This is a genomic window from Dyadobacter sp. BHUBP1, assembly GCF_050587785.1.
Lineage (GTDB): Bacteria > Bacteroidota > Bacteroidia > Cytophagales > Spirosomataceae > Dyadobacter.
This window is the reverse complement of the sequence record NZ_JBOBIH010000002.1, coordinates 344561-575246: the sequence shown is the minus strand read 5'-3', so window position 1 is coordinate 575246 and position 230686 is coordinate 344561. Positions and strand designations below refer to the sequence as shown.

The 230686-nt window shown below is 49.2% G+C and carries 204 protein-coding genes (2 of these 204 cut by a window edge); 90 read left to right on the top strand and 114 right to left on the bottom strand.

Annotated elements, in window-relative coordinates; translation table 11 throughout:
• The 3 genes in view from nagA to ACQ4MZ_RS09190 are tightly spaced (at most 46 nt apart) and all read left to right on the top strand, a layout consistent with a single transcriptional unit that may run on beyond the window.
• Window positions 1-474, top strand: the 3' end of a protein-coding gene (gene nagA / locus ACQ4MZ_RS09200; RefSeq protein ID WP_430844461.1) for an N-acetylglucosamine-6-phosphate deacetylase. Its footprint begins 717 nt before the window's first position; the window shows 474 of its 1191 coding nt (coding positions 718-1191); the start codon falls outside the window, past its left edge; its stop codon occupies window positions 472-474.
• Window positions 475-486: 12 nt separating this feature from the next.
• Window positions 487-1263: a glucosamine-6-phosphate deaminase gene (locus ACQ4MZ_RS09195; protein ID WP_430844460.1), complete on the top strand. Its 777-nt coding sequence runs from the start codon at window positions 487-489 to the stop codon at window positions 1261-1263.
• 46 nt (window positions 1264-1309) lie between these two features.
• Complete coding sequence (locus tag ACQ4MZ_RS09190) at window positions 1310-2698, top strand: putative oxidoreductase C-terminal domain-containing protein (protein ID WP_430844458.1); 1389 nt, start codon at window positions 1310-1312, stop codon at window positions 2696-2698.
• A gap of 123 nt (window positions 2699-2821) precedes the next feature.
• On the opposite strand, the gene ACQ4MZ_RS09185 is transcribed toward ACQ4MZ_RS09190, so the two are convergent.
• Together ACQ4MZ_RS09185 and ACQ4MZ_RS09180 are read right to left on the bottom strand one after the other, a co-directional pair.
• Window positions 2822-4984 (bottom strand): 2'-5' RNA ligase family protein, encoded by a 2163-nt coding sequence (locus tag ACQ4MZ_RS09185; RefSeq protein WP_430844456.1) that lies wholly within the window; start codon window positions 4982-4984, stop codon window positions 2822-2824.
• 99 nt (window positions 4985-5083) lie between these two features.
• A complete protein-coding gene (locus ACQ4MZ_RS09180) occupies window positions 5084-5347 on the bottom strand; it encodes a hypothetical protein (protein ID WP_430844455.1) in 264 nt (87 codons plus the stop codon).
• Between the two features lie 177 nt (window positions 5348-5524).
• Here ACQ4MZ_RS09180 and ACQ4MZ_RS09175 point away from each other — a divergent pair, with 177 nt between their 5' ends.
• Both ACQ4MZ_RS09175 and ACQ4MZ_RS09170 read left to right on the top strand, forming a co-directional pair.
• Window positions 5525-5947 (top strand): helix-turn-helix domain-containing protein, encoded by a 423-nt coding sequence (locus ACQ4MZ_RS09175; protein ID WP_430845350.1) that lies wholly within the window; start codon window positions 5525-5527, stop codon window positions 5945-5947.
• Between the two features lie 400 nt (window positions 5948-6347).
• Window positions 6348-8588, top strand: a complete 2241-nt coding sequence (locus ACQ4MZ_RS09170; RefSeq protein WP_430844453.1) for an AAA family ATPase — start codon at window positions 6348-6350, stop codon at window positions 8586-8588.
• Between the two features lie 922 nt (window positions 8589-9510).
• On the opposite strand, the gene ACQ4MZ_RS09165 is transcribed toward ACQ4MZ_RS09170, so the two are convergent.
• From ACQ4MZ_RS09165 to ACQ4MZ_RS09100, 14 genes are all read right to left on the bottom strand, one after another.
• Entirely contained in the window at window positions 9511-11220 is a 1710-nt protein-coding gene (locus tag ACQ4MZ_RS09165) for an FAD-dependent oxidoreductase (RefSeq protein WP_430844451.1), read from the bottom strand.
• 92 nt (window positions 11221-11312) lie between these two features.
• Window positions 11313-12197 (bottom strand): anti-sigma factor, encoded by an 885-nt coding sequence (locus ACQ4MZ_RS09160; RefSeq protein ID WP_430844449.1) that lies wholly within the window; start codon window positions 12195-12197, stop codon window positions 11313-11315.
• Window positions 12194-12739 carry an RNA polymerase sigma factor gene (locus ACQ4MZ_RS09155; protein WP_430844448.1) on the bottom strand — a complete coding sequence of 182 codons (546 nt, stop codon included), beginning with the start codon at window positions 12737-12739 and terminating at the stop codon, window positions 12194-12196. The genes ACQ4MZ_RS09160 and ACQ4MZ_RS09155 overlap by 4 nt, the downstream gene beginning before the upstream one ends.
• A gap of 245 nt (window positions 12740-12984) precedes the next feature.
• Window positions 12985-13713 carry a gliding motility-associated ABC transporter permease subunit GldF gene (gene gldF / locus ACQ4MZ_RS09150; RefSeq protein ID WP_430844447.1) on the bottom strand — a complete coding sequence of 243 codons (729 nt, stop codon included), beginning with the start codon at window positions 13711-13713 and terminating at the stop codon, window positions 12985-12987.
• On the bottom strand, window positions 13713-14228 hold the full coding sequence (locus tag ACQ4MZ_RS09145) for a DUF4199 domain-containing protein (RefSeq protein WP_430844446.1): 516 nt from the start codon (window positions 14226-14228) through the stop codon (window positions 13713-13715). The genes gldF and ACQ4MZ_RS09145 overlap by 1 nt, the downstream gene beginning before the upstream one ends.
• Before the next feature lie 6 nt (window positions 14229-14234).
• Window positions 14235-14798 carry a DUF4199 domain-containing protein gene (locus tag ACQ4MZ_RS09140; RefSeq protein WP_430844445.1) on the bottom strand — a complete coding sequence of 188 codons (564 nt, stop codon included), beginning with the start codon at window positions 14796-14798 and terminating at the stop codon, window positions 14235-14237.
• Window positions 14795-16078: a dihydroorotase gene (locus ACQ4MZ_RS09135; RefSeq protein WP_430844444.1), complete on the bottom strand. Its 1284-nt coding sequence runs from the start codon at window positions 16076-16078 to the stop codon at window positions 14795-14797. Before ACQ4MZ_RS09135 ends, ACQ4MZ_RS09140 begins: the two co-directional genes overlap by 4 nt.
• 80 nt (window positions 16079-16158) lie before the next feature.
• On the bottom strand, window positions 16159-16539 hold the full coding sequence (gene gcvH, locus ACQ4MZ_RS09130; protein WP_430844443.1) for a glycine cleavage system protein GcvH: 381 nt from the start codon (window positions 16537-16539) through the stop codon (window positions 16159-16161).
• A 76-nt stretch (window positions 16540-16615) separates the two neighbouring features.
• Window positions 16616-23884, bottom strand: a complete 7269-nt coding sequence (gene sprA / locus ACQ4MZ_RS09125) for a cell surface protein SprA (RefSeq protein ID WP_430844442.1) — start codon at window positions 23882-23884, stop codon at window positions 16616-16618.
• Window positions 23885-23983: 99 nt separating this feature from the next.
• On the bottom strand, window positions 23984-24574 hold the full coding sequence (ruvA, locus tag ACQ4MZ_RS09120; RefSeq protein ID WP_430844441.1) for a Holliday junction branch migration protein RuvA: 591 nt from the start codon (window positions 24572-24574) through the stop codon (window positions 23984-23986).
• Window positions 24575-24607: 33 nt separating this feature from the next.
• Entirely contained in the window at window positions 24608-26176 is a 1569-nt protein-coding gene (locus ACQ4MZ_RS09115; protein WP_430844440.1) for a LysM peptidoglycan-binding domain-containing protein, read from the bottom strand.
• Between the two features lie 254 nt (window positions 26177-26430).
• On the bottom strand, window positions 26431-27873 hold the full coding sequence (gene gatA / locus ACQ4MZ_RS09110; RefSeq protein ID WP_430844438.1) for an Asp-tRNA(Asn)/Glu-tRNA(Gln) amidotransferase subunit GatA: 1443 nt from the start codon (window positions 27871-27873) through the stop codon (window positions 26431-26433).
• Between the two features lie 92 nt (window positions 27874-27965).
• Window positions 27966-28166 carry a Sec-independent protein translocase subunit TatA/TatB gene (locus tag ACQ4MZ_RS09105; RefSeq protein ID WP_015813903.1) on the bottom strand — a complete coding sequence of 67 codons (201 nt, stop codon included), beginning with the start codon at window positions 28164-28166 and terminating at the stop codon, window positions 27966-27968.
• Window positions 28167-28236: 70 nt separating this feature from the next.
• Window positions 28237-28653: a YkvA family protein gene (locus ACQ4MZ_RS09100; RefSeq protein ID WP_430845349.1), complete on the bottom strand. Its 417-nt coding sequence runs from the start codon at window positions 28651-28653 to the stop codon at window positions 28237-28239.
• Between the two features lie 208 nt (window positions 28654-28861).
• On the opposite strand from ACQ4MZ_RS09100, the gene mdh reads away from it, so the two are divergent.
• Window positions 28862-29788 (top strand): malate dehydrogenase, encoded by a 927-nt coding sequence (gene mdh / locus ACQ4MZ_RS09095; protein WP_223402136.1) that lies wholly within the window; start codon window positions 28862-28864, stop codon window positions 29786-29788.
• A gap of 178 nt (window positions 29789-29966) precedes the next feature.
• Window positions 29967-32759, top strand: coding sequence for a TonB-dependent receptor (locus ACQ4MZ_RS09090; protein ID WP_430844437.1), 2793 nt, complete (start codon window positions 29967-29969; stop codon window positions 32757-32759).
• 52 nt (window positions 32760-32811) lie between these two features.
• Here ACQ4MZ_RS09090 and ACQ4MZ_RS09085 read toward each other — a convergent pair whose 3' ends face one another.
• Window positions 32812-34188 carry a hypothetical protein gene (locus ACQ4MZ_RS09085; RefSeq protein ID WP_430844436.1) on the bottom strand — a complete coding sequence of 459 codons (1377 nt, stop codon included), beginning with the start codon at window positions 34186-34188 and terminating at the stop codon, window positions 32812-32814.
• Window positions 34189-34281: 93 nt separating this feature from the next.
• On the opposite strand from ACQ4MZ_RS09085, the gene ACQ4MZ_RS09080 reads away from it, so the two are divergent.
• The 8 genes from ACQ4MZ_RS09080 (at window position 34282) to ACQ4MZ_RS09045 (ending at window position 48607) form a co-directional block, all read left to right on the top strand.
• Window positions 34282-37176 carry a triple tyrosine motif-containing protein gene (locus ACQ4MZ_RS09080; RefSeq protein WP_430844434.1) on the top strand — a complete coding sequence of 965 codons (2895 nt, stop codon included), beginning with the start codon at window positions 34282-34284 and terminating at the stop codon, window positions 37174-37176.
• Between the two features lie 167 nt (window positions 37177-37343).
• Window positions 37344-40376, top strand: a complete 3033-nt coding sequence (locus ACQ4MZ_RS09075; protein ID WP_430844432.1) for a SusC/RagA family TonB-linked outer membrane protein — start codon at window positions 37344-37346, stop codon at window positions 40374-40376.
• Between the two features lie 13 nt (window positions 40377-40389).
• Complete coding sequence (locus tag ACQ4MZ_RS09070; RefSeq protein WP_430844430.1) at window positions 40390-41883, top strand: RagB/SusD family nutrient uptake outer membrane protein; 1494 nt, start codon at window positions 40390-40392, stop codon at window positions 41881-41883.
• Window positions 41884-41903: 20 nt separating this feature from the next.
• Entirely contained in the window at window positions 41904-42746 is an 843-nt protein-coding gene (locus ACQ4MZ_RS09065) for a LamG domain-containing protein (protein ID WP_430844429.1), read from the top strand.
• A complete protein-coding gene (locus ACQ4MZ_RS09060) occupies window positions 42746-44416 on the top strand; it encodes a glucoamylase family protein (protein WP_430844428.1) in 1671 nt (556 codons plus the stop codon). Before ACQ4MZ_RS09065 ends, ACQ4MZ_RS09060 begins: the two co-directional genes overlap by 1 nt.
• A gap of 34 nt (window positions 44417-44450) precedes the next feature.
• Window positions 44451-45830: a glucoamylase family protein gene (locus ACQ4MZ_RS09055; RefSeq protein WP_430844427.1), complete on the top strand. Its 1380-nt coding sequence runs from the start codon at window positions 44451-44453 to the stop codon at window positions 45828-45830.
• Between the two features lie 125 nt (window positions 45831-45955).
• Window positions 45956-46936: a Kelch repeat-containing protein gene (locus tag ACQ4MZ_RS09050; RefSeq protein WP_430844425.1), complete on the top strand. Its 981-nt coding sequence runs from the start codon at window positions 45956-45958 to the stop codon at window positions 46934-46936.
• Between the two features lie 27 nt (window positions 46937-46963).
• Window positions 46964-48607 (top strand): M1 family metallopeptidase, encoded by a 1644-nt coding sequence (locus ACQ4MZ_RS09045; protein WP_430844423.1) that lies wholly within the window; start codon window positions 46964-46966, stop codon window positions 48605-48607.
• On the opposite strand, the gene ACQ4MZ_RS09040 is transcribed toward ACQ4MZ_RS09045, so the two are convergent.
• From ACQ4MZ_RS09040 to ACQ4MZ_RS09025, 4 genes are all read right to left on the bottom strand, one after another.
• Window positions 48602-49267, bottom strand: coding sequence for a thiamine diphosphokinase (locus ACQ4MZ_RS09040; RefSeq protein WP_430844422.1), 666 nt, complete (start codon window positions 49265-49267; stop codon window positions 48602-48604). The genes ACQ4MZ_RS09045 and ACQ4MZ_RS09040 overlap by 6 nt on opposite strands.
• Before the next feature lie 3 nt (window positions 49268-49270).
• Window positions 49271-49759 carry a hypothetical protein gene (locus tag ACQ4MZ_RS09035; protein WP_430844421.1) on the bottom strand — a complete coding sequence of 163 codons (489 nt, stop codon included), beginning with the start codon at window positions 49757-49759 and terminating at the stop codon, window positions 49271-49273.
• A 109-nt stretch (window positions 49760-49868) separates the two neighbouring features.
• Window positions 49869-50702, bottom strand: coding sequence for a nucleoside triphosphate pyrophosphohydrolase (mazG, locus tag ACQ4MZ_RS09030; protein WP_430844419.1), 834 nt, complete (start codon window positions 50700-50702; stop codon window positions 49869-49871).
• A gap of 24 nt (window positions 50703-50726) precedes the next feature.
• On the bottom strand, window positions 50727-51209 hold the full coding sequence (locus tag ACQ4MZ_RS09025; RefSeq protein WP_430844417.1) for a PaaI family thioesterase: 483 nt from the start codon (window positions 51207-51209) through the stop codon (window positions 50727-50729).
• 167 nt (window positions 51210-51376) lie between these two features.
• On the opposite strand from ACQ4MZ_RS09025, the gene ACQ4MZ_RS09020 reads away from it, so the two are divergent.
• Both ACQ4MZ_RS09020 and ACQ4MZ_RS09015 read left to right on the top strand, forming a co-directional pair.
• Window positions 51377-52171 carry a phosphosulfolactate synthase gene (locus ACQ4MZ_RS09020; RefSeq protein WP_430844415.1) on the top strand — a complete coding sequence of 265 codons (795 nt, stop codon included), beginning with the start codon at window positions 51377-51379 and terminating at the stop codon, window positions 52169-52171.
• 42 nt (window positions 52172-52213) lie between these two features.
• Window positions 52214-52870, top strand: coding sequence for a DedA family protein (locus ACQ4MZ_RS09015; RefSeq protein ID WP_430844414.1), 657 nt, complete (start codon window positions 52214-52216; stop codon window positions 52868-52870).
• Window positions 52871-53024: 154 nt separating this feature from the next.
• Here ACQ4MZ_RS09015 and guaB read toward each other — a convergent pair whose 3' ends face one another.
• The 6 genes from guaB to mutY all read right to left on the bottom strand — a co-directional run bounded on the left by guaB (window position 53025) and on the right by mutY (window position 60169).
• Window positions 53025-54497: an IMP dehydrogenase gene (gene guaB, locus ACQ4MZ_RS09010; RefSeq protein WP_430844412.1), complete on the bottom strand. Its 1473-nt coding sequence runs from the start codon at window positions 54495-54497 to the stop codon at window positions 53025-53027.
• Window positions 54498-54689: 192 nt separating this feature from the next.
• Entirely contained in the window at window positions 54690-56006 is a 1317-nt protein-coding gene (locus tag ACQ4MZ_RS09005) for a transporter associated domain-containing protein (RefSeq protein WP_430844411.1), read from the bottom strand.
• Window positions 56007-56133: 127 nt separating this feature from the next.
• Window positions 56134-56628, bottom strand: coding sequence for a single-stranded DNA-binding protein (locus ACQ4MZ_RS09000; protein WP_430844410.1), 495 nt, complete (start codon window positions 56626-56628; stop codon window positions 56134-56136).
• 66 nt (window positions 56629-56694) lie between these two features.
• The gene (locus tag ACQ4MZ_RS08995; RefSeq protein ID WP_430844408.1) at window positions 56695-57900 is read right to left on the bottom strand and encodes a Gfo/Idh/MocA family protein; all 1206 of its coding nucleotides are present in this window, start codon (window positions 57898-57900) and stop codon (window positions 56695-56697) included.
• 220 nt (window positions 57901-58120) lie between these two features.
• Window positions 58121-58978 (bottom strand): phytanoyl-CoA dioxygenase family protein, encoded by an 858-nt coding sequence (locus tag ACQ4MZ_RS08990; RefSeq protein ID WP_430844407.1) that lies wholly within the window; start codon window positions 58976-58978, stop codon window positions 58121-58123.
• Between the two features lie 60 nt (window positions 58979-59038).
• On the bottom strand, window positions 59039-60169 hold the full coding sequence (mutY, locus tag ACQ4MZ_RS08985; RefSeq protein ID WP_430844405.1) for an A/G-specific adenine glycosylase: 1131 nt from the start codon (window positions 60167-60169) through the stop codon (window positions 59039-59041).
• A gap of 159 nt (window positions 60170-60328) precedes the next feature.
• Here mutY and ACQ4MZ_RS08980 point away from each other — a divergent pair, with 159 nt between their 5' ends.
• From ACQ4MZ_RS08980 to ACQ4MZ_RS08970, 3 genes are all read left to right on the top strand, one after another.
• Complete coding sequence (locus ACQ4MZ_RS08980; protein ID WP_015813879.1) at window positions 60329-60634, top strand: HU family DNA-binding protein; 306 nt, start codon at window positions 60329-60331, stop codon at window positions 60632-60634.
• A gap of 29 nt (window positions 60635-60663) precedes the next feature.
• Entirely contained in the window at window positions 60664-61518 is an 855-nt protein-coding gene (locus ACQ4MZ_RS08975) for a tetratricopeptide repeat protein (RefSeq protein WP_430844403.1), read from the top strand.
• Between the two features lie 267 nt (window positions 61519-61785).
• On the top strand, window positions 61786-63348 hold the full coding sequence (locus ACQ4MZ_RS08970; RefSeq protein WP_430844402.1) for an Rne/Rng family ribonuclease: 1563 nt from the start codon (window positions 61786-61788) through the stop codon (window positions 63346-63348).
• Between the two features lie 38 nt (window positions 63349-63386).
• Here ACQ4MZ_RS08970 and ACQ4MZ_RS08965 read toward each other — a convergent pair whose 3' ends face one another.
• The 5 genes from ACQ4MZ_RS08965 to aat all read right to left on the bottom strand — a co-directional run bounded on the left by ACQ4MZ_RS08965 (window position 63387) and on the right by aat (window position 68330).
• Window positions 63387-64208, bottom strand: a complete 822-nt coding sequence (locus tag ACQ4MZ_RS08965; RefSeq protein WP_430844401.1) for an enoyl-CoA hydratase/isomerase family protein — start codon at window positions 64206-64208, stop codon at window positions 63387-63389.
• A gap of 39 nt (window positions 64209-64247) precedes the next feature.
• A complete protein-coding gene (locus ACQ4MZ_RS08960) occupies window positions 64248-65330 on the bottom strand; it encodes a M20 family metallo-hydrolase (protein WP_430844400.1) in 1083 nt (360 codons plus the stop codon).
• On the bottom strand, window positions 65324-66574 hold the full coding sequence (locus tag ACQ4MZ_RS08955; protein ID WP_430844399.1) for a glutamate-5-semialdehyde dehydrogenase: 1251 nt from the start codon (window positions 66572-66574) through the stop codon (window positions 65324-65326). The genes ACQ4MZ_RS08960 and ACQ4MZ_RS08955 overlap by 7 nt, the downstream gene beginning before the upstream one ends.
• A complete protein-coding gene (proB, locus tag ACQ4MZ_RS08950; RefSeq protein WP_430844398.1) occupies window positions 66574-67605 on the bottom strand; it encodes a glutamate 5-kinase in 1032 nt (343 codons plus the stop codon). Before proB ends, ACQ4MZ_RS08955 begins: the two co-directional genes overlap by 1 nt.
• A 116-nt stretch (window positions 67606-67721) precedes the next feature.
• A complete protein-coding gene (aat, locus tag ACQ4MZ_RS08945) occupies window positions 67722-68330 on the bottom strand; it encodes a leucyl/phenylalanyl-tRNA--protein transferase (protein WP_430844396.1) in 609 nt (202 codons plus the stop codon).
• 385 nt (window positions 68331-68715) lie between these two features.
• Here aat and ACQ4MZ_RS08940 point away from each other — a divergent pair, with 385 nt between their 5' ends.
• The 10 genes from ACQ4MZ_RS08940 (at window position 68716) to hemH (ending at window position 76022) form a co-directional block, all read left to right on the top strand.
• On the top strand, window positions 68716-69447 hold the full coding sequence (locus tag ACQ4MZ_RS08940; protein ID WP_430844395.1) for a GNAT family N-acetyltransferase: 732 nt from the start codon (window positions 68716-68718) through the stop codon (window positions 69445-69447).
• A 129-nt stretch (window positions 69448-69576) separates the two neighbouring features.
• Window positions 69577-70779 carry an argininosuccinate synthase gene (argG, locus tag ACQ4MZ_RS08935; RefSeq protein ID WP_430844394.1) on the top strand — a complete coding sequence of 401 codons (1203 nt, stop codon included), beginning with the start codon at window positions 69577-69579 and terminating at the stop codon, window positions 70777-70779.
• Window positions 70780-70810: 31 nt separating this feature from the next.
• A complete protein-coding gene (locus ACQ4MZ_RS08930) occupies window positions 70811-70993 on the top strand; it encodes a four helix bundle protein (RefSeq protein ID WP_430844392.1) in 183 nt (60 codons plus the stop codon).
• Window positions 70971-71168: a four helix bundle protein gene (locus ACQ4MZ_RS08925; RefSeq protein ID WP_430844390.1), complete on the top strand. Its 198-nt coding sequence runs from the start codon at window positions 70971-70973 to the stop codon at window positions 71166-71168. The genes ACQ4MZ_RS08930 and ACQ4MZ_RS08925 overlap by 23 nt, the downstream gene beginning before the upstream one ends.
• Before the next feature lie 10 nt (window positions 71169-71178).
• Window positions 71179-72186, top strand: a complete 1008-nt coding sequence (gene argC / locus ACQ4MZ_RS08920) for an N-acetyl-gamma-glutamyl-phosphate reductase (RefSeq protein ID WP_430844388.1) — start codon at window positions 71179-71181, stop codon at window positions 72184-72186.
• A gap of 49 nt (window positions 72187-72235) precedes the next feature.
• On the top strand, window positions 72236-72463 hold the full coding sequence (locus ACQ4MZ_RS08915) for a hypothetical protein (protein WP_430844387.1): 228 nt from the start codon (window positions 72236-72238) through the stop codon (window positions 72461-72463).
• Window positions 72442-72663, top strand: a complete 222-nt coding sequence (locus tag ACQ4MZ_RS08910; RefSeq protein ID WP_430844385.1) for a PIN domain-containing protein — start codon at window positions 72442-72444, stop codon at window positions 72661-72663. Before ACQ4MZ_RS08915 ends, ACQ4MZ_RS08910 begins: the two co-directional genes overlap by 22 nt.
• A gap of 14 nt (window positions 72664-72677) precedes the next feature.
• On the top strand, window positions 72678-73814 hold the full coding sequence (locus ACQ4MZ_RS08905) for an aspartate aminotransferase family protein (protein ID WP_430844383.1): 1137 nt from the start codon (window positions 72678-72680) through the stop codon (window positions 73812-73814).
• A 70-nt stretch (window positions 73815-73884) separates the two neighbouring features.
• A complete protein-coding gene (locus tag ACQ4MZ_RS08900; RefSeq protein WP_430844382.1) occupies window positions 73885-74832 on the top strand; it encodes an N-acetylornithine carbamoyltransferase in 948 nt (315 codons plus the stop codon).
• A gap of 116 nt (window positions 74833-74948) precedes the next feature.
• Entirely contained in the window at window positions 74949-76022 is a 1074-nt protein-coding gene (hemH, locus tag ACQ4MZ_RS08895) for a ferrochelatase (protein WP_430844380.1), read from the top strand.
• Between the two features lie 42 nt (window positions 76023-76064).
• Here the strand turns inward: hemH and ACQ4MZ_RS08890 are convergent, their stop codons facing one another.
• The 4 genes from ACQ4MZ_RS08890 to ACQ4MZ_RS08875 form a co-directional block, all read right to left on the bottom strand.
• Window positions 76065-77213, bottom strand: coding sequence for a cysteine desulfurase family protein (locus ACQ4MZ_RS08890; RefSeq protein ID WP_430844378.1), 1149 nt, complete (start codon window positions 77211-77213; stop codon window positions 76065-76067).
• Window positions 77214-77289: 76 nt separating this feature from the next.
• Window positions 77290-78693 carry a phosphoglucosamine mutase gene (glmM, locus tag ACQ4MZ_RS08885; RefSeq protein ID WP_430844376.1) on the bottom strand — a complete coding sequence of 468 codons (1404 nt, stop codon included), beginning with the start codon at window positions 78691-78693 and terminating at the stop codon, window positions 77290-77292.
• Between the two features lie 181 nt (window positions 78694-78874).
• Window positions 78875-79615 carry a peptidase gene (locus tag ACQ4MZ_RS08880; RefSeq protein WP_106594339.1) on the bottom strand — a complete coding sequence of 247 codons (741 nt, stop codon included), beginning with the start codon at window positions 79613-79615 and terminating at the stop codon, window positions 78875-78877.
• 48 nt (window positions 79616-79663) lie between these two features.
• Window positions 79664-80668, bottom strand: a complete 1005-nt coding sequence (locus ACQ4MZ_RS08875; protein ID WP_106594338.1) for an alpha-E domain-containing protein — start codon at window positions 80666-80668, stop codon at window positions 79664-79666.
• A 221-nt stretch (window positions 80669-80889) separates the two neighbouring features.
• Here ACQ4MZ_RS08875 and ACQ4MZ_RS08870 point away from each other — a divergent pair, with 221 nt between their 5' ends.
• The gene (locus ACQ4MZ_RS08870) at window positions 80890-82455 is read left to right on the top strand and encodes a helicase HerA-like domain-containing protein (RefSeq protein ID WP_430844374.1); all 1566 of its coding nucleotides are present in this window, start codon (window positions 80890-80892) and stop codon (window positions 82453-82455) included.
• An 86-nt stretch (window positions 82456-82541) separates the two neighbouring features.
• On the opposite strand, the gene ACQ4MZ_RS08865 is transcribed toward ACQ4MZ_RS08870, so the two are convergent.
• The 4 genes from ACQ4MZ_RS08865 to ACQ4MZ_RS08850 all read right to left on the bottom strand — a co-directional run bounded on the left by ACQ4MZ_RS08865 (window position 82542) and on the right by ACQ4MZ_RS08850 (window position 86239).
• Complete coding sequence (locus tag ACQ4MZ_RS08865) at window positions 82542-83099, bottom strand: acyl-CoA thioesterase (protein WP_223402051.1); 558 nt, start codon at window positions 83097-83099, stop codon at window positions 82542-82544.
• A 9-nt stretch (window positions 83100-83108) separates the two neighbouring features.
• Window positions 83109-84194 carry a Gfo/Idh/MocA family protein gene (locus tag ACQ4MZ_RS08860; RefSeq protein WP_430844372.1) on the bottom strand — a complete coding sequence of 362 codons (1086 nt, stop codon included), beginning with the start codon at window positions 84192-84194 and terminating at the stop codon, window positions 83109-83111.
• A gap of 14 nt (window positions 84195-84208) precedes the next feature.
• The gene (locus ACQ4MZ_RS08855) at window positions 84209-85576 is read right to left on the bottom strand and encodes a hypothetical protein (protein ID WP_430844370.1); all 1368 of its coding nucleotides are present in this window, start codon (window positions 85574-85576) and stop codon (window positions 84209-84211) included.
• 129 nt (window positions 85577-85705) lie between these two features.
• Window positions 85706-86239 (bottom strand): YceI family protein, encoded by a 534-nt coding sequence (locus ACQ4MZ_RS08850; protein WP_430844369.1) that lies wholly within the window; start codon window positions 86237-86239, stop codon window positions 85706-85708.
• 183 nt (window positions 86240-86422) lie between these two features.
• Here ACQ4MZ_RS08850 and ACQ4MZ_RS08845 point away from each other — a divergent pair, with 183 nt between their 5' ends.
• Window positions 86423-87259 carry a transglutaminase domain-containing protein gene (locus ACQ4MZ_RS08845; protein WP_430844368.1) on the top strand — a complete coding sequence of 279 codons (837 nt, stop codon included), beginning with the start codon at window positions 86423-86425 and terminating at the stop codon, window positions 87257-87259.
• Window positions 87260-87563: 304 nt separating this feature from the next.
• On the opposite strand, the gene kbl is transcribed toward ACQ4MZ_RS08845, so the two are convergent.
• Both kbl and ACQ4MZ_RS08835 read right to left on the bottom strand, forming a co-directional pair.
• The gene (kbl, locus tag ACQ4MZ_RS08840; RefSeq protein WP_430844367.1) at window positions 87564-88751 is read right to left on the bottom strand and encodes a glycine C-acetyltransferase; all 1188 of its coding nucleotides are present in this window, start codon (window positions 88749-88751) and stop codon (window positions 87564-87566) included.
• A gap of 105 nt (window positions 88752-88856) precedes the next feature.
• Complete coding sequence (locus tag ACQ4MZ_RS08835) at window positions 88857-89807, bottom strand: NAD-dependent epimerase/dehydratase family protein (RefSeq protein WP_430844366.1); 951 nt, start codon at window positions 89805-89807, stop codon at window positions 88857-88859.
• Between the two features lie 172 nt (window positions 89808-89979).
• Here ACQ4MZ_RS08835 and ACQ4MZ_RS08830 point away from each other — a divergent pair, with 172 nt between their 5' ends.
• A complete protein-coding gene (locus ACQ4MZ_RS08830; protein ID WP_106594330.1) occupies window positions 89980-90441 on the top strand; it encodes an Lrp/AsnC family transcriptional regulator in 462 nt (153 codons plus the stop codon).
• Here ACQ4MZ_RS08830 and ACQ4MZ_RS08825 read toward each other — a convergent pair.
• The 5 genes from ACQ4MZ_RS08825 to ACQ4MZ_RS08805 are packed head-to-tail and all read right to left on the bottom strand — an operon-like array spanning window position 90438 to window position 98706.
• Complete coding sequence (locus ACQ4MZ_RS08825) at window positions 90438-92840, bottom strand: hypothetical protein (RefSeq protein WP_430844364.1); 2403 nt, start codon at window positions 92838-92840, stop codon at window positions 90438-90440. The genes ACQ4MZ_RS08830 and ACQ4MZ_RS08825 overlap by 4 nt on opposite strands.
• A 25-nt stretch (window positions 92841-92865) precedes the next feature.
• Window positions 92866-94044, bottom strand: coding sequence for a DUF4249 domain-containing protein (locus ACQ4MZ_RS08820; RefSeq protein ID WP_430844363.1), 1179 nt, complete (start codon window positions 94042-94044; stop codon window positions 92866-92868).
• 20 nt (window positions 94045-94064) lie between these two features.
• A complete protein-coding gene (locus ACQ4MZ_RS08815; RefSeq protein WP_430844361.1) occupies window positions 94065-95195 on the bottom strand; it encodes a DUF4249 domain-containing protein in 1131 nt (376 codons plus the stop codon).
• A gap of 14 nt (window positions 95196-95209) precedes the next feature.
• On the bottom strand, window positions 95210-97981 hold the full coding sequence (locus ACQ4MZ_RS08810; RefSeq protein ID WP_430844360.1) for a TonB-dependent receptor domain-containing protein: 2772 nt from the start codon (window positions 97979-97981) through the stop codon (window positions 95210-95212).
• Window positions 97978-98706: a hypothetical protein gene (locus ACQ4MZ_RS08805; RefSeq protein ID WP_430844358.1), complete on the bottom strand. Its 729-nt coding sequence runs from the start codon at window positions 98704-98706 to the stop codon at window positions 97978-97980. Before ACQ4MZ_RS08805 ends, ACQ4MZ_RS08810 begins: the two co-directional genes overlap by 4 nt.
• 230 nt (window positions 98707-98936) lie before the next feature.
• On the opposite strand from ACQ4MZ_RS08805, the gene ACQ4MZ_RS08800 reads away from it, so the two are divergent.
• Both ACQ4MZ_RS08800 and ACQ4MZ_RS08795 read left to right on the top strand, forming a co-directional pair.
• Window positions 98937-99998 carry an NAD-dependent epimerase/dehydratase family protein gene (locus tag ACQ4MZ_RS08800; RefSeq protein WP_430844357.1) on the top strand — a complete coding sequence of 354 codons (1062 nt, stop codon included), beginning with the start codon at window positions 98937-98939 and terminating at the stop codon, window positions 99996-99998.
• Window positions 99999-100164: 166 nt separating this feature from the next.
• On the top strand, window positions 100165-101010 hold the full coding sequence (locus ACQ4MZ_RS08795) for a hydroxymethylglutaryl-CoA lyase (protein ID WP_430844355.1): 846 nt from the start codon (window positions 100165-100167) through the stop codon (window positions 101008-101010).
• A gap of 58 nt (window positions 101011-101068) precedes the next feature.
• On the opposite strand, the gene ACQ4MZ_RS08790 is transcribed toward ACQ4MZ_RS08795, so the two are convergent.
• Window positions 101069-102193, bottom strand: coding sequence for a hypothetical protein (locus ACQ4MZ_RS08790; protein WP_430844353.1), 1125 nt, complete (start codon window positions 102191-102193; stop codon window positions 101069-101071).
• A 103-nt stretch (window positions 102194-102296) separates the two neighbouring features.
• Between ACQ4MZ_RS08790 and ACQ4MZ_RS08785 the strand changes: the two genes are divergently transcribed.
• On the top strand, window positions 102297-102902 hold the full coding sequence (locus ACQ4MZ_RS08785; protein WP_430844352.1) for a thymidine kinase: 606 nt from the start codon (window positions 102297-102299) through the stop codon (window positions 102900-102902).
• Window positions 102899-103540 (top strand): GDSL-type esterase/lipase family protein, encoded by a 642-nt coding sequence (locus tag ACQ4MZ_RS08780; protein WP_430844351.1) that lies wholly within the window; start codon window positions 102899-102901, stop codon window positions 103538-103540. Before ACQ4MZ_RS08785 ends, ACQ4MZ_RS08780 begins: the two co-directional genes overlap by 4 nt.
• Window positions 103541-103612: 72 nt before the next feature.
• Here the strand turns inward: ACQ4MZ_RS08780 and ACQ4MZ_RS08775 are convergent, their stop codons facing one another.
• Complete coding sequence (locus ACQ4MZ_RS08775) at window positions 103613-104707, bottom strand: chorismate mutase (protein WP_291203573.1); 1095 nt, start codon at window positions 104705-104707, stop codon at window positions 103613-103615.
• Between the two features lie 188 nt (window positions 104708-104895).
• On the opposite strand from ACQ4MZ_RS08775, the gene ACQ4MZ_RS08770 reads away from it, so the two are divergent.
• Window positions 104896-106098 carry a proline dehydrogenase family protein gene (locus ACQ4MZ_RS08770; RefSeq protein WP_430844350.1) on the top strand — a complete coding sequence of 401 codons (1203 nt, stop codon included), beginning with the start codon at window positions 104896-104898 and terminating at the stop codon, window positions 106096-106098.
• A gap of 51 nt (window positions 106099-106149) precedes the next feature.
• Window positions 106150-106911, top strand: a complete 762-nt coding sequence (locus ACQ4MZ_RS08765; protein WP_430844349.1) for a lipoprotein signal peptidase — start codon at window positions 106150-106152, stop codon at window positions 106909-106911.
• Between the two features lie 28 nt (window positions 106912-106939).
• On the opposite strand, the gene ACQ4MZ_RS08760 is transcribed toward ACQ4MZ_RS08765, so the two are convergent.
• The 10 genes from ACQ4MZ_RS08760 to ACQ4MZ_RS08715 form a co-directional block, all read right to left on the bottom strand.
• The gene (locus ACQ4MZ_RS08760; protein WP_430844348.1) at window positions 106940-108541 is read right to left on the bottom strand and encodes a hypothetical protein; all 1602 of its coding nucleotides are present in this window, start codon (window positions 108539-108541) and stop codon (window positions 106940-106942) included.
• A 278-nt stretch (window positions 108542-108819) separates the two neighbouring features.
• A complete protein-coding gene (locus tag ACQ4MZ_RS08755) occupies window positions 108820-109488 on the bottom strand; it encodes an OmpH family outer membrane protein (RefSeq protein ID WP_430844347.1) in 669 nt (222 codons plus the stop codon).
• Between the two features lie 11 nt (window positions 109489-109499).
• A complete protein-coding gene (locus tag ACQ4MZ_RS08750; RefSeq protein WP_430844346.1) occupies window positions 109500-110153 on the bottom strand; it encodes an OmpH family outer membrane protein in 654 nt (217 codons plus the stop codon).
• A 54-nt stretch (window positions 110154-110207) separates the two neighbouring features.
• Window positions 110208-112805 (bottom strand): outer membrane protein assembly factor BamA, encoded by a 2598-nt coding sequence (gene bamA, locus ACQ4MZ_RS08745; RefSeq protein WP_430844345.1) that lies wholly within the window; start codon window positions 112803-112805, stop codon window positions 110208-110210.
• Between the two features lie 6 nt (window positions 112806-112811).
• Entirely contained in the window at window positions 112812-113564 is a 753-nt protein-coding gene (locus tag ACQ4MZ_RS08740) for an isoprenyl transferase (RefSeq protein ID WP_430844344.1), read from the bottom strand.
• A gap of 317 nt (window positions 113565-113881) precedes the next feature.
• Window positions 113882-114664 carry a LytR/AlgR family response regulator transcription factor gene (locus tag ACQ4MZ_RS08735; RefSeq protein ID WP_430844343.1) on the bottom strand — a complete coding sequence of 261 codons (783 nt, stop codon included), beginning with the start codon at window positions 114662-114664 and terminating at the stop codon, window positions 113882-113884.
• Entirely contained in the window at window positions 114648-116096 is a 1449-nt protein-coding gene (locus ACQ4MZ_RS08730) for a histidine kinase (protein ID WP_430844341.1), read from the bottom strand. Before ACQ4MZ_RS08730 ends, ACQ4MZ_RS08735 begins: the two co-directional genes overlap by 17 nt.
• 25 nt (window positions 116097-116121) lie before the next feature.
• The gene (locus tag ACQ4MZ_RS08725) at window positions 116122-116778 is read right to left on the bottom strand and encodes a hypothetical protein (protein WP_430844339.1); all 657 of its coding nucleotides are present in this window, start codon (window positions 116776-116778) and stop codon (window positions 116122-116124) included.
• 33 nt (window positions 116779-116811) lie between these two features.
• Window positions 116812-118971 (bottom strand): TonB-dependent receptor, encoded by a 2160-nt coding sequence (locus ACQ4MZ_RS08720; RefSeq protein WP_430844338.1) that lies wholly within the window; start codon window positions 118969-118971, stop codon window positions 116812-116814.
• A gap of 130 nt (window positions 118972-119101) precedes the next feature.
• On the bottom strand, window positions 119102-119737 hold the full coding sequence (locus ACQ4MZ_RS08715) for a 3-keto-disaccharide hydrolase (protein ID WP_430844336.1): 636 nt from the start codon (window positions 119735-119737) through the stop codon (window positions 119102-119104).
• A gap of 95 nt (window positions 119738-119832) precedes the next feature.
• On the opposite strand from ACQ4MZ_RS08715, the gene ACQ4MZ_RS08710 reads away from it, so the two are divergent.
• Window positions 119833-120348: a fasciclin domain-containing protein gene (locus tag ACQ4MZ_RS08710; protein ID WP_430844334.1), complete on the top strand. Its 516-nt coding sequence runs from the start codon at window positions 119833-119835 to the stop codon at window positions 120346-120348.
• Window positions 120349-120421: 73 nt separating this feature from the next.
• Here the strand turns inward: ACQ4MZ_RS08710 and ACQ4MZ_RS08705 are convergent, their stop codons facing one another.
• Entirely contained in the window at window positions 120422-120841 is a 420-nt protein-coding gene (locus ACQ4MZ_RS08705; RefSeq protein WP_430844333.1) for a nucleoside-diphosphate kinase, read from the bottom strand.
• 205 nt (window positions 120842-121046) lie between these two features.
• Here ACQ4MZ_RS08705 and ACQ4MZ_RS08700 point away from each other — a divergent pair, with 205 nt between their 5' ends.
• From ACQ4MZ_RS08700 to ACQ4MZ_RS08685, 4 genes are all read left to right on the top strand, one after another.
• On the top strand, window positions 121047-122081 hold the full coding sequence (locus ACQ4MZ_RS08700; RefSeq protein ID WP_430844331.1) for a DHH family phosphoesterase: 1035 nt from the start codon (window positions 121047-121049) through the stop codon (window positions 122079-122081).
• Between the two features lie 47 nt (window positions 122082-122128).
• Window positions 122129-123040, top strand: coding sequence for an FKBP-type peptidyl-prolyl cis-trans isomerase (locus ACQ4MZ_RS08695; RefSeq protein ID WP_430844330.1), 912 nt, complete (start codon window positions 122129-122131; stop codon window positions 123038-123040).
• Window positions 123041-123173: 133 nt separating this feature from the next.
• Window positions 123174-123749 (top strand): RdgB/HAM1 family non-canonical purine NTP pyrophosphatase, encoded by a 576-nt coding sequence (rdgB, locus tag ACQ4MZ_RS08690; RefSeq protein ID WP_430844329.1) that lies wholly within the window; start codon window positions 123174-123176, stop codon window positions 123747-123749.
• A gap of 30 nt (window positions 123750-123779) precedes the next feature.
• Window positions 123780-124673, top strand: coding sequence for a polyphosphate kinase 2 family protein (locus ACQ4MZ_RS08685; protein ID WP_430844327.1), 894 nt, complete (start codon window positions 123780-123782; stop codon window positions 124671-124673).
• Between the two features lie 63 nt (window positions 124674-124736).
• On the opposite strand, the gene ACQ4MZ_RS08680 is transcribed toward ACQ4MZ_RS08685, so the two are convergent.
• The 5 genes from ACQ4MZ_RS08680 to eno all read right to left on the bottom strand — a co-directional run bounded on the left by ACQ4MZ_RS08680 (window position 124737) and on the right by eno (window position 129908).
• A complete protein-coding gene (locus ACQ4MZ_RS08680) occupies window positions 124737-125690 on the bottom strand; it encodes a hypothetical protein (RefSeq protein ID WP_430844326.1) in 954 nt (317 codons plus the stop codon).
• Window positions 125691-126019: 329 nt separating this feature from the next.
• Window positions 126020-126595 carry a hypothetical protein gene (locus ACQ4MZ_RS08675; RefSeq protein WP_430844324.1) on the bottom strand — a complete coding sequence of 192 codons (576 nt, stop codon included), beginning with the start codon at window positions 126593-126595 and terminating at the stop codon, window positions 126020-126022.
• 78 nt (window positions 126596-126673) lie between these two features.
• Window positions 126674-128206 carry a 2,3-bisphosphoglycerate-independent phosphoglycerate mutase gene (gene gpmI, locus ACQ4MZ_RS08670; RefSeq protein WP_430844323.1) on the bottom strand — a complete coding sequence of 511 codons (1533 nt, stop codon included), beginning with the start codon at window positions 128204-128206 and terminating at the stop codon, window positions 126674-126676.
• Between the two features lie 39 nt (window positions 128207-128245).
• On the bottom strand, window positions 128246-128578 hold the full coding sequence (locus ACQ4MZ_RS08665) for an FtsB family cell division protein (protein ID WP_430844321.1): 333 nt from the start codon (window positions 128576-128578) through the stop codon (window positions 128246-128248).
• Between the two features lie 58 nt (window positions 128579-128636).
• Window positions 128637-129908, bottom strand: a complete 1272-nt coding sequence (eno, locus tag ACQ4MZ_RS08660) for a phosphopyruvate hydratase (RefSeq protein WP_430844319.1) — start codon at window positions 129906-129908, stop codon at window positions 128637-128639.
• Between the two features lie 129 nt (window positions 129909-130037).
• Between eno and ACQ4MZ_RS08655 the strand changes: the two genes are divergently transcribed.
• Window positions 130038-130739 (top strand): rhodanese-like domain-containing protein, encoded by a 702-nt coding sequence (locus ACQ4MZ_RS08655; RefSeq protein WP_430844317.1) that lies wholly within the window; start codon window positions 130038-130040, stop codon window positions 130737-130739.
• Between the two features lie 59 nt (window positions 130740-130798).
• Here ACQ4MZ_RS08655 and carA read toward each other — a convergent pair whose 3' ends face one another.
• The 34 genes from carA to rpsL form a co-directional block, all read right to left on the bottom strand.
• A complete protein-coding gene (gene carA, locus ACQ4MZ_RS08650; protein ID WP_430844315.1) occupies window positions 130799-131908 on the bottom strand; it encodes a glutamine-hydrolyzing carbamoyl-phosphate synthase small subunit in 1110 nt (369 codons plus the stop codon).
• 150 nt (window positions 131909-132058) lie between these two features.
• Window positions 132059-132613, bottom strand: coding sequence for a 50S ribosomal protein L17 (gene rplQ, locus ACQ4MZ_RS08645; protein WP_430844314.1), 555 nt, complete (start codon window positions 132611-132613; stop codon window positions 132059-132061).
• Between the two features lie 72 nt (window positions 132614-132685).
• Window positions 132686-133675 carry a DNA-directed RNA polymerase subunit alpha gene (locus tag ACQ4MZ_RS08640; protein ID WP_041735400.1) on the bottom strand — a complete coding sequence of 330 codons (990 nt, stop codon included), beginning with the start codon at window positions 133673-133675 and terminating at the stop codon, window positions 132686-132688.
• 134 nt (window positions 133676-133809) lie between these two features.
• Window positions 133810-134415, bottom strand: coding sequence for a 30S ribosomal protein S4 (rpsD, locus tag ACQ4MZ_RS08635; RefSeq protein ID WP_430844312.1), 606 nt, complete (start codon window positions 134413-134415; stop codon window positions 133810-133812).
• A gap of 90 nt (window positions 134416-134505) precedes the next feature.
• Window positions 134506-134901, bottom strand: coding sequence for a 30S ribosomal protein S11 (rpsK, locus tag ACQ4MZ_RS08630; protein WP_015813813.1), 396 nt, complete (start codon window positions 134899-134901; stop codon window positions 134506-134508).
• A gap of 42 nt (window positions 134902-134943) precedes the next feature.
• Window positions 134944-135321 (bottom strand): 30S ribosomal protein S13, encoded by a 378-nt coding sequence (gene rpsM, locus ACQ4MZ_RS08625; protein ID WP_353722165.1) that lies wholly within the window; start codon window positions 135319-135321, stop codon window positions 134944-134946.
• A 5-nt stretch (window positions 135322-135326) separates the two neighbouring features.
• Complete coding sequence (gene ykgO / locus ACQ4MZ_RS08620) at window positions 135327-135443, bottom strand: type B 50S ribosomal protein L36 (RefSeq protein ID WP_015813811.1); 117 nt, start codon at window positions 135441-135443, stop codon at window positions 135327-135329.
• A gap of 39 nt (window positions 135444-135482) precedes the next feature.
• The gene (infA, locus tag ACQ4MZ_RS08615; protein WP_015813810.1) at window positions 135483-135701 is read right to left on the bottom strand and encodes a translation initiation factor IF-1; all 219 of its coding nucleotides are present in this window, start codon (window positions 135699-135701) and stop codon (window positions 135483-135485) included.
• Window positions 135702-135713: 12 nt separating this feature from the next.
• Window positions 135714-136511, bottom strand: a complete 798-nt coding sequence (gene map / locus ACQ4MZ_RS08610) for a type I methionyl aminopeptidase (RefSeq protein ID WP_430844309.1) — start codon at window positions 136509-136511, stop codon at window positions 135714-135716.
• A 1-nt stretch (window position 136512) separates the two neighbouring features.
• A complete protein-coding gene (gene secY / locus ACQ4MZ_RS08605) occupies window positions 136513-137826 on the bottom strand; it encodes a preprotein translocase subunit SecY (RefSeq protein ID WP_430844308.1) in 1314 nt (437 codons plus the stop codon).
• A 60-nt stretch (window positions 137827-137886) separates the two neighbouring features.
• Window positions 137887-138333: a 50S ribosomal protein L15 gene (rplO, locus tag ACQ4MZ_RS08600; protein ID WP_015813807.1), complete on the bottom strand. Its 447-nt coding sequence runs from the start codon at window positions 138331-138333 to the stop codon at window positions 137887-137889.
• A 12-nt stretch (window positions 138334-138345) separates the two neighbouring features.
• Window positions 138346-138525 (bottom strand): 50S ribosomal protein L30, encoded by a 180-nt coding sequence (rpmD, locus tag ACQ4MZ_RS08595; protein WP_015813806.1) that lies wholly within the window; start codon window positions 138523-138525, stop codon window positions 138346-138348.
• 33 nt (window positions 138526-138558) lie between these two features.
• Complete coding sequence (rpsE, locus tag ACQ4MZ_RS08590) at window positions 138559-139074, bottom strand: 30S ribosomal protein S5 (RefSeq protein ID WP_015813805.1); 516 nt, start codon at window positions 139072-139074, stop codon at window positions 138559-138561.
• A gap of 14 nt (window positions 139075-139088) precedes the next feature.
• Window positions 139089-139442 (bottom strand): 50S ribosomal protein L18, encoded by a 354-nt coding sequence (rplR, locus tag ACQ4MZ_RS08585; protein ID WP_106594292.1) that lies wholly within the window; start codon window positions 139440-139442, stop codon window positions 139089-139091.
• A gap of 47 nt (window positions 139443-139489) precedes the next feature.
• Window positions 139490-140047 carry a 50S ribosomal protein L6 gene (rplF, locus tag ACQ4MZ_RS08580; protein WP_430844304.1) on the bottom strand — a complete coding sequence of 186 codons (558 nt, stop codon included), beginning with the start codon at window positions 140045-140047 and terminating at the stop codon, window positions 139490-139492.
• A gap of 21 nt (window positions 140048-140068) precedes the next feature.
• A complete protein-coding gene (gene rpsH, locus ACQ4MZ_RS08575; protein WP_026350532.1) occupies window positions 140069-140467 on the bottom strand; it encodes a 30S ribosomal protein S8 in 399 nt (132 codons plus the stop codon).
• 77 nt (window positions 140468-140544) lie between these two features.
• Window positions 140545-140814 carry a 30S ribosomal protein S14 gene (gene rpsN, locus ACQ4MZ_RS08570; RefSeq protein ID WP_015813801.1) on the bottom strand — a complete coding sequence of 90 codons (270 nt, stop codon included), beginning with the start codon at window positions 140812-140814 and terminating at the stop codon, window positions 140545-140547.
• A 29-nt stretch (window positions 140815-140843) separates the two neighbouring features.
• Entirely contained in the window at window positions 140844-141398 is a 555-nt protein-coding gene (gene rplE / locus ACQ4MZ_RS08565) for a 50S ribosomal protein L5 (RefSeq protein WP_430844303.1), read from the bottom strand.
• A gap of 73 nt (window positions 141399-141471) precedes the next feature.
• Window positions 141472-141813, bottom strand: a complete 342-nt coding sequence (gene rplX, locus ACQ4MZ_RS08560) for a 50S ribosomal protein L24 (protein ID WP_223401956.1) — start codon at window positions 141811-141813, stop codon at window positions 141472-141474.
• 42 nt (window positions 141814-141855) lie between these two features.
• On the bottom strand, window positions 141856-142224 hold the full coding sequence (gene rplN / locus ACQ4MZ_RS08555) for a 50S ribosomal protein L14 (RefSeq protein ID WP_015813798.1): 369 nt from the start codon (window positions 142222-142224) through the stop codon (window positions 141856-141858).
• 2 nt (window positions 142225-142226) lie between these two features.
• Window positions 142227-142490, bottom strand: a complete 264-nt coding sequence (rpsQ, locus tag ACQ4MZ_RS08550) for a 30S ribosomal protein S17 (protein ID WP_430844301.1) — start codon at window positions 142488-142490, stop codon at window positions 142227-142229.
• A gap of 14 nt (window positions 142491-142504) precedes the next feature.
• Window positions 142505-142699 carry a 50S ribosomal protein L29 gene (gene rpmC, locus ACQ4MZ_RS08545; protein WP_015813796.1) on the bottom strand — a complete coding sequence of 65 codons (195 nt, stop codon included), beginning with the start codon at window positions 142697-142699 and terminating at the stop codon, window positions 142505-142507.
• Between the two features lie 39 nt (window positions 142700-142738).
• Window positions 142739-143167 carry a 50S ribosomal protein L16 gene (gene rplP / locus ACQ4MZ_RS08540; protein ID WP_019941740.1) on the bottom strand — a complete coding sequence of 143 codons (429 nt, stop codon included), beginning with the start codon at window positions 143165-143167 and terminating at the stop codon, window positions 142739-142741.
• A gap of 44 nt (window positions 143168-143211) precedes the next feature.
• Entirely contained in the window at window positions 143212-144036 is an 825-nt protein-coding gene (rpsC, locus tag ACQ4MZ_RS08535) for a 30S ribosomal protein S3 (protein WP_019941739.1), read from the bottom strand.
• Between the two features lie 19 nt (window positions 144037-144055).
• Window positions 144056-144430 carry a 50S ribosomal protein L22 gene (gene rplV, locus ACQ4MZ_RS08530; protein ID WP_090152025.1) on the bottom strand — a complete coding sequence of 125 codons (375 nt, stop codon included), beginning with the start codon at window positions 144428-144430 and terminating at the stop codon, window positions 144056-144058.
• Between the two features lie 50 nt (window positions 144431-144480).
• Window positions 144481-144759, bottom strand: a complete 279-nt coding sequence (gene rpsS / locus ACQ4MZ_RS08525; protein WP_430844298.1) for a 30S ribosomal protein S19 — start codon at window positions 144757-144759, stop codon at window positions 144481-144483.
• 10 nt (window positions 144760-144769) lie between these two features.
• Complete coding sequence (gene rplB / locus ACQ4MZ_RS08520) at window positions 144770-145594, bottom strand: 50S ribosomal protein L2 (RefSeq protein WP_430844297.1); 825 nt, start codon at window positions 145592-145594, stop codon at window positions 144770-144772.
• Window positions 145595-145631: 37 nt separating this feature from the next.
• Window positions 145632-145919 carry a 50S ribosomal protein L23 gene (rplW, locus tag ACQ4MZ_RS08515; RefSeq protein WP_015813790.1) on the bottom strand — a complete coding sequence of 96 codons (288 nt, stop codon included), beginning with the start codon at window positions 145917-145919 and terminating at the stop codon, window positions 145632-145634.
• A 2-nt stretch (window positions 145920-145921) separates the two neighbouring features.
• On the bottom strand, window positions 145922-146551 hold the full coding sequence (gene rplD, locus ACQ4MZ_RS08510) for a 50S ribosomal protein L4 (protein WP_106594289.1): 630 nt from the start codon (window positions 146549-146551) through the stop codon (window positions 145922-145924).
• Between the two features lie 5 nt (window positions 146552-146556).
• Window positions 146557-147177, bottom strand: coding sequence for a 50S ribosomal protein L3 (gene rplC, locus ACQ4MZ_RS08505; RefSeq protein ID WP_015813788.1), 621 nt, complete (start codon window positions 147175-147177; stop codon window positions 146557-146559).
• Window positions 147178-147459: 282 nt separating this feature from the next.
• Window positions 147460-147765, bottom strand: coding sequence for a 30S ribosomal protein S10 (gene rpsJ / locus ACQ4MZ_RS08500; protein WP_015813787.1), 306 nt, complete (start codon window positions 147763-147765; stop codon window positions 147460-147462).
• A gap of 135 nt (window positions 147766-147900) precedes the next feature.
• On the bottom strand, window positions 147901-150021 hold the full coding sequence (fusA, locus tag ACQ4MZ_RS08495) for an elongation factor G (protein ID WP_430844294.1): 2121 nt from the start codon (window positions 150019-150021) through the stop codon (window positions 147901-147903).
• Window positions 150022-150249: 228 nt separating this feature from the next.
• A complete protein-coding gene (rpsG, locus tag ACQ4MZ_RS08490) occupies window positions 150250-150717 on the bottom strand; it encodes a 30S ribosomal protein S7 (protein WP_430844292.1) in 468 nt (155 codons plus the stop codon).
• Window positions 150718-150837: 120 nt separating this feature from the next.
• On the bottom strand, window positions 150838-151251 hold the full coding sequence (gene rpsL / locus ACQ4MZ_RS08485) for a 30S ribosomal protein S12 (RefSeq protein ID WP_026350530.1): 414 nt from the start codon (window positions 151249-151251) through the stop codon (window positions 150838-150840).
• A 475-nt stretch (window positions 151252-151726) separates the two neighbouring features.
• On the opposite strand from rpsL, the gene ACQ4MZ_RS08480 reads away from it, so the two are divergent.
• The 8 genes from ACQ4MZ_RS08480 to ACQ4MZ_RS08445 all read left to right on the top strand — a co-directional run bounded on the left by ACQ4MZ_RS08480 (window position 151727) and on the right by ACQ4MZ_RS08445 (window position 161781).
• Window positions 151727-153670, top strand: a complete 1944-nt coding sequence (locus ACQ4MZ_RS08480; protein WP_430844289.1) for an OmpA family protein — start codon at window positions 151727-151729, stop codon at window positions 153668-153670.
• A gap of 109 nt (window positions 153671-153779) precedes the next feature.
• Window positions 153780-154970 carry a deoxyribodipyrimidine photo-lyase gene (locus tag ACQ4MZ_RS08475; RefSeq protein WP_430844288.1) on the top strand — a complete coding sequence of 397 codons (1191 nt, stop codon included), beginning with the start codon at window positions 153780-153782 and terminating at the stop codon, window positions 154968-154970.
• A 147-nt stretch (window positions 154971-155117) separates the two neighbouring features.
• On the top strand, window positions 155118-155699 hold the full coding sequence (locus ACQ4MZ_RS08470) for a LemA family protein (protein ID WP_090152000.1): 582 nt from the start codon (window positions 155118-155120) through the stop codon (window positions 155697-155699).
• A 69-nt stretch (window positions 155700-155768) separates the two neighbouring features.
• Window positions 155769-156212, top strand: coding sequence for a TPM domain-containing protein (locus tag ACQ4MZ_RS08465; RefSeq protein WP_430844285.1), 444 nt, complete (start codon window positions 155769-155771; stop codon window positions 156210-156212).
• 3 nt (window positions 156213-156215) lie between these two features.
• A complete protein-coding gene (locus ACQ4MZ_RS08460; RefSeq protein ID WP_430844284.1) occupies window positions 156216-156998 on the top strand; it encodes a TPM domain-containing protein in 783 nt (260 codons plus the stop codon).
• Between the two features lie 146 nt (window positions 156999-157144).
• Window positions 157145-158053, top strand: coding sequence for a hypothetical protein (locus ACQ4MZ_RS08455; RefSeq protein ID WP_430844282.1), 909 nt, complete (start codon window positions 157145-157147; stop codon window positions 158051-158053).
• Between the two features lie 157 nt (window positions 158054-158210).
• The gene (locus ACQ4MZ_RS08450) at window positions 158211-159704 is read left to right on the top strand and encodes a peptide MFS transporter (protein WP_430844280.1); all 1494 of its coding nucleotides are present in this window, start codon (window positions 158211-158213) and stop codon (window positions 159702-159704) included.
• A 37-nt stretch (window positions 159705-159741) separates the two neighbouring features.
• Entirely contained in the window at window positions 159742-161781 is a 2040-nt protein-coding gene (locus ACQ4MZ_RS08445; protein ID WP_430844278.1) for a M13 family metallopeptidase, read from the top strand.
• Between the two features lie 174 nt (window positions 161782-161955).
• On the opposite strand, the gene ACQ4MZ_RS08440 is transcribed toward ACQ4MZ_RS08445, so the two are convergent.
• The 4 genes from ACQ4MZ_RS08440 to ACQ4MZ_RS08425 are packed head-to-tail and all read right to left on the bottom strand — an operon-like array spanning window position 161956 to window position 167921.
• Window positions 161956-163116, bottom strand: a complete 1161-nt coding sequence (locus ACQ4MZ_RS08440; RefSeq protein ID WP_430844277.1) for a substrate-binding domain-containing protein — start codon at window positions 163114-163116, stop codon at window positions 161956-161958.
• Between the two features lie 12 nt (window positions 163117-163128).
• Complete coding sequence (locus ACQ4MZ_RS08435; protein ID WP_430844275.1) at window positions 163129-164385, bottom strand: MFS transporter; 1257 nt, start codon at window positions 164383-164385, stop codon at window positions 163129-163131.
• Between the two features lie 51 nt (window positions 164386-164436).
• Window positions 164437-165267 carry an ROK family protein gene (locus tag ACQ4MZ_RS08430; RefSeq protein WP_430844273.1) on the bottom strand — a complete coding sequence of 277 codons (831 nt, stop codon included), beginning with the start codon at window positions 165265-165267 and terminating at the stop codon, window positions 164437-164439.
• 47 nt (window positions 165268-165314) lie between these two features.
• Window positions 165315-167921, bottom strand: a complete 2607-nt coding sequence (locus ACQ4MZ_RS08425; protein WP_430844271.1) for a family 20 glycosylhydrolase — start codon at window positions 167919-167921, stop codon at window positions 165315-165317.
• A 155-nt stretch (window positions 167922-168076) separates the two neighbouring features.
• Here ACQ4MZ_RS08425 and ACQ4MZ_RS08420 point away from each other — a divergent pair, with 155 nt between their 5' ends.
• Genes ACQ4MZ_RS08420 through ACQ4MZ_RS08410 form a run of 3 tightly spaced genes read left to right on the top strand, consistent with a single transcriptional unit; the run spans window position 168077 to window position 172445 of the window.
• Window positions 168077-169177 (top strand): acyltransferase family protein, encoded by a 1101-nt coding sequence (locus ACQ4MZ_RS08420; RefSeq protein WP_430844269.1) that lies wholly within the window; start codon window positions 168077-168079, stop codon window positions 169175-169177.
• Window positions 169178-169180: 3 nt separating this feature from the next.
• On the top strand, window positions 169181-171601 hold the full coding sequence (locus tag ACQ4MZ_RS08415; RefSeq protein ID WP_430844268.1) for a hypothetical protein: 2421 nt from the start codon (window positions 169181-169183) through the stop codon (window positions 171599-171601).
• Window positions 171602-171614: 13 nt separating this feature from the next.
• On the top strand, window positions 171615-172445 hold the full coding sequence (locus ACQ4MZ_RS08410) for an HpcH/HpaI aldolase family protein (protein WP_430844266.1): 831 nt from the start codon (window positions 171615-171617) through the stop codon (window positions 172443-172445).
• A 4-nt stretch (window positions 172446-172449) separates the two neighbouring features.
• On the opposite strand, the gene ACQ4MZ_RS08405 is transcribed toward ACQ4MZ_RS08410, so the two are convergent.
• Window positions 172450-173424, bottom strand: a complete 975-nt coding sequence (locus ACQ4MZ_RS08405) for a nucleoside hydrolase (protein ID WP_430844264.1) — start codon at window positions 173422-173424, stop codon at window positions 172450-172452.
• A 96-nt stretch (window positions 173425-173520) separates the two neighbouring features.
• The gene (locus ACQ4MZ_RS08400; RefSeq protein ID WP_430844263.1) at window positions 173521-178908 is read right to left on the bottom strand and encodes a S8 family serine peptidase; all 5388 of its coding nucleotides are present in this window, start codon (window positions 178906-178908) and stop codon (window positions 173521-173523) included.
• 256 nt (window positions 178909-179164) lie between these two features.
• On the opposite strand from ACQ4MZ_RS08400, the gene ACQ4MZ_RS08395 reads away from it, so the two are divergent.
• Window positions 179165-179938 (top strand): shikimate dehydrogenase family protein, encoded by a 774-nt coding sequence (locus ACQ4MZ_RS08395; RefSeq protein ID WP_430844262.1) that lies wholly within the window; start codon window positions 179165-179167, stop codon window positions 179936-179938.
• Here the strand turns inward: ACQ4MZ_RS08395 and ribD are convergent.
• Window positions 179935-180999 (bottom strand): bifunctional diaminohydroxyphosphoribosylaminopyrimidine deaminase/5-amino-6-(5-phosphoribosylamino)uracil reductase RibD, encoded by a 1065-nt coding sequence (ribD, locus tag ACQ4MZ_RS08390; protein ID WP_430844261.1) that lies wholly within the window; start codon window positions 180997-180999, stop codon window positions 179935-179937. The genes ACQ4MZ_RS08395 and ribD overlap by 4 nt on opposite strands.
• 90 nt (window positions 181000-181089) lie before the next feature.
• Here ribD and prmC point away from each other — a divergent pair, with 90 nt between their 5' ends.
• A complete protein-coding gene (prmC, locus tag ACQ4MZ_RS08385) occupies window positions 181090-181950 on the top strand; it encodes a peptide chain release factor N(5)-glutamine methyltransferase (protein ID WP_430844260.1) in 861 nt (286 codons plus the stop codon).
• A 27-nt stretch (window positions 181951-181977) separates the two neighbouring features.
• Window positions 181978-182931: an AAA family ATPase gene (locus ACQ4MZ_RS08380; protein WP_430844258.1), complete on the top strand. Its 954-nt coding sequence runs from the start codon at window positions 181978-181980 to the stop codon at window positions 182929-182931.
• Between the two features lies 1 nt (window position 182932).
• Here ACQ4MZ_RS08380 and yidD read toward each other — a convergent pair whose 3' ends face one another.
• Window positions 182933-183142, bottom strand: a complete 210-nt coding sequence (gene yidD, locus ACQ4MZ_RS08375) for a membrane protein insertion efficiency factor YidD (protein ID WP_430844256.1) — start codon at window positions 183140-183142, stop codon at window positions 182933-182935.
• Between the two features lie 50 nt (window positions 183143-183192).
• Here yidD and lgt point away from each other — a divergent pair, with 50 nt between their 5' ends.
• Both lgt and ACQ4MZ_RS08365 read left to right on the top strand, forming a co-directional pair.
• Window positions 183193-184023, top strand: coding sequence for a prolipoprotein diacylglyceryl transferase (gene lgt, locus ACQ4MZ_RS08370; RefSeq protein WP_430844254.1), 831 nt, complete (start codon window positions 183193-183195; stop codon window positions 184021-184023).
• Between the two features lie 83 nt (window positions 184024-184106).
• Window positions 184107-184721, top strand: coding sequence for a hypothetical protein (locus ACQ4MZ_RS08365; protein WP_430844252.1), 615 nt, complete (start codon window positions 184107-184109; stop codon window positions 184719-184721).
• 79 nt (window positions 184722-184800) lie between these two features.
• Here the strand turns inward: ACQ4MZ_RS08365 and ACQ4MZ_RS08360 are convergent, their stop codons facing one another.
• The gene (locus ACQ4MZ_RS08360; protein WP_223401917.1) at window positions 184801-185340 is read right to left on the bottom strand and encodes an RNA polymerase sigma factor; all 540 of its coding nucleotides are present in this window, start codon (window positions 185338-185340) and stop codon (window positions 184801-184803) included.
• Between the two features lie 572 nt (window positions 185341-185912).
• Here ACQ4MZ_RS08360 and ACQ4MZ_RS08355 point away from each other — a divergent pair.
• From ACQ4MZ_RS08355 to ACQ4MZ_RS08325, 7 genes are all read left to right on the top strand, one after another.
• Window positions 185913-187838 (top strand): PfkB family carbohydrate kinase, encoded by a 1926-nt coding sequence (locus ACQ4MZ_RS08355; protein ID WP_430844250.1) that lies wholly within the window; start codon window positions 185913-185915, stop codon window positions 187836-187838.
• Window positions 187838-190081 carry a ligand-binding sensor domain-containing protein gene (locus ACQ4MZ_RS08350; RefSeq protein WP_430844248.1) on the top strand — a complete coding sequence of 748 codons (2244 nt, stop codon included), beginning with the start codon at window positions 187838-187840 and terminating at the stop codon, window positions 190079-190081. The genes ACQ4MZ_RS08355 and ACQ4MZ_RS08350 overlap by 1 nt, the downstream gene beginning before the upstream one ends.
• A 56-nt stretch (window positions 190082-190137) precedes the next feature.
• Window positions 190138-191145, top strand: coding sequence for a polysaccharide deacetylase family protein (locus ACQ4MZ_RS08345; protein WP_430844247.1), 1008 nt, complete (start codon window positions 190138-190140; stop codon window positions 191143-191145).
• Window positions 191146-191158: 13 nt separating this feature from the next.
• Window positions 191159-193378: a hypothetical protein gene (locus ACQ4MZ_RS08340; RefSeq protein ID WP_430844245.1), complete on the top strand. Its 2220-nt coding sequence runs from the start codon at window positions 191159-191161 to the stop codon at window positions 193376-193378.
• A gap of 56 nt (window positions 193379-193434) precedes the next feature.
• On the top strand, window positions 193435-194757 hold the full coding sequence (locus ACQ4MZ_RS08335) for a DUF3748 domain-containing protein (RefSeq protein WP_430844244.1): 1323 nt from the start codon (window positions 193435-193437) through the stop codon (window positions 194755-194757).
• A gap of 81 nt (window positions 194758-194838) precedes the next feature.
• On the top strand, window positions 194839-195042 hold the full coding sequence (locus ACQ4MZ_RS08330) for a DUF2683 family protein (protein WP_430844242.1): 204 nt from the start codon (window positions 194839-194841) through the stop codon (window positions 195040-195042).
• The gene (locus ACQ4MZ_RS08325) at window positions 195033-195302 is read left to right on the top strand and encodes a Txe/YoeB family addiction module toxin (RefSeq protein ID WP_430844240.1); all 270 of its coding nucleotides are present in this window, start codon (window positions 195033-195035) and stop codon (window positions 195300-195302) included. The genes ACQ4MZ_RS08330 and ACQ4MZ_RS08325 overlap by 10 nt, the downstream gene beginning before the upstream one ends.
• On the opposite strand, the gene ACQ4MZ_RS08320 is transcribed toward ACQ4MZ_RS08325, so the two are convergent.
• Window positions 195292-195846, bottom strand: a complete 555-nt coding sequence (locus tag ACQ4MZ_RS08320) for a Uma2 family endonuclease (RefSeq protein ID WP_430844238.1) — start codon at window positions 195844-195846, stop codon at window positions 195292-195294. The genes ACQ4MZ_RS08325 and ACQ4MZ_RS08320 overlap by 11 nt on opposite strands.
• Before the next feature lie 71 nt (window positions 195847-195917).
• Window positions 195918-196946 (bottom strand): LacI family DNA-binding transcriptional regulator, encoded by a 1029-nt coding sequence (locus ACQ4MZ_RS08315; RefSeq protein ID WP_430844237.1) that lies wholly within the window; start codon window positions 196944-196946, stop codon window positions 195918-195920.
• Between the two features lie 142 nt (window positions 196947-197088).
• Between ACQ4MZ_RS08315 and uxuA the strand changes: the two genes are divergently transcribed.
• The 6 genes from uxuA (at window position 197089) to ACQ4MZ_RS08285 (ending at window position 202229) form a co-directional block, all read left to right on the top strand.
• Complete coding sequence (gene uxuA / locus ACQ4MZ_RS08310; protein WP_430844236.1) at window positions 197089-198294, top strand: mannonate dehydratase; 1206 nt, start codon at window positions 197089-197091, stop codon at window positions 198292-198294.
• A gap of 23 nt (window positions 198295-198317) precedes the next feature.
• Window positions 198318-199109, top strand: a complete 792-nt coding sequence (locus ACQ4MZ_RS08305; protein ID WP_430844235.1) for an SDR family NAD(P)-dependent oxidoreductase — start codon at window positions 198318-198320, stop codon at window positions 199107-199109.
• A gap of 24 nt (window positions 199110-199133) precedes the next feature.
• Window positions 199134-199991 (top strand): ThuA domain-containing protein, encoded by an 858-nt coding sequence (locus tag ACQ4MZ_RS08300; RefSeq protein ID WP_430844233.1) that lies wholly within the window; start codon window positions 199134-199136, stop codon window positions 199989-199991.
• A 41-nt stretch (window positions 199992-200032) separates the two neighbouring features.
• On the top strand, window positions 200033-201466 hold the full coding sequence (locus ACQ4MZ_RS08295; protein ID WP_430844232.1) for a Gfo/Idh/MocA family protein: 1434 nt from the start codon (window positions 200033-200035) through the stop codon (window positions 201464-201466).
• 179 nt (window positions 201467-201645) lie between these two features.
• Window positions 201646-201900: a type II toxin-antitoxin system RelE/ParE family toxin gene (locus tag ACQ4MZ_RS08290; RefSeq protein ID WP_430845348.1), complete on the top strand. Its 255-nt coding sequence runs from the start codon at window positions 201646-201648 to the stop codon at window positions 201898-201900.
• A 17-nt stretch (window positions 201901-201917) separates the two neighbouring features.
• Entirely contained in the window at window positions 201918-202229 is a 312-nt protein-coding gene (locus tag ACQ4MZ_RS08285; RefSeq protein WP_430845347.1) for a helix-turn-helix domain-containing protein, read from the top strand.
• Window positions 202230-202257: 28 nt separating this feature from the next.
• On the opposite strand, the gene ACQ4MZ_RS08280 is transcribed toward ACQ4MZ_RS08285, so the two are convergent.
• Entirely contained in the window at window positions 202258-203118 is an 861-nt protein-coding gene (locus ACQ4MZ_RS08280; RefSeq protein ID WP_430844230.1) for an AraC family transcriptional regulator, read from the bottom strand.
• 259 nt (window positions 203119-203377) lie between these two features.
• Between ACQ4MZ_RS08280 and ACQ4MZ_RS08275 the strand changes: the two genes are divergently transcribed.
• The 7 genes from ACQ4MZ_RS08275 to ACQ4MZ_RS08245 all read left to right on the top strand — a co-directional run bounded on the left by ACQ4MZ_RS08275 (window position 203378) and on the right by ACQ4MZ_RS08245 (window position 209808).
• Window positions 203378-203806, top strand: coding sequence for an META domain-containing protein (locus ACQ4MZ_RS08275; protein ID WP_430844228.1), 429 nt, complete (start codon window positions 203378-203380; stop codon window positions 203804-203806).
• A 247-nt stretch (window positions 203807-204053) separates the two neighbouring features.
• Entirely contained in the window at window positions 204054-204881 is an 828-nt protein-coding gene (locus ACQ4MZ_RS08270) for a sugar phosphate isomerase/epimerase family protein (RefSeq protein WP_430844226.1), read from the top strand.
• A 200-nt stretch (window positions 204882-205081) separates the two neighbouring features.
• A complete protein-coding gene (locus tag ACQ4MZ_RS08265) occupies window positions 205082-207556 on the top strand; it encodes a TonB-dependent siderophore receptor (RefSeq protein WP_430844225.1) in 2475 nt (824 codons plus the stop codon).
• Window positions 207557-207577: 21 nt separating this feature from the next.
• Window positions 207578-208747, top strand: a complete 1170-nt coding sequence (locus ACQ4MZ_RS08260; protein WP_430844223.1) for a PepSY-associated TM helix domain-containing protein — start codon at window positions 207578-207580, stop codon at window positions 208745-208747.
• A gap of 110 nt (window positions 208748-208857) precedes the next feature.
• Window positions 208858-209151: a type II toxin-antitoxin system HigB family toxin gene (locus ACQ4MZ_RS08255; protein ID WP_430844221.1), complete on the top strand. Its 294-nt coding sequence runs from the start codon at window positions 208858-208860 to the stop codon at window positions 209149-209151.
• Window positions 209148-209531: a transcriptional regulator gene (locus tag ACQ4MZ_RS08250; protein ID WP_430844220.1), complete on the top strand. Its 384-nt coding sequence runs from the start codon at window positions 209148-209150 to the stop codon at window positions 209529-209531. The genes ACQ4MZ_RS08255 and ACQ4MZ_RS08250 overlap by 4 nt, the downstream gene beginning before the upstream one ends.
• A gap of 64 nt (window positions 209532-209595) precedes the next feature.
• The gene (locus tag ACQ4MZ_RS08245; protein ID WP_430844219.1) at window positions 209596-209808 is read left to right on the top strand and encodes a hypothetical protein; all 213 of its coding nucleotides are present in this window, start codon (window positions 209596-209598) and stop codon (window positions 209806-209808) included.
• 122 nt (window positions 209809-209930) lie between these two features.
• Here ACQ4MZ_RS08245 and bioB read toward each other — a convergent pair whose 3' ends face one another.
• The 3 genes from bioB to ACQ4MZ_RS08230 form a co-directional block, all read right to left on the bottom strand.
• The gene (gene bioB / locus ACQ4MZ_RS08240) at window positions 209931-210911 is read right to left on the bottom strand and encodes a biotin synthase BioB (RefSeq protein WP_430844217.1); all 981 of its coding nucleotides are present in this window, start codon (window positions 210909-210911) and stop codon (window positions 209931-209933) included.
• Between the two features lie 143 nt (window positions 210912-211054).
• Window positions 211055-212485 carry a glycoside hydrolase family 125 protein gene (locus ACQ4MZ_RS08235; protein ID WP_430844216.1) on the bottom strand — a complete coding sequence of 477 codons (1431 nt, stop codon included), beginning with the start codon at window positions 212483-212485 and terminating at the stop codon, window positions 211055-211057.
• Window positions 212486-212664: 179 nt separating this feature from the next.
• Window positions 212665-213216 (bottom strand): GNAT family N-acetyltransferase, encoded by a 552-nt coding sequence (locus ACQ4MZ_RS08230; protein ID WP_430844214.1) that lies wholly within the window; start codon window positions 213214-213216, stop codon window positions 212665-212667.
• A 301-nt stretch (window positions 213217-213517) separates the two neighbouring features.
• Here ACQ4MZ_RS08230 and ACQ4MZ_RS08225 point away from each other — a divergent pair, with 301 nt between their 5' ends.
• The 9 genes from ACQ4MZ_RS08225 to ACQ4MZ_RS08185 form a co-directional block, all read left to right on the top strand.
• Window positions 213518-214642, top strand: a complete 1125-nt coding sequence (locus ACQ4MZ_RS08225) for a Gfo/Idh/MocA family protein (protein WP_430844213.1) — start codon at window positions 213518-213520, stop codon at window positions 214640-214642.
• A 620-nt stretch (window positions 214643-215262) separates the two neighbouring features.
• On the top strand, window positions 215263-215736 hold the full coding sequence (gene tnpA, locus ACQ4MZ_RS08220; protein ID WP_430844212.1) for an IS200/IS605 family transposase: 474 nt from the start codon (window positions 215263-215265) through the stop codon (window positions 215734-215736).
• Window positions 215737-215781: 45 nt separating this feature from the next.
• The gene (locus tag ACQ4MZ_RS08215) at window positions 215782-219522 is read left to right on the top strand and encodes a PVC-type heme-binding CxxCH protein (protein ID WP_430844210.1); all 3741 of its coding nucleotides are present in this window, start codon (window positions 215782-215784) and stop codon (window positions 219520-219522) included.
• A 277-nt stretch (window positions 219523-219799) separates the two neighbouring features.
• Window positions 219800-222991, top strand: a complete 3192-nt coding sequence (locus ACQ4MZ_RS08210; protein ID WP_430844208.1) for a SusC/RagA family TonB-linked outer membrane protein — start codon at window positions 219800-219802, stop codon at window positions 222989-222991.
• Window positions 222992-223000: 9 nt separating this feature from the next.
• Window positions 223001-224884 carry a RagB/SusD family nutrient uptake outer membrane protein gene (locus ACQ4MZ_RS08205; RefSeq protein WP_430844206.1) on the top strand — a complete coding sequence of 628 codons (1884 nt, stop codon included), beginning with the start codon at window positions 223001-223003 and terminating at the stop codon, window positions 224882-224884.
• 11 nt (window positions 224885-224895) lie between these two features.
• On the top strand, window positions 224896-225585 hold the full coding sequence (locus ACQ4MZ_RS08200; RefSeq protein ID WP_430844205.1) for a DUF3823 domain-containing protein: 690 nt from the start codon (window positions 224896-224898) through the stop codon (window positions 225583-225585).
• A 187-nt stretch (window positions 225586-225772) separates the two neighbouring features.
• Window positions 225773-226645, top strand: a complete 873-nt coding sequence (locus ACQ4MZ_RS08195) for an AraC family transcriptional regulator (RefSeq protein ID WP_430844204.1) — start codon at window positions 225773-225775, stop codon at window positions 226643-226645.
• A gap of 175 nt (window positions 226646-226820) precedes the next feature.
• Window positions 226821-230582: a hydantoinase B/oxoprolinase family protein gene (locus ACQ4MZ_RS08190; protein ID WP_430844203.1), complete on the top strand. Its 3762-nt coding sequence runs from the start codon at window positions 226821-226823 to the stop codon at window positions 230580-230582.
• Between the two features lie 75 nt (window positions 230583-230657).
• Window positions 230658-230686, top strand: partial view of an NRAMP family divalent metal transporter gene (locus tag ACQ4MZ_RS08185; RefSeq protein ID WP_430844202.1) — the 5' end (the start) only. The gene runs 1129 nt beyond the window's last position; the window shows 29 of its 1158 coding nt (coding positions 1-29); it begins with the start codon at window positions 230658-230660; its stop codon lies off the right edge, out of view.

Below are 230686 nucleotides of genomic sequence, written 5' to 3'. Positions count from 1 at the left end.
TTTTTGCTCGATATGGATGTGGAAATCATCGCCGATGGCGTGCATTTGCCTGCGCCGCTGTTGAAACTGATTTATAAAATCAAAGGTCCCGACCGCATTGCATTGATCACCGACGCCATGCGGGCTGCCGGCATGCCGGAAGGCGAAAGTACGCTTGGCTCGCTCAAAAACGGGTTGAAAGTGATCGTCGAGGATGGCGTGGCGAAGCTGCCCGACCGTACTTCCTTTGCCGGAAGCGTCTCCACGGCCGACCGCCTCGTGCGTACCATGGTGAATATGGCCGATGTGTCGCTGCTCGACGCCGTGCGCATGGCGAGCGCCACGCCCGCCCGCATTATGGGCGTACACGACCGCAAGGGCACATTAGTAGCGGGCAAGGATGCCGATATCGTGATTTTCGATGCGGATATCCGCATTCAAAGAACCATTATCAAGGGAAAAACCATCTACCTAAACGCGATACCCCAAATTTAACTAACACAAAAAATGAAAGTCGACCAACTGGAAATCAACATCTCCGAAACCCGCCAGCAAATGGGCGAAGCTGCGGCCAAAGCTGTGGCGGACAAGATCCGGGAGATTCAGGATACTCAAGAATTTGTAAATATCATCTTCGCTTCGGCGCCTTCGCAGAACGAGTTTCTGGCGACTTTGAAAGAAGAGCCGGGCATTCAATGGGAGAAAATCAATGCGTTTCACATGGACGAGTACATTGGCATCGCCGCCGACGCGCCGCAAAATTTCGGGTATTTCCTAAAAGTACGGCTGTTCGATCATGTGCCAGTACATTCGGTTTCCTATCTCGACGGTAACGCTACCGATCCACAGCAGGAATGCGACCGGTATGCGAAACTGCTCCGCGAGAACCCGATCGACATTGTGTGCCTCGGCATCGGCGAGAATGGACATTTGGCATTCAACGACCCGCATGTGGCGTTTTTCGATGATCCACTGGAAGTGAAAGTCGTGGAACTCGACGACGCCTGCCGCCAGCAGCAGGTGAACGATGAATGCTTCGATACCTTCGGCGAAGTGCCGCAAACCGCATTGACCCTTACCATTCCGACATTGATGAAGGCCAAATATGCCTTCTGCATCGTCCCCGGCGAGAAAAAAGCCCAGGCCATTTACCACACCGTGGCCGAAGACATCCAGGAAGCCTACCCGTCGACCATCCTCCGCAAGCATCCGCACGCGATCTTGTTCATCGACCAGGCGAGTTCAGGGAAGCTCAAAGAAATTTCGTCATACTCGCAGGCATAGTTCCGCACCGGAGCTATCTTGCAATGTATTACCTCAACCCATTCAAATGAGAAAAGAACTCTTGACAATCGCTTTATTGAGCGCAATGGTATTCAATCAGGGATGTAATTCGAAGAAAGAGGAAGCAAAGAGTGAGGAGAAGAAGCCGCTGAGCCTGATCGTGGTGGAGCCCGGCCACTTCCATGCCGCGCTGGTTCAGAAATCGATGTACGACGATGTGGATTCGGTCGTGCACGTGTACGCGTCCGAGGGCCCGGATGTGAAGGCTTACCTCGACAAGGTGGAGAAGTACAACACTCGCGCTGAGAACCCGACGCATTGGAAAGAGGAGGTTTACACCGGTCCCGATTTCCTTGAAAAAATGCTTTCCGAAAAGAAAGGTAACGTAGTGGTACTAGCCGGTAACAACCAGAAAAAGACCGATTTCATCAAAAAATCTGTCGACGCAGGCCTGAACGTCCTCGCCGACAAACCGATGGCAATCGACGCGGCGGGCTTCGACAAGCTGAAAGAAGCATTCGCGAGCGCCGACAAAAACAAGGTGTTGCTCTACGACATCATGACCGAGCGTTACGAGATCACCAACACCCTGCAACGCGAACTCGCATTGCTGCCCGAGATCTTCGGCGAACTGCAAAAAGGCACGCCCGAGAACCCCGCGGTATCCAAAGAAAGTGTGCACCACTTCTTCAAATACATCTCCGGCGAGCCGCTCGTACGCCCTACCTGGTTCTTCGACGTAAACCAGCAAGGCGAAGGCATGGTAGACGTGACTACCCACCTCGTGGACCTCGTGCAATGGAGCTGCTTCCCGAATGTATCCCTCGATTATCAAAAGGACATCCAACTCCTCTCGACCAAGCGCACCGCTACCCAGCTCACGCCCTCGCAGTTCAAGCTCGTCACCAAAAGCGAAACTTATCCAGACTTCCTCAAAAAGGATATTAAGGACACTTTGCTGAATGTATATTCCAATGGCGAACTGAACTACACCCTGAAAGGCGTACACGCGAAAGTATCCGTGATCTGGAACTTCCAGGCCCCCGAAGGCACCGGCGACACGCATTACTCGATCATGAAAGGCTCGAAAGCCAACCTGATCGTGCGCCAGGGCAAGGAGCAGAAGTACAAGCCGGTACTTTACATCGAAACTACCGATAAGAGCAAGGCTTACGAAGATGCGGTGGCAGCTGCATTCAAGACCGTGCAGGACAAGTTTCCCGGCGTGGAGTTGAAAAAGATTGCTGCGGGTTGGGAAGTTGTGATTCCTGCTAAGTACGACACGGGTCACGAGTCGCACTTCGCGCAGGTGGCCAATGCTTATATGGGCTATCTCAAAGCAGGCAAGCTGCCGGAATGGGAAGTGCCGAATATGATTGCTAAGTATTGGCTGACGACTTCGGCTTTGAAGCAGGCGAAGGGTGGGAATAAGTGAAGGCAAAAACTAGTCTTTAGCCGTCGTCTTAAGACGACGGTAATAGATTTTCGGGGACGAGCGGTTTTAGGCTGCTCGTCCCTTTTTTTGTCTTCAGATCGTGAACTCTAGATCGGCTTTTTATCAAAATAACCCTAGTTGAACAGGCGAAGAAGAGCCTTTTCCTAGCATTGGTAATGTGTCGATTACATCAAACTGTCTGCGGTCTCCATTGAATCTCCTCACACTAATTGAATCACACCAGAATTTGGCGTCATATTTTTGGAAGAGTGAATAGGCTATCTCAATCCATTCCGGAGAAAGTCGTCTGCCAATCGACATATGCGGTTTGCCAAATAACTCCGTCCAGCCTTCCGTGTAATCCTTTAAAAGTTTCGAATTTGTATTCTGCTTAAATTGATTGCATCGCTCAATAATTGCCCTTGACGACGCAGGGGTTGGCTCAACGTAAAATGCGCCGTTCGTCGGAAAATGGTTGAAGCCGTTGAATTCAATTTCAAACGGATGCAATCCCTCGACTATACTCCTAAACATCTTCAACAGCAGTGGATAATCTCTTTCATAGGCATGAAATTCGAATAGCGAGATATGGGCTTCTGAGTTCACACTATTGAAAAAACCTTTAACCTCAGCTCTCAGCTCACTTTTCATGCCTTTCACTTTGTCGATTATTTCCTTCGGCGGCCTGATGGCAATCGAATATCTCACCGGTTCGTCCATTTGAAAAATATCTCTGTATTTACTTTCAATCAATTGCACCTCTTCATGTTCCAAATCAGCAAATTCCTTATCCAATGCCCGGCGTGACAGCCTTCCAGCATTTTGGGATAAAAAAACCACTAGTAACGACACCATCTTATCCGGCATCGGAATATGGTCGTCCAGCCAGTTTTTGAATGCGTCGTATCGCTCGAGGTATTTTATTTCGTCCGGAATCGTGCAGTAGATCGTATGCGCAACGCACTCGAAGAGAAACTCGGCCTGCCTGGTGGCATCGAAATAGCGGTAGTAATCGGCCGTTTCATTTTTAACTTTCACATTGTGATCGGCAGTCGGCTCCCAGTCGATAAACGGAAGAACGGAATGAGAGTAATGCTCCAAAACTGACCGGTAGTCGCCTATTTTTTCCAGAATAGCCGCCGAAACCGGAAATATCATCTGCTCCGGGCTGAACTTGGTTTGAGCAAGCAAATGATGGATAATGTACCGGTGAAGCCGGCCATTGCCATCCACAAACGGGTGAATGAAAACGAAACCAAATGCGATCGACGCGGCAATCAAAACAGGATGAAAACCTCTTGCCTCCATCAACTGCGCAGCTTCAAGAAGCCCCTTCATTAATTCATCCAGATCTTCCCACCGCGCCGAAATATGATCGGGCATTGGGGTTCCGGTTGACCTGTCGTGCTCGCCGATGAACCCGCCCTCTGTCCGAAAGCCTAGCTGTATCCGACGGGAATCGCCGATCACTATTTGCTGCAAACGCAGTAGCTCCTCCGAAGTAAGTGGCTTGTCACCGGCCTGCCCGATCGCCTTACCCCACAGCATAGCCCGGCTTGGCGATGGATTCTCGCCCTCGATCGAAAACGATGCCTTCGAGTCCTTCAACAGCAGAAATGCCGATGTCCTGGCCAGAATATCCTTGTGAACGTTTTTTAAAGTCGCGTAAGAATGCTTTTCAAGCGATTCTCCAATAAAGTTTTTGAGTTTTTCCGACTTAAATATCAGCGGGCAAAACTGCCTCGTTCCCGGCAAATTATTGCGGATACGCTGCCGGGGCACGTTGACAGACTTCTCCAATGCAAACTGTAAATCCCCTTCCAGCAGCGGCACGTAATTCCCTTCCTTCAAATCCGGGATATCGAGCGGCTCGTCCATCAGCCATTCGTACAAGAACCATATTCGTCGGCTGTACTGGCCCGTACGTTCAAAGCTCACCAACGCCTCGGCTTCACTCTTCCCAATGCGCTCGAATAACTTTTTGAAAAATAGCAAGTTGACCCCTTCATATTTCAAAGCGAAGACCAAATGACCGTAAAGGCTATCTGATGGGGTGTATCTTGCTGTTAGTACATTCCAGTGCTCGTCCGATAGCTGTTTGTAGCGGGTGCCAATCAACGATAACTTGTCTGGCAAGGGCATTTTGAGCGCAAGCCGTTCTATAATGGCACCGTAGCCTACGAGTAGTGCTCTTTCCGGCGCCTGTCTTCCATGAAAAACAGTTACAAACTGTGAAAAATGATTATTTTCAGACCATTCTTCTGAAATACGATTATTTTCCAACATAACTTTCTGGCTTTCGATTCCATGGAAATTTGTGAAAAATAATTAATTTTTATGAAAAATGATTATAAAACGGCTTCATTTGTGAAAAACGATTATTTTTCAGCCAGATAAAAGCTCCTCCCCTCTCCCAATCCGCTCCACATTCTCAAAAAACGCAATCAGCTCCTTAAACGAAAAGTAAGTATCGCAAAGGTCCGGTGCGGGGCCTTGTTCTTTGAGGGAGATGATGTAGCCGGTGAAGATCGTCCAGAGTTCGTCGCGCCAGCATTCGGCGCTGCTGCTGCTCAGGAGCTTGCCTACCTCGCGGCCATAGGCCAGCAACATCGCATCCGTGCATTCGATAGGGTGTATTTGTGTGTTCATTTTGTGGGTGTAAGAAGTGTGGGACAAACCGTGCATTTACGTTTTCCGTAAAGCACGCATTCCTGCAACCCGTACCCAACCCGCGCGCCCCGTAACTTACGCCGAAATACCTGTAAATTACCGGAACACTTCCCGATGGATTTATATAAATTGCCTTTTCAACGAAATAGCCCCCGTATGACACATACTACCTCCAACCCGAAGATCCACGAAGGCCGCAACGTGAAACGGTTCCGCGAAATGCTCGGAATCAAACAGGACATGCTTGCCTTCGAGCTCGGCAGCGATTGGAACCAGCAAAGAATCTCCACGCTCGAACAGCGCGAAAAGATCGATTCCGACATTTTGGAACAAGTAGCAGCGATATTGAAAATACCTGTGGAAGCGATTCGGAATTTTGATGAAAACCAAGCGATTAATATTATTTCAAATACGTTTCATGACCAAGCTTTTCTAGGGAATCCCCATTCAAGTTTCAAGGTCAATCCAATTGCTGAAATAAGGAGACTGCATGGCGAAAAAATGGAGCTTTATGAGCGAATGTTGAAGGAAAAGGATGAGATGATGGAGCGGTTGGAGCGGTTGATTGGGGGAAAATAATAGTTTAGGCAGCATGATAAAATCCAAAACAGCTTGAACAATTTGTCACTCACACTAACCACAAACAGATTGGTCAAATATAGTGAAGATTAAAATTAGGATAACGTGCTCACGGCTGTAAAAGAACAATCTAAGAATAAGTGATCTTTGACAAAATCAGCTAACCCACATGGGACGCGAAATTGCACATCAGTAAAGTATTGAGTCTACACTGCAAGTATAACATGTCTTGCTATTCAAAGTTACATTGTAACAAAAACGACATACCAGCTAATATGTCTGGACGCCAGCTAATTGCTTCATAATTTAATTTAGATACCGTTAAATAAATTACCTTGGTAAGACCATTATCTTAAAAGTGGCTGCTACTTTGTCATTATAACGACAAAAAAATCTCTATATGGCAAAAGAAATTACCCTCGATCTCGTAACTTCAAACCTCGGACCTCACGAAGCTCTATCAGCCAAAATCCAAACGAGTTCCATAGAAATAGGTATTTATGCTAATAATGGCTCTGGAAAGACGTTTATAAGTAGGGCATTCAGGCTGCTTGCAAATGAAAATCCTAAACCCGAGGATTCAAGCCGACTATTAACAGTCGGTAAAAATGAAGGCTTTTTTAAAATCGAAATTAAGAACACGAAAGAACCTGGAATAAATCGCGATGCCGAGTTTTCGCTTAAAAGAAATCATGTTCCAGTTATAAAAAATAATTCAAACTACATATTTAGAACATTTAACGAAGACTATGTAAAAGAAAATTTAGACATATCGAAATACAAACCAAACGGCCAAATTGAAGGATATATTTTAGGTAAAGAAAAAATAGATTTATCGAATGAAAAGCTTAATCTCTCAGAAAAAATTTCCGCCCTTGAAAAAGCAGATCAGAAACTAAATAGTAAAATAGCTCAATCACTAAATGAGCTAGATAAGTTAGATATTCGAAAAAATACTACCGAGTACAACTCATTTAGATACGCAAACTTAATCAACCCTCTCTTTCAACTTACAGAGAAAGAATCATTCGAAGTTTTGGTAGAAAAATACAACAAGCTAAAATCACTTCCGGCTAATATAACAGACTTGTACAATACCAACAAAATAAGAGAAACCAAAACTATATCTTATATAGAAGAATTTTTATCACAAGAATTCAAACGAAGTCAAATTGCAGAAGATTTCAAAAATAAGGTTAAATCCAAACAAGATTTCATTGAGATTGGCGTGGGTCTTGCTAAGAAAGACAAAACGATATGCCCTTTTTGCGAGCAAACACTCAATGATCATTCATTGCAATTAATAGACCATTATACAGAATATTTAGCAGAAGCGGAAGCTCAACATATTAAAAGGGCATCGGATCTATTTTCACAACTCAAAAGTGATCGAAAGGATTACGGAGAAGTGTATAAGGCGTTTCTAAAACTGCAAAATGATTTTTTGCAACTTCAACAATACCTGCCATCACTACACGATACTATTTTAGCAAACATTATTGATATAAAAGATATTGATCAACACTTTATCATCATTCAAAAGGCGCTTGAAGCCAAAAAGATTGACATTTCAAAGCCTAGAATGTCACCAGAGGTAGTAAATGCATTAGTTGCGATAAATAATTGGATCAAAAAATCCAATGATGCAATAGATCAAAACCAAACGATAGTTAAAATATTTAATGAAAGAAAAAATAATTTAAGTGCAGAAAAATTAGATCTAAACCGACGGCTGTGTAAATCAAAATTTAATTCATTTAGAAATATTGAGACTGAATCTATTACTCAGATAGCAAGTCTAAAATCTGAGATCAATTCAATTCAACAAGATATTAAAACAAAGGAAGACAGTGAAAAGATTTCAAAAAAAGACAAAGTCACAAAGACACTTGAATTATTATTAACTCGTTTTTTTGGAACTAAGTACTCTTTCGACTCCGGAACATTCTGTATTAAATTTGGCGAACATATTCTTGAAAACAATGCAAGTGATGTACTAAGTACTGGCGAAAAGAGCATAGTAGCTTTTTGCTATTTCATCGCAGAATCACATAAATATATAGAAAAAGAAGCCGATTACAATAAATTATTCTTTGTAATTGACGATCCAATATCCAGTCAAGATTTTCATTTCGTATATGCGACAGCACAGCTTATTAGAAATTTAAATAGTCTCTTCGCAATCCCACGACTTAGAATTATACTACTAACTCATAATCTTGAATTTATGTCAATTTTGATCCGCAACAAGATCATCGGCAATAAATACGTTATAACGAGAGGAATCCTTCTGAAATTGGGTAACGAATTGATAATGCCCTACGAAGAACATCTGCGAGATATATACTCTATTTCTCAGGGCATTGGGCGACCATCTCACACCACTGCAAACTCTATTAGACATGTTCTTGAAACTATCAACAGATTTGTTTCGCCTGAACTGGAATTAGAGAAATTTTGTGAGAGAATAGATGGATTTGCCAACAATAATTACTTGTATTCATTGATGCACGATGGTTCTCATGGTATCCTCAGGGCTCAAAAACCAGTTACAGAGATAATGGTTAAAGAAGCATGTGACGTCGTTACGAATTATATATTAAGGGATTTCGGCGGGCAGTTAAAAATCATTACGGTTTAACGATCTATCTAGTTGTGCGCATAAGATGGTTTTAGCGCACAACTTCTAACATTTGAGGTAAAACCTTCCTTAAGCTAGATATTTGGGCTTATTCACTTCCACCCCAACTCTACCCCTCTTTAATCAAGAATCTCTGGAAACCCCTCAACGCCTCAGCACTCTCCCTAACAACCCGAGGAAGGATCTTCGAGAAGCAGCAAACTTCACCAACAATTCCACAACCTCCCAAATACTCCACTCCACAGGATGCAACCGGTAACACCCATGCTTAAATAGTGCCAATGCTCCGAATCTCTATTAACTTACTATGGTCAAATCTCACGGTGCGCTGCACCTCACATTCTCGATTGTCTAACCCATTTCTACAAATCTTGCGGCGCTCTGCGCCTTTTACGAGATAGGTGCAGAGCACCGTAATATTTGTAGAAAATGCGTTCACAACGGTTTTCCGAAGGTGCAGCGCACCGCAAGATTTCACACAAACGCATTTTCAAAAATTAATCAATTAATATATCATCCCTTCCACTCCGTCTCTCCTCTCACAAAGCCCTGAAACCCCGCCATCAACCTAACATCCTCCGTAACAACCCACTGAACAGAAGCAAATCCTACCAGCCGCCCCCCAGCCGCCCCAATCCACTCCATCGGATGCAACTGGTAACACCCATTGATAACATGCGCAATGCCTACACTCCTAACCGCTAATAAATTTATTACGGTCAAATCTTACGGTGCGCTGCACCTCACATTGTCGATTGTCTAATCCGTTTCTACAAATCTTGCGGTGCTCCGCACCTTTTCCGAGATAGGTGCAGCGCACCGTAATATTTGTAGAAAATGCGTTCACAAGGATATCCGAAAGGTGCAACGCACCGTAAGAATCCATGCGAACGCATTTTCCAAAAATCAATCAATTAATCCCTCACCCTTTCCACTCCAACTCAATCCCCTCCGTTCTCATAAACCCCTGAAACCCCTCCAACAACCCCTTATCGCCCCTCACAGCCCGCGGAAGCACATTCTTCGAAGAAGCAAACTTCACCAACAACCCCACAGCCTCCCCAATGCTCCACTCCACCGGATGCAGCCTGTAACACCCATTCGTAATATGCGTGGTCCCAATATTCTTATTGGCAGGCAAAATATTCTCCATCCGCACCGGCAGCAACGCCCCCAAAGGAATCTGAAACGGCAGTGACCCAAAATCAATGTAATTATCCCCGCCGGTGCTGGGATGCAAGTCAATATGGTAGTAGCCAATCCCAACGCTATCCTCAAAAGTAGCCGCTTTCACACCCGCAGATTGCCCGGTGACAGCAGCGCGCTGCTCGGCGCCGACGTGCTCTTCCTTAATGGTAAATAGCGCCTTAATGCGCCGCGATTCGCGGACGTAGGGGTATTTGGCGAGGCCGTCTTCGGTGCCCATGACGTCTTTGCGGAGGCGGATGCCGGGCCAGCCTTTGGCGCCGTCGGGGCGTGGGGCCTCGGTTTGGAGCCAGTACAGGAGCGAGAGGCTGAGCTGCTTGCCGCGTTCGAAATGCTTGTCGAAGTCCTTTTCGCTGGCGCCGATGAGGTTGCCGAGGGTGTAGTCGTTTTGCGGCCAGTTTACAATGGTGATGTCGCCGGCGTAGGTGCCGGGGGCGAAGTTGGCCTTGTTAATAATGCGGCGGTAGAGCCAGAGATTCAGGTTATTGCCGGTAGGGATGCCTTCCGGGTGGAAGCCGAGCTGTTTCGGTTCGAGGGTTTTGGGGTTGGAATACGAAAGGTCCAGCAGCCTGCCCGACCAGGGTTTGGCCATTTTGGGCACGTAGTTCTTCCAGAAATCGTATTCGCGCGGTTTTTCGATCACGTGGTTTTCGCCCGGGCGGTAGTCGATCGCGAAGCAGACGGTGAATGCCTGCACATTGTTCGGGTCGGCTTTTTCGGGGGCGTGGAATTCGCCGGTTTCGGCTTTGGATTCGGCCCCGGTGACGAACTCGGTGCCGGTCATGGGCAGCAGGTCGCCGAGCTCGGTAGCGTCCGCGAAATAGGGCGCAGTGAGGGTTACCTGGGCTTTATTGCGGCGGTTCTGAGCGGTGAGGGCTTGTACTTTGTTGCCTTTCACGTCGGCGGCCACGATTTTGTGTTCCAAAAGCAATGTGAGCTTGCCGGTGCTGAGGTACGGGTTCAGCATGTCGGTGAGCACGGCTACGGCTACACGCGGTTCGTGGCAGAGCTTGGATACGGAGCCGTCGCCGGGATTGAGGTTTTTGCGGCTCCGGGCCTCGGCGGTGAGCGGGTAGTTTTTCTGGTAATACTCACGCACGGCGGTGCGGAAATCGCGGTAAGCCTTCGTGGCGCCGTGCGTTTCGATCCACGGGTGCTCGTCGGGTGGTACGCCCTGCTGCGAGAGCTGGCCGCCGATCCAGTCGGTTTCTTCGGTGAGGATTACCGACAGGCCATTGCGCAATGCGGCCAATGCGGCGGCGCATCCGCCCAGGCCGCCACCCGCAATCACGAGGTCGGCGGTTAATGTGGCTTTTGCAGGGGTTTCTTTGCCGGAAGCTGCATTTCCGGTTTCGCGATTTTCGGAAGTTCCGGCCAGCAAGCTGCTGCCCAATGTGACACTTCCCAGAAAATTACGGCGTTTCATAAGGTTTAAGGTATTTAGGTAAGTAATAAAAAGAACGCTCACTGTGAGGTTTCATCCTCACAATGAGCGCATATCAATCTAAAAATCAGTCACTACACCACTTTCCCCATCACATACATTTCCTCCATGGTCGGGGTCGGGTTGCCGCCTTCTTTTTCCAGGGTAATCGCAAATGCCGCGGAACCGGGTTTGGTGTTTTTCATTTTCAAGACTTTGCCGGTAAATGCATTGTCCAGCATACCGATGTCTACCGATTTGCCGTCCACGATGCTCCAAAGCTGGTATTGCTTGCCCTGGGGCGCGGCCGGGAGGCTCTGGACATCGATCATCACTTCATTCGTTTGCGTGTTCCAGAATGCGGAAACAGCGCTTTCGGGTGATTTATCCAGTCCTGCCAAATGCACGTGTTTATAGGTCGGGTTGCGGAACAATGCGGCCACGGCCTCGTTGTATTCGGTCTGCGCTTTCATCGCCGCCATATCGGCCTGCATACTTTCCACTTTCGCTACCGCCTCGTTGCTGGCGTTTTTCATATCGGTCATCTGCATGGCCGACCATCCCGCAAAAAGCGCGAGCAATACCGCGGCCGCTACGGACAGCTTCGCCCAGGCGGGCGTCACTACCTGCGTTTCCACGCGGTCGAATGCGTTGTCGATCACGCGTGCTTCCGTACGTACGGGCGTCGCGGCGTCAGTCTGGCTTACAGTCTGCTGTTCTGTCGCTTCCTCCGCTTCTGGTTCTTCGGCGGGGGCATCGAAATTCATTTGCGCAAAAATCGACTCTTTCAAAGACGGCGGCGGTGTTGCCTGGTGCTTCAGTGCATATTCTTCCAATGCACTTTCGGTACGCAACAACTCTTCCTTGATCTCAGGGTAAATATGCGACATACACTCCACCTCCTGCTTCTCCTGGGGAGTAACAGTGCCCAATACATATTCCTCCAATATACCGGACTCTATATAGGCTTGGATATTCATACTGCAAAGTAATGTTTTAACTCTTGTAATGCGGTCCGGATCCGCGATTTCACGGTGCCCAACGGTATGCTCAGTTCTTCGGAGATTTCCTCATGCGTGTAGCCCTGGAAATAGGCCATATCGATGAGTATTTTCCGCTCGGGCCGGAGCATGTCGATGATCGCCTTCATGTCCGAACTGATTGTCTGTGAATCTTCATACGTATCCTTCTCATTCAGGACCACCGTGTTTTCAATATCATCCATTGCCGGCTTCCGCCCCTCCGCCCTGACTGCGTCTATCGCCCCGTTGCGTGCGATATTCATAATCCATGTAAACAATCGTCCTTTCCCGGGGTCATAGGAAGCGATATTCTTCCAAATCTTCAGAAAGCTTTCCTGCAATACATCTGCGGCTTTCTCCTCGTCCTTCAACGTTTTTGAAATGATATTAAACAAAGCTCCTGAGTAATGGTCGTACAGGAATTCGAAGGCACTTCGCTCGTTCCGTTTCAGAGCTGACACCAATTCCTCTTCCGAGTATTTTACCTTGCTGGTCGCCAAGAGTCGCTTAACATTTAATTGTAAATTAGTTACTGGCAATCTAGTAAATTTTCCTACACGCCTGGATGGGCCATACCAAATTATTGCCCCATCGCCGCACAGGAAGGAAATCACCAGATTGGGAGGAATGGAATGCATTCCGGATTGTCTGTCAAAGTTCGCCATCGTAGTGTGCTTTCAGGCATATACGAACAGCACACCGGATTGGATCGACAGCACGAATACTTAGCTGCAAAATGCGTGCCTCACTTGCGGAGGCTTTCTACACGCCAGAGTGTGAGGAAAATAAAGAAGGTAATCAGGCTGAAAAGGTAAATCACATTACGGGAATCGATGAGCCCTTTCCCCAATGCCTGGTATTGAACGTCCAGGGCTATACCGGAAAGCAAATTGGCCGCGAAACCATCCCCAAACATGCCGGAAACGGCTCCGAAACCGACATGCCAGATGAATGCGAGGAACACGCCGAGGATGAACGCCACGATCTGATTGTCGTTCAATGAAGAGGCCCAGATACCCATCGCTACCAGCACGCCGCTGAGTAGCAGCAGGCCGAGATACGACCCGGCCACAGCCGCGGAATCGACGTCGCCGACGGGATTCCCCAGTTGATATACACTATAATAATAAATGAGCGTCGGCAGCAAGGTGAGCACCACCAGCACCCAGTTGGCGAAGAATTTGCCAAGTACGAGATCGATATTACGGATAGGCTTGGTGAGGAGCAATTCGAGCGTGCCATTGCGCGATTCCTCGGCCAGCGAACGCATGGTAATGGCCGGAATGAGGAATATCAGCACATAAGGTGCCAGACCAAAAAACGAGCCGAGGTCTGCATAACCATAATCCAGGATATTGGAATCCGGAAAAACCCATACGATCAGGCCGATGGCCGTCAGGAAGACCGCCATCACAATGTAAGCGATCAATGAGTTGAAAAAACTGGCTACCTCTTTTCGGAAGATTGCTAACATTATTCAAAAACCGGCTTATCGCGGCGCAAAATGGCAGAAATGATCAGCGAAACAATAAAACCCATTAGCAGATAACCAAACACACCCATCACGAAGACAACGCCCGGGGACATGAATTTCTGCGACAGCTCCATAGCCTGATCGATCTGCGCATCGTCCATCCCACGTTTTTCCATATCCTCGCGGACCTGGTCCATGCCCTGCGCCAGCAAGTTGTTGTCGATAAACTGGATGTAAAACATCGTAAATGCGGAGCTCAGCAGCCCCATCACCGCCGATGTAAGCGCGCCCAGACCGAGGCCTTCGCCATAGCTCATGAAACCTTTATTCTTCTCGCGAAAATCCTTCATTGCCAATACGATTGCAACGATCATCACCAGGAACGAAAGCGATGACAATACCTTGTTCTGTGAAAGCCCCGACACATAAAGTATCGTAGAGTAAATCATGATCACCACGGCAGACAGAGCGCCGTACTTCAATGCAACGCGGGCAGTAGAGGTTTTTTCTTCCATGAAGGTTTAAGATTTGTTGTTTTGCATGATGCTGTAATCCTGTTTTCTCAAAATCAGCGAAATTACAAGGATCGGGATGATCGCCATGACTGTTTTCTTTCCTACTTCATCCGTGATGATTTCCGAAGTAGCCATTTCTCCCACGCCATTATACATCTTCACAAACTCGGCCTCCCCGATATTCTTGACGAGCTCGGCTTTGCCTTGCAACATCAGGTCTTTCATCTGGGCAATGTATGCGGTAAAAACAGAAGGGTCGATGTAAGTTACAAAAAAATAGATCAGCCAGCCCGCAACCAATGCACCAACGGTGTTAACGACGTAACCGATGGTTAATGCTTCCCACAAATGCAAAAATCCGTTGCCGACTTTCTTGCGGTAATACCAGCAAGCGCCCGCGATAAGAATAATATGAATACCAATATCGAGCACCTTGTTGTTGCCCAACGGCACAATGCCCATCGCATATAAGCCCAGGAAGAACGCAAAGACCAGTATGCCCAGCGCCAGCCCGAACAGCAGCGAGTACTTTAAAATAGGTTTATTAAAATATGCTATAACCGAATTCATTGAAACCACTCCTGTTTACCATTATTGATCACCCCTCTTACCTTCCCTCTCAGCGTCTGGCCCAGGAACGGTGTATTCTTGGATTTGGAATAACTTCTACCGAATAGCCATTCTGCATTCGGATCGAAGAATGTGAGATTCGCCGTAGCGCCTTCCGCAACGCTTACCTCAGGCAGGCGCAGAATGCGGCGTGGCTGCGCAGTCAGTTTCTCCACGATATCATCCACTACCAGGCCGCTATGCATGACGGATAATGCAAATGCAGTTTCCAGTGCGGTAATACCAAAATCGGCATGGTCGAATTCAAGGTTTTTGCTTTCCTCGTCGTGCGGGTTATGGTCCGACACGATGGCGTCGATGGTACCGTCAGCCAAACCCTGCCGCAGCGCCGCATTATCCTCCGACGAGCGGAATGGCGGGTTTACTTTCAGGTTGGTATCGAAGCCGATCAGGTCTTTGTCTTCAAATGCCAGCTGGTGCGCGGCAATATCTGCCGAAACGGGCAGACCTTTTGCCTTCGCTTCACGGACCAGTTCCACACCGCGTACGGTCGACAGCAGTGAAACGTGCAGTACTGGTGCGGTGGTATCATAGGTATTCTTCTCTAATGCGTATTCAAGCAGTTTCAGGTCACGGATGAGCATCATTTCTTCCGCCAATGCCGGCATTCCTTTCATGCCTACGAGCGTGCTCGTGACGCCCTCGTGCATTTGTCCGTAAAGCGTGAGCTCGCGGTCCTCGGGACGGTTGATGAGCAATGCATTCAACGGACGCAGGTACAGGATGGTTTTCAAAAGCAAATCCGCATTCTGTACCGGGCTTTCGCCGTCTGTAAATGCAATGGCGCCCGCCTGGTGCAAATCCATCATTTCGGTGAAATCGACGCCGTCGGTCTTTTTCGTTACCGCCGCCGCGGGATGTAACGTTACGAGCCCGCCGAAGCCGCTGTGACGGATATAATTGAGGGTATCCTTGGTATCAACCACCGGCAGGGTGTTTGGTAGTAATACGATTTCCGTAAACCCGCCGTGTGCCGCAGCTTTCCGCACCGAATGCAAATCCTCTTTATGCTCAAAACCCGGGTCGCGCCCCTGCACGCGCATATCCACCCAGCCAGCGGATACGCAAAGCCCGGTGCCGTCGACTATGTGCGCATTGCCTGCGTCGAGGTGATCACCAATTTGTTTAATCTTCCCTCCCTCGATCAGGATATCTTTCACCTGACCATTGAAGGGTGATTTTTTATCAATTACCCGAACCGAGCTAACTAACAATTTCATATTTATTTCAAACTAAACACCGGAATGCAACATCGAGCCGGTTTCAAAAAAAAAGCTCCGGATGGAGCTTCAACCTAATATCAGGCGCCTATTAATTCCTTATACTGCTCTGCGGAAAGCAGCCCGTCTTCTTCACCGGGGTTGGCCAGACTGATTTTTACCATCCATCCGCTGCCGTAAGGATCAGTGTTCACAAGTTCGGGTTCGCCGTCGAGGTCGGGGTTTACTTCAAGCACTGTACCTGCAACCGGGATAAAAAGGTCGGATACTGTTTTCACAGCTTCTACCGAACCGAAAACATCCCCCTTGCCCAATGCTTCACCAACTGTGTTAATGTCCACATACACAATATCACCCAATTCATTCTGAGCATGGTCGGTGATTCCGATAATTGCCGTATCTCCTTCAATACGAATCCATTCGTGATCTTCTGTGTATTTGAGTTCTGATGGAAAATTCATGATAAAATCAGGTAAGTAGTGAACATCTTTGGAGCGCAAATTACACGATGTAAGCTGTATTTTCCAAATCAAAATGTTATTCAGCCAAATTGAACTTCAGCTGCACGCCACCGGCTGTACTTGCGCGGTAGAATGAGTTGGAAACCAGCGGGTCGTTGAACGTGCGGTCGAAATAGAATTGTACGCTCAAACGGTTGTTGACCATGTAATTCACCGTTGGACGCAGCTGGAAGTTGATGTTTCCGGCGATCGGGATATTCTCGCCGTCGAACTTCCGCTGGATCGAGCGGGTATCCCGGAACGTCATCGCGAGCTGCATCGTCATATCGTTTTTCAGCTTCTTCTTCACACCATTGATCTTGAACGGCAGCGGCACATTGTTTTTGGTAAAACCAATGTTAACCGTAATGTCCTGGTTGAAGAGTTCAGCTACCTGCGAGTTCGAGAGGTTCAAGGCAATGGTACGGTCGCGGTTGTATTCTACGCGCGCGGTCACGCGGCTCTGCGTACGCATCTCCACGCCCACGAGCGGCTGGAATTTCTCCGAAAGCGTAATGGTGCTCATCGCAAACACCGGAACATATTGGCCGAGATCATTCAACCGCGACGATAACGGATAACCCGTTACGGCGAGGTTTACATAAAGCGCCTCATAGTCGAGTGACGAGGTGAAGTTACCGACGCTGTAATTGGACATATACTTATGCCGCAATGTGAACGAGCTGAATAACCGCTTGAACGCCGGGATCGACGAAAGGCCGGTATAGCTCAAGTCCCAGTTCGGCATCGGGAATTTCAGGAATGGGTTGGTGCGTACCGTTTTCGGATCCTTGCCGGTATATGCCGCAAAGAATGCCGAAATCAACACGTCCTGCGAAGTTTCGTTGTATTCGCCACCACTCTTGTTCTCCGCATTCAGCCGGTCTCTCAGAATCGCGCGATATGCACGGAATTTATCGAATACCGGTGAAGAGTTGTCTCTCCGCATTTTGGCAAATGCAGTCCGGAACGACATGAACGACATACTGAACTGGCCATTCCGCAACGGGCTTTGCGACGCGAAATTCCCGGATGAATCGGGCCGGTAGAATTCCTGGTAAGCATCCTGCCGCGTCAACCGCGCTTCGATGATCAGCCTGAAATCCTTGAAGGGCTCCAATGTGGTATTGGCCGAGAAGTTCTTGGCGATGGTTTGCTGGAACGGCATATTCTGCTGCTTGCTTTTCGTAATCCAGCCTTTTTCCGCTGCTTTCATCTGGAAGTTCCTGTCCTGCTGGCCCAGCACAAAGCCGAGCCCCGGTGCATTGGCATTATCGAGCCCGAAGTACTTAGGCGCTCTCAGATAGCCCGGCAATGCCGTCGTTTCCAATACGGAGTAGCTGACGTTGATACCACGAACGGTCATCAAGGCCCTCGTAAGGCTCTTCACAATGTCGGTCGTGCGCATATCGATGTCCTCAATATCACCCGGGCTGCGTGCAAAGTTCTTTCTTGCAACAGAAGGAGTGTTCGCGAATTTCAAGTAGCGGAGTTTGTTGTAAAGCAATACAAAATCCACCTTTCCGGTAACTCCCCGCTCGCGGCTGTTACGGATAATATCCCCGAACGGCAGCCCCGTCGTATCTTTCAGGTTCAATGCGTTGGCCTGGTAGTTGTAGCCTATGGAATGCTTGTAGTCTGCCGACATCCAGTCCAACACCGGAATTTTGTCGAGCGGCAAGCGGTATGTCAGGTCAATTTTCTGGTCGAAATTTTTGATACGGCCCAGCTTTTTGAAATTACTCCAAAGCGAATCCTTCTTGGCGCCGGTGTTGATATCTCCCTCCGGTTCGTCGATGATCGAATTAGCGGTGGCGGCGTAGGTCAACGTCATGTTTCGCGTCAGATTCCAGCCGAAATCATAATAGCGGTTGAACCAGAAATACTTTTCATATAGCGGCTGGATACCGTCGGTCGTGAGGTCGGCATTGCGCAACTGGGTTTTCAGGAAACGGCGGTCCACATCGGTACGCAGTGAAACCATGTTCGGCAGCAACGTCACATTGAATTCCTTGATGAACTCCGCCCAACGCCCTGTTGCTTTCCATTTCTTGAATGGTTCTATGGCCTTCGGCTGGCTGGCATACATATACGAAATACCGGCCCGGTACGCACGCTGATTGTACTCTTGCGTCAGGATATTCCTCCGCTTGTCGTCACTGAATGCATAGCTGAACGCGAAGTTCTCAAAGTCGAAGAAATGGTTTTTCGCACCCGGCTTGGTCTTGATCTTTCGGACGTTCGAGAAGTTAAACCCTCGCTTGACGCCATTTTCCTCTACCATGCGCCTGTATCCGTCCCGTTCCTCGTCCGTTCGGAGGTTATCCAGCGAGGTGCTCAATGGCGTATCGGGATCAAGCGGGTCGAAATGCGGTTTTACATTTCGGCGGTCATAGCTTACAAACAGCGGTATTTGGAAGCCCCAGTTGGCAGGCAACAGTTTATCCAATGCAATATTGGAAGAGAATCCATATTCCGAAGTAAAGTTCCTTGTGCGCTCACCAATACGCTGCTGCACGGTACCGAAACCGAACGTTTCAATCCGGCCGGAGGCTGTCAATGTCGCGAAATCGGCCAGCTTCGCATTCAACTGCGCGATGGCCGCCATACCGCCGGTATCGTCGAAACCTTCGACGTGCATTTCATCCACCCAGATACAAAACGTCTTCGCGCGCTCATCCACCGATTTCGGGTTGCGGACACCGATCATCATCACTTTCACAGCACTCAAATCCGGGTTACCGACTACGGTCAGTTTGTACCTTCTGTCGGAGCTCAGGACGGTGAAAGGCACACTGAGGTTTTTGTCGATTTGCCGGTTGCGTTGCGCTTTGGCATCAATCAGATCCGCCAACGCGATATTGATTTCGTTACTTTCCGGCCAGATCTCTTCCCGCGATTTAGGCCCCGGACCAGTCGATTTCAAAGCTGACAAATCAATCTCATAGTAGTTTTGAGTAAGGTCGGTACCGATACGCATGAACGTACCCACCATATTATCCTCGTTCTGCTCGTTCTGCATGTGTACGTACATGCGGAGGCGCTTGCGGAAAAGCAAATCGAGGTTCACATTTTTGAAAACCGCACGGGAATCTCCGTCACGAAGATCGGTCACACAAAGGCTCATGGATTGCTCGTTAAGCAACAACGGCGGACGCTGGGTATTGTCCTGATCGCGTATCCAGCCCGGAGGAATATCGTATTTATATTTGTCGTTGTTAGCCTGGCTGTTCTCTTCAATACTCACAGTACCAACAGTAAATTTCGCGTCGTAAGGTTCCGGCACTTCTTGTAGGCCGGGCGCGTCGAGGTTATAGGTATATTTCCGGTATTGCTGGCCTACCATTTGCAGTTGGGCGAAACGCAATACAACCGGCTGCTGGAAATCAGTGAGGTACATCCGCATGAAACGTATCGACTTGAAGCCATTCATACTCCCTACCATTCCTGTAAACTCCTTGATGGGAACGCGGAAAAGGTACCAGCTCTGGCCGTCATCGGCATTCACTGTTTTGTCAACAATATAACCATTCCCCACGGCAAGCTGCCCCGGTTTCAGGTCTATCTCATATTCGTAATAGGATTCATTGTCGTTGATGGTGTTATCGACGTTCATATCCTCGCCGTCGGGAATATTCGTCGACGCCGGCGTCACATCCACAGACCTCCCCTGGCTTTCGGGAGAGTTGTTCTCCATCCCGATGTAGTTTTTGTAGCGTTCCAGCACTTTCTTATCCTCCGCATCAAGATCGGCGCCCAGGAAGAACTGGAAATCGTCGCCCGAGGGGTCGGCCAGGATTTTCGCACGTGCTTCGGCGGTGAGGTTAGCGGGCAGACGATCGATGAAGGTTTTGAAGAAAGCACGTTCTTCCTCGTTGGTCAAACCATCCAGACCGACATCCTGCTTCTGGCGCGCACCATCCTCATTACTGAATGCATTGATCAGGTATTGCGATTTGGTAGCATAGCCCCAGGCCGTTGAGTCAACATTGACTCCTACCTGCTTTGGTACAAGCGGCAGCCCATTTTCAAAGTTATAGCGCTCATCCGGGATTACATCTTCTGAAATATCCCCCAGGTTAAATACCAGCTTTCCACCGGTAGTATTGGATTGTTCAGAAAAACCATCCCTGATATGGCTTTTTTCAGTGCCATCATTGATGAAAGGATCGAGCATCCAGAATTCGATGCTTTCGATATTGGCGTTATCAAAATCGTTATCCGACGTAATCGCACGGCTCAATGCCCCGAAGTTATTCCTCGGGTTTTTCATACGGCCGTCGGGATTGAGATCGGTATTGTAGTTATACATTCCGCGCTCGCTTGGATAATAGGCAATATCCAGTACCTGCTGCGGATACGTCACCAGCCCCGCAATAGGGCGGTTCGGGAAAATCTGGTTAGGCAGGTAAAGTCGTTCGTAATAGTTTTTGCGATCCTTGTCATCGAAGTTGGTAGGCGGCTGGTATCCTCCTCCGAGTCCCTGCGCCCCGCCGAAGATGTTATCGACGGTATAAGCCGAAATCTTGGCGCGTTTATAGCCGTAATTCAGGTCTTTACCCGTAAATCCATCCCTGAACTTGGTCGGTACCGCCGCCACGCGCCATTTCTGAGGCTGACGTGACAGATCATACACTGTACGCGCGGCCTCGAAGTCGTCGACCAGTGAACGGTTATTCACGTCTTTGGAAACGCCGGGAAGCAATTTGGCAAACTCCCCCTTGAACTGGATCGACGACATTTCTTTGGTTTGGATCAGCGGCAATGCGTCCAGCCATTTAGTCAGGAATGGTGCATCCTTCCGGAAGTTTACGTCAAACCCGAGCATGGTGTTATTCACAGGCTCGTTACCGATGGAAACCCTTGAGAGGAAACCGGCAGTACGCTCCTTGTACTTCATGGCCGTCAAACCGACACTCAGGTTGCGGTTGACCACATAGTCAAGACGTGTTCCTACCAGAGTCCTGATCTGGTTCTGGAACATATCCGGGCGCTCGTACTCGATCACGATCTCGCGCCCCGAAGCCAGCACGCTGGAATTCAAAATCCGCACGCGGCCGATCTGCGCTTCCACGATGTAATCCGAACCCGGAGAAAGCGGGACGCCGCCCGAGGTCACGGTTACAGAAGTTTCCAGCACGCCGAATGGCAGCTGCACCTCAGCTCCCCCACTCGACTGATAAGCACCTTTGATGAAAAACTTGTTACGCTCCGAAACCTGCTGCGCATCGATCATCGTCGTGCGGTACAGTTCGTTGAACACATATTTGTTACGATAGACATCCTCACCGGGACCAAATTTTTTGGACAGGTTGCTACCAAATGGTTCCAGTACCGGGAAAATAATGCGCCCCGTCTTGCTGTCCATCGTGATACCATCCACAAAGTCGAAGTTACCATCGGGTTGCAGGTCATTGACCGGATTCAGGCGATCGAGGCCGGAGAGGCGGATCAGGGGGATATTGGCTATGCTACTTTCCTGCAAGTTCGGGTTATCGATACCGGTCTGGTCGTCTTTGTAAATCACTCTTAACTGGAACCCCTGCTTGTCGATCTGGCTTGTACCGAGCGAATAGATGTTTTTCATCATCAGATCCCACATCGGCAACTTGGTGTTGTTCCGTATAGTCGACGATTTCAACAATTTCAGCGCGATTACTTCATTATCCTTTCTCGCCTGATAATCCTCGGTAAGTTCCCCCACCTTGAAAGCACGGCCATTCAGGGTATATTCATAAGAAACCGCAAGGACTTCGTCGTTGCGGAGTGCGTTGGTCAGGGAGATATAGCCGAGCTGCGGATGGAATGTATAGTCGCGATCGAGGATCAGCCGTTTCGCTCCCCGCAGCAATTCATAGTCAATGGTTTTTTCAAGACCGAGGCCCGCAATGGCGGTATTGGTATTGTCGACCTGGCGAAAAGCCGTGTTATCCGATAGTTTCTTGTAAAGGCCGTTGGCGTCGTTGCTCGCGGGCGAAGTGGAACGCACCGGTTGTAAGTTAGGGTTACCAGCACGGTAAGGAGCAGGCTCACCCAAATCGGCAAAACCTACAATGTTCCTTAGCGACTCGGTAGTGGTTGTCCGGTTGGTCACATATACTTCGAGACGCGTCACGGTCACACCGGAAGTGATTGTCGGCGTGTTTTGCAACGAACTTTCGTAAATGTTCCGGAAATACTGGGAAAGAAAGAAATTACGGTTCTCGTCGTAAGTATCGGCCCGCAATTCAAAATCACGGCTTTGGGCTCCGCCCCGCAGTGTGATCCGTTCTTTGCTGGATTTCTGTTGTGAAGCTACAAAAGTGGCGTTCAAACGTCCGAACTGAAACTCAGTTTTCAAACCAAACAAATTCTGAACACCGGGGATCAGCTGGCTATTGATGGCCCAGTTGATATTACCCGCCTCGATTTTCCGGATAAAGCTTTCTTCCGGGTTTTTATAGTTCAACTTGATCGCATTCTCGAAGTTGAAGTTGGCTTTGGTGTCAAAGTTCGTCTGAAACCCGAGCTGATCACCAAGTTTGGCGTCAAAGTTGATATTGATCTGCTCATTGAAAATGAACTGCGTATTTTTCCGCTGACGGATCGGAATAGCAGGGTTATCCAGGAACTGGTGCATCAGCCCGAGATCCAACGATACGAAGCCAGTGGGTTTGAAATTCACGAAGTCATCCCCGAGCAGTTTGGTTAATCCCGGCGGCAGGTCCAGCTTGGGCAGCAAGCCCCGCGCACCCATGGCGCTGTTGCCGTCCTGCCTGCTCGCGTACTCGCGTAGGAGGCTTTTAAATGCACGGTCTTCCTGGATCTTGTTGTAAGTTTCAAGATCCATGCGCTCAGGATATCGGTAATTCAGTGTACCACCCGGCATAGCAACGCCCGGCGTAGGCATGCCGGATGCCGCAGTGCCCGGTGTAGCGACACCCGGTGTGGCGACACCCGGTGCGGCAACACCCGGTGCGGCGGCACCCGGAGTCTGGATTTTCTCGGTCACTGCAACTTTCCCTGCACTGTCGAGCGTAATGTTGGTGGAGATGTTATTAGGTTCCCGCAGGTAGAACGGCGAACGCGGCCGCGGTTCTGTGATGCGATTGGAATAGTAATCCTTCCATCGCATGATGAGCTGAGAGCCCGATCTGTCGATGTTTTTTTTGGTGGTATCTTCTTTAAGCGTGTCTGCAAGTATGGCCCATTCCTGCGCTTGCTCCGAATATGGCTCATCCTTGCCGCCCGAAACGTTTACCAGTAACGCCGCTCCAGCCGAAATGCTTAATACCTTAAAAAGAAATGAGTAAATCGTTGATGACAAGGTAATATACTTATTTAGAGAAGGTTGTATTTACAAACAAATCCATCAACACGATTTTACGGTTGTAAAATTTTTCACCAAATATCATTGCAGTTCCGGTTAACGTAACGCTAGTTTGATCAGATTTTCAACGCTAATGGATTGCCCCTCACGCTTGATGATGGCATCCAGACTTTTCTCCGCCGTCGGTTTGGGAATACCCAAAGTGACGAGCGCAGCCAACGCTTCACTCCGGAGAGTGTTTGACGACGTTTCAGCAGATTTGGTACCTGTTGAAACGAGTTCTTCCTTTCGAATTTTGTCTCTTAGTTCGAGGATTACGCGTTGAGCAGTCTTGGACCCTATGCCTTTGATCGACTGGATCAGGCGCAGGTCTTCATCCATGATTCCCTGGCGGATTTCCGAGGAAGATAAAGAGGAAAGCATTACGAGCGCTGTTGATGGCCCGATTCCTGAAATGCTTGTCAGATCCAGGAAAAGTTTCTTCTCATCATTCCCCCAAAAACCGTAAAGGACGTGGGCATCTTCCCGTATATTGAGAAACGTTACCAGCTTGCACCGGGCACCAATGTCTGGGAGCGAAGTGTAGGTCTGTAATGATATTCTGACCTCATAACCTACTCCGTTGACATCGATGATAGCGTACGCTGGGTCTTTATAAGTTACAATCCCGTTAACGTAGGCAATCATAAAAATAGTATGTGTATGTTGAAGCGTTAATTTCTAGGTTGAAATGATCAGTTTTTGACCAGGCTTGATCGAGTTGCCCCTGATCTTGTTCCGTTTTTTCAACTGACCGATTTCCAGACCGTATCGCTGCGAAATAATCCATAATGTATCTCCTTTTTGTACGGTATGATAACGTTTCCGGGTGTGACGCTGCTGCTTTGCCACCTGCTCTTCATCCAGCTGCGGTCTTGCTTTGGCTGCGATACGGGTTGCCGGTACAGTTTCCTTAACCTCTTTGTAGATCACGAGGCGCTGCCCTCGGCGGATATTGTTCCGGCGGATGTGGTTCCATTTGCGGACCGAAGCTACCGATACACCATATTTCCGTGCAATGCCAGCGACATTGTCGCCGCGGCGGACGGTGTACGATACGCGTTTGGTACGGCTGCGTTGGATTGTTTCTTCTTCGCCTTCTTCATCATAATTTTCATCATCCGATACATTCTGCACGTTCGATGCGAGTACATAAGGGAATGAGCCGCTGCCACCCAATGAATCCGTTCTGGTGCTGTCGGCTTTCGCCACCATTACACCGGAAGATAGGTATTTCCGGGTGCAGGAATCCATGATCGCCGCACGGTTGCTCATCAGATAAGTGAACCGCACGCTGGGTACTTTCAACACGAAGTCGCGCGTCTGGTCCGGGAGGATCGTTTTGGTGATCTGCGGATTCAGCTTTTTAAGCACGTCAAAATCAATGCTGGCATTGCTGCAAAAAGTTGCGAGATCGATGTAACCGTTGATGTGGATGGTATCGTTGGGGATCTGGAACTCGGTGTTTTCAGGAAAAATGCCGTGGTCGTAACCGTAGTTCATCATGTAGTTCATCGCTACATATTGCGGGACATACGAGCGGGTTTCGCGGGGAAGTACGTTGTAGATCGTCCAGAAGGTAGTCCCGCGTGAGCGGCGCATGGCGCGTTTCACATTGCCTGGTCCTGTATTATATGAAGCCAGCGCAAGTTCCCAGTCGCCGAAGATATTGTAAAGCTGTTTGAGATAGAGACAAGCTGCTTCGGTCGCCTTCACGGGCTCGAAGCGTTCGTCAATGTATTTATCCTGATAAAGACCGAATTCCCGTCCGGTAGCCGGCATAAACTGCCAGAGGCCTCCTGCACGTGCGTGGGAAATAACCGTTGGGTTCAGCCCCGACTCGATCATCGAAAGGTACTTCAGTTCGGTCGGCAACCCGTGTTTGGCAAGTGCCTTTTCGAAAAGGGGAAAATAGAGCGGCATACGCTCCATCATCGTCTGCGTGAATTTTGCTTTTTTGTAGATAAAGTATTCTACAAATTCATGCGAAGATTTGTGGTAGGTAAGCGGAATCGATTTTTCAAGCTTCGCAAACCGTTCTTTCAAAAGTTCTTGCGGTACTGCCGGGTTGGGCCCGATTTCCTCGACTTCCGGGAGTGACGGCATCAAATCATCTTCTTCCTGAGCAATAGTCTCAACTGTATCCTGCCCGGACGTCAAACTCACCTGTGGAACCATCGCCATCACAGGCGCATTCCAAAACCCTGCACACATGGCTCCGAGCCACAATACTCTTTTCGAAATCCTCATTAATAAATGTTTTTTGAAGGTTAATCAATTCACGGTTTTCAATGGCTTATACCTGTTGATGATTTACTTACAGATAGAAGAGTCCTTTTGGGTTTGAATTGGCCAGATGAATCAGAATAATCTCTAATACATTTTTAAATATTCACACAATATCTTCATTCAGAATAACGTAACATGGTCGCCGGTTATTCTGGCACGATAATTTCTTTAATACACTGGTTATCAATACAGCGCTCGCATTCAAATGCCAGGCCCTACGCCACGGCCTCTTCCTTATTCAACTCGGTAAGGTAGTGGGCGAATGCCAGCATTTTTTCCTCTCCGAAGTAAGGGGCCATAATCTGAATCCCGATTGGCATCCCCTGGTCGTCCAGCCCGTTTGGAATGGATACCGCAGGGTTACCCACGACATTCGCCTGCACAGTGAAAATGTCGGCCAGATACATTTGTAACGGATCTTCCGTCTTTTCACCAATCGTAAAAGCTGTGGTAGGTGTTACCGGAGAAATCAGGAAATCGAACTGCTCAAAAAACCGGTTCGTTTCCTCCCGCACCAATCTTCTAACGCGTTGCGCCTTGGTATAGTATGCATCATAATAATTTGCACTTAATACGAAAGTACCCAATAGTATTCTTCTCCTTACCTCATCTCCAAAACCTTCTGTACGAGTTTTTTTGTACATGCTTTCCAGATCCACTGATTCGGGGCTGCGGTAACCGTACCGCACGCCATCGAAACGCGACAGGTTCGAACTCGCCTCAGCGGTGGTCAGAATATAATAGGTAGGTAATAGCGAGTCCAGCAAAGGCATATCGATGCCGATCACTTCATGCCCTTCCGCGCGCAGGCGGTTGAGCACTTCGGATGTCTGCCGACGGATCTCAGGAGCAATCGCTTCATTCTCCACCGCGCTCCGGATATACCCAATTTTTGCTTTACCCTTCCATTCCAGGTTCGCCGTGTAAGCAGGAACCGGGCGTTCCGAAACCGTGCTGTCGAAATCATCGGCACCCGACATTACTTCCAGCAGCAATGCAGCATCGGCCACGCTTTTGGTAATGGGGCCAATGCAATCGAATGACGAAGCATAGGCAATGAGCCCGTAGCGTGAAACGCGGCCATAGGAAGGCTTCACGCCGATCACCCCGCAGAATGCTGCTGGCTGGCGCACCGAACCGCCGGTATCGCTTCCCAGCGAAGCATGGCAAAGCCCGGCCTGAACGGCTACTGCCGAACCGCCCGACGACCCGCCCGGAACTTTGGCATTGTTAACGGCATTCAGCACCGGCCCGAACGAAGAGTTTTCATTCGAAGAACCCATCGCAAACTCGTCGCAGTTTTGCCGCCCGATGATGATCGCGTCTTCATCGATAAGCCGCTGCACGGCGGTTGCGGTATAGGGTGCCGTATAATTTTGAAGGATCTGGCTTCCGGCCTGCAAACCGTGGCCAGTGAGTGAAAGCACATCTTTAAGACCGATCACCATACCTGCCAACTTCCCGGCAGTACCATTGGCGATCTTCGCATCTACGGCCAGGGCGGCCTTTTTTGCTTCCTCGGTATATACTTCAACGAAAGCGTTGAGATGCTTGTTAGCCTCTATTTTTTCCAAATAGTGGTCAACCAACTTGACGCACGTCAAACCTTCTTCACGTAAATCTCTCTGAATTTCGGCCAGCGTCAGATACTCTTTCAAGGCAATTTTTTTGTGGGGTTGTAAATAAAGAATCAGAGCCGTTAAGTGGTAGCTTAATGGCTCTGGATCAAACCTTCGATAAGATGGAAGCGTTATTTGGGGTCTTCCATGCTTTTTTCAATATTTTCCTTAACGTCTTTAGTAGCGTTCTTGAACTCATTGATACCCTGCCCCAAACCGCGCATAAGTTCTGGGATTTTCTTTGCTCCGAAGAAAAGCAACACGAACAGAGCAACCAGGAAGATCTCCTGTCCGCCCAACCCCATAATTCCTAAAACGGTTATTGATTCCATATCTGTTTCTTTTATTAATGTTTACAAAAATAACTATTCTTTTTAATAACAACCAGACCTGCCGTGACTTTTATCCGATATTAATTGTCTTCGTCGCCTTCTCCCAATCCGCAAATTTCCGGATATCCTCTCCCAGCGTCTTGATGAGCCACACCACCAGGGCCACGTCGTCGGTGATACCGATAACCGGCAGGAAGTCAGGAATAAGATCTATGGGGGATACGAAATAAATGAGCACAGCGACTATCGATACCAGACTTTTCCATGGAAGCTCCTTATATTCGCCGGAAGCGTAGGCTTTCACCATGCGGAGCAGCAGCTGGACACTCGACTGGAATTCGGCAAGGTTTCCCTTGAAGCCTACCGTCTGGAGTTTTCCCAGCACCTCTTTGGCAAGCTCAAACAAGCGGGTAGAATTTCTGGCGTAACGTCCTGCTTTCCCTTTGGCATTCCTAAAAAATATCGACTGTAAAATCCGCGAAATCATTGACTCGTCCTTCATGGTACAAAGCAGGGAAAAGTGGTTTATAAAGCCATTATAACTATCAATTTACCGAAAAAATTGCGTTCCGGATGGCGGCCCGAGGTTTTGCGGCAAAAAATCAATTTCCGCTTGGTTTAAACAAATTATGTATCATACTTTTAGGAAAAAATATAAAAAGCATCAATTTCTATACAATTAACCATATTTCCCTATGAAGATTACTGTTGTAGGTGCGGGTGCGGTAGGCGCAACCACTGCCGATAATATCATTCGTCGTGAGCTGGCTGAAGAAGTGGTGTTGCTGGATATCAAAGAAGGCGTCAGCGAAGGTAAGTCACTGGATATGTACCAGACAGCCGCTTTGCTGGGATTCAACACCAAGCCCATCGGCTCGACCAATGATTACGAGAAGACCAAGGGCTCTGATGTGGTAGTAATCACTTCCGGACTGCCTCGTAAGCCGGGGATGACCCGCGAAGAGCTGATCGGCATCAATGCAGGAATCGTAAAGGGAGTTACAGAAAACCTTTTGAAATATTCGCCGAAAGCGATCGTGATCGTGGTTTCCAACCCGATGGACACGATGACCTACCTGGCGCTGAAAGATTCCGGTATCCCTAAAAAACGCCTGATCGGTATGGGCGGCGCATTGGATAGCGCACGCTTCAAAACCTACCTCGCAATGGCTATGGACGTTTCGCCGCTCGACATCCACGGAATGGTAATCGGCGGGCACGGTGATACTACGATGATCCCGCTGACGCGTCTGGCTACCTACAATGGTATCCCGGTAAGCCGCTTCCTCTCGGCCGACCAGCTCGAAAAAGTGGCTGCCGACACGATGGTAGGCGGTGCTACCCTCACCAAACTCATCGGCACTTCGGCATGGTACGCGCCGGGCGCAGCCACGATGATGCTCGTGGAAAGCATTGTCCGCAACCAGAAGCGCATTGTGCCTTGCAGCGTTTACCTGAATGGAGAGTACGGCCAGAAGGACATTTGTATGGGTGTGCCGGTAGTTTTGGGTCGCGGAGGCTGGGAAAAGATCATCAATCTGCGCCTGAGCGATGCCGAAAAAGCGGCGTTTGAAAAGTCAGCAGAGGCCGTTCGGTCAATGAATGCCGCTTTGAACTTGTAAGCGAAACTTAAATAACTAAAATACAGGCCGGTCCGGGTTTCCGGGCCGGCTTTTTCTTTGCATTACCATTTGGTTTTGGCATCGACTTATTTTAACTTATGATTAAATAGTATAATAAATTGATAATTTAATACCATTTATCTATCAGCAAACATTTCACTCTTTAAACACACAGTCTATGAAAAAAACACTATTACTTCTGCTTTTCATCTCCGCTTCACTTGGCTCCCTGGCGCAGTCCGTCAAAGGGAAGATCACCGACGAAAAGAATGGAGCCCCGCTACCGGGCGTCTCGATCCTCGTACAGGGAACCAACACCGGTACAGTGACGGACCCAGATGGAAATTTTTCCCTAAATGTGGCCGACGGCACTTACAACATCGTTATTTCCTTCATCGGCTATACGCCCAAGATCGTCCCCGCAGTCGTCTCGGCGGGACAATCTTCACCGTTGAATATAGCGTTGGCCGAATCTTCCGAAGTGCTGGGCGAAATTGTGGTAACAGGCTCTCGCAGCGGCGGGCGCTCGCGTATTGACTCCCCTGTTCCGGTGGATATTATTCCGGTATCACAAATCACAAATAGTGTCGGGCAGGTGGATATCAACCAGATCCTGACATACATCGCGCCTTCGTTCCAGTCGTCGCGGCAGACGATTTCCGATGGGACCGACCACATCGATCCCGCGCAGCTACGCGGCCTTGGGCCCGACCAGGTACTCGTGCTTGTGAACGGTAAAAGGAGGCACCAGTCGTCACTCGTGAACGTGAATGGCACGGTTAACCGGGGCACGGTAGGCACCGATTTGAATGCGATACCGGCGACTGCGGTAGAGAAGATCGAAATCCTGCGTGATGGGGCTGCCGCGCAATACGGTTCGGATGCTATTGCAGGGGTGATCAACATCATATTGAAAAGCCGCACCGGGCTGAGCGGAAACGTGTCGTACGGCGAAAACGTAACGAGCTACGACAAGAACTACATTATCAACAACAATAAGGATGCATCCGTAAACATTACGGATGGTGGTACCGCACAAGTAGGCCTCAACTACGGGCTGAAAGTGGGGCAGAAAGGTTTCGTAAATATTACCGGCGAATATGTGAAGCGCGGAGCGACCAACCGCACCGGTACCTACACCGGTCAGCTGTTCCCGGCTGTCGACGGCAAGGTGATCGATGACGAGATTCTCGCGCAAAGAGGGCTCACCCGTAACGACTTCGATATGCGGATCGGTAACTCGGAAGTAAAAGGCGGCGGCGTGGTGATCAATGCAGACATACCACTCAACGAGCGGCTGGATGTATATGCATTCGGCCAGTATAACAACAAGAAAGGAAATGCGGCCGGTTTTTACAGGTATCCCAATGGCGTTCCTGCGGCTGTGCGTACGAATGTCTTCGCGGTGTATCCCAATGGATTTTTGCCCGAAATCAATAGCGATGTGACCGATATTTCGGCAGCTGCGGGTATCCGGGGAAAACTGGGCGAATGGCGGTTCGACCTCAGCAACACTTTCGGCAAGAACGATTTCGATTACCGCATTACCAATTCCGTGAACTACACCCAGGCTGTATCGATCGCTAATTTTCAGCGGGAGTTCAATGCCGGAGGCAATGGATTTTCTCAAAATACCATTAACCTCGATTTCGGCCGGAAATTCGAAGTGCTGCACGGCTTGAACGTCGCCTTGGGCGCCGAACAGCGAAGTGAAAAATACACGATCACGGCCGGAGAGGAGGCTTCCTACAAAAATTATGATGTAGCAGCAGGCGTGGCCGCAGGCGCGCAGGTGTTCTCGGGGTTCTTTCCGCAGAATGCCGGATCGCATTCACGGCACAGCGTGGCCGGCTATCTGGATCTCGAGCAGGATATTACCGAATCGTGGGTCCTCAGCGCAGCACTCCGTTTTGAAAACTATTCTGACTTCGGAAATACCCTCAACTACAAGGTTGCGACCCGCTACAAAATCACCGAAGGCTTTGCATTGCGAGCCTCGGCCAGCAGCGGGTTCCGTGCGCCGTCTTTGCAGCAGCGTTACTATGCCAAAACCAATACCCTCTTCGTGACTCAAAATGGCCAACAGGTTGCGCAGGAAAGCGGCACATTCACCAACGACAGCAAACCGGCTGAAATCCTGGGTATTCCAAAACTCAAACAGGAAACTTCGCAGAGCTTTACGGTAGGAACCACTATCCAGATCAGCAATGCATTTGAGTTGACTGTCGATGCTTACCAGATTGATATCGACGACCGCATTGTGTTGACAAACAATTTCAATGACGGCGGTAATGCCAATCTGAAAGCCCAGCTGGCCGCAGCCAATGCGACGACGGCCAATTTCTTTTCCAATGCGGTGGACACGCGTTCACGCGGGATCGAGGGCGTGCTTTCGTACAACACCAAGTTCGGCCGTACCCAATCATTGCGGGCGGTGCTGGCAGGGACATTTATCCAAAACAAGGTCAAAAAAGGTGCCGACGGCAAACCTATTATCCATGCGTCGGATATCCTGGTGCAGACCAACCAGGTTAATACCTATTTCAACCGGGAGGATTTGAGCCGTTTCGAGATCGCAAGCCCGCGGAACAAGCAAAGCCTGACGATTAACTATAAGTTAGGAAAATTTGGCGCGATGCTCCGTGGCGTGCGCTTTGGAGAGGTAACTTATTGGGACCCGACCATCGACCCCTACAAGCCGGATGCATGGCCTGTAAACGCATTAACCGGGCAAAAAGAAACGCTCGACCAGACCTTCGGCGCCAAAATGGTGACCGATATCGCATTGAGCTATGACGTGGTGAAAGGCATCGGCCTCACCATCGGCGCAAACAATGTGCTGGATGTGTATCAGGACAAGCACACCCATTCGGGCAATGTGAGCTCAGGCCGCTTCGTATACTCCCGCCGTGTGCAGCAAATGGGTTTCAACGGCCGGTACTTATTTGCCAGGATTAATTTCAATTTTTAAGTCAATTTAAATGCAAACATCCCGGGTCGGTTTCGGCCCGGGATGTTTGCATTTAAATTGAAATCTGATATTGCAGCGTCCAGCTGCCTTTCCGGCCATTCTTTTCCAACTCATTCATAACCGAAGCATTTTTGTAAACCGGCCGGTTCTCATAATTGAGCGACAGTTTGCCGTTATGCCCTTTGATCAGCCAATTCACGCCTACGTTGTAGACATTCGTCGCATCCTGCAACCGATCATAGTCACCGCGTTGCAGCGAGGCATAGGGCATCAACGTACCCTGGTTCCCCAGCAAGCCCTCCTTTAATTTATAACCAGCCTGCGCGTAGATCACATTGCCCGTTCCGAACATCGGGTAGGCGTTCCCGTGCGTGCCGCCTACACCCGCGATGGGCTGTGTGGTTCCCGTAGCCGGGTTCATAATGCCGTTGTAACGGAGGTAGCCCTTGCCATAATCTGTTCCGAAATAACCGACGTAGGCCGACAATGCAGTTCCTTGCTCTGCATTCAAAGGCATATCCAGGTAGGCGGCTACCGACCAGAGTGTCATGTTGCTGTAAAGCGTATCCACCGCTTCTTTGCGCCAGGTCGCATTTTTCTGGGAAGTAATGCCGGCTTCTACATTCAGCACTTTGCGTTTACCGAGGTAGGTACCCGTCATGTAGCCGGGCGTCGTATTGTCTTCAGTATCGAAAATATTGTAAATGAATAACCCCTGGAATTGTTTACTGTTTTTCCGCTGAGCGAAAACGGCGTTCTGATTCAGCGCAGCCGGTGTGGAGCCGCTGGTTTCAACCGGAAAAGGATCGGCCACACCGACACGGTAGTTGAGCTTCCCAATCTGCCCGCGGCTGTAAACGGTCAGCTTTCTGGAAAACTGGTCGGTTTGATCAACCGTAGCCTGCGCGAAGACGGGGACGTCCATGGTCATAATGGTACCAATGCTGGGCTGCGAAAAGCGGGAGAAGCCGCTTACGATCGTAAGCCCGCCACCGAAACGGATAAAATTGCTGCCTTTCCGCTGCACCTCATATTCGCCGACGGCATCATGGAAAAACGCCGCGATCTTACGCTGGCTAGGGGTGCCGGCAGTATTGTAAGCAGGAAATGCACTCACCTTGTTAAAATTGTTCATTCCGAACTGCGTATAGAAAAATATCCGGTCAGTAAGCTGGCCGAACAACTGCATGCGGGTACGGCGGAGCCCAATGTCGAAAGTGTTGGTCTTCGGGTCGCTTAAAACAGTGGTACCGGGATTGTTATCATTCAGCCTCAGCCATACCTGATTCGTGAATGTGAATTTTACATAATGTGAACCGGATTCATTAAGATTGTAACGAATATCATTTCGCTTGTTGTTGTCCTGCGACATGGCAGGCTGCGCCGCGGCAGCCGTACCGAGGAGCATGAGGGAAAGGAATTTTTTCATTAAGAGTACTATTGAGTTAGATACACACCGACATCGTTATAAAACCCTTCTGACAGAGCTAAAAACGACATTAGTAGTTAATTGAAAATAATATTGAACACGGTAGCAAAACGACTTGCAAAAAGTCATTTCCCAGGCCGGGCCTTCAAATATAAGGCGGGTTGCGCTACTGCCATACTCTTTTGGGCGACAATCTTCCTCCCCGTTTTCGCGCAGGAAACACCCCCTTTGATCAACTATCCGGCCACACTTTACAAAGCCCACAACCAAAACTGGGACATTTGCCAGAGCGCCGACGGGTTGATTTATTCCGCCAATTCCGACGGTCTGCTGGAACACGACGGAGCATCCTGGAAGCTATATCCATTGCCCGATGGTCAGATCGTTCGGACGGTACTTTACGACGAGCAATCAACTGAACCAGTCGGAGGAAAAGTCCTGAATCGGACGGCTCAACCCGAACAGCGCATTTATGTGGGCGGCTTTTCGGAGTTCGGGTATTGGAAAAAAGAAGCAGACGGCCAGCTGAAATATTATTCGCTGAGTAAAAAAGCTGGCTTTGCGAGCCTGCGCACTGAAGAGATTTGGCATATTCTTAAAACTCCCAAATACATCTATTTCCAGTCTTTTTCGAACATTTACCGGTATGACGGTAAAATTCTGAAAGAAATCAAAGGGCCGGGTAATATCATGTTCATGCGATTCGTACAAAACCGCGTGCTGGTACAATCGATCGGCCGTGGTATTTATGAGTTAAAAGGAGAGCGGTTCGAACCACTGCGCGGCACCGAAATCCTTTCGCCTGCCACCGTTTCTTCCATTCTGCCTTCCCCCAATGGCGGCATTCTGATCACGACGACCAAACATGGACTGTACATTTGGCAAAACGGGGTGCTCACTCCCTGGGATATCGCCATTTCCGGGGAATTGAAAAGGAATATTATTAACCGCGCTATCGTAATGACACGTGATAGCAGTGTCGTTTTCGGGACAATACAAAATGGCGTTTACGTCATTTCCAGGAATGGCGCATTGAAATATCAGTTCAACAAGGAAACCGGCTTGCAGAACAACACGGTACTGGCTCTGGAAGAAGATGCGCAGCAGCAGCTCTGGATCGGCCTCGATCAGGGAATCGATATGGTGAAGATGTCCTCGCCGATTATAGCCTACCAGACCAATGATAATCCGTTAGGTTCTACCTACGCAGCCGCCATCTGGCATGGGAATCTTTACGTAGGGTCTAATAAGGGCGTATTTGTTAAAAAATGGCTTTCCCCCGAACCGTTCCGGCCCGTGTGGGGTCTTGAAGGGCAAACCTGGACACTCAAAGTAATCGACGATCAGCTGCTTTGCGGCCACAACGACGCGACCTATCGCATTTCGGAAAACGGCGTAACAAAAATCTCCAATATCAACGGCGGCTGGGTATTTGTTCCGGTGCGAAACGGAAACGATACACTTCTGTTGCAAGGCGCCTATGTGGGCCTGCATGTGTACAAAAAAGACGCTCGCGGTGCCTGGGCATACGCCTATCCCGTCAAAAAGCTGCCACCCATTCCGATCCGGCAGATCGCACACGACAATTCGGGCACATTCTGGCTCGGACATGCCTATAAAGGACTGTTTCAGGCTAAGCTGACGCCAGCACTGGATTCTGCCCTGTCATGGAGAGAATTTAAAGCCCCGCAGGAACTACCCAGCGAATTTTCCATCGAAGTGGTTCAGTGGTTGAATGGACAAGTGCGCGTACGATCAGGCAATGCTTTTTTCCAGCCCGGTGCATCCGGCAAGCTCGTTCCAAGTGCGGATTTTCCCAGGGAAGAGGAAAATTACAAAATACGGACAGGTCCTCAGGGTGACTGGTTCAAAGTGTTTATGAACCGTGTAGCATTCTATCAGCGGGGTAAAGAAACCCGAAACCTCCCGCTCACACTTGTGCGCAATAGTGAAACGGTGGTAGCGCTCTCAGAGGACTACTATTTCTTCTGCCTCGATAACGGGTACGCATTATACAATCGTAAATCGCCCGATGAGCAAAATGAGGCCGCCGGCCCGCCGGTGGTCCGCAGAGTAGCCAACCTTCGTAATCTGAACGAAACCTTCCCGATTTCAGGCAGTCCGTCACTTCCCGCCGAAGTACGGTCATTGCGCATTGCATTTGCCTTGCCGGTGTACGGCCAGAACGTGCAATATAAGTACCGGCTCAAAGGCCTGACCGACCAGTGGTCGGAATGGACAGACCAAAGTTTTGTGGAATTTACAAACCTGGAATCGGCAGACTATATTTTCGAAGTAAAGAGCAGCGTCAACGACAGCATCGGGACCTGTCATTTCAGCGTGAAGCCCTATTGGCGCGAGACATTGTTTGCCAAAATACTCTTCGCCGTGCTGGTCGCGTTGGCTTTGGCCGCATTAATCCTCTATCAGGAAAAACGGCTTGCACGCCACCGCCGGAAGCTGATTGAGGAGCAGGAAGAAAAGCTGCGCCAGCAACGCCTTTCCAGTGAAAGGAAAATCATGCAGATCCAGAATGAGAAACTACAAAGTGAAATCCAGAGCAAGAGCCAGCAACTGAGCAATGTGGCGATCAACGTGGTGAGGAAAAACGAGATCCTGGAAGAGATCCGCGATGAACTGAAACAGGTAAAAGCCGAAATGGGGCAACAGCTTCCCAATATCCATTATCAGAAACTCCTGCACAGTATCGAACGGAATGTCGCGGGCAAAGACGACTGGGTTTTATTTGAACAAAACTTCGACGAAGTACACGAGCAGTTCTTCAAAAGGCTGCGCCAGATATACCCTACCATTTCCCCTTCTGAACTCCGGCTGGCGGCATGCCTTCGCATGAATCTTTCCACTAAAGAAATGGCCCCCGTACTGGGGATTTCCGTCCGCGGTGTGGAAATCAAGCGCTACCGGCTCCGTAAAAAGCTTGGATTGGATAACGATGCTAATCTGGCCCAATTTATGATGGACATTTGACGCGATTGTACTAATCCGCTACCCTACGCCTTATTGTACCAGCAAACCTTGCATTATTCTCATTGATGTAGTGGTGATGTAGTGCTTTTTTTGATTCCTCCCCCGCTTGGAACTTAATTTTGAAGTCAATAAATTCTTATAATAATTCAATCACCAATTTGAAACTGATGAAAACTATTGTACGATTACTGTACATGCTCGTTTTCCTGGCATTGGGAAGTTTCTCCTACGCGCAGGAAATAAATGTGACTGGTAAAGTCACTTCGAGTGCCGACAATTCGGCGCTGCCGGGCGCCAGCGTGCTCATCAAAGGCACTACCACTGGTGTTCCTACCGATGCCGATGGTAACTACGCTATAAAAGTCCCTTCTTCCCAATCTGTTCTTGTCTTTTCCATGATCGGGATGGCTACCCAGGAAATCACGGTGGGTAACCAGACAACACTTAACGTTGCATTACAAGAAGACGCTAAGGCACTGACCGAAGTGGTGATCATGGGTTATGGTTCACAGAAAAAACTCGACGTTACCGGTGCTGTCGCGCAGATCAAAGGGGCGGAAATATCCAAGCAGCCTTCTATGAATGCCGTCAGCGGTTTGCAGGGGAAAGTCGCCGGGGTGCAGATCAACAACTCTGGTAAACCGGGAGAGGCACCGCAAATCCGTATCCGCGGTGTTGGAACGGCCTATGGTAGTGCTAACCCATTGTATGTAGTCGACGGCGTTTGGTTCGACGATATCAGCTTCCTCAACTCGGGCGACATTGAAAGTATGAACATCCTGAAAGATGCGTCCAGCCAGTCTATTTATGGTGTGCGGGCAGCTAACGGGGTAGTTTTGATTACTACTAAAAAAGGTAAATCGGGAGCCCCTGTTATCGACTACAATGGCTTTGTAGGTTATCAGAAGGTGACTAATCAGATCAAAATGGCGAACGCGAATGAATACGCTACGATGATCAACGAATTGAGCCGCATCAATGGAAAATCAGATATCCTCGATCCTTCGCAATTCGGCGAAGGCACCGACTGGTACCACCAGATCCTGCGTAATGCATTTGTGACCAATCACCAACTTTCGATCAGCGGCGGCGGTGAAAAATCCACCTACAACTTCTCATTAGGCTACCTGGATCAGGATGGTATTGTTGAAAAGAACAATTTCAAACGCTATACAGCCCGTTTGCAAAACGATTTCCAGGTTTTGAAAAACCTGAAAGTGGGTTACTCCGCAACCGGCTCTTTCAGTAAATCAAGAGACGAGGCGGGCGGCATTTTCCGTCAACTTTATGCAGCAGGTCCTGTGGTACCAGTTTATTATGCCGACGGTACCTATGGTGATCCTACCGATTACAATCTGGGTGACGGTAACAACTTCAACCCGCAGGTTACGATTGATTTCTACAACCAGAATACCAAAAAGACACTTCTTACAGGTAATGCGTATGCAGAGCTCAACATCCTGAAAGGCTTGACATTCCGCACCAGCCTCGGTGGACGTTACGGACAAGACGAAACCCGTACCTACGTGCCGCAATATGTTGCTACATTCAAACAACGTAACACCACCAGCTTCCTCGAATTCGTACGCCCGCAGACACGCTACTGGATCTTTGAAAATACATTGACCTATACCAAAGATTTCGGTGAGCATAGCATTACAGCCCTCCTCGGTCAATCCGCTCAGCGCGACCAATCGTACAAACTCACTGCTAATGCACTGAATGTACCGTATTCAAGCGAAGGTGACCTTTACCTCGCATTGGGTAGCGCGGATGGCCGCAATGTGAAAGACGAAGGCGATCTCGGAACGTATGCTTCCTATTTCGGTCGTGTGAACTACTCTTTCGGCGAGCGCTATATGCTGAATGCTTCTCTCCGTGCGGATGGCTCATCCAAATTCTATCAGGGCGGCAATGCCTGGGGTTATTTCCCATCGGTGGGTGCAGGCTGGGTAATCAGCAACGAAAGCTTCATGAAAGACCAGACGATTTTCGATAATCTGAAAATCCGCGGTAGCTGGGGTAAAATCGGTAATGCGTCCGTTCCTTCCAACTTGTCGACGCTTACAGTGGCGACCGGCGGCGGCCTGGCGGCGATCTTCGGAGGTCAGCTGAATACCGGTGCGAGCATTAACTCCATTATCCCTCCTACCACTTATTGGGAGCGTGGTGTAGGTACCGACGCAGGTATCGAGGCTTCCTTTCTCAAATCGAGACTGACCGTTGAATTGGATTATTATATCAAGAAAACCGAGCGTGCGATCTTTGATATTCCGGTGTTGACTTCCATTGGTACAAGCTCCGGTCGTATTGTAGGTAATCAGGCCGATTTCCAAAACAAAGGTTTCGAATTTGCCTTGAACTGGCGCGATGAAATCGGCAAGGATCTTTCTTACAGCATTGGTTTCAACGGCGCGGTGAACAACAACAAAGTGCTTTCGGTATCATCCGGTGCCAACCCTATTTATGATGGCGGCGTTGGTCTCACCAGCGGTGCACTCGCTACACGCACCCGCGTAGGCGACCCGATCGGTTCTTTCTATGGCTACGTGGTCGACGGTATTTTCCAGAACCAGGAAGAGATTAAAAACTCGGCACAACCTAATGCCAAACCGGGTGATTTCAGATACCGTGACATCAGCGGAACCAATGGAGTGCCAGACGGCACAATTTCCGGTCTCGACCGCCAGGTAATCGGCAACCCTAACCCGAAATTCACCTACGGTATCAACACCAGCTGGAATTACAAGAACATCGACCTTATGCTCGACTTCCAGGGTGTTGCCAAAGTAGATATTTACAATGCCAACATGGGCTGGCGCTATGGTAACGAAAACTTCACGAAAGATTTCTACGATAACAGATGGCATGGCGAAGGGACTTCAAATACCTACCCTTCCGCTAACATCGGCGGAGGCCAGAATTACCTGCCCAATACATTCTTCGTACAAAGCGGCAGCTATTTCCGGGTCAGAAATGCGCAAATCGGCTACACATTCCCGCAAGCCTTCAACGAAAGGATGAAAATCCGCAAGCTGCGTCTGTATGCGAATGCGCAGAACCCTCTGAACTTCTTTAAATACAAAGGCTTGTCACCAGAGGTAAGAGCCAACGAAAACAAACCGACCCAAGCCGGTATTGACGCCAACGTGTACCCGCTTTCAGCGACCTACAACTTTGGTATTAACGTCACTTTCTAAGATCACAAGCGATATGAAAAATATAAATTTTAAAACCAATTTGAAGCAGAAAGGGCTATATCTCGGACTTGCAGCGCTCCTGATCGTTCCTTCCTCTTGCAGCGATAGCTTCCTCGATGTTGATCCGCAGGGAAAACAGGCCGGCGCCGTCTTCTGGGTAAATGAAGCGGATGCTACCAAGGCCGTGAATGCGATGTATGCCAATTTGCGGAGCTGGAACAACACCGCTTTCGCGGCTATCGCGGTCGAAAGCATGGGTTCCGACGATGCCGAAAAAGGCAGTACGCCCTCAGATGCGACTTTCTTCAACCAGTATGATACTTTCACGGTAGGTTCCACAGACGGCCAGCTCGGAGGTTTCTGGGAAGGACAATACCAGAACATCAACTACGCCAACCAGGTAATCACCAATATCCCGGCGATCAGCATGGACGAAAACCTGAAAGCGAGATATCTTGCGGAAGCGAAGTTTGTACGTGCTTACTCGTATTTCAGATTGGTGAGAGCATTTGGTGATGTGCCTTTGCGGTTGAGCCTGCCCAAAGACGCCTCGGAATACAACTTGCCCCGCACACCCAAAGCGGATGTGTACGCAGCCATTGAAAAAGACCTGAGCGAAGCAGCGGCGGTATTGCCGCAGAACTACGGCGCCGCTGACCTCGGCCGTGTGACCAAAGGTGCCGCACAGTCATTGCATGCCAAAGTTTCGATGTATCAGGGAAAATGGCAGCAGGTGTTCGATCTGACAACGCAAGTGATCAATTCCGGCCAGTACTCGCTCTTTGCCGACTACGAGGCATTGTTCCGCATTCAGAACGAGAACTCCAAAGAGTCGGTATTTGAAATCCAGAATGAACTGATACCTTCCAACAAGGATGCATCCAACTCACAGTACTCACAGGTACAGGGTGTACGCGGCGTCACAGGTGGCGGCTGGGGCTTCAATGTCCCTACTGAGGCGCTTTCAAAATCCTTTGAAGCAGGCGACCCACGCCGCGACGCGACCATCATTTACCGCGGTGAGACAACCCCTGCCGGCGACGCGATTCCTGCAACGGGTGACAACCCGATGTACAACCAGAAATCGTATGTACCGTTCAAGTTGTACGTAACCGGGTTCAATGAAGGTTCTCAGCAAAATGTACGCGTGATCCGGTATGCGGAAGTGCTTTTGATGAATGCCGAAGCGGCTAACGAAATCGGGAATACCACTCAGGCGCTGGCGTCACTCGAGTTGGTGCGCGCACGGGCAAGAGGGGCTAGCAAAACCATCCTTCCAAAGGTTACTACCACCGACAAAGCCGCATTGCGTCTGGCGATCTGGAACGAGCGCCGTTATGAACTGGCAATGGAATTCGACCGCTATTTCGACGTGATCCGCCAGGGACGCGCAGCTGAAATCTTCGGACCGAAAGGCTGGAAAGCCGGCAAAAACGAGGTATGGCCGATCCCTCAGAACGAAATCGACCTTAGCGCAGGCGTGCTCACCCAGAACCCAGGTTATTAATCCAAAACCACGATCTATCGATGAAAACTTTTAAGAATAAACTGACCGTGGCATTGTGTGCAATGACGGTGCTCGGCGTGACCTCTTGCTATGAAAAGTTCGATCCAGAAAGTTACGCGCCCAGCGTGACGATCGGCGGCTTTACAAGCTCCGACGAAATCGCGAAGGCCAATCTGGTGGCACATTTCCCTTTTGACGGCAACTATTCCGATGTAGTTTCCAACACGGCCGGTACCAATACCGGTACCACGTTCGCCAATGGTTTGAAAGGTCAGGCGATGAAAGGTGCCAAAAATGGCTACGTACTTTTTGACCCGACGGCTGCAATCCTGGGCTTGAAAAGTTTCACCATGACCTATTGGGTAAACAGCCCGTCGACCAAATCTGCCGGTGGAATCATCGGGCTTGTGGGTTTGTCTCAAACGGACGGTTTCTGGGGAAACATCGAGACTTTCTTCGAAAACGGCGGCACTGATACCGACGGTATTTTCAAAGCTCACATTCAGAATGACAAAAAGGACACATGGATTGCTAAGGAAGGCATTGTTAACCTTTATAACTCCTGGACGCATATCGCATTGTCTTACGACGCCACTTCATCAACTTTCAACATATACGTGAATGGTTCCAAAACGGCAACGAGCACCGTGGCGAACTTTGGCGACCTGAAATGGGCGAAACCGGGCAAAATGGTATTCGGTACAGTACAGTTCCAGACCAAGCCGAGCCTTACCTCGGGTGCTTCGGCACAAGACTGGGCAAGTTACCTGACAGGCCTGCTCGACGAGGTGCGGATTTATAACGTGGCTTTGAAAGATGCCGAAGTAGATGCACTGGTTAAACTGGAATCAAGAGGGAAATAATGCCTTTTAAACACTTCCTCTTTCTTAGTGTAATTATCTGGCTTGGGGCTTCCTGCAAATCGGAAAAGGAAGACCCCGGGCCATCCAATCCAGGAATACCAACCTCATTCGGGTTCAACAGCCTGAACGTTAACGGGACCTATTCCGGATTCAAATACAATGATGTAAACCTGAAACCCAAAGTCAGATTTACATTTTCCGCCCCGCTCAGCAACGCGACCCTCGCGAGCGGAGTTACTTTCCGATCCGCTGCCGGCGAAGCGGTTCCGTTTACATCCACTCTGGAAGGCGGCGACAGTTCGGTGGTGATTACTCCCTCCGCCGATTTAAAATATCTCACAAGCTACTCGGTTACCGCTACCAAGGCATTGAAATCCAAAGCCGGTGGAATGCTATTGAACGAGGTCAAAGTCGAATTGATCACCGCGCTGGATTCCACCAACAAGTTTCCGGCTATCAGCGACGAAGCACTGCTGACACTGGTGCAGCAGCAAACATTCAAGTATTTCTGGGATTTCGCGCACCCGGTCAGCGGGCTTGCGCGCGAGCGCAACACCTCCGGCGATGTGGTCACCTCCGGCGGAAGCGGCTTCGGCATTATGACCATCCCCATTGCCATCGAGCGTAAGTTCATCACACGGGCGCAGGGCTTGGAAAGAATGCAGAAGATCGTAGGCTTCCTGAAAAAGGCCCAGACATTTCACGGTGCTTTCCCGCATTGGCTGAATGGCGCTACGGGTTCGGTCGTACCGTTCAGCGATAAGGACAATGGCGCTGATTTAGTAGAGACTTCCTTCCTCGTTCAGGGATTGCTTACAGTTCGTCAGTATTTCAGTGAAAGTAATCCCGCTGAAACCGCGCTACGCGCTGATATCAATGCAATCTGGGAAGCGGTTGAATGGGACTGGTTCCGAAAAGGCAACGAAAATGTGCTCTACTGGCATTGGAGCCCCAATTACGGCTGGGAAATGAACCACCAGATCAAAGGCTGGAACGAATGCCTGATCACTTATGCCCTGGCGGCTTCTTCGCCCACGCATAGCATCAGTAAAACGGTTTATGACAACGGCTGGGCAGGTAACAGCACATTTATTAATGGAAAGGAATATTACGGTATCGCATTGCCGCTCGGCGAACCGTTGGGTGGCCCGTTATTCTTCTCACACTATTCGTTTTTAGGTTTAAACCCGACGGGGCTGACCGACCGTTTTACCAATTATTTTACCCAAAACAAGGCCCATACCCTCATCAACTATAACTATTGTAAAACAAACCCGCAGCAATATTACGGGTACAGCGACCAGTGCTGGGGACTCACGGCCAGCGACATCCCGATCGGGTACAACGCCAACTCGCCGGGCAACGACAAGGGGGTGATCACGCCCACGGCCGCATTATCCGCATTCCCGTACACGCCCGTGGAGTCGATGAAAGCCTTGAAATTCTTTTACTACAAATTGGGCGATAAGCTCTGGGGTGAATATGGTTTCCACGACGCATTCTCGCTGGACCAGCTCTGGTTCGCCGATTCCTACCTGGCCATCGACCAGGGACCTATTGTAGTCATGATCGAAAACTATCGCACGGCACTGCCCTGGAAGCTCTTCATGAGTAGCCCCGAGGTGAAGGCCGGCCTTACAAAGCTCGGATTCAGCAGTCCGGCGCTTTAACAGTACTTATCCCGCCAATCAACATTACTCGACTATGAAACTATACTTCCGACTACTACTATGCCTCACCCTACTTGCTGGTTCGCAAGTGAATAGCTGGGCACAGAAAAAAAAATCAACGGCTGCGAAGCCCGCAGCATTCAATCCGGCCGACCGGCCTAAAAATCTTTCCGATACCGCATTGCTGGAACTTGTTCAAAAACAGACATTCCGTTATTTCTGGGATTTTGGACATCCCGTCAGCGGTCTGGCTCGTGAGCGAAGCAATATCGCATTCGACTACGGCGATGAGGTCTGCACCATCGGTGGCACCGGATTTGGTGTAATGGCAATGGTAGTTGCGGCCGAACGGCAATGGCAGCCACGCGATTCCGTAGCGGCCCGACTATTAAAAATGGTCAAATTCCTCTCGAAAGCAGATCACTACCACGGCATTTTCCCTCACTGGCTCAATGGCGCGACCGGCAAAATCATTCCTTTCAGTCGGAAGGATGATGGCGGCGATCTGGTTGAATCTTCCTTCCTGTTTCAGGGATTACTAGCCGTAAGACAATATTTCGATCGCGATACCGACCTCGAAAGAGAACTCCGCAACCGCATTACCTGGATCTGGAACGAGGCCGAATGGGACTGGTACACCCGCGGAAATCCTAACCAGCTCTACTGGCACTGGAGCCCGAACAACGGCTGGGCGATGAACTTCGAGCTGCGCGGCTACAATGAGACATTGATCACCTACATTATGGGAGCGGCCTCTCCGCGTTACCCGATTACCCGCCAGGTTTACGACAAATGCTGGGCACAAAGCGACCATTTCCGCAATGGAAAGGAGTATTACGGCGTGAAGCTGCCGCTCGGATTTGAATATGGCGGACCATTGTTTTTTACGCATTACTCATTCCTCGGCCTCGACCCGCGCCATTTGAAAGATCAGTATGCCAATTATTGGGAGCAGAATGTGAACCATTCACTGATCAATTACAAGCATTGCGTTGCTAATCCCGGCAAGTTTAGGGGATATGGCGAAAACAGCTGGGGACTGACCGCGAGCGATACCTACAATGGCTACAATGCGCATTCACCGACTAACGATTTTGGTACGATTACACCTACCGCGGCATTGTCTTCATTCCCTTACACACCGGAGCAGTCGATGAAGGCATTGCGCCATTTTTACGATGACCTGGGTGACAAAATCTGGTCGGAATACGGCTTCACCGACGCATTCAATGAAACGCAGAACTGGTATGCCAAATCGCACCTGGCCATCGACCAGGGACCGATTATCGTGATGATCGAAAACTACCGGACCGGCTTGCTCTGGAAGCTTTTTATGAAAGATCCGGAGATTCAGGCAGGCTTGAAAAAACTCGGATTTGAAAGTCCTGCTTTGGCCGCAGCCAGCAGAAATTAACCGCCTTTTAGCCAATATTCACAGGAAGACCGGCCATATGCTGGTCTTTCTGTTTTATAGAATATAATTGTACCTTGATACCGTTTTTGAAAAGCAAAGAAGTGCTAATCTAAACGTAAATCCCTATGAAACCACTCTACCACAAAGCTGCTTTGCTGATCGCGCTGAATGCATTCGCCTTGTACGGATCGGCACAGATATGGACGGTTTCCGAACCGGAAAACCTGCCCGAAAAGCGGCACGAAAACGCGATGGCCACGGCCAACGGAAAGTTGTACCTGCTGGGCGGGCGCGGTATCAAGCCGGTTGATGAATACGATTTCAAAAAAGATTCCTGGAAAAGCCTCGCGCCGTCGCCGCTTGAAATGAGCCATTTCCAGGCGGTCAGTTACAAGAATGAAATTTACGTACTCGGCGCATTCACGGGTGGTTATCCGCACGAAGTACCGATTCCGGATATTTACATTTTCAATCCTGCTAAAAACGAATGGCGCAAGGGAGCAGCCATCCCTGAAAACCGCAGGCGCGGTGCGGCAGGCGCATTTACGTTGAATGACAAGATCTATCTCGTATGCGGCATCCAGGACGGTCACTGGGATGGCCAGGTTACCTGGTTCGACGAGTTCGATCCTGCTACCGGCACCTGGAAAACGCTCGCCGACGCTCCCCGCCCGCGCGACCATGTGCAGGTGGCCGTACTGAACAACAAACTTTACGTCGCAGGCGGGCGCCTCTCGACTGCGCGTATCAATCAGGTCTTGAATACCGTTATCAAGGAAGTGGATGTTTACGATTTCAAGACTGGTAAATGGACCACCCTGGACGCGTCGAACAATCTTCCTACTCTTCGTGCAGGCAATACTACCGTCGTTTATGACAATAAAATACTCGTAATCGGCGGCGAAAGCGACGCACATCAGGAGGCACATAATGAGGTGGAAGCATTCAATCCGCAAACCCAGAAATGGGAACGCTTGCCCTCTCTTCACCAGGGTCGTCACGGCACACAGGCGGTGGCATTAAACAAGAAGATTTACATTGCAGCAGGCTCGGCCAATCGTGGTGGCGGCCCGGAACTGAACGATATGGAAATACTCGATAAATAATACACTTCATTACTAACCCCCATTCAAATGCTCAAAAAACTCGCTGGTGCCTGTTTGCTGTTTGTTTCAATCTCTTCTTTCGCGCAGCAGAAGACATTCACCCACGCCGACACACTACGAGGCTCCATTACCCCTGAACGGGAATGGTGGGACCTGACCTACTACCACCTCAGCGTAAGGCCCAACGATAAAGACAGTACGCTTACCGGCAGCACGGTGATCAGGTACAAGGTCCTGAAACCCTACCAAACCATGCAGGTGGATTTGCAGGAGCCATTGCAGATCACCAAAGTGGTGCAGGACGGCGAGGCGCTTACCTACCGCCGCGATGGCAATGCATTTTTTATTACGCTCAATAAAAAGCAGGAAGCTGGCAAAACTGAATCCATTGAGGTTTTCTACGGCGGAAAACCCCGGCTCGCGAAACGCCCGCCCTGGGACGGAGGCGTGCAATGGGTCCCCGACGGCAAAGGCAATACTATCATTTCCACCTCTTGCCAGGGATTGGGCGCGAGCGTATGGTGGCCCTGCAAGGACCATATGTACGACGAACCCGACAGCATGCTCATCAGTATGACCGTTCCTAAAAATGTCATGGATGTATCAAATGGGAATCTGCTGTCGGTAGTCGAGAATAGCGACAATTCGCACACTTTTAATTGGGTGGTCAAAAACCCGATTAACAACTATGGGGTGAATATGAATGTGGCCAACTATGTAAGCTGGAAGGAGACATTCAAGGGCGAGAAAGGAGATTTGCAGGTTAGCTACTACGTTTTACCCCAAAATTTGGAAAGGGCGAAAGAGCAGTTCAAACAAGCTCCGAAAATGCTGAAAGCCTTCGAGCACTGGTTTGGTCCGTACCCTTTTTACGAAGACGGCTATAAGCTCGTAGAAGTACCCTACCTCGGCATGGAGCATCAGAGCTCGGTTACCTATGGCAATGACTACAAAATGGGCTATCGGGGTAAAGACCTGTCAAATACCGGCTGGGGCCTGAAATGGGACTTCATCATTATCCACGAGAGCGGGCATGAATGGTTTGCCAATAATATCACCTACAAAGACGTAGCCGATATGTGGGTGCACGAGAGCTTCACCAACTATTCCGAAAACCTTTACACCGAATATTACTTCGGAAAAAAGGCCGGGGAAGACTATGTAATCGGGACCCGCCAACTTATTGCGAATGATATTCCTATTGTAGGTATTTATGGAGTTAATCAGGAAGGCTCGAAGGACATGTACTACAAAGGCGGGAACATGCTCCACACTATCCGCCAGATTGTAAATGACGACGAGAAGTGGCGCCAGATCCTTCGCGGATTGAACAAGACCTTCTACCATCAGACGGTTGACGGCTCTCAGATTGAAAACTACATCAGCGAACACGCGGGCAGGAATCTCTCAAAGGTTTTTGATCAATATCTGCGCGACGTACGGATACCTGTTCTGGAATATGCATTTACAGGAAAAGGCCTGCAATACCGGTGGATCAACACAGTTGAAAACTTCGATATGCCCGTCAAAGTGAAACTTGCCAGCGGGAAAGAGGAATTCCTCTTTCCGACCAAAGACTGGAAAACCTTGAAAGTGAAAGGCGACAAGTCATTAACCGTAGACCGGAACTTCTACGTGGAAGCCAAAGAATCAAAACAGGCTTCTTTATAAGTCCCAGCATTCCATAATCAGAAGGTCGCCCTTCTGCGCGGAAACTCTGACCATGCCATCAGCCTCGGCTTCATTACTGCTGCCGGTTCTGTGACCCATCGTCAGGGTTTCGTTATTTAAGTTGTATTTCAAGCCGGAAGTCTCAATGCCTTCCACAGTACCTACCGGAATCAGGGAAATAGGCGTACCGGCGGCATACCACTTTTCAAACGTACCGGTAAGCGGGAAAATCTTGGAATAGTCGTCCAGCAGCACCAGTTTGATCTTATCCTTGTAGCGAACGAGATCAGTAATGTTCGTAATCGCATGATCTGCCCGGCGTCCCGTCGCCCAAACGATATTTGCGGCCGGGAAACCTCTTTCGATCAGATACTCGATGGCTTTGTTCAGATCGGTCTTTTCCTGGTCGGGAGTGTTAATGATTTCAAGCGGGTGCTGGCGTTCGCGTATCATTTCTACATTGTGCGGCGTATCAAAGTCACCCATCCAGGCATCTATTTTGATCCCTAAATCCAAAACCCGGTAAATGGCATGATCAAGTACGACAATATAAGGGCTCCATTCCAGCAACTGACCCAACAATTCCGGAGAGCAGGCTTCCCCATTGGCAATAATTAAAGCAGGCTCCTGCTTCTCCCGAACGATGTGGTGTGATGACATTAGTTATAGTTTAGTCTTTATCAGCTCAGCAAGTGTCTCAATGCCCTTCGTCATCTTACCGAACTGTCCACTCATGACATTCAGGCGATCCTTGATTTCGGCCACATCAGTTTTAAGAACCGCTACATCTGTTTTAAGAACCGATACATCTGTTTTGAGAACCGCTACATCTGTTTTGAGAACCGCTACATCTGTTTTGAGAACCGCTACATCTGTTTTGAGAACCGCCACATCGGCTTCAAGGCTATCCATTCTGCCTTCAAGTCTGTCCATTCTACCTTCGAGTCTGTCCATTCTACCTTCGAGTCTCTCAAACCTCCGGTCTTGCGCGGCGAATTTTTCGTGGACGAGCTTGAACTCGTTTCGCATTTCGTTGAATCCATTGTTGACCGTGGTTGTCAATGTGGCTAATCCAGTTGCTATCATCTCAATTTGCTTTCCATGTTCAACAGTGACGTTTTCAAGTTGCTCAATGCGTTGTTCTAGATACATACTCAATGTGTTTATAGTGTATAAAAATGGTTTTCAAACCGGATGTAATCCGACTCGTTTATTTATACGCTGCATTCAACATTTGGTAACATCATTCGGAACGAAATTTTCACACTTCCATTTTTTTCGCCCGGTTCCAGTAAGTATCCATTTCCTCCAGCGTCATATCGGACAGCGATTTGCCGTCGGCCTTCGAGGCTTCTTCCAGATATTGAAACCGGCTGATGAACTTCTTATTGGTCCTTTCAAGGGCCGTTTCGGGGTTGATATCTACAAATCTGGAATAATTTACCAATGAAAATAGCAGGTCTCCAAATTCTCCTTCGGCCTCTTTTTGATCGATGACATCGGCCGATTCGATATTGAAGTTCTGCTTGAATTCGTGCAACTCCTCTTCCACTTTGGCCCATACCTGCTGCTTTTCATCCCAGTCGAATCCAACGCCTCTTGCTTTCTCCTGAATGCGCATTGCCTTCACGAGCGCAGGCAGGGATGCAGGCACGCCCGACAGTACGGACTTATTACCTTCTTTCAATTTCAGCTTTTCCCAATTCTGCTTCACGGCCTCTTCAGTATCAGCCACAAAATCACCGTAAATATGCGGGTGACGGGCCACGAGCTTGTCGCATATGCCGTGCAGCACGTCCTTTATATCGAAGTTGTAGGTCTTGCCTTCCGCCTGCTCCGAACCGATTTTGGCATAAAAAACAATATGCAGCAAAACATCCCCAAGTTCCTTCTGGACTTCGGGCAGGTCGTTGTTCAATATGGCATCGGAAAGTTCGTAGGTTTCTTCGATCGTCAGGTGCCGCAGGCTGTCCATGGTCTGTTTTCTGTCCCACGGGCATTGCTCCCGGAGCTCGTCCATGATCGTCAACAAACGGTCGAAAGCCATGAGCTGTTGCTGGCGGCTTTCGGGAAGGTCACTGAATTGTTTTTCCATATCGCAAAGATACGGTGAAACCTGTTACTGCCCTGGCACCAGTGGTAATTTAAAGGCTGTCTGGATGAGATTACTCGTACATTTGGCAATAATGCGTCCGTGCGCATTTACCAGCCGCCCTTCCACATGAACGACATTTTTCCCCGCCCGTATTACAGCGGATTTCGCCACCAGCACATCGCCTGCTACCGCCGGATTGAGAAAATCGCAGTTCAGATTGACGGACGTGAACCCAAACTCCCGCCCCATGGCATACACCATTGTACCCACAATATCATCCAGGATCGTAGCTGCAATACCACCGTGCAACGTACCCATGGGATTGCACATATCCTCTCGCACGAGATATTCCACTTCCATCGCGCCGTCCTCGATGGTAATGAGTGTTCCGTTCAGCCATTTGGCTACCGGAGAGAAGTGCCGGTCCATCGGCTTGCCGATAAGCGTCCGAAGAAAAGATAGCCGCTTGTTTTCAGTCTGCGAATCAGAGAGTGAGTGTGTGTTCATAGCTTCATCAAAGGTTTGTACAGAATGAAAGTGATCTTCTAAAAATAGTAATTATCGTAGAAAAATTGATGGCTACAAGTCAATGCTATGGATTTTATTGTTACGTATCGAAGGTTATTACTACCTTTGCCGGAGTTTTTTTGCCAGAGATAAATGCTTACTCATATATGAATTTTACGTTATCGCAGGTTCCCGAGCGTTCCCAGAAACCCAGAACAAAAGGACTTACCATGGTGATGGACAAGGGGCTGAGTGTCAGGGAAACAGAAGATATGCTGTCCACCGCATCGCCTTATATTGATATCGTAAAGCTGGGTTGGGCCACTTCGTTCGTAAGTCCGAACCTGAACGAGAAGCTGGCGGTTTATAAAAATGCCAATATTCCCGTGTATTTCGGGGGAACATTATTCGAAGCATTCGTGGTCAGGAACCAGTTTGACGACTACCGTAAGCTACTGGATAAATATCAGCTGACTCACGCAGAGGTTTCCGACGGCTCCATTGAAATGCCGCAGGATATTAAATGCGAATACATCAACAAGCTTTCCCAACAGGTTACCGTTCTTTCAGAGGTAGGTTCCAAAGATGAGAACAAGATTATCCCGCCCTACAAATGGATCCAGCTGATCAAATCTGAATTGCAGGCAGGTGCATGGAAAGTGATCGGGGAAGCCCGTGAGTCGGGGAATGTGGGTTTATTCCGCGCAAGCGGCGAGGTGCGCCAGGGGCTCGTGGAAGAAATCCTTACGGAAATTGCATTTGAAGATATGATCTGGGAAGCCCCCCAGAAATCACAGCAAGTATGGTTTGTGAAACTACTCGGCGCCAATGTCAACCTGGGCAACATCGCTCCAAGCGAACTGATACCACTCGAAACGATCCGCCTCGGCCTTCGCGGGGATACTTTCAACCACTTCCTGAATACGAAGACGAAGCAGAAGTGGAAAATCGATTCCAAATAGGTCAGGACTCATAAAAACAGATTGTCAACTTAACGCATAGCTATGGAATTTTTAACGCAGTTCATTGATTTCTTCCTCCATCTCGACAAGCATTTGTTCAACATCGTGGAAGAATATGGTACACTCACTTATGTCATTCTGTTTTTGATTGTCTTCACCGAAACCGGGCTGGTCATCATGCCACTGCTTCCCGGCGACTCGCTCCTGTTTGCCGCCGGCGCCATCGCCGCCAACGAAACCACCGGCCTGAACGTCTGGCTGATCATTATTATCCTCATTATCGCAGCATTGCTAGGTGACAATGTGAATTACTTCATCGGAAAAACTTTCGGCGGACAAATCAAGAAACGGGAGAAGATATTATTCCTGAAAAGAGAATATCTTGAAAAGACCGAAGCATTCTACGAAAAGCACGGCGGTAGCACCGTAATCATGGCACGCTTCATCCCCATTGTCCGCACGGTAGCGCCATTCGTGGCAGGCGCAGGCAGCATGAACTATTCCAGATACATTATCTTCTGCATCATAGGCGCATTGCTTTGGGTTCCTACCCTCACGCTACTCGGCTATTTCTTCGGAAATATGGAGATTGTTAAAAAGAACTTCGAGCTGGTTATCTTTGGGATCATCGGAATCTCCATTCTGCCAATGATTTTCTCTTATCTAAAAAGCCGGTTCGCAAAGCCGAGTGCGGCGTAGAAGACTTCGGCTGTCGGCTATCGGCAGTCGGCTTTTATTTCTGATGATATTTCAATTAAGTATATAAAGATAAGGCGTTGCAAGTGAATGCAACGCCTTATCTTTTACTATAATAAAAAGGTTCGACTGCCGATAGCCGACAGCCGAAGTACATTTACGATCTCGAATAATTCGGTGCTTCTTTCTGAATCATGATATCGTGAGGGTGGCTTTCTTTCACACCTGCCGACGTGATCTTCACGAATTGCGCGTTCTGCAACGAATCGATATCATCAGCGCCGCAATAGCCCATACCGGCTTTCAGACCTCCCACCATCTGGTAAATGATCTCGGAAACTTTGCCTTTGAATGGTACCCGACCTACGATCCCTTCCGGAACGAGTTTCTTCACATCGTCCTCAGCATCCTGGAAGTAACGGTCTTTTGAACCATCTTCCATGGCTTCCACCGAGCCCATTCCGCGGTAAGCTTTGAATTTACGCCCTTCATAAATCACTACCTCGCCCGGAGCTTCATCGCTACCTGCAAGCATTGAACCGATCATGATTGTACTCGCACCGCCAGCCAGTGCCTTGGTCATATCACCTGAGAAACGGATACCGCCATCGGCGATTACCGGAACACCAGTACCTTTCAGACCTTCCGCTGCCCACATTATAGCGGTCAGCTGGGGAACTCCGATACCGGCAATGATACGGGTTGTACAGATACTACCAGGTCCCACGCCCACTTTCACCGCATCGGCACCGGCATCGGCCAATGCTTTCGCAGCTGCACCTGTCGCTACGTTACCAGCGATTACATCCAGTTTCGGAAATGCAGCTTTGATGGATTTCAAAGCGTCGATTACACCTTTGGAGTGCCCGTGCGCGGTATCGAGACTTACTACGTCGACGCCAGCTTTCACCAATGCCTCTACACGTTTCAGCACGTCGGGTGTAACACCGATGGCCGCACCTACACGAAGGCGGCCATATTCGTCCTTACATGCATTCGGGTGTGATTTGCGTTTTAGAATGTCTTTATAGGTGATTAAACCCGTCAGACGATATTCCGAATCAACAATCGGAAGTTTCTCGATTTTGTATTCTTGCAGGATTTTCTCAGCGTCATCCAGTGAAAGTCCCTCCGAAGCAGTAACGAGGTTGTCCTTCGTCATGACTTCGGTTACCGGCTTGCTCATTTCACGTTCGAAACGCAAGTCACGGTTAGTAAGGATACCCACCAACTTGTGGTCTTTGTCAATTACGGGAATACCTCCGATCTTGAACTCACGCATGATTTGATGCGCGTCGCCCAGGCTCGCAGTGTCAAGCAGTGTGATCGGATCGAGGATCATGCCGCTTTCAGAACGTTTTACCTTTCTCACCTGCTCAGCTTGCGCTTCCAGGGACATATTTTTATGGATTATTCCGATACCACCTTCCTGAGCCATAGCGATGGCCAGTTCAAATTCCGTCACCGTATCCATAGCAGCTGAAACAATAGGAATGTTCAACTCAATGTTGCGGGTAAGCTTGGTTTTTGTTGATGTGTTACGAGGCAGAACTTCTGAATAACCGGGGATTAACAGAACGTCGTCGTAGGTGAGTGCCTCGAAGAGGACTTTGGATGGGTCTGTGCTCATAGCAAATAAACTATTGTTATTTGCCGGGCAAAATTAAGAAGAAGTTCTGAGTAAATAAAATCGAATTGTATTTTTTCTTTAACCAGCTTTCAGCCGCCGGCTTTCGGCGATCGGCAACTTCGTTTATCCGGAGAAAAATTAAAGACCGCAATCCGCCAAGGCCGATTGCTGACAGCCGAAAGCCGACTGCCATCAGGATACCAGCACCCGCACTTTTTTGATGCGCTTCTTATCGGCCGACTGTACCTTAAATGTTACTTCCCGATGCGTAGCAATTTCTCCGGTCCGCGGGAGTCGCGAAAACAGTTCCAGTAATAGTCCCGCCAAAGATTCACTATTGCCCCTAACTTCATCAAAGTAGTCGGTTTCGAGATTCAGAATGCGGCAAAGGTCGTTAATCAGCACTTTGCCTTCGAATACATAGGTATGCTCATCGACCTGCGTATAATTCACCTCTTCGTCTTCGTCATATTCATCATTAATATCCCCGAAAATTTCTTCGATAATATCTTCCAGGGTAATCAATCCGCTGGTTCCACCGTACTCGTCGACCACGATGGCCATATGCACGCGCCGGTTCTGAAAGTCCTTCATCAGGTCGTCAAGGCGCTTGCTTTCGGGGATGAAATAGACCGGACGCAACAGCTTCTGCCAGTTGAAATGCTCATCCAGATGAATATGCGGCAAGAGGTCTTTTACATTTAAAATACCCTCCACATGGTCGAGATCGTCGCGATAAACCGGTACGCGCGAGTAACCCGACTTATTAATGCGGTCCATCAACTCGTGAAAATCGAGTTCTATATCGAATGCGGTAATTTGCACCCTAGCCTGCATAGCTTTCCGTGCATTGGTTTGCCGGAAATTGGCCAGCCCACGCAGCAGATCGGTTTCTTCTTCACTTTCTGCCTTAGCTTCCAGCATTTCAGTGGTAATCTCGGCGCCCTGCGGTGTAAGCACACCGAATGAGTACCCTAGCTTCATGATCGGCTGGGTGAGCGGCTTGCAGATTTTAATAAGAAACTGCGTAAGACCTGCTATTTTGGGAATGAACTCCTGCGCGTTGCGTGCGCTGTTATACCGCACCATCGCATCGAGCCAAATCCAGATAACCAGGAACGCCAATACCGCCCAGCGGACCATTTCCACGCTCCCCGCCTGCATATGCAGCCATGCCAACCGTGCTGCCAAAAGCAATGCAAACAGCGTAATGCCGCGCTGCACCAAAGAAAGCGCCAGTTGCTGGATACGTGTAGGTAATTGACTATCGCCTTCCGCCTTGCGCTCCCAGGGGTTTTCCATGGCGCCGGAAGCCGCATAGGCTGCTCGGATTCCCGACAGGAACAGGGAGATAATGAACAGGAAAATTACTAGAATGAAGTCGTAAGGAGCCAGGAAATCAAAGGGTATGAGCACCCCTGCCAGAGTGGTTTGCGTACTTTTCTGGGGAAAATGAATCCCCGTACGCGTTCGGGCAAGCGGGTCGTCACTGTCTTCTGTTTCTTTCACGAAATGTCAGAGAATGTTCAAAATAGGTATTCAATCAGATAAATGTAGCGAATCCCGCTTAATAACTGTATCTATTTCGGAATAAATACATTTTTAAGCGGGATTCGTCATTAGTTCGTCGAATGCATCAGAACGGCAGATCGTCGTCATCGTTATTGCCGGCCGCCATCGATGGCGGTATCGGATCCGATGGCCGTGGGGCATTGTTGCCGCGCGGCGCATTGCCGGATTGCTGGTATCCGCCTTGCTGGCCACTCTGGCTATAATCGCCGCCCTGTCCACCGCCCGAAGGACCTCCCAATAACGTCATGCTGTTCGCCCGGATCGTCACACCAGTGCGCTGCTGACCTTCCTTATCCGTCCATGTATCGGTGCGGATACGTCCTTCGATATATACCTGGTTTCCTTTTTTGAGGTATTTTTCAGCCACTTTCGCTAATCCCTCCCAAAGTTCAATGCGGTGCCATTCGGTATTATCGACGCGCTCGCCATTTTTGTTTGTATAAGTCTCGGTAGTCGCGATATTGAACTTCGCCACCGCTGACCCGCTTTCCAGGTACCGGACTTCCGGGTCACTGCCCAGGTTACCGATCAGAATTACTTTATTAACACTTCCTGCCATGATTTTTTAACGTGGTTAATGTTTGTTGCAACTTTAAATATAGACATTTCCCGCGAGAAATGTCCGCTAAATATCCTGTTCGGTGATCTTGCCGGTAACCTTGTCTTTCAGGATCAGTTTGTTGCGGCCGTCGTGCGTCACTTCCTGCTTGATCAGGTAGTGCGTTTCATTGTACGAAACATAGTTGGAAGGCTTCTCCACGCCTTCACGCCCACGCCACACTGGAAGTTCCACTTTTTCCCAAAGCTTCGATTTGGCCGATTTATAAGCCGCATCGATCACCGCATTCACAATGTAGCCATCATAAAACGTCTCCGCTGGCGCATTTCCCTTTTCAGCAGAATTGAACATATCCGTGAACATATGATTATACCCGAGGTCGTTCACCTCGTCGCCCACCGGGAACAGCCAACCGGTATTGCTTTCGGCTTTTTCGGCCACATATTCTTCGCCGGTGCCATCCGGGTTTTGCCCGGTCGTGAACATTTCGAAGCCGGTCCGCAAAAAGTTATTAATCCAGATCGTCCCCTCGGTCCCCATTACTTCATCACGCAAATCCATCCCACCCCGGAACGTCCAGCTCACCTCAAACTGCCCGATGGCGCCGTTTTCGTATTTAACCAATGCAATCGCATGATCTTCGGCATCTATCGGCTTCACCTGCGTATCGGCCCAGCACATTACCTCTACGGGTTTGATATCCTTGCCAATAAAATTCCGCGATATTTCAATGCAATGGCATCCCAAATCCAGGATGCAGCCGCCGCCCGCCTGCTCGATATCCCAGAACCACTCACTATGCGGGCCCGGGTGCGCCTCGCGCGACTTCGCCCAGATAATGCGACCAAGCGAACCGTTTTTAACACTTTCAAGCGATTTCAGGAATTTGGGTGTGTAGCACAAATCTTCCAGGTAACCAGCAAAAATCCCAGCTTCCTCTACCGCTTTCAGCATACGTAATGCCTCCGCGCCATTACGGCCCAGCGGCTTGGTTGATACTACCGCCTTCTTATGCTTCGCGCAAAGCAATACAGCCTGTTCATGAACATTATTGGGCAATGCAATGCACACCATATTCACATCGGGATGCCCGATCACCTCTTCCATGTTCGACGACCAGAAATCGCAGCCGTAATCGTCGGCAAACTTTTTGGCGCTTTCTTCCCCCCGTGCGTAAATGGCCACCACACGATCGCGGCTGCGCTGACCATGGATGGATTCCGCATAAAAACGTCCGATGAAGCCGGAGCCGAGCATTGCGATTTTCTGCATACAGTATTTAGTTTAAAGTTTTAGGAACAGGTTGTGTATTGTCATTAGAGGTCAGGAAGTAGTCAGGTATAGTCATGTATGGTCAAGTGTTGTCACGTACGGTCAGTCATTGTTAGGAAATATTCGTCAAGATTGACCATACATGACGACAAATGACGATACCTGACCGCCCATGACTATGAATCACTATACATGACTATAAATTACTGCGCATGACGATTCATGACGTCTTCACTTCATTCTCCCAGCCAGTGGATTTCAACGCCGGGTCGTTCTCCTTTTTGAGGAAATCCGCGTTTTCGAACGACTCGGCATTCCATTCCAGCAATGCGTGATCCGGCACGATGGAAACTGGTACCCGCCACGAGGTTGAAGTTTCAGCATAGGCGATGTTGGATTGCGAGTTATAACACGAAATGAGCGACCAGCGCGGATGATCCGACAGGTTCGCTTCCGAACGGTGCATGAGGTTACTATGGAAAAACAATGCGTCGCCGGGCTCCAATTCGCAGTAGATAAGGTCCATCGTTTTCAATGCATGGTTCACCATTTCCATGTCCGCACCTACCTGCTCGCCTGCGAAGCCGTGGTTCACGCGGCCCATTTTGTGTGAACCCTTAATCACCTGTAAACACCCATTTTCCTTATTGGCGGGTGTTAATGCGATCATCGCGCTCATAAGCTGATCGGGAAAAATGAACTGGTTCTTATACCAATACCCATAGTCCTGGTGCCATTCCCACGCACCGCCGACCTTCGGCTCTTTTTGCATGAGTTTGGTATGAAAATGACAAACCTGGCTATCCTGCTGCAACAACTGCCATACCGAATTGACCATTCTTTCGCTGCGGATCAGATACCCGAACACATCGTCGCCCGGCGTGAACCAAAGCGATAGTTTTGTCTTCTTCCCCGACTGGTCGTTCAAGTCCATCGCATTCTTCTGCATTACCGAATTTTCCAGCGCCGTCCGATATAATTTGTCCACTTCCTCGGCAGAAAAGAGACTTTTGACAACAATATAGCCGTCGCGATTATAGTCAGCGATCTGGCTGGCATTCAAACTGAAACTTCCCATGATTGACAGTCGGTTAAGCGTTTAGTTCAAAAATATATTACTTAAACCACATTTCTATTTTCATGCAATACTACTACAAGCTCGTTGCCCGCAGCAATGATCAGGCGGTGAGAGGTAACTTTCCTCCCGCAAAACGGTATCGATCAGAATTGGCTTCGGAAGCACTTCGACTTCCTCATGACTGTAAAAAGCCATTCCGTGGGGTAAATCTATCCTTTCGGTTTCAGGAATTTCGAGCCACCAGAACCGTACCTGCAAGCGCTGGTGTGTAAGAATGTGCGAATACACTTTGGGTATTTCTGTCAGGCGGCCTTTTTTCAGGAGGTCTTGGAAATTCGGGTCAAGTAGTGTCAGGGAGTCTGGACATGTGACTGGGGCTTTGGATTCGATAAGTTGGAAATCATAGAGACCTTTCCAGATATCGCGGCCGCGGCGTTCGTGCATGGCGAGCCTGTCGCCTCGCTTCATGATAATGTAGTTCAAATAACGATGTTTGACGGTCAGCTTCTTGATTTTGACAGGCAGCTGCCCCTGCATTTGATGCATATAAGCAAAACAGCGGTCATTGAAAATACAGACCGCGCAATTCGGCGACGCCGGCACGCATTGCAATGCCCCGAACTCGATCATCGCCTGGTTATAGGTAGCAGGGTCCTCCTTGGATACCAGCTGCTTCGCCACCGCAGCAAACTCCTTTTTCCCCTCATTACCCAGCATATCCGACTGAATACCGAAAATACGAGCCATTACGCGGTACACATTCCCATCAATCGCCGGTACTACCTCGTCGAATGCGAAGGAAGCGATGGCTGATGCAGTATATTGCCCGAGGCCTTTTAGTTTTAAAAGCTTTTCAGCGCTTTCGGGAAATCTTCCGTTGTAGTCGTTCACAACCTGCCGGGCCGTGAAATGCATGTTGCGTGCGCGGGAGTAGTAGCCGAGTCCCTGCCATAACCGCAGCACATCGCGCTCATCGGCAGCTGCGAGGTCAAACACCGTGGGATACTGGTCGGTAAAACGCTCATAGTAAGGTAACCCCTGGACTACACGGGTTTGCTGGAGAATCACCTCCGATAACCAAATTTTATATGGGTCTTTGGTTTCCCGCCAAGGCAACGAGCGGTGGTTTTCAAGATACCAGGATTTGAGTCTTCTGTTAAAATCAATCACCTCCAAATCATCCGGTATCATATTATTTTTACTTATGTGCACTGTTTTTTAATGAATTATATAAAAAAGGGGAAGATCATCCTTTTAAGTTTTATTAAAATTACCGTACCTTTGTGTTCCCAAAATTTACAGGAGTAAGTAAATTAATGAAATAATATCCACTTAAAGTAAACAATCAAAGTGACTAAGGCAGACGTAATCGCACAGATTTCCGAGAAAACAGGCGTAGACAAGGGCGACGTTCAGCAAACGCTAGAATCGTTTTTTACCGTGGTAAAGGACTCACTTTCTGATGGTGAGAACCTTTATGTTAGAGGTTTCGGTAGTTTCATCAACAAAAAACGTGCGCGCAAAGTGGCCCGCAATATTTCAAAGGGAACTTCCATGATTATTGACGAGCACTTTGTACCAAGCTTCAAGCCTGCAAAAGTTTTTGTTGAGCAGGTAAAAGAAAGTGACAAACTGAAAGCAGTCGCTGAAAAGTAATTTACCTGAAAAGGTTGGGTTATAAGAGTATGAAAAAGTCCATTTTACTTTCTTGCGTGCTTGCGGTAGCACTGGTAGGAACGCTGTTCAGCCTTCCCAAGGTCGTCGTAAACAACAAGGGCAAAGAGATGGACAAGGAGAAAGGCCAGTCGGCTGCCGCTTCGGCGCCCGCTGCGGCAGCAAATGCTGCTGAGTCCTCTTCCAAATCGCATGATGGAGCCGCTTTAACTCCTGATCAACAGAAAATTGTAGATCAGCTCAGAAGCGGCTTCAATCAAGCGGGTGATAAAGACAAGGTTGCTGCGGGCATCAAGCTTTCAGACGAGTTTGCGAAGCTTCAAAAATTTGACAGCGCTGCATTCTATGCCGAGAAAGTGGCCCTGCTCTCCCCTGCTATCGAAAACCTGATGCGTGCGGGCGACCGCTACTATGAGGCGTACGGATTCGCAGTGGACGAGCAGAAAGCAAAGAACCTGGGTATCAAAACCCGCGAATATTACCAAAAAGCAATTGACCAGAATCCTGGACTGTTGACTGCAAAAGCCAACATGGCGATGACCTATGTGAATACAGAGAACCCGATGCAGGGTATTCTGATGCTCCGCGAGGTGATCGACGCGGATCCTACCAACGAACTGGCATTGTTCAATCTGGGGATCCTGTCCATGAGATCGAACCAATATTCAAAAGCTGCTGATAGGTTCAGACAGATTTTAACCAACAATCCTAAGAATACGAAAGCTAAGTTCTATCTTGGCCTTTCGCTCGTAGAATTGGGTGACAAAGAACAAGCAAGCAAAGTTCTGTCGGAGGTTAAAAAAGAGGAGAAAGACCCGGTAATCCAGCAAGCCATTGGCGAGTTGGAGGGCCGTCTGGGCAACTGATCATCAGATCATAAAGGAAATACATTACTTATTTTATAAAACGACATAATCATGCCTTGCGGAAAAAAGAGAAAAAGACATAAGATCTCCACTCACAAGAGAAAGAAAAGACTCAGAAAAAACAGACATAAGAAGAAATAATTGGCTATGACCGGGTTTTAATATTAAGATCCGGTCATCCTTATTCCCCACGTTTGTATCCCGCTAACAGTCTGATATGCGGGGAGTTAAGTATCAACATTATCGAGCCATTCAGTTGGTTGAACATTGAGTAACGAATTACTAATCAATTCTACTCAAAAGGGAGAGCGTATAGCCCTTTTGCAGGATAAACGTCTTTTAGAATATCACGTAGAAACACCGGATCAGAGCTTTACCGTAGGCGACATTTACCTCGGTACTGTGCGGAAGCTGGTGGCAGGGCTCAATGCTGCCTTTGTTGACGTTGGTTTTGAAAAAGATGCGTTCCTGCATTACCTCGATTTGGGGCCTAATATCAACTCGCTGAACAAGCTCACCAAGGACGTAATCGCCAAGCGGACGCATTCGGGCAACTTGAAAAATTTCAAGATGGAGCCGGAAATCGAGAAGCTTGGAAAAATCGATAAAGTTCTTTCTAAGAACCAGCCAATCCTGGTTCAGATCGTCAAGGAGCCTATTTCTACCAAAGGCCCGAGGCTTTCGTGCGACATTTCGATAGCCGGACGGTATATTGTACTCGTCCCATTCTCCAATTCAGTCAACCTTTCCAAGAAGATCACCGACAAGCAGGAGCGAAACCGCTTGCAAAGGCTGATGTCGTCCATCAAACCTCAGAATTTTGGGGTGATAATCCGCACGGTAGCTACCGGAAAGGACGTGGACGAGCTCAACAAGGATTTGCAGGACTGTCTGGACAAATGGGAAAACGGTATCAAAGCGCTTCGCGATGCCAAACCGCGCGACCGCGTGATCGGTGAAATGAACCGCGCGTCTTCGATCATCCGCGATATGCTCAACGAGTCCTTCGACAGCATTACCGTAGATTCTAAGGATGTTTATGATGACATCAAAGCATACATCCACAACATCGCACCGGAGAAGGAAAACATTCTTCGCCTGCACAATGGCAAGAATAAGCTGTTTGAACAATTCGGTCTAGAAAAACAGATCAAATCGCTGTTCGGTCGCTCGGTCAGCCTTCCTAATGGTGGTTACCTGATCATCGAGCATACGGAAGCCTTGCACGTAATCGATGTCAACAGTGGCAACAAATCCAATTCCGAAGAGGATCAGGAAGCTACTGCATTGAGCGTGAACCTCGAAGCAGCGAAGGAAATTGCCCGGCAACTGCGCCTACGCGATATGGGCGGCATTATCGTGGTCGACTTTATCGACATGAAAAAGGCAGAGAACAAGCGCACGCTGTTCGATGTTATGCGTGATGAAATGAAGGGCGACCGGTCGAAATACACCGTTTTGCCACTATCTAAATTCGGCTTGCTGCAAATCACGCGTCAGCGTGTGAGGCCGGAAATGAACATCGTCACCCGCGAAACCTGCCCTACTTGCGGTGGTACGGGCACGATCCAGGCGAGCATTCTCGTATCCGACGTGATCGCCAACAACCTCGATTACATTCTCACCAAACAGAACGAGCGCGGCATTACCATTTCGCTCCATCCGTTCCTGCATTCGTATTTCACCAAAGGGCTGATTTCAGAGCAGGTAAAATGGTTCTTCCATTACAAAACCTGGGTGAAACTGATCAAAGACTCGTCGCTGGGCGTGGTGGATTTCAAGTTCCATAACCGGTATGGGGAGGAAATCGAGATTGTGCCAGTGAATTAACGGCTTTCGGCTTTCGGCTTTCGGCTTTTGGCGATCAACTACTTTCCTTTCCAGATGGGCTCCCGCTTTTCTCTGAAGGCTAGTGCGCCTTCTCTTGAATCTTCTGTTTGGAGAAGTTTGTCTAATTCCCTTTTCAGAAAAGTATGCTGCTCATTTTGAGGGATATCCTTTAATTGCTGCAAGCTTTGCATTCCTGCTTGTATTGCCAATGGCGCGCTCTCGCAAACTTGGGTAGCCAGCGCAATTACTTCCTCTTCAATATTTTCAGCCAAATGCGTAATCAGGCCCATTTCCAGCGCTTCCCTAGCTGAATAAGCCTTTCCGGTTATCGACATTTCGAGAATCTTCCGTTGCGGCAAAATGGGTGAAAGCGACGCCATTACCTGCATCGGCCAGATTCCCCGCTTTACCTCCGGCAAACTGAATGTAGCCCCCGGCACACTGAAAACGAACGTACAGCCGCAAATCATAAGAAAGCCCCCAGCCAGCACCGGCCCCTCTACCTGTGCAATACAAGGTTTTAGCAAGTCATTGAAAGCATCCCCCATTCGTGCCTCTTCGTGTATTCGTGGCAATAAATCATTCATAGCATTCGCAGAAGGATCATGAAATGCATTCAAATCGGCCCCGGCACAAAACACCGGCCCTTCGGCTTTCAGTACTACACACCGGATATCCGTTCGATAATGCGCGTAGGCCAATGCATAAATGATTTCTTCCGCCATTGTCGGAGTGAATGCATTGCGCTTCTCAGGTCGGGCTAATGTGATGGTAAAAAGATGTCCGGCCTTTGCAGTTTTAATATGCAAAAACCGGACGTTATCGAAAGTCTGGATATCTTCTTCGGTGTAGAATCGCATGCCAAAACACGGTTAGTTCGCTTTGGCAAGTATAGTAAATTATCGGGTCACAACGCCCTCGACCATTTTAATATACTGGGCAATACCTTCTTCAATTTCATGCAGATAAATAAATTCATCCGCGCTATGCGAGCGTGCGGAATGTCCCGGACCCATTTTCAACGACGGGCAATCGAGTAATGCCTGGTCCGAAGTTGTCGGAGAACCGTACGCGTTACGGCCCAGTTTCAAACCTTCCAACACAATCGGATGATCCATTGGAATGCTGGATGGGCGCAAGCGAATCGATCGCGGCGTAACTTCTGATTGAATATTTGCTTTAATTTCAGAAATAACCTCTTCCAAAGTGTACTGATCCGTCACACGCACGTCGATCGTAAATGTGCAGGCGTCCGGCACCACATTATGCTGCGTGCCCGCATTGATGATCGTCACCGACATTTTGATCGGCCCGAGCGTTGGGGATACCTTGGGGAATTTGTATTCTGTAATCCACTGAATATCTTTCAGTGCTTTGTAAATCGCATTCTCCCCCTCCTCACGCGCCGCGTGGCCGGAAACGCCTTTTGCTGTGCAATCCAGTACCAGCAGGCCTTTTTCCGCAACCGCCAAATGCATTTCGGTAGGCTCTCCTACAATGGCAAATGCGATTTCCGGTAACTCCAGAGCTACAATTTCAAGGCCTTCTTTTCCGGAAATCTCCTCCTCAGCTGTGGTGGCAATGGCAATATTATAGGTAAGATCTTCTCTTTCGTAGAAATAAACGAACGTGGCAATGAGGGAAACCAGGCATCCGCCGGCATCATTACTACCCAGGCCGTACAGCTTTCCATCCTGCTCAATGGCCTTGAACGGATCGAGCGTCCAGGATTTGTTCGGCTTCACAGTATCGTGGTGCGAGTTGAGCAGCATTGTCGGCTTGTTCGCATCGAAATGCTTGTTGAAAGCCCAGAGATTGTTCTTTTTGGTATGAAAAGGAATGTTCTTTTTCGTAAAGAAATCCGCCAGAATTTTTGCCGTATTTTCTTCCTCCTTACTGAATGAGGGCGTTTCGATCAGACTCTTCAACAATGCGATGGCCTCCCTGGAGAGCGTTTGTATGTTTTCCAAAGTATTTACCATCTTACTTGTCCGTCTCCTTTAACGATCCATTTCTCGGTCACGAGTTTCTCCAATGCAAATGGGCCCCTGGCGTGCAGTTTCTGAGTCGAAATACCGATTTCCGCGCCTAGTGCGAACACACCGCCGTCTGTGAAACGGGTCGAGGCATTCGCATACACCGAAGCAGCATCCACTTCTTTCAGAAAAGTTTCGATAGCCTCTTCGTTGGTGGAAATAATAGCCTCCGAATGTCTTGAAGAATAGTTTTCAATTTGCTTCAATGCATCTGACAAATCGTCAACCACTTTCACGGAGCATTTGAAATCCAGAAACTCTTTCCCAAAATCATCTTCGCTGGCATGTTGGAGATAAGGATACTCCGCTTTTTGAAGAATTTCATAAGACTCTTCGTCCGCGAAAACCTCTACATTCCATTTTATAAAGTCTTCTCTCAGTTTTGGCAAAAATTCACCTGCTACCGCACGATCAACCAAAACAGTATCCAGCGCATTACAAGCAGCCGGTTTGGAGACCTTTGCATTCACAACTATTTGCGCACCTTTGTCGAGGTCACCTGTTTTTTCTATGTAAGTATGACAGACCCCTGCACCAGTTTCAATGGTAGGGACCAATGAATTCTGACGTACGAATTTGATCAAGCCCTCGGAACCGCGTGGAATGATGATATCCACATATTGAATGGCCGTCAACAGCTCGCCGACAAACTCGCGACCAGTAGGCAACAACGTAACAGCAGCCGCGGGCACACCGAATTCCGTCAAAGACGCATGGATCAGGCTCACCAGATAATTGTTGGAGTTTTGCGCTTCCTTCCCGCCTTTGAGCACGCACGCATTCGCGGAGCGCAGGCACAGGGAAGCCACGTCGATCGTCACATTCGGGCGCGATTCATAAATAACGCCTACCACGCCCAGCGGTACGGCGATCTTTTTCAGGGAAAGTCCCTGCTGAATGGTTTTTTCGACAAATACCTCGCCGGTCGGGTCCGGGAGCTCCGCTACCTCGATCAGGCTTTGCGCCAGTTCGTTGATCCGCTTCTGATTCAGGAGCAGGCGATCTTTTTTCGGGTCGGCATCATCCATCAAATCCAGGTCTTTCCGGTTTTCGGCGATGATGTTTTCGGCATTGGCCAGCACTCTGGCCGAAAGGTTGATCAGCAAATCAGCCCTTTGCCTGTCTGTCAGCCGGCGAACGGCAGCTGAGGCCTCCCGCGCTTCCTTTAATTGAGGTACTATCGATTCCATTATAACAAAACTATATCATTGGCATGCGCCACTTCAAAATTAACTGTTTTCAGGTTGCTGCGGATCGCCGAGGATGTCTCGCGCGCCCGTGCAACCGCGATCATTTCGTCTTCCGACGAGTATATTTCGATGATTTCACCCGCTTCAAAATCGCCGGTTACTTCGGTGACACCCACCGCAAGCAAACTCTTACGCCTTAATAATGCTTTGGAAGCGCCTTCGTCCACACGCAACGTGCCGGATACCAGACCGCCGCTTCCGAGCCAGCGGTTACGGGCAGATAATGTGCTTTTACCCGGTGTGATCAATGTGCCCGCTTCTCCTTTCAATGCATTCAGCAGTTCGTTAGGCTGATTCATTCCAAAAATGACTACGCGAATGGCCATTCTGGAAGCGAGTTTGGCGAATGTGAGCTTGGAAGCCATTCCGCCGAGGCCGAGGAAAGATTTATCGGTCCTGACAAACTTAAAAACCTCGTTCACATTGGATACGTTCCGCAGGATTTTCCCTTCCTCGTCTAACAACCCTCCCACCGAAGTACAGAACATCAGCGATTCGGCCCCAAAACCAACAGCCAGCAAGGTAGCCAGTTCATCATTATCCGAGAATTTCAGCTCGCGGTCGCTGACCACGTCGTTTTCGTTCACAATCGGAATAATGCCGTTCAACCAGAGCTCTTCAAAAGTTTCTTTGAGTTGCAGGAATTTATTGCGGTTCGCGAAATGCTGCCGCTCACAAAGGCTTTGGGCAATATAAATTTTATTCGGGGCAAAATAGGAAGCATAGAGGCCTACAAGCAGCGGATTACCCACTGACGCTGCCGCTTTTCGCTGGGTCATTGTGCCCCTATAATCATTGATATATGCCTTACCTGCACCTACCGCACCCGAAGAAACGATAATAATGCGGTATTGCGAATGGATTTCCGAAACTTGCCGGGCTATTTCCGAAATGATCCTGACATCAGGTTCACCCGAAGGAAGCGTGATAGAGGCCGTCCCGAATTTTATGACGAGAATAGGTTTTGACACTTGGTATTCAAATAAGCGGCGCCACTTCCGGCGCCCGGTAATCAATCTGGCGCCAAAAATACTTCTTTTCAAACGAAAACGGATGCCCTACCCTCGCCCTCAACGCATTTGGCACATTATAATTCGCTTAAAACCGCCCCGTTGAACTGCCTTCTGAGTTTTAATGCCTTGTGAAGCTGATCGAGATATTCATCGCGCGGGATTTCGATAGCACCGTAGCGAAGCACATTATCATTGATAAACTGGGTGTCCAGCAATGCGAAGCGGTTCAATTTCAACAGCTGGATCAGGTAGTGAAATGCGACTTTCGATGCATTACTCTCGATCGTAAACATCGATTCACCAAAAAACACCCCATTAATAGAAACTCCATACAGCCCGCCGACAAGCCGGTCTTCACGCCAGGCCTCCACGCTGTGCGCGTACCCGAGCTCATGCAATGCCGTGTAGGAAGCGATGATTTCCTCCGAAATCCACGTCCCCGGCTCACTCGCCCGTGGCAGCGCGCATCCCCGCATAACGCCCTCGAAGTCGGTATCGATGCGGATATCGAAATACTTTTTGTTTAAAACTGGCCGGAGCGATTTGGATGGCTTGTAGGTATCGATGGGAATAATGGCCCGAGGATTGGGTGAGTACCAGTAAATAGTACCATCTGCCTCGGCCATGGGAAATATGCCATTGATATAGCCGTTGAGGAGGTCGTCGGTACTGATTGCAGACATGAAAGCCACTGAATTAAAGAAATAATATTGTTGATCGAAGTGAGAATAGTACAAAATAGGGCACACCCACAAATCCGCTCTCTTGAAACTTTACCGTTCAAAACGAACCATAAAAATATATCTTCTGTTTCTTTGCTGTAAGATTTTTTTTTTGAAAATTTGCAGCCTCTTAGACGCACAAGCAAGTCAATGAATCACAACGGCATACATACAGTTCTGCATACTACGCCTTTCCGATTCAGGTCCCCACGGACCGCATAATCTCCTTTTACCTACGTGGTAAATATCTAATCCCCGCAATTTCTTACAATTTCTAGACGTCCCATCGTTTTTCTCTGGGTTAGTTAATTATTGTCTTGAACATTTTGTCAGCATAGTCACATCAATGAAAAATACCGAAGTAGTGGGCAGTAAGTTTATCGTACAGACTGCCAATGAAAATCATCTCCATTACGCCGAACAAATCTGCGCGGAAATGGAGGAGAGCGCCAAAAAGCGTGGTACCGGTATAGCCAAACGTTCCCCAGTGTACATTATGGAGAAAATGGTGGAAGGAAAAGCCATCATTGCCACCACCAACACCGGCGAATGGGTAGGATTTTGTTACATCGAAACCTGGGAGCATGGAAAATTCGTAGCGAACTCGGGCTTGATCGTACATCCTGATTTCCGCAACAGCGGCATGGCGAAGGCTATTAAAATGAAAGCATTCGAATTGTCGCGTCAAAAATATCCTGATGCCAAAATTATCGGTATCACTACGAGCCTTCCGGTGATGAAAATCAACTCGGATTTGGGCTACGAGCCAGTAACGTTCAGCGAATTGCCCGCCGACGATGCATTCTGGAAAGGCTGCGCGAGCTGCGTGAATTACGACGTTCTCACCCGGACCAACAGAAAACACTGTCTTTGCACGGGTATGATGTACGATCCGGAAGATAAGAAACCTGCTGCCACGCCTGACAACGGTACCGCGGCAGCAACTGAAAGCCATACCTGGGATTTCTTGAAAGAATCGAGCCTTTATGAGCGCTGGATGCGCATTAAGCAACGTATTTTGCTGCGAAGGGAAGAACGCGCCAAAAAGAAAAACGCCGGGGCCGTGCTGGTACACTAATGTATCGGACACTTGATAGATTTTAGTATCTCATTTTTAATACCCCGCCGGCAGCCAAAAGGCCCGAAGCGGGGTATTTTTTTGTACTTTTGCACCGCAAATCAAGCATTTAATCAGAATTCATATATAATGTCACAGCCCAAAGTAGTATTAGCGTTTTCAGGGGGACTTGATACCTCCTTTTGTGTAAAATATTTAGCCGAAGACAGAGGTTATGAAGTGTACTCGGTTTTGGTTGACACCGGTGGTTTTTCCGACGAAGAGCTGAAAACAATCGAAGCGAATGCCTATGCTTTGGGCGTGAAGCAACATGCTACGATTTCCAAGACCAGGGAATATTACAATGATTGCATCAAATACCTGGTCTTCGGTAATATCCTGAAAAACAACACTTACCCTCTTTCGGTAAGCGCCGAGCGTATTTTCCAGGCGGTAGCGGTGGCTGAATATGCCAAAGAAATCGGTGCAAGCGCCATTGCGCACGGCAGCACAGGAGCTGGTAACGACCAGGTTCGTTTCGATATGGCCTTCCGCATCATTGTTCCTGAAGCTGAAATCATCACCCCGATCCGCGACCTGAAACTTTCCCGCGAAGCGGAAATTGAATACCTGACAGCCAAAGGCGTTTCCCGCGACTGGACCAAGGCTGCGTATAGCATCAACAAAGGCCTCTGGGGAACATCGGTAGGTGGCAAAGAAACTTTGACTTCCGACCAATATCTGCCCGAATCCGCATGGCCTACGCAAATCACCAAGACCGAGCCGGAGCGCATTACGCTGGAATTCGTGAATGGTGAATTGAAAGGCGTTGCAGGTGAGACTTTTGAAAACCCGGTTACGGCCATTCAAAAGCTGGCTGAAATCGCACAGCCATTCGGTATCGGCCGGGATATTCACGTGGGCGACACCATTATCGGTATCAAAGGCCGTGTAGGTTTCGAAGCTGCCGCTCCGCTGATCATCATCAAAGCGCACCATACGCTTGAAAAGCATGTTCTGACAGAGCAACAATTGTACTGGAAAGAACAGCTTGCCAACTGGTACGGCAGCTTGCTGCACAAAGGCCAGTTTGTAGAGCCGGTAATGCGCAACATCGAGACATTCCTGAGCGATACGCAGTCGCACGTGACGGGTAAAGTACACGTCTACCTCGCGCCGCACCGCTTCCACGTAGAAGGTATCGAGTCGCCATTCGACCTGATGTCATCGAAATTCGGCAGCTACGGCGAAATGAACAATGCATGGACCGGCGACGACGTGCGCGGCTTCTCGAAAGTAGCTTCGAACCAGGTGATGATTTATGGTAAGGTGAGTGATTCGGTGGAAAAGTAAATGAGTTTAAAGTTTATGAGTTTAGGGTCATATGCAAAACTATCATGAGCTTAAAGTCTGGCAAAAATCTCACGCTTTGGTATTGGAGATTTACAAAATGACTGACCTCCTCCCAAAAAGCGAAACGTTTGGCCTTATTTCTCAAATGCGACGCTCGTCGGTTTCCATTGCCGCCAATCTTGCGGAAGGTTGTGGTAAAAAAAGGAACGCTTGACGTCGCAAACTTTTTTCAAATATCCCTAGGATCTCTTCATGAAACAGAATATTATCTTTTGCTTTCAACAGACCTACATTACATTACTAATGAAGTGTTTGAGCATCGTGATCTGGAAATAAAGGAAATCAAAGCAATACTAATTTCCCTTATCAAAACGGTACGCTCTTCGTAAGACTAAAAATATGGACTCATTAACTCATAAACTCATAAACTTTCTGAAAATAGGCATCATAGGCGCTGCCGGATATACCGGTGGCGAGCTGATTAGAATCCTTGTCAACCACCCGAATGTGAACATCGCATTCGCGCACAGCAAAAGCCAGGCGGGCAAACCGGTTTATGCGACGCATACGGATTTGCTGGGCGATACTGAACTGGTATTTTCCGGAGATGATATCCAGCCGTTGCTCGATCAGTCGGGCTTAAATGCGATTTTCCTATGCTCCGGCCACGGCGAATCGAAGAAGTTTCTGGATGAATATCAATTGCCGGAAAGTGTAAAAGTGATCGACCTCAGCACGGATTTCCGAAATGAGTCGAATGGCTTTATCTATGGCTTGCCGGAATTGCAGCGCGAGGCGATCAAGAGCGCCACTAAAATTGCCAACCCGGGCTGTTTTGCAACGAGCATCGAATTGGCCGTTTTACCACTGGCGAATGCAGGTTTGATCAAAGACGACATTCACGTGAGTGCGGTAACGGGTAGCACGGGCGCGGGACAAGCATTGAGCGCGACCACGCATTTCACGTGGCGTAACAACAACATGTCGATTTACAAGGCATTCACACATCAGCACTTGACGGAAATCAAAATGACTTTCGGCAAATTGCAGGCAGGTTTCGATAAGCCGGTGAACTTCGTGCCGTACCGCGGCGATTACACACGCGGCATTATCGCCAACGTGTACACGTGCTACGAAGGCACTTTGGAAGAAGCCATGGCTCTTTACAGAAGCTACTACGCCTCGCACCCATTCACGCACGTAAGCGACACGCCGATTGATTTGAAGCAGATCGTGAATACCAATAAGTGCTTCGTCCATCTGGAAGTGCACGACGGCCAGCTGCTGATCACGAGCATTATCGATAACCTGACCAAAGGTGCGTCGGGCCAGGCGGTTCAGAATATGAACCTGCTGTTCGGTTTGCCGGAGGATGCAGGGCTTCGGTTGAAAGCGCCGGCGTTTTGATGATCCTATTTGAGTTGTTTTAGTTTGGAGCGTAAACGGAAGGATTGCTATGAACGATTTAATTCAAACATATAACCAGTTAAGCAATACGCAGCAAAAGCAACTTGTCGCATTCGCCAATTTGCTTCTGCTCAGACAGAAAGCCAAACAACCGACGGGAAATTTGACTGACTGGAAAGATAGAATCACCAAAGTTTCCACTTGGAGCGAAGAAGATATCAAAGTATTCGAACAGAATGCAAAACATTTGAATGAATGGAGAGTACAGGATTGGTAATTGATACCGGGATATTCGTCGAGTATTTGCGGAAACCTGAGAAGTCAAAAACAATCCTGGCGTCATTACCGAACGACACTTTACTGTTTGTTTCGGCTGTAACAGTCTATGAATTGATAACGGCGCTCATTTTTCAATTACCAATCAAAACATTAAACAAGGATCATTTTCAAAGAATCGAAACTTTGGAACTGGCCTGATAAACCACAAAAAAATGTCACACCTTTTTGACGTCTACCCCATTTACGATATAGAACCCGTAAAAGCCGAAGGCAGTTACCTATGGGACCAACACGGTACCAAGTACCTTGACCTTTACGGCGGCCATGCGGTGATATCAGTTGGCCATTGCCACCCGTATTACGTGGATAAGCTGACGAAGCAGCTAAATGCAATCAGTTTTTATTCGAATTCGGTCAAAATCTCCATTCAGGAAGAGCTGGCGACGAAATTAGGAGAGCTTTCGGGCTATCCTGATTACAAGTTGTTTCTCTGCAACTCAGGCGCTGAAGCGAATGAGAATGCATTGAAACTCGCTTCTTTCCACAATGGCAGAACGAAGGTAATTTCCTTCACCAAGTCATTCCACGGCCGGACAGCCGGTGCGGTAGCTGCTACCGATAATCCTTCGATCGTTGCGCCTGTAAATTACAAAGAGCACGTAACGTTCCTGCCATTCAACGACGCACCCGCGGCAGAAGAAGGCATTACCGACGAAGTTTGCGCGGTGATCGTGGAAGGCATCCAGGGTGTGGGGGGCATTAATGTTTGCACAGATGAGTTTTTACAAACTTTGAGACGCAAATGCGATGAAACCGGCGCGATACTGATCCTCGACAGCGTGCAATGTGGCTACGGACGGACCGGCAAGTTCTTCTCACACCAGTTCAGCGGCATCGAGCCGGATATTATGTCAATGGCGAAAGGCATGGGTAACGGCTTCCCGATCGGCGGGATTTTGATCTCTCCGAAATTCAAAGCGAGCTATGGTTTGCTGGGAACGACTTTCGGTGGCAACCACCTGGCCTGCGCGGCGGGCGTGGCCGTTTTGGACATTATGAAAAAAGAAAACCTGATCGCGAATGCGGCTGAAATCGGGGATTACCTGTTCGAAGGCATTAAGGCGATTGGCGGCTATAAAGAGTTGAGAGGTCGTGGGCTGATGATCGGCATTGAGTATGATTTCCCGGTGAAGGATCTGCGCAACAAACTTTTGTTTGAACACAAAATGTTCACAGGCGTAGCGGGCGCGAACACGATCCGGCTGCTGCCGTCGCTCGCATTAGGCAAAACGGAGGCTGATCTGTTCTTGGAAGCTTTGAAAAAAGAAGTATCTGTTGCAGCCGTTTGATTTTTTTGAACTAATACCATCCTTGTCCTAGTTGAGAGTAGGAACACCTATCTCCGAAATTTTAACCTGAATGAAACACTTTCTTTCCATTAAAGACGTCACCGACCTCCCACAGCTCATCAGCAGCGGTATCGCAGCCAAAAAAGACCCGTTTGCAGATCAGACGCTTGGAAAAAACAAAACCATAGGCCTGTTGTTTTTCAATTCGAGTTTAAGGACGAGGATCAGCACCCAGAAAGCTGCCCAGAACCTTGGCTTGAATGTGATTACCATGAATGTAGGCCAGGACGGTTGGGGACTCGAAATGGAGGAAGGTGTGATCATGAATGGCGACAAGGCAGAGCACGTGAAGGAAGCCGCTGCTGTGATCGGCAGCTATTGCGATATCATCGGCATCCGTTCCTTTGCAGGTTTGCAGGACCGCGATAAAGACTATTCGGAAATTGTTTTCCAGCAGTTCAAAAAATATGCGCAGGTACCGATCGTGAACCTGGAATCGGCGACACGGCACCCGCTGCAATCGCTGGCCGACTGCATTACGATCGAAGAATTCAAGCTCAAAAAACGCCCGAAAGTGGTGCTTACCTGGCTGCCGCATTTCAAGGCATTGCCGCAAGCCGTGGCCAACTCCTTCTGCGAATGGATGAACCCAATGGATGTGGACTTCGTGATCACACACCCGGAGGGCTATGACCTCTCGCCCGATTTTGTAGGGCGCGGCCAGGTGATCTACGACCAGGACAAGGCATTGGAAGGCGCGGATTTTGTATATGGCAAAAACTGGTCGTCATTCAACAGCTACGGACAGGTGCTGAACACCGATCCGTCGTGGATGATCACCGAGGCTAAAATGGCTTTGACCGACAATGGCAAATTCATGCACTGTCTGCCAGTACGTCGCAATATGAAGGTGGCCGACGAGGTCCTCGACGGCCCGCGTTCGCTGGTGATCGAGCAGGCTGCCAACCGCGAATGGTCAGCCCAGGCGGCATTGAAAGAGGTCTTGTTAGGTCTGTAATTGTTATTTTTGCAGGACTGAATATAAAAAGAGGATGTATCAAGAAGAGTAAAATCATATTTCATTGTCACCTTAATCACACTTTGATACATCCGCATCATGAAACTGTTAATGAAATGAGTACAACCGCATTGGCTCAACCCTTCGATACTACAACACTGGATGAAGTCCGCAAAACCGGCGTACTGATCGTAAACCTCGGTACACCGGACAGCCCGTCGGTGCCCGATGTACGTAAATACCTCCGCCAGTTTCTCATGGACGAGCGCGTGATCGACATTCCGTACCTGAACCGCTGGTTCCTGATCAACCTCATCATCGCGCCATTCCGTGCTCCTAAGTCTGCGAAGGTTTACAAGCAACTTTGGAAACCTGACGGTTCTCCCTTAAAAACGTACGGCTATTCGGTGAAGGATAAATTGCAAAAAGTGTTGGGCAAAGATTACGTAGTCGAACTGGCTATGCGTTACCAGAACCCCAGCATTGAAAAAGCACTGACTGCATTGCGCAAGGAATGCCTGACCGAAATCATCGTCGTGCCGTTCTTCCCGCAATATGCTTCGGCCTCTACCGGCTCGGTATATAAAGAAGTAATGCGCGTCGTGAAAGACTGGGAAGTTCTGCCCGAAATCCGCTTTGTAAACCGCTTCCTCGAACACCCGAAATTCATTCAGGGTTTTGTAGATTTGGGTAAAAAATACATGGCGCAGCACGATTACGATCATTTCGTGTTCAGCTACCACGGCTTGCCTGAACGGCAGATCACCAAAGGCGATGTTACCGGCCATTTTTGCCAGTTCGGCAGCTGCTGCGACAAGCTCGATCATCGCAACCAGCATTGCTACCGTGCCCAATGTTTCGAGACGACGCGTTTGCTCGTGAAAGGATTAGGCATTCCCGAAGGTAAATACACTACCTGTTTCCAGTCACGTTTGGGCAAAAACCCGTGGATCAAGCCTTATACCGACGAGGTAATTCCTGAATTGACCAAAAAAGGCGTGAAAAGCGCGTTAGCATTCTCGCCGGCATTTGTAGCCGACTGCCTGGAAACGACGATTGAAGTAGGAGAAGAATACAAAGAAATGTTTGAGAAAGAAGGCGGCCAGCACTGGCAGCTTGTCGAGAGTCTCAACGATAGCGATATTTGGGTAGAATGCCTTGAAGATATCATTAAAAACCCGGCCGCCTGATTCAGGGGCCGGGTTTGGCTTATTATAGGATAATGCTTTTTATTACAAGCTAACGCTCTCCTTCTTGTAAAGGCCGATCAGCGTTTCCGCTGCGTAATCGATTTCAGCTTCGGTATTGTACTTCCCGAACGAGAAACGCACATTAGCACGGTTTTCATCGATTTTAAGCTCATTCAAAACATGTGAACCGATATCGGTACCGCTCGAACACGCGCTGCCGCCAGAAACAGCGATTCCTGCAATGTCGAGATTGAATAGCAGCATATCGCTGATATCCGAGGGCGGCAGGCTTACATTCAGAACGGTGTAAAGGCTTTTGCTCAAATCTCCGGAATTACCATTGAATGCAACGCCTTCAATACCTTCGCTTAACTTGCCGATCATGCGGCTTTTAAGACCTTCAATGTGCGTGCGGTGCGCGTCCATATCACGGTAAGCGATTTCCAATGCTTTCGCTAATCCTACAATACCGTAAATGTTTTCGGTTCCCCCGCGCATGTTGCGCTCCTGCGCGCCCCCGTGTACGAAAGGATTTATTTTAATACCCGGACGCACATACAGAAACCCAATGCCTTTAGGGCCATTGAATTTGTGAGCCGCACCGACGATGAAGTTCGTTTTCAATTTTTGCAGGTCGTGGCGGTAGTGGCCCATCGTCTGCACGGTGTCGCAATGGAAGATGGCATCATACTTTTCACAAATATCGCCAGCCGCTTCCAGGTCGAGCAGGTTACCGATTTCGTTGTTACCATGCATTAAGGACACCAATGAACGCGGTTTGGAAGCCAGCAGCGATTCCAGATGTTTCAGATCGACCTCCCCTTTTGCATTCAAATTCACAAAACTCAGCTCGATGGCACCCAGCTTTTTGAGGTGCTCCAACGTGTGTAATACCGCGTGGTGCTCGATGCGTGAGGTAATGGCGTGTTTCAGGCCAAATGTCTCAATGCTCGAACGGATTGCCGTGTTGTCGGCCTCGGTACCACCTGAGGTAAAAAATATCTCGGCTGGCGCCGCATTCAGGATCGCTGCGATATTCTTTCTGGCCCGCTCGATAGACGAACGCACGGCACGGCCGTATGAATGAATGGAAGAGGGGTTACCGAATTGCTCGGTCATCAGCGGCAGCATAGCTTCCAGGACCTCGGGGTCCAGCTGCGTCGTAGCCGCATTGTCCAGATAGACTTTCATGTGGATATAAATTAGAAAGATCACTCATTGTCAGTTCAGACAACAAGTGACCCAAATTAGCTAAGCAACAGCTTTATTATTTCTTCGGTTCCGAAATAATTTCCTTGATATCGGAAATGATTTTATTGGCAAGGCTGGTCGCGGTAGTCAGCGTCTCCGATTCCGAATAAATACGGATGATCGGCTCGGTGTTCGATCGGCGCAAATGCACCCATTCGCGATCGAATTCGATGCGGACACCGTCGATCGTGTTCACGGGCTGCTTCGAATAGCGCGTCTGGATACGGTCGAGAATGTTATCGACGTTAATCTCCGGCGTGAGCTCTATCTTGTTCTTCGAAATATAATAGTTCGGATAAGATCTTCTCAAAACCGACGCCTTTTTGCCTGACTTCGCCAAATGCGTCAGGAACAATGCAATCCCCACCAATGCATCGCGGCCGTAATGGCTTTCAGGATAAATCACTCCTCCATTACCTTCCCCGCCGATCACGGCATTGTTGGCTTTCATCGCGTTCACCACATTCACCTCTCCTACCGCCGATGCGAAATACTGGCCGCCGGCTTTCACCGTGACGTCGCGCAACGCGGCAGTCGATGAAAGATTCGAAACCGTATTGCCTGGTGTGTTTTTCAAAACATAGTCTGCCACAGCTACAAGCGTATATTCCTCTCCAAATGGTGTTCCGTCCTCACACATGAGTGCAAGCCTGTCCACATCCGGATCGACCACGATACCCAGGTGGTAGGAACCATTGTTAAGCTCCTTACTGATATCATGCAAATGCTCCGGCAGTGGCTCGGGATTGTGCGCGAAATTGCCCGTCGGTTCGCAGTTCAATTTTTTGATATTCTTGGAATCAACGCCCAATGCTTCAAGCAAAAGCGGTACGGCAATGCCTCCCGTCGAGTTGACCGCATCGACTACGATCTTGAAATTCGCATTTTTGATCGCCTCCACATCCACGAGTGCCAGCGACAAAACGTGTTCGATATGCTTTTGGAGATAAGTATTGTCCGATGCATAGCTTCCCAATTTTTTTACATCCGGGAAAAGGAAATCTTCTTCATCGGCAATGCGCAGCACCTCGGCGCCTTCGGCTTCCGAAATGAATTCGCCTTCATGATTGAGCAGTTTAAGGGCGTTCCACTGGATCGGGTTGTGGCTTGCTGTAAGGATGATACCTCCCGCCGCGCCTTCCGCTTTCACGGCTATCTCGACAGTCGGAGTAGTGGAAAGGCCAAGGTCGAGCACATTCAGCCCCACACTTTGTAAAGTACCGGCTACCAGGCGGCTTACCATTTCACCGGAAAGCCTGGCGTCTCTGCCGATCACCACCTTAAGATTCTGTGGATTTGTACGCCTCACCCATGTCCCGTATGCAGCAGCAAACTTAACAACATCAATCGGAGTCAGCGCCTCACCCGATTTTCCTCCCACTATTCCCCTGATTCCTGAGATAGATTTAATTAACGTCACGATCTAGAATTCCTCTTTATGTTTGGTTGCAAAAATACTAAATTCCCTCTCCGCAATTAGATTTTTCTACAAACAAAAAACTACAATTGAGTTTCTGGACTCTTATGTTCCGTCTGTTCACGAGGTTGACCGATTGCCGGAAAACCAATCGTAATATACGTTTTCAGGTCAAAACGAGCGGTTATGCCTTTGTAGTTTCTCCCATTTTGCCAAATACCGGGTCCATCCACTCCAACGACAATTTTTGTACGGAATTGCTCAGCAGCGCGCTCCACTGCTTGCCCACGTAATCCAGATCGTCCTTTTCGAAACGGTGCTCCACCAGCTGGAAAGAATCCTTTTCATACATGACGACATCTATGGGGTAATCCACGTCGTTGGAACTAACCCTTGTAGAATCGAACGACAGAAATCCGATCTTCAGGGCGTCCTGCATCGAAGAATCGAATTTAAGACTCCGGTACAGCAACGGCTTCCCGTAGCCTGAGTTGCCGATGATGATAAACGGCGAGCCGTCGCCCACTTCCACCCAGTTGCCTTCGGGGTATAACAGAAAAAGCTTGTGTTCGGAGTCGTGTTCCAACTGCCCGCCAACAATGGCAAAGAGGTTGAACACCAGCCCCGCATTGTTCAGCGCATAGCGGTCCTCGTCGGCCACCCGCCGCACCTGCTGCCCCAATGCATTGACAGCCTTGTAAAGCTTGTCGAATGAAGTGTCCCGCTCTTCCAGGACTTCTTTGAAATAGGTAATGGCCTTGTCGCGCACCGACCTCAGGCCCGAGGTCATGACGAAAATAGAATGCTTATCAGACTGGTAAACAGAAACTTTCTTATTGGTCGAAACCTCGGTTCCGGATGTAAGGCGCGTGTCGGCAATGGCCACCAGGCCGGATGCGACTTTGATACCCAGGCAATATGTCATGTCTTAGCGGCTCAAAATGATAGAGTCGCTAAGATATAAAAGTTTTGATCAGTTCATCCACTGGCTTTTGAAATGCCCCTGGCTCTGGCTTTGCGACTGCCCGGTCTCCAATCCGAAGTACATATCGAAGATTTTGTTATCCACTTCATTGTTCTTAATCTGGAATTTATCGAGGTAATCATGCAGCCCCATTTTGAAAACATCCTCTACATCGGTGAATTCCAGTTCGCTGCGGATCTTACTCAATGCGCGCTCGGCGGGGTTGGTATAACCACGCTCGGGAATGGAGCCCGCAATCGCGTACAGCGACAATTCCGCCTGGCGCACGCAATACGCGATCGAGCGCGGGAAAAGCTTATCCAGGATCAGGAACGCCACGATGTTCATCGGCGTCAATGCACGGTGCGTTTGCCGATACATATTGTAAGCACTCACCGATTTCAGTACCGCGGTCCAGAGCATCAAATCGAGCGTAGAACCCGAAGTCCCCGAGTCCTGCAACAATGTAAAATACTTCACATCCAGGAAACGCGAGCATTTGTCGGCGCGCTCGATATGCCGGCCCAGCCGTCCGAAATGCCAGGCCTCGTTGCGCGTGATCGATGAGTCGACTACCCCGTGGAAAAGCTGGCAGTTTTTACGGATGTCTGTGAAATAGGACTGCATGTGATCCATATTCCGGAAATCGTCGGGCGAAGTTCCTTTAATGGCCAGGTAAAATGTGTTGATACTCTCCCACATCTCCTTTGAGATCGTCTCCCGTATGGTCCGCGCATTCTCGCGGGCTTCGTAGAGGCAGCTGATGATCGAGTTCGGGTTGCGTTTATCAAACGTCATAAAATGTATAACGTCCTCCTTTGTAGGCTTATCGTAATACTTATAGAAGAGAAAGTGATCGGCCGTTGCGATCAGTAACGGCTCCCATTGTTCGTCCACGTCGGGCGGAAGATCCAGGGCCAGGTTAAAATTAACTCCCACGAAACGGGCGTAATTCTCGACCCGTTCCATGTAACGATTCATCCAGTAAATAGAATTCGCAACGCGGCTCAACATAAGTGGAAAGTAATGTCTCTAAAAATACAACTCAGAATAATTCTAATGCGATCAAACCAAAATACCTAATAATATTTTGCAAATACAAGCATATGCAAAAAGTTATATTATTTCCTCACAAATTATTATTCTACAATAATTCGCTTCCTTGCCTTGGAATCTTCCTGAAACCTTTAAAATTTGTAACTTAACCTTTCATCAAACCATAACCCGTATTTTCTGTGTCAAAGAAAGAACAATTTATTGCAGCCATTCAGAAATCTTATCAAACTGACAAACCTGTAATTCATTTGGGGTCGGCCATTCTCGACGGCGAGATCATCGGTGAGGCCCGCGTGAACCTTCCCTTGCGCATGATGAACCGCCACGGGCTCGTGGCCGGAGCTACGGGATCGGGTAAGACGCGTACGTTGCAGGTATTTGCGGAGCAGCTCTCCGCAGCCGGCGTACCTGTTTTCATGTCCGACATTAAAGGCGACCTTTCCGGGATCGCACAGCCGGGCAAGACCAATGCGGCCCTGGAAGAGCGCGCCCATATACTCGGCACCGTTTTTGAACCGAAAGGATTTCCGGTCGAACTCTATTCCCTCAGCGGCAACAAGGGGGCACAAATGCGTGCCACGGTATTGGAATTCGGGCCGATATTGCTTTCCAAAATCTTTGAACTGAACGAAACCCAGGCCGGCGTACTCGCTATCCTGTTCAAATATGCCGACGACAAGGACCTGCCGATGGTAGATCTGAACGACTTGAAAAAAGTCCTCAATTACCTCGCGGAAGGTCCCGGCGCTGCCGAAATCAAGGCCGATTACGGTACGATTTCCGCGTCCACAGCCGGAACGATCCTCCGCAAGATCGTCGCATTGGAGCAACAGGGCGTCGGCAGCATTTTCGGGGAAAAATCATTCGATATCGACGACCTGATCAACAAGGTCGACGGGCAAGGCGTGATCAGCTTGCTGAACGTTTCCGACGTGCAGGATAAGCCCGCATTGTTCTCGACATTCATGCTGAGTCTTTTGGCTGAGTTATACCACAAACTGCCCGAAGCTGGCGATCTGGACAAACCTAAACTGGTGTTCTTCCTCGACGAAGCGCATTTGCTGTTCAAAGACGCGCCCAAGGCATTCCTGGAACAGATCGAGCAGGTTGTCCGCCTGATCCGTTCCAAAGGCGTGGGTATTTTCTTTTGTACCCAAATGGCGCAGGACGTGCCGGTATCGGTGCTCGGGCAGCTGGGGAACCGCGTGCAGCACGTACTCCGCGCATTTACACCGCAGGATGCCGAGGCTTTGAAGCAAACCGTCAAAACTTACCCGAAATCGGATTACTATTCGATCGACCAGGTCCTGACGACACTCGGTATAGGGCAGGCATTAATCACCGTTTTGAACGAAAAAGGTATCCCTACCGAAGTAGCGGCCACGCATTTAATGCCACCGGCATCCATTATGGGACCTATGGTGCAGGCCGACTACGATAAACACGTCCAGCAATCGGATGTGTATGCCAAATATAAAGACCCCGTAGACCCGGAAAGCGCCTACGAAATCCTGACCAAACGCATGGAAGAACAGGCCCGCAAGGAAACGGAAGCGAAAGAAGCAGAGGTACAAGCAAAAGTAGAGGCAAAAAAAGAGAAAGAACAATCGAGCATGATCTCCGACGCGCTCAACTCACCGCTGGCGAAACAAATCGGCCGTGAGGTAGTGCGCGGCGTTTTTGGAATGCTGTTTGGCAAGAAAACAACCACGCGGAAAAGCGGCGGGGGATTGTTCGGATTCTAAAGACTGTCAGGAGCGTAGTCGAAGCTGCGGCACTGTCTCGCGGCTTCGACCGCCCGGCGGCCCGCTCCGCTCAGCCTGAAATTTTATCAAACATCGGTATCATAAGCGATCACGCAACGTTGATCGGCTAACTTATCCAGGTTATCCTGCACATCGAGGCGCGTTTTGGCATTGTCAAACGCGTCACGATATTTTTCTTTCAGTTCCCGGCGCTTGATCGCTTCCAGAAAACGACGGGCGTCGTCCTCATTTTCCAACACCAGCTCGGGCACAACGGTCGGTTTATTGTTGTCGTCTTTGGCGACCATAGTGACGTACGAAGTGTTGGTATGCCTTACCGAGCGGTTCCGTACATTCTCGGCGACCACGCGAATGCCCACCACCAGCGAAGTCCTTCCCACATAATTCACTGACGCGTGTAGCGACACCAGGTCGCCTACCTCCACCGGTTCGAGGAAATCCACCGCATCCACCGAAACCGTCACGCAATACGTCCCCGCATGCCGCGACGCGCACGCATATGCGACCTTGTCGATCAGAGAGAGCAATATGCCTCCGTGGATTTTCCCGCCGAAATTGGCGTAGGAAGGAATCATTAACTCAGTGAGGGTGGTCTGGGAAAAACTGACCGGCCTGGGCTCCATAGGTATTGTTTATTTTTTCAAAAAGATAGTCTTACCGGTTTTCGCAGCCTCCTTGGCCGTTTCCAGTATCTCGACGACGGTCACATTCACCGGCAACCCGTACAAGTCGTTCTGATCGAGCTTCAAACGGCCTTGTACCACGTCCGCGAGTACCGAGAATGGATCGGTATAAGGTGCCGGGCGCGGGTCGAGTTTCAGTGTTTCTTCCGGCGCTTTTTCCTGCAAACGCTGGCGCACGGTGGTCGCATTCACCGCCACGGCGTAGCCTTTGTTACCATATACTTCCATGTCCTTTCTCGCAAAAGACCAATTCCACGAGCCCTGGATAATGCACTGCGCCATCGGATATTGCAGGATGATGGATGCCTCGTCGTCTACATTCTTATAAATATCGGGCTTATTCTGATGCGTAACCGCGGTTACGGAAATCGGCCGCTCGCCTTTCATGAGCCAGGTCATGAGGTTGGCGCCATAGCAACCGAAATCGACCAATGCACCCGCGCCATTCTTCACCGGATCCGTCAAAATAGCGAAAAACTCTTTACTAACCCCGATTTCTTTGGGTCCCTGGTGTCCGTCGTTGACCATTACCTTACGTATTTCACCCAGTTTTCCATCCTGAATAAGTTGGTTCACATGCTGATTACTCGCATACCAGGAAGTTTCATAGTTCGTCAGAACGTGGATGCTATGCTGTGTCGCAAGTTTCTGAATTTCCTTCGCGTCGGCAAATGTGGTAGCCAGCGGCTTTTCCACCATCACATTGATCTTCCGCGGCGCACAAGCCCGCACCACTACCACGTGCTCATTAATCGCCCCGAATGCAGAAACGGCTTCCGGTTTTGTTTCGTCGAGCATTTTGTTGAGGTCTGAATAAAAAAGCTTCGGATCGAGCTTGTAGCGTTCGGTAAACTGTTTGACCAAATCGGGATTCGTTTCCCAGATGCCCACCAACTGAATATCCGTTTTGTCTTTCCGGTTGAAAATCCAGCCGACGTGCCCGTGGCTAAGCCCCGCTACTACCACACGAACGGGTTTCTGGGCCATCGAAGAAAGGCTCAGGAACGCCAGAAAGAGGATTACAAGTGTTCTCATCGTTAGTTACGGTTTTAGGATAATTTATCAATAATATCTTTAATCACTTCCTGCAAATAGGCACCATTATACGGCCCGTACCAGCTCATGGTCTTGGTCTCGTACAAATCGCGATCGAAGTACTTGTCGTGGGTAATATAGCCGATGTAACCGCCGTTGAAGCTCGTAACCATCAGGTTCAACCCTTTGGATTTGGCATACGCATCCAGCGGGGCGGTCAGTTCGCCGGAAAAATCACACGGCATGCCCACCATGAGAATATTCCCGACCCGCAATGCTTTCACATACACAGGGTATTCGCCAAATGCCTTTTTGAATGCCCAGGAGCGCAGCACAATGCCCATTGTCAATCTTGGCGAGGGATCGCGCAGCGGCAGTGGTAATGTCAGTGTTTCAATCAATGCGCCTTTCGATTCTTCTTTGATCGTATTAGGCGACAATAATGCCTTCTGAACGCCGAATGCCTGGTTTTTCACCTCATCGAAGTCATCGGTCCCTTGCTCGATCGGCCCCATGCTACCCACGGCGCCGGCCATGTACATCGCAAAATTGTAGCGGCCTTTTTCGAGCGAATCCACGAGCGCGCCCGGGTAGTCGCGCGAGAGGACAATGGTTTTGGAATTCAAAACCGTGGAATGCGCAGCAAAAGAGCTTAGAATGGCCTTTTGTCCACTTTTGGTAACGAACGCCGCCGAACGTATCTCCGGATCGACGCTTCCCTCCTCGCCTACCAGCCGATTGCGGATATCAACCGAATCGAGCGACTCCATGTAGGTCAGCTGCACAGGCTCGACTTTCTTTTGAGCGTCGGTAATGGCTTTGTGAAATGCGTTGGCAAGGTTTTCCACAATAGCGGGATCGAATTTACCCGAAAAGAAAAGTGAAGAAATGCCTGTTCCCCAACCGCCTACACTGTTATGGCTATGCGTAGCGCCAAAATAGATCTGATCGAAAGGAATATCGCCGGGTTTCAGTTTTGCTTTCAGGGATTCGATCACCGTCGGAGGGATGATCAGCAAGTCGGCTGCGATGATTGCGGCTTTGGTATGCCCATTATCAATCACAATCGCACGTACATATACGGAGTCATGCACGGCCGTGTACGGGCGGCCGCGTCGGTTACCATAACCCGCGGTGGGCGTAGGCGACGCCGGTGTGATGTTGACCTTCGCCCAACCTGCCTGTAATGCGCCGGAATTGCCCACAGTATCGGCGGGGCTGCCCACGGCCTTTGCGCCACCGATAAGGTCCTTCCATTCCTTATAGTAGGCCATTTCCCGATACGGCGTCTTGTCCATGGTTGTGATCATGGTGGCAATAGCGAGGACGAGCAGCAGGAGAAATATCCCGATGACTTTAAATATAATGCGCAGCACTCTCATGGATTGCGAGTTTAGGTTTGATGAAAAGACGGCTACCCGTATTTTCTATTGAAATCAAAAATACCCGGCAAACCAGTTTTCAGGTCCATGCCGGGTATTAAAAGTTTATGAAAATAGTTAAACCACTGATTATCCCTGCTTTACAAGCTGGATATTAGCGATCAACTTCACGTCCTCACCAATTACTAAGCCGCCTGAGTCGGTCAGCTGCATGTAATTCAGGCCGAATTCCTGACGGCTCAAACGGCCCTCTACTTCGAAACCAATGCGCACATTGCCTTCACTGTCCTTTTCCGCGCCGCCATATTCGGCATCGAGCTCGATAGGTTTGGTAATGCCTTTCAGCGTCAGAAGTCCGGAGAGCTTATAGTTGTCGCCCTTTACTTTATGAAAATAATTGGATTGAAAGGTAATATGCGGAAATTGCTCGGCATCGAAGAAATCCGCCGACCGCAAATGGGCATCGCGCATTTCCACATTGGTATCGATACTGTTCACATCCAGTGAAAAGTGAATTTCCGCGTTTTCAAAATTATTGAGGTCCGAAGTCGCCCCGCCTTCAAAGTTATTGAAGGAACCTGTAATCGTCGAAATGACCAGGTGTTTGATTTTGAACTGTACTTCAGAATGCGCCGGGTCTACGATCCATTTTGTAACTGCCATAGGTGTATTATTTAAATTTCACTAAATACTACTCGCTCTAAAATTAACATTCCTGCTGTACAAACGTCGATTAAAACGATTTAATTCTGACCGACGCCGGTGTTCACAATAAAATAAATGGCACGTAATTTTTAAGTAACTAAGCATCATTACATTTAGTACAAATACTAACTCGACCCATAAATGAAAATGAAGGGCAGAAGCATATTCACGTACGACGTGTATGCCCCCACCACCGTAACGACCATGTTACGCCCCCGTCGCCAGGAAGGCCAATCGATCATTCAGGAAGGTTTTAACATCGACCCACCGGTGCCGTTTTCGGAGTATACTGACATTTACGGCAACCCCTGCCAGCGTACAATCCTGCCCGTGGGCCGGGTTACTATAACCACCGAAGTGCAAGCCCAGGTAAACGGCACGAAGCCCATTCCGAACCCGCCGCCTGCGTATATGCTGGTAGGGGATTTGCCTGATGAAGTCATGCATTACATCCTGCCAAGCCGCTATTGCCAGTCGGATTTACACGAAATCAATGTGCTGGCGCTGGAAATAGCAGGTAACCTCACGCCCGGATATGAGCAGGTGGAAGCGATCCGTTCGTGGATTCACCACAATGTGCGCTACCAATACGGGTTTTCCAATGCAGCCACCACGGCGCTCGATACCGCCCGCGCTCGCGTAGGCGTTTGCCGCGACTTCACGCACCTGGCCATTGCGCTATGCCGGAACCTCTGCATCCCGACGCGCATGACCGTCGGATACCTGGATAAACTGAAAGACATGGATCTGCACGCCTGGTTCGAAGTGTTCATAGGCGGCGAATGGTACACATTTGATGCCGTGCAGGAAAAAACCGAAGGTTACCGCATCGAAATCGCCCACGGCCGCGACGCCGCAGATGTGGCAATGGTTACCCAATACGGCAACGCGACGCTGCAATCGCTGCATGTCGAGGTAGAATTGCTCGATTCGGAACAGTATGGGTGGTCAGAAGTTGTCAGGGATGGTCAGGTTTGATCAAGAGTCAGGTGTAGTCAAGTATTGTCAGGTTTGGTCAAGTATGGTCAGGCATTGTCGAAAGCGACAGAACATTGCTGTGCTTTGGGTAAAGTACATTGCCGGAATCGCGTAGCGACGTAATATGGGTAGCAATCCAAGCAAGTGATGGATTCCCGAAAATGCCTCGTTGCGTTTCCTACCAATATTATATGCCTAGCGGCATTTCTTTCAGGACCACACTTGACAACCCCGACTACACCTGACAATTCCAGACCACACTTGACAACTCCTGACAACACATGACTTTAATGACTACACTTGACTAAATAACGCCCAGTTCTTTCCCTACCTTCGTAAACGCCGCTACCGCCTTTTCGAGGTCCGCCTGCTCGTGCCCGGCCGAGATCTGCACACGAATGCGTGCCTTGCCTTGGGGAACCACGGGATAGAAGAAGCCGATCACGTAAATGCCTTCGTTGAGCAGTTTGGCAGCAAATTCCTGCGCGAGTTTTGCTTCGTAGAGCATAATAGGGACAATCGGGTGTTCGCCTGGGAGAATATCGAAACCAGCGTCGGTCATAGCCTTGCGGAAATATTGCGTGTTCCGTTCCAGCTTGTCGCGCAATGCAGTGGATGAGGTGAGTAGATCGAGTACTTTAATGGAAGCTCCTACAATGGAAGGCGCTAATGTATTGGAAAACAAATAAGGCCGTGAGCGCTGGCGAAGGATCTCTACAATCTCTTTTTTAGCTGCCGTGAAGCCTCCCGACGCACCGCCTAATGCCTTTCCGTAAGTACCTGTAATGATATCGATACGCCCCATTACATTGCGATACTCATGCGTACCGCGGCCGGTTTTACCCATGAAGCCCGTAGCGTGGCATTCATCGATCATCACCATGGCCTGGTATTGCTCGGCCAGATCACATATTTGGTCCAGGCGGGCGATGGTACCGTCCATGGAGAACACACCGTCGGTTACGACCAGAATGCGGCGGCTACCTTGCGCATCCTGGAGCTGCTTTTCGAGGTCAGCCATATCGTTATGCTTGTAGCGAAAACGCTTGGCCTTGCATAATCTCACGCCGTCTATGATCGAAGCGTGGTTCAGCTCGTCGGAAATAATGGCGTCCTGCTCGTTCAGCAAAGGCTCGAAAACCCCGCCATTCGCATCGAATGCCGCAGCGTAGAGAATGCAGTCTTCCGTACCGAGGAATTCGGCCGTTTTGCGTTCGAGTTCTTTATGGATATCCTGCGTGCCGCAAATAAACCGCACCGACGACATCCCGAAGCCATGCGAATGAATGGCGTCGATACCGGCCTGGATCACATCAGGATGCGAAGAAAGGCCCAGGTAATTATTAGCACAAAAATTAAGCACATCCGCGCCATCGGTAGTAGCGATGTGAGCAGACTGCGGCGTGGTGATCACGCGCTCTTTTTTATATAAACCAGCCGACCGGATCGCTTCCAGTTCGCCCTGAAGTTCTTGCTTAATGGTACCGTACATGATGATGAATTTTGAATGACCGAATGATTGAATGACTGAATAATGCGATGACTGAATGACCGAACACTACTTTATTCAATCATTCAGTCATTCAATCATTCGAAATTAACTAACCAAATGATACTTCTTCCGTAACTCGCTGATCATCTCTTCCGTCATCTTATCGAGCGAGTAGCTTGGCCGCCAGCCCCAGTCTTTCCGGGCCTGGGCATCGTCGATTTCCTGGGGCCAGGAATCGGCGATGGCCTGGCGGAAGTCTGGCTTGTAAGTTATGTTGAAGTTTGGAATTATCTTTTGAATGCTTTGGGCGATTTCCTCCGGGGAAAAGCTCATTCCCGCGAGGTTGTACGAGGTACGTACTGAAATCTTCTCGGCAGGCGCCTCCATCAGGCGCACCGTAGCGTCCATGGCGTCGCTGATGTAGATCATCGGCAAAGTCGTTTCCGGTTTCAGAAAGCATTCAAATGCTTCTCCCTTCACGGCCTTGTGATAAATGTCAACCGCGTAATCCGTGGTACCGCCGCCCGGCATCGACTGGTAGCCGATAATGCCTGGGTAGCGCAGCGAGCGGATGTCTACGCCATAACGTTTGAAATAATAGTTAGACCAGTTCTCGCCCGCCGCCTTGCTGATGCCGTAAACCGTTGCAGGGTCAAGGTACGACCATTGCTCTGCCAGCGTATCCACACGATCACCAAAAACGGCAATGGAGCTTGGGTAGAAAACTTTGCTTACCCCGTTTTCACGCGCTACTTCCAGCACGTTGAAATACGTTTGCATATTGATATGCCACGTTCGGAGCGGGTCCTGCTCGCCTTTTGCAGAGAGGATCGCGGCCAGGTGATAGATTTGCGTAACACCGTATTTACGCACGATCGCGGCCATTTCACCGGCATTGGTCGCGTCGAGTTGCTCAAAGATACCAGTCGGGAATTCGGGCATGCGGATGTCCGTCGCCACCACTTTTCCCAATCCGTAAATTTCCCTCAGATATTCCACCAGAACAGATCCAATCTGTCCGTTTGCTCCTATTACTAAAACGCAGTCCGTTTTCATAAAAAACAACTTTTGGGTAAAGCATAAATCACTTGCAATTTCCCATTTGTGAAAACTATTTTCAACAAACAGCCAGTTTCTCAGGAAACATTACCACACTATTTGATTTTTAAAGCAAAATTTACTTTTTGAGATTCAATTCGAAACCCGTACCAGTAAATATTATTGCCCCATGGAACAGTTGGACAAAATCGATACCAAAATCCTCCGCATTCTGCAAAAAGACGCTAAAAAAACGACCAAGGAAATCGCGACAATGCTCAACCTCACGGTCTCCCCCGTGTATGAGCGGATCAGAAGATTGGAGAGCCTGGGCTACATCAAGCAATATGTAGCAATTTTAGATAAAAAACTCATTAACAGACAGGTTACGACCATCTGTCAGGTATCAATGCGCTACCATAATGAGGCATTCATCGAGAAGTTCGAACAGGAGATACAGAACCTTCACGAGGTACAGGAGTGCTACCATATGGCCGGGCAGGTTGATTTTCTGCTAAAAATCAACGTCGCCAGTCTCGACGAGTACCACGACTTTGTGAAATACAAGCTGTCGAAGATCGACAACATAGGCGTGCTCAACAGCACCTTCGTGTTGAAGGAGATCAAGCACACCTCGGAGTTTTACATTTAAAGACTTCGTTTCTTGACGTCGAAAGAGACGGTTTTACTGCCCGCCGTACCATCCGGAGTAATGCCCTGGATCACGACCTTGTAACGACCTGTCTGGTCGGAAGTGTAAAACTCGACTGTCGCTTTGCCGTCTTTGCCCGTCGTGACGTTGGGCGCCCAATGCAGGAGATTCCGGAAGTCGGCGATACGGCTGTTGGCATTATTGCTGTCGTATTTCGGCGCATAGAATTCCCTTTGCGCCTGCACACCCTCGTAGGGCATCACGAGCACCTTCGGATCGAGTTCGAAGCCTCCCAGATCACCCCGGTAAGTGGAGAAACTTACGATACCTGTAAAAGTCATCGGCCCAAGGAAGTAGCGCGAACTGATCAGTTCGATTTTCTTCACTTTCAACGGGTCCATTTCGATGATCTTGTCGGCATCAAAAACCGGGATACCGTCCAGAAGCATCAGCGGATCGGTCGTATAATAAGTATTGGGCACCAGCTTGTCGATCATTCGCAAATGGAATTCCTTTTGCCGTCTGCGCACGAGAATGCCTTTGACATATTCCCTCAAAACTTCTTCCATGGTCGGAAAACGGGTAAAATCGTCGAGGAAATACTTCTCGTCGGGCACCCCGAAGAATGGCAGTGAATCGGTCAGTACGGCCTTTTTCTCGGTATAGATTCGTGGAAGAAACGCATTGCCGGTTTGCATATTGATGGATCGCGTCAGCAATTGGTTTTCCAGGTTTTTATCGAAGAAAAAAGAGGGAACGGCGGTCGTCGAGAACTGTCGGGAAAACGGCGAAGCCACTTCGAAGCGATAGGTAGAATCCTGAGCTAAGTCGGTTTGCAGGGTAATTTCCTTCGGACCTGTAAACTGGCGTACTTCAAATTTCACCCGGCCTTCATTATCGCTCCTGTCCACATACAGGCGTGCGGGCACATCCAGCGACGCCAGGTATGCGTCTTTGTTGATCGCCGGTTTTCCATCGGCGCGGTTGAGCACGCGGGCGTGAATGAAATGTCCGTCGTATTCCGGCAAATGTTCGAAACTAACCAGCTGACCGCCGAATACCTTGTCCCATTTCAATCGACGCCAGCCGTGGGTGAGCATCAGGTTATCGAGCTGCCGGTCGGTATCCGGATTTGTATTTTGAAAATAATAGCCCGGGTTTTCAATATCGCCCTTCAAATCGGCGGTGAGCCATAAATAGCTGTGCATATCGTGCTGCGGCTGGTATTGGATCGAATCCTCGAGGTATACCGCCACCGACAAATTGCTCCAAGCCGACAGTGCCTGCCCTGCGGCAGCCGAGATATTCATGGCTACCTTTTCTCGTCCGATGAAGCTTTTGCCCAGTTCTGCATCGATGGTCAGTTGTTTTTCGGGGCGCTTGAAATACAACCGTTCACAAACCGGTTTCAACTTTTCGTTGAAGATCGTGATCTGCGAAATGCCCTCCCCGAGCCTGGCCTTTTCAAGCACAAAAACGGCCGGGCTTTTGCCTAATCCTTTCTTGCCGAACACCGCATTTGCCTGACGCGTGTGTGTGAGCAGGTATACGGTCGCGGGATCTTCGCTTTCAAACTTTCCGGTTACAGTCACTTTCACCAGCGCCGAAGTAGAGTCTTTCACCTCCATGACGTATCCCTGAGGTTCCACTTTCGGAAACTGATATTCGAAACGTTTTCCCTTGCTATCGGTAATCGTTGCTTTATAAACTGCATTCTCTTCCGGTTTCAGCTTAAAGTAGCCGATCCCATTCAGTTCCGGTTCAAATTCGCGGACAGTTTCATTCTGCCCGTTGAGGATCGCCCCTTTGAATTTAATACCCTTACCATCTAGGCCCACGGCACGAAATGCGACTTTGCTTTCGATACCGCTTACCAAATGTCCTCCTTCCGGGAAAAACTGCACATCATAGCGGGTTTCTTCCTTCGAGGCCCTGTCGGGATCGAAGCGGACAAACGGGTTCAGGATAGCGACCGAGGTTTCAAAATAGCTTTCGCCCGAGAAATTCTTCATCCAGTTGGTATAGCACCGCAGCTTGTACTTGCCGCTTACGAGTGTGGACGGTACCAGCGCCGAACCATTTCCCCGCCCGTCGACCATCGCGAACTTCGTTTGCAGCACTGCATTGTTCTCACTGTCCAGCACTTCCAGATAGGCTACTTTGCTCAGGTCCAGAAACCGGTGCGTGGCGCCGTTGAGGTTATAGGCTTTGAACCAGATCGTTTCCCCGACGAGGTAAAACGGCCTGTCGATATGCACAAACAGCTTTTCCTGCACAGCCCGCTCGGTATAAAGGCCGAACCGCTGCTGAATGGAAGCAAGCATGGCGTCGTCCTGCGCGTACGATGTGCTGTAAAATGCAAGCGCCAGCAAACCGCAAATAAATGTCCTGAGTTTCATTGTATATTTTCAGACAATAGAATAATCATTGATACCAAAATGAAGGCTTAGTGGTCGTACCGCCCTGCGACCGGCAATCCGCACACGATTCCGAAGTTCCGAGATAACCACCCTTGCCATCTCCCATATAATAGTAGAGCAGCACCGCGGAGCCGTTAAATGCATCGTTAAAATTGAGCGTATCCGGCGGTGCACAGCGCGGGTATGAGCCCAACGCTTCGCGGATAAATATCCGTTGCTTTTGCTCCTGCGCAGCACTGAAATAGCCAAATACCAGTTCCCTGGCGTCGGCCTTGGCATGGATATTACCTGTTACCTGCGACGGTTGCGGGTCGAAAAGGCTACCGGTCCCCTGCGTCGTTTTGGCCAGATCGGTCCAGTACTCGAATGCCTCCCGCGTGAGCCCATACTGTTTCACCAGGATCGAATACCCGAAATACAATTTGTTGGTACCGATATCCACGATATTGACGGGCAAATCACGGATAATATCCTGACTGAGCTTGATCGTCGACCCTAGTTTGATATCCCTCGACGATAATGTCCGCCAGCACACGTTAATATTATCCTTCCGCGGAACGATCTGATTAGCCGTATAATCACGCGTCAGACTTGAATAGTAAGCCATCCGGTATTCGTAGGTTTCTTCAAAATTCCAGCGGTAAAAACGCGTCTGATTACTCGGGTCATGCGTATTCACATAGATCATCATCGCATTCCGCCCAGGATCCAGGCGATAGGTAACGCTGTCGATTGGCGGGGTTTTGCTCACAACCACGTAATCGGATTCGTATTCCCGTCCGTTGGACCGTTTGATCCTCAGCCGGTATTTAACATCACGGTTAAAATTCGTCGGCGGCAATTTGTACGAACCGTTACCCATATCCTGAAATGCGTAGCTCTCGCCATTTTCCGCATCGGCCATAATCGTGGCACCGGATTCCTTTTCAAATACCTTGTCATCGTTCACGGCCTGTGTGTGGCTCAAAACGATCCGGCTGGTATCGCCGCTCACATTCAGGAACCCGTCAACCACCAGGTAAGTACCGGGATTGGTCACTTCCGGCGGGGAAAATGGTTCAATACAGCTGTTGACCACCATCCCGGCAGCCGCCATCATTCCCCTCAACGCCCACCTTCCCGAACGTCGCTTACCGACCCCGCAGGCCTCTTTCAGATTTTTGATGAAGTCTATTCCTTTCACAGTCATTCCTTGTAAAATCACTACCAATAAGAGGGTCTTTCTGTCGTACCACCTTGCACGCGGCAATCGGCGCACGAATGGCCCGCCACCAAAACAGAGTCGGAGCGTGGTCCCCAATAGCTAAGCAGCAGCTTGGCGGTGTTGAAAGCACATTCATCGGCATCCCGCGACGAGCAGCGGATGGGGATCGTATCTGGCTCGATACAGCGCGGGAACATACCCAGCCGCGGCGTGACGGTGAGCCTGCGGGTTTCTTCCGTAGCCGCACTGAAATAACCGAATGCAAGCAAACGTGAATTGGAAGTATGCCGAATGTTACCCGTCACTTGCGACGGCAATACATCGAAAAGACTACCGGTTCCCTGGGTTGTTTTGGATAAAGCCGTCCAATATTCAAATGCATCTCGTGAGAGGCCGTATTGTTTTACCAGGATACTGTATTTGATGTACAGCTTGTTGGTAGGGATAGGTACCCGGTTCAGCGGCAGGTCTTTGATCACATCGCTACTCAGCTTTACGGTACTGCCCAGCAAAATGCTCGCGGATTTCAATTTGCCCCAGCATTTATTGATATTATCCGGCCGTGTTACTACCGAATCGTTCCTCACTATCAATGCGGAATAATAAGCAGCTTCGTATTCCCAGGTCTCTTCGAATTTCCAACGGTAAAACTGCGTCTTACCCTGGGCATCATGCGTGTTCACATAAAATATCGCGGCGTTCAGCACCGGGTCTACTTTATAGGTTACGCTATCGATTACCGGGGTAATGTTTACACCTACGAATTCGGAAAGATATTCCTGATTGTCTTTCGTTTTGATCCGCAATCTGTACTTCCCGGACCGGTTATATTGTCGCGGCGGCAGGGTGTAGATCCCCGGACCGGTTTCCTTCATCGACAACGTTTCACCATTTTCTTCCTCCACAGCCAGCTGCGCGCCTCTTTCGATCGTCGGGGATGCTGTTGCATTGACATTCTGCGTCCGCCGCAGTTCGATCCGCGTCGAATCGTTGCCGCTCACATTCAGAAAGCCGTCGATCACCAGGTAGTTCTCATCCGAATTAACTTCAGGCGGCGAAAACGGCTCAACACAGCTGTCGACGATCAGCAGCAACACGAAAAAACCTATTTTTAAAAACCAATATCTCATAGCCCGCTCCCTTTTTAGAATCTGAAATTGTAAGTAACAGTCGGGATCGGCTGTCCGAAAATCGAGAGCTGGTAACCATTCACTCTTCCGGCGACGGTCTGGAAATAAACCGAGGTAGGGTTTTTCCTTCCCAGCACGTTATACACCGCGAGCGTCCAGGAACTGTGCGCCAGCTTTTTGATCCGGTGATTACCCTCGATATTCATCGCTAAATCCATCCGGTAGTAATCCGGAATGCGGAACTGGTTGCGGTCGGCATAATATACACGTTGCGAACCGTCGATAATGTACTTGCCGATCGGCGGCGTGTAAGGCCGGCCTGTGCTGTAAGTAAAGTTGAACGACAGGCTGAAACGGTGTGAGAAGCGATAATTCGAGATCAATGTGAAATCGTGCGGTTTGTCATAGTTGCTCGGGTAGAAATTACCGTTGTTCGGTGCATCGGGAGAGTCACGGTCCACCGCACGCAGAAGCGTCCGCGCGTAGGTGTAGCCGACCCAGCCATTCAGTTTACCCGTCATTTTCTTGATCATGAATTCAACACCATATGCTTTTGCTTTGGTATTGATCACCGCAGCTTCGATGTTGTGGTTCATGAAAAGCGAATCGCCGCCTTTGTAATCGAGGAAATTGCGGATGTTTTTATAATAACCTTCCAATGAAACCTCGATCTTATTCCCCCGGAAGTTCCGGTACAAACCGATCGAAAGCTGGTCGCCGATCTGCGGTTTGATATAGGGATCGCTCAGTTTCCAGATATCGGTGGGCGATACCGTCATGGTGTTCGTCAGCAAATGGATATACTGCCGCAGGGTATTGTAACTCGCTTTAAGCGAAAGGTTATCCAGGATGCTATACCGTACCGAAGCGCGATATTCGGGGCCGCCGTACGACTTGATCTTCTTGCCCGATTTGTATTCCTGAACGCCTTCCTGATAAATGTAGTCGATCGGGAAGCCGGGCAAGTAGGTATTAACCGATTTCGGGCCCAGGTATTGGAAGAATGACCACCGCAAACCGCCGGAAATAGACAGACGCGGGCTGACTTCCCACTTGTCTTCGAGGTACAAGGCACTTTCCGTCGCTTGCTCGGCTTCCAGCTCGTCGGGTACAATGAGCGACTCGCTGCCGCGCGGTTTGAACGAGCCCGGATGCAGTTTGTAATAAATAGTGCTTCCCCCAAATTCCAGTGTATGCTTCGGGTTGAGAGCATAGCTGAAATCCGCTTTGAAATTGGATTGGTTAATATCGAATTTCAGGTCGAAAGAGTTGAGCGGAAGCCCTTCTGCTTCCATCGCATACTGGTACTTGCTGTGCGAGGCCGTGAGCACACCGTACAGGCGCGAGTTGAAAGTATGTTTCCATTTAATGGAACCCAACTGGTTGCGATAGGAATACAAAGTGTCTCCATAGAGCCGGAACTTGTCGTTACTTGTGTAACCCGTCAGCGAAACGCTGTTCTTTTCATTGATTTCATAATTGAAATGCAGGTTCACGTCATAGAAATTGGCCGAGCTCCTGTTATAAGTTTCATTATCCAATGCTCTGATCACCCAGTTGGAATAAGTCGAACGACCGCCGAGAATGAACGACGCCTTATCTTTCACCAAGGGCCCTTCCAATGTAACCCGGCCGGTAACGAGTCCGATCCCGCCCGACGCTACGAATTTCTTCTTGTTACCATCACGGCTGGCGATATCGAGCACCGACGCCAGCCTGCCCCCGAATCGGGATGGAATGGTGCTTTTATAAAGCTCCACTTCCTTCAAAACATCCGGATTAAATGCCGAGAAGAACCCGAAAAGGTGAGATGGATTGTAAATCACCGCATCGTCGTACTGGATCAGGTTCTGATCAACCGAGCCGCCACGGACGTTCAGACCAGTGCTGTTCTCCCCTACCGACTTGATCCCCGGCAATGTGAGTACCGTCCGCAACAAATCCGTTTCACCGAATACCGTCGGCACTTGTTTCAGGTTTTTGATGGTCAGTTTCACGGTACCCATTTGCGTACCCACCACATTTTTGTCCATGCCGGCCTTCACCGACACTTCTTTCAATGCGATCACACTTTCACGCATTTCAATGTCGAGTTTGCCATCGGAATACAGTATCACCTGGCGCTGTGTTTCGCGCATACCCGTGCTTTTAATGCGGACAATCTGCTTTCCGCGCGGGATCGTGAGCGCGTACTGCCCGAGCGCATCCGTGGTGACACCAATTGAAGGCGAAGTGATAAACACCGCTGCCCCAATCACAGGCTCGCCCGTCACCGCATTCCTGACATACCCGGTGATCGTCGAATTACCGGGTGTAATCCTGTGCTTTCGTATTCCTATTTCATGAACTTTGCTTTCGGCGGTCGATAGTAGTTTCTCTTTAATATCACTCTCGGGACCCGCATAGGCAATGGAGTCGTTCTCACCGGCACGCTCCGGATTGAACAATCCCGGAGTGAGCTGCGTAATGATCTTCTGTCCGTGCGTAATGTAAATGCGTTTTTGCCCGTCGATAGCGTATTCAAACTCGGAACCTTTGAAAACCTGGTCGAGCACCTCCCGGAGCGAGAGGTTGTTCACATTCAAATCCAGGGTAAGGCTATCGAAGCGCGTCGCGTCGTAGTAGAAATAATAGCCTGTCTGCGCCTCCACCTGTTTCACAAACTGATCGAACCGCGCCGAATCGAGTTTCATCGTAATCTTTTTCTCGGGCACATTCTGGCCATAAGAAAAGTGGGTGGTAAAAATGCAGCAGAAGATAAAGGTGAGTGGTAAAAGTATTTTCATTTGGCTAAGTTGTCGTAGGTTTCTACCATCTTCACAATGGCCATTTCGCGGTTCTTACGGAATTTGATCTTATTCTCCCGCAGCACCTTGCGCAACTCCCGCTTGCGGTCCGGGAACAGTTCGAGCATCGATTTCTTCGTGTGTACCGAATGGTAACGGTCGTCTTTGAACACATAGAAAAAATTCTTTTCGGGATAGTAGGCTATCACTTTTTTCTCTACGATTTTCTCCTGCCGCGACTTGGTCCTGCGCACAAGCGTGCGCGACTTGCCGCTGTAAACGACATCGTAAAAGCCGGTCCGCATTTGCGGGTTAATGTCCTTCCCGGCTTCAAGTCGTGCAAAATGGTGGTTATCGACGATAAATGAATCCACCTTCACGGTTTGTAACAATATATGGTCACCATTGAAATGCCGGATCACCAGCTCGTCATGGAAAATGTCGTAGAGCATTGGGATGCTATCAAACTGCTGCCCGTCGTAAAGCACCATACCATTGAGCCAGCGGCGCTGCTGGTAAAACTGGTGCTCTTCCATACGTGCGTCGTACACGTAGTACTGGCGCCCATTGTAAAGGTTCTGGGAAATGGAAGTGGCATTCTTGTATAGGGATACCGGATAGGCAGCAACCTCCCGGGCAGAAGAAACTTCGGCCAGTGTTCCCTGGGCATACGTTTTCCCCGAAACCAGGGCACACAGAAATAATGCAGTGGTAAAAATACGCATCTACGCAAGTTGATTTTAAAGCAGTACGTTCAAAGGTTATCGAAATGTTGCAGTACCGGGGCGTGTACTCGTCGAAGTGAACATAAGTTACATACTTCAAATGTAAATTAAATATTTTATTCGATTATTTAAATCATATCACAAAAGAATCAAATGCTATTTATCTAATGCATCCCCTTAATCCCCTAACTTTGGCCTTTCATAAGTACCACACATTCCACTTACCTTCTATGAAAATTCTGATCACCGGTGGGGCCGGTTTTGTTGGCTCTTCGCTGGCCATAGCCTTGAAAACAAATTATCCTGATTACCAGGTTTACGCGCTGGACAATCTCAAAAGAAGGGGTTCCGAATTGAATATACCCCGTCTCAAAAAGGCAGGCGTAGAATTCGTTCACGGCGACATTCGCAACAAAGAAGATTTCGACGCTATTCCGGCGGTCGATACCGTGATCGAAGCATCCGCCGAGCCATCGGTACTGGCCGGACTGGACGGCACGCCCGATTACCTCATCAATACCAACCTGGTGGGAACCGTCAACTGTCTCAACTATGCATTGAAACACAAAGCCGGGTTCATTTTCCTCTCCACCAGTCGCGTGTATCCGATCAAGACGATCGAGACATTGAATTTCGTCGAGGAGGAAACCCGTTTCGCATTGTCGGACGAGCAGCCTGTACCGGGTGTCTCTTCCAAAGGTATCGGTGAAGATTTCCCGCTTAACGGTGCACGCTCGCTATACGGTACGACCAAGCTGGCTTCCGAGTTGATCATTCAGGAATACAATGAATTTTATAATCTGAAAACGGTGATCAACCGCTGCGGCGTAATTACTGGTCCGTGGCAAATGGGCAAGGTAGATCAGGGCGTGATGGTACTCTGGATCGCGAAGCATTATTTCGAACAGCAGCTCGGTTACTTTGGCTATGGCGGCACCGGCAAGCAAATCCGTGATATGCTGCACGTCGCCGACCTATATAACCTGATCGACTGGCAGCTGCACAACCTCGATAAGGTGAATGGCGAGATCCTGAACGCCGGCGGCGGCCTGCAAAGCAGCGCCTCATTGCAGGAACTAACGAAAATCTGCCAGGAAGTGACTGGCAAAACGATCCCTATCAAAGTCGTTCCTGAAAACCGCACCGCTGATATTCGCCTTTACGTGACAGACAACACGAAAGTCACTGCGCTCACGGGCTGGGAACCTAAGATTGGTATTCGTCAAATTGTCGAAGAAATCACTGCCTGGCTAGGCGAAAATGAGGCCGACCTCGCTCCGATTTTGAAATAGCGGAAAGCACGAAGGATGACCTTCGCGCCATTTTAAAATACTGACTGCAATCATGTAGCTTCCAAGAACTACCTGATTGCAGTCTTTGTTTTTTAATTCCGTTCGGTCACCTTATCACATTCAGTCATTCACTTATCGCGCCGGCGACCCGGTCACTGATTCAAAAATGAAGTTCATCGAATGCCCCCGTGATGCCTGGCAAGGCTTTCATCCCTTCATCCCCTCGGAGATCAAGCTGGAATATCTGAACCAGCTTATCCGCGTCGGTTTTGATACCATCGATTTTGGCAGCTTTGTATCGTCCAAAGCGGTCCCGCAGATGCAGGATACGGCCTGGATTGCCGAACGGCTCGATCTTTCGGGCAGTAATACCAGTCTGCTGGCCATCGTCGCCAACGAACGCGGCGCAGCCGATGCCTGTGCATTCGAGCAGATTGGTTACATGGGTTATCCATTCTCTATTTCGGAGACATTTCAGATGCGGAACACGCAGGCGACCATTGCGGAGTCGTACGACCGGGTGAAACGCATTGCCGATCTGTGTGCGAAACACAAAAAAGAACTGGTGATTTACATTTCAATGGGTTTTGGAAATCCGTATGGCGACGCGTGGGCTCCCGAGATTGTGATGGAATGGGTAGAAAAACTCGCTAAACTGGGTGTCAATACCTTTTCATTGGCTGATACCGTAGGAGTAGCACAGGTGAATGATATCGGCTGGCTCTTCACCGCATTGATCCCCTACTACCCCGAGCTGGAATTCGGCGCGCATTTCCACACCCGCCCCGACGACTGGCGCGTTAAAATACAGGCTGCTTACGACGCCGGTTGCCGCCGTTTCGATGGTGCATTGCTTGGTTATGGAGGCTGCCCGATGGCCCAGGACGATCTCGTAGGCAACATGCCTACCGAGCGGTTGGTGGATTTCGCCAAAGAACAAAAAGAGCTGCTTTGCCTCGACGCGAATGAGCTGCAAAAGGCGCGGACGATGTTTCAGCAGATCGTTGGATAAAAGAAATGCGCCGAAGGAGCTTCCCCCCGGCGCACTATGTTGATATTAAAATGCTTTATTAGGCAAACTTACGCTTGACAATCGCAAGCAATGCGGTAACCGCCTCCCCATTTACATCCCAGGCATATTTGGATGCATACCGGTGCCAGATCAGGTTTTCGGCTTCCTCGAAACTCTTCACGCGGTCGAGTTCGTAAATAGCCTTGTCGAAATGCTCGCTGTTACGATCGAAAAGCTGGTTTACAAACATAAAACGCTGGCCCAGCGGAATGCTGCCTGCGATGTTTTCAACCTTTAACGGCACGGTACCGTACGATTTATCCTCCGAAGGCTTAGGCATCTCCACTTTAAAGCGGTTGTTCAACGAATCCCTTTCCGGGCTCGATCCTGCATTCGATTTAGCAACAATCTCTCCGATCACCGCGGAAGCAGGCTCCACGCGCGGCGCTACCGGGCGGGCGGTACTGGGCTCCAACTGACTGAATGCAGAATCGAAAAATGATTCGTGCTTATGAGGCTGCGCCTGCGGGGAGGTAGTCGACTTGCCGTTCTCCCGGATTAGCAGCTCGCTGATATTAATCGGGAAGATCTCCGCGAACTGGACCAGGTGCTGCTCCGTATCGTCGATCAGATCGGCATTATCCTTGAATTCGTACAGCCAGCTCACGGCCTGCGTCTGGTATACCGAATCCGAACCACTGTCGGTAAGGCGGCCGAGCAATGCTTCGGCGATACCGCGGTGGATATGCGTATATTTCACAAGTTGTTCGGCCTTCGCATGGGTAAACTCCGCGTCGGGAACGGCCCTGATCTTGTCTTCAAAGTAATTAGCGGGTGTCAGGAGGAGTTTCAGCGATTCTTTGACCGAATCGGACAATAGCGGCTCGAGGTCGGCGCGTTTCACGGCGATGTGCTGCGAGGCCGTGTTCATGAATTCTTCCAGGGCACTTTTTACTTCTTCATTGGAAAAGTCAAAATAAGGGCTGCGGAAGGCTTCTGCGTTGTTTTTCCATTCTTCGAACAGGCGGTTGAGAATACCCAGGTTGACTTGTCTTACGGGTGTCAGTTTTAATAATCCGGCACCGGTAACGACGTCCTGCGACCTGTACACTTCGTTCAAAACTGTTGTTGTGAACCGTGCTGAGTACTGGTTGAGTGCGATTGAATTCAGATTATCCGGCATAACGAATAAGCAATTTTGGTAACGTAGTGTTGGGAAAAATATGTTTGATTTGTAAATATAAAATAAAAATCGACCTTTCAATGGGTCGGTCGGGCACCAAAATATGTTTGTAGAACCATCTCACAGAAGAGAATTTCAAAATCCCCGTACCGGCTGGATCGAAGTGATTTGCGGATCCATGTTTTCCGGAAAGACCGAAGAACTCATCCGCTTGCTCAACCGCGCCAAAATTGCCCGGCAAAAGATCCAGATTTTCAAACCTGCGCTTGATAAACGATACCATGAAGAGAACATTGTTTCTCACAATGACAATTCGATCCCCTCGATACCCGTACAATCGGCCCAGCAAATATCAGACCTGGCGCAAAATTGTGAGGTAGTGGGCATCGACGAGGCCCAATTCTTCGACGAAAGCATTGTGGATGTATGCGACGAGCTGGCCAATAACGGCAAGCGCGTGATCATCGCCGGCCTCGATATGGATTACAAAGGCAAGCCCTTTGGCTGCATGCCCCAGCTCATGGCCATTGCGGAATATGTTACCAAAGTTCACGCAGTATGCATGGTTTGTGGGGAAGTAGCTTCGCATTCTTACCGCCTGTCGCCCTCCAACGAGCGTGTATTGCTTGGCGAAACGGATTTGTACGAAGCCCGCTGCCGCAGATGTTTCAACCTCGGTGAAAGGGCGCACGAATTATTTTCCCGATGAAAAAACAAGGGCTGCTGATCCTGTCGCTTACGTTGAATGCGGTCCTGATCGCAACCCTTTTAATATTAGGGTATATTTATCGCGACAAGATTGCGCAGCGTTTCGTGCGAATGAAAGGTAACCCGACGATCGTCATGTACGGAAATTCCATTACCGCCCAGGGCAAGTGGGTGGAGCTGTTAGGCAGGACCGATGTCATGAACAACGGACTACCCGGGCAGGCTACTTATCATTTCCTGAAACAGATCGATTCGTACGTGATCGACCTTCATCCCAAAGTTTGCTTCATCAAAGGCGGCATCAACGACATTACCCTAGGGGTGGCACAAGAACAAATTCAGGCCCATTATAAAGCCATGCTTGAAATGCTGATGGAAAACAATATCACGCCCGTCGTGACGCTGACGGTCTTTGAGCAGAATGATCCTTACAGCAAAAGGGAGGTCGACGCGCTGAACCGCTTCCTCGCCTCCTATTGCTCCCAAAAGCACATCACATACATTGACCTGAACCAATACATTTCCGACTCGACCGGCCTCCGCGCTGAATATGCCGCGGACAAAACCCATTTGAATACCAAAGCCTATAAGATCTGGGCCAGGGAAATCAGCCGGGTTTTGAAAGAAAAGGGTATTTAAAAACACATTAACCTTTAAACAACGAAAGCCGCCCATTGCTGAGCGGCTTTCGTATTTATGATCGATCTGATCTTAGGCATTCACCTGGTTCATCACCTCGGTTTGCTTGCGGATCGACTCCATGTGAACGAGTTTGAAGAGTTCGTCCACCAGGTTGGGATACAGATTCAGGCTGCGGCCCCAACCAGCGCGGGTTTCCAGTACTTCACGGAAACGGTCTACCTGGTAAGCTGCTACGTTGTTATCGCGTTTGTATTCGGCCAGTTTCTCTACCAGGGCCATGCGGTTTGCCAGTGTTTCAAGCAATTCGCGGTCGAGGTTATCGATTTTGCCACGGATAATTTCCAGCTGTGATGCATAGTCGCTGCCGTAAGATTCCTTACGAACGTGCAGGTCGTGCAGCATTTGTCCCAATGCAGCAGGAGTTAACTGTTGTGCAGCGTCAGACCATGCTTTGTCCGGATCGCGGTGTGACTCGATGATCAGACCGTCGTAATGCAAGTCAAGCGCACGCTGAGCGATTTCGTACAGATAAGCGCGCTTTCCCGCCATGTGGCTAGGATCACCGATTACCGGTAGCTGAGGGAAAATCGTTTTCAATTCGATCGCGATGTTCCACATAGGGGAGTTGCGGTATTTGTGCTCCTGTGCGTTCGAGAAACCGCGGTGGATCGCACCGAGTTTTTTCACGCCAGCCTGGTTCAGACGTTCCAGGGCTCCTACCCACAGTTGCAGGTCGGGGTTTACCGGGTTTTTAACCAACACAGGTACATCAATTCCTTTCAGGGCATCAGCAAGTTCCTGTACGTTGAACGGGTTCACGGTTGTACGTGCACCAACCCAAAGGATGTCAACGCCGTATTTCAATGCCAGTTCGATATGCTGAGGCGTAGCCACTTCCACAGCCACAGGCAGGCCTGTTTGCTGTTTCACCGCTTGCAACCATGGCAAAGCTGCCTCTCCCATGCCTTCAAAGCTGCCTGGACGAGTTCTCGGTTTCCACACCCCTGCACGGATCACGTGCGCAAATCCTTCCTCTTTGATCTGGGTTGCGGTTTCTAACATTTGTTCCTCGGTCTCTGCGCTGCAAGGCCCGGCGATTACCAAAGGCTTTCCTTCGGTATTGATCCAACTGCTAAGCGGTAGGATATCTAAAGAAGCATTCATACTCAAAAACTTGTCCTTAATAAAAAATTGATAATTGTAATATTTTGATCCGGTATTATGCGTATTTCTTCGATTGCCCGTACATTTGACCCCATAAAAGTCAATCAACTTCTTAATGCGTATTACTTTCTTCCTGTGGTCAGATAATGAATTGTTAAACAGTTACTCAGGAAAAACGTACATCAAAAATGGCATATCCGTCACCAAACGACCAAATACCTGTATTTTTTGAAGATACTTCCGTTGCCTTTGCATCCAAATCAGACGCCAAACTCAGGAAGACATACTGGTTATTCAGCCTTATGAATCAGGCTCGAGTCGTAAATTTAGGCACTTTTTTTATAAAGCTCGCGCTAAAACTTAACTTACCTATAAAAAATCTCATTCGGGTCACGATTTTTGAACAATTCTGTGGCGGTGAGACGATTAACGACTGCGATGCTACGATCGCTTCCCTACGCAGCTCCGGCATTGGTACCATACTGGATTATTCCGTTGAAGGAGAAGATAAAGAAGCCAGTTTCGACGCTACTGCGGCAGAAATCCTCAAAACAATCGACAAAGCCACGGGCTCTGATACCATTCCTTTTTCGGTATTTAAAGTCACCGGAGTAGCCTCATCCGACCTGCTCGAAAAGGTGCAAAAGAAAGATTCACTCTTGGAAGAAGAAAAAGCGGCCTTCGAGCGGGCGCGTCAGCGGGTGCAGCGCCTGTGCGCTCATGCGTATGAGCATAATGTAAGGATATTCATTGATGCCGAAGAAAGCTGGATCCAGGGTGTAATCGACGATCTGGCTTATGAGATGATGCAGCAATTCAACCGTGAGCGGCCTATCGTGTACAATACCTACCAGCTGTATCGTCACGAAACCCTCGAAGCACTCAAAACCGCTTTCCTCGATGCACGCCAGAAAGGATATTACCTCGGTGGCAAGCTCGTGCGCGGCGCTTATATGGAAAAGGAAAGGCTGCGTGCCCGCGAGCAGGAATATTTCAACCCTATTCACACTTCGAAAGAGGCTACCGATAATGATTACAATCACGCTATCGACTTCTGCCTTGACCGTCTCGAACACATTTCGATATGCCTCGGCACGCATAACGAATACAGTTCTCAATATTGCGCCCTCAAAATGCAGAAGCTCGGTATCGAACGCAACGACGATCGTATCTGGTTCGCGCAGCTGCTCGGTATGAGCGACAATATTTCCTTCAATCTGGCCAAGGCAGGCTACAATGTAGCCAAATACGTGCCATACGGACCTATCGAGGCGGTGTTGCCTTACCTGATCCGCCGTGCCGAAGAAAACACTTCCATTGCAGGCCAGAGCAGCCGCGAGTTTTTGTTAGTTAAAAGCGAATTGAAGAGGAGAGGAATCGGTTCTTTATAAGTAAGTTATTACTTTCGCATTCCCAAATTTGTCAATTGTATTAAAAACCGAATGAACCAATCCAGAAATCCAGCCCCATACCTACTCTTCAGTGTACTCCTGATCGGGATTGATCAGGCTTCCAAATTGCTGGTTCATCAATATATGCAACCCGGCTTTTCAGGACAGATCGCGCTGATCGGGGACTGGTTGAAACTACATTATGTACTGAATCCCGGCATGGCTTTCGGCATGCAACTCGGGCATGAATATGGTAAACTGTTCCTGACGTTGTTCCGCCTCGTAGCCATGGTCGCCATAGGCGGCTATATGATCCACCTTGCGCGCATAGGCGCTTCCAAGGGCTTGCTTTGGGCGTTGGCGATGATCCTCGCCGGAGCGGTCGGTAACGTGATCGACAGTACGTTTTACGGTGTACTGCTCGGCAATGCGCCTTATGGCTCTCCTACCCCGTGGTTTCACGGACAGGTGATCGACATGATCTTCGTCGATTTCTGGGAGGGTTTTATCCCCGACTGGGTACCGGTGTGGGGCGGGCAATATTATTCAACACCGATCTTCAACATCGCCGATTCCTGCATTTTCCTGGGCGTTTGCAGCATTCTGATATTCCAGGGAAGTTTTCACTCACACGGACCGGAGAATGAGGGAGTAAAGGAAGAAAGGGAGGAAGGAGAAAAGGAGGAAGCAATCAATGGTCTGCCGGATGCTGCTTCGCCGGAAACTCCGACAGCCGAAACAGCGTTACGGGACGATATTCCGACACCTACTTCCACAGAGGAAGAGGATGAAAATAAAAAAGAGAGCATTTAGCTCTCTTTTTTTGTGGTACACTTTCGGATTAGTTCTCGTCTTTGGTGTAGGGAACAAAATCCTTGAAGGTCTTTTTGATCGCTGCATCCGTCGCCTCTTTCTTGTTCTCCCAGTTAGCGTCGAGTTCCAGTGCCACGAGACCGCTGAGGTTCATCAGCGCTTTAAATTCATCGAGCTTTCTGATAAAGTCCGGCTGGCGTCGGGCTGATTTCTGGCCCCATTCCCGTGCAAAAACGTCGCCCTTGTTCTGCAACTCGTTTTTCTTCTGCATGACATAGTTGAACCTGTCAAGCAACCCATTCACCGACTTTCCGATTACTTCCGTCGCTTCCAGTGTTCCCACTGTGGCCACCGTCGTCCCCCCGATCGTTGTAATATAGCCGCGGGTTTTCTGATTGTCCGTGGCGATCACCGGCGCGAGACCCGTCGTGGCCCCAAGAGAGGCATTCAGCAACGATCTGCTGCGTTTGCCCTTTTTAGCACGGGTATAAGCCTTTTTGAGTTCCTGCTCTTTCTCTGTCATTTGTTCGATAAGTCCCCATGCATTCACCAGCGCCCCTCTGTACAGGTTATACACGTATGTATCGCGCAGGCTTTCGTCGATCGTATTCTTGATAACAAATTTCACCGTACGCTCCTTTTTGTTCTGCGCCTTATCGAGCACATAGAATATGATGTTGAACGCCAGCGTATCGAATGGGTCCTTCACGAAGTCATAACCCGGCTCCCAGATGAACTCGTAGCTGGTTGCCGTATTCTTCACCAATGCGCTTTGCGGAACCTTCTTGTTTTCAGAAATAAAATTAAATGTAGTGATATCTTCCTCCCCATTCGGGTCTGACAGCGTGAAGCGCAGGTTAATCCGGTTGTTCTCCGCACTGCGGATAACCGACTGCTGCGGAATAATGGTAAAGTCGGGCGCCAGGTCCATTTGGGTCACATCCAGCTTCAGACGACCTTTGGTACGCGCTTTCGACGGCTGATCTTCCACCCAGAACTCCATATACCGCGGCCCCTTTTTCAAAATGCCGAATTGAACACTCGATGGCTCCCAGGTAATTTCGCCCGCGGCAGACAGCTTCATCGCTTCCGGCATTTCTTCCAGAATGGGTACGAACACGATCGGGTCGCCATCGGGGTCACGAACAGCGCCCATGTCGATCTTATAAACATTCTGCGTCTTGTACTGTACGTAGAATGGCTGCAGTTCATCGACTTGTGGTGGGCGATTTACGTGGTTTACTTTGAATACGATCTCACGCGACACACTTTCACCGGCGGAATTCTGTGCTTCGAATACGACCGGGAACGATTTGGTGGTATTGATACGGTCGGCGATATCAAACCCGGGTGTCCATACGAAATGTCCGGTAGAATCAAATTTCATATCCTTCACCAGGCCGCTGGCCACCGCATACCTCACCGAATCACTCTTCCCTCCCTTGACCTGCAAATGAAAATTAATCTCCTTCCCCTCATAAAGTACGTTCCACTCCGCTTCTGCCGGGAACACGAGCTGCAACGGGCCCGTCGAGGTATTGTTCTTCATATTATCCTGCCCCTGCGCCCTCAGTACTACAAAAACGGGTATCAGGAGGATCAGTATTTTATGAATTTTTCTTGTTAGCATGACATCAAAAATATAATTAATTCCATGGGTGAGAGAGCACTTCAATTTTAACGCAAAACTACTAAATCCTGTATAGAATGCCCTGTGATTAGTTGTAAAATTGAAACTCGCGAAAGCACAGGCCTACGCGAGAAATCTGTTTGTACTTTTCAAATACTGCCTTCTGAGGAGGATTATAATTAAAGCAAGTCCGGTACGCTCAAATACCCAAAACAAAAACCGGAGCGCAATCCTTTTTAAGACTGCGCTCCGGTTTTTAAAGTTCAATATTTACCCTATTATTTTTTCTTTGGGGTTGTTGCCGGAGTAGTAGCTGGCGTTGTTGCTGGCTTGGTTGCCGGCGTTGTTGCCGACTTGGCCGCAGGTGTTGTTGCTGCTGGTGCCGCTGCCTCTACCTTGTCAGGATCAACACCCAGTTTGCGAAGAATCAAGTTGGTCGCATTGTTTTCTTCTGATGCCGCGAACAGGATGATCGGCGTTGTTCCCGCACCTGCATCCATGTTCAGGATGTACAGGAAGCCGCTTTCTTTACCTACTTCCTGGATAGCATTATTTACTTTCGTCAGGATCGGTTCGAGCAACTGCTGCTGTTTAGTTTGCAGGGAAGTCTGCGCGTTGTTACGCATTTCCTCGATACGTGTCGAAAGGTTTTGAAGCTCTTTCTCTTTATCAGCGCGAATGACGTCAGTCATATTCGCACCATTTTTCTGATATGCTTCATATTTCTCCTGAGCCTCTTTGTAAGTCTCCCCGATAGCTTTGTCCAACTGCGCTTTGGTTACTTCCAGCTGGTTCTGCATCACTTTTGCTTCCGGCAGTTTGCTGATTATATAGTCGACATTCGTATAACCTATTTTAGTAGGCCCGCCTGCCGGGGTAGTCTGGGCTAAGAGAGGGGTGGTGATTATGGTCATCACGACCATAATAGCCATCAGTTTTTGTTTCATTGCTTTGTTACTTATTTAAGTTTACTGTTTGTACTTTTTTGTTTTGGTGAGTTCTTCGCAGGTGCGGCTGACTGCTGTTGGGACGGCTCCTCCGGTTTAGCATTTTTATCACTACTACCGGTCTTATCACTACTTCCTACTTTGTTAGCCTTCGGATCGATCCCCAATTCCTCCATTACGTAATCCGAATAATCGTGTTTCGGATTGGTGTAAAGCATGCCTATGTCGCTGGATTTATCGAACATAAAATCGAGCCTGCGCTGACTGCAAACTTTGGTCACTGCGCGCTGTACCTTTTCAAGTACTGGCTTCATCAGCTCTTTTTTCTTTTGGAACAGAAGCCCTTCCACACCGAATATCTTACTGTTATATTCACCTGCTTCCAGCTCCTTCTCCTTTATTTCACTCTGCCTCTTCCGTTTCAGTTCGTCGGTCAGCAGGATCTCTTCTGCCATGTAAGCACGCTGCATGCGATCGATCTCGGCAAATTTGTCCTGGATTTCCTTCGCCCACTTGTCAGAGAATTTCTTCATCTCTGCCTGTGCAGCCTGGTATTCGGGCATTTTACTGGTGATGAATTCCATGTCCGTATACCCGATCTTCTGAGCATATAGTGCTGAACTGCATAGAATTGACAAAACTAGTAAAATAAAGATGTTCTTCATGCCAAGCTGCTAATATAATTTGCAAACCTCTTAACGAATGCCCCTGTCTGATTATTATCTGATCTGCTGGCCGATTGTAAAGTGGAACTGCGGCCCGCTCCGGGTATTTTGGCCCTGAATCTTGTCAAACCCATAACCCCAGTCGATACCGAGCAAACCGAACGCCGGCATGAAAATTCTCGCACCAATACCCGCGGAACGTTTCAGGTCGAACGGATTGAAATCGCTGTAACTACCCCAGTTGTTACCACCTTCGGCAAAACCGAGGACGAAAATCGTGGCCTGTGGGTTAAGCGAAACCGGGTAGCGAAGTTCCATCACATATTTGTTATAAACAATACCTCCGCCTGACGCTGGATAACCATTCTGCGCCAGTGGTCCAACTTTCTGATCCTGGTAACCGCGAAGACCGATAATATCCTGATCCGCGAGCGAGAATGTACCCTGACCAGCCAGACCCGAACCACCCAGAATGAAGCGGCCGAACGGGCTGTAACCAACCTTGTTTCCATACGCGCCCAGGAAACCCATGTGTGCGCGGGTACTCATCACAAGCTTACCTACGATGGTCGCATAGTAGCTCGCATCAAACATCCATTTGTGGTATTCAACCCACCGGTAAGTATCCGTTTTATCGGAAAATGCTTTCTTCCTGAATACCGAGTAAGGTGGCGTGAAAGTAGCGCTCAAAGAGATGTTACTACCACTTCTCGGGAATTGGAAGTCACTCAATGTGTTCCGCGAGATCGTGGTATTGAATGAAATGTTGTTCGAAGTACCTTTGCTGTAACCGATCCGGAAGATGTCAAGGCTATCGAGGCGGTAGCGCTGGTATGATAGCGAGTGCGTCATCACGAGGTTCCGGTCCGGCTCTTTCAAACGACGGCCGAGCGACAGGGTAATACCATTGTTATAGTAACCTCCGCGGTAGCTTACTCTTCCGCCTCCTCCGCTTGTGTTGTAGCCATAGTAGGAGCTCAGATCGGTCATACGATAAACCGTACGCTGGAATGAAACACCGAAGTTGATTGGTTTTTTACCACCTAACCATGGCTCGCTGAACGAGAGCGAGTAGGTTTGATATTGCTTACCATTGGCCTGGAAGCGCAATGATAGTTTTTGTCCGTCACCGGAAGGCAATGGGCGCCATGTCTCGCGATTCGGGATATTCTTAATGGAGAAGTTATTGAAAACCAAACCAAGCGTTCCCACAAAACCAATGTAACCACCCCAACCACCGGAAAGCTCGATCTGGTCAGATGGCTTCTCCTCCACGGTGTATTCGATATCCACAGTACCGTCTGCCTGGTTAGGGATCGGGTTAATCTGGATTTTCTCAGGATCGAAATAACCCATTTGCGACAGCTGGCGCTGGGTATTGATAATCTCCGTCTTGCTGAATTTCTGACCTGGCAGCGTAAATAGCTCGCGCAACACGACGCGGTCGCTGGTTTTGGTGTTACCGTTCAGGAGAATGCGATTGATGGTCGCCTGTTTACCTTCGAACATGCGGAGCTCTACGTCGATCGAGTCGCCCTCAACGGCCCTTTCGGTAGGTTCGATGTGGAAATAGAGGTAACCGTCGTCCATGTAAATCGAGCTGACGTCGGAGCCTGGAATACCGTTGATTTTCTTATCCAGCTCCTCCGGATTGTACACATCGCCTTTCTTCACCCCCAGGCGTTCACTCAGGTACGATGAGGGGTACAGATAGTTCCCCGACCAGGTGATGTTACGGTAATAGTATTTCTGACCTTCATCGATCTTCATGTCGATGCTGATCGTCTCGTCTCCGTTTTTAATAGTATCGAACTCGATCACCGCGTCACGGTAACCGTTTTTGCGGTAGTAAGCGATGAGCTTTTCCTTATCCTCATCGTATTTTTTAGGAATGTATTTGGATGGGTTGAAAAGACGACCAATACGGCGCTGCTTGGTGCCTTTCATTTTGCGCTTCAGCGTTTTGTCGCTGATCGCCGTGTTGCCTTCGATGTTGATTTTCTGAATCTTAACCTTTTTGCCTTTGGTAATGGCGAAGTTCAAAGTAGCCTGCCCACGCGTCGAATCAGGGATTTGGAGGACTTTTACTTTGGTGTTATAAAAACCTTTGTCCTGATAATATTTCTTGATAACCAGCTGCGTATTCTTGATAATTGTCGGCGTGATCACGCGGCCTTTGATCAGCTTCACTTTGTCGTTCAACGTTTCACGCTCGCCTTTACGGACACCTGAGAAGGATACTTTGTAAAGCCTCGGACGTTCTTTAATGTGAATATTCAACCAAACCTTCTCGCCTTCAATCTTCGTTGCCATGATTTCGACGTCATCCAGCGTACCGAAATCCATCATCTTCTTGATAGATGAAGTTACAGCCGGTCCTGGAATGCGGATTTTGTCACCTGGCTTCAAACCAGAAATGGAGATCATCGAATTCGGATCGAGGAACTGGGTACCCGAAACAGTCACTTCTGCAATCGTGTACTCTTTGGGATTAGCAGGATCGATACCCAGATTGGTCGGAGCGGCAGCAGGTTTTGCACCTCCGATGCCTACACGCTGCGCCTGTACCGAAACACAGCAGCACAGCAGGATTATTGCAGAAAGGCCTTTGAGATGTGCTAATGATTTATTCAAATTTTTCACTGGGTTCATATAATTCTACTTAGCACCATTCGCTTTAATTTGTTCACCCGTTTTGCCGAAGCGTCTTTCGCGGTTCTGATACGAAAGTATCGCCTCGTACAAATGCTCCCGGCGGAAATCGGGCCAGAAAAGATCCTCATAAAAATACAGTTCAGAATATGCCAGCTGCCAAAGCAGGAAGTTGCTGATCCTGTGGTCACCGCCTGTCCGGAGCATCAGGTCCACCTCGGGGCGGTTGCCCGTCGATAAATTCCCTGCTACTACTTCTTCATTGATTTCTTCGGAGAGCAAAACGCCGTTACGAACATCTTCGGCGATTTTGCGTGCTGCCTGGGTAATGTCCCATTTGCCACTGTAACCCAATGCCAAGATGAGATTCAGACCGGTATTGTTGCGTGTTTCCCAAATAGCTTTTTCAAGTTGGTTCTGGCAGCTCTTCGGCAGGCTCGCCGTATCTCCGATCGTATCGAGCTTCACGTTGTTTTTCATCATCGTAGGCAGCTCGTTACCGATCGATTGCACGAGCAGCTCCATCAGCGCCCTTACTTCAAACTCCGGGCGTGCCCAGTTTTCGGTGGAAAAAGCATACAACGTCAGACAAGAAACCCCGAGCTCCGCACATCCTTCCGTCACTTCCCTCACCGCCTTGATCGCATTGCGATGACCAAACACACGCGCTGCTCCCTGGTTTTGGGCCCATCTTCCGTTACCGTCCATGATAACGGCTATGTGTTTTGGCAGATTGCCCGTATCAATGAGCTCCTTCATTACTCCTGACTCCTTTTAACCTTTTTTAACAAAACAAAAACAACATTTTCGAAGGGCCTGCCATCGGGAATGATTTTCAGCCGCTCCGGGTTATTTCAGGAATCGCTTTGCCAGTAAACAAATACGCAGCAACCTGTCAATGTGTGCCGAAAATCTGCACATTTCATTCCTGCTCCCGTCACTAGCCTACCAGAAAGTCCTGATGGACAACGCATTAACCTCCAAAATAACAATGGAAATTTAAACGAGGGCGCAATTTAGGAATAAGAATCAGGTCTACAAAATGAATATTCCGGTACAATCAGGGTGTAATTCGATTAATTATCAAGAAGATGGCGGATCGCGTCGCCATAGGTACTTCCGCTGGTAACTTGCGAACCCTTGCGGTCGCGCATCACGATCACGTACTTGCCGTTGAAGTGTTTCTGGATTTCCTTGATATGGTGAGAGTTGACGATACCGGCCCGGCTCACGCGCAGGTAATGCTTGGGAAGCTTCTCTTCGAGCGAAGTAAGCGTGTAGTTGAGCAGGTACTTCTGCCCGTCGAGGGTATTCAGGAAAACGTATTTTTCCTCCGCTTCAAAATGCGTGATTTCCGTCATGGGAATTAGCAGAATGCGGTCGCCGGATTTCACCGACAATGAAAATATCTCCTTTTTCGGCTTCATTTCTTCCAGAAGCCTCAACAGGTTTTCGGAATAGGGATTGAAACTGCCTGAATGGCCGTTTGCGGCCTGAGTAATGTTCTTAATCTTATCGATCGTCTTCAGGAGCCGGTCGTTTTCCACCGGTTTGAGCAGGTAATCCACCGAGTTCTCTTCAAATGCACGGATCGCGTACTGGTCGTAAGCGGTTGAAAATACTACCAAAGGCATTTTGGTCAGTTTGGAAAGCATTTCGAAGCCGTTCAGCAGCGGCATTTCAATGTCGAGGAAAATAACATCGGGTTGATGTTTGTCGATTTCGACCAGTCCCTCCGCGCCATTCCTGGCTTCCGAAACAATATCGAAAGTGTCGGGATGCTTTTCGAGGAGCCTTCTGAGGCGGCTCAATGCAAGCTGTTCATCGTCGATCAGGATCGTTTTAAGCGGAAAAAGCATGATTGGATTGTTGATGTTGTTCAATAGCGGATTTCTGAATGGCAATATTAACCGATTTGTGCGGTTGATTGTGCAGTTCCAAACGCGCATTCTCACCGTAAAGCAGTTTCAGTTTATCTTGAATACTACGCATACCATAGCCTGCACCGAGAGTGTCCGAAAATGCCGGACCGCTGTCATGCACGCACAAATGCAGCCATTGGTCTTTTTCATAGATCTTCACCACAATGTTCCCCTGATCGGCCATGCGTGAAATGCCGTGTTTGATCGCATTCTCTACGATCGGCTGCAAAATGAATTTCGGCACTTGCAGGCTTTTCAAAGAGTCTTCCTCCACTTCCACTGTAAACCGTAGCCGGTCTCCAAACCGCACCTTCTCGACCTGCAGATAGGTTTCCACCATTTCCAACTCGTTTTCGATGGTGTCAAAATAATCGCTCGTCTTACGGCCGGTGGTGTAGCGGAACAGTTTGGAGAGCAGCAGCGTCATTTCCTCCGCTTTATCGGGATTCTCATGCACGAGGCTGGCAATGCTGTTTAATGAATTATATAAAAAATGCGGGTTAATGCGGGCCTGCAATGCGTCCAGCTCGGCGCGGGTTTTCAGTTTTTCAAGATTTAGTAACTGATACTCCTGATCGGAAATCTTGCGGGAAATCTGCCGGCCTTCGCGGCTCAGGAAGTAAAACACGTTGGCGATCGCCACAGGCGCCCATGCATACCAGTACCAGGGTGCATTCTGCGAGGGCTCGGACGGGTAGTGCGCGACGTATTCGTTCACGAGATCGGCAGCAAAGAAGTAATGTACGGATATTGCCAGCAGGCTGTCGAACAAAAAGATGATGATCGACAGGATAATATGCTTGGCGAGCAGGCTTTTGACGATCATATCCAGCCAGGTGGTAAGCCCTTGTGTCACGAGTATCGTGCATACGCCCGTAGCAATGTTGAGTATCACCAGATATTTGTAGAAAGCCAGCCGGATAGGCTCCTCGGTAAACGACAACTCGGCCGTGAAATAGGCGATCGCATTAAAACCGTACAATATCACCGCCCCGAGAATAGCGGCCACCAGTGTACCTACCCAGCCCTGGTTCTGAATAATGGCTATCAGGCTGAAATCCTGCCAGTTGAATGATCTTTCCTGTGAAGTAAAACTGAAATTAGCCCCCTCTACCTTTGCCCCGCTCAAATCCACATCGGACAGGCTACTGAAACTCAGATCCGCATTGCGCAGATCGGCATTCCGGAAAGTCGTCCGGTCGAGGGCTGAGAAACGAAGTTTTGCATTGCGCAGATTAGCCCCGTCGAAGTTAATATCCTTCAAACTCGAAAAGCTGAAATCTGCATTTTCCAGATCCATGTTACTGAAATCCCTTCCGTCCAGCGATGAGGCTGTCATGCGCAACGGCTTCGTCTTGTTGTCGTCCATGCTACTTAAACCCTAAACGTTAATATCAGTTTGTCTGAGAAAGCATCCATTCGGTTTCCATTTTGCCCCAATCCGGGTGAATCGTCGTTTCCGGTTTAAAAGCACTGAATTTCTGTTGGGCTTTTTCGAGCATCGGCTTGGCCACCTTTTTCCCGCCGCCATATTCTTCGGGCGTGAAGAAGAGGCTCGAACCTTCCAGGTAATAAATCCGCGGGTTCTCGGCATTGATCGACTTCGCCGATTGCAGGAATCCCTGGAACTTCTCTCCATCCTCCTGCCAGCGGTTCATCGGGTCAGCAGCGAGGTGGATTTGGGATTGATATGCTTTCAAAACCTCGATTTCGTCGTTCGGCTTGCCGGCAATGCCCTCTGCGTCTTTCAATAAGGCGTTTGCTTTATCGAGATACTGATCTTTTTCTGTCAGGGTTGGTGCTACAAAGCCCAGCAGTACATTGGAATAGGCCGCATAATACTTCGGCAGCCATTCTTTCGGCTCCGCGGCGGCAATGCGTTCGAAGCGGTTGGCAATGTCCACCAGGCTTTTGGGGTCAGGCTTGGAGCGGTCGATGCCGTTCAATGCTTTGATACCGTCGCCCATGGCCTGGGTATATTTCTCGTTCTGCGCCTGGCTGATGCGGGTGACAAACACAAATAGCAATACGAATGCAAATAGCTTTTTCATTTTTTCTTTATTTAAAATATTGATTATGAATGTTTAAAAATCGTCTTTCTCCACTTTCGCTTTCTTCGAGAGCATGATCTGCATGCCTACAAAAAAGCTGCGGTAGCTCTGCGGGCCCACTGCGTAGCGCGTTTTGCCGTCGGGCGTGTAGCGGTAGGTGAACACATTACGGGTATTGAGGATATTATCGACTGTGGCATAGAAAATCACCAGGTTGCCTTTAATGCTCTGCAACTTGCTGGCCTGAATGCTCACATTGTGCACGGCAGGCGTACGGTCTTTCAGGAATTCGTCATTGTTGGGATTGTAGTAAGGCCGGCCGCTGGTGAATGCGTAAGTGGCGCTAAGGTTGGTTTTGGCTTTTTCAAACCACTTTTTGATAATGAGGCTGATATTATGGTTTGAGATGAATGTCGGAGTAGCCGACTGTTTATACTGCTGGAAAAGCCTTTTCGAATCTACAAAACTGTAAGTAACCCAGTAATCGAGGTTTTTGATCGATTTCTGATCGCGCCAGAAGAAGTCGAAACCGCGGGCATAACCGTCGCCGCCATTGTTGGTCGTGCCCCACGGGAAACGGTAGGGATCGGCATCGTACTTTTCCCCGGTGAATTCGCGGACGAGCTGCGCGTAGTTTTTGTAGAATGTCTCGACGCGGAATGTGCGCTGGTTTTTGATGATCTGGTAATTGAGGATCAAATGGTCGGCGCGCTCATACTTCAGGGATTTATTTAAATACAAATACCGGTAATCAGGGTTTTGGTAAAACTGCCCCGCGGCCAGGGAAATCTGACTATAACGACCGGTTTTTAATGCAAATGACAGTCTCGGAGCTACATTAGCGCGACTAATCACCGACGAATACTCGCTACGAACCCCAATGCGCCCCGCCAATGCACGGGTAATGTAAATCTCCGACTCCACGAATGCGGCTGCGTAACGATCTTTCAGCTTATATAATGTACCGTCCACGCCATTCCCGATATTGATCGCATGGGCCTCGGCGCCGAACAGAATGGTGTTGTTCCCCGTGAGCAGGCGCGTGAGCACAATGCGTGCTTGCGTGCGCTCGTCGAACCGGTCGAAGTTGGCGCCGTCCCAGGTCATATTATCCTTGTTACGGCTGTACGAAAGGCCCGAGTTCAAAGTCCAGCGGCCGTCGGCCCAGGAATCGGTGTAGGTGCTGGTGGTGAATGCATTGTTGTTTTTCAAAACCAGCCGCATTTTGCCGGTATCCGACGACGGGTCTTTGCTATTCATGCTCAAATGGCTGTCCGAGTACATGCCGTACACTTTCAGGACGCCGTTTTTGGTCGGCTTCCAGCGGTAGGTCAGTGAAGAACCTTTGAATTCCGGTGCATGGATCCACTCCACATTCTGCTTCACCAGCTTGAATAGCGGCCGCAAATTGCCATAATACACCACCGCCGACACTGATTGCTTTTTGTTGGCATAATCATAATTCAAACCCGCATTGGCGAGGTTCAAACTAATGCCCAATCCATTATTATTGATCTTATCGGTCGTATTCAGCAGCAGTACCGACGATAATGCCTGCCCGTACTGCGCCGAATAACCGCCGGTGCTGAATGAAGTGCCTTTAAACATAAATGGATTGAACCGTCCCCGCGACTGCACGTCGGGCAGCGAGCTGAAAAACGGGTTCTGAACGATCATCCCGTCGATGACGATCTTCGTTTCCTGGCTGGAGCCGCCTCTTACAAATAGCCCCTCCTGCTCCCCTACCCGCTGTGCGCCCGGGAGGAACTGCATTGCCCCGGTAATATCCGCCGCCGCGCCTGCCGTAGTGACAATATCCAGCGGTTTCAGCATCGCCATCCGCTTTTCGTCCGACGCCTCGAACGCTCCCGCGGTAATGACAACGGTGTTCAGTTCGTTAGCGAGTTCTTCAAGCTTGATGGTCATTGCCGGAGTGCCTTCTTTCAGATTAATCTTCTTTTCAAAAACCTCATATCCTACATAGCTCGCCGCCAGCGTAGCCGTATCGGACTCCGACGTCTGGAATGCGAAAACGCCGTTGGCATCAGTGGTACCGCCGTCGTAGGTACCTTTCAGGAATACATTAGCGCCTGGTAAAGCATTTCCTTTGTGGTCGGTCACCTTGCCCTGAATGCTCTTTTGAGCAAAAACGGCCGGCGTAGCGAATAGCAACAGACAATAAAAAAGCTTCATGGCTAATAGATGATGTGTAACTGCTGACACAAATCTATTGGCCATGAAGCCGTTTGGTAAGTGATTTCCGACGAAGTGCCGGTTTCAGACGGATGAATTTGCCCGGTGACGGAATGAAAAACCGCTGCTTTTAGAGCTCTTCGAGCAGGATGTCTTTCCAGCGCACCTTGATACCGCCGCCGTCGTGGATCTGCAATGCGATCGAACCTTCGCCCGCACCGATTTTAGCATCGGTAAGGTCTACCATTTCGTGGCCGTTGAGCCAGGTTTGCGTGCGATCGCCTTCCGCGCGGATGCGCAGCGTGTTCCATTCGCCCATTTTCAGGAAGCCTTCTTTCTCCTCGGGAATTTGCACGAGCCAATTCCGTCCGTACGACTCATAAATACCCCCGGTATCGTGGTTTGGCGGTGCTACTTCTACCTGCCAGCCCGAAACCTTGGTACCGGTTACTGTCGAACGGAAGAATACCCCGCTGTTGCCATTCGCCTCCTGTTTGAATTTCAGGGACAAATCGAAATTTTTGTAAAACTTGTCGGTGGTAAGGTAGCCGTACTTCTTGTCGGGGCCGCTCTCGCAGATAAGCTCACCGCCTTCAACGTACCATTTTTCGGTACCATGGACAGTCCAGCCTTTTAGGTCTTTTCCGTTGAATAATTTAACGGGCTTTTTCAATGGATCGGCGGAGGGGCCTTTCAGCGCAAAAAACGCCGAGTTAAGCATCAATACAGCTGCTCCGGCGACGATCAATCGTCTCAATTTTAACATGGTGGTTATAGGATTAGGATTAAAAATTTATGGTTACAAATTCTATCAAACTACATTTTGCATTAGTTTTACGAAAATTAACCACTTGGAAAGCTATGAAAAAAAACCGTTTTGGGGGGCGTTGGGCTACATTTTTTTTGGCGGCAGGGCTATTTTCAACGATTTTGATTTCTTGTAAGGAGAACAGTGACGACATGGTCGGTCAGAAAACTGTCTCCGATGTTATTCGCGAAAATCCTGAGTTCAGCATTCTGAAAGAGCTCGTCATTTATACAGAAGGGACTGATGCTTTGAAAGCGCAGAATGCGACTTTTTTTCTCCCATCGGACGCGGCTTTCAACAAAGCTAAAATTACCAGTGCGTCGCAAATCACATACATGCCGAAGGATTCAGTAAGAAATTTCCTCAACAGCCACGTTTTGAAAGGACTGGTTTCGTATGCCGAACTCAAACCAGGGAAATACGACGCTGTATACAAAAAGTTCAAACTTGAAGTTGCAAAAAAAGATACTTCATTTACCATCAACGGATCTGAAATCGCGAGAAGGAATGTAAATGCGTCAAACGCGATGATTCAGGTAGTAGACAGTCTGTTCGTAAAGGTTAAATAGTCATACGAAGCATAAAAAGGAAAACCCCGAAGCATCACGCCTCGGGGTTTTCCTTTTTAATATACGAACCTTCTCAAAACTGCTCTACATGCGAGAAGAAGAAATTCCCCTCGATTTCCGCGTTTTCGTCTGAATCCGAACCGTGGATCGCATTCTTTTCGATCGATATCGCGAACAATTTGCGGATGGTGCCTTCCTCGGCATTCGCCGGGTTGGTAGCACCAATGAGCGTACGGAAATCCGCCACCGCATTCTCCTTTTCAAGGATCATCGGGATGATCGCTCCGGACGACATATACTGGCAAAGATCATTGTAGAAAGGACGCTCCTTGTGCACGGCGTAAAATTCCCCGGCACGCTCGGAGGTAAGCTGCGTTTTTTTCAGGGCCACAATCCGGAATCCTGCTGCTTCGATCATCTTGATGATTGAACCCGAATGACCATCCTTCACAGCGTCAGGCTTGATCATGGTAAATGTCTTATTCGTTGGCATACGTACTTGGCTATTAATGATACTGCCTGCAAGCTACTATATTTCAATCTAAATCCCCGAACCTTTCACTCGTAAACGGCAGCCTTATATTAAATCACCGCCTGATTGCCAGCCTTTACCGCGTATCATGAAGCAAATCCCAACAGTTTTGTTAATTTTGTGGGCTCTAAGCAAACAGGAAATACCTCTTTTGAACTAAGTCACTGTGAATCAAATCATTGAAGAGCTTCGCTCTTTTTTATCCCAACCCCAAAAAATTGTTATCACAACGCACCGCGATCCGGATGCGGATGCATTGGGTTCATCCCTGGGCTGGGCCAGTTATTTGCTCAAAAAAGGACATGAAGTGACGGTTATCAGCCCAACCGACTATGCTGCGAACCTTCGCTGGCTTTCGGGCATGGAGCATGTGCTCGTGTATGAGAAAGCTTCGGAGCAAGGTAAATGCAAGAAGAAAATCGAGCAGGCGACGCTGATTTGCTGTCTCGACTTTTCGGCATTGTCGCGGTTGAAGGACCTGGGCAAGGTAGTACAGGATGCTGCGGCGCCAAAAATGATGATCGACCACCACCTCGAACCGGAGCATTTCGCGAGATGGATGGTTTGGGATACCACGGCGGCGGCTACCGCACAGCTGGTTTATGAGTTGGTTAAAGAAATGGAAGGCGGCCTCCCTGCCGAACAAATTTTTGACGTTCCCATGGCCGAATGCCTTTATGCCGGCATTATGACCGACACCGGCTCGTTCCGGCATGGTAATGTGACGCCCGCCGTGCATCTGGCAGTAGCCGATCTGATGCGTACCGGTTTCGATTCGAGCCGTGTACACAGGCTGATCTACGATAATGCGCCGCTTTCGCGCCTGCAATTCCTGGGTTATGTGCTTTGCAACAAACTCACAGTGCTTCCGGAGTACCGCACGGCTTATATGGTCCTGACCGAAGCGGAATTGCAAAAATTCAACTCGGCATCGGGCGAAACGGAGGGGATCGTGAACTACGGCTTGCAGGTCGAAAATGTCGTGATGTCGGCTATGTTCATCGAACGTAAAGGCGAGGTGAAGATCTCGTTCCGCTCGGTAGGCTCGTTCTCGGTACGCGACCTTGCCAGCACGCATTTCAGCGGCGGCGGGCATAAGAATGCTTCGGGAGGTCGATCCGAACAATCAGTAAATGAAACAGTTGCAAGATTTTTAAGCATACTTCCTTCATACCAGGAAGAACTTTTAAGCGTTGACTAAACTTAAATTCCACATTCACCAAAATATCTTCTAATTAACACGTCCCAATGAATTTAAAAACAATCGGTTATGCGATGGGCATAACTATTCTCGCAGCCGCTTGCAATCAACATCGTCAGCAGGTTACCGAAAGCGGCCTCAAATACACACTTTTCGATCACGAAGACGATGCAAGAAAGGCTAAACTGGGGGATATCATGACATTCCACCTGGTGTTGAAGAATGGTACCGACTCCACGCTCCGCGATACATATAAAGAGAAAAATCCGGTGAAAATGGTATTGCAGGCACCTCCTTACAAAGGCAGCTTTGAGGAAGGCCTTACCATGCTTGCTACGGGCGATAGCGCGAAGTTTCTGGTTAATGCGGATACCTTGTTCGCGAAAATTGGTCAGCCAATGCCTCCGATGATTAAAAAAGGTTCGGAACTGAGCTTTACCGTGAAAGTAGTAAGCGTTCTCACTTCGGAAGAATTCCAGAAGCAACAAGCTGAGGCAGGTAAAAAACAAAAGGATATCGACGCGAAAATCATCGACGAATACCTGGTTAAAAACAACCTGAAAGCAAAAGCAAGAAAAACGGCTTCGGGCCTTGTTTACGTGGTACAAACGGAAGGAACAGGCGCAAGCCCTGCTGCCGGCGACAATGTGAAAGTACATTACACGGGCAAATTCCTGGACGGCAAGGAGTTCGACAGCTCTAAAAACCAGGGTAAACCACTCGACCTGCAAGTAGGCGCGGGAATGGTGATCCAGGGCTGGGACGAAGGCCTTACGCTGATGAAAAAAGGGGAAAAAGGCTTATTGCTGATCCCTTCGGGCCTTGCTTACGGACCTGAAACTTACGGACCCATCCCTGGTAACTCGGTATTGCAGTTCGAAATGGAACTGATCGACTTTACAAAAGGCGCTAAACCAGCTGCCGGTCCTGCATTACCTACACCTGCTCCGGCTAAGTAAAGCTTCGACTTTTTATAAATGCCACGAAGGCACGAATTGACACGAATGGTTTCGTGAATATTCGTGCCTTCGTGGCATACAACCCTTCCCATTTTTTGCGTAAAATGCACCTCCTTTCACCATCATTTTACGCATGAAACTTTGCTTTGCCACCAACAACCGGCATAAACTCGAAGAAATACAGGCATTGCTCGGCGACCAGTTCGAGCTGGTCACATTAAGCGACATCGGCTGCGAAACCGATATCCCAGAGCCGTTCGACACCATCGCCGAAAATTCCCATGAAAAAGCCCGGTTCGTCCGGGATAATTTCAGCATCGATTGCTTCGCCGACGACACCGGCCTCATTGTCGACGCATTGAATGGCGAGCCAGGTGTCAAATCCGCGCGCTATGCTGGCGAACAGCGCGATTCTAACGACAATATCGACCTGCTTCTCAAAAACCTCGTAAACAAGCCAAACAAGGCGGCGCGCTTTCTAACTGTCATCACCTTATCGTGGCAAGGCCAGTATTACCAATTTGAAGGAACTGTGGAAGGCACCATCATCGATGAGAAACGCGGCATCAACGGCTTTGGATATGATCCGGTATTTGTTCCGGAGGGACACTCGCGCACATTCGCTGAAATGGCCATGCAGGAAAAATCAGAACTGAGCCACCGCGCGCGCGCATTCGCGAAGCTGGTCGCTTTCCTGAAAGGCCAATGATATTTTATCCATCATTTAAATCGTACGGACATGTCGGACTTCAATTCGGATGATTATCGCTACGACGGTAGCAAAAAATTTGATATCAGTAAGGCTAAAACACGTTTTAAGGATATCTACGCCGATAAGGCGGAGTATGAAGCGATGCAGGAAGAATCGGCGAAGGAGCTCGATGAACTGCAAAGTATGATGTATGCACACAACCGCTACGGCCTCCTGGTGATCTTTCAGGCCATGGATGCAGCCGGGAAAGACGGAACCATCAAGCACGTCCTTTCGGGCGTGAACCCGATCGGTGTCAAAATCCACTCTTTCAAACGGCCTACCGAGACCGAACTGGGCCACGATTTTCTCTGGCGGACCAACCTCGTACTGCCTCAACGCGGCACGATCACGATCTTCAACCGCAGTTACTATGAAGAAGTGCTGGTCGTGAAAGTACAGCCCGAAATCCTGACGCAATCGCAACGCCTGCCTGTGGAGCTGACCGAGGATATGGATAAGCTTTGGAAACACCGCTATTCCGATATCCGCAACCTGGAAAAATACCTTTACCGCAACGGTATCCGGGTGATCAAGTTCTTTCTGAATGTCTCGAAAGAAGAACAGGCCGAAAGGCTGATCGAGCGCATTGAAGACCCTTCTAAAAACTGGAAGTTCGAAGAGCAAGATGTGAAAGTGCGCGACAAATGGGCCGAATACATGCAGGCCTATGAGGATTGTATCAACGAAACCGCCTCCAAAAAGGCTCCCTGGTACGTAATACCGGCTGATGATAAAAAAAATCTGCGTCTTACTGTCGCCAAAATTGTTGCCGAGGAATTGAAGAAGATGAAAATGTCCTATCCCGATTCCGGGCCGGCGCGCACCGAAGAGCTGCGTCATTTCATCGACATTATCAACGCCCAAACGAAACAGCCCTAAAAAAGGAAGGCCGTTGATCGATGATCAACGGCCTTATAGCTATGCATGGTGTGAAGTTATATCTTATTTCTTGATGGTGAAATTACCTCCACCAATTTTGTATCCTTCCGCATACAGCTCCACATTATACTTTCCAGGGCGGAACTTGCTGGCGTTATCGTACAACATCTCCACTTTCTGGTTGTTGTTCTGATAAGCGATCGACTCACGGGTAGTGAATTTAGATGGCGCTCCATCGATTTCAAATTCACCTGAGCCAGTGGCATCGTCAGCTACAACCGCTCCATCAGGATCCAACACACGCACATAAATATCTTTTGGCTCCTGAGCAGTCAGCTCGTTTTCCGGAAGGTTGAAAACCAGTTTCAACTTGTCAACGCGGCTGGCTTTGTATTCGTCTTTGTCTTTGGTTTTACCGCGTGAATTCACCGCCAATACTTTGAGGTTTTGTGCTTTCAGTGCAGCGGCTTTGCTCACTTTCGCGCTCAGCTCTTTGTTTTGCGCGGTGAAAGTCACCACAGAGTCGGTCAGTTCAGCCTGGCGTTGTACCAGTCTTTCACGTTCGCTGGTGAGCGTTCCCACATGTGTGTGAAGGGAATCGTTGCTCGCTACCAGTTTCTCGTTTTCAGCTTTCAGCTGTGCGATCATCTCGTCTTTCTCAGCCAGGAATTTTTCGTATTCCTTAATTTTGCCGAGGTATTTGTTGGTTTCAACTCTTCTGCTGCGGCTGAATGCTACCTTGTCAGCTTCGAGCTTCTCCTTCATTTTGGTTAGTTCTGTAACATCACCTCCCAATTTTTCAACTTCCGCAATTTTTGCATCCAGTACGGTGGAAATAGAATCCAGTTTAGTTTTGGTTACAGCCAACTCTCTTGCCTTTTCGACTACCATTGACTCTTGCTGGGTCAACTCTTGTTTCTGAGTTGTGAACAAGTAGCCGAACATGGCTGTTGCAAGCCCAAGGACAACTACCATTGCCCAGGCGATGCTCTGCTTATTTTTCTGTTCTTGTTGCATTGATATTAAGTTTACTTGTGTGATTTAGTTTCTCATGAGACAGGTTAAAAATCAAATCCGGGTCTACATGTTGTTCTGCGTTCACATCAAACAATTCTGTGCCGCTCAATGCCGACTGCTCAAACAGGCCATATATTCAAAACCCGCAAATCCACTTGAAATGCAAAAAAGAGCCTCATTATCATGAATTTGGCTCTTTTAAAATGATATTTTTGAATTCAGAAAATTGCTACAAACCGCTGGCTATCTCAAATTTACAGTTGGAAAGTTGGGTAATGTTACCACAAAATATGGTGTAGAGATACATAGAAAATAATGCAATTACCCTGTTAAAGTCCTATTTCACCACGAATGCTGAACACCTTCTTCTCCACGAAAATGAGCTTTTGGTAGCCGGTTACATCATAAGTGTTTATTTCCAAAAGGTTATTCCGTTTTACCGCATTTAGAATTAGTTTCTTTTCGGAGTTATAGACCTTATTTGACGCGCGGATCAGAGCCTCGACACGCAATGGCTGCTTTAAAACAGAATCCGTATCAATTTTCAGATAGGCTACGGGCAGGTCGTTACCCGGCTTAATGCGGTATTCATATTGCAGTGGACCATTTTGGACCACTTCGTAACTCTGACGATAGGAAGGTTTGTTAATATCGGCTTGTACAAACAGTTCGAGCTCCTTCTTCCAATCTACTTCGTGCGTTTTCGAAACTTCGCGTTTGCTGCCCAAAATCGCCGTCTTGCTGACTTCCGGCTTCTTTTCATTCAAATATACGATCTGATTTTCGACGAAACCTTTTAAATCGTAATAGGCTTTTCGGGCCTCGTCGCGGGTTTCTTCTTGTTGACAGGAAACCAATGAAAAGAACAGAACTGCTGCAACGATGGTAAGGAAGCGGTAATGCATGGGTTGAAGATATGACTAAAAAAACAGAGAGCCTTGAGGACTCTCTGCTGGTTAACATCAATCGATGCCTGAAAAGTTTTAGAGAATGCTGGTTCCCGTCATTTCGGCCGGTTGCGGAATTCCCATCAACGCCAGAATAGTCGGCGCGATATCGGCCAGTTTTCCATTGTTAATGGGCTTTTGATATTCATTATCTACCAGAATGCATGGCACAAGGTTCAGTGAATGGGCGGTGTTCGGCGATCCATCGTCATTCGACATGTAATCCGAGTTACCGTGGTCGGCGATGATAATCGACGAATAGCCGTGCGCCAACCCCGTTGTTACCACTGCCTGTACACATTGATCAACCGTCTCACAAGCTTTCACAGCTGCTTCAAAAACGCCGGTATGGCCTACCATATCAGGGTTAGCGAAGTTGAGACACACGAAATCCACTTCCTCCTTTTCCAGTTCAGGAACGATCGCGTCACGAATATCGAATGCCGACATTTCGGGCTGCAAATCGTAGGTCGCAACTTTCGGAGAAGGGCAAAGCAAACGACTTTCACCTTCGAAAGGTTTTTCGCGGCCTCCAGAGAAGAAGAATGTAACGTGTGGGTATTTCTCAGTTTCAGCAATGCGGATCTGCTTTTTACCGGCAGCTTCGAGCACCTCGCCGAGGGTATTGTTAAGATTGTCTTTATCAAAAATCACATCCACGCCTTTGAAAGTATCATCATAATTGGTCATGGTGATGTATTTCAAATTGAGCTTGTGCATATTCTGCTCGTGGAAATCCTGCTGTGTAAGTGCTTGCGTGATTTCGCGGCCGCGGTCTGTGCGGAAGTTGAAGCAAAGCACCACGTCGCCGTCCTGGATCAGCGCGAGCGGAGAGCCATCGGCATTGGTAGCGATGATTGGCGTAATGAATTCGTCGGTAACGCCTTCTTCATAGGAAGCTTGTACAGCTTTCAAAACGTCGGCCGCGGGCACGTGTTTGCCTTCCCCGTGAACCATGGCGTCGTAAGCCAGTTTCACGCGCTCCCAGCGCTTATCACGGTCCATTGCATAGTAACGGCCGGTAATGCTGGCAATACGCCCTGTGCTTTGCGCCATTGATTCGGTCAGCTCCGTGAGGAAGCCCAACCCGCTTTTGGGATCGGTATCGCGGCCGTCGGTGAATGCGTGCACGAATACATCGCTCAAACCACGGTCCGCGGCGATTTGGCAAAGACCTTTCAAATGATCGATGTGCGAATGCACACCGCCATCCGAAACCAGGCCGATGAAATGAACTTTCTTACCTTCGGCTTTCGCGTAGTCGAGTGCCTTCGCAAGCGCGGGCTCCTGTGCGAGCGTGCCTTCGGATACGGCGAGGTTAATCTTCACCAGATCCTGGTACACCACGCGGCCAGCCCCCAGATTGGTATGGCCTACTTCGGAGTTACCCATTTGTCCATCGGGCAAGCCGACGGCCAGACCACTCGCTTCGAGTTTGCTATGCGGGTATTTTTGAAGAATGGAATCGTAGAATGGGGTGTTGGCGGCCAGAATGGCGGAACGGTTTTCCTCGCCTGCTTTGGCGATCCCCCAGCCGTCCATAATAATGAGGATGACTTTCTTGCTCAATGTATTCTGAAATTAAGATGATATTTAAAAGAGTACAACCTACTCTTCCTTTTTACTTTCGACAGGCTGATTGTTTTCGTCTACAATCACATATACCTCTTCGTTGGGCCGGCGCATCATAAATTTCTCGCGAGCCCACTTTTCGAGCATTTTGGGATTCCCGAAAACCTCATTCCGCTCCTTCTTGACCTCTTTGATCTTCGTTTCAAGAATCGCCTTTTCTTTTTCGAGATCTTTCATTTTCATCCGGTTCGACATCACGACCCGGATGTTGTTATTGTCGAGGAACAGTATCCATATCAGCCACACGACGAACGTGGCGACATAGAAGTTCTTTAATGTGTGCAAAGACCAGAATGAATGGTTTTTCATATTGAAATACCCTTAAACAAGAACCGGAGCGCTGGGCTCCGGCTCTATATGGTTTGAATTAGAACTTCAATCCCGGGAAGTATGCGCTTTCGCCCAGTTCTTCTTCGATACGGAGAAGCTGGTTGTATTTCGCCATACGGTCAGAACGTGAAGCCGAACCGGTTTTGATCTGACCTGTGTTCAATGCAACCGCGAGGTCAGCGATGGTCGCATCTTCTGTTTCACCTGAACGATGCGACATAATGCTCTTATAGCTGTTGCGTTTTGCAAGGTTTACAGTATCGATAGTCTCAGTCAAAGAACCGATCTGGTTTACTTTCACCAATACCGCGTTAGCGATTTGTGATTCGATACCTTGTTGCAGACGGTTTACGTTCGTTACGAACAAGTCATCACCTACCAGCTGGGTTTTCTTGCCGATAGAGTCTGTAAGTGTTTTCCAACCAGCCCAGTCGTCTTCGTCCATGCCATCTTCGATTGAGATGATAGGGTATTTAGCCACCCACTGAGTCCAGTAGTCAGCCATTTCATCGGAAGTAAGTTTACGACCGTCTGATTTTTTGAAGTGGTACAGGCCATTTTCGTAGAATTCGGAAACAGCAGCGTCCATAGCGATGAAGATTTCTTCTCCTGGCTTGTAACCTGCTTTTTCGATAGCCTGAAGTACAACTTCGATAGCCTCTTCGTTCGATTTGATGTTTGGAGCAAAACCACCTTCGTCCCCTACGTTGGTTGAGTAGCCTTTGCTTTTCAAAACGGTTTTCAAAGTATGGAAAACTTCAACACCCATACGCAATGCCTGAGAGAATGTATCTGCTTTCGCGGGCATGATCATGAACTCCTGGAAGTCGATGGAGTTATCCGCGTGGCTACCTCCGTTCAGGATGTTCATCATCGGTACCGGCAATGTGTTGGCGTTGGTACCACCTACGTAACGGTACAATGGAAGGTTTGCTTCCTGTGCAGCAGCTTTCGCAGCGGCGAGGGAAACACCGAGGATAGCGTTTGCACCCAACTTCGCTTTGTTAGGTGTACCATCCAGTTCCAGCATAATTTTATCAATAAGGTTCTGCTCGAATACGGAGCAGCCGATCAGTTCAGGGAAAATGATGTCGTTTACATTCTCAACCGCTTTCAAAACTCCTTTTCCAACGTAAACGCTCTTGTCGTCATCGCGAAGCTCAACTGCCTCGTGCTTACCGGTAGAAGCTCCGGAAGGAACAGCAGCGCGTCCCAGATAACCATTCTCGGTACGAATATCAACTTCTATTGTAGGGTTTCCTCTTGAATCCAGAATTTGTCTTGCATGTACTGACTGAATCGTACTCATTTGCAGCTTGTGGTTTGATTAAAAATTGGAATATGGTTAACGGTACAAAATAACACAAAAAAATCGTCATCCATAAACCCGAAATCATTTTACACTAAATTTACAGGCTAGTCAACTACACCATTTACTATGAAATTAACCCGCATTCTGACCACCGCATTACTTAGCTTACCCCTTGCCTTACAAGCTCAGAAACAGCTCACTACCGATGAATTCGAAAAACAGCTGACGAAATCCGCCGACGCCCAGCTCCTGGATGTCCGGACACCCGAGGAGTATGGTGAAGGCCATTTGGCAAAAGCCGCGAACATAGATTATAAAAGTCCTGATTTCAAGGAAAAAATTGCAAAACTCGACAAGAACAAGCCTGTGTATGTATACTGCCTCTCCGGAGGAAGGAGTGCTGCGGCGGCTAACACATTGCACGAAAGCGGTTTTAAGGAAGTTTACGACATGAAAGGCGGCTATCTGAAATGGAATACCTCCGGCAAAGCCGTAGAAGGTGCCAACAAAGCCGGCGTGAAGGGCATGAGCTCAGCGGAATTTAACAAAATCATAAACTCCGAAAAGATTGTCCTGATTGACATTCACGCCAAATGGTGCCCGCCTTGTGTGAAAATGTTGCCTACTGTAACGAAGCTACAAAAGGAATATGCGGGTAAGGCCAAAATCGAAACCATCGCTTACGACCCGAATAAGGCATTGGTAAAGCAACTGGGCGTTGAAGAAATCCCTGCTTTTCTGCTTTACAAAAACGGGAAGCTCGTCACGCGCAAGAACGGTTTTATGGAAGAAAAGGAATTCCGTGCGTTGCTGGATGCGCAACTTTAAGTTTATATTAAAGTAAAATTAAAAAGTCCCTCTGCATTGCGCCGAGGGACTTTTTGCTATTATGCTTTGCTCGCTTCGAGCAATTTGATGAACTCGTCGAACAAATAACGTGAATCGTGCGGACCTGGCGATGCTTCCGGGTGGTACTGCACCGAGAATGCCGGGTAATCCTTTCTGCGGATACCTTCGATGGTCTTATCGTTCAGGTTAATGTGCGTAACCTCGATGTCCGGGTGGCTTTCAATCTCGTCGGGCTTCACAGCGAAACCGTGGTTTTGCGAAGTGATCTCGCAAAGACCGGTGATCAGGTTTTTCACCGGGTGGTTCAAGCCGCGGTGGCCGTGGTGCATTTTGTAGGTATTGATCCCACTCGAAAGTGCGAGCAACTGGTGACCAAGGCAGATACCAAATAGCGGCTTCGCTGTTTCCACCATTTGACCTACGTTTTCAACCGCGTAAGGCATTGCAGAAGGGTCGCCTGGGCCGTTCGAGATGAAGAAGCCGTCGGGGTTCCATTGCAATACCTCTTCGTAGGATGTCTTCGCCGGGAAAACCTTGCAATAGCAGCCTCTTGAAGTCAGGTTAAGTAGAATGCTTTTCTTGATACCATAATCCATCACGGCAACGCGGAATTTGGCAGTCGCCTCATCGCCCATAAAGTAGGGTTCCTCGGTTGTTACTTCGGAAGAAAGCTCCAATCCGTCCATGGAAGGGATTTTCTTCAATTCTTTCATAAGCTCTGCTTCGTCGAGAATTTCGGAAGAGATAATAGCGTTCATTACACCCTTTTCACGCACGTGACGCACGAGGTGACGTGTGTCGACATTGCTGATACCAACGATGTTTGCTCTTTCGAAATACTCTTGCAGAGAGAAATCAGCGGTGTCGCGTGAGTAGATCTGTGAGAATGTGTTACAAACCATCCCGCGGATCTTAACCGAGCCAGATTCCTCTTCGTCTTCCAGCTGCACCCCGTAATTACCGATGTGCGAATTGGTGTTGACGATGATCTGACCGTAATAGGAAGGGTCTGTGTAGATTTCCTGGTAGCCCGTCATGCCCGTGTTAAAGCAAATTTCGCCACCGGTGGTTCCACTTTTACCCAAAGCGAGTCCTTTGTATGCTGTTCCGTCTTCTAGCAACAACAGAGCTTCCTTTTTCTGATTCATATTATGGTTTAATCTGTTTTCCGGGCTGTTTTACGCCATTTCGAGGCAGCCGGTTCAATTTTGGTGCAAAAATACGATTTTTCACTCATAAAAAAGGGTTAAACGAGACCGTTCAACCCTTTTCATATATTTCAATTTCCGATTTCCAAACTATTCTTTTTCAGTTTCGCCTGGTGTTTCTTCTGTTTTCGGAGCTTCTTCCTCAGCAGGAGCCTCAGTTTCCGCTACGATCGGATGATCTTCTTTCTTAACCGGAGCGGCTTCAACAGCGCCCTCCGCTTTCTTACCACCTCTTCTGCTGCGACGAGTCTTAGCAGGTTTGTCGGCATTGGCAAGCAACAGTGCATCGTTGAAATCAACCAGCTCGATCAGCGCAGTTTCAGCCGCGTCACCCAAACGGTTACCCAGTTTGATGATACGAGTGTAACCACCCGGACGAGATGCGATTTTGTCTGAAACGACACCGAAAAGTTCCTTGGTAGATTCTTTGTCGTTCAGGTAAGAGAATGCTATCCTTCTGTTGTGGGTAGTATCTTCTTTCGCACGAGTCAGCAGAGGCTCAACGAACTTGCGAAGTTCTTTTGCCTTAGCCAGGGTTGTTTCAATTCTTTTGTGAAGGATCAAAGAGGAAGCCATGTTTGAGAGCATCGCCTTGCGGTGTGATGCGGTTCTTCCTAAGTGATTGTCCTTTTTACCGTGTCTCATTGTTTTGTTGTTTAGTTGCTTCGAGCGGCGCGGTTAGCGCGCTACAGAATACATACTTATGATGGAATTTAATTAATCCTCGTCCAGACGGTACTTCGACACGTCCATTCCAAATGTGAGCTGTTTGTCGGCTACGAGTTGTTCCAACTCAGTGAGTGACTTCTTACCGAAGTTCCGGAATTTCATCATATCAGAAATTTCGAGTCTTACCAGGTCACCCAAAGTTTTCACATCTGCAGATTTCAAACAGTTGTAAGCGCGTACTGAAAGATCCAGTTCAGACAATGAAGTCTTCAACAGCTTTCTCATACGCAGCATTTCCTCATCAACCTGATTGTCTTCTTCTGCTTTCTGCTTCTCAAATGTCATTGTTTGATCAGAGAACAGCATGAAGTGTTGGATCAGAATATTGGCAGCGCCTTTCAATGCATCTTCCGGGTGGATTGAACCATCGGTTTGGATGTCGATCAAAAGACGTTCGTAGTCGGTACGCTGTTCAACACGCGTGTTTTCAACGCTGTATTTCACATTTTTGATAGGCGTATAAATCGAGTCTACTGCGATGTAGCCGAACGGAAGCTCATTAGCCCGTGGTTCGTCTGCCGGCACGTAGCCTCTGCCTTTATCCAGGAGAAGTTCCATTTCGAACTCCTTCTGGTCATCTATATGGCAAATGACCTGATCCGGATTCAATACCTCGAATGCGCTTGTAAACTTGCCAATGTCGCCGGCAGTGATGACGGAGACATTTTTAAGGTTTACTACGATCCTACTCTCACTCAGGTCAGAAACTTTTTTAAAACGAACCATTTTCAGGTTCAGGATGATTTCCGTAACATCCTCAACTATACCTTCGATAGAAGAAAATTCGTGAAGTACGCCAGGGAACTTCACACTCGTGATGGCATAGCCTTCCAAAGATGAAAGGAGAATCCTACGCAACGCATTACCAATGGTTACGCCGTATCCTTTCTCTAAAGGCTTAAACTCAAACAACCCGTGAAAGTCGTCTGCTTTCTCCATGACGACCTTATCAGGCATTTGGAAAGCTAATATTGACATAGTCCTTGCTCCTTTTATAGTAGTAAATGATAGTTGATCACGCTACCTTACCTTTGCGATCGCAAAATTGTGCTGTTGCCAGCAAAAAAAGCACTACCCCGGATATCCGGGGAGTGCATGTAATATGAAGATTATTATTTAGAATACAATTCAACGATCAGCTGTTCGTTGATGTTTTCTGGAATTGACTCGCGGTCCGGGAAAGAAATAAACTTGCCAGAAAGTTCCTGACCGTTCCATTCCAACCAGCTGAAACCTTTTGAACTATGTCCTGCAAGGCTATCGGTTACAGCTTCAAGAGATTTTGATTTCTCACGAACGGTAACAACCTGGCCTGGACGCAATGAATAAGATGGGATGTTTACTACTTCACCGTCAACCAGGATGTGCTTGTGCGAAACTAGCTGGCGGGCAGCACGACGTGTAGGAGCGATACCCAAACGGTAAACTGTGTTATCCAGACGTGCTTCACAGAATTTCAATAGGTTTTCACCGGTGATGCCGTCTTTTACAGAAGCTTTCTCGAACAAGCTACGGAATTGTCTTTCAAGAATACCGTAGATGAATTTCACTTTTTGTTTCTCAGCCAATTGCAGAGCGTACTCTGACTTCTTTGACCGACGACCCTTTCCGTGCATTCCCGGAGGGTAATTTTTCTTTGCAAGCGCTTTGCTTGGGCCCATAATGGGCTCTCCGTAACGTCTTGCGACTTTGGTTTTGGGACCTGTATAACGTGCCATTAAAACTATTTGTTTACTAAATTGATAAAAACCATTCTGTAACCCCAGTGTCCAAATTACGAATGGGTACCTTCCGGTACTAACTAATTACTATACTCTACGACGTTTTGGAGGACGGCATCCGTTGTGCGGAAGCGGAGTGATGTCACGGATAGTGGTCACTTCGATACCTGCATTCTGGATCGTACGGATCGCCGACTCACGGCCTGATCCCGGTCCTTTAACGAAAACCTCTGCTTTACGCATTCCGAGGTCGAACGCAACTTGTGCAGCGCTCTGTGCAGCAGTTTGTGCTGCATATGGAGTGTTCTTCTTAGAACCACGGAATCCCATTTTACCGGCAGAACCCCAAGAGATAACTTGTCCGTTGCTGTTGGTAATCGAGATGATGATATTATTGAAAGAAGCTTTGATGTGAACCTGACCAACAGGCTCGACAACAACCACTCTCTTTTTTGCTTTATCTTTTCTTTTATTCTGTGCCATTGCTCTTGGAATAAGTTGTGGATCACTCCACCGCTCACTTTATTATTTAGTAGCCTTTTTCTTGTTCGCGATAGTTTTGCGTTTACCCTTACGAGTACGTGAGTTGTTTTTCGTTCTCTGACCACGCAAAGGCAATCCTTTACGGTGACGGAGGCCACGATAACAAGCGATATCCATAAGACGCTTAATGCTCAACTGAACTTCGGACTTGAGAGCGCCTTCTACTTTATATTCCCCAGCAATAACCCCACGGATCGCACCAGACTCTTCGTCGGTCCAGTCGATCACTTTTTTATTCAAATCAACACCTGCCTTTTCGAGGATTTTCTTAGCCGAGCTACGGCCGATCCCGAAAATATAAGTCAATGAGATTTCGCCTCTTTTGCGATCTGGAATGTCTACTCCTGCAATACGTGCCATAATTATTATCCTTGTCTTTGTTTATACCGTGGGTTCTTCTTGTTAATAACGTACACTTTACCCTTCCGGCGGATAACCTTGCAGTCCTCGCTGCGCTTCTTTACTGATGCTTTGACTTTCATCTGATTAAACTAAGTGTTAATTTAAGGTAATCGATCCCCTTACTTGTACCGATATGTAATCCGGGCTTTCGATAGGTCGTAAGGAGACATTTCCAGCTTTACTCTGTCGCCCGGCAATATTTTGATATAGTGCATTCTCATTTTACCTGAGATATGCGCTATCACTTCATGCTTATTCTCTAATACAACACGAAACATTGCGTTTGACAATGCTTCGAGAATTACTCCGTCTTGTTCGATTGATGCTTGTTTTGCCATTCGTAGCGTTTGTTACTGTACTTCAACCATAAGGCTGGTATTGGCCGTCACTTTTTCAATGTAATCGAATGTTGTCAGAATTTCAGCCTTTCCTTTTCTCACAACCACGGTATGTTCGAAATGCGCGGAATACTTTCTATCGTTGGTCCGGATCGTCCAGCCGTCGCGCTCCTGCACTACTGCTTTCGCTCCCAGGTTGATCATCGGCTCGATAGCAATAACCATACCTTCTCTCAACCGTATTCCTTTGCCCCGTTTTCCGTAGTTTGGTACTTCCGGAGCTTCGTGCAGATCCCTGCCTACTCCGTGTCCTACCAATTCCCTCACCACTGTATAGCCACGGTCTTCAACATAACTCTGAACCGCATGGCCAATATCTCCGATCCGAAGGCCATCTACCGCTTGCTCGATACCCTTGTACAGGGATTTCTTGGTTGCGGTAAGGAGGTTCATCACCTCTTTGGAAACCTCTCCCACCGGGTAAGTGTATGCGCTGTCGCTATGATAGCCATTCAGCTTAACCCCGCAGTCAATAGAAACGATGTCCCCCTCTTTTAGCACGTAGCCCCCGGGAATCCCGTGGACTACAACTTCATTAACCGATATACAAAGAGAGGCCGGAAATCTATTGAATCCCTTGAATGAAGGGATCCCACCATTATCTCTGATATACTCCTCAGCAACTGCATCCAACTTTCCAGTTGTAACACCCGGTTTTACCCAGGTCGCTACTTCTGCGTGTGCTTTGCCGAGCACCTGAGCACTAACCTTTATCAGGTTGATTTCCTCTTCTGTTTTAAGATAAATCATTTCAGATTGCTACGCTCTCGGTACGTCCTTTTACACGTCCCGACTTCATCAAACCTTCGTAGCGACGCATCAGCAAGTAGCTTTCAACCTGTTGCAAGGTATCCAGAACCACACCTACCATGATCAGCAATGAAGTTCCTCCGAAGAAGTGAGCAAAGTCAGTCGAAATTCCCAAAAGGCTTGCGAATGCAGGCAAAGTAGCAACTACTGCCAACATCAATGCGCCTGGGAAGGTGATACGGTCTAGCACAGAGCTGATGTACTCAGATGTTTGCTGGCCTGGTTTTACACCCGGGATAAACCCGCCTCCACGCTTCATATCATCAGCGATCTGCTGAGGGTTTACCGAAATTGCGGTATAGAAGAACGTAAATACAATAATCAATACTGCGAACAGGAGGTTGTACTGCCAGGTTGTGTAGTTAGCAAAAATCGTTGCTACGTTGCTGGCAAAATCACTTTTCTCAGCGAAGTAAGACGCACCCAGTGAAGGGATGAACATCAGAGCTTGAGCAAAAATGATCGGCATTACACCCGCTGCATTCAATTTCAATGGAAGATATTGACGCTGACCACCCATTACACGGTTACCTACCACCTGCTTAGCATACTGGATAGGAATACGGCGAACAGCTTGAGTCAACATTACCGCACCCATAATCACAAAGTACAAGGCAACGATCTCCAATACGAACACAAGAACCTGGCCGCTACCTCTTGATACGAACTCTTTGTAGATCGCACCAGGGAAACGCGAAACGATACCGATCATGATCAGCATCGAAATACCATTACCGATACCCTTGTCTGTGATCCTTTCACCGAGCCACATACAGAACATTGTACCCGCTGTCAGTACGAATACTGAAGAAACGGTGAACATGCTTCTGGAAACCAGAAGAGCCTCGTCAGGTACAGTGGTATTCAAATACGCAGTACCTTGAACAAGTGTAACAACGATAGTCAGAACCCGGGTAATTTGGTTCAGCTTTTTACGGCCTGATTCTCCCTCTTTCTGCATCTTCTGGAAATATGGCAGCGCCATAGTCAACAGCTGGATTGCAATGGAAGCGGAAATGTAAGGCATGATACCCAACGCAAAAATGGACGCTTTGCTAAAAGCGCCACCTAAGAAAGTATCCAGCAACCCCAACAACCCTGCGGAGGATACATTCATTTGATCAGGTTCAACACCTGGCAACGCAACGTAAGACCCCAACCGGAAGATCGTTATAAACAAAAGAGTGTTGAGAATACGTGTTCTCAACTCCTCAATCGCAAATATGTGTTTTATAGTCTCTAAAAATCGTTTCATCTTCTGGGCTTACAACGCTCTGTTCAAAGTAAACAAATTCTGTCGGGTATCGCAGCTAAATTACAATTTAACTGCTTTACCACCTGCCTTCTCGATCGACTCGATAGCCGAAGCAGAAAACCCATGAGCCTGAACTTCAACCGCAGAAGTAATTTCGCCACGGTTAAGGATCTTAACCAAGTCGTTCTTCGCGCTGAGACCATTTTCACGAATCAGATCCAACGTTACTACCGCAGCTCCGGTTTTTTCGACCAACGCCTGGATTGCATCCAGGTTCAACGCCTTGTATTCAACGCGGTTGATGTTGTTGAAACCGAACTTAGGCAAACGTCTTTGAAGAGGCATCTGACCACCTTCGAAGCCCAGCTTACGGCTGTAACCTGAACGCGACTGCGCTCCTTTGTGTCCACGTGCAGCAGTGCCTCCTTTTCCGGAACCCTGGCCACGTCCAACCCGCTTTCCTACCTTAACGGAACCAGCAGCCGGTTTTAATGAACTTAAATTCATACTATTCGTATATTAAATTTCTTCAACTTTAACCAAGTGGCTTACCTTGCGGATCATTCCCGCGATGGCATCGCTGTTTTCTTTCTCAACAGACCGGTTCAGTTTACCAAGACCCAACGCTTTGATCGTTAGCTTTTGCTTCTCAGGGCGGTCAATTGTGCTTTTAACTTGTGTAATACGTACTTTTGACATGATTACTCTCAGATTGAGGATAATCCCGAAGGATTATCCGTTGAATACTTTTTCCAATTTAACGCTGCGTTGGAAAGCAACCTGATGCGGAGCTCTCATTTTCAAAAGAGCGTCAATTGTAGCCTTGATTACGTTGTGCGGGTTCGAAGAACCTTTGGATTTTGCAAGTACGTCTTTGATACCTGCACTTTCCAATACCGCGCGCATCGGGCCACCCGCCAGTACCCCTGTACCAGGAGCAGCCGGCTTGATCAGAACGAAACCGCCGCTGAACTTACCTTCCATTTCGTGAGGAACGGTATGTTTAAGCATAGGAATTTGGATCAGGTTTTTCTTAGCATCGTCAATTCCTTTGGCAATCGCGTCAGTTACCTCATTGGCTTTGCCCAATCCGTAACCTACAACTCCGTTTCCGTCTCCTACTACCACAATGGCAGAGAAGGAGAAACGACGACCACCTTTTACTACTTTTGCTACCCGGTTGATCGCTACAACGCGCTCTTTCAGGTCTGATTCGTTAACCTTTGAAGGTCTTGTATTTGTAGACATAGTCTTTGTTATACTTAGAATTTCAGGCCACCCTCACGAGCTCCGTCGGCCAATGCTTTTACCTTACCGTGATACAAATATCCGTTACGGTCGAAAACCACTGCCTGGATACCTGCTTCCTGCGCTTTCTCAGCGATCTTTTTACCTACCTGGGCAGCAACTTCAACGTTTGCGTTTTCTTTTCTGCCTCCCAGTTCTACCGATGATGCACTTGCAAGGGTAATCCCTTTAATGTCATCGATAATCTGAGCATATATGCTTGTGTTCGAACGGAAGACTGATAGTCTCGGACGTTCTGCGCTTCCCTTCACCCGCTTACGGATGTGAAGTTTAAGGCGTGTTCTTCTATCTGCTTTTGCGTTAGCCATCTTAAATCTTATCTTACTTGTTTATAACATTGATCGGTGGCTACGCACTATTTCTTAGAAGCAGACTTACCTGCCTTACGACGGACCACTTCACCAACAAAACGGATACCTTTTCCTTTGTAAGGCTCAACTTTGCGAAGGGATTTGATTTTCGCTGCTACTGCACCAATCAATTCTTTGTCGATACCTTCGAGGATCACCTTAGGGTTCTGACCTTTTTCTGAGGTCGTAGTAACCTTGATTTCTCCCGGAATCGCCATGAAAATGTTGTGTGAATAACCCAATTGAAGTTCGAGAACATTGTTCGTCGAGCTCGCTTTGTAACCTACCCCGATAATTTCAAGCTCACGCTTGTAACCTTCACCTACACCGATTACCATGTTGTTCAACAGGGAACGGTAAAGGCCGTGTAATGCTTTATGACGCTTCTGCTCTGTAGGGCGCTTCACTTTCAGCTCGCTACCTTCCACTTCAACAGTGATGTCGCTGTCAACAGCTTGGGTAAGTGTGCCTTTCGGGCCCTTTACAGATACTACGTTATCGTCTGCAACCGATACGGATACCCCCGCCGGCAACGTGATAACTTTATTTCCTATTCGTGACATTTCCTGAATAACTTTTAAATATTAATACACGAAACATAACACTTCACCACCCACATTCAGTGTCTTAGCTTCTTTATCTGTCATTACACCTTTCGATGTAGAGATGATCACTGTTCCTAAGCCGCCCAATACACGTGGCAGTGTTGATGAACCTGAATATTTACGTAGTCCAGGCTTACTAACCCTCTCCAATTTCACAATTGCAGATTGCTTTGTCACAGGATTGTATTTCAAAGCGATTTTGATAACTCCCTGAGGACCAACCTCGTCGAATTTATAGCTTTGAATGTACCCCTTGTCAAAAAGTACCTTTGTAATCTCTTTTTTTATGTTGGATGCAGGTATCTCAACAACCCGGTGCTTCGCTTTGATAGCGTTTCTGAGTCTCGTCAGATAGTCTGCTATGGGATCCGTTAACATGTTTATGCCAAGTTTAAACACCCCCTTTTGAACGGGAGTGCAAAGTTAAGTAATTGAAATCAGAATTGAAAGTATTCTTACCAACTTGATTTTGTAACTCCTGGAATTTTTCCATCTGACGCCATATCGCGGAACAGAACCCGGGAAATTCCGAATTTACGCATATAACCGCGAGGTCTTCCGGTGATTTTGCACCGGTTGTGCAGACGTACAGGAGAAGAGTTACGTGGTAACTTGTCAAGACCAACCCAGTCACCGGCAGCTTTCAACTTGCTACGTTTTTCAGCGTAGCGCTCTACTAGCGCTTGTCTTTTTCTCTCCCGTGCTTTTACTGATTCTTTTGCCATTGTCGGTAAATAATCTTAGTAGTATTTTCTTATTTATTCGCGTTCGTGAAAGGCATTCCCAATGCTTTCAGCAGCTCGTAGCTCTCTTCATCAGAGTTGGTAGAGGTCACAAAAGTGATGTCCATACCAGTGATTTTCGCTACTTTCTCGATGCTGATTTCCGGGAAAATGATTTGCTCTTTCACACCGAAAGTATAGTTTCCACGTCCATCAAATCCTTTGTCGCTGATCCCTTTGAAGTCACGTACACGTGGCATTGCAATGGTAGTAAGTCGGTCAAGGAATTCGTACATCCGGTCGCCGCGAAGCGTTACTTTCGCTCCGATAGGCATATTCTCACGCAACTTAAAGTTAGAGACCGCCTTTTTAGAAACAGTAGCGATCGCTTTCTGTCCTGTAATCAGGCTCAACTCTTCTACACCGGTGTCAACAAGTTTCTTGTCTGCCACAGCAGCACCGATTCCCTTATTGATAACAATCTTTGTCAAGCGGGGAACCTGCATGCTTGATTTGTACTGGAATTTCCCCTTCAATTGCGAAACGATTTCGCTAACGTATTTCTCTTTTAATCTAGGCGTTGCCATGTTTGAAAGTGATTATGTGGATTGCCGACCCACGCGCTTTTATAAAATTCGACTGCTTTCGGCTAAATCCGGATTACAACAAGTTTCCGGATTTTTTTGAATAGCGTTGGAGTTTTCCTTTGTCGTTCGCTTTACGGCCGGTTCTTGAAGCTTCTCCTGTTTTAGGATCTACTACCATCAGGTTACTGATGTGAATCGCGCCTTCGCGTTTTTCGATGCTTCCTTGTGGGTTTTGAGCGTTTGGCTTAACATGCTTGGTGATCATGTTCACACCTTCCACAGTAGCTCTCTGTTTTTCTACAAGCACCTTGGTGATTACGCCGGTTTCGCCTTTTGCGTTACCTGAAATCACTTTCACGGTATCACCTTTGCGAACGTGCAATTTTGCCGGTGCTTTTTTATTTGTACTTTCCATTGAGGTATTCTTCTTAACAGTTTAAAGAAATACTGATGTTTCCTACAACACTTCTGGTGCCAGTGATACGATTTTCATGAACTGCTTCTCGCGCAACTCGCGGGCAACTGGTCCGAAAATACGAGAACCACGTGGTTCGTCATTGTTGTTCAATAAAACTGCCGCATTATCTTCAAACCGGATGTAAGTTCCATCTTTGCGACGTACCTCTTTTTTAGTACGTACAACCACGGCTTTGGAAACCGTTCCTTTTTTCATGTTGCTCGAAGACAGAGCGGATTTCACTGTCACGACGATCTTATCGCCCACCGAAGCGTAACGCTTTCCAGTTCCGCCCAATACCCGGATTACGAGTACTTCTTTCGCGCCACTGTTATCGGCTACTGACAGTCTTGATTCTTGTTGTACCATGATTACTTCGCTCTTTCAAGGATTTCTACTAATCTCCAACGCTTGTTTTTGCTAAGCGGACGAGTTTCCATTACACGGATAGTATCGCCGATACCAACCTGGTTTGTTTCGTCGTGAACCATCAGCTTGGTAGTTTTAGTCATAAACTTACCATACTTGGCGTGTTTCACTTTACGCACAACGGTGATCACACAGGACTTGTCCATTTTGTTGCTCACCACTTTGCCAATTCTCTCTTTACGTAAATTTCTTACTGTTGCCTCCATAATTTCTAAACTGTTTACTGTTGGTTAGATTTAGCCGACAGCTCGGTTAAGAGTCTTGCAATTTCCTTACGTGAGGCGCGAATACGCAGAGGGTTCTCAATTGGAGAAATAGCATGCGCAAATTTCAACCGGAGTAAGCGCTCTCTCTCTTGGGCGATCTGCTCTTTAAGCTGATCCTGCGACAGATTCTTTATTTCTTTACTAGTCATTGCTTTTGATAATTAGCGGTTCTTAATACGTTCGGACTACTATGATTCCTGATAATCCCGGCGTACGACGAACCTTGTCTTAATTGGCAACTTTTGTGCAGCCAAACGCAATGCTTCGTTTGCAGTATCCAGCGCTACACCAGTCGCTTCGAAAATGATAGTTCCAGGCTTAACAGGAGCTACCCAATACTCAGGAGCACCTTTACCTTTACCCATACGAACCTCTGCAGGTTTTTTGGTAATCGGTTTGTCAGGGAATACACGGATCCAAACCTGACCTTCGCGTTTCATCGCACGTGTTACCGAGATACGAGCTGCTTCGATCTGACGAGCAGTCAACCAACCTGGTTCCAGTGCTTTTATTGCAAACGATCCAAAAGCGATCTCATGTCCGCGGGTCGCGAGACCGTTGTGCGAACCTTTGTTCTTTTGTTGTTTGCGAAATTTTGTCCTTTTCGGCTGTAACATGATTCTAATCTATTTGAACCGGTTTGATACCGGAAAGTATCTGATTACTTCTTCTTGTTCTTGTTGCGTTTGCGACGATCTGCATCACCGCCTCCTCCTTCGCCACGTGGAGCGCCGTCGTTTCTGTCACGACCGCCTCTTCTGTCGCCACGTCCGCCGCGATCGTTACCACGCTCGCCGCCTTGTGCGCTTCTTTCAGCTCTGTCGGATGCCGCAGTAGCTGCGCTTGGAGTCAAGTCACGCTTTCCGTACAATTCACCTTTGAAGATCCATACTTTAATACCGATCTTACCGTAGATAGTTTGTGCTTCGGAGATAGCGTAATCGATGTCCGCTCTCAATGTATGCAAAGGAATACGTCCTTCTTTGTATTCTTCTGTACGGGCCATTTCAGCACCACCCAGACGACCTGCCAAACGGATTTTGATTCCTTGTGTTCCTACACGCATTGCAGAAGCGATCGATTGCTTCATCGCACGACGGTAAGAAATACGAGCCTGCAATTGCTGAGCGATAGCTTCGCCTACCAGTTTCGCGTCGATTTCAGGACGTTTGATTTCGTAGATGTTGATCTGAACATCTTTGCCTGTAATCTTTTTAAGCTCTTCTTTGATTTTATCAACTTCGCTACCACCTTTTCCGATCACGATGCCTGGACGGGCAGTGTGGATCGTCAATGTGATGCGCTTCAATGTACGTTCAATAACTACTTTCGAAATCGATCCTTTCGGGATACGTGCTTTGATGTAGTTACGGATTTTCTCGTCTTCAACCAGTTTGTCAGAGAAGTCTTTTCCTCCGTACCAGCTAGATTCCCATCCTCTAACAATTCCTAGTCTCAGACCTATCGGATTAACCTTTTGTCCCATTCGAAATAGATCGTTTTACTTATGATTCGATTACTGCTTCATTTACTGACACCGATGCGTCGTCTACCACGATTGTGATGTGGTTGGAACGCTTACGGATTCTGTGTGCTCTTCCCTGAGGTGCAGGGCGCAAACGCTTCAACATACGTCCACCGTCGATGAAAACGGTTTTAACGATCAGGTCAGCGTCTTCCAGTTTCGCTCCCTCGTTCAGTTGCTGCCAGTTGGCAACAGCCGAAAGAAGCACTTTGTGCAAAACCGGCGATGAAGCTCTCGGTTGGAATTTCAAAAGTGCCAACGCTTTGCTGACCTTCTGTCCGCGAATCATGTCGGCCACCAATCTCATCTTGCGAGGAGAGGTAGGCACGTCTTTTAATATAGCTCTTGCTTCCATGTTTCTTTTCAGATCTCGGCTCGTCCGTTAGGACCAGCTACGTCGACAAATTATTTTCTTCCTTTATCTTTTTTTGCGGTGTGGCCACGGAAGTTACGGGTTGGAGAGAACTCGCCCAGTTTGTGTCCTACCATGTTTTCAGTCACATAAACCGGGATAAACTTGTTCCCGTTGTGAACTGCAAATGTGTGCCCGATAAAATCAGGCGAAATCATTGAGCGCCGCGACCAGGTCTTGATAACTGATTTGCGAGAAGAGTTATTCATCGCATCAACTTTGGCTTCAAGACGGAAGTCGATATATGGTCCTTTTTTTAATGAGCGTGCCATGTTTTACTGCTTATTTTTTACGACGGCTGATAATCAATTTCTCAGAATGCTTGTTGCGGTTACGTGTCTTGAGACCTTTCGCGAACTGACCATTTCTAGAACGAGGCTGACCTCCTGACGAACGGCCCTCACCACCACCCATCGGGTGATCAACAGGGTTCATAGCAACACCACGTACCCGTGGACGACGTCCCAACCACCTTCTGCGGCCCGCTTTTCCAAGCGAAACGTTCATGTGGCTAGCATTGGAAACAACTCCAACCGTTGCGATACAAGTTGAAAGTACCATGCGCATTTCGCCCGATGGCATTTTCAGTACCGCATATTTACCTTCTCTCGCTACCAGCTGCGCGTACGCACCGGCGCTTCTTGCAAACTGACCACCTTTACCAGGAGTCAATTCGATATTGTGTACAATCGTACCGATTGGCATAGATCCGAGTGGAAGAGCATTTCCTACCTCAGGGGCTACTGATGCGCCGGATACAATAACTTGTCCAACTTTCAGGCCGTTTGGTGCGATGATGTAACGTTTTTCTTCATCCTCAAACTGGATCAGGGCAATACGCGCTGAACGGTTTGGATCGTATTCGATCGTAAGGACAGTAGCGGGAGCGTCGAAACGATTTCTTTTGAAATCGATAACGCGGTATTTTCTTTTGTGACCGCCACCAATATATCGCATGGTACGATGTCCCTGGCTGTTACGACCACCTGTTTTCTTGATGGTTTCCAGAAGACTCTTCTCAGGCTTCGACGCGGTGATCTCCTCGAATGTAGGAGCCGAGCGGAAACGCTGACCAGCACTTGTAGGTTTTAATTTTTTAACTGCCATTTGCTATTAACTCGTCTAATGATTTGAAATCGTTCAACTAGGCTTCACCGTAAATATCGATGGCTTCGCCTTCGGCTACCGTAATGATCGCCTTTTTGATAGTTGACGTTTTTCCAGTGACAAACTTACCTCCCGATGTGCGGGATTTGCTTTTACCAATGCTGCGCATGGTGTGAACGCTTTCTACGGTAACCCCGAACAGTTTCTCAACAGCTTTTTTGATCTCTACCTTGTTTGCAGTAAGGGAGACCTCGAAAGCGTATTTACCTTGACCACCCTGAGCCGTTACCTTTTCAGTAATAATCGGACGTTTCAGTACACTCATTGTTATTTGTTCAATTGGGTTTCCAAAATAGAAATCGCAGATTCACTTATCAGAAGACGGTCTGCATTCATCAGGTCATATGTATTTACCGAATCAACAGTAGTAACTTTCGCTTTTGGAATGTTACGGCTTGACAGGTATACATTGTTATCGATCTCAGGAAGGATCAATAATGTTTTGGTGTTCACCAATGAAAGGGAATTCAAAACATTCAGATAAGACTTTGTTTTAGGCGCATCGAAAGTGAAGGCTTCCAAAACAGAGATAGCAGAAGAAGCAGCTTTAACCGAAAGCGCAGATTTGCGCGCCAAAGCTTTAACTTTCTTGTTCAGTTTGAAACCGTAAGTACGAGGACGTGGACCGAAAATACGGCCACCACCTACGAACACTGGTGATTTCATGCTACCTGCACGAGCACCGCCGGTTCCCTTCTGGCGTTTCAGTTTGCGTGTTGAGAGACTAACCTCTGCACGCTCCTTAGATTTGTGCGTTCCCTGACGCTGGTTGGCCAGGTACAGCTTTACGTCGAGATAGATCGCGTGCGTGTTAGGTTCTATGCCGAATACTTCCTCGGACACGTTTACCTTCTTGCCGGTATCTTCTCCTTTTATATTTAATACGGACAGTTCCATTGGTACTACTTCTCAATGATTAGAAATGAATTCTTTGAACCAGGTACCGAGCCACTCACAACGAGAATGTTCTGCTCAGGTATCACTTTCAGAATACGCAAATTCTGAATCTTTACACGATTGTTACCCATGCGTCCACCCATACGGATACCTTTGAATACGCGTGATGGGAATGAACAAGCACCAATCGAACCTGGGTGACGGGCCCTGTTGTGCTGACCGTGCGTCTGGCCACCTACCCCGCCGAATCCGTGACGTTTTACAACACCCTGGAAACCACGACCTTTGGCAGATCCTACAACGTCAACAAACTCGCCTTCTTCAAAGATGTCCTGTACGGACAATGAAGTTCCAAGTTCATGTTCCACTTCGAATTCCTTGAACTCAACCAATTTTTGCTTGGGAGTCGTGTTGGCTTTCTTGAAGTGGCCAATCAGAGGCTGGGAGGTGTTCTTTTCTTTCTTCTCACCAAAACCTAACTGGATAGCCTTATAGCCATCCTTTTCTTCGGACCTAACTTGTGTTACAACACAAGGACCAGCTTGGATCACAGTACATGCCAGAGCCTGCCCGTCAGCATTGTACAAACTAGTCATTCCGATTTTTTTACCAATTAAACCAGACATGTTTGAAATTTAAATTTAGCAGGTAAAACCCCTTAATCTTTAAAACGGACTGCAAAGGTAGAAAAAACGATTTTCATATCCTAACAGCCTAAAAATATTTCTCGCTGATAATCAGCAAAAAAGGTCAGATGAACGAACATCTGACCTCATTTTTCAAGAAGCTGACTGATCCGTGGCATAACCCTGTGCCTGTCAGGCTTTTCTGAGCTCAGATGTGGTTTCCAGAGGAACCCGGACCTTCATCCAATTTATGTAGTTGCTTAACTGAATAAGCCGGTATTACTAAACTTTGATCTCTACGTCAACGCCACTTGGCAATTCGAGCTTCATCAGGGCGTCTACCGTTTTTGCACTTGTTGAGAAGATATCCACCAAACGCTTGTAAGTACAAAGCTGGAATTGCTCTCTTGATTTCTTGTTAACGTGCGGCGAACGAAGAACAGTGAATTTCTCTGTCTTTGTAGGCAAAGGAATAGGACCGCTTACTACCGCGCCTGTTGCCTTTACTGCCTTAACGATTTTCTCAGCTGACTTGTCAACCAAGTTGTGGTCGAATGACCGAAGTTTGATACGGATCTTTTGATTCATTGTATTTGTTTGTTTCCGGTTCAGAAAATCTCGCCGGTGACCCCGGCAATTACACCTGCGAAAGAACCATTTACTTCACAGGCTATATCATAGAAAATGCGTTGCAGAATCGCTCCTGCAACGCACTACATCATATTAAGCTTTAACGAGGCCTTTCGCTTTCTCGATCACACCATCGGCGATGTTCTGAGGTACGATCTCGTAGTGAGAGAATGTCAGGGAAGCAGTAGCGCGACCAGATGACATCGTACGAAGGTCAGTTACATAACCGAACAGTTCTGACAGAGGTACGTCAGCTTTGATAACCTGTGCACCGTTACGAGTGTCCATACCGCGCATGATACCACGACGACGGTTCAAGTCACCTGTGATTGGACCGGTGTACTCGTCCGGGGTCAGAACTTCAACAGCCATGATAGGCTCCATCAGTTTAGAACCGGCGTGACGTGCCGCTTCTTTGAAACCGATTTTAGCAGCCAATTCGAATGACAGTGAGTCGGAGTCAACATCGTGGAATGAACCATGGAACAAACGCACTTTCATTGAATCCAATGGGTAGCCTGCCAATGCACCGTTGATCATCGCAGCTTCGAAACCTTTCTGTACCGGAGCGATGAATTCGCGAGGAATAGCACCACCTACGATCTCGTTTACGAATTGCAGACCTGGCTTAACTTCCTGGCCTGGCTCGTGGTCATCACGTGGTCCGATTTCAAATACGATATCGGCGAATTTACCACGACCACCCGTTTGTTTCTTATAAACCTCGCGGTGTTCGTAGTTCTTGGTAAGGATCTCTTTGTAAGCAACCTGAGGAGCACCCTGGTTTACCTCTACTTTAAACTCACGACGCATACGGTCGATGATGATTTCAAGGTGAAGCTCACCCATACCCTTGATGATCGTCTGACCAGTCTCTTCGTTTGATTCAACCTGGAGTGTCGGATCTTCTTCGATCAGTTTGGTAATTGCTTTCGAGAAGTTGTCGCTGTCAGCAGCTTTCTTAGGCTCGATCGCATAACCGATAACCGGCTCTGGGAACACCATTGATTCGAGTACGATCGGCGCTTTTTCCTCAGAAAGGGTATCTCCCGTTTTGATGTCTTTAAAACCTACTACCGCACCAATATCACCCGCTTCAAGCTTATCGATCTGATTTTGCTTGTTAGCGTGCATTTGGAAAATACGTGAGATACGCTCTTTGTTCCCCGAACGGTTGTTCAATACATAAGAACCTGATTCAAGTACGCCCGAATAAGAACGGATGAAGCAAAGGCGACCTACATAAGGGTCAGTAGCGATCTTGAATGCAAGCGCGCAGAAAGGATCTGATTCAGAAGGCTTACGGCTTACTTCGTTTCCAGTGCGTGGATCTGTACCGACGATATTTTCGCGGTCAAGTGGTGAAGGCAGGATAGCCATCACGTAATCCAGCATAGTTTGAACACCTTTGTTTTTGAAAGAAGAACCGCAAACCATTGGCACGATCTTCATGCTGATGGTCGCAGCGCGCAATGCGGCAAGGATTTCGTCTTCCGAGATCGAGTTAGGATCTTCGAAATATTTCTCCATTAAAGTATCGTCGAACTCAGCAACCGCTTCGAGCAATTTCTCTCTCCATTCAGTAGCTTCTTCCAGCATATCATCAGGAATAGGCACCTCGGTGAAAGTCATACCTTTATCAGCTTCGTTCCATTCGATACCACGGAAGTTAACGAGGTCAACCACACCACGGAATGAATCCTCAGCACCGATAGGCAATTGAAGAGGTACCGCGTAGCTGCCCAGCATTTCTTTCACCTGGTTACAAACTTTCAGGAAGTCAGCACCTGAACGGTCCATTTTGTTTACAAAACCGATACGTGCTACGTTATAGTTATTAGCAAGGCGCCAGTTTGTTTCAGACTGTGGCTCAACACCATCTACTGCACTGAAAAGGAACACCAGGCCATCCAATACGCGGAGTGAACGGTTTACCTCTACGGTAAAGTCAACGTGTCCCGGAGTATCGATGATGTTGATGTGGTATTTTTCGCCGCGGTAGTTCCAGTTAACTGTCGTAGCAGCGGATGTAATAGTGATACCACGCTCCTGCTCCTGCTCCATCCAGTCCATCGTAGCAGCACCATCGTGCACCTCTCCGATTTTGTGGCTAACCCCTGCGTAGTAAAGGATACGCTCCGTTGTCGTTGTTTTACCGGCATCGATGTGCGCAGCAATACCTATGTTTCTTGTTAATCTTAAATCACGTGCCATGACAGATGGTGATGTGTTTTTTTATATTCAAAGTGCAATTCAATGCGAAGCTGTTCGAACTTTCCTCTTAGCGTAAAGTGCTGGTTTTGAAAATTCAGAGCGCAAAAGTATAAATTGTTGATTATAAAAACAATTAAGGAAAAGTTATTTTTCTCAAAACCACTAAAATAAAAATCGGGAACCCGGATAAACCGGGCTCCCGACCATAATTTATGTCTTCGCTCCTGATTAGAAACGGAAGTGCGAGAACGCCTTGTTGGCATCTGCCATACGGTGCGTATCGTCTTTCTTCTTCACAGCAGCACCTTCACCTTTCGCAGCAGCGATGATTTCGCCAGCCAGACGATCGACCATAGTTTTCTCACCACGCTTACGTGCGTAATTGATCAACCATTTCATGCCCAGTGACTGCTTACGCTCAGGACGAACTTCAGTTGGAACCTGGAAAGTAGCACCACCTACACGACGGCTCTTCACTTCCACAGAAGGAGTAACATTGTTCAATGCTTTTCTCCAAGTTTCCAGACCGTTTTCGCTGGTTTTTTTCTCAACCAGCTCCAATGCGTCGTAGAAAATGGTGAATGCGATACTCTTCTTTCCTTCGTACATCAGGTTGTTAACGAATTTAGTAACCTGTACGTCCCGGAACTTCGGGTCAGGAAGGATATATCTCTTTTTAGGTTTCGACTTTCTCATTTTATCTTAATGTTTTTAACGAGGTTTCGTTTTGCAACTTATTCACCCTGAGGTAATGGTCAGGATTACTTCCCTTTTATAAGAATTGAATTACTTAATAAAAGCAGAGAGAGTTACTTTTTATTTTTTCTTACCTTTCACTGGTGCTGCCGGAGCTTGTCCTGGTTTCGGGCGCTTAGCACCGTATTTAGAACGACGTTGTTTACGGCCGTTAACACCTGCGGTATCCAATGCACCACGGATGATGTGGTAACGAACACCTGGCAAATCCTTCACACGACCACCGCGGATCAATACGATCGAGTGCTCTTGCAGGTTGTGGCCTTCACCTGGGATGTAGGCGTTCACTTCCTTGTTGTTCGACAGACGAACACGGGCTACTTTACGAAGCGCCGAGTTTGGCTTCTTAGGCGTAGTTGTGTACACCCGAGTGCACACGCCCCGACGCTGAGGGCATGAATCCAAAGCCGGAGACTTGGATTTCCATGTAATGGTCTCTCTACCTTTACGGACTAATTGTGAAATAGTAGGCATTTAACAATTTGATTTTGATCCGGTTAACAAACCGGTCGTTTGTTATATAAACACTTTTCCCGAAAAATCGGACTGCAAAAGTAATAAACCATCCTTGATTTACAAACCGTTAACAACTTTTTTTCATGCACTTCCTACCATTCGGTGTCAGGGGTTGTCAGGAAGTGGTCAGGAAATGGTCATGTTGTAGTCAGGGAATGGTTGGTATGTAACCGTTGGAATTTGACAGAATCTCGGGTTTAGACGGATAAATGCAGCAGAAATTCACGAAAAGCTCATTTTTCGAATAAAATTCTTCCTATCTGGTATCCCGAATTTTATTTCCAATCGTTGTTTATTAGTATTGTTTTTCAGAAACCCAGTGCGCGTCGAATCGTTTGATTTTATACTTCACATTATGAAACTTTTCCGGAGTTACTTTACTCTCATAGTTTGTTTTGCCACGTGTTTATATTTGTCCGGCTGCAACTCGGCGATGCAGGCATACAAAGACGGCCAAAAGAAATTTGCGAACGGAGAATACGACCTGGCCATCAAGGGTTTCCAGAAAGCCGCCGAAGCCAACATTGAACCGGTACAGACAAGCTATCTAATCGCCGAATCCTACCGCCTTTCCAACCGCTTCAAGGAGGCCGTTCCCTACTACAAAAAAGCTCTCGACGGAGGCATTACCAATCCCGATGCCCGCTTTCAGTATGCTTATGCATTGAAAACAACGGGGGACTATGCCGACGCTTCCGCCCAATTCTCTGAATTCGCCAAAGGCGAGAACGTGCCGCAAAACTTGCAGGAACGCGCATTGCGCGAGGTAGAAATCCTGAAAATTGCCGATCGGTTGAAAACCACTAAAATGGAAGTCGAGCTGAAATCGCTCCCCCTCAATACGGCAGGTTCCGAGTTTTCGCCTACGGTAGTCGGCAATGAGCTGATTTTCTCTTCTTCCAAAAAAGAAAAAATCTATAAGAACAACGGCCAGCCGATGCTGGGCCTCTATAAAATCAATATCGCGTCTGACCCGGGCAATACACAGGGTAATCCGGTGGTGTTTAGCCAGGAAATTTTCTCCCCTGATGCCAATGAAGGCTCACCCGCATTCTCTCCTGACGGCAAAACACTGGTTTTTGCGAGAGGTAACACCGGCAAAAAGAACGGAGGTGTGGACGTGGACCTTTACATGAGCCGCAATATCAATGGCCAATGGACGCCCCCTGCAATCCTGCCTATCAACGACTCCCTGGCGTGGGACGGATCGCCGGCATTCTCCCGCGATGGAAAAACGCTTTACTTCGCATCTAACCGCGCAGGTGGTGTGGGTGGCATCGACATTTACCGCACCAATATGGATGCCTCTGGCCGGTTCAGCCGCCCGGTAAACATGGGACGTGACATTAATACCCCCGGTGACGACATGTTCCCCTATGTAGCCGAGGGGGGGAAACTCTATTTTGCATCGGACGGACACCCTGGTCTCGGTAAGCTCGATTTGTTTTCTGCAACGAGAACACAAGGTGTAATCACAATCGAAAACATGGGCCTGCCATTCAATAGCCCGCAAGATGATTTCGGACTGGTGTTTTATCAAAACCTTACCAAAGGCTTTTTCGCGTCCAACCGCGATGGCGGCAAGGGTGACGACGACATTTACTACTTTGCCGGACCGGAAGAAGAGGACACGACCAAAATCGCGAAACACACCGATCCGAACGACCCGCTTAATCCGAACAACCCGAACTACATCAACGGCAAGCGGAAAGTGGTGCGTTACTTCCTCGGCGGTACCGTCCTCGCGAATGGCGAAACCCCTACCCCGATCGATTCGGCGATAGTACATATTCTTCCGGACACTTCGGATACGCAAATCGCCGAATTCCCGACTGCAAAAGACGGCAAGTTCGGCCGGCAGCCGGTGGAAGAAGGCAAATCCTACCAGTTGTTAGTGCAGCGCAAAGGCTATATCAGCAAGCGCGAGCCATTCTCGATGTCGGGCCGCAACATTCCGCCGATATTCCTGACCAAAGAACTGACAGACACGACATTCAACGTTACCATCAAACTCGACAAGCTGGAACTGAACAAAACCTTCGTTCTGGAAAACATCTATTACGATTTGAACAAATACAATATTCGCCCGGATGCCGCCGTGGAGCTGGATAAATTGGTTCAAATACTGAAAGACAACCCGACGATGACCATCGAGCTCAGCTCACACACGGATGCGCGCGCAACAGACGCTTATAACATGACCCTCTCGCAAAACCGCGCCGAGTCGGCTGTGGCTTACCTGGCTTCCAAAGGCATTGAACCCGATAGAATGGAAGCCAAAGGTTATGGAGAAAGGGAGCTCATTATTCCGAATGCAAAGACCGAAGAAGAGCATCAGCGCAACCGCCGTACGGAATTCACAATCCTGAGTTATTGATTTAGCCGACCATAAGAGGGCCCGCTGTGAACCGAACTATTCGCAGCGGGCTTTTTCGTATAATTGCATTTCTTAATATTTCCCAAAGAATACTTATCAGTTTATATTAATGGCCCGACGCATAATCTATTGGTTCCGGAATGATTTGAGGTTAAAGGATAACCAGGCACTTTCCGCAGCCGTTGGCTCAGCCGATGAAATCATCCCGGTATATGTTTTTGATCCCCGCCAATTTGAAAAAACAAAGCTCGGCTTCCGCAGAACCGGCGCATTGCGGGCGCGCTTCCTGATCGAATCCGTGGCCGAGCTCCGCGAAAATATACGGCAAAAAGGCGGCGACTTGCTCATACGCACGGGTAAGCCGGAGGAGATTGTGGCCAAGCTCGCTGAAGACTACAATGCCGACTATGTTTACACCAGCAAGGAAATCGCCCCGCAAGAAACCCGCATTGAGTCTTCATTGAGCAAAAACCTCAAAACGGCGAACGTCGATATCAAACTGTTCTGGATGGACACGATGATCAGTGCATTTGACCTCCCGTTCCGGATATCGAAGCTACCGTCCGGCTTTCCGGAATTTGAAAGGCTGTTGAGTAACGACCTTAAAATAAAGGATCAGTTCCCAACGCCGACGGTAATCACATTACCCGCCGATTTCGAAGCCGGAGCCATTCCCGGGTTGCCGGAACTAGGCATTGACCCGAATGAAATCCCATCGGAAACCTCGGGCGTATCACAAGGCGGCGAAACCCGTGCATTGGCTGTTTTGAAGGAATATGTGGAGCAATATGTCAAAAAAGACATTGCCTACCCTTCGGCAGAGCCGCTTACCGACACCCGGCTTTCTGACTGGCTCTCGCTGGGCTGCATTTCGGCATCTTATATTTATCGAAGTGTAAAGACCGCCCAGTCACATGCCGTAACGGAAGACGCTATCATTACTAACCTGCTGAGAAGGGAGTTCCTGCATTGGACATTGCTCCGTTTCGGCCCGCGCATGTTCAAGCCGAGCGGTGTGAAACATCATTTCAACCGCCGTTGGAAGAATGATAATGTCATATTCGAGAAATGGGTAAACGCGCAGACCGAGAGCGAGGCAATAAATGGTATCATCCGAAAGCTGGCTGCCACCGGCTTCATTACAGCAGCACAACGTGAATCCGCGGCTAAATACCTCGTCGACGACCTCGACATCAACTGGACCTGGGGTGCCATGTATTTTGAAAGCCTGTTGCTGGACTATGAGGCGTCTGTCAACTGGGGCCGCTGGAACAATGTTGCCGGCGTCGGTGAAGATTAATTTACCGGGTTTTGACTTCAAAACCCGCCATCCCACGCTAGCAGGCCCATATTGCCTCAGGGGACCGGTTATGTAGTTTTTCTTAAAGATTTTGCTAGCTTTGGTCAACTTTGAACCACATTCAATAACTCTAAACTGAATATTAAAATGTCAAAAGGACTCATTGCAGTTATCGTCGTAGTTCTGATTCTCGGATTCGTTGGCTGCGGTAAATATAATGGCCTCGTACAGAAAGATGAGGTCGTAAAAGAGGCTTGGGCCGGAGTGGAAAGCCAGTACCAGCGCCGCGCAGACCTTATTCCCAACCTGGTTAACACCGTGAAAGGTGCGGCCGATTTCGAAAAAAGCACATTGACGGCCGTGATCGAGGCGCGTAGCAAAGCCACGCAAACCACGATCAATGCAGACCAGCTTACCCCTGAAAACATCGCCAAATTTCAGGCGGCCCAAGATCAGTTGAGCGGTTCGCTGTCACGCCTGCTTGTATCGGTGGAACAATACCCTCAGTTGAAAGCCAACCAGAACTTCCTCGAACTGCAAGCCCAGCTCGAAGGCACTGAGAACCGCATTACCGTGGAACGCGGCAAGTTCAATACGGTCGTGAAAGACTATAACCAGGAAGTGCGCACCTTCCCGACCAACCTCTTCGCCGGGGTGTTCGGCTTCTCCCAGAAAGGCTACTTCACAGCCGCTCCAGGCTCCGAAAAAGCGCCTACCGTACAATTCTGAGTTTCAGCGCCGGGCCATTCCAAAAAGCCCGGCGCAGTGTTTTTTCTCCATCCGTATCAATCCGGCCCCATGGCAACCGAACCCCTATTTTTCACCAACGAAGAGCAGCAATACATTGTTGAGGCAATTCAGGAAGCAGAAAAACAGACTTCCGGGGAAGTGAAAGTGCATATCGAAAAGAAATGTCCCACGCCCGACGTCATGGAGCGTGCCAAGGAGGTATTCCTTTTCCTGCACCTGCACGAAACCGCAGAGCGGAATGGGGTATTGTTCTACCTCGCATACGAAGACCGGAAATTCGCGGTACTCGGCGACAAGGGGATCGACGAAAAGGTCACTGCCGACTTTTGGGACAGTACCAAAGAGCTCCTCCGCAAACATTTTAAAGCCGGGGAGTTTAAGGAAGGGCTTCGCCACGGCATTCTGGAAGCCGGTTTACAATTGAAAAAACACTTCCCCTACCAGTCCGGCGACATCAATGAACTTCCGGATGATATTTCGTTCGGCCAATAGACTATGAAGCAATTCGTCATTTACCTACTGCTTGTCATCGCGGCATTTGCCGGCGTGCAGGCGCAGGATATTCCCCCAAAACCCGATCCTCCAAGGCTCGTCAACGACCTTGCCAACCAGCTTAACCCCAACGAACGGCAGATGCTGGAACAGAAACTCGTAGCCTATAATGATTCCACATCCTCTCAGATCGTGATTGTGACTGTGCCGACATTAGGTGACTACCCTATCGCCGACTATGCATTCAAGCTCGGTACAGAATGGGGCGTCGGCCAGAAAGGCAAGAATAACGGTATTGTGCTGCTTTGGGCACCGAAAGAGCGAAAAGTATTTATTGCAACAGGCTATGGCCTCGAGGGCGCGATACCAGATGCTATTGCCAAGCGCATCGTCTCCCAGGTAATTACCCCGCAGTTCAAAGCGGGACAATTTTACCAAGGCCTTAATGATGGCGTCGATATGATATTCAAATACGCTTCAGGCGAGTACAAGGCAGATCCGAAGCAGAACAACGGCGAAGGTGACGGCTTCCCTCCCCTGCTGATTGTCGTGATCATATTCATCATTATCCTCATCATCATATTCCGCAACCGGGGCGGTGGCGGCGGTAACCGTGGCTATCGCGATATAGGGATTCCGCCTATATTCTTCCCCTACACCACGCATTCAGGTCGTGGTAGCTCATCGGGCAACTGGGGCGGCGGATTTGGTGGAGGAGATGGCGGCGGGTTCGGCGGATTTGGTGGCGGCAGCTTCGGAGGCGGCGGCGCAGGTGGTGATTATTAGTATTCAAAAAATCCATAATAGAAAAGCGGGTAGAAGCATTGGTCTTCTGCCCGCTTTTCTATTATGATCACAGCACGACGTATATTAGTGGCATACTTTTTTGTACCTATTCCATAAACTATATCACCAAAACCTAAACGTAGATTATGGAAAGAAAAAGCAATACCGGTCTGGTAGTCGGATTGATCCTGATGACCATCCTGGCAGCAGTGTTCGGATACCTTTATTACAAGGAACACAACATTACCCAAAAGCAGGAAACTGACCTTACAGCCCGGGTTCAGGAACTTGCGGCCTCCGAAATTAAGCTGGATTCGATCTCTAAACAGCTCGATGCCCGCATTCTGGAAGTACAGAATCTGGGCGGCGATATCGCTGAACTGCAAAAAGTCAAAGCCTCCCTTGAAAGTGACCGTGCGGCATTACGTAAGGGCAATGCAAGCATGGGCCGAAAAATCAAGGAATATGAGGAATTTCTCACCAAAAAGGACACTGAGATTGCACAGCTCCGCGAGGAGAATCAACAGCTGATTAGCCAGAACGAAGGCCTTACCCAGGAACGGAACGAATTACAGACAAGCCGCCAGGCAGTACGCGACTCATTAAGCGGCGTTCAGGCCAAAAACACCGAGCTAGAATCGAAAGTGACCATGGCTGCGGCCTTGCGCGCACGTAACGTGAAGGTGTATGCGGTATCGTCCAAAGGCAAAGTGCGCGAGGGCGAAAATGTAAAGTCAAAAAGAGTCGATAAAGTACGCGTGGATTTCATTCTCGAAAAGAACCCGCTCACCGCAACGGACAATAAAACCATCTATCTCCGTATCATCGACCCAAGCGGCGCTACCATTTCGGACACCAAAACCGGCTCCGGCGTTTTCCAATATAACGGCCAGGAACAAGCCTACACGATCAGCAAGGACATTGTGTATTCCAACAACAATCAGGACGTAAGTATCATGTACGACCGCGATGCCCCATTCACATCGGGCAAGTACACCATCGAACTCTATTCTGAGGGATTTTCAATCGGCGAAGGGTCGTTCTCCGTTAAGTAAGCCGGTTGTAAAACGTTTATTCACAGCGGTAGCAGTCGTCACAAACTGCTACCGCTTTTATTTTTATGATTGATTGATATTTACCCATAATTCCTATCTTGCACGATAAAAACGTCTGTTTACAACCCCAAAAACCAAATAAAACACTTCTCTTTCTATGTCTTCACAGATTTCCCAAAAACACCCCAAAGGGCTGTATGTCTTGTTCTTTGCCGAAATGTGGGAACGTTTCAGCTATTATGGCATGCGGGCCATTCTTCTGCTTTTTCTCCTCGATAATATCAAAGGCGGAATGGGAATGAGTGCAGCCGAAGGAACGGCTATTTACGGACTGTATACTGCTTCCGTTTATTTGCTTACACTGCCCGGTGGCTGGTTAGCCGACAACATTCTGGGTCAGAAAAAAGCTATATGGTATGGAGGCATCGTCATTATGCTGGGGCACATTATCCTGGCATTGCCCGCCGGACCGGCCATATTCTTTCTCGGATTAAGCACGGTAGCGATTGGTACCGGGCTTCTGAAACCGAATATCAGCTCCATTGTCGGCGAGCTTTATCCCGAAGGCGGGGCACGTCGCGACGCGGCATTCTCTATCTTTTATATGGGAATTAACCTGGGTTCCTTCCTCGGTATCGCTATCGTGGGCTATCTGGGCGAAAAAGTCAACTGGCATATGGGTTTTGGCGCAGCTGCAATAGGCATGTTGCTCGGGCTGATCGTGTTCCGGTATGGAAGCGCTACATACCTGAAAGGGCTGGGTGAAGTACCATCGGCGAAGGAAGCCAGCGAAGAAGCCGTTGAACCTGCATCAAGCAGCAACAAAATGCTGGGCTACGGCCTGATCGCATTGCTGGTCGTGTTCCTGATCGTGCTGCAATCGACAGGTACTATTAATATGACCACCGCGCAGGGCCTCGCGCAAGGCGCCGGTATCATTATCGTTTCCATTTCTGCTGCCTACTTCCTCTTTATCCTCGTAGCGGGCGGGCTTACGCGCGTGGAGAAATACCGGGTCGGGGTGTTGATCATACTCTTCCTGGCCATCGCATTGTTCTGGGCAGGCTACGAGCAGGCGGGCACCTCATTACAAATCTTCGCGGAACGCCACACGCAGCGAATGATTGGCGGGTGGGAGGTGCCTTCGAGCTGGTTTCAGAACTTCCAGCCTACTTTCGTACTGATCTTCGCACCTGTGCTGGCGAGCCTTTGGATATCACTTTCTTCCAAAAACCGTAACCCTTCCATTCCTGTCAAATTCGCAATGGGTTTGATATTGCTCGGTCTGAGCTTCTTTGTAATGGTAGCCGCTTCGAACATCGCAGTGAAAGGGGAGCTGGCTTCGCCGTTTTTCCTCACATTTACCTACTTCCTGCACACGATTGGCGAGCTTTGCGTGAGCCCCGTCGGGTTAAGCTCCTACACTAAACTGGCGCCAAAGCGTTATGTGAGCCAATTAATGGGTATCTGGTTCGTGGGCGCATCGCTGGGTAACCTGATCGCCGGGCTCTTCGCGGGCGGTTTCGATGAATCGAATGTGTTGCAAATGCCGGCATTGTTCAACCAGGTGGCCATCATTACCACCATTTTTGGTTTGATCCTGCTCGTATTCTGGAAGCCGATCAAAGGCTGGATGGGTGGGATTCACTAAGTCTTTTTATATACTTCAAAAACAAATACATCAAAAAATGAAATCAGCCGCATTCCGTGCTGCCGCTCTGGCCCTTTTGGTGAGCCTGGCAGGATGTAAAAAAGAAAAGGAAGAAACCGACACCACCAAAGTACCCGGCTTCGATGTGAGCTCGCTCGACTCGACAGCCAAAGCCTGCGACGACTTTGATTCCTATGCCAATGGCGGCTGGAAAAAGAAAAACCCGATCCCGGGTACCGAAAGCCGCTGGGGCGCCTTCGGCATACTGGATAAGGAGAACAAGGAGGTGCGCCTGAAAGGTATCATCGAAGAGATAACGAAAGTTCAGAACCGCAAGAAAGGTACCGAAGAACAGCAGATCGCCGATTACTATCAATCGTTCCTCGACACGGCAACGGTAGAGAAACGTGCATTAGAGCCTCTGAAACCTTATCTCGACAAAATCAATGCGGTGGCTTCCCTTAAAGACCTCGCAGCGGTAGCAGGCGAAATGCAGAAGGTGGGTGTGGAAACCGTTACCGGCTTCGGTGTGGAAGGTGATTTAAGAAATAGCAAAGTTAACATCCTTTACCAGGGACAGGACGGTCTGAGTCTCGGCGAGCGCAGTTACTACGACCGCACCGATTCCAGCACCGTGAAAGTGCGCGGCGAGTTTGTAAAGCACGTCGACAAGATGTTCTCCATGGCAGGCTTTCCCGAAGCCAACCCGGGCCAGACAATCCTTGACTTCGAAACTAAAGTAGCTAAGCTGCAACTGACCAATGTGGAGTTGCGTGACCCGGTGAAGACTTATAACAAAATGGCCTTCGCCGATTTCGAAAAGCTGATCCCGGATTTCGACCAGAAAACGTTTGCAGATAAGCAGGACATCAAGACGGACACTTTGATTGTCCAGAACAAACCTTATTTGCAAAACCTGAACAAGCTGTTGAAGGCGACGCCGATTGCGACGCTGAAACTGTATTCCAAATGGCAGTTGCTCTCGACTTTCGCAGGTTATTTACCCAAAAAGTTCGATCAGGAGGATTTCCGCTTCTTTGCAACGGTAATGCGGGGAACCAAGCAGCAGAAAGGCCGCGTGGAACGTGCGATCCGCTCCACCGATGGTTTGCTGGGTATGCCGCTCGGTAAGCTGTTCGTGAAAAAATACTTCCCGGAAGAAGATAAGAAGAAGGTGTCCGAAATGATCGAGAACGTGCGCACTGTCTACGGCGAACGGATCGACAAGCTGACGTGGATGAGCGATTCCACCAAGGCCAAAGCCCATAAAAAACTCAAAGCATTTACCTACAAAATCGGCTATCCTGATAAATGGAAGGATTATTCGTCCATCGAAATCGCGCCGGACAAGCTATTTGAAAATGTGATTTCAGCATCGCTGTTCGCGCACAAGGAGAATGTGGACAAAATCGGCAAGGAGGTGGACAAGAAAGAATGGCTCATGACCCCGCAGACGGTGAACGCCTACTACAACCCGTTGAACAACGAGGTGGTGTTCCCGGCCGGTATCCTGCAACCACCATTCTATAACCGCAATGCCGATGATGCGATCAACTACGGCGGTATCATTGCCGTGATCGGCCATGAGTTTACCCACGGTTTCGACGACCAGGGTTCGCAGTTCGACGACGAAGGCAATCTCAAAAACTGGTGGACTGCCGCCGACCGCGCCAATTTCGACAAACTGACCAAACGCTACATCGACTATTTTAGCGGCATCGAAGCATTACCCGGTTTTAAGATCAACGGCGCACTGACCATCGGCGAGAACGTAGCCGACCTGGGCGGACTCACATTGGCTTATTATGCTTTGGAAAAATCTTTCAACGGGAAAGAGCCGGCTCCCATCGACGGCTTTACCTGGCAACAGCGTTTCTTCCTCGGCTGGGCCCAAGTATGGCACATGAACACCACCGACGAAGCGTTACGCAACCAGGTACAAACCGACCCGCATTCACCGGCCCGCGACCGTATCAACGGTCCGCTGCCACATTTGAAGGAATTCCAGGCAGCATGGAGCTGCGGCGCCGGAAGCAAGATGGTACTGCCTGATTCGTCGCGGATTGTGATCTGGTAAGGGAGTTTATGAGTTCAAAGTTTATGAGTTCAAAGTTTATGAGTTCAGAGTTTATGAGTTCAGAGTTGAAAGTTCAAAACTTTAAATTTTAACTCTCAACTTTAAACTTTAAACTCTAAACTTTAAACCCTCAACTTTAAACTCTAAACTCATAGACTCAAAATTCCACAAGCCTCACTTCCCTGCAAGATACTTGTTCCGATAAGCACTCGGACTACACCCCTTAGCCTGCCTGAACTGGCGGGCTATATTTTTGCTATCCCCCAACCCCATATCCAGTGCAATTTCAAACACTGACATGTCGGTATCGAGCAATTTTTGTGTGAATTTCTCGATCCGCAGGTTGAAGATGTATTTGTAAATCGGATAACCGGTGATTTCCAGAAAACGCTTCTCCAACGCCCTGCGCGAAAGCGGTACTTGCTTCACAACTTCATCAACGTGCAGGTTTTTGTCAATATTCTGGTGAATGTATTTTAAGGATGAAGCGATGTGGTCATCGGCGGTGGCGTAAATGTCCGTCGAATGCCGGGTAATGACCTGGGTGGGACGTACTACCACGTCGTAATATTCCGTAGTGCCATGCTTGATCATGTGATCGAGCAGTTTGGCAGCGTCATAGCCCCCTTTTTCCACATCGAGTGCAATACTCGAAAGCGGAGGATCGGACAAGTCGCAGATCATTTCATCATTATCCACGCCCAGCACGGCCACTTCCTCGGGTATGCGTATGCCCACGTGCCTGCACGCCTCCGTGATGTGCTGGCCCTGGTTGTCGTCACAGGTCATGAGGCCGATCGGCTTGGGCAACGATTTCAGCCAGCGGCTCAGCGAGCTGGGCTTGTAATACCAAAGCTCCGTGGAACGCGACTTTTTATGCTCGAAATAATGTACTTTATGCCCCTTCTTCCGCAAATGCTCTTCAAAGCCTTCCGCACGCTCGCGCGACCACACGATATCGTTAAAACCGTAGAATGCAAAGTTGGTAAAGCCTTTTTTGAGGAAGTAATCGGCGCCCATTTGCCCGGCCTCATGGTAGGCACCGGTGATGTTGGGTATTTCGGTGAAGCGTTCCTTGAAATCCTGCGCAATGACCGGAATCCCGGCCCGGACGATCTTATCGATTTCCTTATTATATAATTGTCCTACAATACCATCCGCTCCCCATTCCAATGCCCATTTCAGAATACCATCGATCCCGATCGTCTCACGATGGAAAAGCGGCATCCGGCAGAAGATCCACGGGCCGAATTCTTTGGAATACGCATTGATCCCCTTCATCAGGCTCTTACTGTATTCCTCCGCAAAGTCGAGCAGGAGAATGATTTTGTACATATAAATATCCTTTCAACCGAGCTTGAACAGCTCCTTCACGCTCGATACCGTTTCATTGTTAACGAGCGGTTTAGCCCACATTCCAATACTTAAAATATAACCCAGTGGAATCAGCAGGAAGAGCATCGCAAAACGCAGCCCCACTAACTCCCCCAACCCCCCGACGATCAGCGGCACAACCGCACCACCCGCAATACCCGCGCAAAGAATCCCGGAAAACGTGCCGTGGTGTTTTGGAACGGAGTTTAATGCCAGTGAAAATATCACCGAATACATCACCGACGCAAAAAAACCCGCCATCGGGAAGCCGATCAAAGCCATTTCTTTTGATCCGAACAAGGCCATCAGCAACGACGCAATGCCCCCGCAAGTGAAGAATACCAGTACTTTCCGGCTATCGAAGATTTTCAACAATATCAAACCGAGGAAACAACCGATGGTGAGCAAGCCCCAGAAATAGGAAATCACCGAAGCGCCGGTCGTCGCCGGATCCACGTCATGATAGGTTTGCAGAAATTGTGAAATCCAATTGGCAATGCCCTGCTCGGTACCCACATAGGCAAATATCCCCAGGAAGAACAGCCATACCAGCTTGTTCGCCGCCAGTTCGCCGAACGATTTCCCCACGTCGATCCGCTCGTCTTCCAGCAATTCCACCTTCGGAAATTTCACCAAGGCGATGACTACGACCATCGCCAGCGCAATCACCGCAAAAACCCAATACAGCGAAACCCATTTCAGGTTCTCGGGCACCAGACCATTTAATATATCAATCAAAAAACCGGAATTCCCCGAGTGCACATTCAATACCAGATAACTATAAAGCAACGGGCTCAGAAATGATGCTGCACCGAAGAACAGCTGCGCAAGCACCGAGTAAAATGCAAACTTCTCCTCCCCGCCTGAAACCCGCAACAGGGGGTTAATGACCACCTGCAAAATGGCCATTCCAATGCCGATCAGGAAAAGTGAAAACAGTGCCACGAAAAAGCTGGGGACCAATGCAAAGAGCAGTGCTCCGCCGAATGCTAGTAGGAACGCCGCGATCAGCATTACTTTCTCGCCGAACTTTTCCACCATCAGCCCCGCCGGGATCGACATCACCCCGTAAGCAACAAAGAATGCAAACGGCAGGAAACCCGCCAGACCAATGCTCAGATCAAAACTTTTGACGATATCAGGAATGATCGGACCGAGGATATTGGTCAGGAAGGAAATGACGAAAAAGATCAGGAAGATCAGTACTACGATGAAAATGTTCCTTTGCATCAGGGTCGCGCGTGGTTTGGTAGCCTAATTTAAATCTAAAACTGCATTACATCAATCGTCGAGCAATGCCGCAGCGCCCAGCAATGCAATATTTTCGTTTTCCGATAGCAGCAGTGTCAGCTTTTTCAAAGATTCGGGATAAGCAAAATCCTGAATGCTTTCCAGCATGCTATCCTGGAAAAAACGGTTGGCTTTGGCAATGGAGCCGCCCATAACGATCGCCTCGGGGTCGTAGGTATACATGATCGCCTTGATTACCGCCCCCAAATGCACCCCGAATTCTTCCCAGACTTCCATCGCCTCCTTGTTGCCCTTTAATGCCGCCTCGTGTGCCGCGAACGCGTCGATACCCAGGGATTCTTCGAAGAACCGGCTGCATACATAGTTTTCCAATATCGAATCCTTGTAAGGCAGCATGCCGATTTCCCCTGCCCCGCAATTCTTTCCCGCGTACAAATGGTTATCAATGATAATGCCCGAGCCCAGGCCCGTACCAATCGCCATGCCGATCACCGACTGGAACTTCCGTGCCAATCCGAAACGGTGCTCGCCAAGCACGAAGCAGTTCACATCATTATTCACCGAAACCGGCAGGTTGAATTCCTTTTCCACAATGTCGCGCAATGCGACCTCTTCCCACGAAGGGATATTCATGACATTATAAACAATGCCTTTGTTCACGTCCACGACCGAAGGCACCCCAATACCGATACCTTTCACGGGATAGGCCGTCAACGGACGGATGACGTCCATCAGTTGGTCGAGCGTTGCCGACAGCGAATGTTTGTTGGCCAGTAATGTCTGATTTTGCCGGGTAATATGGCCACCCGACTCGATGCCGGCACGAATGTTCGTGCCGCCGAGATCTACACCAATGTTCATCGACGGTGAGGAGTTGAGCTGTAAGCTGCGTTAAACGATCAGTTCGGTCAACGGGCTGTTACCACGCTGCTGCGGCTCGACCGTCCGGCCAGATCGAAGCTTTTCAGCGTAACAGTACCCGACACTTTCACAGGGTTTTCGTAAAGTTGTGAAGTCTCGGTAGGCTCGGAACCGTCGGTCGTGTAGCGGATTGCCAGGCCCGGCAATTCCACATTCGCTTTCAGCATTCCGTTTTCTATGATCGCGCCCGGCTGGGGCAGGCGGTAATTATAGCCCCCGTTGATATACTTTAGTCTCGGGAGATGCTTTTGGGCTATCGAGTTTGCAAAAATATTCCAGCCTTCGGCCATCATCGCCTTTCTGGCGGCATCGTCGGCTACGCTTTCCCACTTCCTTTCGGCTGCCCAGGCACTTTCAGAGAAACCCAAAAGCTTGGGCAGGATCGAATACTCCATCATATCACGACCTTTGATCGTCTCGCTCCAGAGCTGCGCCTCCACACCATAAACGTTCTTGCGTGCCTCTGGCCTCATCAGCTGCTTGCCTACAAACTCTTCCTTCATCGGCTTGCCCATGGCCGTCTCCTCAGTGGTACGGAACATATTAAACGGCGCAAATGCCCAGTTGTCGCGCGTGTCCACAAACCCGCCCCAATACAGGCCAGGCTCCTTGGGATCATTGTTGTACGACATGTCGAAATAGAAGTTGGTCACATTACAAAGCACCACCGGATAACCCGCATTAGCCAGGCGGTTACCCAGGTCAACATCATACACATTGTTCCAAACGTAGGGATATACCTGGCGCCCCACAAACTCCGGATTGGCGAGGTATGCACCGGTTTCCGTTTTGTTCAACGCCACTTCTTCCCAGCCATGCACTTTCAGGTTACGTTTTTCGAGCATAGGCAGGAGCTTTCTAAAAAAATAGGTTTGCAGATAGCGCGGCCCTTTTACCTCCGGATGCTCTGCCAGCAGTTTGGCAGCCATCGGCGACTTCGTCCACACGCCATCCGCCACTTCATCGCCGCCGGTGTGGAAAGTATCCATTTTCAAGCCTGCCTGTTCGTACAGTTTCGCGATTTCATCCACTACTTTCACAAAGAAATTGTAGGTCGATTCGCGCGCCACGCTCACGACATTGTTCTTGTAGCCCTGTGCCGAAATGTAAACCGATTTGTCATCCGGATCTATCAAACGGTACTCGTTCGCCTCTTTCTCTTTACCTTCCTTCATCAACCGCTCATACCGCGCTTCCATCGACTTGATAGCCGCCAGCGCGTGACCGGGGAAGTTGAGCTCAGGGATAATCTTAATGTGCCGCTCGTGGGCATATTTGAGTATTTCAATAAAATCGGCCTTGGTATAATAGCCGCTGCCGTGTTTGCCTTTCTCATGGGCAACCGGTCCCGACCCGTAACCCGGGTGCAATGCGTTCGCATTCATGCCGGACGTATGCTGACGCTGTGCGCCTACCTGCGTAAGCTCCGGCAAACCGTCGATCTCGATCCGCCAGCCTTCGTCCTCGGTGGTATAAAGCAGTAAGTGGTTGACCTTGTAAGATGCGAGCAGGTCTATAATGCGCTTCACCGATTCCTTCGTCTGGAAGTTACGCGCCACATCCAAGTGCAGGCTACGGAACTGGAACCGGGGTGCATCCTGTACCTGCACAAATCCAAAACCAACGGAAGCGACAGGTTTCTGGTAAGCGTCCGTCGGCGCGAGTTGCAAAAGGCTTTGAACGCCGTAGAACACGCCCGCAGCATCACTCCCCTCGATCGTAATGCCGGTTTGACCAATATTCAGATTATATGCTTCACTGGAAATCCCATTCACCGTGACCTTACCCGTTTTCAAAACAATGGCAGCTTCTTCCGAAGAACTTTTGCCCGGTAAGCCGGCCTGGATGGGCAAGTCGGTGCCGGTGAGCGTTTTTAATTTGCTGATCAGGTATTTGGCTTCGTTTTCGAGCCCTTCCTGATAAAATACATTTGTTTTGCCCGTCAATGTAAATGTGCCTGCGCCCGGAACGAGTTTCACCGGACTAGGGATGATTTTTAAAAGCTGCTCCTCACCCAATTTGGTAAATGCGGTGTTGGCTTTATAACGCGTTTCGGCGGTAGGTACCTCTTTCAAATCCATTTTGCCCCGCAGGATCTGCTCTTTAGTAGTGAATGGCTCGATCGTATAATCCACCACCTCGACGATTTCCTTTTCCTTGCCCTCGTTATCATAAAACACAAAATACAAGCCCAGCGGCGCATCCGTTTCCTTGATGACACCCTCTGTGCCGGTGTACGTAATAGTCATCGAATCCCGCGGGCGCATTAGAAAATCCTTTGCCGGTACCATCTGGTACCAGTCGCCGTTGATATGCTCAACGACCGCTGGTTCCGGCGTTTTGTTCGACTGGATCGGCCGCGGCGACATATTCCAGAACAGCTTCCAGTTAGAACCGTCCAGCGTAAAATCACTGCCGTTTCGGATCGTAAACTGGGCTTTAAACGTTCCATCAGGTTCCGTAAAATTGCTGACGAGCTTCCAGGAAACTGCGATTTTCTCGGCCTGTTCCTTGCTTACATTGCCTGATCTTTTGCAGCCTGCAAGCAGCAGCATACCAAACAGGACAAGCGAAAGCGGAAGTAGTTTCTTCATAGGGTCAAAAAGGCTGGGGAATGATTTTCCGGTGTTAGGAATACAACTACCTAATTACTGACAATTGCGCAAAATATACTAGTGAAGGGTGCAAAAAGCGTCGGAAATAGCCCTTTTGTGCAATGTCTCCGTACATAACTCTATAAACGGCTGCTATGGAAAACCTTTCAGGCGCTTCGCCCCGATTACTTTCACTGGATGCAATGCGTGGTTTTACCATTGCGGCGATGATCATGGTCAATTTCCCGGGACACGAGGATTTTGTGTTTCCCACGCTTCGGCATACCCGATGGAACGGGCTGACATTTACAGACCTCATCGCACCTACCTTCCTTTTTATCGTCGGAGTTTCCATTGCATTAGCCTATTCCAAAAAACGGAACGCGCCGAAGGGAGGATTGTATCGCAAGATCATCATCCGCTCGCTGAAAATATTTGCCGTCGGCATGTTCCTCAACATGCTGCCCGATTTCAACTTCTCCGACCTGCGCTATACCGGCACGCTCCACCGCATCGCGATCGTGTTCCTCGTGTGCGCGATCCTCTTCTTAAATACCAGCTGGAAGCAACAACTCGGTCTGGCCATTACCATTCTCCTGCTCTACTGGCTCGCATTGACCACCATCCCTACGCCCGGTGTGGGTAAGGTAACGCTCGAACCGGGTGTAAACCTGGCTGCGTGGGTCGACCAGCAATATTTACCAGGCAAAATGTGGCAGGGCACCTGGGACCCGGAAGGGATTTTGAGCACATTTCCGTCCATCGCGACCACCATTACCGGCATGCTCGCGGGTCAATTGATCCTCCTGCCACTATCTCCCAACGAGAAAAGCAATTACCTGCTGACCGCCGGCTTTGCCACTGCCGCATTGGGCTATTTCTGGAACCTGATTTTCCCTACCAATGAAAACCTCTGGACCAGCTCCTTTGTGCTGGTAACTTCCGGCTTTGCTTCCATGCTGCTCGGCGCGCTGCATTTCCTGATCGACATTCGCGGTGGTAAGCGAGGCATTGCACCCGGTGTCATTTTCGGGGCTAATGCAATTGCCGCTTACGTTCTGGCCGATATTCTTGCATTGCTATTTTACATTATGCCTGCCGGTGGCGATACTTTGAACCACCATGCTGTGGCAGCACTATCGCAAACAGGAATGGAACCGCGCCTCGCCAGTATGCTTTACGCGCTCTTTTTTGTGTGTATCAATTTCATCCCGGTTTACCTTCTTTATAAAAAACGGATTTTCATTAAGCTCTAACCCATGCCTTACCGAACACCTTTCCGGTTTCTTATCCTTCTGACAGTCGCCCTGCGGACCAGCATCGCGCTTTCGCAATCGCTTGATTTATCCCAAAGCCAGATTTTCAGCCCGAGCGACAAGGCTACATTGCTCCGAAGCATTGAAGTTCTGCAAAATGAGGTGGAAAAGCGGACGGGTGTTAAACTCCCTGTTGCGAAAAAGCTTCCTAAAACGGCTAACGTGATCCTGATCGCCTTGGAGAGTGACCTGAGCAAAGTGCCGGAGCCATACAGAAATGCTGTTTCCACATTACCAGAATTAAAAAGCGAGGGTTTCAAGCTGGTCACTGGCCCTTCGAATACCATTATTATAGCAGGAAAAGATGCCCGGGGAATATTGTACGGCGTCGGACGGTTCCTGCGAAAGGCAGAAATGAGCCGCGGGAAATTGCAGGTCAATGCACGGCTCGCGATCAGCACCAGCCCGCGGTACCCGATGCGCGGCCACCAGCTCGGTTACCGCCCCAAAACGAATGCCTATGATGCATTCTCCGTCGCCGGTTTCGACCAGTATATTCGTGAACTGGCATTATTCGGGGCAAATACCATCGAAATTCTTCCTCCGCGGACGGACGATGACGCTACCAGCCGTCATATGAAAATACCTGCGGCGCAAATGATCATCGAGCAGTCGCGCATTTGTAAATCATATGGGCTCGATGTGTCGATCTGGTATCCGAATATGGGTAAAAACTATGTCCACCCCGACTCCATTGCGAAGGAGCTCGTCGAGCGCGACCAGATATTCGCAAGCTTACCGAAGCTCGACGGCGTGTTTGTACCCGCTGGTGATCCGGGCGAACTGGAACCAGATGTACTTTTCGCATGGCTGGAAAAAGAGGCGACCGTATTACAGAAATACCATCCCAAAGCCAAAATCTGGGTTTCGCCCCAGATCTTCCGCCCTACCCAGAAATGGTTCGATGCGTTTTTCAGCCATGCTAACAAAGAATATCCATGGTTCGGCGGGGTGGTATTCGGGCCTTGGGTGAAGATTCCCGTGCAGAAGATCAGAGAAATCCTTAAACCGTCGATCCCGATCCGGCATTATCCCGACATCACTCATAACTATTCGGCGCAATATCCGGTGCCGCATTGGGACCTCGCATGGGCGATGACGCTCGGGCGCGAGAGCATCAATCCGCGTCCCTTTGATGAAAAGGCGATCCATAATGCATTGGACCAATATGGAATCGGCAGCGTGAGCTACTCGGAAGGGACCAATGACGATGTCAACAAGTTTGTGTGGAGCGATCAGGATTGGGACCCTGAAATGCCGGTTATCGAAACCTTACGCGATTATGCCAGACTTTTCTTCGGTCCTGAATACAAGGAGGCAGGCGCGCAGGCGATCGTCGATCTTGAAAAAAACTGGCGCGGCGAGGTCGTCGGCAATGACGGGATCGGTATTACCCTCCGCCAGTGGCAATCAATGGAAAAAAATGCACCTTTAAAACTACTACAAAACCCGAGGTTCCAGATGGGGTTGATCCGGGCATATTTCGACGATTATACCCGCCAGCGACTCATTTACGAACTCGAACTGGAACAGCAGGCGCGACGTGCACTGGCATCGGCCCGCAAGTCCGGGGCGGTGAAAGCGATGCGTAACGCAGAGAGTCTGCTGGAAAAGGCGTGGAAAGAACGTATTCTCCCGGAGCATCAGCAAAAATGCTACGATCTGGCCGATTCATTATTCAAGAGCATCGGCGCGCAGCTGACCATGAAAAAACACGGCGCCATGTCGGGCCGTGGTAATTTTGTGGATCTGATCAACATGCCGTTGAACGATGCGCCTTATTTACTGGATCAATTCAAAAGGATTGAAAAGCTGGCCAGCGAAGCCGAGATGCTACGAGAGATCGATCAGTTACTGCATCGCACAGATCCGGGCCCGGGTGGGTTTTACGACCATTTCGGCGACCCTGAAAGCTGGTACCGCGTTGTACCGGCCTTATCCTGGGAAAACGATCCGGGTAGTTTACGATCGCCGCGGATCGGTTTTGGTGTCGGTTTGGTAGGAGAAGAATGGGTGGACGAAATTCAGGCAACCGGCTTCAAAGGACAGGTGACCCCGCGTGCCTGGATGAAACAAGCCAAAACCCTCTACGACCAGCCATTGCAAATCCGTTACGACAATCTCGATCCGGACGCAACGTATCGCATCCGCATTTCGTACACGGGGCGTTTCCGCTCGCGCATGCGCATGACCACCGACGACGGCCAGACGATCCACGATTTTATACAGACCGGCGAGCAGCCCACATTCGAATTCAATGTACCTAAGGCGGCTACTGCTGACGGCAAAGTTATTTTTGAATGGACTTGCGGCGAAGGCGAGCGTGGCTCGCAAGTGACGGAGATATGGCTGATGAAACAATAACTGAGATATCACAATGGAATCCACATTACTCGAAAAACTGAAAAACGGAGGCAATGTATACGGCACCTGCATTACCTCCACCGGCCCGATGTGGCCAGCGGCTGTGAAGAAAACGGCTGTCGACTTCGTGTTCATCGATACCGAGCATATTCCCTTAGGCAGGGCGGAAATGGCTGCATTATGTCAGCAATTCCGACATTTGGGCATTACACCCATTGTGCGCATTCCGTGCCCGGATCCCTACCTCGCCTGCCAGGCCATCGATGCAGGTGCAAAAGGCATCGTTGCCCCTTATCTCGAATCCGTGGCGCAGATAACGGAGCTGGTAGGCGCTACCAAGTACCGGCCGCTGAAAGGCGAAGTCTTGCAGAACTACCTGAGCGGCGCAATGCCCTTGCCCGACCATATGCGGGATTATGTCGCCAAATATAATGCAGGGAATATCTGCATTGCCAATATCGAAAGCGTGCCCGCGATGGATAAGCTCGATGCAATGCTATCGGTCCCGGGGCTGGACGCCGTTTTCATCGGCCCGCACGACTTATCGGTAAGCCTTGGGCTACCTGAACAATATGACCATCCGGAGTTTGAAAAAGCCGTTTCCTACATCATCCGCACCGCACGTGCCAAAGGATTGGCCATCGGTATCCACTTCTCGCTGGAACCCGAAAGGCAGATTCAATGGATGAAGGAAGGAGCGAATATCGTCGTGCACAGCTTCGATGTAGCACTTTTCGTGCAAAAACTGAATGCGGATTTTGACAAAATAAAAAGGGCGGCCGGCGACCCGGCGGCCGGCGACGATGTTCCGACTGCTCGACTTGATACTTCAATGGTAGTTTAAAAACCTATTTGCCTTGCCACATCATCAGTCCTTCGATCAGCGCGGTAAGCTGTTCGAAGGGCATGTTGGGTGTGAGGTACGCGTGCGGGCCCATAGGATCGTCCTGCCAGCTATTATTCCCGCCGTCGACGATGATCCTTCCGCGTTTTACACCAAAATAGGGCTGAATTCCCCGGATGCCCACCAATACGGCGGTCTGGTCCCAGCTCATCCGGCCGTCCGCGTCGCCTTTGGACAATGGCATCGCCATCGCAAAAACATCTTTCACAGGGCTTTTCAGATTTTCATTTGCGATTACCCGCCTACCGGTTTTGATTTCTTTTCCAATTTCAAAACCGCTAAACAGGATTTCGGTAGGCCACTCTGCAAAAACCTTGGCCGACGCAACCGAATCTACCAGCACATTGTATTCCCGCCCCTTCGGAAACCCGCCCGCCATCGACACCAGTTGCTTTACCTTTTTACGGACAAGGTTACTTCCCGACAGCTGTGAATTAGCATCCGGGCCTGAGTCCAGTAAATCCGCGAGGTTGGTCAGAAAGCCAACCGTAACAATGGTAACGCTCTGGTCGGGTTGCTTGGCTAGTATTTTACGATAAGTTTCCACTGCATCCGGCGCATCCGACGTTTTCTCGATTTTATGCGGATATTTCTCTACCAGCATTTCCGGCCATTTTTGTGTGGCCCCGAAACTCGCCCCTTTTCCCTTAGGCGCACCGGTAGGTAATTCGGGACGACCGAAATAGGTATTCAGGATTTCGATAGTAGGTACTACCAATTCATTTTTATTGGAAGAAATCACTGCCAGCGGCTTCACCTCTCCCTTGTCGGCCAATGCATGCATGACGGCCATTGCGCCTACATCGTCGTAATCCGGGCCGATATCGGTGTCGAGGATCAGCGAATTGGCTGATCTTCCGGTTTGAGCATAAGAATTAGAGAGTGCGAAGAGGCAAAGGACCAGTAAAACTTTGTTCATGACATTCATAAAAATGCGGTCTGTTGTAAAGCTATTCGCTTTTACCTGCCGATATGCTGCATCAGGAGGATTTTTTCAACGATAGCAAAGGTTACATCAGTTTTTCAACACCTGGAATGCCTGTTTTGTTTCTCCATTCACCACCTCCAGTACATATATTCCCTCTACAAATTCACGGCCGGAGAGGTCGACCTTGCGTTTCTGCGCCCGCCCCAATGCTTCGCCGCCGAGTTGCTTCAAAATTCTCCCGTGCAGGTCATACACATTCACGGAAACCGAGCGGCTCTCAGGAACTTTGTCGCCAAGGTAGAAAACGCCTTTTGAAGGATTGGGATAAACCGACCATTCCGACCGGGCTTCGAAAGCGACCGGCCGCACGCGGGAATATTGATAAGTGCTGTCGATATCCACCATTTTGAGCCGGTAATACAAGTTCCCCCACTTGCCCGGCAGCTGATCGACATACTCGTATTTCCGGCCGCTTTTCAAATTACCTTCCCCCGAAACCTGCGCCAGCCGTACGAATTTCCCCTGTCGGTAAGCCTCGTCGCCGCTGGCCACCTCGATGTCGAAATGATCGAAATTCTCCTCGGAAGCGGTTTCCCATTCCAGGATCACGTCTTTCGATTGCAGGTCATCCTGTTTTTTCCGGGCATTGAAACTCACCAACTCGACAGGTAATGCGCCCGGATTTCCTACGAACGCTTTCGAAAGCCAGAATTCCGAAAAGGATTTCAATTTCATTTCAACATAATATCCTTTGTCATAAGGGACAATCGCCACTTCCCCTGCCGGATGAAACGACCAGCCGCCCTCGGTGCTGTTGGATAGCGAGCCATCCTCTTTCGCGGGGTTCGCCGTATTTCGATATTTGGAAATACCGAGCTCAAATGGATTCACGGGTTTACCGCAAGTACCGCAGCCCACTGCGTTGATCAACGCCTCACTCTCGGTTTCAAGGAAGTAGAACCGGACAGTTGCCAGGTTCGCGAGTTCGTTGTTGGCAGGTTTTACCGTAAAATTCCTGTCGAGATAATACTGGCCATTGCCATTTCTAACCCCTGCCGTATTCAAATACGACTGAACCTCGGTACTACCCATGTTCTGCCCGTTAGCGTTAATGGACGCTATCAATTTCCCGTTGCTTGTAAAATTCACCCAACCCGAACCGGATACCTGTTGCGTGGCCACACCACCGGTATTATCGAGTATCGGTGCAATTTTGTCAAATATGTGGATATCGTCCAGAGCTATTCCTTCGCGATGCGTGAAACCATCGGAGATCAGTACAAAACGTAATTTGAGGTTCGTAAACCCGGTGGGCAAAGCCATACTTGCCACGTGCCAGCGCAGATAATCCTGTAAAGCCCAGGCGCCGTTACCCGAGTAAGTTTTATTGTACCAGTTGGTACCCTGCCCCACTGCCCCCAGGCGCGTCCACGGACCGCCATTTCCGGAATATTCGATATACACATAATCGCAGGGGGTAGGTTCGCACACTTCCAGGTCGATTGCCGCGCTAAAACTCAGTGTAGGCGATGTCAGACTGCTTACATTAAAGCAAGGAGAGTACAAATAGGACTCTTCTTTGTCGTTATACCCCCCGGCAAGGTTGGTTTTCCACACCTTCGTCCCGCTAGCCGCTTTGTTCAGGGCGGACGAAGTAGGAGTCCCCCATTTCCAGGAGCTATTCGTTCCTTTGGCACTCCAGAAGCCGTCTCCGTTTTCAAAATTCTCCAGATAAGGAAATGAGCTCAGTACCGGAGCATTAAAAACTTTCACCGCAAGTGTGTCATTGTCCCGGAAGCTGTCGGTCGCCAATTCCGACCAGGCTTTGAGATTCAGTGCCCCAACCGCTGAAAGATCGGCCTTGGGACCGAAAGTGAAATCGATGGTCGTGCGCTTGGCAAGCATTGCGATTGTATCGCGGAGTATTGTTCCGTTCGGCAGCGATAAGGCAATAGGCAGGTTGGCGATGTCCCGCGCGGAGCTGTTCCGGATACGAATAGCGATTGTTTCCGCATTGCTCAGCCCGCAGCTTTCCGTAGGCGGTGCAAGTAATGCCAGCATTTGAATATCGTCGATCACCGAAACAATGCGGATATCGTCGAAAGAATAGCCCGCCCCGTTGCTATAATCGGAAGTAATCATTTTTCCCCATTGTCCCCAGCGGACCTGGAAACTCGACGAGAAATTTTCCGCGTTTGCAGAAAGCAATGCACTTATTTCAAGTGGAGCGGTTGTCTTATATCCCTGGGTTGTGAGGTTCTGATTTGCAAACAGGTCGTAGGCCTCGACCCAGGCATCGGTATCCTTACCCCTTATCCATACCTTATTGTTACTGTTTGTTTTCTGACCGTGATTTTTGTAAGAAAAGATCAGCCGTAAATCGTCGGTATTGATGTTGTATCCTGCCAGATTGAAAGTGCCCGTCAGGTAGCTCGTGTTACCCGCCGAATAGGCCCTGTTCGCATCGAGCGTCAGCGCTTTCTGACCGGATGCCGCAAAGCCTGTATTAACGAAAGTCCGGATCCTTCCGGCATCAGTGTCGGCACTGAAATCATACCGTCCGTCCCCCGTAAGCCCCATTTGTGCGACCGTCACATTTTGCGCAGGGAGGTTTTCGATGTCGTCGTGAAATGGCAATGCCAACTGGTCATTGGGCAGCTGTCTGAAAAGCTTCACCAGCGTGTCGTTCGCGGAAATCTTATCTGAATTGCTGTGGATAAATACCTTGAAATTGTAATCCCCGGAATTGGCTAAATTGGCGCCCACCGCGAAGGTGTGGTCGTAGGTCTTACCCTTTTCGATAAAAGGACTAATCGTTTCAATCGGTACCGCTACGCCGTTAAGCTCATATCCAACATCCAACGAACCGTTGAAATCCACATCATCGAGATTTTTGATCCTCATTTTGACAAAAACGGCCCCACTTAATTCCGTCGAAGTATTTTTCCTTCCCGATGACGCCGGCGTAACTATTGATTCGATTTTAAGGTCGTTGTCCGAAATGCTGCCCGCACAGGTTCCGGTATCCGGTTTACGGGAAATCGCCAGCGCCCTGCGTCCGGGCTGCCCGTTCAGGCGTGCCCGTACAGAGACGTAGTAGGTTGAATCTTTCACCAGTCCGCCCAAAGCGTAGCTAGTGCCGGAAGTTACGGCCACCGGAACCATCTCTTTCCCTTTCAGCATCATGACTTCATAGTCACTCGCGCCTGTTACCGCTGTCCAGTCCAGCGAAATGTACCCTTCGCATTGCAAGGCCGACAATGTTACACCCGGTACTCCGATCACCGTAAAAGGCTCTGAAATGCTCTGTGTCCCGGTGCTGTTCTGGATCACCCGCACACGCACCTTGTCCGAACGCATTCCCACAGGCACTGACCATGCAATCTGGCTGGTACCCGCTGCCACGGTAGAAATATTGGTCCATACACCACCATTATTACCGCTGTACTGTACCGTAAAACTGCTGGCGCTATTCCCAAAGGCATCCCACGAAATGTACATCGGGTCGCCGTCTTTCAGGCGCTCCCCGCCGATCGGGTTGGTAATGGTGAGTGAATTGGGAATGATATCGTAAACCACAAAATACTCCTGCGACGGCGACTGGCCTACCGTAGTCCCTTTGACCGAAATGGTGTAGGTCCCCGCCATTGGGTTGTTGATCACCACCTGCTCCATATTGTTGCGGTTATCTACGCCCGTGGTAGCCACATTATTGACATTGGCCGCGGTCGGATCCAGTATTCGCGGCAAGACGATGTTCGAGGCGGGGTTGGTTACCTGAAGATCGAGATTATGAACCAGGCTCTGCGACGCGAGTGTATTGCCTGCGGGGTCATTCCAATAAAGCATTACCTTAACCTGCGCCGTATTGTCCGGGACGTTGATAGAAAAATTGTTGGTTCCCTGATGCGCAACCTGGCCCGTGGTATAGCTTTGCGATTCGAGCATTTTGACTGAGCGAAGCAGGTTCAGCCATCCATAGCCAAATCCATAATCGGGGCCTTCGTTACCTTTATCGACGGCACCATTCACCAATAATGCTTTCATCAAGCCGTTCTTGGGATTCTGGTTCCCGTTCAGCTGCCGGTATCTTTCGTAGAGCATCGCAAGCCCTCCCGACACAGCCGGTGTGGCCATACTCGTGCCGCTGCCGCTGCCATACAAGTTGACCGGAATAGTAGATACAATGCCGCTGCCCTGCGCCGTAATCTCCGGTTTTAATCTGCCATCCTTAACGGGGCCCCGGCTTGAATTCGACATCAGCCCGCCGACCTCGCCGGTGGCGCCGACGGTGATGACGTTTTTGGCCGTCTGATATCCTCCCAGGACTGTTCCAAAGCCCAACGCAAACGGTGCACAAGTAGTGTTACCGCTGTTTCCGGCAGCAAAAACATGTTGCAGATAGGGCATTTCGAAAGCCTGTTGATCCAAAATGTATGAATGGAGGTCATATGTTCCGTTCGTTTCGCAGGTAATCACATCCGATCCATACGAGTTATTGGTGATCACCATACCAAAATCCTGCACATATTGGGGCGAATAGGCCAGGATCGATGAATAACTTTGCGCTACGACGGTCGCCTTAGGCGCGTAACCTGTGTAGCGTTCGTCCATAATACCCGCACCTGCCATCGTCCCCATCACGTGAAGTCCGTGCGAACCGGCTTCGATAGGCGCCCTGTTGATGATACGGGAATTGAAGTCGATATGCCGCAGGGGATTAGACTCGTCCCCTATGCCAACGACCACCCCCGCTCCCGACAAGTTCCTGTTTCCGGGCAGAGCTGATTTCAGGACATTCGCCCGGCTGTTCGTGGTACTTTTATTGTTCAGTTGTCGATCCGTCTGCGGTATCGCCTGCACATATTGCACAAATGGCTGCCCGGCAAGCGTTTTTAACTCCTTCACCGGCACCCTGACGGTCAGTATCCGGTAGTTTTTATATTGATCCGAAATCACTTCGTATTGCCTGCTTTGCAATGCGGCTTGTACCTCTTCATAACTGAAAGATTTAGGATAGCTGATCCAAAGGTCGATTGTAGAGGGGCCGGCAAATGCATGCGATGGAATGTTCCCGTTGGCAAGTCCTGGCTGCATTTTTTGCTCCGCGCTAAGTTCCATGATGGCCCTTCCCCTGGTTCTTGCCAATGCCCCCGGGTTACTACCCGGCGCTATCGTTGCCGTGTAGGCGTAATTGGGTATATATTCAAGAAGTTCGATGCCCTCGCGCTTCAATTCCTGTCGCTCTTGTTCGGTAGGAATGTCGTCGAACTGTATTAATACCAGAGACTTCTGCCCGGTATTCGAAAGCCGGAATGCCGCATTGGAGCGACCGGATACGGATGAAATATTCCGCTCGGGTAGAATTGAACCGCTTTTGAGAAGGATTTGATAATCCTGGCGCTTCTGGCCTCTGACATGCCCTGTGAACAGGCTAGCTAATAATAGTGTGTAGTAAAGATTTTTCCACTTCATAATTTTTGGTACAGATAAAGGATAGGTAATTCTACCTCATTTAGCCTAATAATGCAAATTAATTCGGCCATTGTTTAATATAAATTAACCTGTGCAGGAAACCGGTTGAGACACAGCGTGATGAGCCATGCCAGCGCGCGAACCATGAATCGTATACGTGAATTTAACATGCCCTAATTCTGCACGCATTTGTAATTAGCTGATGGCTGGTATAACTTAGCAGGCCAAATTTTTGTCGTTCGTTGCACGCATTCTTATGAACTTATACGGCCTGATCGGATACCCGCTTACACACTCTTTCTCAAAGCGATATTTCACGGACAAATTCCTCAGGGAGAAAATCAAAGAGAGCAGTTACGAGCTTTTTGAGATGAAATCCCTCGAAGAATTGCCCGAACTGCTGAAAAAGAAGCACGACTTGCGCGGATTGAATGTTACGATCCCCTATAAGAAGGATGTGATTGCCTACCTCGACGACCTCGACGATGCCTCGGCTGAACGCATCGGTGCGGTGAACACGATCAAAATCTACGCCGACGGCAGCACGAAAGGTTTCAATACGGATTACTACGGTTTCCAGCAATCGCTCGTGGAATGGTTTGATAAACGGGGAGAATCATGCAAGTATATGAAGGCGCTGGTACTCGGTAACGGCGGTGCCGCCAAGGCGGTGCAGGTGGCATTGAAAGACCTTGAGATGGAGTATAAGCTCGTTTCCCGCCAAAAAAGCGACGATTGCATTTCGTACGAAGGGCTTACCCAGGAAGTAATCGAAAACCATCGGCTGATCATCAATACGACCCCGCTGGGAACTTTCCCCAACACTGAAGAATGCCCCATGATCCCTTATCAGTGGATTACGAGAAGCCATTACCTGTACGACCTCGTCTACAACCCGGCCGAAACTCTGTTTTTGAAAAAAGGCAGCGAGCAGGGCGCCGCTACGATGAACGGACTAAAAATGCTTGAATTGCAAGCAGAAAAAGCCTGGGAAATCTGGACGACCGAAGAAAATCTCTGGAGCGTTTAAACACGATTGTAATAGGTCCACAAATCATCGCCGATTTGCTCCGAACCTTTGAACAAGCCCCTGGGAACCGGGGCCGCCACACCTTGGCCGATGGCGAGTGTCCCCTGGCAGCGCCGGATCTCGTCCCATAAGCCGCTTTCCAGGAATGCGCTGATCACCGCTGCGCCACCTTCCACAAGAACGGATTGTATCTTACGCCGTTGCAGGCCTTCCAGCAACTGCGCGATTTCATCGCATTCCTTGTCTATTTTCAAATAGGCTGTCGAGGGTAGTGCGTAGCGTTCCGGATCGGCGGGAATTTCTGTCTCACGGTGATAATTGACCACGATTGTGCTTTGCGAATTGTCGAGCAGGTGCAGCTGCGGTGGCAATTGCAAACGCCTGTCGGTAACGATCCTGACCGGGTTTGTTCCGACCCAATGCCGCACATTCAGCCGCGGATTGTCCATCAAAGCGGTTTTGTAACCCACCATAATGGCATCTTCCTCGGTACGCCACTGGTGTACGCGCATATTCGATAATGTTCCGCTGATCTGCACGGGACTACCGGCTTCATAACCCAGAAATCCATCGGCCGTTTCGGCCCATTTGAGGATCACGTAGGGCCTTTTGAGCATCATAGCCGAAAAAAAACGCTTGTTCAGCTCTAATCCGCGTGCTTCCAGCGCATGGCATTCCACTTCAATCCCGGCCTCGCGCATTCTGCGAATGCCTCTGCCGGAAACCAGCGGATTGGGATCATCATTACAGATGACCACTTTTTTCAATTGGCGGCTCACCAAGAGGTCTGCGCACGGGGGCGTCTTACCGGTATGCGAGCAAGGTTCAAGCGTAACATAGGCCGTGGCTTGTGGCAGCAAATGCGAATTACCTTTCGCATCCACATCTTCAATTGCCCGTACTTCCGCGTGCGGCTCACCGTAGGCGCGGTGCCAGCCTTCGCCGATAATCCGGCCCTCATGGACGATCACACAGCCTACCATCGGGTTCGGGCTCACTGCGCCGCGCCCGTATTCAGCGAGCTGCAAGGCCCGTTCCATCCATTGATTATGCGTCTCCATGTGGCAAAAATACAAATGCCCTTTTAAACTCAACTTTCGGGAGTTCCCATAATTTGCTAACTTTCCGACATTGGATCAAAATCAGTGAAAATGACTTCCGCACGCCAGCTTTATTTATATATAGTAAAAAACATCACAGTTTATCCGGAAAAAGAGGCCCAGGCAATCTCGTTCATGCTGTTGGAGCATTATATGCGCCTCCGTAATATCGACGTGCTGGTGGATCGTCCGATACCCGAAAATACGGCGCAGCCCGACTGGGATAACATCATCAAACGCCTGAATAACAACGAACCGGTGCAGCATATCATCGGCTCTACTGAGTTTTGCGGCCTCGAATTCCGCGTTTCTTCGGCGGTACTCATTCCGCGTCCCGAAACCGAAGAGCTGGTGCAAATGGTAACACGCGACTATGCGGAGCCCGATAAAAACATTTCCATCCTCGATATCGGGACCGGTAGCGGCTGTATCGCCATCGTGCTCGCACGCTTCCTCCCGCATGTAAGCGTGCATGCGTGGGATGTCTCCGACGAAGCATTGGAAGTGGCCAGAGAGAATGCCCGCCAGCTCATTGCCGATGTGACGTTCGCAAAACAGGATATGCTCAATGTGACCTTCCCCCTCCCCGGCAATATCGTCCAGTTCGACTGCCTGGTGAGCAACCCGCCGTACGTAACCTATTCCGAGGCAGAAAGTATGCGCCCGAATGTGCTCCGTTTCGAGCCGCACGAGGCATTGTTTGTGGAAGACAACGATCCGCTGCTGTTCTACAAAGCCATCGCGGATTTTGGGGTGCACCATTTGAAACAGCATGGCAAATGCTATGTCGAGATCAACGAGCATTTCGGCGCCGAAACCAGGAAGGTTTTTGAAGAAAGGAATTATAAAAACGTGGAAATCCTTCGTGATATCAATGGTAAGGACCGCTTCGTAAGAGCTATATGGGCCTGATCCATTTAAAATTTTGACCTCATTTTCATGTACGTACAAAAAATCAGGGAGGTTCTGGACGAAATGGGCAAGGTGGTAGTGGGGCAGGACAAACTGCTGAACCGACTGCTGATAGGCCTTTTTACCGGGGGCCATATCCTCCTCGAAGGTGTTCCGGGACTTGCCAAAACTTTGACCATCAATGTCATGGCCAAAGTACTCCACCTGGAATTCAAGCGCATTCAGTTCACACCCGATCTGCTCCCGGCGGATTTGATCGGGACGATGATCTATAAACCCAAAATAGGCGATTACGAAGTCAAAAAAGGACCTATTTTCTCCAACCTCATCCTGGCCGACGAGGTGAACCGCTCCCCTGCGAAGGTGCAGTCCGCATTGCTCGAAGCGATGCAGGAAAAGCAGGTGACGATCGGCGATGAAACCTTCCTCCTCGACCGCCCCTTTGTAGTACTCGCCACCCAAAACCCGGTGGAACAAGAGGGCACCTATCCGCTGCCTGAGGCTCAGATCGACCGGTTTATGATGAAAGTCTACGTCGATTACCTCGACAAGATGAAGGAACTGGAAGTAATGCGTCGGATGTCAGATATCAATTATGAATATAAAATCCGGCCTATTCTAAACAAGGAAGAGATTTTCGCAATTCGCGACGAAGTCAACAAGGTCAATATCTCCGATACGCTCGAACGCTACATTATCGAACTGGTATTCGCCACCCGCCGGCCGCTCGATTACGGGCTTCGCGACGAGGCACGTTACATCCAGTTCGGCGCGTCGCCGCGGGCTACGATTTACCTCAATCGCGCGGCAAAAGCGCTGGCCTACCTCGAAGGGCGGGATTATGTTTTGCCCGAGGACATCAAGGAACTCGCGCCCGACATTATGAACCACCGCATTCTGCTGAACTACGAAGCCGAAGCCGACGGCGTGCGCACGACGACCATCATCGATTCCATTCTCCGGAAGGTTGCCATTGGATAATTCAGGGTACCGGGTCATGACCGTGACCACTCCAGGGATGGCACCGTGCAATGCGTTTCAATCCCATCCAACCGCCTTTGAACGGGCCATGTTTCTGCACGGCCTCGATCATATATTGCGAGCAGGTAGGCGTATAGCGGCACGAATTAGGAAAATAAGGGGAAAGTGCCGCCTGATAAAACCGCACGAGGGCTATGAGTAAAAATTTCATTTCGCGTCTTGTCTCATATTAGTATATTTGATCATTAACATCACAAACGCATGCTTTCATATATCATGTGGGACGTCAGTCCCGAAATTTTTACCATTCCGGAAATCGCCGGTTTTGGTCCCTTCCCTGTCCGTTGGTATGGTCTTCTCTTCGCAGCCGGCTTTCTGATCGGCCAGCAAATTATGATCTATATTTTCAAGAAAGAAGGAAAGACGCTGGAAGATATCGATTCGCTGACACTATATATGGTGCTCTCCATCGTCATCGGCGCCCGCGTAGGCCATTTCCTTTTCTATGAACCAGAAGTGCTGTTTAAAAATCCCCTGGAAGTAATATTACCTCCATATGCCGGGCTTGCGAGCCATGGTGCAGTGATCGGCACCGTGACCGGGCTCTGGCTGTATGCCCGTTCCCGCCGGGGCACGGGCCAGACGTTCTTCTGGGTCACCGACCGCCTTACCATCACCTTTGCATTGGGAGGCTCATTTATCCGTTTTGGTAACCTGATGAACTCCGAGATCGTCGGAAAGCCGTCCGATCTGCCCTGGGCATTCATTTTCCGGCAAAACACCGAGTTTCTGCAAATCCCGCGCCATCCGGCACAGCTTTACGAGTCCATTTCCTGCTTCATCCTCACGTTCGTCCTGTTCGGAATCTGGAACAAATACAAGGCCGCCACACCACGCGGGCTGATGGTCGGTGTGTTCCTCGTATGGGTGTTTACGTTGCGATTCCTGTATGAATTCCTGAAAGAAAACCAGGAAGCGTTCGAAGCCAATTATGCGCTGAATATGGGACAAATACTGAGTATCCCCGCTGTACTGCTCGGGTTGTACTTCATTATCCGCTCACGGCAAAATCCCATGGAGGTAGCCAGCTGAATCTCCTGACACGAGTAGGCGTGCATCAGTGCGGCGTTTTCATTACATTGTAATTAGTTTGAAACAACTCTAACAACTGTCAGATGAAAACATCCTTTATTGCCGCATTTCTTTCATGCGCCCTGCTCTTGACCGGTTGCGGAAGCAAACAGGAAGAAAAAGAAGCCGAGGAAAAAGCCGCTGCCGACAGTCCGGCCGACGCTCTTCAGGCTATTGCCGATAAAGCCAAGGAAATGGGCGATCGCAAGGCCGTCGACCCGGTGGATTTCCGTAAGCTGAAAGACCTTTTACCCGAAACCCTGGCCGGTATGAGCCGCACGGAAGCTACCGGCGAAAAAACCGGCGCCATGGGCTTTACGGTTTCGACCGCCGAGGCCAAATATAAAGGAAGCTCGGATGAAACGCTCGACGTCGAAATCGTGGATACCGGAGGCATTGCCGGCGTTTCGACCATGGCGCTCGCGGCTTGGTCAATTGCCGAAATAGATAAGGAAACGACCACCGGCTACGAAAAGACGACGACGATCGAAGGTTACAAGGCTTTTGAGAAATATAACAACGAAAGCAAATCCGGTGAAATCAACGTGCTGGTCGCGGACCGTTACGTCGTGAATGTGGAAGGGAATAACCTCAGCGTAGACCAGCTGAAAGATGCCCTGAAAGCCATCGACCTCGGCAAGCTGAACGATATGAAATAAACCAAAAAGGAAAGCAGAAGCGTAGGTGCTTCTGCTTTTCAAGGTTTTAGGAATATATAATATTGGACTAACCCGGGTGCTATATCGTTGCCAGATCCACTTTTTCGCGCAGGATCTGTTTTGCTTTCACCAATTGGTTCTTCACTGTATTTTTGGATATTCTCAAAAACTCTGCAATTTCCTGATAGGATTTCCCTTCTTCAATATTCAGCTTCAAAATCTGCCGGCGTTTGATCGACAACGATTCCACAGCTGCCTGCACGACGGTCAGCCTTCTCTCGGCCTCTTCCCGTTCTTCCTCACCCGCAGCGCGGATTGCCTCCATATAATGCTTACGCAGCTGCTCGCTCTTTTCCAGCTTTTTGAAATGGTCGAATGCCATATTCCGCAGACAAGTGAACAGATAGGAATTGAAATTATAGTCCGGCTTGATCTGGGTACGTCTTACCCAAATCTTGATAAACACGTCCTGAACCATGTTTTCAGCTTCTTCCTCATCTTTGAGCAGTGAAACCGTAAACCGCAGTGCAGGTGTTTTGTAGTGGTTATACAATTCTGCAAAGGCCGCTTCGTCGCCTTGCGTCACTCTGATCAGGGTATTTTCGTCGGGATAGGCCACAGTCGTACAGTTTTAGCTTATAGAAAAGGGAACTAGGTAAAGAGATTCCTGTATTAATTAAAAAACTTTTATTCTTAGTTTGATCCTATTTATCAGCCGGCATCAATTTTGCTTTATTAATAATAGGTAATCAGTCAGGTATTAAAATAAAGTTGTTTCAAACATCACCCTGGCAGCGGAAAATTCTGCTTTCGAAACAATCGGCGATGCTTTGTATTGAGCGGCGTATTTGCAATTGTTTGATAAATCTACACCTCCGGATTTAAAATTCAAATCGCAAACTGCGTAAAAATATCTTCATTTTGCGCATCATTGTACGATTTAATCATAACATAATAGTAACTTATCATTTATCACATATTTCCTCATTTCCAGATAGTTCTTAGCGAAAAATACTTGGGAACAACCGACAGTTTCGCTTCCGTTTTACGACTGCAGCTTTTAACAATTTTATAACATTTGCTGCAAATCGCCGGTGTTACGATAGCCCTCCTTCCGGCATCGGTCGTATTACCCAAAAACACCTCAACATCCATATCCATTTTATCCTAAATCCAGACTAACCTTTGCTCATGGATCAAAGCCGCATCAATCAGATACTGGAGAAAATCTCCGCCGTTCAGATCGCCGTGTATGGCGACTTCTGTCTCGACTCGTACTGGGTCATGGACGACCGCACTTCCGAAGTTTCCATTGAAACCGGTTTGCAGGCCCAGGCCGTTGCCCGGCATTACTATACGCCGGGAGGGGCAGGGAATGTCGTGGCCAACCTTGCCGCGCTCAAACCGGCGGGGATCAGGGTGATCGGTGTAGTAGGCGACGACATGCAGGGACGGGAACTCACAGCACAGCTCCAACAGCTCGGTGCGGACACGAGCGCATTCATTATCCAGAAAGACAATTTCAATACATATAGTTATCTCAAACGGCTCGTCGACGGCCAGGAAGAGCCACGCATTGATTTTGGTGTATATAATGAAAGGAGCGTCGATACGGACAAGCAACTTGTAGCCGCGCTTGAAAAAGCATTACAGGAATGCGACGCATTGATTTTTAACCAGCAGGTGACCGGGAGCATTACCAACGTTTCGTTTATCGACGATGTGAACACGCTTTTCACTAAATATCCCGACAAAATCGTGATGCTGGATTCGCGGCATTTCAACGACAGCTTCCGGAATACCTATCTTAAATGCAACGACCGCGAGATCGCTTCTTTGAATGGCCTGAATGTTGCACCGGATGAAACCGTGCCTGTAAGCGATCTGAAAGGTTATGGCACCGAAGTGTTCAGCCGGTACCACAAGCCCGTGTTTGTGACCTGCGGCGAGCGCGGCATTATCGCATTCGACGAAGCCGGCTACCATGAAGTACCCGGCATTCAGTTGAAAGGTAAGCTCGACACCGTCGGTGCGGGCGATACGGCGATCAGCGCCATTACGCTTTGCCTTGCTGCCGGGCTATCGCCTGCCGAGGCCGCATTGTTCGGCAATTTTGCAGCGGCGGTGACCGTGCAGAAGCTATTTACAACCGGAACCGCAACCGGCGAAGAAATTGCCGTGGTGGCTAAAGACCCGGATTACATTTACAATGCCGACCTTGCCGAAAACGAGCGCGCAGCGGTTTACTATCCTGAAACGGAATTCGAAATCTGCGTGCCGGAGATCCTTGACAAACTGGGACATATACGCTATGCCGTTTTCGATCACGATGGTACCATCAGCTCGCTTCGGCAGGGTTGGGAAGAGATTATGGAGCCTGTGATGATGAAATCCATTCTCGGGCAACAGTACGACACGATCGATGCCGGCACATTCCATAAAGTACAGGCCGAATGCAAGGCATTCATTCACAAAACCACGGGCATTCAGACCATTTACCAGATGGAAGGGCTGGTAAACCTGGTGCGTGAATTCGGATTTGTGCCCGAAGACCAGATCCTTGATAAATTCCAGTACAAGGAAATTTACAACGACGGCCTGATGGAGATGGTGAACAAGCGCATGGAAAAGCTCACCAACGGAGAACTAGGCCAGGAAGACTATACCCTGAAAGGTGCAGTTGCATTTCTGCGGGAACTTAAACAACGCGGCGTGACCATGTACCTTGCAAGCGGTACCGATGCCGAAGATGTGAAAAACGAAGCCCGGATGCTTGGCTACGCCGATTTGTTCGACGGTGGAATTTACGGTGCATTGCGCGATTACACCAAGTTTTCAAAGAAAATGGTGATCGAGAAGATCATCCGAGATAATAACCTGCAAGGCAAAGAACTGGCGGTATTCGGCGATGGCCCCGACGAAATACGCGAAGGCCGCCGCGCGGGAGGCATTTCGGTGGGCATTACGAGCAACGAAGTACAGCGCTTCGGGCACAATCCAGCCAAGCGCCCACGGCTCGTACGCGCAGGCGCGCAACTGCTCATCCCCGATTTCTCGCAACATAAAAAACTGATCAGCCTGCTGTTTCAGGAGAGCGAAAACTACGCGGAAGCCTGATGCGACGTTTTGAAAAACAGCTGATTGCCTGGCTGACCTGCGGATGCCTGTCGCTGCTCATCGCGTGCAAGAATGATAAAACTGTCGGAAATGAACCCTCCTTTTACCAGGATGAGGCTTTCATTCAGGAATATCACGAAGCCTATCCGATGGAGGGCAACGACGTGCGGGCAGTCCTGGCCGATCGCAACGGTAATGTATGGTCAGCTACGGCGAAAGGTGTTTTTCGTAAAATGAAGCATTACAGTAACTGGGTACCCGTGCTAGATGGCTACTCGAACGGGCCTTCGTTTGCTTTGGCGCAGGATTCAACAGGTACAATCTGGCTGGGAACGTGGAATGGGTTATACCAACATCAAAATGGAATAGTCAGCAAGGTGAATGGACCTATTGGGCCAATCTCCACGATTTGCACCAATGCAGGCACCGTTTACGCGATCGGCCCGAACGGCTTTTGGGCGGGTAATGAGACCGCTTTTACGTTACAAAAAGCAGCCGTAGCAAAGTCAGTGCGCGATGTGATCAGCGACGGGAAAGACGGCCTTTGGATAGCCTCCGATGTGGGACTTTACCATTGGACTCCCTCGCATCTGGAACACACCTATAAAACAGACGCTTTGATTGCCGCTTACACCAAAGGTTTAGCATTCAACCATGACGGAAGGCTCTGGATTGGCGGCCTGGGCGGAGTTACCATTCAGAATAACGGAAAAAAGGAGTCGGAACTGAGAACAGCCGACGGCGTTCCTTCTACCTATGTCACGGCCGTCCGTCTCGCTCCCGACAGCTCGATGTGGGTCGGCACGCAGACCGGCGTAATACGTTTCCGGAAAGACGGCAGCCGTTCGTTGCTGTTTTCAAGAAGGTGGCTGCTGGACGATCGGGTCAATGATATTGCATTTGACCATGATGGCAATGCGTGGATAGCGACGCCGCAGGGTGTAAGCGCCATTAAAAAGCGGGATATGACGCTAGCGTCCAAAGGCGCATTCTTTTATAATGTTTTGATGAAAAGGCATATCCGCGCTCCGTGGATCGCCGGGCAGGCGCATTTGCGCATTCCGGGTGATACAACGAGTTGGGAACCTGAGGACGATGACAACGATGGTGAGTACACCGGCAACTATCTCGCGATGGAAAGCTTTAGGTACGCTGCTACGAAAGATCCCATTGCCAAGGAGAATGCGAAAAAGGCATTCGGTTTCCTGAAAATGTTGCAGGAGATAACCGGTACCGACGGCTTCTTTGCGCGCACGATCATACCCGCTACGTGGACCCACATGCACGATGGCAACCGCGCGTATACGGAACGCGAGCGCGCGGACGAGCTCGTGAAGGAGCCGCGGTTCAAACCCGTGGAAACACGCTGGCATTTGTCGGGCGATAAAAAGTGGCTTTGGAAAGGTGATACGAGCAGCGATGAAATGTGCGGGCATATGTTTGGCTACTACCACTACTATACACTCGTAGCGGACGCCGCAGAAAAGAAAATCATCGCCGCACACGTAAGCAGGATCGTCGACTATCTCATGCAGCATAAGCTGAATTTCGCAGATGTGGACGGTAAGGCTACCCGCTGGTCAGTATGGTCGCCAGACCAGCTGAACCGCGATCCGGAATGGCTGCCCGACCGGAACCAGAACTCGATGGAAATGCTCGCATTCCTGAAACTGGCGCATTTCATGACCGGCAATGCCAAATACCAGAATGAGTATATCAGACTGATCGAAAAAGAGCATTACCTCGACAATATGAAGGAGGTAACGAAACAGAACCCAGCCTGGTTCATCTATTTTGACGTGGTGTTACAAGCATACCTCTACCCGATCCTGATCCATTGCGAACAAGATCCCGAGCGGTTGAAATTTTATAAAAATCACCTGGAAGAGTGGTTCTCGAAGCGCAAAGGCGACCATAACCCGCTGATTAACTTTATATACAACGAATGTCTCGACAAAAGGGCGGAGCTGAAAAATTCCGTGGATTTCCTGATCGACACGCCGCTGGATTTGGTAGACTGGCCGATCGATCACCGGAAAAGGGAGGATATCAAAGTGGTGCGCACGCCGGTTCTGGAAGACGAACAAGTAAGCGAATTACAGCCCGCCAGCATACGGCTCACCGTCCGATGGGACAAAAATCCATGGACATTAGCCGGCGGTGCCCCGCAAGTGGAACGTGAGCCGGTTTTCTGGCTCCTACCCTATTGGATGGGCCGATATTTGGGAATGATTTCAAAATAGAAACAACATTCGATATGAAGACCTATCTTTTGCTCATAAACCTGCTATTACTGGTCATGCAAGAAACATCAGCACAACAGACCTATGCCGAAAAACTCGGCTGGCCCAAAGGCGCGAAGGTCATTATTTTCCATGTCGACGACGCGGGAATGTCGCATTACTCGAACGAGGGCGCAAAGAAATCGATACAGAATGGCATTGCCACCTCGTGCAGCATTATGATGCCGTGCCCGTGGGCAGCGAGTTTTGCCAAATTCGCCGTCGCTAACCCAGGTATGGATGCCGGTCTGCATTTAACACTCACCTCGGAATGGAAAGATTACCGTTGGCCACCGCTGAACGGCATTGCACATTCGGAAGGGCTCGTGGACGATGAGGGATGTATGTGGCATGAAGTGGAAGACGTGATCAAACACGCCAGCCCGGATGTGGTGGAGCAGGAAATACGCGCGCAACTGAGCCGTGCATTGAAACTCGGCTTGAAACCCACCCATATGGATTCGCATATGGGAACGCTGTTCGCGCATATCCCCTATCTGGAAAGGTATATCAAAGTCGGAGCAGAATTCGGCATTCCGGTCATGTTCCCCGGCGGAAACAACCAGCTTTTGAAAGAATGCCTGAACAATCCATTGGTCAAAAAGCTGAAAGCGGAGGGCAAATGGAAAGAAGGTATAGAACTTCCCGAACCTGAAATCACCAAGCGCTCGGCCGAATTCGGACAAAAAATATGGGCGGCCGGCTTGCCGGTACTCGACGACCTGCACACGATCAGCGGCGACTGGAAGCCCGAAGGCAGCGACGTCACACCCGAACAATGGGGTAAGTACAAGGCTCAAAAGTTCATCGAAACGATCCGCAAAATGCAACCCGGCGTGGCGATGATGATCGTCCACAGCAGCGACGTCACCGACGATTTCAAATACATCAGTGCATCGGGCGGCTCGCGATATGCCGACATGCGCTCGATGCTCGATCCCGACCTGAAAAATTTTATCCAGTCGGAAGGCATTATCCTCACCACCTGGAAAGAGATGATGGAAAGAAGGAAAAAAGTTAAATAACCAACTCAATACAATGCAAAAGCACTTTTTATTATCCCTCCTATTACTGACGGGCGCGGCTTCCGCACGTGCGCAGGTACAACCTGTGCATAAGGACAAGCCCTATTTGCAGGATTTAAGTATCAAATATTATGCTGATACCACTCAGAGTTCACTCCAACAGGTTGCCGCCGACCGCAACGGCATTATCCAGATGTTGGCCAAAGAGGGACTTCGGCACATTTCTGCGGGGCAATTCCTCTACCCCGGCAAAGTCGTTCCCGACCGGAATTACCGCTACATGAAGGATAAGAACATCAGCAACCTCATTTCCTACGAAAATCAACTCGTTTACCTCACCGACCAGGTGGTGTTCAGCAATGCTTGGGCTGGAACGCTGTTTTCAAGACACAGTCTTCCAAAGGCCAGCTTGCTCGCGGGCGGCAAGGATTTTACCTTCCTCGTTTCCGATGGTGCTTCGCTCGAATTGATCAAAGACTCGAAGAACCTCTGGAACGGCAAGCTGCCCGACGATGCTGTGATAGGACTAGCATTTCAGGATAATGCAAACCAGTTCTGGATTTTGGGGAACAAATCGCTTTACAAACTGGGTGTTCAGGACAAAAAGCTGACGAAAGTGCTCGCAGGCACCGATTTCACCGCATTTGATATTACTTCCAAAGAAACGAAGATCATCATTGGTACCAGCGACGGCTACCTTACTTTGGATATTCCAACCGGAAAGCAGACCGGCAGCATTAACCGCAAACTGCCCGTTACCAGGATTACCGCCGTGAAAGAAGTGAACGGCAAAGTATGGTTCGGCTCCGATATGGGCGCATTTGCATTGCGCGGCGATGGCAAGTTTGACTATTATTTTGGAGAGCGCTGGCTCCCAGGTAATACTGTTTTGGATATTGAAAAGGGGCCTAAGAACTCGGTACTGGTTTTAACGACCAAAGGTTTGGGACAAATCCAGTTCAAATCGATGACTTTGGAAGAGAAAGCTAAACTGTTTGACCAACAGGTACGCCTGCGGCACATCCGCAACGGCTTCAACTCGCAACTTACCGGGCTGAATCACGGCGATTTGTCGACCGGCTACACCGAAGATTCGGATAATGACGGCCTTTGGACATCCATGTACCTTGGCGGCCAGATTTTCCGGTATGCAGTCACTAAAGATTCCGAGGCATTGCAAAACTGCCGGGAGTCGATGGACGCCATGGAACGACTTTACACCGTGAATCCCGTGGCCGGATTTCCGGCGCGTTCCTTTGAGCGTTCGGGGCATATCAATGAGCTGCACGATGTTGAACGGTGGCAGCATTCTCCTGAGAAGGAATGGGATTGGAAATCGACCACCAGCAGCGATGAAGTGATCGGGCATATTTTCGCCTTCGGTGCGGCCGCAGAACTGGTTGACGACCCGAAAATCAAGAAACAGGCCATTATGCTCATTGATACGGTCATGTCGCACATTGTAAAAAACAATATGTATCTGATAGACTACGACGGCAAACCTACTATGTGGGGCAAATGGCATCCCGACTATGTGAATGCATTTCCTACTAATGTAGGCGACCGCAAGCTGAACTCGTCCAACATCGTCGCTATGCTGCAAACAGCCTACCATTTTACCAAAAAGGAGAAATACAAGACAAAAGCATTCGAGTTGATGAACAAGCACGGCTATTTCGAGAATATGATGCGGCCCATGAGCGTAATCGGCCGGGCACCGGAGGATGCCGACGAGCATGCGAAACACATGTCCGACGGCTGGAACCACTCCGACGACGAAATGTATTTCCTCGGGTACTGGGGGCTTTACCGCTACGCTTTCAACGATACACTCAAAGCCAGTTACAAGAAGCAGATTATCGACCACTGGCAGGCGGAACGCCCCGAGAAAGAAGGAGCCTGGAACATTTTCACTGCATTAACAGGCACCAAAGATTTTGACCTGAACGAATCTGTATGGTATTTGCAAGAGCATCCGATGGACCTGATCGACTGGGTGATCAGGAACAGCCACCGCAAGGACATCGAAAAGCTCGAACCCAACTTCCGTAAACAGACCACGAAAGAAGTCTTACCTCCGGATGAACGCCCTATTCAACGGCATAATGGTAATATGTTCAGCCTCGACCGGAACGGCGGCAACGGTTCCGGTGAGCATAGCGCCGGTGATATCTGGCTCCTCCCCTATTGGATGGGCCGTTACCTCGGCATCATTACCGGCCCCCAAAAGTAGATTTACCCATGAGACTTGTTTCTATTCCGCTTTTAACGTTCCTAACATTTTTGAGCATGCAATCCTGCCAGACCGACATCGCAGAAAAACAGATCACGCACGACCTGACCTACCACCACGACCTGGACAATAATGACAACTTTTCGCCCGATGGCGAATGGCTCGTGTATGACACCAGAACCGACGAGGGGGGAATCGCGGAATCGGCGCGGATCGAGCGTGTGAATATTGAAACGGGAGAGAAACAAGTCCTTTTTGATATTAAAGGCAATGCAGTTTGGGGCCCGGGTGCCGGGGCTGTGAGTTATAGCCCCAAAGAAAACGCCGTTGTATTTATTCACGGCCTTTCCACCAGCACCAAAGAGAATCCCTACCAGCAATGGCGCCGTACCGGCGTGATCATCTACGACGATCGCCCGAACGTGCCCGTATACATGGATGCGCGTGACGTGACGCCCCCATTCACACCCGGCGCGCTACGCGGAGGCACGCACCGGCACGAGTGGAGCGGCGACGGCCAATGGATCGGGTTCACCTACAACGACGCTATCCTGAAAGCGCTGGAAGACTCGAACGGGCAGAAGCGTAACCTGCGGACAATTGGTGTTTCCAAAAAAGTGAGGGCCGTTAAAGTGGATGAAAATGCGGAAAATGTATCCGGCGAATGGTTCAGCGCGTTGGCAGTTCGAGTTGTTCCAAATCCTGCTCCTGGAAGCGATGAAATTAGCCACGCGGCAAGTGACAGCTGGGTTGGAACAAATGGTTATACCGACACAAATGGCACCCGCCAGATCGCACGGGCATTTCTTGGCACTGTGAAGGATCAAAACGGCCGCGACGTACCCGAAGTTTTCATCGTCGATATTCCCGAAGACATTACTCAATCCGGACCACTAGGGCCATTGGAAGGGACTCTCACCGATTTCCCGATGCCACCCAAAGGTACCAGGCAACGTCGTTTGACTTTTACCGCCAACACGCCACATCCAGGTTGTGCGGGCATTGTACGGTCGTCACCGGACGGCAGTCAACTTGCTTTTGTTGCCGGGGATGCCAAGGGGGTCAATCAGATTTTCATCATTTCCCCAAATGGCGGCAAGCCGCGCCAAGTCACCGAATGCGCTTCCGACATTACCGGCAACCTGCGCTGGCATCCTGACGGCAAGCATGTTACCTATGTTTATGAAGGAAGCATTGTGCTTTGCGCGGTGGGAGACGCACCATTCAAAGAGAGAATCCAGGTTTTGACCGAACCATCGGAGTTTGCTACGAGCAACCTGGTATGGTCAGCGGATGGGAAGGTGCTTGCATTTAACAGACTATTGAAGAATGAGGCCGGGAAGGGGGTGCAGCAGGTATTTGTGTTGCGACTAAATTGACAATTTGGGTATTTGACATTCTCTAACTGCTTTGGAGAGGTTTTCGAAAATTCATAACTTTGATATAAACCATTTCAAGTTATGGAAACTTTCATCGTGCAGCCGAAGAACGAGAATGAGCGTAATGCGATCGAAGCATTCTTCAAAGAGTTGAATATATCTTTCAAAACAGAAGACCGCGAAACCCTTTATGATGCCGAGTTTGTAGCCAAAATCAAACGGGGTGATCAGGATGTCGCAAGAGGACGCACTACCAAGATAACCCTGGACGACATATGGAAATAAAGTTGACGTCTGACGCTTTGAACGATTTGCAATACTGGAAAAAGACTGGTAATACACAAATTCTAAAAAGAGTCAAGCAACTTTTAGAAGCCATTCAATCAGCACCATTCCATGGCATCGGAAAACCAGAAGGGTTAAAAGGAAATCTTTCCGGCAAATGGTCGAGGAGAATTGATAAGGAACACAGATTGGTATACTCCGTAAACGATGACAATGTCATCGTTTTTTCTTTGAAAGGGTATTACAAAATCAAAAGCTGACTTTTCTGTAAACTACGCTAAGAGGCAAGTCTGCTTTGAAATAAGGCAATCTAATTACATTTTCTATTTTGTCATAGAATTCAACATACCAGCGCTCACCATCACGGATGTACATTTCAATCTGGCATTTGGCCTGTTCGATTATCAGGTAATATTGCAGTGAAGGCTCCGAGGAATATTCGTGAAGCTTTTCAACACGATCGGTTTTGGCTGTGCTTTCCGATAATACCTCAACTATAAGCAATGGTAAAGTAGTATACCGAACAGCGTCGCCCTTTTCTTCACATATCAGAAAATCGGGGATACGAACAACCCTGCCATCTTCAACTCGCAACTTTACAGCGTTTTGATAGAGTTCGTATGAGCTATCTTCTAATATTTTAGCGAGGTAGCGATGAATATTCCCAGCAATCCTATTGGAAGTAGTTGTTTCTCCAGACATCCCGATGATTTCTCCGTTGACGAATTCAAACCGGCCTTCGTGGGTTTCACAAAAGGCGAAGTATTCTTCCAGTGAATAGAGTCTTTCAGCCACAGCTTCCATATTTCTGCTTTGTTTTCAAAAATAATGAATTACAGGAGAATGCGATTGGCAAACGTTGAATGTAACGCAATTTACGACTTATCCAACCGAATCGACGACCTTCTGATAATCAGTTTAGAGCGCAGGATAATTGGTTCTGAATTGTCTGTGATTTTAGTCCCATTTAGTTGGCCGATCATGGTAGTCATCGCTGTCTTACCCATCTGATAGCCCGGATAAAAAACGGTTGTGAGCTGCGGCGACACCACCTGTGAAACCGGATCATTATTGAAACCAACAATGGCCATATCCTCCGGGATTTCATACCCCTTTTCTTTCAAAGCCTGCATGCAGATCGCCGCACAAAGATCATTAGTAATAAAAACGCCGTCCGGTTTTTCTTCCATTCCGTCTATTTGCTCAGCTATGATCCTACCCGCTTCCTGGCTGAGGTCGGTCGATATAACAAGTCGATTATCCACCGGCAAGTTCTCATCAGCGATCGCCCGTTTGAAACCCTCTAGTCGGTCGGCATACACATTTCTTCGCAGGTCGCCGGTTGCGTGCATGACCCTGCGGCAGCCTTGATCCAGCAAATGGCGTGTTGCGTCGTAGCCGGCCTGCTCGTTATCGATAATTACCGCGCCGCATTGCGGATGATTCATGATGCGATCGAAGAACAGGACAGGAATATTGCGGTTGATGAAGGTGGAGAAATGTTCAAATGAATCGGTATCGTAGGCGACGGAGACCAGCAAGCCGTCCACACGGCTGTTAAACATGGTTTTGGCATTGGCCTGCTCCTTCAACTGGGACTCCAACGATTGACTGATCAACAGGTTATACCCGAAATTATTGGCTACTTCCTCCATTCCCGCCAATACGGTTGACATAAAATTGCTATTCAACCTCGGCACGATCACACCGAGCGTGTTCGTCTTGCGGGTCCGCAAATGGCTCGCAAATGTGTTGGAACGGTACCCGAGCTCGGCTGCCTTCTCCGCAATGAGCGCCTTGGTTTTAACGTTAATCGCAGGATGGTCGTTCAATCCCCGGCTCACAGTCGCGGGCGACAATGCGAGTATTTTTGCGAGGTCGTAAATGGTAATTTCCTTTTCCATTATTCTTTTCTTGTAGGGGATCACAGGCGCGTTTCCCGTCTATTGCAGGACAGGAATCCCTGCGGCCAGAATTTATGGCAAGTTAATGCAATCGGTTACAATACAAGATAATATTTATATTTTTATAAAAAACCTGTTACTTATGATTCAAACAATGCGCTGGTTCGGCCCGAATGACCCGGTTTCGCTGATGGACATCCGTCAGGCGGGGTGCAGCGGCGTCGTCACTGCGCTGCATCAGATACCGGTCGGCGACGTCTGGACGAAAGACGCGATCCGGGAAAGGATCTCGCTAGTCGAAGCGGGCAATGAACGGTACACTACCCTGAAATGGCTGGTCGTAGAGAGCCTTCCGGTGCATGAGCATATAAAGAAAGGGTTGCCGTCGCGCGAGCAGTACATTGAAAACTACAAAGCGTCTTTGCGTAATCTGGCAGCGGAGGGAATCCGGACAGTGTGTTACAATTTCATGCCGGTACTCGACTGGTCGCGCACCGATCTTACTTACACCTTCCCCGAAGGCCACAAAACGCTGCGGTTCGTATGGGTGGACTTTGCATTGTTCGATCTCTATATTCTCCAACGTCCTGGTGCTGAGGCGGATTATGACGAGCAGGTACGCGAATCGGCCAGACAGAAATTACAAGGCATGTCACCCGCCGATATTCAGGGACTGACAAACACCGTTTTGCTGGGCCTGCCAGGTTCAGAGGAGGCATTTGAACTCGCCAATTTCCAGGAGTTGCTCAATGCTTATGCTACGATCGGAGATCGTGAGCTTCGCGAAAACCTGTATTACTTTGTCTGCCAGGTGGCGCCGGTGGCGCAAGAGTTGGGCATTAACCTCTGTATCCACCCCGACGATCCGCCGCGGCCTTTACTCGGCCTGCCGCGGGTCGTGAGCACCGAAGCCGATCTCGCGCAGCTGATGAATGCATGCGATGTCCGGGCAAACGGTATCACATTCTGCACCGGCTCACTGGGCGTCAGAGCGGATAACGATTTGCCGGGAATTATTCGGCGGTTCGGCGACCGCATTCATTTCGTTCATCTCAGAACCACCAAAAGAGAGGCCGGTGACAACCGCAATTTCCACGAAGCACCGCATCTGGATGGCGATGTGGATATGTATGAGGTTGTCAAGGCATTGCATCAGGAAGAGCTGCGCCGCGATGCAGCACATTATTCTGACAACCTGCTGCCTATGCGCCCCGATCACGGGTTCCAGATGCTCGACGATCTGCACAAAAAGACGTATCCCGGTTATTCCATGATCGGTCGGCTTAAGGCACTGGCCGAATTGCGGGGACTCGAAATGAGCGTTGCACGGTCGGTTCAGGATTATTAATCAAGATTTATAGATTTTAAATAATGTCCACGAATATTCAAATCGAAACAATACCATCACTGAATGTCTTCTCCCTGGAGGGTAAAATTGCACTCGTAACCGGCGGGGGAAGCGGAATCGGCTTTTACATAGCGCAATGCCTCGCACAGGCGGGCGCGCAACTCGTGATCACGGGCAGACGCGAGGATGTTTTGAAAGAAGCATTACCCAGGCTCGGTGCGAACGCACGCTATTTTGTCAATGACATTACAGACCTCAAATCGCTGCCTGCATTGATCGAAACGATCGAAGCGGAAGTGGGGGAAATAGATATTCTGGTTAATAATGCAGGTATTAACATGAAAAAACACGCCGTTGAAGTTTCCGATGAGGATTTCGACCGTGTTATTCAGACCAACCTGCATGCTGTCTTCTCGATCACCCGCGAATGCGGCAAGCGGATGGTAGAACGCAAGCGCGGCTCCATTCTGATGATCACGTCCATGGCTGCATTGTACGGTATCGATCGCGTGGTGGCTTACACCGCATCGAAGTCCGCCGTTGGAGGAATGGTGAAGGCATTAACCACGGAGTTTTCGCCCTATAATGTTCGTGTAAATGCCATTGCCCCCGGTTTCATCGAAACGCCGATGATGCTAACCGCCATGAATGGCGACCCTTCGCGCCGCAATAAAGCCATGGACCGCACGCCCATGGGTACCTGGGGTAAGCCCGACGACATCGGTTGGGCAGCAGTATTCCTGAGTTCGGAGGCCGCAAAATTCATTACCGGCGTTACACTGCCTGTGGACGGCGGCAATTCAATTGGATTTTAGTTAAACCTTTTTCTTTTCGTGTCAATGAAAAAACAAAACATCCTGACAACATGCCTTCTCTGCCTGTTATTCTTCGGACTGGGGGGATTCGTAAGTACACACGCGCAAAAAATCAAATGGAACAAAGTTAAGGTACTGGTTTATACTAAAAACGGGAAGGGTTATGTGCATGACAATATTGCCAATTCCAAAACAGCGATCCTCGCCCTGGGAAAACAGCATGGTTTCGCCGTAGACACCACTTCCGATCCCTCGAAGTTTACGGATGAAAACCTGAAACAATACGACTGCCTGGTTTTCTCGAATACCAACAACGACGTTTTCGACACCGACGCGCAGCGGGTGGCTTTAATGCGCTACATTCAGGCAGGCGGCAACTTCGTGGGATTACATTCGGCATCGGGTACCGAGCGTAAGTGGCGGTGGTTCAAGGACCTGCTGGGCGGAACGTTCTTCTGGCATGAGCCGGGGCAGAGCTTTTCAGTCAAAATCCTGGATCCTAAGAACCCTTCGCTTGCACACCTTGGAAAAGAATGGCAGCGGCAAATCGATGAATTCTATTTTATCAAAGAACTCGGCGTAAATCTGAATGTACTGGCGGTAAATGATCACTTAACCATTCAAAAACCTGCCGGAAAGGCGCTGGATACATTTGGAAGCGTGTTTCCCTCTGTCTGGTGGCATGAATACGATGGCGGACGTTCATTCTACTCATCGCTTGGACATCAGAAGGAGGATTATGAAAAGGAGGACCTTCGTAAACACATCCTTGGTGCCATTGAGTGGGCAATCGGGCCGCAGAAACCCAGAAATTACAGCAGGGCTTACGCAACGAGCCCGCAAGACCCGGCGCGAAACACTATTCCGGCACTTTCGAAATAACCACCAACATATTAGTCATCAATCCTAAATCTGCATACAACATGAAAGATCAGAAGGAGCAAAATCAGGACAGAAGGGCATTCCTGAAAGCCACCGCAAAAGGTACAGCAGGCATTATCGCAGCATCGATGTTCCCTGCCATCGTGCCGGCCTCCGTTTTCGGTAAGAATGCGCCGAGCAACAAAATCAATATCGGACAGATCGGCTTCGGTCGTATCGGTTCTACGCACGACTTGCCGGAAGTGATCAAAAATGAAGCCGCACACGTGATTGCCGTGGCCGATCTTGATAAAAACCGCCTTGCGAAAGGCAAGGAATGGATTGAACGGAAATACGCCGAACGTACCGGCAAAGACAAATACCTCGAAGTAAAAACGTACGATGATTACCATGAAATTCTCGGTCGTAAAGACATCGACGCGGTCATCATCAGTACGCCCGACCACTGGCATGCACAGCCAGCGATGGAGGCTGCCGTTGCCGGCAAGCACATTTATATGCAAAAACCCACTTCGCTCACGATACGCGAAGGCCGCCAGATGGCCGATATGATTAAGAAGAAAGGGGTTATTTTCCAATTGGGCAGCCAACAACGATCCATGAACCCATGGCCGCAGTTCAAGCGCACCTGCGAGCTGGTGCGCAATGGCCGTATTGGAAAGCTGAAAAAAGTATATGTGGGCCTCCCCGGTGATCCTGCCGGTGGAAATCCGGCGCCTATGCCCGTTCCATCCAACTTGAATTATGATATGTGGCTCGGCTCGACGCCGGAGGTTTACTACACGCTGGACCGTGTCCATTCGCAAACGGACATCAACGACCGTCCGGGCTGGCTTCGTCTCGAACAATTCGGTGCCGGTATGATCACCGGCTGGGGCTCGCACCACATCGACATCGCGCATTGGGGGATGGATACCGAACTCACAGGCCCGATTGAGATCGAAGGCAAAGCCACATTCCCTGCAAAGGGTTCCGGTCTTTGGGACGTGCATGGCGATTTCCTGGTAAATGCATTGTATGAAAATGGGGTACAAATGGAAATCGGCGGTACCAACCCTAATGGCGTGAAATTCGAAGGAACAGACGGCTGGATCTTCGTTTCGCGTGGAAATGTAGGCGTTACAGCCTCCGACCCGGTTGCAGCACAAAATGCCAAGGAGAATAAGGCATTCTATGCCAGCGATCCAAAAATTCTGGGTTCGGTAATCGGAGAAAATGAAATCCATTTGTACGAAAGCCCCGAGCAGCACCAGAACTGGATCGAAAGCATCCAGAGCGGCAAACAGACCATCAGCCACGCCGAAATCGCGCACCGCTCATGTACCGCGTGCCTCCTCGCGCACACGGCCATGAAACTCGGCCGCAAAGTGAAATGGGATCCGAAAAAGGAACAATTCATTAATGATAAGGAAGCCACGGCCATGCTCTCACGGCCGCAACGCGGGAAGTATGGGACTAATAATGTGAAAGGATAATGCTTTGAAATATCCTGGCTCAGCATTGACTGGTCAGGATATTTTTTTACCTTAGAAGTTTCCAAATTTGGAAACACACATTATCTTTATATTCACCACATGCACTATTTCAACACACTAATATTAGAAGAGGCCAATCGGTTTCTTCGTACCCTTCAACCGCAGGCGGTAGATAAAATATTTTACAACATGGGAGTGGCGGCACAAACGAATGTCCCAGACTGTTAAAAAAAATTCATCAGCATATTTGGGAATTAAGGACAACTTTTAATGGTAATGAAATTCGGCTGCTTGCCTTTTGGGACAAGTCAGATACAAAAAACACGCTGGTAGTAGCTTCCAATGGTTTCATTAAGAAGTCGGCGAAAATCCCGTCGCAGGAAATACAACGAGCGCTAAGAATTAGAGCTAGATATTTTGAAGAACAACAATAATCATGGGAAAATCAAAAATGAAGGTATACACTTTGGAAGAATTGAAAGACGAGTACATAGGCCCAATTGGTACTCCTGCCAGAGATGCACATGAACATAAGCTAAGCATGGATCTGCTCGGAAGAGCCATCAGAACCATTCGTAAAGAGCGGAATCTAACGCAGGAGCAACTTGGAGAACTCGTCGGAGTGCAAAAGGCACAGATTTCTAAACTCGAAAATGGCACCAATAGTGCAACCATTGATACCATCCTGAAAGTTTTCAGTGCCTTGAAAGCAGAAGTTCAGTTCAATGTTACAGTCAATCAGCAAACATTGACCATTAGATAGCGGCAAGTAACAATAGGTTCAGATATCATCAATAATTCCCCTTATACTCCCGCGGCGTGTGCCCGATGTATTTCTTGAAATTCCGGTTGAAATTAGATAGCGAATCGAAACCGCTGTCGTAGGCGATCTGTGCAATGGTCCATTTGTCTTCGAGCAGGAGTTTGCAGGCGTGGCCGATACGGATTTCGTTGACGAAGTCGATGAAGGTCTTGTTTGAGCGGGCTTTGAAGTAACGGCAGAATGCTGCTTCGGTCATGCCGGCAAGGGAGGCGACATCGCTGAGGCGGATTTCCTGGAAGAAATGCTGCAACACGTAGTTATGCACTTTTTGCATTCGTTCGGTTTCCGATACCTTAAAGTTGTTTACATAGCCATAGCTCGAAATGAACTCGCCGGAATTGTCGTGCGCAAGTTTGTCGAGCAGCGTCAGCAGTTGCAGAATGCCTTTAAACCCTTCCGTAGTCGTGAGCGAGATCAGTTCGTCACGAATATGCTCCGAGAGCGCGCCTTTATAGGAAATCCCTCTCTTGGAATCAGCCAACAGCTGACGAAGCCCCAGCATTTCGGGCTTGTCGAGAAAGTCCTTACCTAAAAAATCTTCCTGAAAATAGAGCACGATGCCATGGGTCATCAACGATGAACCCGTTTCGAAATAGGCCGGGTCGCTTCGCCAAAGGTGCGGCACGTCCGGACCGAGAAATACCGTATCCCCGGGGCTGAAAGTTTGGATGGAATCCCCAATCAACCGTTTGCCAGTTCCCTCCAGAACGGTAAATAATTGGTAATGCGGATGAAAATGCCAATTGGGATCGAAATGGGGCTCTTTGAGCTCGTGAACCGTCACGGTACGTACCTGGCTCTCGATATTTTTGTGGATTGGTGCTTTCATATTCTGTCAGGATTTTACCCAAAAGATCAGCAATATTACATTATTAATATCAAAATATGATCATTTACCGAATTTATTCACAAAAAATAGATTGAGCCATCGGCAAAAGAATCTAGTCCTGGAACCGTTATAAATTATACCGTCCATGCTCGGACGACTGGCATATTTTTTGTAGATTTATAGAGCCGCTCAACTTTTTTGCAACCTTTTTTGCGAGTACGATGTCAATCATAGGTAGTTCTGAAATTTATTTACGCATATGAGAGCCCTTATAATTCCGACAGCATCCGTGCTGTTTTTTTCGCTGCTGACGGGCTGTGGAAAAACTACCACAATCAGCAGCAATGTGGAGTTGACCGGCAAATGGCAATTGGAGAGTATTGTGCAAGAGGACGATACCATTCATAAACCTGCTACCACGAAAGGCGTGATGGATATAGGCCTCAATTTTAAAGATAAAGGCGAGCTGGAAGGCACTACTTCCACCAATATTCTTACAGGCTTTTACGAAACCGCTCAGCAAAATACGATCCAGATCGGCGGCGGCGGCACCGAAAGAGCAGAAACGAGCTGGGGTAACCTGTTCGTCAACGCACTGCCGAGCGTGAACCTCTACGATTTGAAAACCAATCGGTTGATCCTGTACTACGAAAATAACAACCAGCTCATTTTCAGCCGCGTGCAGTAATATACATTGAACATTAGCTTCAAAAAGTGGCGGTCCTTCCAAAAGGGCCGCCACTTTTATATTTTGGTCAATGAGTCGATTTTACCCCGTTACTCACTCAAGCAGACGCGAACTTATCAATATCAGCTAAGTACTCGTCAAATCGTGTATATTGAACAGTACTTTTTTACTTTAAGATTGTATACTGAAAAGACAGGGGCACTTGCATCCCGCCTAATCCATTCGCAGCGAAATAAATTCGATTTTGATGAAATACAGCATGAACCTCCTTTTGTGGGGAAACCAGATTGATGAAAACCTATTTCCTACCCTCGAACTCATCAAAGAGATCGGTTTTGACGGCGTCGAGGTGCCTATTTTCAATACAAATCCAGACCATTGGTTCAAGTTCCGACAGAAGCTCGATAGCCTGGGCCTCGCGTGCGAGACCGACACGATCTGCGGGCCTTCGGAGCACCTCATCAGTTCCGACCCGATCATGCGCCGCCACACGATCGATCATTTGAAACGTGCATTGGATTGCTCACTCGTACTTGGTGCAAGTCGCCTGATGGGTCCCTACCATTCGGCATTGGGTGTCTTCACCGGAAAACCGGCCACGGAAGAAGAATGGCAATGGGGAATCGAGGGAATCCGTGAAGTAGCCGACTACGCAGAGTCTCTAGACATCACCCTGGGTTTGGAATACCTCAATCGCTTCGAGCTGTACCTTACCAGCTGCGGCGACGAAATTATCCGCTTCGTGGACGACGTGAACCATCCGAACTGCAAGATCATGTTCGACACCTTCCACGCGAATATTGAAGAGAAAAATATCGGCGACACCATCCGCAAGGCCGGCGACCGCATTTCGTTCATCCAACTTTCCGAAAACGACCGCTCCACGCCCGGCAAGGGTAATGTGGATTGGGAAGGCGTTTTCCAGTCAATCCGCGACATCCAATACGATGGGTGGATCAGCATCGAGGCATTCAGCCCGAAACTGCCGGTGGCCAACATCTGGCGCAAGATGTTCGATTCGGAAGAGCAGCTGATGCGCGACGGACTGGCATTCATCAAATCCAACTTGGGATAATCTTTCCTGTTTTTATTGCCAGTTAAATGTATCCAAAAGTCACATTTAACTGGCAATAAAAGTATTAACAGAAAAAATTGAACAATTAGAACGAATTAAAAAATGAGTACAGAATAACAGAATTCATTATTTGGGATTGGTCTAAATAAGACTACTTTTGGCTTCGTTTTGCCATAGCCAGTCTATTTAACCCCAATATCATGAGGATATTTTGTTTACTCATCCTTTCTCTTTGTTGCTTCACCGCCTTTGCGCAAACAGGCCAGATTAAAGGTAATATTAAGAACGACGCGGGCCAGCCAGTGGAATCTATCAACCTGATCCTCAAAGGGACGGGACATGGAACATTGACAGATGCTGACGGCGATTTTGAATTTAAAGCGTTGGTACCCGGCCACTATGTACTCGTTGGTACGGGTGTGGGCATCAAGCGTATCAACCGCAACGTGCAAGTGAAGGCAGATGAAACCGCCACCCTCGAAATCACTACCGAAGAAAATACCCAGGAATTACAAACCGTAGAAATAGTCGGTAACCGCGGGACCAGCTACAAAAACGACCTCTCTTTTATCGCCAGCAAGACCGCCACGCCGATTAAGGAAGTTCCTCAGGCTATTTCTTACATTACCAAGGAAGTAATGCGCGACCAGGGGGTGTTCCTGATGGGCGACGCCGTGAAAAACATGAGCGGTGTAAATCAGTTTACATTCTATGATGATCTCACGATCCGCGGCTTCCGGATGAACGGCGGCAGCACTACCCAGCTCGTGAACGGGCTGCGTACATTTTCGGGCTTCTGGAAACAGCCGCCGGTAAACTACCTCGAACGCGTGGAAGTCATCAAAGGCGCTGCATCCGCATTGTACGGCAACACTTCGCCTGGCGGGACAATCAACCGCGTGACCAAAAAACCGCTCGATATGCCCCGGAAATCATTGAGCTTTACGACCGGCAGCTTCAATACCCTGCGCACGCTGGCCGATTTTACCGGCCCGATGAACGAAAGCAAAACTTTGCTTTACCGCCTCAACCTGGGCTATGTGAATGCACAAGGCTTCCGCAATATGCAGTTTGATAAAAACATCATTGTCGCGCCGTCCGTATCATTCCTGCCTACCGACAAAACCCGCATCAACTTCGACCTCGTTTTCAACCGTTCCAACAGCCGCCTCGACCGTGGCCAGTCTGTGAAGGGAAATGACTTGTATTCGAGCTCGATCCGCACCTCGCTGAATGCAGTGAATGATTATCTCAATGAAGAAACCTACCTGATTACCACTTCTTTGAACCACCAGTTTACTCAGAATACCTCATTCAACGTCGCTTACCTGCGTACGGGCTATTCTGAAGACCTCCTCGAACACCGCAGCAGTAACGCGAATGCTGTGGATTCGGCAGGAAAGGCTATCGAAAACCTGGTAGCGCGGCAGGTGTTTGTCCGTAAAACGAAGTCGTTCATGGATAACGTATCGCTGTTTTTCAACCACAATTTCAACACCGGCATTGCGGAGCACAAACTCGTAGCAGGTTACGATTTTATCCAATCGTCGACGCCGAAAGGCTCAGGCCAGCAGACCGCGAACGGTTACCTGCTCAAAGCCGGCGGTGCAGCAGCTTACAATCCCAAAACGCCAGAAAAGTATGTGTTCTACAACTATACCGAGAACGGCGTTACTTACAGCATTCCCAAGCCGAATATTTCGCACTACGACCTTACGCTGCAAAACAACAACATGGAAGATCCTTCCAAATATATTTACAACGTGACGGCCAATTCTGCAACCACTCCGGTGCTTTATAAATTACACGGGTTGTATTTGCAGGAACAACTGAAAATCAAAAAGTTGCAGATTCTGCTCGGCTTACGCTACGACACCTACATTGATAAAAAAGGCTACACCACCAACAACGAGCAGAATGTAACGCAGCATGCATTGCTGCCGCGCATCGGGGCCGTTTATTCACTCACAAACCATGTCAATGTGTACGGTACTTACACCCAGGGCTACAACCCGCAAGACCCTGTTGTACAAAGCAACCCACTATCCGGCGGGCCATTCGACCCGATTCGCAGCAGCCTTTCGGAAGCTGGTTTAAAAACGGAATGGCTTGACGGCCGCCTGACCGCGAATGTCTCGGTTTACAAAATCACCCAGAGCAACACCCTGTATTCAGCCAATGCAGCCGACCGACCCGACCTGATGATCCAGGTGGGTAAGGAAACTGCAAAGGGGGTTGAATTCGACGTAACCGGGAATATCCTTCCGAACTGGAACGTGATCATGACTTACAGCTACAACGATGCGAAGATCACCGATGCGGGCTCAAAGGCCACTGATCAGGTGCTGGTGAACCTGCAAAAACCCAATGCGCCAAAAAACCAGGGCAGTGTATGGACAAAATACACCTTCGTGGACAACTTCCTGAGCGGCTTCGGCGTCGGGCTCGGTGGTAACTTCGTAACGGAGCGTAACCTATCGCTGAACAACACCCAGACATTGCCCGGCTACGCTTTGCTGAACGGGGCTTTCTATTACAAAATCGACAAATTCCAGTTCCAGGTCAACCTCAACAACCTGGGTAACAAGACCTATTGGGTAGGCGGGTATGATTACCTGCGCCTCTTCCCGGGCGCGCCACGCAACTTCATGGCGACCATTTCTTACACTTTCTAATGCGTGCTATTTCATAAATCTGTGAAAAAGACATTCAAGAGAATTGCGTCGCAACTGCATTTATGGCTGGGGGTTTCCTCCGGCCTTGTGGTTTTTATAGTGGCGCTAACGGGAAGCATCCTGGTTTTCGAGGAGGAGCTGGAACCAGTCATTTACCCGAAGTTCCACGTCGTAGAAGCGTCGAAGGATCAATCAACGCTTCCGTTGGATAAGTTACGTTCCGCCGTCGCGAGCGCCTACCCCAAGCAGCGCATTGCCCGCATTGTGATCGAGCCCCACCCAAGCCGAACGGTCATATTTGGTTTGGTGAAAGGCAAGAAAGAAAAGGATGTCTTTTCAGTAGCTGTAAGCCCCTACACCGCTGAAATCACCGACACACGCCGCGAAAATGAATCCTTCTTCCATATTGTGCTCCAATTGCACCGCTACCTGTGCCTGGAAAACACTGGCAAAGCCATTACCGGTGTCGCTACCATTATGTTCATCGTGATCATGATCACCGGCCTTGCTCTCTGGTGGCCCAACCGCAAGCAAGCTAAACAACGCTTTACCATCAAATGGAATGCCAAATTCAAGCGCCTCAACTGGGATTTGCATGCTGTTTTTGGCTTCTATGTATTGCCGTTCACCTTCCTGATCGCATTAACCGGCCTCGTTTGGAGTTATCAATGGGTCAACAATATGATCTACCTCACCTTCGACGGCAAACCGCAGCAAAAACGCGAGGCGCCCGCGAATGTTGGCATTAGGAATACAACGTCAATGGGCACATTAGCCAAAATAATCTCCGAAACCAATCGCCTCCTCCCCCATCCGGGCCGCATTCAGTTCACATTGCCCGAATCGGACAGTCTTTCCATTACCGTTTCCAAAGTCAATGAAACCGCCTCGGTCAGCAACGTCGTCGATTTCTTGTATTTCGATCAAAACGACGGCCATTTGCTCGGTAAGCGCCTTTATGATGATGAAACTACGGGTATGAAAGTACGGCGGCTCGTATTTCCGATTCACACCGGGAGCATTTGGGGATGGCCTACGAAGGTGCCGGCACTGATTGTTGCTTTGATTACCGCTACTTTGCCGGTTACGGGGATGGTGATTTGGGTTGGGAGGAAGTTTAAGAAGAAGAAAGTGGTGAGAAAAAATGCCGCGCCGCATACCGCCGGCCATGCGAAGGCTGCCGTTAGTTAACTGCCCTTCCGTCTAATAAGTCAAATAGGAGACTTGATAAAGAGATCCCTGATAAAGCTGAGACTCACTTAGTTTTATCAGGGATTTTTATTAGCACTTCATCAAACATTATGGTTATATTTAGTTATTCAACGCTCCGCAATTTCTTTTATAAACACCCTGATTCGAAAGAGGCACTAATTGACTGGTTTAAAACAACAGAAAAGGAAAGCTTTTCCACATTCCACGACCTAAAACAAAAGTTTAATTCTGTGGATTCGGTAGGCAATGATCTGTATATTTTTAACATCCGGGGCAACAAATATCGACTCATAAGCCGAATCCATTTCGACATCCGCACCGTCTACATCAGATTTATCGGGACGCACCAACAGTACGATAAGATTAATATTCGATTACTATGAAAGACTTGAAACCAACCTACACGGTCACCAACGACGATGAACATGCCGCACTGATCGAGCAGGCGGGAGCTTTGATGAAGAAAGGTGAAGCTAACGTTACTGCTGATGAGAAGCTACACATCCGAGCAATGGCTGAGGCCTTAATGGAATATGAGAAGAACGCTTACCCCATTCCCGAGCCTTCTACATTCGAGGAATTTCTTGAACGCCGGATGTATGACATGAAGCGTGAAGGAAAAGACCTTGCTCTGACACTGGGCATCTCGCAAAAGGAGCTGGAAATGATCATTTGGGAGGATCACAAGCCGGATCCTGCATTGTTGGAAGTAATTAAAACTAAACTCGACATTCCCGGGGATCTCGTTCTTAATTACGCTTAACCGTTACAAAATAATAACAGGATATAATTGGTGGACTTTTCCCACAAATCATTTACTTCGCTTCATGCAAACTTTCAGCTCTGTGGAGGAAGCGTTCGAGTGGTGGCTTAAAAACATCTACCCCGCGATCCCCGCAGAAACCAAAGAAGGCAGATACCGCAATGCATGGCGTGATTATACTTTTAAGAAGGGCATCTCGCAGAAGCGCATGAAGGAGATCCTGGCCGATTTTGGCGACGTTCACGAAAAGACTATCATCTCTTTTAAGTTGAAATAAAAAATTTACCCCTCACATGTGGGATTACCCCACACAAGAGTTCGAAATTAACGTAATCTTCCATCAACCTATTATTAAGAGAACTATGGACACACTCGACCCCCCAACCAGTAATGATGTAATTAAGCATTCACCTCCTCTTTAACCAAAGCTTTTAACCCCAAGACCTCCATCATCTCCCGATCCTGCCCAATTCCCGGATTCGGCGTGACCAGTAACTCCCCATTCTCATTCGTAAAAATAGAATTGGCACCAGCCATAAAGCAGAATGCCTGCTCATATTCACTCATCTCGATACGTCCGGCGCTGAGTCGAACCATCGCTTTGGGCATCAGGATGCGGGCGGTGGCGATCATGCGTACCATTTCCCAGGTATCGACCTTTTTCATATCGCCCAACGGTGTTCCCTGTACGCGGGCGAGCGCATTCACGGGTACGGACTCCGGGTGCTCGGGCATCGTGGCTAAAGTGTGGAGCATTTGAATGCGGTTCTCTCGGGTTTCACCAAGGCCGATGATACCTCCGCAGCACACGGATATACCTGCATTGCGCACATGGTCGACAGTGTTCAGGCGGTCGTCGTAAGTACGCGTGGTGATGATTTGGTCGTAGTATTCAGAGGAAGAGTCCAGGTTGTGGTTATAAGCGTAAAGGCCGGCGGCTTTGAGCTTTTCGGCCTGGGTTTCAGTCAGCATGCCGAGCGTACAGCATACTTCAAGTCCCAGCCCGGCTACTTCGGTCACCATTTCGAGTACACGGTCGAAATCGCGGTTGTCCTTCACTTCCCGCCAGGCCGCGGCCATACAAAAACGGCTCGAACCACTCTCACGGGCACGACGGGCGATGGCTACCACATCATCCTTTTTCATCAATGCTTTTACATTAATGCCTGTCTGGTACCGTGCGGCTTGTCCGCAATAGGCGCAGTCTTCGGGACAACCGCCGGTTTTGATGGACAACAACGTGCACACCTGAATGCGCTCCGGATCGTGCCATTGGCGGTGAACAGTCGCACCATCATAGATCAGTTGCAGTAAAGGGCGGTTGTAAATGGCTTCGATTTCGTCGAGCGTCCAGTCATTGCGGATGGTGGCGGTTTGCATGTGACATTGTTTTTGAACCAAATGTAGCCCGCCAGCCGGCTCAGGATTGCGTCCGGTTTAGCAGAAACCCCGTAGTCCGGTACTACAAAATGCCTCCCGGTTTGTAGTCCGGGAGGCATCGGAGAATGGCATCGTGCAAATGCCTAATATACTTTCGCCAGCAAGTGCGGGCGCTCTTTTTCGAGTTTCAGGATCAGTTCGCCGAACAGCGTGTTCACCCATGCAAACCAATTACGCGTGAATTTCGAATCATCATCTTTATCGAATGACTCGTGCATGAAACCGGTGTGGTTATGGGTTGTTTTAAGCAGTTTCAGCTGCGCTTCAATCTCTTTGTCGCTGGTTGAGGTGATGGCGCGTGCGATAATCCCCATCGGCCAGACCTGGTTCACCAGCGTATGCGGACTGCCCAACCCTTCTCCCGCCTTTCCTTTGAAGAAATACGGATTGGAATCGCTCAGCACATATTTACGCGTATTGATATAAATCGGGTCTTTCACCGAAACAGCATTCAGGTAAGGCAAACTAATAAGCCCCGGAATACCGGCATCATCCATCATCACATGGTTTCCAAAACCATCGGCTTCGAATGCGTAGATTTTCCCAAATTCCGTATGCTCAATGACGGCGTGCTTTTTCAGCGCAGCTTCTACTTCACTCGCCAGCGCCCTGAAATCAGCCGCCAGTTTCGCGTTTTTCGTGGCTGATGCTTTTTCCAACAGCTCTGCTACCTCGCGGAACGAAACGACCGCGAAGAAGTTAGAAGGAATGAAGAACGAGAAAATCGTCGCATCGTCCGACGGGCGGAAGGTGCTGGCAATCAGCCCCACCGGCTTAATCGGATTACCATAGCCGTTGCCAGGCACAGTATCCGTCGACCAGGAGGTTACCCGACCGAACCTGTAAGGCCCGGGACCGTCTTTGCGCTGTTGCTCCTTGCAAGTTTTGAGCACCAGTTCCATTGCCTTCAACCAATCGGCATCGAAGGGTTTTGTGTCACCGGTGGTTTTCCAGTAGTTATAGGCCAAACGAATGGTATAGCAAAGCGAATCGAGTTCCCATTTACGCTCGTGGAGCATAGGCTTCATGTCCGTCTGATCCTTGGTCCACTCGCTCTCTTTCGGCCGGTCGTAAAATGCGTTGGCGTAAGGATCAATGAGAATGCACTTGGTCTGGCGGTTAACAAGCCCTGCCACCATGTCTTTCAGCTTCGGATCATCTCTCAGCAAGGGCAAATATGGCCAAACCTGCGCCGTACTGTCGCGCAGCCACATGGCATCGATATCGCCGGTAATCACGAAGGTATCGGGTTTGCCGTCTACCGGATTATAATGTACGGTGGTATCGATTGTATTCGGGAAGCAGTTTTCAAAAAGCCACGCCAGTTCGGGATCTTTGATTACCTTTTTCATCCGGGCAATGGTCGCTTCCACGGCCGGACTTGTGAAATTGCGTTTATCGACCGGAATCCGGACCACAGGAAAATCAGCACTTTTTGCGAACGACCATTTCGGAACAGCCATGCCGGCGACCGCCAATGCACCCGCTTTGATGAAGTCTCTTCTTAAGAACATGAGGTAGGTTTATATGGGATGCTCGATACAATAAAAAAGCAATTTAGACAAAATTTGCAGACGCCCATCTACAAATTTCGAAACCTCAACCTAACCGTTTGATAATAAACAAGAGCCGTTTAATCAAAGCTTATCCAAGGGCTTCTTCGGGCATAAAAACAGCGTGACGCGGCAACATTTCAAAGATCGCGCACCATATGGAAGTACCGGTGCCCCATAAAGTCTTTCTCGCCGATGGCTTCAAAACCCAGCCTTTCGTACAGTTTCCTGGCAGCGGGATTCACTCTATCCACAATCAGTCCTGCACGAGCATGCCCGAGCGCCCCTGCATGTACGCATAAGGCGCGGATCAGCTGACTTCCAATGCCCTTTCCCTGATGCCCCTGGTGTACATTGATGCAATCGAAGTAGAATTCTCCCGGACCGGTTTCGTCGTCCGGATCGAAGGTTGGGTCCGCTTCGTGGAGCTTATCCAGCACAGGTTGTCGCAACACATGCAGCAAGGCGCCGTCGTAACCATTGATGGAGCCGATAACGCCTGCCTCCGTTTCGAAAACCAGCGTGTTGGTATAGCTGTATTGATTGGCCGGATGCAGAAAAAAATCACGAAAGAAGGGGATCGCATCGGCGTGGTTATCCGAGCGTGCGAAAATACCTGCAATATGCCCCATGCCGAGAATCAGCAACGGCGCTACGGAATCAGCATCTTCGGGACGGGCGGGTCGGATCATAAAAAGGGAATTTTGGTAAAGAAAACGGCTCAATTATCGCAAAATCGACCTTTTCGAGCGCTTTTTCTATCTATTTTTTGCATTAAAACTGATATTAACTTAAAAATAGATCAAAATACGCACAGTACTAATCAAAACTTGAAAAGTTTTTAGCACTATTTTGCTTTAAAATTGTATTGTCGATTACTGTCCACACCAACTCATCTTGAAACACCGGTCCATCCGGCGGGCGGTCTGAGCAGAAACAATGCATATTTCTGTTAAACCGCTGATCTACTGAATCATTAACCTGTTAATCAATATGTCTAAGAAAATTAATGTTGCCATTATCGGATTAGGCTTTGGAGCCGAGTTTATTCCCATTTACCAGCAACATCCCAATGCCAATATGTACGCGATTTGCCAGCGTACCGAATCGAAACTGAATGAAATCGGCGACCAGTATGGCATTGAAGTCCGCTATACCGACTATGACGAGCTACTGAAAGACCCTAACATCGACGCAGTCCACATCAACTCCCCTATCCCCAACCACGCAGAGCAGACATTGAAAGCACTTCGCGCAGGCAAGCACGTGGCATGTACCGTACCGATGGCTACGAGCGTGGAGGATTGCATCGAGATCGTGAAAGCGACCCGCGAAACGGGCAAGAAATATATGATGATGGAAACCGTGGTATACGCCCGCGAATTCCTGTTTGTTAAAGAATTGTACGAAAAAGGCGAGCTGGGCAAAGTTCAGTTCCTCAAAGCGAGCCACCAGCAGGATATGGAAGGCTGGCCCGATTACTGGCCAGGATTGCCTCCGATGCACTACGCGACGCACTGTGTGGGCCCGGTAGCAGGCTTGCTGAAACTGGAAGCGGAATACGTTTCATGCTTCGGTTCAGGAACGATCTCCGAAGACCTGATCAAAATCCACAACTCGCCATTCGCGGTGGAATCGGCGCATATTAAATTCAAAGACAGCGACTTGTCGGCTTATGTATACCGCTCATTGTTCGACGTGGCGCGTCAGTACCGCGAGAGCTTCGAGGTTTACGGCAGCAAAAAATCATTCGAATGGCCGCTGATCGAAGGTGAAGATCCCGTAATCCACACCGCAAAGAAGCCTGAGCATGAAATCCCCGAGCGAGTGCCTACCCCTGACTACGCACATTATCTGCCGGAGGAAATCCGTCATTTCACCGGTCACGGTGTTTACAACCTGGATGATAACGCACACTTGTCGTTCGTACAAGGCGGTGGCCACGGTGGTTCACACCCGCACCTGGCGCACGAGTTCATCAGCGCATTGATCGAAGACCGCGACCCGTTCCCGAATGCATGGCAGTCGGCCAACTGGACGAGCGTAGGTATCCTGGCGCACGAATCGGCATTGCAAGGCGGCGCGATCATCAAGTTGCCGGATTTTAAGAATGTGTAGGTGAAAAGGTTTGGTAGGATAAAATGGAATCAATAAAACGGCATTAGAAATGTTTATGATCCATTCCCAAACAACCAAATCATAACCGCCACAACGTCAACAAATTTTTCTGTGCTACAAATCTTTCGGTGCTCTGCACCTTGAAAAATGGGGTGACGCCTGGATTTTCTACAAGTATTTTGGTGCTCTGCACCATGCATAGAGAATAGAAGATTAACGTAGGTGCACCGCAAGATTTGTAAAAACACGCGGAAAAACAACGCAAATACCAAGGTGCAGAGCACCGCAAGATTTGTAGAAACACACGGTAAACCAAGACAAATGCTAAGGTGCAGAGCACCGCAAGATTTGTAGAAACATGCGGTAAACCAACTCAGATGCCGAGGTGCAGCGCACCGCAAGATTTGTAGAGACACGCGGTAAATCAACGCAAATGCCAAGGTGCAGCGCACCGCAAGATTTGTAAAAACACGCGGTAAAACAACACAAATACCAAGGTGCAGAGCACCGCAAGATTTGTAAAAACACGCGGTAAAACAATACAAATGCCAAGGTGCAGCGCACCGCAAGATTTGTAGAGACACGCGGTAAATTATCACAACAACACACATTATCAAAAAATGGCAAATACCTATACACAGCTATACATACAAATTGTTTTTTCTGTCAAAGGCCGCGAAAGTCTGGTCAGCAAAGAATGGAAAAATGATCTGTATGCCTATGTCGGAGGAATCATCCTCAACCATAAATCGAAACCTTTGGCGATTAATGGAATGCCCGATCACATACATATGCTGATTGGTTACAATCCATCAACACCGTTACCGACATTGGTTGAAGATATTAAAACATCCTCGAACAAGTGGATTAAAGAGCATCACAATATCCCGATGTTCAGCTGGCAAAAAGGTTACGGAGCATTTTCGTACAGCCGTAGCAGCATCGACAATGTGATCCGTTACATTGCCAACCAGGAGGAGCATCATAGAAAAACGACGTTCCGCGAAGAATACCTTCAAATGTTGCGAGACTTTGAAGTTGAATACAAAAATGAATATCTGTTTGATTTCCAGGAAATTTATAAATGGAGTTGACAGATTTTAATTAGTTCCTAAATACAACAAGAAACAATTAATCTAATGAAAACCAAAGCGTTATCCTTTATCTTAGGTATTGTCCTGCTGGGATGTGCCTCTCAGCAAAACTCCCAGAACGCGTCGGTTAAAACTTCCAAAAGTGAAGCGAAGGCTCGCCGTTTGGAAATCCTGTTTCTGGGCGACAAAGGCCATCACAAGCCCGCAGAACGCGTTCCGCAGATCATGGCTGCATTGGGTCCCAAAGGCATCAACTTTACCTACACGGATAACCTCAACGACCTGAACCCCGAGACGCTAAACAAGTACGACGCATTGATGCTGTACGCCAACTGGGACTCGATCGCGCCGCAACAGGCTAAGTCGCTGCTCGACTATGTGGCCAGCGGAAAAGGTTTTATTCCTGTTCACTGCGCTTCTTATTGCTTCCGCAACAACCCGGAAGTTGTGAAACTGATCGGCGGTCAGTTCTGGCGCCATACCTGGGATACGATCCAGCCGGTATGGACCAAGCCTGACCATCCCGCCATCGCAGGCGTGAAGCCATTCAAAACGGTGGATGAAACGTACCTGCACACGTTGCTGCAACCCGACAACGTCGTACTCACCGAGCGCCTGATCCAGAAAGACCAGGAGAAAGACCGTCCCGGACAGCAGAAAGAACCTTATACCTGGGTGAGAACACATGGTAAAGGCCGTATTTTCTACACCGCATATGGCCACGACGAGCGTACCTGGGGCACACAAGGCTTTGCAGACCTGATTGAAAAAGGCATTCTGTGGGCCGTGAACGACGATGCGCGCAAAGCATTGGCCGCATTGGCGCCTAAGCCATTCGAATACCGCGAGGCAAAGCTGCCCAACTATGAGCAGCGCCCCGGTCCGCAAATGCAGCAACTGCCGCTTTCACCGGAAGAGTCGGTGAAGCACATCCAAATCCCGGTTGACTTTACATTGAGCGTCTTCGCACACGAACCCGACGTCATGCACCCCATCGCGATGACCTGGGATGAACGCGGCAGATTGTACGTCCTGATCACCAAGGATTATCCCAACGAACGCAAGGATACCGGCGGCAGCGACTACATCCTGATCTGTGAGGACACCAACAACGATGGCAAGGCTGATAAATTCACCAAGTTTGCCGATGATTTGAGCATTCCTACCGGTATGACTTTCGCAAATGGCGGTCTGGTAGTTTCACAAGCTCCGCACATGCTCTTTTTGCAGGATACTAACGGAGATGACAAGGCTGACGTGAAGAAAATCCTCTTCTCCGGCTTTGGCACAGGCGATACGCACGCGGGACCTTCCAACCTGCATTACGGCTTCGATAACTGGGTTTATGGCTCAGTAGGTTACTCGGGCTTCAAAGGCAAAGTAGGCAACAGCGAACAGCTCGATTTCGGCCAGGCATTGTTCCGCTTCAAACCGGATGGCTCGGATATGGAAATCGTGGCTAAAACCTCGAACAACACGTGGGGATTGGGCTTCAATGAGGCCGGCGATCTGTTCGGCTCAACGGCCAATAACTCGCACGGCTGGTACAGCGCCATTCCTAACCGCTATTTCGGAGCAAGCAAAGTCGATAACGGCAGCCGCAGCACCGATACGCACAAGGATATGCAGCCGATCACCCAGAAAGTACGCCAGGTTGACGTTTTCGGCGGATTTACTGCCGCAGCAGGCCATAACTTCTACACCGCCCGCGCTTATCCGAAGCAATATTGGAACAAAGTCGCATTCGTGTCCGAGCCTACCGGCCACATTCTGCATCAGAATGTGATGGTGAAAAAAGGTACGGATTATGAGGATCAACTCGGCTTCAACCTCCTCGCGGGTGCCGACGAATGGGTCGCTCCCGTATTTGCAGAAGTTGGCCCGGATGGCGCCGTATGGGTAGCCGACTGGTACAGCTACATCATCCAGCACAACCCAACTCCTAAGGGCTCCGAAAACGGAAAAGGTAACGCCTACGAAACGCCGCTGCGCGATTTCACCCATGGTCGCCTCTACCGCATCGGCTGGAAGAATGCACCGAAGTACACGCCGATTGCATTAAGCAAATCGCGTCCGGAAGAATTGGTAGCGACTTTGAAAAACAACAACATGTTCTGGCGCCAGCACGCGCAACGCCTTTTGGTGGAACGCGGCAACAAGGATGTGGTTGCAAAACTAATTGAACTCGTTAAAGACAAATCGGTTGACGAAATCGGCTTGAATACCGCTGCTATCCACGCATTGTGGACATTGGAAGGCCTGAATGCGATCTCCGACCCGCAAGTACTGCCGGTGGTGGTGGAAGCATTGAAACACCCATCCAACGATGTACGCAAAACGGCTGTAAAAGTACTTCCACGCACCGCCGCGACCGGCGAAGTGTTGCTCACTGCCGATGCATTGCATGACAAAGAGCCGTTGGTAGTCTTGAACACGCTCCTGGCATTCTCTGAAATTCCGTTGACTCCGCAAATCGAAACGGCTGTGCTTACATTGCTGGATACCTATTCCAATGCAGAAGACCGCTGGATGCCGGATGCATTTGCCGCTATCCTGAACTCGCATGACGGAGCATTGCGCACAAAATACATTGCTCAACGTGTTGCGAAAGCTGGTTCAGCGGGTGCTACCCAACAAACAGCCGCTGCCAGCCACGCAGACCACTCGGCAATGAACCACGAAGGCCACGGCGCAAGCAAAGTGACGGTACAGGGCTCCGCTGACCTTGCGGTAACCAACATTACGATCGAGCCGAAAACGCCTTACGTACGTGAATATGCCCGCGTGGTGATCGAAATTACCAACATCGGGTCAATACCTGTGACCAAGGAGCAGGTGCCGACGGTGAATGTGGGTATCCGCAGCCGTTCTCTGAACACCAATTACATCAGCCGCCAACTCACCAACGGCATCGCGCCGGGCGAAACGGTGAAGCTCGTAGAAGGTAACAACGGTCCGTGGAAAACTGCATTCGGTTTCTCATCTGATGAAGCAGGTAAAGTGAATGTAACCGCGACCGTGGATGTGGATAATGTGGTTCCTGAAAAAGATGAGAACAAAAACAACACGATGAGCAAGTCGTTCGAAGTGCGTCGTCTCGACCGCCTCTCCGACTTCGCCCTCGAACGTACCGTACGCGGCTACACTTCCTATGCAAGCGGTGACGATGTATTGAAACTCATTCAGACTTCCCAATCACTCGACCCACAAGGCCGCAATGCGATCGTGAAAGGCATTCTCGGAGCATGGAATCCTAAACGTCAGGAGACAGCTAACGACGAAGGCAAAAAACTGCTGGCAAGCGTAAAAAGCACGATCCCGGATGACCTGAGCAGCCGTTACACCACCCTGCTGGAATCTTATGGCATTAAGGAAGAAGTAGCGACCGACCCGAATGTACAAGTCGTGACGATTAAGGCTATTCGTGAAGAAATGAAGTTCACTGTCACCGAATTCACCGCGGTGGCTGGTAAAACGGTTGAGATCGTGTTCGAAAACCCGGATGCGATGCAGCACAACATTGTGGTAGGACGTCCCAAGTCTACCGAGATCATCGGCGCTGCTGCCGACAAGATGATCACCGCCAAAGACGGCGCAGAGAAGAATTATGTACCTAATATCCCTCAGGTTTTGGCCGCGACACCGCTCGTAAACCCCGGCCAGACTTACCGCTTGAAGTTTGTAGTACCGGATCAGGTTGGAGACTATCCGTATGTATGTACGTTCCCTGGCCACTGGCGTCTGATGACCGGGGTCATGAAAGTTGTAAAGGACAAAGGGTTATAATTCTAAACTGTGCTTCGCCTATGCTTTCAAAATTCAATCAAGCTTAGCGTATAACTATCAACGTTCAGATTCGCGGGGCATTTTAAATGCCTCTGCGGATCTGGATGATTGATTTCGAAAGACAAAAATGTGCGACGGGTACCGAAACCCGCCGGAAGGTTATTTTTTTATCATTTTTAAAATAGTATTTATTCAATAATTTTTATTAATAAATAATAATAAAGGTCAATAAAAAGACAATGCTGTAACAACTACTCACATCTAACCCAGGTTAACAATGAACAACCAAAACAGACGAAACCCCTTGCTGGGGCTTCGCAGGCCTCTTTTTGCCCTTTTGGCGGCAGGATGCCTGTCGCCCCAGCAAGGTTGGTCGGAAAAACTCCGCTTCGAACCAGCCCTCACTTACCGGAAACCGGTCGACAAAACGATTACCGGAAAGGTCGTCGACGAAAAGAACAGCCCGCTTCCCGGCGTAAGCGTCGTCGTGAAGGGCACCACCACCGGAAGCATTACGGGTGCCGACGGCACTTTCTCCCTGAACGTGGCAGAAACAGCCACCACACTCTCATTCTCATTCATCGGTTACTCCTCGCAGGAAATCGCGATCGGCAACCAATCGAACATTCAGGTAACCTTGCTGCCTAGCAGCGAGGAGCTCACGGAAGTGGTTGTGGTGGGTTACGGCACACAATCTTCGGCAGCGGTGACCGGCGCGGTAAGCAACATTCAGGCCAAGGACCTGATCCGCACACCGTCGATCGGGACTTCCGATGCATTGGTAGGCCGCGTGCAGGGTATCACCGCCCGCAAGGCCGACGCTCGCCCAGGTGCCGCCACCACCATTCAAATCCGGAACATGGGTACACCCCTGTTCGTCATCGACGGAGTGCCTTCTGACGCCGCCAGCTTTAATAACCTCGGGCAGAACGATATTGAAAGTGTTTCGATCCTGAAAGACGCTTCTGCGGCGATATACGGTCTGCGGGCCGCCAACGGGGTGGTTTTGGTGACTACCAAAAGAGGTAAGGCAGGTGATGGAACGAAGATCAGCCTGTCGGGCTACTATGGTTTGCAAAACTTCACGCGGTACCCCAAGCCTGCCAATGCGTACCAGCACATGCGCGGACTCGTGGAATCGGATGTGAACCAGGGCCGCACGCCATCCATTACCCCTGCGGAACTGGAAAAATGGCGCGTCGGTACCGAAAAGGGCTATCAGAGCTTTAATTACTACGATATGGTGATGCGCCCGAATGTGCCCCAGTACTTCGGCAATGCAAGTGTGCAGGGCGGCAGCGATAAGATGAACTACTTCCTGTCGATCAGCCACCTGAACCAGGATGCATTGATCCGCGATTACAACTTCAAGCGGACCAACATCCAGGCCAACGTCGAAGCGAGTCTTACGAAAGGTTTGAAGGTAGGGACACAGATCAGCGGCCGTATTGAAGACCGCTTCCAGGTGGGTGTTCCGGGTTTGGACGACTACTTCAACCCGTTCCTCAGTATTTTCACCATGTGGCCTACGGAACGTCCTTATGCGAACGATAATCCAAAATACATCAACCAGACCCACAACGTGAACGTAAACCCGGCTACCTATAAAAAGGACGTGACCGGCTACATCGACGAGGTCTGGCGGAATATCAAGGGCAACTTCTACGCCGAATATGATTTCAAATTCGGACTGAAAGCGAAAGGAACCTATTCCTATGCATTCACCAACTTCGATTTCGACGGTTTCGAATATACTTACGATGCCTACACCTACGACGCCAAGAACGATACCTATAATGTAGTACCAGGCGGTGGTAACCAGAATCCCTGGCGCGAACGCCGGAAACGCAATATCGTCGACCGGTTTGCACAGTTCCAGCTGAGTTATGCCAAGGCATTCGGCAACCACGATATCTCTGCCGTAGCCGCATACGAGCGTTCCGACAATGTGAATACTTACCTGGTGGTCCACACCGTTCCGCCGAACAACTACATTCCATTGATGTCGTTTGCCAACCAGGACTTGCTCATCGACGAATGGAGCACCGAAGCGCGGGCCGGTTATGTAGGTAGGATTAATTATGATTTCAAACAAAAATACCTGCTCGAACTCGTGGGCCGCTATGACGGATCGTTTCTGTACGCGCCCGGCAAACGATACGGCTTCTTCCCGGGCGTTTCGGCGGGTTGGCGTATTTCGGAGGAGAATTTCTTCAAAGGCAAGCTTGAAAATGTATTCAGCAGTCTGAAACTCCGCGCCTCGTACGGCCGCACAGGTGCCGACCGTCTAAGCAACAACGACTTTGTGGTGGCGCCATTCAGTTATCTGCCTGGCTACAACTTCTTGCAAGGCAGTGCTATTTTCGACGGCAATTATACCATTGGCGTTCGCCCGAGAGGTTTGCCGATCACCACACTTTCGTGGATCACTAACATTACGACCAACATTGGTCTGGATTTTGGCTTAATGGGTGGAAAGCTCTCCGGCCAGTTTGATATTTTCGAAAGAAAGCGCGAAGGCTTGCCCGCTGCCCGTTACGACGTGCTCCTGCCTTCCGAAGTCGGTTACTCCCTGCCGAACGAAAACCTCAACTCCGATACCCACCGCGGTCTGGAAGGGGTTTTGACCTACAAAAGCTCGGCAGGCCAGGTTGACTACACTTTGAGTGCCAATGCGACATTGTCGCGCCGGCGCGACCTCGATTTTTACAAACCGCGCTTTGGCAACTCTTACAACGAGTACCGGGATAGTTATGTAGACCGCTGGGGCAATATCAACTGGGGTTACCAGGTGGTGGGCCAGTTCCAATCAATGGAAGAGATCGAAAGCCATAAAGTGGACAATGACGGCCAGGGCAACCGCAGCCAGCTTCCGGGCGACTTTATTTACAAAGATGTGAATGGCGACGGCATGATCAACGCCCTCGACGAACGTCCGATCGGCTATGCGGAAGGTGCTAACCCTTATTTGAGCTTCGCATTGAACGGAAGCGTTTCATACAAAGGCTTCTCGATGTTCTTCGATTTCGCCGGTGCTTCGCTGCAAAGTTTCCAGCGCAACTGGGAGTTGAAGATCCCTTACCAGAATAACGGTACCTCGCCGCATTTCATGCTCGAAGACCGCTGGCACCGCGAAGATCCGTTCGATCCGAACAGCAAATGGATTCCAGGCACCTACCCGGCAATCCGCAAGGACAATACCAGCCACGTGAACTTCCGGAAAAGCGATTTCTGGATCACCAATGTGCGTTACATCCGCCTGCGCAACATCGAGCTTGGCTATTCTTTCGACCAGAAAATCTCCAAAAAGCTGGGCCTTTCCGCGTTGCGCATTTATGTGAATGCCTCCAACCTGTTCTCGATCGACAATGTGAAGAAGTACGAGATCGATCCGGAGATTTCATCGGGTAATGCATTGGTGTATCCGCAGCAGCGATTGTTCAATGCAGGTTTCAACCTCACTTTCTAAAAACTGGTTATGAAAAGATTATCACTGAAAATATTTGTCTCTGCCTCCATGCTCGTTTTTGCCGGATGCAACGACTGGCTCGAACGCAAGCCGCAGAACATCATCCTCGAAGAACAGGTCTGGAACGATCCGAAGATGATCACCGGGCTCTTGGCCAACTATTACGATCGCCTGCCTTACCATACCGACCTCAGTCACGGCTCGAATGGTGATGTGAATGCAACCAACCGCGAAGGCTGGCAGGATTTTGCCGCCTATGACGAAGCCATGTGGTCCAATAACGACGATGCGCGCAACAATATCATTAACTACGCCTTCGACCGCTGGCGGCTATGGGATTACGGGCTCATCCGCGACATCAACCTCGCATTGGAGAACATCGAGAAGTACGCCGTGAAGATTTCCGACGCACAAAAAGCACAGTTTTCCGCAGAATTGCGCTTCCTGCGTGCATTCGTGTATTTCGAGCACGTGAAACGCATGGGCGGTGTTCCCCTGGTGACGAAGCAGTTGATCTACAACTTCGACGGCAACCCGGCCGCGCTGCAACAGCCGCGTAATAAGGAAGAAGAAGTGTATGACTTCATCGCCAGCGAGCTGGATGCCGTAAAGGACCTCCTCGGCAATGGTACCAGCAACACCCGCGCCAACAAGTTCACCGCATTGGCCGTTAAAAGCCGCGCGATGCTCTATGCCGCCTCCATTGCCAAATACAATGGCAAAATGGCGTCACCTATTTCCACACCGGGTGGTGAGGTAGGTATTTCCGCGGGTAAAGCCAATGACTACTATGCCAAATCGCTCGCAGCATCGCAGGAAATTATCAACAGCGGGAGTTATGAATTGTACAAATCGAACCCCGATAAAGGCGTGAACTTCTACGAAGCCATCACCAAAAAGAGCGCCAACCGCGAGGTAATCTGGGCGCAGGATTTTCTGGTGAGCAAAGACAAGCGCCACGGCTTTACCTACGACAACATCGCGCGCAATGTGCGGGAGGACAACCTGTCGTCGTCGTCCATAACACCTACGCTGAACCTCGTAGAAGACTATGAATATCTGGATGGTACTTCTGGAGAGCTGAAAAACCGCAATGCCGGCAATACCGACTACATTTATTACGATAAGTTGCAGGACATTTTCGCCAACAAAGATGCCCGGCTCTACGGAACGGTGATCTTTCCCGGAACAACTTTTCGCGGCACGGAAGTGCAGATCCAGGCGGGTGTAAAAGTGTGGGACAATGCTTCCAATGCTTTCAAAACCGTCGAATCCAACGTTTTGGGCTCCACTTATGATGACGGCGGCCTCCTTACCGGTGCTTCCGGCCCTCAACGTTCTCAAACCGAGGTTTCCAATACCGGTTTCTACCTTCGTAAATACGTGGACCAAACGGCGATGTCGAGCACGCGTGGTATCCGCAGCGACATGTGGTGGGTACGCTTCCGGTTGGGCGAAATTTACTTGAACGCCGCCGAGGCTGCATTCGAACTGGGGCAGAATGCGGAAGCGTTGAAATACGCTAACACGCTCCGCGAACGTGCCGGTTTCCCCGCCAACAGCCTGAAAACGCTTACACTCGAAAAGCTGCAAAACGAGCGCCGTGTAGAGCTGGCATTCGAAGACCACCGTGTTTGGGACCTGAAAAGATGGCGCATTGCACATGAAGTATGGAACGGCAACGCGTCCAATCCGGATGCGGTGATGTACGCTCTATATCCTTACCGCGTAGTACGCCCGGGCCACGCCACGCATGGCAAATATGTTTTCGACAAACTTGTAGCGCCGCGTTTCCGTGCGCCGCGGTTCTTCCAGATGGGTAATTACTACTCGGCCATCCAGCAGGTAGTGATCGATAACAATCCGAAAATCGTCCGCAATCCATTCCATTAATTCCAAAAGCAATGAAATCAAGAATCATACAAGGCATTCCCGCGCTGCTGCTGGCATTGATGACCGGCCTTTCCGGATGCGAAAAAGATAACCGCACCGAGCCAAAATCGGTGCTGAAAGGCAGGGTTGTATTCGAGGGACAACCCGTAGGCTTGCGCTCGAATGGTGTGCAGCTCGAACTCTGGCAGCATGGCTACCAGCTTTTTACCAAAATCCCTGTACATGTAGCTCAGGACGGTACATTTTCGGCGTCGCTTTTTGACGGTAACTACAAACTCGTAAGGCTGCGCGGCAATGGCCCGTGGGCAGACAATACCGATTCCATCGACGTCGAATTGCGTGGTTCCAAAGAGATTGATGTGCCAGTCAATCCCTTCTTTATCCTCAAAAACGAAGTGTTTTCCAAAGGCGAAGGCAAGGTATCGGCAACTTTCAATGTGCAGCAGGCTACGGCCGGCCGTACCATCGAAAGGGTGAACCTTTACATTGGCACTACCATGATCGTCGACCCTGGTAACAACGTAGGTAATGCGCAGGAGGTAGCAGCAAACATCACCGACTTGTCAAAACCGATCACGCTGACTGCCGGCCTTCCAGCCAACCTTGCCTCACGCGAGTACATATACGCGCGCATCGGCGTGAAGACTTCGGGTGTCGGCGAGATGCTTTTCGGCATGCCGCAGAAGATTATGCTGAAATAACGAGGCAATTCATTTTCTTACTACTTATCCCGGGTGCGCAGATTTGTCGCACCCGGGATTCGTTGCAACGAGTTCAGAAATTTTGGTTATTTCCACTCGATTGCCTCCTATGATAAATACAAAGGGGCTACCGAAAACATCTTCCGCCATGAAGCATTAACCAACCTTCCTGCGTATATTTAATATTATGAAAGTCGTACAATTCACCATACCCGTTTCCCGCGAAAGTACAATTGTTGTTCAGGAGGAAAAGCTGCCGCATTACTATCCGCATTTGCACCGCCACCGCGAGGTACAGATCGAATGGGTGGTAGAAGGTACGGGAATACTGGTCGCGGGGAACTACATGCAACGGTTCGAATCGGGCGACATTTACATTATCGGGGCCAACCAGTCACATATTTTCAAAAACGATGAGTCCTACTTCAACCCCGACGAGCCCAGGCAGATCCACTCCGTCTCCATATTTTTTGACCCCAATTATTTATCGCAAAATATACTGAGCCTGCCGGAAATGGCCAATATCCGGAAATTCGTAAACGGCGTGCATAACGGCTTTCAGATTCCGGAAGAAGCGCGGGAGGCGGTACAGAAAATCATCTCGGAAATCATTCACCACAAGGAAAGTCAGCGGGTAGCAGCATTTATCAAGCTGCTTTACCAGTTCTCTACCACGCGCGACCTCAAACCGCTTGCGACGAGCAACAGCGAGCAAGTCATCTCCGAAGTCGAGGGGATCCGCATGGACCGCATTTTCCAATACCTGGTCACCAACTACAAACGCCACATTTCGCTCGCCGAAATCTCCGAAATTGCTAACCTCACGCCCCAGGCATTCTGCCGCTATTTCAAGAAGCATACCGACAAGACCTTCGTCAGCTTTCTGAATGAAGTACGTATCAACGAGGCCTGCAAAATCATCCTTTCCGGCAAATTCGACAGCTTTTCCGATATCTGTTACCAGACCGGTTTCGACCACGTGACGAATTTCAACCGGGTGTTTAAAAAGACGACCGGCATGTCACCGGGGGAATATCAGAAGGGGTTTAGGGATATTTAGGCGTTGCAGGGGTGTTGTCAGGTGTTGTCATTGGTAGTCAGGAATAGTTTAGGAGGCTCCGCTGGGGCCGGGCGGTCCAAACTCACCCAAATTCACTTAATACTGCCCAATCCACGCATTATGCCTCGAATTGGCTAAATTGGGGACTGATTATCTATGCTCTTAAACCGTTCTTTTGAAAACCACATCCGAATCCACCTGGCGAATCTGGATCGACACCGGCGGGACTTTTACCGACTGTCTGGCCATTGATCCGGCCGGGAATAAAACGCGCATCAAAGTTCTCAGTTCCAGTTGCCTCCGCGGCCGCATTACCGAAAAACTCAGCCAGAAAATCTACCGTTTCGAAGCTTCGTGGCCATACGACGGCGGTCTTTTCAAAAATTATACATTTAAACTGCAGGGTACTGATACGCCCAGCCGCATTGAAAACATCGACCGGCAGCAGCATACCATCAAATTGGCCGACAATCTTCCGTTCGGGCGACCTGTTGATTTTGAAATAACCACTGGTGAAGAAGCGCCCATTCTCGCAGCACGCCTGCTCACACAAACACCGCTCGATCAACCACTTCCACGCATTGCCATGCGATTGGGCACTACCAAAGGTACCAATGCATTGCTCGAACGGAAAGGAGCAAAAACACTTCTGGTTGTTACGAAGGGGTTTAAAGATCTGCTCTATATCGGTAACCAGCAGCGGCCATCACTTTTCCAACTCAATATTCCCGAGCCGAAATTACTTTACAGCGAAGTATTGGAAGTCGATGAGCGGCTGGACGCCCACGGAGTTGTCATTGAAGCCCTGGATTTAACTGATTTCAAATCAAAAGAAGCACCTACTGATTACAAGTCAGTTGCTCTTTCGCTTTTACATTCTTACCAAAACCCGGCACATGAATCACGGCTAGCCGAGTGGTTCCGGGAAAATGGTGCAAAATACATATCCGCATCATCCGATCTGTTTCCGTTTTCGCATTATTTACGCCGGACGCAAACAGCGGTAGTAAATTCTTACCTCGACCCCGTCCTCGACCAATACCTGGCCAATATCCGTGCCGCGTTAACCGACGGCAGCCTGCAAGTCATGACCAGCACGGGCAGTCTTTCCGAAGTAAGCGGTTTCCGTGCTAAGGATAGTCTCCTGAGCGGCCCGGCCGGAGGCATGGTCGCAGCCGCCAATTTTGCCCAAAAACTGGGTTTTCCCAAGGCTATCACCTTCGACATGGGCGGTACCAGCACCGATACGGCGCTGATCGACGGCCAGCCGGAATTGAAATACATTACCGAAATCGACGGCATTGAATTTCATAATCCTACCCTGGCCATTGAAACCGTGGCGGCGGGCGGCGGTTCCGTTTGCTGGTTTGATGGTTTTTCGCTGCAAGTCGGTCCGGAAAGCGCCGGCGCATCACCCGGCCCGGCCTGTTATGGCGCGGGCGGTCCATTGACTGTAACAGACATCAATCTGCTGCTCGGCAAGCTGGAAACTTCCAAATTCAGCATTCCTATTAATGCCGAAGCCGCTATTGCGAGGCTGGAACAACTTCGCACGGGCATTCAATCCCAGACCGGCAACCTGCTCAGTCACCGGGAAATCCTCACTGGTCTGGAAAGTATCGCCAACGAAAAAATGGCTGACGCGATCCGTAAGATTTCCGTGGAAAAAGGCATTAATCCGAATGCATTCGCCCTCGTCACTTTCGGCGGTGCCGGAGGCTTGCACGCATGCCAGCTGGCCGAATTGCTGAATATGAACACAGTGTTGCTGCCCTACGACGGCGGCCTTTTCAGCGCGGCGGGCATTGGTGAGGCGCTTATCAGCACGATTGTTTCCAAACAGATCCTCGCTCCCTGGACCGAGGCTGCACAAAGCATTGCCGAGTGGCAGGAAGCACTGGAAAAGCGGGCCGCAAGTATTTTACAAAATCAGGGTATTGCAGCCTTTGAAACAGTATTCTGCCATGCTTACCTCCGTTTTGCGGGCCAGGAGAACACGGTTGAAGTCCCCTATTCCGGCGATACCACGCTGGCTGTTTTTGAGGAAACCTATCGCGCGCAATTCGGTTATTACCCTGCCAATGCGGTGGTGGAGTTGGAGAGTATTAAGCTAAAAGTGCAGGAGCGTGGCCCCGGCATTAATCCATTGCAGCTCATTAAAAATGGCCCGAAAGCACAGCTTTCGAACAATAGTGAGCCGTTTTTGACTGACCTAAAACTACCTGAAACAGCCGTTTACGAATGGGACAGTCTCCAACCCGGCGACCAGCTGGAAGGGCCCTCCATTCTGCTCAACAATACTTCCACCACTTATTTGCCCAAAGGCTGGAAATTGGTGATCCAGCACGGCCAGGACGCCATAGCCTGGCGAACGGAAGTGGGTGCCACGCACGGCGGTCAGCAAAGCGAGGAAGTAGCATTACAGCTTTTCACCAACCGCTTCAAAGCCATTGCCGACGAAATGGGCGTCCAGTTGCAGCGGACTGCGTTTTCTGTGAACGTCAAGGAGCGCCTCGATTTCTCCTGCGCATTACTCGACGCCGACGGCGAACTCCTCGTGAACGCGCAGCACATTCCCGTGCACCTGGGTAGCATGGGCATATGCGGGCGCCTCGTGCGCGAGGCCATCGCCATTGGTCCGGGCGATGTGGTGATTACCAACCATCCGCAGTATGGCGGATCGCATTTGCCGGATATTACGCTGCTCGCCGGGGTATTTACAGAGGACGAAACTTGCATAGGCTACGTGATCAACCGCGCGCATCATGCCGAAGTCGGTGGTAAAACTCCGGGTTCGATGCCTCCGGACGCTACTTGTCTGGCCGAGGAGGGCGTAGTGATCGTGCCGCAGTATCTGGTAAGGGCGGGCGAGCTTCAATGGGAGGCATTGCGAGAGCTGTTTGCAAGCGGGCCGTACCCTACCCGGTCGTTCCTTTCCAATGAAGCCGATATTATTGCTGCATTGTCGGCACTGAAAAAGGGCAGCGCGCAATTGCTGAAACTGGTGGAAAACCATGGCCTGGAAACAGTGCGAAAATATATGGGAATGCTGAAACAAACGGCCGTTTCGCAGCTTCGAAATGCATTGCAGCCGTTGCAGGGGCAGGTCTTTGAAGCTTCCGAGCTTTTGGACGATAATTATCGGATAGCCGTAAAAATCAGCATAACCGATGATAAGCAAATTTTCGATTTTACCGGCACATCGGGCGTTCATCCGAACAATCTGAATGCCAATATTTCCATTCTGTACAGTGCCATTCTGTATGTTTTAAGACTTTTGGTGGACAAGGAAATTCCTTTGAATGACGGCTTAATGCAAGATGTAGAGATCAAACTGCCGGACAACAGTTTCCTGCACCCTCAGTTCTCCGACGATCCGTGGCAATGCCCGGCTGTCGTTGGCGGGAATACTGAAGTAAGCCAGCGACTGGTGGACACTTTGCTGAAAGCATTTGGCCTGGCGGCTTGCAGCCAGGGAACGATGAACAACTTCCTTTTTGGCAACGAACAGTTTGGCTATTACGAAACCATCGGTGGCGGCGTAGGCGCGGGTAACGGGTTCCATGGTCGTTCGGCGGTGCATCAGCACATGACCAACACGCGCATTACCGATCCTGAGCAGCTGGAACGGAAATACCCGGTGCGGTTGCTGGAATTCGGCGTCCGTCGCGGTTCCGGTGGTGCGGGACGCTGGCGCGGCGGGGATGGCATCCTGCGGAAACTGGAATTCCTGGCGCCGTTGCAGGTTACTTTGCTGGCTCAGCACCGGCGGTATGCGCCTTATGGATTGGCCGGAGGCGGCGATGGCGCTTGCGGCCGGCATATGCTCGTTTCAAATGGTCCGATTAATGAATTACCCGGAATTTGTAGCCTGAAAGTGAACGCGGGGGATGTTTTGACTATTGAAACTCCTGGGGGCGGAGGTTATGGTGTTTAACTTTAATATGCCACGAAGGCACGAATTAAACACGAAGACATTCGTGCTTCTTCGTGTAATCCGTGGCAAAACAAAATGTCAAAAAACAAAAACGCCCTGCTAGG

Coding starts and splice junctions, on each gene's coding strand:
- ACQ4MZ_RS08295 (WP_430844232.1), top strand. CDS start 200,033: ATGAAAGATCAGAAGGAGCAAAATCAGGACAGAAGGGCATTCCTGAAA.
- bamA (WP_430844345.1), bottom strand. CDS start 112,805: ATGAACCCAGTGAAAAATTTGAATAAATCATTAGCACATCTCAAAGGC.
- ACQ4MZ_RS08850 (WP_430844369.1), bottom strand. CDS start 86,239: ATGGCAGTTACAAAATGGATCGTAGACCCGGCGCATTCTGAAGTACAG.
- ACQ4MZ_RS08790 (WP_430844353.1), bottom strand. CDS start 102,193: ATGCCGGATAATCTGAATTCAATCGCACTCAACCAGTACTCAGCACGG.
- ACQ4MZ_RS09115 (WP_430844440.1), bottom strand. CDS start 26,176: ATGAGGATTTCGAAAAGAGTATTGTGGCTCGGAGCCATGTGTGCAGGG.
- rpmD (WP_015813806.1), bottom strand. CDS start 138,525: ATGTCAAAAGTACGTATTACACAAGTTAAAAGCACAATTGACCGCCCT.
- rplW (WP_015813790.1), bottom strand. CDS start 145,919: ATGAGTGTACTGAAACGTCCGATTATTACTGAAAAGGTAACGGCTCAG.
- ACQ4MZ_RS08785 (WP_430844352.1), top strand. CDS start 102,297: ATGTTTGTAGAACCATCTCACAGAAGAGAATTTCAAAATCCCCGTACC.
- ACQ4MZ_RS08955 (WP_430844399.1), bottom strand. CDS start 66,574: ATGGAATCGATAGTACCTCAATTAAAGGAAGCGCGGGAGGCCTCAGCT.
- ACQ4MZ_RS08975 (WP_430844403.1), top strand. CDS start 60,664: ATGAAAAAGTCCATTTTACTTTCTTGCGTGCTTGCGGTAGCACTGGTA.
- ACQ4MZ_RS08410 (WP_430844266.1), top strand. CDS start 171,615: ATGGAATCCACATTACTCGAAAAACTGAAAAACGGAGGCAATGTATAC.
- ACQ4MZ_RS08815 (WP_430844361.1), bottom strand. CDS start 95,195: ATGAGATATTGGTTTTTAAAAATAGGTTTTTTCGTGTTGCTGCTGATC.
- rpsS (WP_430844298.1), bottom strand. CDS start 144,759: ATGGCACGCTCATTAAAAAAAGGACCATATATCGACTTCCGTCTTGAA.
- aat (WP_430844396.1), bottom strand. CDS start 68,330: ATGTCTGCAATCAGTACCGACGACCTCCTCAACGGCTATATCAATGGC.
- ACQ4MZ_RS08830 (WP_106594330.1), top strand. CDS start 89,980: ATGGAACAGTTGGACAAAATCGATACCAAAATCCTCCGCATTCTGCAA.
- ACQ4MZ_RS08730 (WP_430844341.1), bottom strand. CDS start 116,096: ATGGACGACAACAAGACGAAGCCGTTGCGCATGACAGCCTCATCGCTG.
- ACQ4MZ_RS09105 (WP_015813903.1), bottom strand. CDS start 28,166: ATGGAATCAATAACCGTTTTAGGAATTATGGGGTTGGGCGGACAGGAG.
- rpsQ (WP_430844301.1), bottom strand. CDS start 142,490: ATGGAGGCAACAGTAAGAAATTTACGTAAAGAGAGAATTGGCAAAGTG.
- ACQ4MZ_RS08775 (WP_291203573.1), bottom strand. CDS start 104,707: ATGAATGCTTCTTTAGATATCCTACCGCTTAGCAGTTGGATCAATACC.
- rplR (WP_106594292.1), bottom strand. CDS start 139,442: ATGGCTAACGCAAAAGCAGATAGAAGAACACGCCTTAAACTTCACATC.
- ACQ4MZ_RS08930 (WP_430844392.1), top strand. CDS start 70,811: ATGCAAAACTATCATGAGCTTAAAGTCTGGCAAAAATCTCACGCTTTG.
- ACQ4MZ_RS08940 (WP_430844395.1), top strand. CDS start 68,716: ATGAAAAATACCGAAGTAGTGGGCAGTAAGTTTATCGTACAGACTGCC.
- ACQ4MZ_RS09170 (WP_430844453.1), top strand. CDS start 6,348: ATGGCAAAAGAAATTACCCTCGATCTCGTAACTTCAAACCTCGGACCT.
- ACQ4MZ_RS09145 (WP_430844446.1), bottom strand. CDS start 14,228: ATGGAAGAAAAAACCTCTACTGCCCGCGTTGCATTGAAGTACGGCGCT.
- ACQ4MZ_RS08845 (WP_430844368.1), top strand. CDS start 86,423: ATGAAAATGAAGGGCAGAAGCATATTCACGTACGACGTGTATGCCCCC.
- ACQ4MZ_RS08335 (WP_430844244.1), top strand. CDS start 193,435: ATGCAATCCTGCCAGACCGACATCGCAGAAAAACAGATCACGCACGAC.
- ACQ4MZ_RS08965 (WP_430844401.1), bottom strand. CDS start 64,208: ATGCGATTCTACACCGAAGAAGATATCCAGACTTTCGATAACGTCCGG.
- rplN (WP_015813798.1), bottom strand. CDS start 142,224: ATGGTACAACAAGAATCAAGACTGTCAGTAGCCGATAACAGTGGCGCG.
- ACQ4MZ_RS08445 (WP_430844278.1), top strand. CDS start 159,742: ATGAAATCAGCCGCATTCCGTGCTGCCGCTCTGGCCCTTTTGGTGAGC.
- rpsN (WP_015813801.1), bottom strand. CDS start 140,814: ATGGCAAAAGAATCAGTAAAAGCACGGGAGAGAAAAAGACAAGCGCTA.
- carA (WP_430844315.1), bottom strand. CDS start 131,908: ATGAATCAGAAAAAGGAAGCTCTGTTGTTGCTAGAAGACGGAACAGCA.
- ACQ4MZ_RS08800 (WP_430844357.1), top strand. CDS start 98,937: ATGAAAATTCTGATCACCGGTGGGGCCGGTTTTGTTGGCTCTTCGCTG.
- ACQ4MZ_RS08255 (WP_430844221.1), top strand. CDS start 208,858: ATGGTTATATTTAGTTATTCAACGCTCCGCAATTTCTTTTATAAACAC.
- ACQ4MZ_RS08680 (WP_430844326.1), bottom strand. CDS start 125,690: ATGCAACAAGAACAGAAAAATAAGCAGAGCATCGCCTGGGCAATGGTA.
- ACQ4MZ_RS08235 (WP_430844216.1), bottom strand. CDS start 212,485: ATGTTCTTAAGAAGAGACTTCATCAAAGCGGGTGCATTGGCGGTCGCC.
- ACQ4MZ_RS08890 (WP_430844378.1), bottom strand. CDS start 77,213: ATGAAAGTCTATCTGGACAATGCGGCTACGACGCAGCTGGACCCCGAG.
- ACQ4MZ_RS08465 (WP_430844285.1), top strand. CDS start 155,769: ATGGCAACCGAACCCCTATTTTTCACCAACGAAGAGCAGCAATACATT.
- ACQ4MZ_RS08450 (WP_430844280.1), top strand. CDS start 158,211: ATGTCTTCACAGATTTCCCAAAAACACCCCAAAGGGCTGTATGTCTTG.
- ACQ4MZ_RS09045 (WP_430844423.1), top strand. CDS start 46,964: ATGCTCAAAAAACTCGCTGGTGCCTGTTTGCTGTTTGTTTCAATCTCT.
- ACQ4MZ_RS08275 (WP_430844228.1), top strand. CDS start 203,378: ATGAGAGCCCTTATAATTCCGACAGCATCCGTGCTGTTTTTTTCGCTG.
- argG (WP_430844394.1), top strand. CDS start 69,577: ATGTCACAGCCCAAAGTAGTATTAGCGTTTTCAGGGGGACTTGATACC.
- ACQ4MZ_RS08665 (WP_430844321.1), bottom strand. CDS start 128,578: ATGAAAAACCATTCATTCTGGTCTTTGCACACATTAAAGAACTTCTAT.
- ACQ4MZ_RS09165 (WP_430844451.1), bottom strand. CDS start 11,220: ATGAAACGCCGTAATTTTCTGGGAAGTGTCACATTGGGCAGCAGCTTG.
- ACQ4MZ_RS08230 (WP_430844214.1), bottom strand. CDS start 213,216: ATGATCCGACCCGCCCGTCCCGAAGATGCTGATTCCGTAGCGCCGTTG.
- mdh (WP_223402136.1), top strand. CDS start 28,862: ATGAAGATTACTGTTGTAGGTGCGGGTGCGGTAGGCGCAACCACTGCC.
- ACQ4MZ_RS08210 (WP_430844208.1), top strand. CDS start 219,800: ATGAACAACCAAAACAGACGAAACCCCTTGCTGGGGCTTCGCAGGCCT.
- ACQ4MZ_RS08655 (WP_430844317.1), top strand. CDS start 130,038: ATGAAATTAACCCGCATTCTGACCACCGCATTACTTAGCTTACCCCTT.
- rplP (WP_019941740.1), bottom strand. CDS start 143,167: ATGTTACAGCCGAAAAGGACAAAATTTCGCAAACAACAAAAGAACAAA.
- ACQ4MZ_RS08695 (WP_430844330.1), top strand. CDS start 122,129: ATGAATTTAAAAACAATCGGTTATGCGATGGGCATAACTATTCTCGCA.
- ACQ4MZ_RS08320 (WP_430844238.1), bottom strand. CDS start 195,846: ATGGAAGCTGTGGCTGAAAGACTCTATTCACTGGAAGAATACTTCGCC.
- ACQ4MZ_RS09015 (WP_430844414.1), top strand. CDS start 52,214: ATGGAATTTTTAACGCAGTTCATTGATTTCTTCCTCCATCTCGACAAG.
- ACQ4MZ_RS09025 (WP_430844417.1), bottom strand. CDS start 51,209: ATGAACACACACTCACTCTCTGATTCGCAGACTGAAAACAAGCGGCTA.
- ACQ4MZ_RS08960 (WP_430844400.1), bottom strand. CDS start 65,330: ATGGTAAATACTTTGGAAAACATACAAACGCTCTCCAGGGAGGCCATC.
- ribD (WP_430844261.1), bottom strand. CDS start 180,999: ATGGAGACGCATAATCAATGGATGGAACGGGCCTTGCAGCTCGCTGAA.
- ACQ4MZ_RS08225 (WP_430844213.1), top strand. CDS start 213,518: ATGTCTAAGAAAATTAATGTTGCCATTATCGGATTAGGCTTTGGAGCC.
- mazG (WP_430844419.1), bottom strand. CDS start 50,702: ATGGAAAAACAATTCAGTGACCTTCCCGAAAGCCGCCAGCAACAGCTC.
- ACQ4MZ_RS08855 (WP_430844370.1), bottom strand. CDS start 85,576: ATGAGAGTGCTGCGCATTATATTTAAAGTCATCGGGATATTTCTCCTG.
- argC (WP_430844388.1), top strand. CDS start 71,179: ATGGACTCATTAACTCATAAACTCATAAACTTTCTGAAAATAGGCATC.
- ACQ4MZ_RS08910 (WP_430844385.1), top strand. CDS start 72,442: ATGGAGAGTACAGGATTGGTAATTGATACCGGGATATTCGTCGAGTAT.
- ACQ4MZ_RS08340 (WP_430844245.1), top strand. CDS start 191,159: ATGCAAAAGCACTTTTTATTATCCCTCCTATTACTGACGGGCGCGGCT.
- tnpA (WP_430844212.1), top strand. CDS start 215,263: ATGGCAAATACCTATACACAGCTATACATACAAATTGTTTTTTCTGTC.
- ACQ4MZ_RS08725 (WP_430844339.1), bottom strand. CDS start 116,778: ATGAAAAAGCTATTTGCATTCGTATTGCTATTTGTGTTTGTCACCCGC.
- secY (WP_430844308.1), bottom strand. CDS start 137,826: ATGAAACGATTTTTAGAGACTATAAAACACATATTTGCGATTGAGGAG.
- ACQ4MZ_RS08350 (WP_430844248.1), top strand. CDS start 187,838: ATGCGACGTTTTGAAAAACAGCTGATTGCCTGGCTGACCTGCGGATGC.
- ACQ4MZ_RS08905 (WP_430844383.1), top strand. CDS start 72,678: ATGTCACACCTTTTTGACGTCTACCCCATTTACGATATAGAACCCGTA.
- rpsH (WP_026350532.1), bottom strand. CDS start 140,467: ATGTTAACGGATCCCATAGCAGACTATCTGACGAGACTCAGAAACGCT.
- rpmC (WP_015813796.1), bottom strand. CDS start 142,699: ATGACTAGTAAAGAAATAAAGAATCTGTCGCAGGATCAGCTTAAAGAG.
- ACQ4MZ_RS08460 (WP_430844284.1), top strand. CDS start 156,216: ATGAAGCAATTCGTCATTTACCTACTGCTTGTCATCGCGGCATTTGCC.
- ACQ4MZ_RS08900 (WP_430844382.1), top strand. CDS start 73,885: ATGAAACACTTTCTTTCCATTAAAGACGTCACCGACCTCCCACAGCTC.
- fusA (WP_430844294.1), bottom strand. CDS start 150,021: ATGGCACGTGATTTAAGATTAACAAGAAACATAGGTATTGCTGCGCAC.
- guaB (WP_430844412.1), bottom strand. CDS start 54,497: ATGAGCACAGACCCATCCAAAGTCCTCTTCGAGGCACTCACCTACGAC.
- ACQ4MZ_RS08710 (WP_430844334.1), top strand. CDS start 119,833: ATGAAAAAAAACCGTTTTGGGGGGCGTTGGGCTACATTTTTTTTGGCG.
- rplC (WP_015813788.1), bottom strand. CDS start 147,177: ATGTCTGGTTTAATTGGTAAAAAAATCGGAATGACTAGTTTGTACAAT.
- ACQ4MZ_RS09160 (WP_430844449.1), bottom strand. CDS start 12,197: ATGAATATCCAAGCCTATATAGAGTCCGGTATATTGGAGGAATATGTA.
- rpsL (WP_026350530.1), bottom strand. CDS start 151,251: ATGCCTACTATTTCACAATTAGTCCGTAAAGGTAGAGAGACCATTACA.
- rpsD (WP_430844312.1), bottom strand. CDS start 134,415: ATGGCACGTTATACAGGTCCCAAAACCAAAGTCGCAAGACGTTACGGA.
- ACQ4MZ_RS08380 (WP_430844258.1), top strand. CDS start 181,978: ATGTACGTACAAAAAATCAGGGAGGTTCTGGACGAAATGGGCAAGGTG.
- map (WP_430844309.1), bottom strand. CDS start 136,511: ATGATTTATCTTAAAACAGAAGAGGAAATCAACCTGATAAAGGTTAGT.
- ACQ4MZ_RS08405 (WP_430844264.1), bottom strand. CDS start 173,424: ATGAACAAAGTTTTACTGGTCCTTTGCCTCTTCGCACTCTCTAATTCT.
- rpsJ (WP_015813787.1), bottom strand. CDS start 147,765: ATGAATCAAAAGATCCGTATCAAACTTCGGTCATTCGACCACAACTTG.
- ACQ4MZ_RS08395 (WP_430844262.1), top strand. CDS start 179,165: ATGAACTTATACGGCCTGATCGGATACCCGCTTACACACTCTTTCTCA.
- uxuA (WP_430844236.1), top strand. CDS start 197,089: ATGATTCAAACAATGCGCTGGTTCGGCCCGAATGACCCGGTTTCGCTG.
- ACQ4MZ_RS08365 (WP_430844252.1), top strand. CDS start 184,107: ATGAAAACATCCTTTATTGCCGCATTTCTTTCATGCGCCCTGCTCTTG.
- ACQ4MZ_RS08760 (WP_430844348.1), bottom strand. CDS start 108,541: ATGCTAACAAGAAAAATTCATAAAATACTGATCCTCCTGATACCCGTT.
- ACQ4MZ_RS08805 (WP_430844358.1), bottom strand. CDS start 98,706: ATGCGTATTTTTACCACTGCATTATTTCTGTGTGCCCTGGTTTCGGGG.
- ACQ4MZ_RS08245 (WP_430844219.1), top strand. CDS start 209,596: ATGCAAACTTTCAGCTCTGTGGAGGAAGCGTTCGAGTGGTGGCTTAAA.
- ACQ4MZ_RS08215 (WP_430844210.1), top strand. CDS start 215,782: ATGAAAACCAAAGCGTTATCCTTTATCTTAGGTATTGTCCTGCTGGGA.
- ACQ4MZ_RS08200 (WP_430844205.1), top strand. CDS start 224,896: ATGAAATCAAGAATCATACAAGGCATTCCCGCGCTGCTGCTGGCATTG.
- ACQ4MZ_RS09040 (WP_430844422.1), bottom strand. CDS start 49,267: ATGTCATCACACCACATCGTTCGGGAGAAGCAGGAGCCTGCTTTAATT.
- ACQ4MZ_RS08755 (WP_430844347.1), bottom strand. CDS start 109,488: ATGAAACAAAAACTGATGGCTATTATGGTCGTGATGACCATAATCACC.
- ACQ4MZ_RS08400 (WP_430844263.1), bottom strand. CDS start 178,908: ATGAAGTGGAAAAATCTTTACTACACACTATTATTAGCTAGCCTGTTC.
- ACQ4MZ_RS08685 (WP_430844327.1), top strand. CDS start 123,780: ATGTCGGACTTCAATTCGGATGATTATCGCTACGACGGTAGCAAAAAA.
- ACQ4MZ_RS09085 (WP_430844436.1), bottom strand. CDS start 34,188: ATGAAAAAATTCCTTTCCCTCATGCTCCTCGGTACGGCTGCCGCGGCG.
- ACQ4MZ_RS09100 (WP_430845349.1), bottom strand. CDS start 28,653: ATGATTTCGCGGATTTTACAGTCGATATTTTTTAGGAATGCCAAAGGG.
- ACQ4MZ_RS08995 (WP_430844408.1), bottom strand. CDS start 57,900: ATGCAGAAAATCGCAATGCTCGGCTCCGGCTTCATCGGACGTTTTTAT.
- ACQ4MZ_RS08865 (WP_223402051.1), bottom strand. CDS start 83,099: ATGGAGCCCAGGCCGGTCAGTTTTTCCCAGACCACCCTCACTGAGTTA.
- ACQ4MZ_RS08265 (WP_430844225.1), top strand. CDS start 205,082: ATGAGGATATTTTGTTTACTCATCCTTTCTCTTTGTTGCTTCACCGCC.
- mutY (WP_430844405.1), bottom strand. CDS start 60,169: ATGATACCGGATGATTTGGAGGTGATTGATTTTAACAGAAGACTCAAA.
- ACQ4MZ_RS09135 (WP_430844444.1), bottom strand. CDS start 16,078: ATGAAATTGTTAGTTAGCTCGGTTCGGGTAATTGATAAAAAATCACCC.
- ACQ4MZ_RS09070 (WP_430844430.1), top strand. CDS start 40,390: ATGAAAAATATAAATTTTAAAACCAATTTGAAGCAGAAAGGGCTATAT.
- infA (WP_015813810.1), bottom strand. CDS start 135,701: ATGGCAAAACAAGCATCAATCGAACAAGACGGAGTAATTCTCGAAGCA.
- ACQ4MZ_RS08810 (WP_430844360.1), bottom strand. CDS start 97,981: ATGAAAATACTTTTACCACTCACCTTTATCTTCTGCTGCATTTTTACC.
- ACQ4MZ_RS08675 (WP_430844324.1), bottom strand. CDS start 126,595: ATGCATTACCGCTTCCTTACCATCGTTGCAGCAGTTCTGTTCTTTTCA.
- ACQ4MZ_RS08470 (WP_090152000.1), top strand. CDS start 155,118: ATGTCAAAAGGACTCATTGCAGTTATCGTCGTAGTTCTGATTCTCGGA.
- ACQ4MZ_RS08330 (WP_430844242.1), top strand. CDS start 194,839: ATGGAAACTTTCATCGTGCAGCCGAAGAACGAGAATGAGCGTAATGCG.
- ACQ4MZ_RS08420 (WP_430844269.1), top strand. CDS start 168,077: ATGGAAAACCTTTCAGGCGCTTCGCCCCGATTACTTTCACTGGATGCA.
- ACQ4MZ_RS08345 (WP_430844247.1), top strand. CDS start 190,138: ATGCAAGAAACATCAGCACAACAGACCTATGCCGAAAAACTCGGCTGG.
- ACQ4MZ_RS08435 (WP_430844275.1), bottom strand. CDS start 164,385: ATGCAAAGGAACATTTTCATCGTAGTACTGATCTTCCTGATCTTTTTC.
- rplD (WP_106594289.1), bottom strand. CDS start 146,551: ATGGAACTGTCCGTATTAAATATAAAAGGAGAAGATACCGGCAAGAAG.
- rplB (WP_430844297.1), bottom strand. CDS start 145,594: ATGGCAGTTAAAAAATTAAAACCTACAAGTGCTGGTCAGCGTTTCCGC.
- bioB (WP_430844217.1), bottom strand. CDS start 210,911: ATGCAAACCGCCACCATCCGCAATGACTGGACGCTCGACGAAATCGAA.
- ACQ4MZ_RS08640 (WP_041735400.1), bottom strand. CDS start 133,675: ATGTCAATATTAGCTTTCCAAATGCCTGATAAGGTCGTCATGGAGAAA.
- ACQ4MZ_RS09090 (WP_430844437.1), top strand. CDS start 29,967: ATGAAAAAAACACTATTACTTCTGCTTTTCATCTCCGCTTCACTTGGC.
- rpsG (WP_430844292.1), bottom strand. CDS start 150,717: ATGAGAAAGTCGAAACCTAAAAAGAGATATATCCTTCCTGACCCGAAG.
- ACQ4MZ_RS08915 (WP_430844387.1), top strand. CDS start 72,236: ATGAACGATTTAATTCAAACATATAACCAGTTAAGCAATACGCAGCAA.
- eno (WP_430844319.1), bottom strand. CDS start 129,908: ATGAGTACGATTCAGTCAGTACATGCAAGACAAATTCTGGATTCAAGA.
- ACQ4MZ_RS09075 (WP_430844432.1), top strand. CDS start 37,344: ATGAAAACTATTGTACGATTACTGTACATGCTCGTTTTCCTGGCATTG.
- rpsE (WP_015813805.1), bottom strand. CDS start 139,074: ATGTCTACAAATACAAGACCTTCAAAGGTTAACGAATCAGACCTGAAA.
- ACQ4MZ_RS08475 (WP_430844288.1), top strand. CDS start 153,780: ATGGCCCGACGCATAATCTATTGGTTCCGGAATGATTTGAGGTTAAAG.
- ACQ4MZ_RS09050 (WP_430844425.1), top strand. CDS start 45,956: ATGAAACCACTCTACCACAAAGCTGCTTTGCTGATCGCGCTGAATGCA.
- ACQ4MZ_RS09140 (WP_430844445.1), bottom strand. CDS start 14,798: ATGAATTCGGTTATAGCATATTTTAATAAACCTATTTTAAAGTACTCG.
- ACQ4MZ_RS08300 (WP_430844233.1), top strand. CDS start 199,134: ATGAAAAAACAAAACATCCTGACAACATGCCTTCTCTGCCTGTTATTC.
- ACQ4MZ_RS08270 (WP_430844226.1), top strand. CDS start 204,054: ATGAAATACAGCATGAACCTCCTTTTGTGGGGAAACCAGATTGATGAA.
- lgt (WP_430844254.1), top strand. CDS start 183,193: ATGCTTTCATATATCATGTGGGACGTCAGTCCCGAAATTTTTACCATT.
- ACQ4MZ_RS09065 (WP_430844429.1), top strand. CDS start 41,904: ATGAAAACTTTTAAGAATAAACTGACCGTGGCATTGTGTGCAATGACG.
- ACQ4MZ_RS09185 (WP_430844456.1), bottom strand. CDS start 4,984: ATGTTGGAAAATAATCGTATTTCAGAAGAATGGTCTGAAAATAATCAT.
- rpsM (WP_353722165.1), bottom strand. CDS start 135,321: ATGGCACGTATTGCAGGAGTAGACATTCCAGATCGCAAAAGAGGCGAA.
- ACQ4MZ_RS08705 (WP_430844333.1), bottom strand. CDS start 120,841: ATGCCAACGAATAAGACATTTACCATGATCAAGCCTGACGCTGTGAAG.
- prmC (WP_430844260.1), top strand. CDS start 181,090: ATGACTTCCGCACGCCAGCTTTATTTATATATAGTAAAAAACATCACA.
- rplF (WP_430844304.1), bottom strand. CDS start 140,047: ATGTCACGAATAGGAAATAAAGTTATCACGTTGCCGGCGGGGGTATCC.
- ACQ4MZ_RS08735 (WP_430844343.1), bottom strand. CDS start 114,664: ATGCTTTTTCCGCTTAAAACGATCCTGATCGACGATGAACAGCTTGCA.
- ACQ4MZ_RS08250 (WP_430844220.1), top strand. CDS start 209,148: ATGAAAGACTTGAAACCAACCTACACGGTCACCAACGACGATGAACAT.
- ACQ4MZ_RS08205 (WP_430844206.1), top strand. CDS start 223,001: ATGAAAAGATTATCACTGAAAATATTTGTCTCTGCCTCCATGCTCGTT.
- hemH (WP_430844380.1), top strand. CDS start 74,949: ATGAGTACAACCGCATTGGCTCAACCCTTCGATACTACAACACTGGAT.
- ACQ4MZ_RS08715 (WP_430844336.1), bottom strand. CDS start 119,737: ATGTTAAAATTGAGACGATTGATCGTCGCCGGAGCAGCTGTATTGATG.
- ACQ4MZ_RS09035 (WP_430844421.1), bottom strand. CDS start 49,759: ATGTATCTAGAACAACGCATTGAGCAACTTGAAAACGTCACTGTTGAA.
- kbl (WP_430844367.1), bottom strand. CDS start 88,751: ATGTACGGTACCATTAAGCAAGAACTTCAGGGCGAACTGGAAGCGATC.
- ACQ4MZ_RS09055 (WP_430844427.1), top strand. CDS start 44,451: ATGAAACTATACTTCCGACTACTACTATGCCTCACCCTACTTGCTGGT.
- ACQ4MZ_RS08835 (WP_430844366.1), bottom strand. CDS start 89,807: ATGAAAACGGACTGCGTTTTAGTAATAGGAGCAAACGGACAGATTGGA.
- ACQ4MZ_RS09020 (WP_430844415.1), top strand. CDS start 51,377: ATGAATTTTACGTTATCGCAGGTTCCCGAGCGTTCCCAGAAACCCAGA.
- ACQ4MZ_RS09190 (WP_430844458.1), top strand. CDS start 1,310: ATGAGAAAAGAACTCTTGACAATCGCTTTATTGAGCGCAATGGTATTC.
- ACQ4MZ_RS09175 (WP_430845350.1), top strand. CDS start 5,525: ATGACACATACTACCTCCAACCCGAAGATCCACGAAGGCCGCAACGTG.
- rplE (WP_430844303.1), bottom strand. CDS start 141,398: ATGGCAACGCCTAGATTAAAAGAGAAATACGTTAGCGAAATCGTTTCG.
- ACQ4MZ_RS08860 (WP_430844372.1), bottom strand. CDS start 84,194: ATGAGAACACTTGTAATCCTCTTTCTGGCGTTCCTGAGCCTTTCTTCG.
- rpsC (WP_019941739.1), bottom strand. CDS start 144,036: ATGGGACAAAAGGTTAATCCGATAGGTCTGAGACTAGGAATTGTTAGA.
- ACQ4MZ_RS08480 (WP_430844289.1), top strand. CDS start 151,727: ATGCAGGCATACAAAGACGGCCAAAAGAAATTTGCGAACGGAGAATAC.
- ACQ4MZ_RS08315 (WP_430844237.1), bottom strand. CDS start 196,946: ATGGAAAAGGAAATTACCATTTACGACCTCGCAAAAATACTCGCATTG.
- ACQ4MZ_RS08355 (WP_430844250.1), top strand. CDS start 185,913: ATGGATCAAAGCCGCATCAATCAGATACTGGAGAAAATCTCCGCCGTT.
- ACQ4MZ_RS08720 (WP_430844338.1), bottom strand. CDS start 118,971: ATGAAGCTTTTTTATTGTCTGTTGCTATTCGCTACGCCGGCCGTTTTT.
- ACQ4MZ_RS08795 (WP_430844355.1), top strand. CDS start 100,165: ATGAAGTTCATCGAATGCCCCCGTGATGCCTGGCAAGGCTTTCATCCC.
- yidD (WP_430844256.1), bottom strand. CDS start 183,142: ATGAAATTTTTACTCATAGCCCTCGTGCGGTTTTATCAGGCGGCACTT.
- rplO (WP_015813807.1), bottom strand. CDS start 138,333: ATGAATTTAAGTTCATTAAAACCGGCTGCTGGTTCCGTTAAGGTAGGA.
- ykgO (WP_015813811.1), bottom strand. CDS start 135,443: ATGAAAGTCAAAGCATCAGTAAAGAAGCGCAGCGAGGACTGCAAGGTT.
- ACQ4MZ_RS08195 (WP_430844204.1), top strand. CDS start 225,773: ATGAAAGTCGTACAATTCACCATACCCGTTTCCCGCGAAAGTACAATT.
- ACQ4MZ_RS08440 (WP_430844277.1), bottom strand. CDS start 163,116: ATGTACAAAATCATTCTCCTGCTCGACTTTGCGGAGGAATACAGTAAG.
- ACQ4MZ_RS08750 (WP_430844346.1), bottom strand. CDS start 110,153: ATGAAGAACATCTTTATTTTACTAGTTTTGTCAATTCTATGCAGTTCA.
- ACQ4MZ_RS08325 (WP_430844240.1), top strand. CDS start 195,033: ATGGAAATAAAGTTGACGTCTGACGCTTTGAACGATTTGCAATACTGG.
- rpsK (WP_015813813.1), bottom strand. CDS start 134,901: ATGGCACAGAATAAAAGAAAAGATAAAGCAAAAAAGAGAGTGGTTGTT.
- ACQ4MZ_RS08765 (WP_430844349.1), top strand. CDS start 106,150: ATGAACCAATCCAGAAATCCAGCCCCATACCTACTCTTCAGTGTACTC.
- ACQ4MZ_RS09060 (WP_430844428.1), top strand. CDS start 42,746: ATGCCTTTTAAACACTTCCTCTTTCTTAGTGTAATTATCTGGCTTGGG.
- ruvA (WP_430844441.1), bottom strand. CDS start 24,574: ATGATTGCCTACGTTAACGGGATTGTAACTTATAAAGACCCAGCGTAC.
- ACQ4MZ_RS08825 (WP_430844364.1), bottom strand. CDS start 92,840: ATGAAACTCAGGACATTTATTTGCGGTTTGCTGGCGCTTGCATTTTAC.
- gcvH (WP_430844443.1), bottom strand. CDS start 16,539: ATGAATTTTCCATCAGAACTCAAATACACAGAAGATCACGAATGGATT.
- ACQ4MZ_RS08305 (WP_430844235.1), top strand. CDS start 198,318: ATGTCCACGAATATTCAAATCGAAACAATACCATCACTGAATGTCTTC.
- ACQ4MZ_RS08875 (WP_106594338.1), bottom strand. CDS start 80,668: ATGTTGAGCCGCGTTGCGAATTCTATTTACTGGATGAATCGTTACATG.
- ACQ4MZ_RS08880 (WP_106594339.1), bottom strand. CDS start 79,615: ATGACATATTGCCTGGGTATCAAAGTCGCATCCGGCCTGGTGGCCATT.
- ACQ4MZ_RS08770 (WP_430844350.1), top strand. CDS start 104,896: ATGGCATATCCGTCACCAAACGACCAAATACCTGTATTTTTTGAAGAT.
- ACQ4MZ_RS08780 (WP_430844351.1), top strand. CDS start 102,899: ATGAAAAAACAAGGGCTGCTGATCCTGTCGCTTACGTTGAATGCGGTC.
- rdgB (WP_430844329.1), top strand. CDS start 123,174: ATGAAACTTTGCTTTGCCACCAACAACCGGCATAAACTCGAAGAAATA.
- rplV (WP_090152025.1), bottom strand. CDS start 144,430: ATGGAAGCAAGAGCTATATTAAAAGACGTGCCTACCTCTCCTCGCAAG.
- ACQ4MZ_RS09180 (WP_430844455.1), bottom strand. CDS start 5,347: ATGAACACACAAATACACCCTATCGAATGCACGGATGCGATGTTGCTG.
- ACQ4MZ_RS08455 (WP_430844282.1), top strand. CDS start 157,145: ATGGAAAGAAAAAGCAATACCGGTCTGGTAGTCGGATTGATCCTGATG.
- ACQ4MZ_RS08430 (WP_430844273.1), bottom strand. CDS start 165,267: ATGAACATTGGTGTAGATCTCGGCGGCACGAACATTCGTGCCGGCATC.
- ACQ4MZ_RS08740 (WP_430844344.1), bottom strand. CDS start 113,564: ATGAAGGAGCTCATTGATACGGGCAATCTGCCAAAACACATAGCCGTT.
- ACQ4MZ_RS09195 (WP_430844460.1), top strand. CDS start 487: ATGAAAGTCGACCAACTGGAAATCAACATCTCCGAAACCCGCCAGCAA.
- rplQ (WP_430844314.1), bottom strand. CDS start 132,613: ATGAGACACGGTAAAAAGGACAATCACTTAGGAAGAACCGCATCACAC.
- ACQ4MZ_RS08280 (WP_430844230.1), bottom strand. CDS start 203,118: ATGAAAGCACCAATCCACAAAAATATCGAGAGCCAGGTACGTACCGTG.
- ACQ4MZ_RS08285 (WP_430845347.1), top strand. CDS start 201,918: ATGAAGGTATACACTTTGGAAGAATTGAAAGACGAGTACATAGGCCCA.
- ACQ4MZ_RS08415 (WP_430844268.1), top strand. CDS start 169,181: ATGCCTTACCGAACACCTTTCCGGTTTCTTATCCTTCTGACAGTCGCC.
- ACQ4MZ_RS09000 (WP_430844410.1), bottom strand. CDS start 56,628: ATGGCAGGAAGTGTTAATAAAGTAATTCTGATCGGTAACCTGGGCAGT.
- rplX (WP_223401956.1), bottom strand. CDS start 141,813: ATGGAAAGTACAAATAAAAAAGCACCGGCAAAATTGCACGTTCGCAAA.
- gldF (WP_430844447.1), bottom strand. CDS start 13,713: ATGTTAGCAATCTTCCGAAAAGAGGTAGCCAGTTTTTTCAACTCATTG.
- ACQ4MZ_RS08990 (WP_430844407.1), bottom strand. CDS start 58,978: ATGGGAAGTTTCAGTTTGAATGCCAGCCAGATCGCTGACTATAATCGC.
- ACQ4MZ_RS08425 (WP_430844271.1), bottom strand. CDS start 167,921: ATGAAGAAACTACTTCCGCTTTCGCTTGTCCTGTTTGGTATGCTGCTG.